The organism is Burkholderia ubonensis, assembly GCF_902833085.1.
GTDB classification, from domain to species: Bacteria; Pseudomonadota; Gammaproteobacteria; order Burkholderiales; family Burkholderiaceae; genus Burkholderia; species Burkholderia ubonensis.
Genome location: NZ_CADFEB010000010.1, coordinates 57,672 through 281,991, shown reverse-complemented (window position 1 = coordinate 281,991; position 224,320 = coordinate 57,672). Strand labels below are relative to the sequence as shown.

At 67.0% G+C, this 224,320-nt stretch carries 206 protein-coding genes, 3 tRNA genes, 2 pseudogenes and 2 riboswitches (2 of these 213 only partly in view); of the genes and pseudogenes, 109 read left to right on the top strand and 102 right to left on the bottom strand.

What is annotated here, in order from left to right; all coding sequences use genetic code 11:
• The 4 genes in view from HWX31_RS27565 to HWX31_RS27555 are tightly spaced (at most 9 nt apart) and all read left to right on the top strand, a layout consistent with a single transcriptional unit that may run on beyond the window.
• A protein-coding gene (locus HWX31_RS27565) for a toprim domain-containing protein (protein ID WP_174960524.1) crosses the window boundary here: on the top strand, positions 1-2,425 show its 3' portion. Its footprint begins 368 nt before the window's first position; only the last 2,425 of its 2,793 coding nucleotides appear in the window; its start codon lies off the left edge, out of view; its stop codon occupies positions 2,423-2,425.
• Positions 2,422-2,805, top strand: coding sequence for a hypothetical protein (locus HWX31_RS27560; protein WP_174960526.1), 384 nt, complete (start codon positions 2,422-2,424; stop codon positions 2,803-2,805). The genes HWX31_RS27565 and HWX31_RS27560 overlap by 4 nt, the downstream gene beginning before the upstream one ends.
• 9 nt (positions 2,806-2,814) lie before the next feature.
• Positions 2,815-3,255: a helix-turn-helix domain-containing protein gene (locus HWX31_RS35055; protein WP_244143860.1), complete on the top strand. Its 441-nt coding sequence runs from the start codon at positions 2,815-2,817 to the stop codon at positions 3,253-3,255.
• Complete coding sequence (locus HWX31_RS27555; RefSeq protein ID WP_254597611.1) at positions 3,168-4,199, top strand: tyrosine-type recombinase/integrase; 1,032 nt, start codon at positions 3,168-3,170, stop codon at positions 4,197-4,199. The genes HWX31_RS35055 and HWX31_RS27555 overlap by 88 nt, the downstream gene beginning before the upstream one ends.
• 54 nt (positions 4,200-4,253) lie before the next feature.
• Here HWX31_RS27555 and HWX31_RS27550 read toward each other — a convergent pair.
• Positions 4,254-4,329: transfer RNA gene (locus HWX31_RS27550), tRNA-Arg, on the bottom strand.
• A 249-nt stretch (positions 4,330-4,578) separates the two neighbouring features.
• On the opposite strand from HWX31_RS27550, the gene HWX31_RS27545 reads away from it, so the two are divergent.
• Positions 4,579-5,469 (top strand): c-type cytochrome, encoded by an 891-nt coding sequence (locus HWX31_RS27545; RefSeq protein ID WP_174960530.1) that lies wholly within the window; start codon positions 4,579-4,581, stop codon positions 5,467-5,469.
• A gap of 85 nt (positions 5,470-5,554) precedes the next feature.
• Here the strand turns inward: HWX31_RS27545 and HWX31_RS27540 are convergent, their stop codons facing one another.
• Positions 5,555-7,645: a UvrD-helicase domain-containing protein gene (locus tag HWX31_RS27540; RefSeq protein WP_059530880.1), complete on the bottom strand. Its 2,091-nt coding sequence runs from the start codon at positions 7,643-7,645 to the stop codon at positions 5,555-5,557.
• Positions 7,646-7,910: 265 nt separating this feature from the next.
• Between HWX31_RS27540 and HWX31_RS27535 the strand changes: the two genes are divergently transcribed.
• The 8 genes from HWX31_RS27535 (at position 7,911) to HWX31_RS27500 (ending at position 18,141) form a co-directional block, all read left to right on the top strand.
• The gene (locus HWX31_RS27535) at positions 7,911-8,618 is read left to right on the top strand and encodes an SGNH/GDSL hydrolase family protein (protein WP_174960531.1); all 708 of its coding nucleotides are present in this window, start codon (positions 7,911-7,913) and stop codon (positions 8,616-8,618) included.
• A 161-nt stretch (positions 8,619-8,779) separates the two neighbouring features.
• Entirely contained in the window at positions 8,780-9,832 is a 1,053-nt protein-coding gene (locus HWX31_RS27530; protein ID WP_174960533.1) for an oxidoreductase, read from the top strand.
• Positions 9,833-9,980: 148 nt separating this feature from the next.
• Entirely contained in the window at positions 9,981-10,370 is a 390-nt protein-coding gene (locus HWX31_RS27525) for a hypothetical protein (protein WP_059609549.1), read from the top strand.
• A gap of 114 nt (positions 10,371-10,484) precedes the next feature.
• A riboswitch (glycine riboswitch) is annotated at positions 10,485-10,587 on the top strand.
• 32 nt (positions 10,588-10,619) lie between these two features.
• Positions 10,620-10,753: riboswitch (glycine riboswitch) on the top strand.
• A gap of 84 nt (positions 10,754-10,837) precedes the next feature.
• On the top strand, positions 10,838-11,956 hold the full coding sequence (gene gcvT / locus HWX31_RS27520) for a glycine cleavage system aminomethyltransferase GcvT (protein ID WP_174960535.1): 1,119 nt from the start codon (positions 10,838-10,840) through the stop codon (positions 11,954-11,956).
• A 96-nt stretch (positions 11,957-12,052) separates the two neighbouring features.
• On the top strand, positions 12,053-12,433 hold the full coding sequence (gene gcvH / locus HWX31_RS27515; protein WP_076481875.1) for a glycine cleavage system protein GcvH: 381 nt from the start codon (positions 12,053-12,055) through the stop codon (positions 12,431-12,433).
• A 72-nt stretch (positions 12,434-12,505) separates the two neighbouring features.
• Positions 12,506-15,433 (top strand): aminomethyl-transferring glycine dehydrogenase, encoded by a 2,928-nt coding sequence (gcvP, locus tag HWX31_RS27510; RefSeq protein ID WP_174960537.1) that lies wholly within the window; start codon positions 12,506-12,508, stop codon positions 15,431-15,433.
• Between the two features lie 149 nt (positions 15,434-15,582).
• Positions 15,583-16,725 (top strand): alginate lyase family protein, encoded by a 1,143-nt coding sequence (locus HWX31_RS27505; RefSeq protein WP_174960539.1) that lies wholly within the window; start codon positions 15,583-15,585, stop codon positions 16,723-16,725.
• A 27-nt stretch (positions 16,726-16,752) separates the two neighbouring features.
• Positions 16,753-18,141 (top strand): L-serine ammonia-lyase, encoded by a 1,389-nt coding sequence (locus HWX31_RS27500; protein WP_174960541.1) that lies wholly within the window; start codon positions 16,753-16,755, stop codon positions 18,139-18,141.
• A 44-nt stretch (positions 18,142-18,185) separates the two neighbouring features.
• Here HWX31_RS27500 and HWX31_RS27495 read toward each other — a convergent pair whose 3' ends face one another.
• The 4 genes from HWX31_RS27495 to relB form a co-directional block, all read right to left on the bottom strand.
• The gene (locus HWX31_RS27495; protein ID WP_174960543.1) at positions 18,186-18,587 is read right to left on the bottom strand and encodes a type II toxin-antitoxin system VapC family toxin; all 402 of its coding nucleotides are present in this window, start codon (positions 18,585-18,587) and stop codon (positions 18,186-18,188) included.
• Entirely contained in the window at positions 18,587-18,823 is a 237-nt protein-coding gene (vapB, locus tag HWX31_RS27490) for a type II toxin-antitoxin system VapB family antitoxin (RefSeq protein WP_174960545.1), read from the bottom strand. The genes HWX31_RS27495 and vapB overlap by 1 nt, the downstream gene beginning before the upstream one ends.
• A 230-nt stretch (positions 18,824-19,053) precedes the next feature.
• Positions 19,054-19,338, bottom strand: a complete 285-nt coding sequence (locus HWX31_RS27485; RefSeq protein WP_174960547.1) for a type II toxin-antitoxin system RelE/ParE family toxin — start codon at positions 19,336-19,338, stop codon at positions 19,054-19,056.
• Positions 19,335-19,793 carry a type II toxin-antitoxin system RelB family antitoxin gene (gene relB / locus HWX31_RS27480; protein ID WP_174960549.1) on the bottom strand — a complete coding sequence of 153 codons (459 nt, stop codon included), beginning with the start codon at positions 19,791-19,793 and terminating at the stop codon, positions 19,335-19,337. The genes HWX31_RS27485 and relB overlap by 4 nt, the downstream gene beginning before the upstream one ends.
• A 271-nt stretch (positions 19,794-20,064) precedes the next feature.
• On the opposite strand from relB, the gene HWX31_RS27475 reads away from it, so the two are divergent.
• The gene (locus tag HWX31_RS27475; RefSeq protein WP_174960551.1) at positions 20,065-21,768 is read left to right on the top strand and encodes a thiamine pyrophosphate-binding protein; all 1,704 of its coding nucleotides are present in this window, start codon (positions 20,065-20,067) and stop codon (positions 21,766-21,768) included.
• A gap of 16 nt (positions 21,769-21,784) precedes the next feature.
• Positions 21,785-22,834: a glycosyltransferase family protein gene (locus HWX31_RS27470; RefSeq protein ID WP_244143858.1), complete on the top strand. Its 1,050-nt coding sequence runs from the start codon at positions 21,785-21,787 to the stop codon at positions 22,832-22,834.
• 47 nt (positions 22,835-22,881) lie between these two features.
• Here the strand turns inward: HWX31_RS27470 and HWX31_RS27465 are convergent, their stop codons facing one another.
• From HWX31_RS27465 to HWX31_RS27445, 5 genes and pseudogenes are all read right to left on the bottom strand, one after another.
• Entirely contained in the window at positions 22,882-23,913 is a 1,032-nt protein-coding gene (locus HWX31_RS27465; RefSeq protein WP_059711611.1) for a helix-turn-helix domain-containing protein, read from the bottom strand.
• A 194-nt stretch (positions 23,914-24,107) separates the two neighbouring features.
• A pseudogene (locus HWX31_RS35430) lies at positions 24,108-24,294 on the bottom strand (hypothetical protein); the annotation flags it as partial.
• 57 nt (positions 24,295-24,351) lie between these two features.
• Entirely contained in the window at positions 24,352-25,878 is a 1,527-nt protein-coding gene (gene exaC, locus HWX31_RS27455; protein ID WP_059655366.1) for an acetaldehyde dehydrogenase ExaC, read from the bottom strand.
• A 212-nt stretch (positions 25,879-26,090) separates the two neighbouring features.
• Complete coding sequence (locus HWX31_RS27450) at positions 26,091-26,558, bottom strand: hypothetical protein (RefSeq protein ID WP_174960553.1); 468 nt, start codon at positions 26,556-26,558, stop codon at positions 26,091-26,093.
• Positions 26,559-26,772: 214 nt separating this feature from the next.
• Positions 26,773-28,323 (bottom strand): MFS transporter, encoded by a 1,551-nt coding sequence (locus tag HWX31_RS27445; RefSeq protein ID WP_174960555.1) that lies wholly within the window; start codon positions 28,321-28,323, stop codon positions 26,773-26,775.
• A 148-nt stretch (positions 28,324-28,471) separates the two neighbouring features.
• On the opposite strand from HWX31_RS27445, the gene HWX31_RS27440 reads away from it, so the two are divergent.
• The gene (locus HWX31_RS27440; protein ID WP_174960557.1) at positions 28,472-29,356 is read left to right on the top strand and encodes a LysR family transcriptional regulator; all 885 of its coding nucleotides are present in this window, start codon (positions 28,472-28,474) and stop codon (positions 29,354-29,356) included.
• A gap of 10 nt (positions 29,357-29,366) precedes the next feature.
• Here the strand turns inward: HWX31_RS27440 and eutC are convergent, their stop codons facing one another.
• The 4 genes from eutC to HWX31_RS27420 all read right to left on the bottom strand — a co-directional run bounded on the left by eutC (position 29,367) and on the right by HWX31_RS27420 (position 34,712).
• Positions 29,367-30,158, bottom strand: coding sequence for an ethanolamine ammonia-lyase subunit EutC (gene eutC / locus HWX31_RS27435; protein ID WP_059631761.1), 792 nt, complete (start codon positions 30,156-30,158; stop codon positions 29,367-29,369).
• On the bottom strand, positions 30,155-31,552 hold the full coding sequence (locus tag HWX31_RS27430; protein WP_059609435.1) for an ethanolamine ammonia-lyase subunit EutB: 1,398 nt from the start codon (positions 31,550-31,552) through the stop codon (positions 30,155-30,157). The genes eutC and HWX31_RS27430 overlap by 4 nt, the downstream gene beginning before the upstream one ends.
• Positions 31,553-31,632: 80 nt before the next feature.
• A complete protein-coding gene (gene eat / locus HWX31_RS27425) occupies positions 31,633-33,045 on the bottom strand; it encodes an ethanolamine permease (RefSeq protein ID WP_174960559.1) in 1,413 nt (470 codons plus the stop codon).
• Between the two features lie 206 nt (positions 33,046-33,251).
• Entirely contained in the window at positions 33,252-34,712 is a 1,461-nt protein-coding gene (locus HWX31_RS27420) for a mechanosensitive ion channel (RefSeq protein ID WP_174960561.1), read from the bottom strand.
• Positions 34,713-34,996: 284 nt separating this feature from the next.
• Between HWX31_RS27420 and HWX31_RS27415 the strand changes: the two genes are divergently transcribed.
• On the top strand, positions 34,997-35,863 hold the full coding sequence (locus HWX31_RS27415; protein ID WP_174960563.1) for an AraC family transcriptional regulator: 867 nt from the start codon (positions 34,997-34,999) through the stop codon (positions 35,861-35,863).
• A 102-nt stretch (positions 35,864-35,965) separates the two neighbouring features.
• On the opposite strand, the gene HWX31_RS27410 is transcribed toward HWX31_RS27415, so the two are convergent.
• Positions 35,966-36,289, bottom strand: coding sequence for a zinc ribbon domain-containing protein (locus HWX31_RS27410; RefSeq protein ID WP_059609439.1), 324 nt, complete (start codon positions 36,287-36,289; stop codon positions 35,966-35,968).
• A 31-nt stretch (positions 36,290-36,320) separates the two neighbouring features.
• Entirely contained in the window at positions 36,321-38,873 is a 2,553-nt protein-coding gene (locus HWX31_RS27405; RefSeq protein ID WP_174960565.1) for a heavy metal translocating P-type ATPase, read from the bottom strand.
• 81 nt (positions 38,874-38,954) lie between these two features.
• Between HWX31_RS27405 and cadR the strand changes: the two genes are divergently transcribed.
• Together cadR and HWX31_RS27395 are read left to right on the top strand one after the other, a co-directional pair.
• Entirely contained in the window at positions 38,955-39,386 is a 432-nt protein-coding gene (cadR, locus tag HWX31_RS27400) for a Cd(II)/Pb(II)-responsive transcriptional regulator (RefSeq protein WP_174960567.1), read from the top strand.
• A gap of 68 nt (positions 39,387-39,454) precedes the next feature.
• Positions 39,455-40,027 carry a PadR family transcriptional regulator gene (locus HWX31_RS27395; RefSeq protein WP_174960647.1) on the top strand — a complete coding sequence of 191 codons (573 nt, stop codon included), beginning with the start codon at positions 39,455-39,457 and terminating at the stop codon, positions 40,025-40,027.
• Between the two features lie 40 nt (positions 40,028-40,067).
• On the opposite strand, the gene HWX31_RS27390 is transcribed toward HWX31_RS27395, so the two are convergent.
• The 4 genes from HWX31_RS27390 to HWX31_RS27375 form a co-directional block, all read right to left on the bottom strand.
• Complete coding sequence (locus HWX31_RS27390; protein WP_174960569.1) at positions 40,068-41,486, bottom strand: FAD-binding oxidoreductase; 1,419 nt, start codon at positions 41,484-41,486, stop codon at positions 40,068-40,070.
• A gap of 13 nt (positions 41,487-41,499) precedes the next feature.
• Positions 41,500-42,282 carry an ABC transporter substrate-binding protein gene (locus HWX31_RS27385; RefSeq protein WP_174960571.1) on the bottom strand — a complete coding sequence of 261 codons (783 nt, stop codon included), beginning with the start codon at positions 42,280-42,282 and terminating at the stop codon, positions 41,500-41,502.
• 30 nt (positions 42,283-42,312) lie between these two features.
• Complete coding sequence (locus HWX31_RS27380) at positions 42,313-43,467, bottom strand: pyridoxal phosphate-dependent aminotransferase (RefSeq protein WP_174960573.1); 1,155 nt, start codon at positions 43,465-43,467, stop codon at positions 42,313-42,315.
• Positions 43,468-43,689: 222 nt separating this feature from the next.
• The gene (locus HWX31_RS27375) at positions 43,690-44,370 is read right to left on the bottom strand and encodes a TetR/AcrR family transcriptional regulator (RefSeq protein WP_174960575.1); all 681 of its coding nucleotides are present in this window, start codon (positions 44,368-44,370) and stop codon (positions 43,690-43,692) included.
• Between the two features lie 54 nt (positions 44,371-44,424).
• On the opposite strand from HWX31_RS27375, the gene HWX31_RS27370 reads away from it, so the two are divergent.
• Entirely contained in the window at positions 44,425-46,077 is a 1,653-nt protein-coding gene (locus HWX31_RS27370; RefSeq protein WP_174960577.1) for an isovaleryl-CoA dehydrogenase, read from the top strand.
• 40 nt (positions 46,078-46,117) lie between these two features.
• Positions 46,118-47,626 (top strand): class I adenylate-forming enzyme family protein, encoded by a 1,509-nt coding sequence (locus tag HWX31_RS27365; protein WP_174960579.1) that lies wholly within the window; start codon positions 46,118-46,120, stop codon positions 47,624-47,626.
• A gap of 105 nt (positions 47,627-47,731) precedes the next feature.
• Here the strand turns inward: HWX31_RS27365 and HWX31_RS27360 are convergent, their stop codons facing one another.
• From HWX31_RS27360 to hemE, 4 genes are all read right to left on the bottom strand, one after another.
• On the bottom strand, positions 47,732-48,871 hold the full coding sequence (locus HWX31_RS27360; protein WP_174960581.1) for a branched-chain amino acid ABC transporter substrate-binding protein: 1,140 nt from the start codon (positions 48,869-48,871) through the stop codon (positions 47,732-47,734).
• 85 nt (positions 48,872-48,956) lie between these two features.
• A complete protein-coding gene (gene putA / locus HWX31_RS27355) occupies positions 48,957-52,895 on the bottom strand; it encodes a trifunctional transcriptional regulator/proline dehydrogenase/L-glutamate gamma-semialdehyde dehydrogenase (protein WP_174960583.1) in 3,939 nt (1,312 codons plus the stop codon).
• A gap of 337 nt (positions 52,896-53,232) precedes the next feature.
• Positions 53,233-55,521 carry a primosomal protein N' gene (locus tag HWX31_RS27350; protein WP_174960585.1) on the bottom strand — a complete coding sequence of 763 codons (2,289 nt, stop codon included), beginning with the start codon at positions 55,519-55,521 and terminating at the stop codon, positions 53,233-53,235.
• 445 nt (positions 55,522-55,966) lie between these two features.
• A complete protein-coding gene (gene hemE / locus HWX31_RS27345; protein WP_088500593.1) occupies positions 55,967-57,061 on the bottom strand; it encodes a uroporphyrinogen decarboxylase in 1,095 nt (364 codons plus the stop codon).
• A 153-nt stretch (positions 57,062-57,214) separates the two neighbouring features.
• Here hemE and HWX31_RS27340 point away from each other — a divergent pair, with 153 nt between their 5' ends.
• Positions 57,215-58,027, top strand: a complete 813-nt coding sequence (locus HWX31_RS27340) for a transporter substrate-binding domain-containing protein (protein ID WP_174960587.1) — start codon at positions 57,215-57,217, stop codon at positions 58,025-58,027.
• A 597-nt stretch (positions 58,028-58,624) separates the two neighbouring features.
• Here HWX31_RS27340 and HWX31_RS27335 read toward each other — a convergent pair.
• From HWX31_RS27335 to HWX31_RS27210, 26 genes are all read right to left on the bottom strand, one after another.
• On the bottom strand, positions 58,625-60,352 hold the full coding sequence (locus HWX31_RS27335; RefSeq protein ID WP_174960589.1) for an AMP-binding protein: 1,728 nt from the start codon (positions 60,350-60,352) through the stop codon (positions 58,625-58,627).
• 179 nt (positions 60,353-60,531) lie between these two features.
• Positions 60,532-60,957, bottom strand: coding sequence for a F0F1 ATP synthase subunit epsilon (locus tag HWX31_RS27330; protein WP_042586705.1), 426 nt, complete (start codon positions 60,955-60,957; stop codon positions 60,532-60,534).
• A 113-nt stretch (positions 60,958-61,070) separates the two neighbouring features.
• Positions 61,071-62,465: a F0F1 ATP synthase subunit beta gene (gene atpD, locus HWX31_RS27325; protein WP_059609453.1), complete on the bottom strand. Its 1,395-nt coding sequence runs from the start codon at positions 62,463-62,465 to the stop codon at positions 61,071-61,073.
• Between the two features lie 71 nt (positions 62,466-62,536).
• Complete coding sequence (gene atpG / locus HWX31_RS27320) at positions 62,537-63,412, bottom strand: F0F1 ATP synthase subunit gamma (protein WP_174960591.1); 876 nt, start codon at positions 63,410-63,412, stop codon at positions 62,537-62,539.
• Positions 63,413-63,482: 70 nt separating this feature from the next.
• On the bottom strand, positions 63,483-65,024 hold the full coding sequence (atpA, locus tag HWX31_RS27315) for a F0F1 ATP synthase subunit alpha (RefSeq protein ID WP_010093097.1): 1,542 nt from the start codon (positions 65,022-65,024) through the stop codon (positions 63,483-63,485).
• Between the two features lie 44 nt (positions 65,025-65,068).
• Positions 65,069-65,608 carry a F0F1 ATP synthase subunit delta gene (locus tag HWX31_RS27310; RefSeq protein WP_059609454.1) on the bottom strand — a complete coding sequence of 180 codons (540 nt, stop codon included), beginning with the start codon at positions 65,606-65,608 and terminating at the stop codon, positions 65,069-65,071.
• 2 nt (positions 65,609-65,610) lie between these two features.
• Positions 65,611-66,081, bottom strand: a complete 471-nt coding sequence (locus HWX31_RS27305; RefSeq protein ID WP_010093101.1) for a F0F1 ATP synthase subunit B — start codon at positions 66,079-66,081, stop codon at positions 65,611-65,613.
• A 131-nt stretch (positions 66,082-66,212) separates the two neighbouring features.
• Positions 66,213-66,479 carry a F0F1 ATP synthase subunit C gene (gene atpE, locus HWX31_RS27300; RefSeq protein WP_084906312.1) on the bottom strand — a complete coding sequence of 89 codons (267 nt, stop codon included), beginning with the start codon at positions 66,477-66,479 and terminating at the stop codon, positions 66,213-66,215.
• Positions 66,480-66,554: 75 nt separating this feature from the next.
• Positions 66,555-67,406 carry a F0F1 ATP synthase subunit A gene (gene atpB / locus HWX31_RS27295; RefSeq protein WP_174960649.1) on the bottom strand — a complete coding sequence of 284 codons (852 nt, stop codon included), beginning with the start codon at positions 67,404-67,406 and terminating at the stop codon, positions 66,555-66,557.
• A 109-nt stretch (positions 67,407-67,515) separates the two neighbouring features.
• The gene (locus HWX31_RS27290; protein WP_174960593.1) at positions 67,516-68,043 is read right to left on the bottom strand and encodes an ATP synthase subunit I; all 528 of its coding nucleotides are present in this window, start codon (positions 68,041-68,043) and stop codon (positions 67,516-67,518) included.
• A gap of 392 nt (positions 68,044-68,435) precedes the next feature.
• Positions 68,436-69,566 carry an SLC13 family permease gene (locus tag HWX31_RS27285; protein ID WP_174960651.1) on the bottom strand — a complete coding sequence of 377 codons (1,131 nt, stop codon included), beginning with the start codon at positions 69,564-69,566 and terminating at the stop codon, positions 68,436-68,438.
• A gap of 13 nt (positions 69,567-69,579) precedes the next feature.
• Positions 69,580-70,473 carry a ParB/RepB/Spo0J family partition protein gene (locus tag HWX31_RS27280; RefSeq protein WP_059477070.1) on the bottom strand — a complete coding sequence of 298 codons (894 nt, stop codon included), beginning with the start codon at positions 70,471-70,473 and terminating at the stop codon, positions 69,580-69,582.
• A 31-nt stretch (positions 70,474-70,504) separates the two neighbouring features.
• The gene (locus HWX31_RS27275; RefSeq protein ID WP_010093111.1) at positions 70,505-71,281 is read right to left on the bottom strand and encodes a ParA family protein; all 777 of its coding nucleotides are present in this window, start codon (positions 71,279-71,281) and stop codon (positions 70,505-70,507) included.
• 51 nt (positions 71,282-71,332) lie between these two features.
• Positions 71,333-72,019, bottom strand: coding sequence for a 16S rRNA (guanine(527)-N(7))-methyltransferase RsmG (gene rsmG / locus HWX31_RS27270; RefSeq protein WP_059530786.1), 687 nt, complete (start codon positions 72,017-72,019; stop codon positions 71,333-71,335).
• On the bottom strand, positions 72,016-73,986 hold the full coding sequence (gene mnmG, locus HWX31_RS27265; RefSeq protein ID WP_174960595.1) for a tRNA uridine-5-carboxymethylaminomethyl(34) synthesis enzyme MnmG: 1,971 nt from the start codon (positions 73,984-73,986) through the stop codon (positions 72,016-72,018). The genes rsmG and mnmG overlap by 4 nt, the downstream gene beginning before the upstream one ends.
• 375 nt (positions 73,987-74,361) lie before the next feature.
• Entirely contained in the window at positions 74,362-75,117 is a 756-nt protein-coding gene (locus tag HWX31_RS27260) for an ABC transporter ATP-binding protein (RefSeq protein WP_174960597.1), read from the bottom strand.
• The gene (locus HWX31_RS27255) at positions 75,114-76,898 is read right to left on the bottom strand and encodes a branched-chain amino acid ABC transporter ATP-binding protein/permease (protein ID WP_174960599.1); all 1,785 of its coding nucleotides are present in this window, start codon (positions 76,896-76,898) and stop codon (positions 75,114-75,116) included. The genes HWX31_RS27260 and HWX31_RS27255 overlap by 4 nt, the downstream gene beginning before the upstream one ends.
• Positions 76,899-76,902: 4 nt before the next feature.
• A complete protein-coding gene (locus tag HWX31_RS27250) occupies positions 76,903-77,958 on the bottom strand; it encodes a branched-chain amino acid ABC transporter permease (RefSeq protein WP_174960601.1) in 1,056 nt (351 codons plus the stop codon).
• Between the two features lie 102 nt (positions 77,959-78,060).
• Positions 78,061-79,218 (bottom strand): ABC transporter substrate-binding protein, encoded by a 1,158-nt coding sequence (locus tag HWX31_RS27245; protein ID WP_174960603.1) that lies wholly within the window; start codon positions 79,216-79,218, stop codon positions 78,061-78,063.
• An 889-nt stretch (positions 79,219-80,107) separates the two neighbouring features.
• A complete protein-coding gene (locus tag HWX31_RS27240) occupies positions 80,108-81,082 on the bottom strand; it encodes a branched-chain amino acid ABC transporter permease (RefSeq protein ID WP_059614881.1) in 975 nt (324 codons plus the stop codon).
• A complete protein-coding gene (locus tag HWX31_RS27235; protein WP_174960605.1) occupies positions 81,082-81,966 on the bottom strand; it encodes a branched-chain amino acid ABC transporter permease in 885 nt (294 codons plus the stop codon). Before HWX31_RS27235 ends, HWX31_RS27240 begins: the two co-directional genes overlap by 1 nt.
• A gap of 94 nt (positions 81,967-82,060) precedes the next feature.
• Positions 82,061-83,260 (bottom strand): ABC transporter substrate-binding protein, encoded by a 1,200-nt coding sequence (locus HWX31_RS27230; RefSeq protein WP_059609465.1) that lies wholly within the window; start codon positions 83,258-83,260, stop codon positions 82,061-82,063.
• A gap of 73 nt (positions 83,261-83,333) precedes the next feature.
• Positions 83,334-84,089, bottom strand: a complete 756-nt coding sequence (locus HWX31_RS27225) for an ABC transporter ATP-binding protein (protein ID WP_174960607.1) — start codon at positions 84,087-84,089, stop codon at positions 83,334-83,336.
• Positions 84,086-84,865 carry an ABC transporter ATP-binding protein gene (locus HWX31_RS27220; RefSeq protein ID WP_059609467.1) on the bottom strand — a complete coding sequence of 260 codons (780 nt, stop codon included), beginning with the start codon at positions 84,863-84,865 and terminating at the stop codon, positions 84,086-84,088. The genes HWX31_RS27225 and HWX31_RS27220 overlap by 4 nt, the downstream gene beginning before the upstream one ends.
• Before the next feature lie 450 nt (positions 84,866-85,315).
• Positions 85,316-87,001, bottom strand: a complete 1,686-nt coding sequence (locus HWX31_RS27215; protein WP_174960609.1) for a GMC family oxidoreductase — start codon at positions 86,999-87,001, stop codon at positions 85,316-85,318.
• Positions 87,002-87,158: 157 nt separating this feature from the next.
• Complete coding sequence (locus HWX31_RS27210; RefSeq protein ID WP_174960611.1) at positions 87,159-88,673, bottom strand: CoA-acylating methylmalonate-semialdehyde dehydrogenase; 1,515 nt, start codon at positions 88,671-88,673, stop codon at positions 87,159-87,161.
• 144 nt (positions 88,674-88,817) lie between these two features.
• Between HWX31_RS27210 and HWX31_RS27205 the strand changes: the two genes are divergently transcribed.
• The 4 genes from HWX31_RS27205 (at position 88,818) to HWX31_RS27190 (ending at position 91,811) form a co-directional block, all read left to right on the top strand.
• Positions 88,818-89,717 carry a LysR family transcriptional regulator gene (locus tag HWX31_RS27205; protein ID WP_059614678.1) on the top strand — a complete coding sequence of 300 codons (900 nt, stop codon included), beginning with the start codon at positions 88,818-88,820 and terminating at the stop codon, positions 89,715-89,717.
• A gap of 151 nt (positions 89,718-89,868) precedes the next feature.
• The gene (locus tag HWX31_RS27200) at positions 89,869-90,294 is read left to right on the top strand and encodes a hypothetical protein (RefSeq protein ID WP_174960613.1); all 426 of its coding nucleotides are present in this window, start codon (positions 89,869-89,871) and stop codon (positions 90,292-90,294) included.
• 41 nt (positions 90,295-90,335) lie between these two features.
• Positions 90,336-91,142: a hypothetical protein gene (locus HWX31_RS27195; protein WP_174960614.1), complete on the top strand. Its 807-nt coding sequence runs from the start codon at positions 90,336-90,338 to the stop codon at positions 91,140-91,142.
• Between the two features lie 135 nt (positions 91,143-91,277).
• Positions 91,278-91,811, top strand: a complete 534-nt coding sequence (locus tag HWX31_RS27190; protein WP_059609473.1) for a class IV adenylate cyclase — start codon at positions 91,278-91,280, stop codon at positions 91,809-91,811.
• Between the two features lie 28 nt (positions 91,812-91,839).
• On the opposite strand, the gene HWX31_RS27185 is transcribed toward HWX31_RS27190, so the two are convergent.
• On the bottom strand, positions 91,840-92,325 hold the full coding sequence (locus tag HWX31_RS27185) for an Lrp/AsnC family transcriptional regulator (RefSeq protein ID WP_010093131.1): 486 nt from the start codon (positions 92,323-92,325) through the stop codon (positions 91,840-91,842).
• 138 nt (positions 92,326-92,463) lie between these two features.
• Between HWX31_RS27185 and phhA the strand changes: the two genes are divergently transcribed.
• The gene (gene phhA / locus HWX31_RS27180; protein ID WP_059631821.1) at positions 92,464-93,357 is read left to right on the top strand and encodes a phenylalanine 4-monooxygenase; all 894 of its coding nucleotides are present in this window, start codon (positions 92,464-92,466) and stop codon (positions 93,355-93,357) included.
• Positions 93,358-93,477: 120 nt separating this feature from the next.
• Positions 93,478-93,786 (top strand): 4a-hydroxytetrahydrobiopterin dehydratase, encoded by a 309-nt coding sequence (locus HWX31_RS27175; RefSeq protein ID WP_042586687.1) that lies wholly within the window; start codon positions 93,478-93,480, stop codon positions 93,784-93,786.
• A gap of 88 nt (positions 93,787-93,874) precedes the next feature.
• Here the strand turns inward: HWX31_RS27175 and HWX31_RS27170 are convergent, their stop codons facing one another.
• Positions 93,875-94,105 (bottom strand): DUF3717 domain-containing protein, encoded by a 231-nt coding sequence (locus HWX31_RS27170; RefSeq protein WP_042586686.1) that lies wholly within the window; start codon positions 94,103-94,105, stop codon positions 93,875-93,877.
• Positions 94,106-94,228: 123 nt separating this feature from the next.
• On the opposite strand from HWX31_RS27170, the gene HWX31_RS27165 reads away from it, so the two are divergent.
• Positions 94,229-94,921 carry a response regulator gene (locus HWX31_RS27165; protein ID WP_006401494.1) on the top strand — a complete coding sequence of 231 codons (693 nt, stop codon included), beginning with the start codon at positions 94,229-94,231 and terminating at the stop codon, positions 94,919-94,921.
• Positions 94,922-95,089: 168 nt separating this feature from the next.
• Positions 95,090-96,577, top strand: coding sequence for a sensor histidine kinase (locus tag HWX31_RS27160; RefSeq protein WP_174960616.1), 1,488 nt, complete (start codon positions 95,090-95,092; stop codon positions 96,575-96,577).
• 91 nt (positions 96,578-96,668) lie between these two features.
• On the opposite strand, the gene HWX31_RS27155 is transcribed toward HWX31_RS27160, so the two are convergent.
• From HWX31_RS27155 to mnmC, 7 genes are all read right to left on the bottom strand, one after another.
• Complete coding sequence (locus HWX31_RS27155; RefSeq protein WP_059609477.1) at positions 96,669-97,190, bottom strand: SET domain-containing protein; 522 nt, start codon at positions 97,188-97,190, stop codon at positions 96,669-96,671.
• Between the two features lie 156 nt (positions 97,191-97,346).
• Positions 97,347-98,459, bottom strand: coding sequence for an NADH:flavin oxidoreductase/NADH oxidase (locus HWX31_RS27150; RefSeq protein WP_059609478.1), 1,113 nt, complete (start codon positions 98,457-98,459; stop codon positions 97,347-97,349).
• 127 nt (positions 98,460-98,586) lie between these two features.
• Entirely contained in the window at positions 98,587-99,297 is a 711-nt protein-coding gene (locus HWX31_RS27145; RefSeq protein ID WP_174960618.1) for a glutamine amidotransferase, read from the bottom strand.
• 28 nt (positions 99,298-99,325) lie between these two features.
• Positions 99,326-99,970 carry a MarR family winged helix-turn-helix transcriptional regulator gene (locus HWX31_RS27140; RefSeq protein WP_042586682.1) on the bottom strand — a complete coding sequence of 215 codons (645 nt, stop codon included), beginning with the start codon at positions 99,968-99,970 and terminating at the stop codon, positions 99,326-99,328.
• Between the two features lie 527 nt (positions 99,971-100,497).
• Positions 100,498-101,613, bottom strand: a complete 1,116-nt coding sequence (locus HWX31_RS27135) for a YbdK family carboxylate-amine ligase (RefSeq protein ID WP_174960620.1) — start codon at positions 101,611-101,613, stop codon at positions 100,498-100,500.
• Between the two features lie 15 nt (positions 101,614-101,628).
• Positions 101,629-102,843, bottom strand: a complete 1,215-nt coding sequence (locus HWX31_RS27130; RefSeq protein ID WP_174960622.1) for a cation:proton antiporter — start codon at positions 102,841-102,843, stop codon at positions 101,629-101,631.
• A 681-nt stretch (positions 102,844-103,524) separates the two neighbouring features.
• Positions 103,525-105,495, bottom strand: a complete 1,971-nt coding sequence (mnmC, locus tag HWX31_RS27125) for a bifunctional tRNA (5-methylaminomethyl-2-thiouridine)(34)-methyltransferase MnmC2/FAD-dependent 5-carboxymethylaminomethyl-2-thiouridine(34) oxidoreductase MnmC1 (protein ID WP_174960624.1) — start codon at positions 105,493-105,495, stop codon at positions 103,525-103,527.
• 388 nt (positions 105,496-105,883) lie between these two features.
• Between mnmC and HWX31_RS27120 the strand changes: the two genes are divergently transcribed.
• Entirely contained in the window at positions 105,884-106,162 is a 279-nt protein-coding gene (locus tag HWX31_RS27120; protein WP_006401505.1) for an HU family DNA-binding protein, read from the top strand.
• Between the two features lie 105 nt (positions 106,163-106,267).
• Here HWX31_RS27120 and HWX31_RS27115 read toward each other — a convergent pair whose 3' ends face one another.
• Complete coding sequence (locus tag HWX31_RS27115; RefSeq protein ID WP_174960626.1) at positions 106,268-107,596, bottom strand: GTP-binding protein; 1,329 nt, start codon at positions 107,594-107,596, stop codon at positions 106,268-106,270.
• A gap of 148 nt (positions 107,597-107,744) precedes the next feature.
• On the bottom strand, positions 107,745-108,194 hold the full coding sequence (locus HWX31_RS27110; protein ID WP_059609483.1) for a lytic transglycosylase domain-containing protein: 450 nt from the start codon (positions 108,192-108,194) through the stop codon (positions 107,745-107,747).
• 365 nt (positions 108,195-108,559) lie between these two features.
• On the opposite strand from HWX31_RS27110, the gene gspD reads away from it, so the two are divergent.
• Genes gspD through gspF form a run of 3 tightly spaced genes read left to right on the top strand, consistent with a single transcriptional unit; the run spans position 108,560 to position 113,584 of the window.
• Positions 108,560-110,869, top strand: a complete 2,310-nt coding sequence (gspD, locus tag HWX31_RS27105) for a type II secretion system secretin GspD (protein ID WP_174960628.1) — start codon at positions 108,560-108,562, stop codon at positions 110,867-110,869.
• A 5-nt stretch (positions 110,870-110,874) separates the two neighbouring features.
• Positions 110,875-112,362, top strand: a complete 1,488-nt coding sequence (gene gspE, locus HWX31_RS27100; RefSeq protein WP_415493186.1) for a type II secretion system ATPase GspE — start codon at positions 110,875-110,877, stop codon at positions 112,360-112,362.
• 4 nt (positions 112,363-112,366) lie between these two features.
• Positions 112,367-113,584 (top strand): type II secretion system inner membrane protein GspF, encoded by a 1,218-nt coding sequence (gene gspF / locus HWX31_RS27095; protein ID WP_174960632.1) that lies wholly within the window; start codon positions 112,367-112,369, stop codon positions 113,582-113,584.
• Positions 113,585-113,610: 26 nt separating this feature from the next.
• Here gspF and HWX31_RS27090 read toward each other — a convergent pair whose 3' ends face one another.
• Positions 113,611-114,021, bottom strand: a complete 411-nt coding sequence (locus HWX31_RS27090) for a general secretion pathway protein GspC (RefSeq protein ID WP_010090231.1) — start codon at positions 114,019-114,021, stop codon at positions 113,611-113,613.
• A gap of 179 nt (positions 114,022-114,200) precedes the next feature.
• Between HWX31_RS27090 and gspG the strand changes: the two genes are divergently transcribed.
• Genes gspG through gspN form a run of 8 tightly spaced genes read left to right on the top strand, consistent with a single transcriptional unit; the run spans position 114,201 to position 120,162 of the window.
• On the top strand, positions 114,201-114,653 hold the full coding sequence (gene gspG, locus HWX31_RS27085) for a type II secretion system major pseudopilin GspG (protein WP_042586675.1): 453 nt from the start codon (positions 114,201-114,203) through the stop codon (positions 114,651-114,653).
• Positions 114,654-114,692: 39 nt separating this feature from the next.
• A complete protein-coding gene (locus tag HWX31_RS27080) occupies positions 114,693-115,226 on the top strand; it encodes a GspH/FimT family pseudopilin (protein ID WP_174960635.1) in 534 nt (177 codons plus the stop codon).
• 44 nt (positions 115,227-115,270) lie between these two features.
• On the top strand, positions 115,271-115,666 hold the full coding sequence (gspI, locus tag HWX31_RS27075) for a type II secretion system minor pseudopilin GspI (RefSeq protein ID WP_059609488.1): 396 nt from the start codon (positions 115,271-115,273) through the stop codon (positions 115,664-115,666).
• Complete coding sequence (locus HWX31_RS27070) at positions 115,644-116,321, top strand: PulJ/GspJ family protein (protein WP_174960637.1); 678 nt, start codon at positions 115,644-115,646, stop codon at positions 116,319-116,321. Before gspI ends, HWX31_RS27070 begins: the two co-directional genes overlap by 23 nt.
• Positions 116,318-117,436 carry a type II secretion system minor pseudopilin GspK gene (gene gspK, locus HWX31_RS27065; RefSeq protein WP_088500942.1) on the top strand — a complete coding sequence of 373 codons (1,119 nt, stop codon included), beginning with the start codon at positions 116,318-116,320 and terminating at the stop codon, positions 117,434-117,436. The genes HWX31_RS27070 and gspK overlap by 4 nt, the downstream gene beginning before the upstream one ends.
• A 24-nt stretch (positions 117,437-117,460) precedes the next feature.
• Positions 117,461-118,831, top strand: a complete 1,371-nt coding sequence (gspL, locus tag HWX31_RS27060) for a type II secretion system protein GspL (protein WP_175933985.1) — start codon at positions 117,461-117,463, stop codon at positions 118,829-118,831.
• The gene (gene gspM / locus HWX31_RS27055) at positions 118,828-119,331 is read left to right on the top strand and encodes a type II secretion system protein GspM (RefSeq protein ID WP_174961752.1); all 504 of its coding nucleotides are present in this window, start codon (positions 118,828-118,830) and stop codon (positions 119,329-119,331) included. The genes gspL and gspM overlap by 4 nt, the downstream gene beginning before the upstream one ends.
• Positions 119,332-119,346: 15 nt before the next feature.
• Positions 119,347-120,162: a type II secretion system protein N gene (gspN, locus tag HWX31_RS27050; RefSeq protein ID WP_415493184.1), complete on the top strand. Its 816-nt coding sequence runs from the start codon at positions 119,347-119,349 to the stop codon at positions 120,160-120,162.
• A 24-nt stretch (positions 120,163-120,186) separates the two neighbouring features.
• Here gspN and HWX31_RS27045 read toward each other — a convergent pair whose 3' ends face one another.
• Both HWX31_RS27045 and HWX31_RS27040 read right to left on the bottom strand, forming a co-directional pair.
• Positions 120,187-121,725, bottom strand: coding sequence for an efflux transporter outer membrane subunit (locus HWX31_RS27045; protein WP_174961754.1), 1,539 nt, complete (start codon positions 121,723-121,725; stop codon positions 120,187-120,189).
• A gap of 234 nt (positions 121,726-121,959) precedes the next feature.
• Complete coding sequence (locus HWX31_RS27040; RefSeq protein ID WP_174961929.1) at positions 121,960-122,244, bottom strand: multidrug ABC transporter ATPase; 285 nt, start codon at positions 122,242-122,244, stop codon at positions 121,960-121,962.
• Between the two features lie 167 nt (positions 122,245-122,411).
• Between HWX31_RS27040 and HWX31_RS27035 the strand changes: the two genes are divergently transcribed.
• The 3 genes and pseudogenes from HWX31_RS27035 (at position 122,412) to HWX31_RS27025 (ending at position 124,994) form a co-directional block, all read left to right on the top strand.
• On the top strand, positions 122,412-122,900 hold the full coding sequence (locus tag HWX31_RS27035; protein WP_174961756.1) for a MarR family winged helix-turn-helix transcriptional regulator: 489 nt from the start codon (positions 122,412-122,414) through the stop codon (positions 122,898-122,900).
• Positions 122,901-123,057: 157 nt separating this feature from the next.
• Positions 123,058-124,629, top strand: a complete 1,572-nt coding sequence (locus HWX31_RS27030; RefSeq protein WP_059614652.1) for a DHA2 family efflux MFS transporter permease subunit — start codon at positions 123,058-123,060, stop codon at positions 124,627-124,629.
• A gap of 129 nt (positions 124,630-124,758) precedes the next feature.
• Positions 124,759-124,994: pseudogene (locus tag HWX31_RS27025) on the top strand (type II toxin-antitoxin system Phd/YefM family antitoxin).
• An 82-nt stretch (positions 124,995-125,076) separates the two neighbouring features.
• Here HWX31_RS27025 and HWX31_RS27020 read toward each other — a convergent pair.
• The gene (locus tag HWX31_RS27020; protein WP_059757704.1) at positions 125,077-126,000 is read right to left on the bottom strand and encodes a LysR family transcriptional regulator; all 924 of its coding nucleotides are present in this window, start codon (positions 125,998-126,000) and stop codon (positions 125,077-125,079) included.
• Between the two features lie 141 nt (positions 126,001-126,141).
• Between HWX31_RS27020 and HWX31_RS27015 the strand changes: the two genes are divergently transcribed.
• The 14 genes from HWX31_RS27015 to HWX31_RS26950 all read left to right on the top strand — a co-directional run bounded on the left by HWX31_RS27015 (position 126,142) and on the right by HWX31_RS26950 (position 137,905).
• Positions 126,142-126,615, top strand: a complete 474-nt coding sequence (locus HWX31_RS27015) for a CidA/LrgA family protein (protein WP_006491291.1) — start codon at positions 126,142-126,144, stop codon at positions 126,613-126,615.
• Between the two features lie 13 nt (positions 126,616-126,628).
• Positions 126,629-127,351, top strand: coding sequence for an LrgB family protein (locus HWX31_RS27010; protein ID WP_059725241.1), 723 nt, complete (start codon positions 126,629-126,631; stop codon positions 127,349-127,351).
• A 195-nt stretch (positions 127,352-127,546) separates the two neighbouring features.
• Complete coding sequence (gene fliL, locus HWX31_RS27005; RefSeq protein ID WP_042586664.1) at positions 127,547-128,083, top strand: flagellar basal body-associated protein FliL; 537 nt, start codon at positions 127,547-127,549, stop codon at positions 128,081-128,083.
• A gap of 21 nt (positions 128,084-128,104) precedes the next feature.
• A complete protein-coding gene (gene fliM, locus HWX31_RS27000; RefSeq protein WP_174961758.1) occupies positions 128,105-129,103 on the top strand; it encodes a flagellar motor switch protein FliM in 999 nt (332 codons plus the stop codon).
• Positions 129,096-129,593, top strand: coding sequence for a flagellar motor switch protein FliN (gene fliN, locus HWX31_RS26995; RefSeq protein WP_174961760.1), 498 nt, complete (start codon positions 129,096-129,098; stop codon positions 129,591-129,593). The genes fliM and fliN overlap by 8 nt, the downstream gene beginning before the upstream one ends.
• Entirely contained in the window at positions 129,590-130,147 is a 558-nt protein-coding gene (gene fliO, locus HWX31_RS26990; protein WP_174961762.1) for a flagellar biosynthetic protein FliO, read from the top strand. The genes fliN and fliO overlap by 4 nt, the downstream gene beginning before the upstream one ends.
• A 36-nt stretch (positions 130,148-130,183) precedes the next feature.
• Complete coding sequence (gene fliP, locus HWX31_RS26985; protein WP_010090256.1) at positions 130,184-130,945, top strand: flagellar type III secretion system pore protein FliP; 762 nt, start codon at positions 130,184-130,186, stop codon at positions 130,943-130,945.
• A 20-nt stretch (positions 130,946-130,965) separates the two neighbouring features.
• Positions 130,966-131,238 carry a flagellar biosynthesis protein FliQ gene (fliQ, locus tag HWX31_RS26980; RefSeq protein WP_010090257.1) on the top strand — a complete coding sequence of 91 codons (273 nt, stop codon included), beginning with the start codon at positions 130,966-130,968 and terminating at the stop codon, positions 131,236-131,238.
• Between the two features lie 33 nt (positions 131,239-131,271).
• Complete coding sequence (gene fliR, locus HWX31_RS26975) at positions 131,272-132,054, top strand: flagellar biosynthetic protein FliR (RefSeq protein ID WP_174961764.1); 783 nt, start codon at positions 131,272-131,274, stop codon at positions 132,052-132,054.
• Positions 132,055-132,179: 125 nt separating this feature from the next.
• A complete protein-coding gene (locus HWX31_RS26970) occupies positions 132,180-132,560 on the top strand; it encodes a hypothetical protein (RefSeq protein WP_174961766.1) in 381 nt (126 codons plus the stop codon).
• Between the two features lie 67 nt (positions 132,561-132,627).
• On the top strand, positions 132,628-133,173 hold the full coding sequence (locus tag HWX31_RS26965; RefSeq protein ID WP_174961768.1) for a fimbrial protein: 546 nt from the start codon (positions 132,628-132,630) through the stop codon (positions 133,171-133,173).
• 199 nt (positions 133,174-133,372) lie between these two features.
• Entirely contained in the window at positions 133,373-134,089 is a 717-nt protein-coding gene (locus HWX31_RS26960; RefSeq protein WP_244143857.1) for a fimbria/pilus periplasmic chaperone, read from the top strand.
• Positions 134,090-134,279: 190 nt separating this feature from the next.
• Positions 134,280-136,874 (top strand): fimbria/pilus outer membrane usher protein, encoded by a 2,595-nt coding sequence (locus tag HWX31_RS26955; protein ID WP_244143856.1) that lies wholly within the window; start codon positions 134,280-134,282, stop codon positions 136,872-136,874.
• Positions 136,871-137,905, top strand: a complete 1,035-nt coding sequence (locus tag HWX31_RS26950) for a fimbrial protein (RefSeq protein ID WP_174961771.1) — start codon at positions 136,871-136,873, stop codon at positions 137,903-137,905. Before HWX31_RS26955 ends, HWX31_RS26950 begins: the two co-directional genes overlap by 4 nt.
• A gap of 10 nt (positions 137,906-137,915) precedes the next feature.
• Here HWX31_RS26950 and HWX31_RS26945 read toward each other — a convergent pair whose 3' ends face one another.
• Positions 137,916-138,560 carry a response regulator gene (locus tag HWX31_RS26945; protein WP_174961773.1) on the bottom strand — a complete coding sequence of 215 codons (645 nt, stop codon included), beginning with the start codon at positions 138,558-138,560 and terminating at the stop codon, positions 137,916-137,918.
• Between the two features lie 499 nt (positions 138,561-139,059).
• Here HWX31_RS26945 and HWX31_RS26940 point away from each other — a divergent pair, with 499 nt between their 5' ends.
• The 10 genes from HWX31_RS26940 to HWX31_RS26895 all read left to right on the top strand — a co-directional run bounded on the left by HWX31_RS26940 (position 139,060) and on the right by HWX31_RS26895 (position 152,548).
• Positions 139,060-140,067, top strand: coding sequence for an ABC transporter substrate-binding protein (locus HWX31_RS26940; protein WP_174961775.1), 1,008 nt, complete (start codon positions 139,060-139,062; stop codon positions 140,065-140,067).
• Positions 140,068-140,171: 104 nt separating this feature from the next.
• Entirely contained in the window at positions 140,172-140,969 is a 798-nt protein-coding gene (locus tag HWX31_RS26935) for an ABC transporter ATP-binding protein (RefSeq protein WP_059609507.1), read from the top strand.
• Between the two features lie 28 nt (positions 140,970-140,997).
• On the top strand, positions 140,998-141,855 hold the full coding sequence (locus tag HWX31_RS26930) for an ABC transporter permease (RefSeq protein ID WP_174961777.1): 858 nt from the start codon (positions 140,998-141,000) through the stop codon (positions 141,853-141,855).
• Between the two features lie 88 nt (positions 141,856-141,943).
• A complete protein-coding gene (locus HWX31_RS26925) occupies positions 141,944-143,311 on the top strand; it encodes a sensor histidine kinase (protein ID WP_174961779.1) in 1,368 nt (455 codons plus the stop codon).
• A 12-nt stretch (positions 143,312-143,323) separates the two neighbouring features.
• Positions 143,324-144,001 carry a response regulator gene (locus HWX31_RS26920; protein ID WP_059658357.1) on the top strand — a complete coding sequence of 226 codons (678 nt, stop codon included), beginning with the start codon at positions 143,324-143,326 and terminating at the stop codon, positions 143,999-144,001.
• 366 nt (positions 144,002-144,367) lie between these two features.
• Entirely contained in the window at positions 144,368-145,495 is a 1,128-nt protein-coding gene (locus HWX31_RS26915; protein WP_174961780.1) for a porin, read from the top strand.
• Positions 145,496-145,844: 349 nt separating this feature from the next.
• Positions 145,845-147,851, top strand: a complete 2,007-nt coding sequence (locus HWX31_RS26910) for a site-specific DNA-methyltransferase (protein ID WP_174961782.1) — start codon at positions 145,845-145,847, stop codon at positions 147,849-147,851.
• Entirely contained in the window at positions 147,851-150,877 is a 3,027-nt protein-coding gene (locus HWX31_RS26905) for a type III restriction-modification system endonuclease (protein ID WP_059614627.1), read from the top strand. Before HWX31_RS26910 ends, HWX31_RS26905 begins: the two co-directional genes overlap by 1 nt.
• A gap of 265 nt (positions 150,878-151,142) precedes the next feature.
• Positions 151,143-152,306, top strand: a complete 1,164-nt coding sequence (locus tag HWX31_RS26900; protein ID WP_174961784.1) for a DUF4382 domain-containing protein — start codon at positions 151,143-151,145, stop codon at positions 152,304-152,306.
• An 80-nt stretch (positions 152,307-152,386) separates the two neighbouring features.
• On the top strand, positions 152,387-152,548 hold the full coding sequence (locus HWX31_RS26895; protein ID WP_088500597.1) for a hypothetical protein: 162 nt from the start codon (positions 152,387-152,389) through the stop codon (positions 152,546-152,548).
• A gap of 70 nt (positions 152,549-152,618) precedes the next feature.
• On the opposite strand, the gene HWX31_RS26890 is transcribed toward HWX31_RS26895, so the two are convergent.
• Positions 152,619-152,975 carry a hypothetical protein gene (locus tag HWX31_RS26890; protein ID WP_174961786.1) on the bottom strand — a complete coding sequence of 119 codons (357 nt, stop codon included), beginning with the start codon at positions 152,973-152,975 and terminating at the stop codon, positions 152,619-152,621.
• A gap of 199 nt (positions 152,976-153,174) precedes the next feature.
• On the opposite strand from HWX31_RS26890, the gene HWX31_RS26885 reads away from it, so the two are divergent.
• Complete coding sequence (locus HWX31_RS26885; protein WP_174961788.1) at positions 153,175-154,380, top strand: MFS transporter; 1,206 nt, start codon at positions 153,175-153,177, stop codon at positions 154,378-154,380.
• A gap of 36 nt (positions 154,381-154,416) precedes the next feature.
• Here the strand turns inward: HWX31_RS26885 and HWX31_RS26880 are convergent, their stop codons facing one another.
• The 4 genes from HWX31_RS26880 to egtB form a co-directional block, all read right to left on the bottom strand.
• Positions 154,417-154,671, bottom strand: a complete 255-nt coding sequence (locus HWX31_RS26880; protein ID WP_084899326.1) for a hypothetical protein — start codon at positions 154,669-154,671, stop codon at positions 154,417-154,419.
• 54 nt (positions 154,672-154,725) lie between these two features.
• Complete coding sequence (locus HWX31_RS26875) at positions 154,726-155,028, bottom strand: hypothetical protein (RefSeq protein WP_059658362.1); 303 nt, start codon at positions 155,026-155,028, stop codon at positions 154,726-154,728.
• A gap of 130 nt (positions 155,029-155,158) precedes the next feature.
• On the bottom strand, positions 155,159-156,166 hold the full coding sequence (gene egtD / locus HWX31_RS26870) for an L-histidine N(alpha)-methyltransferase (RefSeq protein ID WP_174961790.1): 1,008 nt from the start codon (positions 156,164-156,166) through the stop codon (positions 155,159-155,161).
• On the bottom strand, positions 156,150-157,382 hold the full coding sequence (gene egtB / locus HWX31_RS26865) for an ergothioneine biosynthesis protein EgtB (protein WP_174961792.1): 1,233 nt from the start codon (positions 157,380-157,382) through the stop codon (positions 156,150-156,152). The genes egtD and egtB overlap by 17 nt, the downstream gene beginning before the upstream one ends.
• Positions 157,383-157,781: 399 nt before the next feature.
• On the opposite strand from egtB, the gene HWX31_RS26860 reads away from it, so the two are divergent.
• Positions 157,782-158,240 (top strand): carboxymuconolactone decarboxylase family protein, encoded by a 459-nt coding sequence (locus tag HWX31_RS26860; RefSeq protein ID WP_174961794.1) that lies wholly within the window; start codon positions 157,782-157,784, stop codon positions 158,238-158,240.
• Complete coding sequence (locus HWX31_RS26855) at positions 158,237-159,115, top strand: sigma-70 family RNA polymerase sigma factor (protein WP_174961796.1); 879 nt, start codon at positions 158,237-158,239, stop codon at positions 159,113-159,115. The genes HWX31_RS26860 and HWX31_RS26855 overlap by 4 nt, the downstream gene beginning before the upstream one ends.
• A gap of 15 nt (positions 159,116-159,130) precedes the next feature.
• Here the strand turns inward: HWX31_RS26855 and HWX31_RS26850 are convergent, their stop codons facing one another.
• A complete protein-coding gene (locus HWX31_RS26850; protein ID WP_174961798.1) occupies positions 159,131-161,332 on the bottom strand; it encodes a PA5441 family protein in 2,202 nt (733 codons plus the stop codon).
• Between the two features lie 195 nt (positions 161,333-161,527).
• On the opposite strand from HWX31_RS26850, the gene HWX31_RS26845 reads away from it, so the two are divergent.
• The gene (locus tag HWX31_RS26845; protein ID WP_174961800.1) at positions 161,528-161,920 is read left to right on the top strand and encodes a DUF7079 family protein; all 393 of its coding nucleotides are present in this window, start codon (positions 161,528-161,530) and stop codon (positions 161,918-161,920) included.
• Positions 161,921-161,945: 25 nt separating this feature from the next.
• Here the strand turns inward: HWX31_RS26845 and glmS are convergent, their stop codons facing one another.
• Positions 161,946-163,763: a glutamine--fructose-6-phosphate transaminase (isomerizing) gene (gene glmS, locus HWX31_RS26840; protein ID WP_174961802.1), complete on the bottom strand. Its 1,818-nt coding sequence runs from the start codon at positions 163,761-163,763 to the stop codon at positions 161,946-161,948.
• Between the two features lie 6 nt (positions 163,764-163,769).
• Positions 163,770-164,513, bottom strand: a complete 744-nt coding sequence (locus tag HWX31_RS26835; RefSeq protein ID WP_174961804.1) for a hypothetical protein — start codon at positions 164,511-164,513, stop codon at positions 163,770-163,772.
• A gap of 1,084 nt (positions 164,514-165,597) precedes the next feature.
• Between HWX31_RS26835 and wecB the strand changes: the two genes are divergently transcribed.
• Positions 165,598-166,812, top strand: coding sequence for a non-hydrolyzing UDP-N-acetylglucosamine 2-epimerase (gene wecB, locus HWX31_RS26830; protein WP_174961806.1), 1,215 nt, complete (start codon positions 165,598-165,600; stop codon positions 166,810-166,812).
• A 111-nt stretch (positions 166,813-166,923) separates the two neighbouring features.
• On the opposite strand, the gene HWX31_RS26825 is transcribed toward wecB, so the two are convergent.
• Positions 166,924-167,000 (bottom strand) — tRNA-Val (locus HWX31_RS26825).
• A 437-nt stretch (positions 167,001-167,437) separates the two neighbouring features.
• Here HWX31_RS26825 and HWX31_RS26820 point away from each other — a divergent pair.
• Genes HWX31_RS26820 through HWX31_RS26800 form a run of 5 tightly spaced genes read left to right on the top strand, consistent with a single transcriptional unit; the run spans position 167,438 to position 169,643 of the window.
• On the top strand, positions 167,438-167,866 hold the full coding sequence (locus HWX31_RS26820; protein WP_174961808.1) for an immunity 53 family protein: 429 nt from the start codon (positions 167,438-167,440) through the stop codon (positions 167,864-167,866).
• Positions 167,867-167,903: 37 nt separating this feature from the next.
• On the top strand, positions 167,904-168,326 hold the full coding sequence (locus HWX31_RS26815; RefSeq protein WP_174961810.1) for a hypothetical protein: 423 nt from the start codon (positions 167,904-167,906) through the stop codon (positions 168,324-168,326).
• Positions 168,323-168,571, top strand: a complete 249-nt coding sequence (locus HWX31_RS26810; protein WP_059609527.1) for a hypothetical protein — start codon at positions 168,323-168,325, stop codon at positions 168,569-168,571. Before HWX31_RS26815 ends, HWX31_RS26810 begins: the two co-directional genes overlap by 4 nt.
• Positions 168,572-168,585: 14 nt before the next feature.
• A complete protein-coding gene (locus HWX31_RS26805) occupies positions 168,586-168,927 on the top strand; it encodes a hypothetical protein (RefSeq protein WP_059609528.1) in 342 nt (113 codons plus the stop codon).
• Complete coding sequence (locus HWX31_RS26800; protein WP_174961812.1) at positions 168,927-169,643, top strand: hypothetical protein; 717 nt, start codon at positions 168,927-168,929, stop codon at positions 169,641-169,643. The genes HWX31_RS26805 and HWX31_RS26800 overlap by 1 nt, the downstream gene beginning before the upstream one ends.
• A 1,054-nt stretch (positions 169,644-170,697) precedes the next feature.
• On the opposite strand, the gene HWX31_RS26795 is transcribed toward HWX31_RS26800, so the two are convergent.
• The 4 genes from HWX31_RS26795 to HWX31_RS26780 form a co-directional block, all read right to left on the bottom strand.
• Positions 170,698-171,165 carry a DUF6714 family protein gene (locus tag HWX31_RS26795; RefSeq protein WP_174961814.1) on the bottom strand — a complete coding sequence of 156 codons (468 nt, stop codon included), beginning with the start codon at positions 171,163-171,165 and terminating at the stop codon, positions 170,698-170,700.
• A 33-nt stretch (positions 171,166-171,198) separates the two neighbouring features.
• Entirely contained in the window at positions 171,199-171,585 is a 387-nt protein-coding gene (locus HWX31_RS26790; RefSeq protein WP_174961816.1) for an ankyrin repeat domain-containing protein, read from the bottom strand.
• Between the two features lie 192 nt (positions 171,586-171,777).
• A complete protein-coding gene (locus tag HWX31_RS26785) occupies positions 171,778-172,533 on the bottom strand; it encodes an anti-sigma factor family protein (RefSeq protein WP_174961818.1) in 756 nt (251 codons plus the stop codon).
• The gene (locus HWX31_RS26780) at positions 172,530-173,048 is read right to left on the bottom strand and encodes a sigma-70 family RNA polymerase sigma factor (RefSeq protein WP_059663929.1); all 519 of its coding nucleotides are present in this window, start codon (positions 173,046-173,048) and stop codon (positions 172,530-172,532) included. Before HWX31_RS26780 ends, HWX31_RS26785 begins: the two co-directional genes overlap by 4 nt.
• 160 nt (positions 173,049-173,208) lie before the next feature.
• Between HWX31_RS26780 and HWX31_RS26775 the strand changes: the two genes are divergently transcribed.
• Together HWX31_RS26775 and HWX31_RS26770 are read left to right on the top strand one after the other, a co-directional pair.
• The gene (locus HWX31_RS26775) at positions 173,209-174,294 is read left to right on the top strand and encodes a catalase family peroxidase (RefSeq protein ID WP_174961935.1); all 1,086 of its coding nucleotides are present in this window, start codon (positions 173,209-173,211) and stop codon (positions 174,292-174,294) included.
• Positions 174,294-174,818, top strand: a complete 525-nt coding sequence (locus HWX31_RS26770; RefSeq protein WP_174961820.1) for a cytochrome b — start codon at positions 174,294-174,296, stop codon at positions 174,816-174,818. The genes HWX31_RS26775 and HWX31_RS26770 overlap by 1 nt, the downstream gene beginning before the upstream one ends.
• 165 nt (positions 174,819-174,983) lie before the next feature.
• On the opposite strand, the gene HWX31_RS26765 is transcribed toward HWX31_RS26770, so the two are convergent.
• Entirely contained in the window at positions 174,984-175,241 is a 258-nt protein-coding gene (locus HWX31_RS26765; RefSeq protein ID WP_174961822.1) for a hypothetical protein, read from the bottom strand.
• A gap of 299 nt (positions 175,242-175,540) precedes the next feature.
• Between HWX31_RS26765 and HWX31_RS26760 the strand changes: the two genes are divergently transcribed.
• From HWX31_RS26760 to HWX31_RS26735, 6 genes are all read left to right on the top strand, one after another.
• Positions 175,541-175,897 carry a hypothetical protein gene (locus tag HWX31_RS26760; RefSeq protein WP_174961824.1) on the top strand — a complete coding sequence of 119 codons (357 nt, stop codon included), beginning with the start codon at positions 175,541-175,543 and terminating at the stop codon, positions 175,895-175,897.
• Between the two features lie 178 nt (positions 175,898-176,075).
• Positions 176,076-177,953: a GNAT family N-acetyltransferase gene (locus HWX31_RS26755; protein ID WP_174961826.1), complete on the top strand. Its 1,878-nt coding sequence runs from the start codon at positions 176,076-176,078 to the stop codon at positions 177,951-177,953.
• A complete protein-coding gene (locus HWX31_RS26750; RefSeq protein WP_174961828.1) occupies positions 177,910-179,271 on the top strand; it encodes an ATP-binding protein in 1,362 nt (453 codons plus the stop codon). Before HWX31_RS26755 ends, HWX31_RS26750 begins: the two co-directional genes overlap by 44 nt.
• A 101-nt stretch (positions 179,272-179,372) precedes the next feature.
• Positions 179,373-180,422 (top strand): hypothetical protein, encoded by a 1,050-nt coding sequence (locus HWX31_RS26745; RefSeq protein WP_174961830.1) that lies wholly within the window; start codon positions 179,373-179,375, stop codon positions 180,420-180,422.
• Positions 180,415-180,948: a phospholipase D family protein gene (locus HWX31_RS26740; protein ID WP_174961832.1), complete on the top strand. Its 534-nt coding sequence runs from the start codon at positions 180,415-180,417 to the stop codon at positions 180,946-180,948. Before HWX31_RS26745 ends, HWX31_RS26740 begins: the two co-directional genes overlap by 8 nt.
• Entirely contained in the window at positions 180,945-182,126 is a 1,182-nt protein-coding gene (locus HWX31_RS26735; protein ID WP_174961834.1) for an ATP-binding protein, read from the top strand. The genes HWX31_RS26740 and HWX31_RS26735 overlap by 4 nt, the downstream gene beginning before the upstream one ends.
• Positions 182,127-182,572: 446 nt before the next feature.
• Here the strand turns inward: HWX31_RS26735 and gyrB are convergent, their stop codons facing one another.
• The 3 genes from gyrB to dnaA form a co-directional block, all read right to left on the bottom strand.
• Positions 182,573-185,047, bottom strand: a complete 2,475-nt coding sequence (gyrB, locus tag HWX31_RS26730; RefSeq protein ID WP_174961836.1) for a DNA topoisomerase (ATP-hydrolyzing) subunit B — start codon at positions 185,045-185,047, stop codon at positions 182,573-182,575.
• A gap of 192 nt (positions 185,048-185,239) precedes the next feature.
• Positions 185,240-186,346, bottom strand: a complete 1,107-nt coding sequence (gene dnaN, locus HWX31_RS26725) for a DNA polymerase III subunit beta (protein WP_174961838.1) — start codon at positions 186,344-186,346, stop codon at positions 185,240-185,242.
• Between the two features lie 163 nt (positions 186,347-186,509).
• Complete coding sequence (gene dnaA / locus HWX31_RS26720) at positions 186,510-188,081, bottom strand: chromosomal replication initiator protein DnaA (RefSeq protein ID WP_174961840.1); 1,572 nt, start codon at positions 188,079-188,081, stop codon at positions 186,510-186,512.
• A 418-nt stretch (positions 188,082-188,499) separates the two neighbouring features.
• Here dnaA and rpmH point away from each other — a divergent pair, with 418 nt between their 5' ends.
• The 4 genes from rpmH to yidC all read left to right on the top strand — a co-directional run bounded on the left by rpmH (position 188,500) and on the right by yidC (position 191,135).
• Complete coding sequence (gene rpmH / locus HWX31_RS26715) at positions 188,500-188,634, top strand: 50S ribosomal protein L34 (protein ID WP_004198824.1); 135 nt, start codon at positions 188,500-188,502, stop codon at positions 188,632-188,634.
• Between the two features lie 15 nt (positions 188,635-188,649).
• On the top strand, positions 188,650-189,111 hold the full coding sequence (rnpA, locus tag HWX31_RS26710; protein ID WP_033355859.1) for a ribonuclease P protein component: 462 nt from the start codon (positions 188,650-188,652) through the stop codon (positions 189,109-189,111).
• A 75-nt stretch (positions 189,112-189,186) separates the two neighbouring features.
• Entirely contained in the window at positions 189,187-189,453 is a 267-nt protein-coding gene (gene yidD / locus HWX31_RS26705) for a membrane protein insertion efficiency factor YidD (protein ID WP_059749715.1), read from the top strand.
• Positions 189,454-189,461: 8 nt separating this feature from the next.
• A complete protein-coding gene (gene yidC / locus HWX31_RS26700) occupies positions 189,462-191,135 on the top strand; it encodes a membrane protein insertase YidC (protein WP_174961842.1) in 1,674 nt (557 codons plus the stop codon).
• Between the two features lie 114 nt (positions 191,136-191,249).
• On the opposite strand, the gene HWX31_RS26695 is transcribed toward yidC, so the two are convergent.
• On the bottom strand, positions 191,250-191,672 hold the full coding sequence (locus HWX31_RS26695; protein ID WP_059612026.1) for a transcriptional regulator: 423 nt from the start codon (positions 191,670-191,672) through the stop codon (positions 191,250-191,252).
• A gap of 337 nt (positions 191,673-192,009) precedes the next feature.
• On the opposite strand from HWX31_RS26695, the gene mnmE reads away from it, so the two are divergent.
• Positions 192,010-193,404 carry a tRNA uridine-5-carboxymethylaminomethyl(34) synthesis GTPase MnmE gene (mnmE, locus tag HWX31_RS26690; protein ID WP_042586625.1) on the top strand — a complete coding sequence of 465 codons (1,395 nt, stop codon included), beginning with the start codon at positions 192,010-192,012 and terminating at the stop codon, positions 193,402-193,404.
• A gap of 54 nt (positions 193,405-193,458) precedes the next feature.
• Here the strand turns inward: mnmE and HWX31_RS26685 are convergent, their stop codons facing one another.
• The 4 genes from HWX31_RS26685 to HWX31_RS26670 all read right to left on the bottom strand — a co-directional run bounded on the left by HWX31_RS26685 (position 193,459) and on the right by HWX31_RS26670 (position 195,761).
• Positions 193,459-193,596, bottom strand: coding sequence for a hypothetical protein (locus tag HWX31_RS26685; protein ID WP_174961748.1), 138 nt, complete (start codon positions 193,594-193,596; stop codon positions 193,459-193,461).
• A 136-nt stretch (positions 193,597-193,732) separates the two neighbouring features.
• Positions 193,733-195,088, bottom strand: coding sequence for a sensor domain-containing diguanylate cyclase (locus HWX31_RS26680; protein ID WP_174961844.1), 1,356 nt, complete (start codon positions 195,086-195,088; stop codon positions 193,733-193,735).
• Positions 195,089-195,173: 85 nt separating this feature from the next.
• Positions 195,174-195,422 (bottom strand): DUF2795 domain-containing protein, encoded by a 249-nt coding sequence (locus HWX31_RS26675; RefSeq protein ID WP_059612022.1) that lies wholly within the window; start codon positions 195,420-195,422, stop codon positions 195,174-195,176.
• Positions 195,423-195,524: 102 nt separating this feature from the next.
• On the bottom strand, positions 195,525-195,761 hold the full coding sequence (locus HWX31_RS26670) for a hypothetical protein (protein ID WP_155122897.1): 237 nt from the start codon (positions 195,759-195,761) through the stop codon (positions 195,525-195,527).
• A 46-nt stretch (positions 195,762-195,807) separates the two neighbouring features.
• On the opposite strand from HWX31_RS26670, the gene speG reads away from it, so the two are divergent.
• The 3 genes from speG to HWX31_RS26655 all read left to right on the top strand — a co-directional run bounded on the left by speG (position 195,808) and on the right by HWX31_RS26655 (position 197,850).
• Entirely contained in the window at positions 195,808-196,350 is a 543-nt protein-coding gene (speG, locus tag HWX31_RS26665) for a spermidine N1-acetyltransferase (protein WP_174961846.1), read from the top strand.
• A 431-nt stretch (positions 196,351-196,781) separates the two neighbouring features.
• Positions 196,782-197,129, top strand: a complete 348-nt coding sequence (gene sap1 / locus HWX31_RS26660) for a surface attachment protein Sap1 (RefSeq protein ID WP_029226295.1) — start codon at positions 196,782-196,784, stop codon at positions 197,127-197,129.
• 166 nt (positions 197,130-197,295) lie between these two features.
• Complete coding sequence (locus tag HWX31_RS26655; protein ID WP_059477199.1) at positions 197,296-197,850, top strand: YaeQ family protein; 555 nt, start codon at positions 197,296-197,298, stop codon at positions 197,848-197,850.
• An 18-nt stretch (positions 197,851-197,868) separates the two neighbouring features.
• Here HWX31_RS26655 and HWX31_RS26650 read toward each other — a convergent pair whose 3' ends face one another.
• Positions 197,869-198,282, bottom strand: coding sequence for a VOC family protein (locus HWX31_RS26650; RefSeq protein WP_059527078.1), 414 nt, complete (start codon positions 198,280-198,282; stop codon positions 197,869-197,871).
• 415 nt (positions 198,283-198,697) lie between these two features.
• Here HWX31_RS26650 and ada point away from each other — a divergent pair, with 415 nt between their 5' ends.
• From ada to gshA, 3 genes are all read left to right on the top strand, one after another.
• The gene (ada, locus tag HWX31_RS26645) at positions 198,698-199,792 is read left to right on the top strand and encodes a bifunctional DNA-binding transcriptional regulator/O6-methylguanine-DNA methyltransferase Ada (RefSeq protein WP_174961848.1); all 1,095 of its coding nucleotides are present in this window, start codon (positions 198,698-198,700) and stop codon (positions 199,790-199,792) included.
• A 23-nt stretch (positions 199,793-199,815) separates the two neighbouring features.
• Positions 199,816-200,757 carry a DNA-3-methyladenine glycosylase family protein gene (locus HWX31_RS26640; RefSeq protein WP_174961850.1) on the top strand — a complete coding sequence of 314 codons (942 nt, stop codon included), beginning with the start codon at positions 199,816-199,818 and terminating at the stop codon, positions 200,755-200,757.
• Positions 200,758-201,056: 299 nt separating this feature from the next.
• A complete protein-coding gene (gene gshA, locus HWX31_RS26635) occupies positions 201,057-202,670 on the top strand; it encodes a glutamate--cysteine ligase (protein WP_244143855.1) in 1,614 nt (537 codons plus the stop codon).
• A gap of 178 nt (positions 202,671-202,848) precedes the next feature.
• Here gshA and HWX31_RS26630 read toward each other — a convergent pair whose 3' ends face one another.
• Positions 202,849-203,169 carry a DUF4148 domain-containing protein gene (locus HWX31_RS26630; RefSeq protein WP_174961852.1) on the bottom strand — a complete coding sequence of 107 codons (321 nt, stop codon included), beginning with the start codon at positions 203,167-203,169 and terminating at the stop codon, positions 202,849-202,851.
• A gap of 410 nt (positions 203,170-203,579) precedes the next feature.
• Between HWX31_RS26630 and HWX31_RS26625 the strand changes: the two genes are divergently transcribed.
• Positions 203,580-205,223 carry an L-lactate permease gene (locus HWX31_RS26625; protein WP_174961853.1) on the top strand — a complete coding sequence of 548 codons (1,644 nt, stop codon included), beginning with the start codon at positions 203,580-203,582 and terminating at the stop codon, positions 205,221-205,223.
• Positions 205,224-205,242: 19 nt separating this feature from the next.
• Here HWX31_RS26625 and HWX31_RS26620 read toward each other — a convergent pair whose 3' ends face one another.
• Entirely contained in the window at positions 205,243-206,148 is a 906-nt protein-coding gene (locus HWX31_RS26620) for a LysR family transcriptional regulator (RefSeq protein ID WP_174961855.1), read from the bottom strand.
• A 235-nt stretch (positions 206,149-206,383) separates the two neighbouring features.
• On the opposite strand from HWX31_RS26620, the gene HWX31_RS26615 reads away from it, so the two are divergent.
• Together HWX31_RS26615 and HWX31_RS26610 are read left to right on the top strand one after the other, a co-directional pair.
• Positions 206,384-208,549: a phosphocholine-specific phospholipase C gene (locus HWX31_RS26615; RefSeq protein ID WP_174961857.1), complete on the top strand. Its 2,166-nt coding sequence runs from the start codon at positions 206,384-206,386 to the stop codon at positions 208,547-208,549.
• 164 nt (positions 208,550-208,713) lie between these two features.
• Entirely contained in the window at positions 208,714-209,439 is a 726-nt protein-coding gene (locus HWX31_RS26610) for a phosphonate utilization associated transcriptional regulator (RefSeq protein ID WP_174961859.1), read from the top strand.
• Positions 209,440-209,559: 120 nt separating this feature from the next.
• On the opposite strand, the gene HWX31_RS26605 is transcribed toward HWX31_RS26610, so the two are convergent.
• The 3 genes from HWX31_RS26605 to HWX31_RS26595 form a co-directional block, all read right to left on the bottom strand.
• Complete coding sequence (locus HWX31_RS26605) at positions 209,560-209,787, bottom strand: hypothetical protein (RefSeq protein WP_059611996.1); 228 nt, start codon at positions 209,785-209,787, stop codon at positions 209,560-209,562.
• A 52-nt stretch (positions 209,788-209,839) separates the two neighbouring features.
• Positions 209,840-210,193: a DUF1493 family protein gene (locus HWX31_RS26600; protein WP_174961861.1), complete on the bottom strand. Its 354-nt coding sequence runs from the start codon at positions 210,191-210,193 to the stop codon at positions 209,840-209,842.
• A 244-nt stretch (positions 210,194-210,437) separates the two neighbouring features.
• Positions 210,438-211,826, bottom strand: a complete 1,389-nt coding sequence (locus HWX31_RS26595) for an FAD-dependent oxidoreductase (protein WP_174961863.1) — start codon at positions 211,824-211,826, stop codon at positions 210,438-210,440.
• A gap of 249 nt (positions 211,827-212,075) precedes the next feature.
• Here HWX31_RS26595 and phnA point away from each other — a divergent pair, with 249 nt between their 5' ends.
• Positions 212,076-213,314: a phosphonoacetate hydrolase gene (phnA, locus tag HWX31_RS26590; RefSeq protein ID WP_174961866.1), complete on the top strand. Its 1,239-nt coding sequence runs from the start codon at positions 212,076-212,078 to the stop codon at positions 213,312-213,314.
• Positions 213,315-213,343: 29 nt separating this feature from the next.
• Positions 213,344-214,798 carry a phosphonoacetaldehyde dehydrogenase gene (gene phnY / locus HWX31_RS26585; RefSeq protein ID WP_174961868.1) on the top strand — a complete coding sequence of 485 codons (1,455 nt, stop codon included), beginning with the start codon at positions 213,344-213,346 and terminating at the stop codon, positions 214,796-214,798.
• 69 nt (positions 214,799-214,867) lie between these two features.
• On the opposite strand, the gene HWX31_RS26580 is transcribed toward phnY, so the two are convergent.
• Positions 214,868-215,146: a hypothetical protein gene (locus HWX31_RS26580; protein WP_174961873.1), complete on the bottom strand. Its 279-nt coding sequence runs from the start codon at positions 215,144-215,146 to the stop codon at positions 214,868-214,870.
• A gap of 341 nt (positions 215,147-215,487) precedes the next feature.
• Between HWX31_RS26580 and HWX31_RS26575 the strand changes: the two genes are divergently transcribed.
• The 3 genes from HWX31_RS26575 to HWX31_RS26565 are packed head-to-tail and all read left to right on the top strand — an operon-like array spanning position 215,488 to position 217,720.
• Entirely contained in the window at positions 215,488-216,270 is a 783-nt protein-coding gene (locus HWX31_RS26575) for an amino acid ABC transporter substrate-binding protein (protein WP_174961875.1), read from the top strand.
• 14 nt (positions 216,271-216,284) lie between these two features.
• Entirely contained in the window at positions 216,285-216,965 is a 681-nt protein-coding gene (locus tag HWX31_RS26570) for an amino acid ABC transporter permease (protein ID WP_174961878.1), read from the top strand.
• Positions 216,962-217,720 carry an amino acid ABC transporter ATP-binding protein gene (locus tag HWX31_RS26565; protein WP_174961881.1) on the top strand — a complete coding sequence of 253 codons (759 nt, stop codon included), beginning with the start codon at positions 216,962-216,964 and terminating at the stop codon, positions 217,718-217,720. Before HWX31_RS26570 ends, HWX31_RS26565 begins: the two co-directional genes overlap by 4 nt.
• A gap of 259 nt (positions 217,721-217,979) precedes the next feature.
• On the opposite strand, the gene HWX31_RS26560 is transcribed toward HWX31_RS26565, so the two are convergent.
• From HWX31_RS26560 to HWX31_RS26545, 4 genes are all read right to left on the bottom strand, one after another.
• The gene (locus tag HWX31_RS26560; RefSeq protein WP_174961884.1) at positions 217,980-218,561 is read right to left on the bottom strand and encodes a PIN domain-containing protein; all 582 of its coding nucleotides are present in this window, start codon (positions 218,559-218,561) and stop codon (positions 217,980-217,982) included.
• A gap of 1 nt (position 218,562) precedes the next feature.
• The gene (locus tag HWX31_RS26555) at positions 218,563-219,006 is read right to left on the bottom strand and encodes a helix-turn-helix domain-containing protein (RefSeq protein WP_232427666.1); all 444 of its coding nucleotides are present in this window, start codon (positions 219,004-219,006) and stop codon (positions 218,563-218,565) included.
• A gap of 246 nt (positions 219,007-219,252) precedes the next feature.
• The gene (locus HWX31_RS26550) at positions 219,253-219,627 is read right to left on the bottom strand and encodes a site-specific integrase (protein WP_174961887.1); all 375 of its coding nucleotides are present in this window, start codon (positions 219,625-219,627) and stop codon (positions 219,253-219,255) included.
• A 155-nt stretch (positions 219,628-219,782) separates the two neighbouring features.
• Positions 219,783-219,858, bottom strand: a tRNA-Lys gene (locus tag HWX31_RS26545).
• 192 nt (positions 219,859-220,050) lie between these two features.
• Here HWX31_RS26545 and HWX31_RS26540 point away from each other — a divergent pair.
• Positions 220,051-220,455: a PaaI family thioesterase gene (locus tag HWX31_RS26540; protein WP_042586602.1), complete on the top strand. Its 405-nt coding sequence runs from the start codon at positions 220,051-220,053 to the stop codon at positions 220,453-220,455.
• Positions 220,456-220,465: 10 nt separating this feature from the next.
• Positions 220,466-221,320 (top strand): patatin-like phospholipase family protein, encoded by an 855-nt coding sequence (locus tag HWX31_RS26535; RefSeq protein ID WP_174961890.1) that lies wholly within the window; start codon positions 220,466-220,468, stop codon positions 221,318-221,320.
• Positions 221,321-221,352: 32 nt separating this feature from the next.
• On the opposite strand, the gene HWX31_RS26530 is transcribed toward HWX31_RS26535, so the two are convergent.
• Positions 221,353-222,366, bottom strand: a complete 1,014-nt coding sequence (locus tag HWX31_RS26530; protein WP_174961893.1) for a D-2-hydroxyacid dehydrogenase family protein — start codon at positions 222,364-222,366, stop codon at positions 221,353-221,355.
• A 423-nt stretch (positions 222,367-222,789) separates the two neighbouring features.
• Here HWX31_RS26530 and HWX31_RS26525 point away from each other — a divergent pair, with 423 nt between their 5' ends.
• The gene (locus HWX31_RS26525) at positions 222,790-223,839 is read left to right on the top strand and encodes a LysR family transcriptional regulator (protein ID WP_059663486.1); all 1,050 of its coding nucleotides are present in this window, start codon (positions 222,790-222,792) and stop codon (positions 223,837-223,839) included.
• 114 nt (positions 223,840-223,953) lie between these two features.
• On the opposite strand, the gene HWX31_RS26520 is transcribed toward HWX31_RS26525, so the two are convergent.
• A protein-coding gene (locus HWX31_RS26520) for a DNA topoisomerase III (protein WP_174961895.1) crosses the window boundary here: on the bottom strand, positions 223,954-224,320 show its final stretch. It continues 2,246 nt past the right edge of the window; the window shows 367 of its 2,613 coding nt (coding positions 2,247-2,613); its start codon lies off the right edge, out of view; it ends in the stop codon at positions 223,954-223,956.

Sequence of the window (224,320 nt, the reverse complement as noted above, 5' to 3'; positions counted from 1 at the left end):
CGTGCGTGAATACCTCGGCGGCCGCGGCATTTCCGCCCCTGCGATCGACGCGGCGATCGCCGCGCGCACGCTCGGCTTCAACACGTGGACGAGCCCGAAGGTCGCCGCCGGCGACGTCGGCCACGGCGGCCCGGCCGCCGCGTTCGTGGTGCGTGCGCCGGGCGACGCGCGCGTCGTCGCGGTCGACATGCGCTACGTCGACCCCGCGCTCAACGGCGGCGTCAAGACGCAGACCCAGGGCGACAAGGCCGGCTACGGCTGGACCGCCGACGCGCGCCGGCTCGACCACGCGAAGCGCGTGATCATCGTCGAAAGCGCGATCAACGCGCTGTCGGTCGACACCTGCGCGCTGCCCGGCACCGCCGCGCTCGCGCTGCGCGGCCTCGCGAACGTCGAGCGCATCGATTTCGCGTTCCTGCGCGGCAAGCACGTCGTGATCTGCCTCGACAACGACGCGCCGTTCGCGGACGGCCACCCGCGCGCCGGCCATCGCCCCGGCCCGGAAGCCGCGTGGGCGCTGCACGAACGGCTCACCGCGCTGAACGTCAGCGCGGTGCTGGTCGACCAGGCCGGCTGGCTCGCCGATCTCGCGGACGGCGCGACGGCGCAGCAGCCGATCAACGACGTGAACGACTTCCTGCAACTGCGCGGCCCGGCCGAGCTGACGCGCGCGCTCGAGCAGTTCGAGCCGTGGCTGATCGCGGGCCTGCCCGGCGACGCGACGCGCCGCGGCCGGCCGCGCATCTTCCTGCCGCCGCACGACTTCGCACAGTACTGGCGCTTCCGCGTGCGGCCGGACTTCACCAGCTACATCACGAAGATGGACCGCAACGAGGAATCGGGCGTCGAAACACCGGTCATGACGGATCTGTGCGGCTTTCGGATCGCCGGCATCAGCCGCGTGTCGGTCGCGAGCGCGACGTCGACGATGACGGGCGACGCCGACCAGGCGCCGACCGTCTACTTCGCCGTGTCGGTGCAGGCGCCGCGCCACGGCGCGCAGCTGATCCGCCGCGTGATGCTCGACGACCAGCTGCACAACGTCGACCAATGGGGCAAGTTCGGCCCGATCTGGGCGCCGGCGCCGTTCAAGCGGATGGTGAACATCCTCGAGCGCGGCGCGGATCTCGGCGCGCGCCAGGCGGCGAACTTCGTCGGGCTCGCGTGGCGCGACGGCCGGCTGATCGTCAACGAAGGCCCGGACTGCTACTTCACCGAAGCGGACAAGCAGTGCCCGTATCACAACCTGACGTTCCCGAGCGGCCCGGCCAGCGACGCGCGCCGCGTGATCGCCGCGTACCAGACGACGTTCCGGCAGAACGCCGCGACGATCCCGCTCGTCTGGGCGCTCGGCGGCCACCTGAAGGCGCTGCTCGGCTTCTGGCCGCACCTCACGATCCAGGCGAACAAGGGCGCGGGCAAGTCGACGCTCATCAAGCGGCTTGAACGCTCGCTCGCGTTCACGATGTTCTCCGGGCAGTCGCTGCAGACCGAGTTCCGTCTGCTCACCAGCATCAGCCACACGAGCCATCCGGTCGGATGGGAAGAACTGTCCGCGCGCAGGCAGGACGTGATCGACAAGGCGGTCGGGCTGCTGCAGGAGAACTACCAGTACACGGTGACGCGGCGCGGCACCGACATGACCGAATACCTGCTGTGCGCGCCGGTGATGCTGGCCGGCGAAGACGTGCCGGTGCGCAGCCTGCTCGGCAAGCTGGTGCGCACGACGCTGACCGGCAAGCGCGGGCCGCTCTTGCCCGACGACCTGCCGCGCTTCCCGGTCCGGCAATGGCTCGAATTCCTCGCCGGCCTGGACAAGCGCGCCGCGCTCGACCAGTACGCGGCGCTGCGCGACCGGGCGCTCGCCAGCTGCCGCGCGAGCGGCGAGGACGACGGCGCGCGGCGCATGGCGGGCAACTACGCGGCCGTCGCGCTGGCGTGGCGCTACCTGTGCGAGTTCGCCGGCATGGACCCGAGCGAGGGCGACTTCCCGCGCGACCTGATCGCCGAGATGAACGGCCACGTCGCCGAGACGAGCGCCGATCGCGAGCCGTGGGTCTGGATCATGGAAACCGTGCTGTCGGAGATCGACGGCGGCAACTACAAGCATCCGTACACGTTCGACACCGTCGACGGCGAGTTCTGCCTGCTGCTGCGCACCGGGCACGTGATGGATCACCTCGCTCACACGAGCGCGCTGCGCGACAAGTGGAACGGCCTGCCGGTGAAGTCCGACCGCGTGTTCAAGGCGCAGCTCAAGCACGCCGGCGTCGTGGTCGGCGAGAAGGAGGTCGAGCGCCGCATCTACATGCGCCGCGTGCCGTACCTGACGCCGGTGTCGCTCGAGCGCCTGGCCGCGTTCGGCCTGCACGTGTCCGTGCGCGAAGACCTGGCGTCCGACGCGATGCACGGAGGCCGCGCATGAGCCGCGATCAGCTGAACCGGCCGGAGCGCGGGGAACGCAGCGGGGAACGCCGCCGGGAACCCGCAGGCAGCGCGCACGAATCGTGGATTTCGCGGATGTCCGCTTGCAAGCCCTTGATTCCTGAACGAAATGCCGCCGCGCGTGGTGCCGGATTCGCCATGTGTCGGGCCGTTTTTGCCACGAGTCCGGGTTTCGCGCCGGCCGCGCCCGTCTCTTTCTTCTTTCTCTTCAACTCATTGAAAAAGAAGAAGAAAGACAACCGGGAAGCGGCAGGCATCGGCCCGCAACGCATGCCACGAGTCGTGCGCGCGTCGCCATCGGTCGCCCGCGCTGCCCGTTTTTCGCGCCATGAGTCTTGCGGGGCCGCCACGCGTGAATGATGGCAACTGATGGCAAACAAAACCCATGAAAATCAATGCGTTATGACCATTTCTCGTGCAAGCCACCATTCCACGAGTTGCGCTGCCTGCCCCCCTGACGCGCGGCACGCCGAAGCAGCGACCGTCGACCTGTTCGGCGCGGCGGCCCTGCTCGGCGCGCACCCTGAAACGGTGCGCCTGAAGGCCAAGGCCGGCGCGCTGCCGGGCCGCAAGGTCGGCAAGCGCTGGATGTTCTCGATCGCTGCCCTGCAGCGCTACCTCGCCGGAGAATGGCTCCCGCGAGCGGCGCAGGGCGAACCGCCGGAGGAAGTGAACGAATGTCGCTCTACAAACGAAAAACCAGCCCGAACTGGCAATACAAGCTGTACCCCCCTGGCGGCGGAACGCCGATACAGGGAAGCACTGGCACCCGCGACAAAGCGCAGGCCCAGGAATTCCACGACCGGCTGAAGGTGGACCTGTGGAACCAGGCGCGGCTCGGCACGAAGCCGCGCCATACGTGGAACGACGCGGTCGTCCGCTACGTCGTCGACCGCGAAGGGCTGCCGAGCCTGGAAACGTCGAAGACGCATCTGCGCTGGCTCGACCGGCACCTCGCCGGCGTCGCGCTGGCCGACATCGACCGGAACCGCATCGACGCGATCGCGCTCGCGAAACGGCGGGAGCCGCGCGTGGTGCGCACCCGGCACGGCGACGTGGAGACCGGCCGGACCGTCAGCGACGCCACGGTGCGCCGCGTGCTCGGCGTGCTGAAGGCCGTGCTGAACGCGGCCGTCGAATGGGAATGGCTGGATCGCGCGCCGGTCACGAAGCGCGCGAAGGTCGTGTCGAAGCGGATCCGCTGGCTGACGCCGGCGGAAAGCGAGCGGCTGCTCGCCGAACTGCCCGCGCATCTCGCCGACATGGCGCGCTTCAGCCTCGAGACCGGGCTGCGCCGCTCGAACGTAACGGGGCTCCAGTGGTCGCAGGTCGACCTCGAACGGCGCGTCGCCTGGATTCACCCGGACCAGGCGAAGGCGAAGAAGGCGATCACGGTGCCGCTGTCGGACACGGCGATCGCCGTGCTGCGCCGCCAGCTCGCGAAACAGCGCGCGCCCGGCTTCGTCGACAGCGTGTTCGTGTACCAGGGCAAGCCGGTCTACCAGACCACGACGGCCGCGTGGCGCAAGGCGCTGGAACGTGCGCGCATCCGCGACTTCCGCTGGCACGACCTGCGGCACACCTGGGCGAGCTGGCATGTGCAGCGCGGCACGCCGCTCCAGGTGCTCAAGGAGCTGGGCGGCTGGGAAACGATGGAGATGGTGCAGCGGTACGCGCACCTGTCGGCCGACCACCTGGCGCACTGGGTCGCGCCGCTGACGGCCGAGCCTGCGCCGATGCTAGCTGCAATTTAGCTGCAAGGAGTCTGTCCGACGAGTGAAGGAAACCGCTGAGAGTCTTACTAGACTTGGCGCGCCCGGCTGGGATCGAACCAGCAACCCCTGCCTTCGGAGGGCAGTACTCTATCCATTGAGCTACGGGCGCGTGTGTGACCGTGGAGCGACCCCAGATACCGGCCGACCACGAATGGCAAGACGGCAAGGATACCCGGTTTCCCATGACGCGTCCACCATGCCGGCGAATCGCCCGCGTGGCGGCGATCGTGCGGGTAAACACGCGCCGCCGCGCCGCTCGCCGTGATGTAAACGTTCCGTCTATAATCGTCCTGCTTCTTTTCACAGCCATTTTGCCGTTGCACCGCTCACAATTCCTATTCACGGAGACGAGGCAAGCATGAGCGAAGCACCCCACCAATCTCCCATCAAGACGCCCCGGCAGCTGATCGCCCTCATCGTCGCGTCGTTCGCGGTTCCGATCGTCCTCATCATCCTGTTCGCGACCTACGCGAACGTCGCGTTCCGTTCCGGCGCGGGCACCGACGCGCTGTCCGACGAACAGGTGGCGAAGCGCATCGCGCCGCTCGCGCAGGTCGACGTGAAGGACGCCAACGCGCCGCGCACCTACAAGACGGGCGAGGAAGTCTACAAGGCCGTGTGCGTGACCTGCCACGGCACGGGCGCCGCGGGCGCGCCGAAATTCGGCAGCAAGGACGACTGGGCGCCACGCATCTCGCAGGGATTCGACACGCTGCTGAAGACGGCACTGGCCGGCAAGGGCGCGATGCCCCCGCGCGGCGGCACGAGCCCGGACGACTACAGCGACTACGAGATCGCCCGCGCGATCGTCTACATGGCGAACAACGACGGCGCGAACTTCCCCGAGCCCGCCGCGCCGGCCGCCAACGCGACGGCGGCTGCCGGCGCCGCGCCCGCGTCGGGCGCCGCCGATGCCGCGAGCGCCGCGATCGCCGCCGCGCAGGCCGCGATCGCCGCGATTCCGAAGGCGGGCGAGAAGCCCGCGGCCGCGCCGACCAGCGCCGACGCCGCCTCGGCCGGCAAGGCGCTGTACACGCAGGTCTGCCAGGCCTGTCACGCGGCCGGCGTGCTGAACGCGCCGAAGTTCGGCAGCAAGGAAGACTGGGCGCCGCGCCTGAAGGATTCGATGGACACGGTGTACAACTACGCGCTGCACGGCAAGGGCGCGATGCCGCCGAAGGGCGGGTCGACCGCGTCCGACGCCGACGTGAAGGCGGCCGTCGACTACATGGTCAACGCGGCGAAGTAACGCCCGGCCCGGCCCAACGAAAAACCCCCGCGCTGCGGCAAGCATCGCGGGGGTTTTTGCCTATGGCCTGTTCACGCGGCCGCAATCACTTCTGCAGCAGCGCCTTCAGGCTCGCGAGCCGGTCCTTCGGCGTCATCGGCGCTTCCTCCGGCGCGGGCGGCGGCGCGTCGTCGAGGCCCATCTCGGGGATGAAGCGCGACGCCTCGCAGACCACCGTCTCGCGCGCCCGCTTGCGCTTCTTGCACCAGTTCAGGTGCAGGCTGCGCTGCGCGCGCGTGATCGCGACGTACATCAGACGGCGCTCCTCCTCGATCCGCTCGCTGTCGATCGGGCCGTCGTCCTCGCTGCCGCCGCGGTGCGGCATGATGCCCTCCTCGACGCCGACCAGGAACACGTGCGGATACTCGAGCCCCTTCGACGCGTGCACGGTCGACAGCCGCACCGCATCCGGGTCCTCCTCCTTGCCTTCGAGCATCGACATCAGCGCGACGGTCTGGATCAGGCCGAGCAGGTTCTTGCCCGTATCGGCCAGCCCGTCGGCGTTGTGGAAGCCCTCCGCCTCGCCGTCGACGGCCTCCGCCGCCTCGGGCTTGGTGCCCTTGCGCTTCAGCCATTCGAGGAATTCGAGCACGTTCTGCCACTTCGACTGCGCCTGCCGTTCGTCGAACGCGTCGTACAGGTAGGCCTCGTAGTGGATCGCCTCCATCATGTCGTCGAGCACGACGGTCGCGGGGTCCTTGTCCGCGCGCTCGGTCAGGCGCTGGATGAAGTCGCAGAACATCCGCAGCGGCTCGACCTGGCGCGCGGACAGCCGCGCCTCGATGCCGCCCATGTACACCGCCTCGAACAGCGACACCTTCGCCTGCCCCGCGAACGAGCCGAGCGCTTCCAGCGTCGTGTTGCCGATCCCGCGGCGCGGCGTCGTGATCGCGCGGATGAACGCGGGATCGTCGTCGGCGTTCGCGATCAGGCGCAGGTACGCGCACAGGTCCTTGATCTCGGCCTTGTCGAAGAACGACTGGCCGCCGGACAGCACGTACGGAATCCGCTCGCGCCGCAGCACCTGCTCGAAGATCCGCGCCTGGAAGTTGCCGCGATACAGGATCGCGTAGTCGCGAAACTGCGCGCGCCGCTCGAACTTGTGCGCGGACAGGCGGAACACGACCGATTCGGCTTCATGCTCCTCGTCGTTGCACGGCGTGACGGTGATCGAGTCGCCCATCCCGTGCTCGGACCACAGCTTCTTCTCGAACAGCTTCGGGTTGTTCGCGATCACGTTGTTCGCGGCGGTGAGAATGCGCACCGTCGACCGGTAGTTCTGCTCGAGCTTGATCACGTGCAGCTTCGGGAAATCCTTGCCGAGCTGCGCGAGGTTCTCGAGCGTCGCGCCACGCCAGCCGTAGATCGCCTGGTCGTCGTCGCCCACCGCGGTGAACGCCGCGCGCGGGCCCGCGAGCAGCTTCAGCAGCTCGTACTGGCACGCGTTGGTGTCCTGGTATTCGTCGATCAGCAGGTAGCGCAGCTTGTTCTGCCAGCGGTCGCGCACCTGTTCGTTGCGCGCGAACAGCTCGGCGGGCAGGCGGATCAGGTCGTCGAAGTCGACCGCCTGGTACGCGTGCAGCGTCGCGACGTAGTTGCGGTACACGAGCGCGGCCTGGTGCTCGTCCTCGTTGGCGGCGATCGTCATCGCCTCCTCGGGCATGATGAGGCCGTTCTTCCACAGCGAGATGGTGGTCTGGATCTTGCGGATCAGGCCCTTGTCGGTCGTGCCGATCTGCTCCTGGATCATCCCGAAGCAGTCGTCCGAATCCATGATCGAGAACTGCGGCTTCAGGCCGACGTGCTCGGCCTCCTGGCGCAGGATCTGCACGCCGAGCGAGTGGAACGTGCAGACGGTGAGCTGGTTCACCGGCACCTTGCGGCCTTCCTTGCCGGGCGTCGTGAGCGTCTTGCCCTCGAGCAGCTTCGACACGCGCTCGCGCATTTCGGCGGCCGCCTTGTTGGTGAACGTGACGGCGGCGATGTGGCGCGGCTCGAAGCCCTTGGCTTCGATCAGGTGCGCGATCTTCTGCGTGATGACGCGGGTCTTGCCGCTGCCCGCGCCGGCGAGCACGAGGCAGGGACCGTCGAGATAGCGCACCGCTTCGTTCTGAGCGGGATTGAGGCCTGCGGACATGGTTGCGGATGGTGTTGCGGTTGACGGCGGAACGCCGGGAGGATGCCGCGCGCGGGGCGCCGGGTCGGGCATGCGGACGCACGGGCAGGACGCGCATGTTAACACGGCCGCGGCGGCGAATTCCGGAGCCCCGTCGGGCGGGGCTGTGCGGGCGGACGGGAGGATGCGCCCCTGTCCGTTCGGCCAATTCGGCTACGCGCGGCGGCGATTGCGCGACAATGGGCGGCCGCGTGCGATTGCCGCTCTATATAGAGATATCGACACCATGGGATACCAGTTCGCCACCGCCGCGCTCGGCCCGCTGCTGCTCGCGCAGGGGCGCCACGTGCGCCGCGTCACCCCGCGCCTCGACGAAGCGGCCGGCCCGCGCAGCGGCGTGACCGGCGACGGCCCGCCGCTGCGCCTGCTCGTGCTCGGCGATTCCGCCGCCGCGGGCGTCGGCGTGGCGACGCAGCGCGACGCGTTCACCGGGCAGCTCGCGAATGCCCTCGCGCCGTTTCGCCGGGTGAGCTGGAAACTGCTCGCGCGCACCGGCATGACGACGCAGGATCTCGTCGACCGGCTCGCCGCCGAGCCGGCCGAAGCGTTCGACGCGGCCGTCACGTCGCTCGGCGTCAACGACGTGACGGCGGGCGTGCCGCCGGCCCGCTGGCGCGCGGCGCAGGCGACGCTCGTCGAGCTGCTCGCCACGCGCTTCTCGGTCGAGCACGTGATCCTGTCCGCGGTGCCGCCGATGGAGCGCTTTCCCGCGCTGCCGCAGCCGCTGCGGTGGTACCTCGGCCTGCGCGCGAAGCGGCTCAACGCGATGCTCGCCGGCTGGGCCGCGACGCAGCCGCGCTGCACGTTCCTGCCGTGCGCGGTGCCGCTCGAGCCGCACCTGATGGCGTCCGACGGCTTCCATCCGGGCGCGGCCGCGTGCGCGTCGTGGGCCGCGCAGGCGGCCGCCGCGGTGCGGCAGCGGCTGGACGGCTGAACCGGCGCGAGCCGCGCCACCGCGCACCGCTGCATGCGCGAGCGCAAAAATCGCGCCGGATTCCAGTCGGCCGTCGTGCCAAAATAGCCGGTCGCCGGCGCGCCATCATGGCACCGTTATGGCGCGCCGTTCCCACGTTTCGCTTGTTGCCAAGGATCGCCATGTCGTCATTGCTCAGGATTGGTTTGATGGGTTTCGGTTTCGCCGGCGCGACGTTCCACGCGCCGGTGATCGCGGCGAGCGGCCGCACGCAGGTCGCTGCGATCGCCACCGGGCAGCCGGACCGCGCGCGGGCCGCGTATCCGGATGCCCGCATCGTGGCCGATCTCGACGCGCTGCTGGCCCTCGACGACATCGAGTGCGTGGTGATCGCCACGCCGAACGACACGCACTTCCCGCTCGCGCGGCAGGTGCTGGACGCGGGCCGTCACGTCGTCGTCGACAAGCCGGTGACGCTGACGTCCGACGAGGCGCTCGCGCTCGCGCGGCTCGCGAACGCCCGCAGCCGCGTGTTCGCGCCGTTCCACAACCGCCGCTGGGACGGCGACTTCCTCACCGTGCGCCGCATCGTCGAATCCGGCGAGCTCGGCCGCATCACCTGTGTCACGTCGCATTTCGATCGCTTCCGGCCGCAGGTGCGCGTGCGCTGGCGCGAGGAAGCCGCGCGCGGCGGCGGCCTGCTGCTCGACCTCGGCCCGCACCTGATCGACCAGGCACTCGCGCTGTTCGGCCTGCCCGACACGGTGAGCGCGACCGTCAAGACCCGCCGCGACAACGGTTCGGCGCCCGACTTCGTCCACGTGCAGCTCGGCTACCCGGACAAGGACGTCGCGCTGCACGCGAGCGCGCTGTCGGCGATCGAGCCGGCGCGCTTCACGCTGCACGGCACCCGCGGCAGCTACCAGAAGTTCGGGCTCGACACGCAGGAAGACCAGCTGAAGGCCGGCCTCACGCCCGACGACGTCGAGTTCGGCGGCGGCAACCCGCCCGGCGTGCTGCGCGTGCTCGACGGCGACGTCGAAACCGAGCGCCCGGTGCCGACGCTCGACGGCCAGTACGCGGAGTTCTACCGCGCGCTCGCCGCGGCGATCCGCGAAGGCGCGCCGTTCCCGGTCACGCCGCAGGATGCGGTCGACGTGATGACGATCATCGAGCTCGCCGCGCAAAGCGAGCACGAAGGACGGCGCCTGCCGTTCGTGCGCAAGCTCGTCTGAGCGGCACGAGCCGGCCGGCGGCGCGTCGCGCCGGAACAATCCGTTACAAATGGCGCGGGAACGAAAGTCAGCGGTGCTCCTGTCTGATGCGTTTCTCAAAAAAGTCGATCCGACACCAAACCGACACCACACCGTCAGGAGAATGTTGATGCAACGGTTGATTCGCGCGGCAGTGTGCTGCGCCCTGGTTTCCTCGCTCGCGGCCTGTATCGTCGAGCCGCCGCAGCGTCGCCCGGCGCCGCCACCGCCGCCCCGCCCCGCCCCGCAAGTCGTTCCGCAACCCAGTCCGCAGGTCGTCGGCTTCGAGCGTGCGCAGCAGATTCAGGGCCGAATCGACAACCTGCATCGCCGGATCGATTCGCGCGTAAATGGCGGCTACTACCCGCCGCCGTACGGCGCGCAGCTCCACCACCGCCTCGACGTGATTCGCCAGGAAGCGAACGACATGACCGCGCAGCACGGCGGCGGCCTGTCCGGCGACGAGCAGCGCGTGCTGAACCAGGAACTCGACACCGCGGCGCGCGCGATCGGCGAGTGACGCCGGCCGCGGCCGGACGAAGACGAAAAACGCGGCGGCGCCCTGCCGCCGCTTGTCGCGAAACGACACGGATTTGCCCAAATTGACAAGGCTTCCGGGCTCGCGTACAGTCGCCCGCACGCGTCGGGAGAGCGTGTGACCGCGTTGCTGAAACGCCGGTCGCGCCGCCGAAGGGGCACACCCGCAAACTCTCAGGCAAAAGGACCGGCCGCGTCGAAGCATCCCGCCTGCGCACGTCGCAGGCCACGATCTTCGCACTCTGGAGAGCGGCAGTAGCCCGCTGCGCGAATGCAGCGCGGGCAGGCTGCCCACCGAAGGGGCGCGCGTTCGTTGGGCCAGGCCCGCGGCGCAATCTCTCAGGTATCGAGGACAGAGGGGCATGTACAGCACCGCCCGCCGGCCCAAGGCCGCGGCGGTCGGCACAACGCCGTATTGTCCCGCGCGCAAGCGCCTTGCCTGAGGCCTCGATGACTGCCCTGAAACACACCCCGCTCAACGCCGCGCACCGCGCGCTCAACGCCCGCATGGTCGATTTCGGCGGCTGGGACATGCCCGTCAACTACGGTTCGCAAATCGAAGAGCATCAGGCCGTGCGCACCGACGCCGGCATGTTCGACGTGTCGCACATGTGCGTCGTCGATTTCACCGGCAGCCGCGTGCGCGCGTTCTTCGAGCATGCGGTCGCGAACAACGTCGGCAAGCTCAAGACGCCCGGCAAGGCGCTCTACTCGTGCCTGCTCAATCCGCAGGGCGGCGTCATCGACGACCTGATCGTCTATTACTTCACCGAGGAATTCTTCCGCGTCGTCGTCAACGCCGGCACCGCCGAGAAGGACATCGCGTGGTTCAACCAGCTCAACGAGCAAGGCGGCTACGGCGTCACGATCGCGCCGCGCCGCGATTTCGCGATCGTCGCCGTGCAGGGCCCGAACGCCCGTGAAAAAACCTGGGCGACGATCCCCGCCGCGCGCGCCGCGACGAGCGAGCTCAAGCCGTTCAACGCCGCGCAGGTCGCGGGCACGCCGTTCGGCGACCTCACCGTCGCGCGCACCGGCTACACCGGCGAAGACGGTTTCGAGGTGATCGTGCCGGCCGTCCACGTCGAAGCCCTGTGGAACGCGCTGCAGCAAAACGGCGTGCGCCCGTGCGGGCTCGGCGCGCGCGACACGCTGCGCCTCGAGGCCGGCATGAACCTGTACGGCCAGGATATGGATGAAACCGTCTCCCCGCTCGACGCGGGCCTCGCGTGGACGGTCGACCTCACGGCGCCGCGCGCGTTCGTCGGCCGCGACGCGCTGGAGCGCGACGGCACGCGCGCCGCGTTCGTCGGCCTGATCCTGCAGAAGGAGAACGGCAAGGCGGGCGGCGTGCTGCGCGCGCACCAGAAGGTCGTCACGCCGCACGGCGAAGGCGAGATCACGAGCGGCACGTTCTCGCCGTCGATGCAGGAGTCGATCGCCTTTGCGCGCGTGCCCGCGGCCGTGCAGATCGGCGACACCGTGCAGGTGCAGATTCGCGACAAGCAACTTCCCGCGCGCGTGGTAAAACTGCCGTTCGTGCGCAACGGCAAGGTCCTCGCTGCGTAACGAGCCGGGCGGCATGGCGCCCGGCGACCCACACCCGGCGCACCGTCACGGTGCGCCAGAACGAAGAATCACACCCTATCTATTCAGGAGCATCCGATGAGCAACGTCCCGGCCGATCTGAAGTACACCGACGAACACGAGTGGATCCGCACCGAAGCCGACGGCACGCTGACGATCGGCATCACCGATCACGCGCAGAGCACGCTCGGCGACATCGTCTTCCTCGAACTGCCGCAAGTCGGCAAGCAGGTGAAGGCAGGCGACGCGGTCGGCGTCGTCGAGTCGGTGAAAGCCGCGTCGGACATCTACTCGCCCGTGTCGGGCGAGGTGGTCGCGATCAACGCGGACGCCGTCGACACGCCGGAAGAAGTGAACAGCGACGCATACGGCGTGTGGCTCTTCAAGATCAAGCTCGCCGACGGCGCATCGACCGACAACCTGCTCGACGCAGCCGCCTACGCGAAACTGGTCGGCTAACCCCACTACTCACGAATCGCGCGGCGCGCCGGCCCGGCAGTACGGGCGGCGCCCCGCGACCGCTGGATTGCCATGAAGCTCGAACACCCGGACCGCCTGATGAACCGCACGCCCCTCTCGCTCGCCGCGCTCGAAACGCACGACGCGTTCGCCGAACGCCATATCGGCCCCGACGCCGCCAGCCAGCAAGCGATGCTCGACACGCTCGGCTTCGCGACGCGCGCCGCCCTGATCGACGCCGTGATCCCCGCGCCGATCCGCCGCGCCGAAACGCTGCCGCTCGGCCCGTTCGCGCAACCGAAAAGCGAAGCCGAAGCGCTCGCCGCGCTGCGCGCGCTCGCGGACAAGAACCAGGTGTTCCGCTCGTACATCGGCCAGGGCTACTACGACACGCACACCCCGGCGGTGATCCTGCGCAACGTGCTCGAAAACCCGGCGTGGTACACGGCCTACACGCCGTACCAGCCTGAAATTTCCCAGGGCCGCCTCGAAGCGCTCCTGAACTACCAGCAAATGGTCGCCGACCTCACGGGCCTCGCGATCGCGAACGCGTCGCTGCTCGACGAGGCGACCGCCGCGGCCGAGGCGATGACGCTGCTGCAGCGCGTCGGCAAGCCGAAGTCGAACGTGTTCTACGTCGCCGACGACGTGCTGCCGCAGACGCTCGAAGTGATCCGCACCCGCGCGCTGCCGGTCGGCATCGAGATCAAGACCGGCCCCGCCGCCGACGCCGCGCAGTCGAACGCGTTCGGCGTGCTGCTGCAATACCCGGGCGTCAACGGCGACGTGCGCGACTACCGCGCGCTCACCGAAGCCATCCACGCGGCCGGCGGCCACGTGGTCGTCGCGGCCGACCTGCTCGCGCTCACCGTGTTGACGCCGCCCGGCGACTGGGGTGCGGACGTCGCGGTCGGCAACTCGCAGCGCTTCGGCGTGCCGATGGGCTTCGGCGGCCCGCACGCCGCCTACATGGCCGTGCGCGACGAATTCAAGCGCCAGATGCCGGGCCGCCTCGTCGGCGTGACCGTCGACGCGCAGGGCAAGCCCGCGCTGCGTCTCGCGCTGCAGACGCGCGAGCAGCACATCCGCCGCGAGAAGGCGACGTCGAACGTGTGCACCGCGCAGGCGCTGCTCGCGATCATGGCGAGCATGTACGCGGTCTACCACGGCCCGCACGGCCTGAAGACGATCGCGCTGCGCGTGAACCGCATCGCGGCGCTGGTCGCCGCCGGCGTGAAGCAGCTCGGCTTCGCGACCGTCAACGACACGTTCTTCGACACGCTGACGATCGACACCGGCGCGCGCACCGCGCAGCTCCACGAACTGGCGAACGCGAAGCGCATCAACCTGCGCCGCGTGAGCGCCACGCAGGTCGGCATCTCGGTCGACGAGACGACGACCCGCGGCGACCTCGCCGACCTGCTCGCGATCTTCGCGCAAGCCGCGGGCGGCGCCGCGCCCGACGTCGACGCGCTCGACGCGGGCCTGCCCGGCACGGCCGCGCTGCCGGCCGGCCTCGAACGCACGAGCGCGTACCTGACGCACCACGTGTTCAACCGCCACCATTCGGAAACGGAAATGCTGCGCTACCTGCGCAGCCTGTCGGACAAGGACCTCGCGCTCGACCGCTCGATGATCCCGCTCGGCTCGTGCACGATGAAGCTGAACGCGACGTCGGAGATGCTGCCCGTCACGTGGCCCGAATTCGGCCAGATCCACCCGTTCGCGCCGGCCGAGCAGACCGTCGGCTACCGCGAGATGATCGACCAGCTCGAGCAGATGCTCGTCGCGGCCACCGGCTACGCGGCCGTGTCGCTGCAGCCGAACGCGGGCTCGCAGGGCGAGTACGCGGGCCTGCTGGTCATCCACGCATACCACGCGTCGCGCGGCGAGAGCCACCGCGACGTCTGCCTGATCCCCGCGTCCGCGCACGGCACCAACCCGGCGTCCGCGCACATGGCCGGCATGAAGGTCGTGGTGGTCGCGTGCGACGCGCAGGGCAACGTCGACATCGAGGATCTCAAGGCGAAGGCCGACGAGCATGCGAAGGACCTCGCGGCGATCATGATCACGTATCCGTCGACGCACGGCGTGTTCGAGCAGAACGTGCGCGAGATCTGCGAGATCGTGCACGCGCACGGCGGCCAGGTGTACGTCGACGGCGCGAACATGAACGCGATGGTCGGCCTGACCGCGCCGGGCCAGTTCGGCGGCGACGTGTCGCACCTGAACCTGCACAAGACCTTCTGCATCCCGCACGGCGGCGGCGGCCCGGGCGTCGGCCCGGTCGCGGTCGGCGCGCACCTCGCGAAGTTCCTGCCGAACCAGCGCTCGACCGGCTACGCGCGCGGCGAGGAAGGCATCGGCGCGGTGTCGGCGGCGCCGTACGGCTCCGCGTCGATCCTGCCGATCTCGTGGATGTACATCGCGATGATGGGCGCGAAGAACCTGACCGCCGCGACGGAAACCGCGATCCTCAACGCGAACTACATCGCGAAGCGCCTCGCGCCGCACTACCCGGTGCTGTATTCGGGCCCGGGCGGGCTGGTCGCGCACGAGTGCATTCTCGACCTGCGTCCGATCAAGGACTCGAGCGGCATCACCGTCGACGACGTCGCGAAGCGCCTGATGGACTACGGCTTCCACGCGCCGACGATGAGCTTCCCGGTGCCGGGCACGCTGATGGTCGAGCCGACCGAATCGGAATCGCAGGAGGAACTCGACCGCTTCATCGCCGCGATGATCGCGATCCGCGAGGAAATCCGCGCGGTCGAGGAAGGCCGCGCCGATCGCGAGGACAACCCGCTGCGCCACGCGCCGCACACGGCGGCCGTCGTCACCGCGAACGAATGGCCGCATGCGTACTCGCGCGAGCAGGCCGCGTATCCGGTCGCGTCGCTCGGCACGAACAAGTACTGGCCGCCGGTCGGCCGCGCGGACAACGCCTATGGCGACCGCAACCTGTTCTGCGCGTGCGTGCCGATGTCGGAATACGCGTAACGCGCGCGTTCGTTCCGGTTCGCTCGATGCCGCGCCGCACGCAATCCCCGGGGTTGCGTGCGGTTTTTGCGTTGGACGCCGATCCGCCTGACGTTCGTCCCCCAATCCGGCTAACATCACACGCGATCCAGCCAATGAAGGAGTTCCGCATGGTGCGTCTGATGTTCCCGGGCCGCGAATCACGGCACATGTGGCGGCGCGTGCGCGCCCGCGCGTTCGCGCCGACGCTCGTCGCGTCGCTGTCGCTCGCCGCCGCCGGTCTCGGCGCGTCGGGCGCGGCGCGCGCGGCGATGAACTTCTGCGCGGCGCCCGCGCTGCAGTCGAGCGAGACGACCCAGGCCGAGCCGGGCGTGCAGGCGCTGATCCGCGGCGTCGACGCGCATCTCGGCGAGCAGCCGAAGGCGCTGCCGCGCGTGCACACCGAAGGCACGCTGCCGCACGAAGGCCTCTACGACCAGAGCGTCGCCGCGATGAAGGACATGGACCTGATGCGCGACGCCGCGCTCGCGTGGCGCGTGACCAACGATCCGCGCTACCTGCAGTTCGTCGACCGCTTCCTGTCCGCGTGGGTCGCCACCTACCAGCCGAGCTTCAACCCGATCGACGAGACCCGCTTCGACAGCCTGATCCTGGCCTACGACATGACCGCGAGCGCGCTGCCGGTGAAGACCCGCAACGCCGCGTCGGCGTTCATCGCGAAGCTCGGCGCCGGCTACGTCGCGCAGATCGACGCGCAGAAGCGCCCGCTCGCCGGCACCTGGCGCAACAACTGGCAGAGCCACCGGATCAAGCTGATCGCGCTGTCCGCGTTCACGCTCGGCGACCGCCGGATGATGAACGCCGCGCAGCGCCTGTTCGTCGAGCATCTCGCCGACAACGTCGCCGCGGACGGCACGACCTACGACTTCACGGAGCGCGATGCGCTGCACTACGCGGTGTACGACCTGCAGCCGCTCGTGACCGCCGCGCTCGCCGCGCGCCGCTTCAACCGCAACTGGCTGCGCGAAAAGGGCGCGAACGGCGCGACGCTCGCGGCCGCGCTCGACTGGCTCGTGCCGTACGCGCGCGGCGAGAAAACGCATGAGGAATTCGTGCATTCGCCGGTCGCGTTCGACGCGAAGCGGCGCGAAGCCGGCCTTCCCGGCTACACGGGGCAGTGGGACCCGAAAAACGCCACCGAACTCTTTCATCTGGCTGCGCGGCTCGACGGACGCTACGCCCGCGTCGCGCAGCAGCTCTCCCCGACGCCGCCCGCATGGCTAGCCGCGTGCTTGCCGCTGCAGGCGCGCTAGACTACTTACAGCAAGACAGGAAACAAAATGGCAGTCAGCGTGTTTGACCTCTTCAAGATCGGCATCGGCCCGTCCAGCTCGCACACGGTCGGCCCGATGCGCGCCGCGCTGATGTTCGTCCAGGGCCTCGAGCGCGACGGGCAGCTCGACGCGACCGCCAACGTGAAGGTCGAGCTGTACGGCTCGCTCGGCGCGACCGGCAAGGGCCACGGCACCGACCGCGGCGTGATGCTCGGCCTGCTCGGCGACGCGCCCGACACTGTCGATCCCGATACGATCGCCGCCCGGCTCGAAGCCGTGCGCACGTCGAAGACGCTCGCGCTGCTCGGCAGCCACCCGATTCCGTTCGTCCTGAAGGAGCACATCGCGTTCTACCGGCAGGCGCTGCCCGAGCATCCGAACGGGATGAAGCTGCGCGCGACCGACGCGAGCGGCGCGGTGCTGGTCGAGCGCACCTACCTGTCGGTCGGCGGCGGCTTCGTCGTGACGGCCGGCGCGCCGAACACCAAGGTGCTGAGCGCCGCCGAGCAGATGACGCACCCGTTCACCAACGCCGCGGAGCTGCTCGCGCTGACCGAGTCGACCGGCAAGTCGATCGCGCAGCTGATGTGGGAAAACGAGCGTGCGTGGCACACCGAGGAAGAGACCCGCGACGGCCTGCTGAAGATCTGGAGCGTGATGCAGTCGTGCGTGTCGCGCGGCTGCGGGATCGGCAACCCGGACGCGGACGGCAACCTGCCCGGCCCGTTCCAGGTCAAGCGCCGTGCGCCGCAGCTGTACCGCACGCTGACGGGCAGCCCGGAGCGCGCGCTGCAGGATCCGCTGTCGATGATCGACTGGATCAACCTGTACGCGATCGCGGTCAACGAGGAAAACGCGGCCGGCGGGCGCGTCGTCACCGCGCCGACCAACGGCGCGGCCGGCATCATCCCCGCGGTGCTGCATTACTACACGCGCTTCACGCCGGGCGCGAACGAACAGGGCGTGATCGACTTCCTGCTGACGGCCGCCGCGATCGGCATCCTGTACAAGCTGAACGCGTCGATCTCCGGCGCGGAAGTCGGCTGCCAGGGTGAAGTCGGGGTCGCCTGCTCGATGGCGGCGGGCGCGCTCGCCGCGGTGCTCGGCGGCACGCCGCGCCAGGTCGAGAACGCGGCCGAGATCGGCATGGAGCACAATCTCGGCCTCACCTGCGACCCGGTCGGCGGGATGGTGCAGATCCCGTGCATCGAGCGCAACGCCATGGCGTCGGTGAAGGCGGTCAACGCGGCGCGCATGGCGCTGCGCGGCGACGGCACGCACTACGTGTCGCTCGATTCGGTGATCAAGACGATGCGCGAAACCGGCGCCGACATGAAGACGAAGTACAAGGAAACGTCGCGCGGCGGGCTGGCGGTGAATATCGTCGAGTGCTGATGGCGGTGTGCGAGAGCCGTTTCCACTGAAAGCGGAAATGGCTCCTAATCGTTCAGCCAGTTCTCCAGCCTCACGGCGGGATAGCTGGCAAAATCCCGCTCGTTGTTGGTCACGAGCGCAACGTCAAGCGAAATCGCATGCGCAGCAATCAGCTTGTCCAGGTGGTCTTTCTTGCGCTCCCGCGTTGCCTCCCGGACCGGCCCGTAGGCCCGCGCCGCCGCCACATCGAACGGGGCGACGGGAATGTCCTCGATCAACGCTGCGAGATTTCGGCGCTCGCGATCGGGATTCGCGCAGACCGCGACACCATATTCAAGCTCGGCGTAGGTGATCGCCGACATCACCACGTCACCGACGTAGTACCGCGCAAAGCGTTTCGCGACCTGCTCCGGCTGGTTCTTCATCAGGTAGATGCACATGTTGGTGTCGAGCATGTAACGCGGCATCACAGACCCTCGCGTTCAACCTGCCCGTGCTCGCCACGTCCGTCGGACATGAAATCCGGCCCGAATTTCGCGAACTTCTCGAGCACACCAGCCAACGGCCGCCGAGCAGGTCGAATGCGAATTTCATCGCCCACTCGCTCGATTTCGAGTTCGATGTCGCTGCGCTCGAAAGCGAGGTCCGCAGGAATACGCACAGCTTGGGAGTTGCCGTTCCTGAACGCTCGGGTGGTATGCATGGTTACCTCCAAATACGGATGTACGACGGATGTACATTAGTCCACTTCCGGCAAAATGTAAATCCATGTGTGTACATAGACCTACACCAACTGCCGCATCGGAAAAGATGCATCCCTGACAGCTCGGGAATGCGTAGCCGTGGCGGCATTGGCTTCGGGGTCGCATCGCCCTCTCCCCGAACACACATCGGCGGCCCCGGTTGGCATCATTAAAGCCCCGACCGCTTTCGTTACGGCCACTCCCGTCGCGCATGCAGCACGCGCAGAATCTCGACGACGCCTTCGGCTTGCCGGATGCGATAGACGAGCACGTAGTTCGGCGCGATCACCAACTCGCGCGTGCCTTGCACGCGCCCCGGCCGATACAGCTCGGCATGCGCCGGCAATGCCTCGGCCATTTCATCGATCAGTTCGTCCAGCTCCAGCGCGGCCACGGGGTTGTCCTGGCCGACGAAGTCCATGATTGCCGCACGATCCTCGCACGCGTTCGGATTCCAGTGCAGCGCGAACGTCAAACCTTGCCTCCATGCTTCGCGATCCGCTGTCGCAGCGCCTCACGGCGCGAAGCAAACTCGGCCTTGACCTCGGCGTGGGGAAGGGACGGTCGCGGATCGTCCAGCGCCTGCTGTACCTGTTCGCGAAACCAGCGATCGTAAGCAGCCGCCTCGTGCGCCGCTTTCAGCGCGGCCGCGCGATCGGGCCGGGTGGCCCGGCCCGCGGCATCGGGATCGAAATCCGAAGCGTCCACGTCGAATCGGCTGATGCCGATGTCGCGCAGAAATCCGACCAGCGTTTCGAACCGGCGGAACACGCGCACGTCGCCGCGCCTGGCCGACAGAAAGCGCTCGGTCGTGCCATAGCGGGCCGCGACGGTCCAGCCGTTGCCGTGGCCGACCACGCGTGCATCGCGCACGGCGCCCGCCTCGGCGAGCTGCGTGAGCGTCTTTAGGTCGATCGTTTCGGTTGCCATGATGATGATTGCCCCCGTCAATGATTCCGAGGGGGGATTTTACTATTGAATGATCGACCATTTTACTGTTAATTGGCAGCGTGACTTCATTAATCCGGGTCGGGATTCGACTCGGCGTCCGTTGCAGTACTTTTCACCGGTCGCCAAACGCGCGCAAGCTGGCCTTCCGGCCAGTCGTTGATCTTTCCCGCCCGCCCGCGTTCCGTCACTTTTCACCCGCCCCCGAACCGGCGTAAGCTGTACGTCCCGCTACCCAGGGAGACGGCATCTCATGTCGCATTCCGAGGATCTCGAGCCGCGCGGCGTCAACGGCGCGCGCCTGCTTGTCGATGCGTTGCTCGCCAATCACGTCGAACGCGTGTTCTGCGTGCCGGGCGAGAGTTTTCTGGCCGTGCTCGATGCGCTCGCGGACCACACCGCGCGCCTCCAGACGGTCGTCTGCCGCCACGAAGCGGCCGCCGCGAACATGGCGGAAGCGGTCGGCAAGCTGACCGGCCGCCCCGGCGTCGCGTTCGTCACGCGCGGGCCCGGCGCAACGCACGCGTCGATCGGCGTGCACACCGCGTTCCAGGATTCGACACCGATGATCCTGTTCATCGGCCAGTGCGCGCGCGAACACCTCGACCGCGAGGCATTCCAGGAAATCGACTACCGCCGCATGTTCGGCCAGATGGCGAAATGGGTCGCGCAGATCGACGACCCGCGCCGCATCCCCGAATACCTGAGCCACGCGTTCCACGTCGCGATGTCGGGCCGGCCAGGCCCGGTCGTGCTCGCGCTGCCGGAGGACGTGCTGTCCGAGCCGTGCGCGGCGCAGCCGGTCGCGCCGCCCGCGAAGCGCGTCGCGGCCGCGCCGTCCGCCGCGCAGATGGACGAGCTGCGCGAGCGGCTCGCGCGCGCCGAGCGGCCGCTGGCCGTCGTCGGCGGCAGCGGCTGGACGACCGACGCATGCGCGGACCTGCGCACCTTCGTCGAGCGCTGGCAGCTGCCGGTCGCGTGCGCGTTCCGCTACCAGGACACCTTCGACAACGCGCATCCGAACTACGCGGGCGACGTCGGGCTCGGCATCAATCCCGCGCTCGCGCGGCGCATCCGCGACGCGGACCTGCTGTTCGCGCTCGGGCCGCGCCTCGGCGAAGCGACGACCGGCGGCTACACGCTGCTCGACATCCCGAAGACCCGCCAGACGCTGATCCACGTCCACCAGGGCGCGGACGAGCTCGGCCGGGTCTATGCGGCCGACCTGCCGATCGTGTCCGGCATGCCGGAGATCGCCGCGCCGCTCGCCGCGCTCGACCCGCCGGCCGCGCCCGCGTGGGCCGGCAGCGCCGCCGCCGCGCACCGCGCGTATCTCGACTGGCACGCGCCGCTGCCGATGCCCGGCGACGTCCAGCTCGGCGACGTGATGGTGCAGTTGCGCGAGCGTCTGCCGCACGACGCGATCCTGACCAACGGCGCGGGCAACTACGCGATCTGGCTGCACCGGCACTTCGCGTACCGCCATTTCCGCTCGCAGGTCGCGCCGACCAGCGGCGCGATGGGCTACGGCGTGCCCGCCGCGCTTGCCGCGAAGTCGCTGTATCCGGAGCGGCCGGTCGTCGCGCTCGCGGGCGACGGCTGCTTCATGATGGCCGGCAACGAGCTGGCGACCGCGATGCAGTACGGGCTGAACATCGTCGTGATCGTCGTCAACAACAGCCACTTCGGCACGATCCGCATGCATCAGGAGCGCAACTACCCGGGGCGCGTGCACGGCACCGGTCTCACGAACCCGGATTTCGCCGCGTATGCGCGCGCGTTCGGCGCGCACGGCGAGACGGTCGAGCGCACCGCCGACTTCGCGCCCGCGCTCGAGCGCGCACTCACCTGCGGCCTGCCCGCGTTGATCGAAATCCGCGTGCCGCAGGAAGCCTGCACGCCGGCGGCGACGCTCGAGCAGATCCGGGAGCAGGGGCGTCGCACGCGCGGCGCATGACATAGGAGCGTGCGCCGTGCCGGCCGCAGCCGCCCTGTCGCCCGACGAGGCGCGCGTCTGGCCGGGCACGCTGCTCGCACCGGACGGCACGCTCGTCGCGCCCTACGACCTCGCGCACGGCCACGGCCGCGCCGCCGGCCACGTGCCGGCCGCCCTCGCGCTGGGCCTGCTGCACGCGGCGACGCAGCCGTTCCGGCTCGACTACGGCGGCGCGCCGCACGTGCACGTGATCAACGGCATGGGCGTCACGCTCGGCGATTCGGTGATCGGCCTGACCGCGCTCGCCGCGCTGCGTGAAGCGCACCCCGGGCTGCACTTCACGCTGTACCGCCCTGCCGGCGCGCCGCGCTACGTCGAGGCGCTGTATGCGCTCGCGGCCGACGTCGTCGCGCCGTCGCGCGCGCTGCCGTGGCCGGCCGACGCGCTGCCGGCCGCCACGCGCTGCATCGATCTCGGCAATCACCTGTACTGGCCGGATTTCGCACGGCTGCCGATGATCGACTTCTTTCTCGCCGCACTCGGCGCGGACCCGGCGGCGCTGCCCGCGTCGGCCAAGCGCAACCGCTGGCTCGCACGCCTGCCGCTTCCCGCGCTGCCCGATGCTTGGCGGCGGCCGTACGCGCTGTTCTGCCCGAGCGCGAGTACCGCGGTGCGCAGCGTGCCGCCGGCATTGCGCGCCGCGTTCGTCGACCGGCTCGCGCGGCGCTACCGGCTGCCCGTGGTCGGGTTCGGGCCGCTCGCGCATCCCGCCTATGTCGACGCGAGCGGATTCGCGCGCGACACCGCGGCATTCATCGCATGGATCAAGGGAGCAAGCGTGCTGTTCGCGTCGGACAGCGCCGCCACGCACCTCGCGGACGGCTTCGACGTGCCGACGCTCGCGTGCTTCACGACGATCGCGCCGGCGCTGCGCGTGCGCGACTATCCGCATTGCGTGCCGGTCGCGCTCGACATGCCGGACGCGCTGCGCGGGCTGCACCGCAGCGAAGCGCCTGACGACGTCGCGGCGGTCGCGGCCGCCTATCGCGCGGTCGATTGGGACGCGGTGGGCTGGCCGGTCATTTGACCCGCGCCGCCATCGCGCATCCGCCGCGACCCGCCATTACCCCGGTATTACCCCGCCGCGACCATCGTCACGCTGTCGCGCAGCGTCTCCGACGGCCGCTTGCCGAACATCCGCCGGTAATCGGTCGCGAACTGGCTCAGGTGCCAGAAGCCCCACGCCTCGGCGACATCCTGCACGGACTCCACCGCGCGGCCGCACAGGTCGCGCCGCGCACCGTTCAGCCGCAGCGTGCGCAGATAGGTCGCGGGCGCCATCCCGAGCACGTCCTGGAAGCAGTACTGCAGCGTGCGGCGGCTCACGTGCAGCTGCTCGCACAGCTCGGGCACGCCGACCGGGCGCGAGCGGTGCGCGAGCACGTAGTCGCGCGCCTGCTCGACGATCCGGCGCCGCCGCGACAGCGCCGTGCCGGCCGCGCCGTCGGCGGGCAGCGCGCACACGTCGAACAGCGCCGCGAGCACCTCGGCCTGCAGGTCGTTGCGCAGCGGGTCCGACAGCGGCGCGGCGGCGGCCGCGTCGTCGAGCCGCGCGCCGAGCAGCGCGCACAGGCGCGTGAGCCGCGCCTCGCCGACCTGCATCACGCTCTGCGCGGGCAGCCGGTCGTCGAGCCCGCAGCGCTCGACCTGCTCCGCGTAGCGGCGCAGCACGTCGCCGCGCACGACGACGCCGTAGATCGAGAACTGCGCGGGCGTCAGCAATTCGAATTCGACGTTGCCGGGCCGGAACGCGAGCGCGCCGGCCTCGATCCGGTGCGCGTCGACGCGCGCCGCGCCGTCGCGCACGAGCGGGATGCCGAACCAGTACGCATCGCCGCGCACCTCGCACGCCTGGCGCAGCATGTGGCTCGTCGATTCGCGGAACAGCTTCATCGTGTCGAGCGGCAACTCGGTCAGCGTGCCGACGAAGCGGCCCGCCGCGAGCTGGTCGTAGGTCTGCCGCCAGCCGATCAGGTTGCGCGCCTGCTCGTCGGCGTCGTGCGCGACGCTGACGACGGCCTGCCCGGCCGGCACCTCGCCGCCTTGCGCGCTGCGTTGCGTGTCCTCGGCGGTCGGTTCGCCGGCGCCTGCCACTCGTTCGTTCATCGTGTTTCTCCTTCAACCGCCCGGAACCGCGCATGACACGCAAGTCCCGTGCCGAATCGCGGCGGACCACGTGCGATCCGGCTCAAGCCCGTCATTCAACGACGGCGCGCCCGGACGCGCAATTCGGGCTGACCGCGATGCCGCCCGACGCGCACCCGGCTGGTGCAGCCGCGCCGGCGCCGCCCGCTTGCTGCGCACCCGGCGCCGACGAACATGAACGGTTAACGTCTCGATGAAATGCCGCACGCCGATGCTCAGCCGCGTCGTGACGGCGTCGCGCATGCGCTCGGCCTCGTCGACGACGCCGAAGCGGCGATGCGCGTCGAGCTCGCCGTCGCGAAACACCGGATGCCGGGGAATCGGTCGAACCGGTTCCGCCATGCCGGCTTCTCGCGGAACGCGCCGGCGCGGGCTGACGCGCGCCGGCGCAAGCGGCGATCAGAAGAACCCGAGCGCCTCGGCCTGGTAGCTGACCAGCAGGCACTTCGTCTGCTGGTAGTTCGACAGCGCCATCTTGTGCGTCTCGCGGCCGATGCCCGACTGCTTGTAGCCGCCGAACGCCGCATGCGCGGGGTACAGGTGGTAGCAGTTGGTCCACACGCGGCCGGCCTCGATCTCGCGGCCCATCCGGTACGCGCGCGTGCCGTTGCGCGTCCACACGCCCGCGCCGAGGCCATAGAACGTGTCGTTCGCGAGCTCGATCGCTTCCTGCTCGTCCTTGAACGTCATCACCGACGCGACCGGCCCGAAGATCTCTTCCTGGAACACGCGCATCTTGTTGTTGCCGAACAGCATCGTCGGCTTCACGTAGTAGCCCGTGCCGAGGTCGGCCGCCGGCGCCGTGCGCTCGCCGCCCGTCAGGCATTGCGCGCCTTCGCCGCGGCCGATGTCGATGTACGACAGGATCTTGTCGAGCTGCTGCTGCGACGCCTGCGCGCCGATCATCGTCTGCAGGTCGAGCGGATGGCCGGCCTTGATGCGCTCGACGCGCGCGACCGCCTTCTCGATGAAGCGCTCGTAGATCGACTCCTGGATCAGCACGCGCGACGGGCACGTGCACACCTCGCCCTGGTTCAGCGCGAACATCGCGAGCCCTTCGAGCGTCTTGTCGAGGAACGCGTCGTCCTGGTCGAGCACGTCGGCGAAGAAGATGTTCGGGCTCTTGCCGCCCAGCTCGACCGTCGACGGGATCAGGTTGTCGGCGGCGGCGCGCAGGATGTGCTTGCCGACCGGCGTCGAGCCCGTGAACGCGATCTTCGCGATGCGCTTGCTGGTCGCGAGCGCTTCGCCGGCTTCCTTGCCGAAGCCGTTCACGATGTTGATCACGCCCGGCGGGAACAGGTCGCCGATCAGCTCCATCAGCACGAGCACCGACGCGGGCGTCTGCTCGGCCGGCTTCATCACGATGCAGCAGCCCGCCGCGAGCGCCGGCGCGAGCTTCCACGCGGCCATCAGCAGCGGGAAGTTCCACGGGATGATCTGGCCGATGACGCCGACCGGCTCATGGAAGTGGTACGCGACCGTGTTGTCGTCGATCTCGGAGATGCCGCCTTCCTGCGCGCGGATGCAGCCCGCGAAATAGCGGAAGTGGTCGACGGCGAGCGGCAGGTCGGCAGCCATCGTCTCGCGCAGCGGCTTGCCGTTGTCGATCGTTTCCGCGACGGCGAGCAGCTTCAGGTTCTTTTCCATCCGGTCGGCCGCGGCGAGCAGCAGGTTCGCGCGCTCGGTCACGGACGTCTTGCCCCACTTGCGGCGCGCGGCATGGGCCGCGTCGAGCGCGATCTCGATGTCGTCGGCGCCGGAGCGCGGAATGCGGCAGAACGGCTGGCCGTTGATCGGCGACACGTTCTCGAAGTATTCGCCCTTGACCGGCGGCACCCACTTGCCGCCGATGTAGTTGTCGTATTGCGAGCGGTACGGGTATTCGACGTCGAGGCCCAGTTGTTTCAGGTCGAACGGGTTCATCAGATGTCTCCTGTTCATCTTGCTTTGTGCAATTGCGGCGCCGGTTGCGCGCGTTGACTACACAGCAACATGCATGCCATCGTGCACGGCCCCGCCCGCGCGCGCGCCGCGCGCCCGCCATCCCGGCGATTGCGCCGATTCGGAACACCTTCAGCGGTTCGCGCGCGTCACGCTGTGCCAATTGCGAACAGCGGCGCGCGGCAAACGGCGCATCAGCCTTTGTTGTATCGCAATGCTTCCTTGCTCAACGAGCCGAGCGACGCGCCGAAGCGATTGGCGGGTTGTCCATTGTTGACGGCCGAGTAGTCGCGCAAGCCGTCCTCTGCCCCCTTGAGTCCCCAACGTTCGACCGACCTGTTCGGGGCCAACACGGGATGAGGGCTGGTCGCCATCCTGTCCTGAATGCCGAGCGCGAAATAGACCCGTTTCTTCGCGCCGTACAGCGTCGGCGTTGCCTTGACCAACGGGTCGCCCGTCTCCCCCGCCAGGAACCGGGCGTACATGTAGTGCTCGGCGGCGGCAAGATTGATGTCTTCCGGGCGGTCCGTACGACGGAGCGACTGCAACGATCGAAATGCGCGTTGCACCTGGCCCACGATGCCCCCCTTGCCTCCGCGCTCACGCAAAATCGCACGGTTGATGGTGCTTTGAACGACTTCGTCACTGACTTGCTCATCCATTCCGATTCTCCTGTGGCTTTCTACGGCGCTTCGAGACGCTGCGTATCGCCTTCACCGAAAGATCGATGTGTACGTGGCGCGGTCGTCTTACAGTTTCGGAACGGATGCTGAAAAATCAAGCGAAAGTTGTGAATGCGACGATGTGCAACGGTTGCGCGACGCGCCGCCGCCGGCGCCGGCACGACGCGTCGGCTCGCGAGCAGCGGCCCGTCGGTCAGGCTTGCCGCGCGCATGCATCGCCGGACTCCACGCCGCGCCGCCCACCCAGAAACACGAACACGACCGCCGCGCACAGCAGCGTGATGACGGCCAGCCCGATCAGCAGATGGTCGAACGCCTGCGCGTAGCTATGCCGCAGCACCGCGCGGCCGGCCTGCGGCCATGCGGCCGCCGCGCCGCCGAGGTCGCCGGTCGCGAGCCGGGCGGACGCGCGAACGATCGCATCGGGCGTCGCCCCCGCCACGGACGCCCCAGCGCCCGCGCGCAGCCCCGCCTGCGCGAGCGTCGCGAGCACCGCGCCGGCGATCGCGAGCGCGATGCCCTCGCCCGCCACCCGCGTCGTGCTGAAGATGCCGGTCGCCATCCCGGCGCGCTCCTTCGGCACGACGCTCACCGACAGCCCGTCCATCAGCCCCCACGGCATGCCGGCGCCCGCGCCGATCGCGAGCATCGGCGCGATTGCCGCCGGCCCCGCGCCGTGGCGCAATGCAACGTCCAGCCACACGAGCCCCGCCGCCGCGATCACGAGCCCGACGCCGGAAATCACGCCGGCCGACAGCCGGCGCGCGAGCGTCGCCGCGACGAGCGGCACGACCAGCATCGGCGCGGAGATCGCGAGCATCAGCCAGCCGGCGTCGATCTCGCTGAAGCCGTCGATGCCGATGAAGCGCAGCGGCAGCACGACCAGCAGCACGATGTAGCAGCAGCAGGTCGACACCGGCAGCACCTGCACGCCGACGAAGCGCGGGATGCGGAACAGCGACAGGTCGAGCATCGGCCGCGCGACGCGGGTCTCGATCGCGACGAACGCCGCCGCGAAGAGCGCCGCGCCGGCCAGCAGCCCGGCGACGAGCGGGCTCGTCCAGCCGCGCTCCGGCGCCTCGATCACGCCGAACGTGAGCAGCGTCAGCGCGGCGGTAAACGTGGCGGTGCCGGGCCAGTCGAGCCCCGTCGCGTGCGGGTCGCGCGATTCGCGCATGCGCGGCAGCCCGAACGCGAGCGACAGCGCGCCGGCCGCCGCGCCCGTCACGAAGATCGCGCGCCAGCCGTAGCGCTCGATCAGGCAGCCGGCCAGCACCGGGCCGAATGCGAGGCCGACGCCGAACGTCGTGCCGAGCAGGCTGAACGCGCGCGTGCGCGCCGGGCCGTCGAACTCCTGCGCGAGCGCCGCGGTGCCGCCCGCGAGCGCCGCCGCGGCGGCCAGGCCTTGCGCTGCGCGCAGCAGGTCGAGCACGACGATCGACGGCGCGAACGCGAGCGCGGCCGAGCACAGCGTGAACGCGGCGACGCCGATCGCGAACACGCGCTTGCGGCCGAACTGGTCGGCGAGCGCGCCCGCGGCCATCAGGAAGCTGCCGAACGCGAGCATGAACGCGTTCGTGATCCAGTTCAGCGCGACCGGCCCGCCGTGCAGGTCGCGGCCGATCGCGGGCGTCGCGACCGCGCCGCCGGAAAAGCTCAGCGGCAGCGCGACCGCGGCCGCGCATACCGCGGCCAGCACGAACGTGCGGCGGTGCGCCGACGCGGCGGAAAACGTGTGGTCCATCTCTCGCTCCTCGAAGACCCGGCGCACCGGCGCCTTGGAAGCGACACACGATAATTCGGATTCAATCGCCGAAAAACTACGCCGAACTCCGTATATAGCGGACTAGAATTCCTGAATTGCAACGTCACGCTTCGCATCCGGAATCTCGATGAACAACCTGAACGGCATCGTTGCGTTCGTGCGCACCGCGGAAACGCTGAGCTTCGTCGCGGCCGGCCGCGCGCTCGGCATCTCGGCATCGGCGGTCGGCAAGACGATCGCGAAGCTCGAACAGTCGCTCGGCGTGCGCCTGTTCAACCGCACCACGCGCCGCGTCACGCTGACCGACGAGGGCCGGCACTTCTTCGAGCGCTGCCAGCGCATCCTCGAGGACTTCCGCGACGCGGAGGCGACCGTGACCGCGTCCGCGCAGCGGCCGCGCGGCAAGCTGCGCGTGAGCCTGCCCGTGATCGGCTACCGGTTCCTGCTGCCGGTGCTGCCGGAATTCCGGCAGCACTATCCGGACGTCGAGCTGGACCTCGATTTCAACGACAGGATGGTGGACGTCGTCGAAGGCGGGTTCGACGCGGTGATCAGGAGCGGGGCGCTGTCGGATTCGAGCCTGATGTCGCGGCGGCTCGGCCCGTTCGGGTTCGTGCTGTGCGCGACGCCCGCTTATCTCGCGCAGGCCGGCACGCCGCGCGTGCCGCGCGACCTAGAGGCGCACGATTGCGTGCGCTACTGCTTCCCGACCACGGGCAAGCTGCAGGACTGGGCGCTCGCGGCCGACGACGGCACGCCATTGAAGCTGCGCACCGCGATGACCTGCAACAACATGGAGGCGCTGCGCGGCGCGGTGCTCGCGGGCCTCGGCATCGGCTACATGCCCGACTTTCTCGCGCGCGACGCGCTGGCGCACGGCGCGCTCGTCACCGTGCTCGACGACTACCGGATCGTGCCGGGGCAATTCTCGATCGTGTGGCCGTCGAGCCGGCAACTGTCGCCGAAGCTGCGCGTGTTCGTCGACTTTCTGTGCGAGCGGCTGTTCAAGTAGCGGCGCGCGGTCACACTGCCCCGATCCGCTCCGCCTCCGCCTGCGGCAGCAGCGCGTCGCTGTCGTCCTTCAGCCCGACGCCAGTGAGCCCAAGCCTGCGCGCATGCGTCAGCAGGTAGTGCAGCTTGTGCGCGGCCGCGTCGTACGGCAGCCCTTCCGGCCGCACGTTCGAGATGCAGTTGCGCAGCGCGTCGTGGCAGCCGACCTTCGGCGCATAGGTGAGATAGACGCCGAGGCTGTCCGGCGAGCTCAGCCCCGGCCGCTCGCCGATCAGCATCGCGACGAGCGTCGCGCGCAGCAGCTCGCCGATCTCGTCGCCGAGCGCAACGCGCGCCTGCCGCGCGACCACCACCGGGCCGATCCGCCAGCCGTCCGCGTCGAGCCGCGGCCGCACCGCCTCCAGCAGCGGCAGCGCCTGCTTCGCGGCCGCGAACGCGGACAGCCCGTCGCCGACCACGAACACCACGTCGGGCGCATCGTCCAGCGCCGCGCCGTAGCCGGCGAGCAGCCCGCGGCTGTCGTCGGACAGCTTGCGGCCGAGGTCGGGACGGCGCAGGTAGTGCTGGCGGTCCGGCGCCGCGCTCTGCACGCCGAGCGTCGGCAGCCCGGCATCCTCGATCTCGCGCCGCAGCTTGTCGGCGTCGAGCGGCTGGTGCACCGCGTCGCGCGCCTGCGCGTGCGACAGGTTGAACGCGAGCAGCGGCGCGGTCGGCAGGCTGTTGCCCGCGCGGCCGAGCGCGATCCGCGCGTTCGTGAACGACTTCAGCTGCCCCCACGGGTTCTTTTCGACGGCGTCGCTCATGCTGAAAGCCCCATCCAGTCGTTCGCGCCCGCGAGCAGCGGCACGCGCGCCGACGCGGCGCGCAGCGCGCCGTGCGCGTCGGCGATCTCCATCGTCTCCAGCCATTCCTCGAACTCGGGCGCGCGGCGCAGGCCGAGCACCTCGCGCACGTACAGCTGGTCGTGGAACGACGTGCTCTGGTAGTTCAGCATCACGTCGTCCGCGCCCGGAATCCCCATGATGAAGTTGATGCCCGCCGCACCGAGCAGCGTCAGCAGCGTATCCATGTCGTCCTGGTCCGCTTCCGCGTGGTTCGTGTAGCAGATGTCACAGCCCATCGGCACGCCGAGCAGCTTGCCGCAGAAGTGATCCTCGAGCCCCGCGCGGATGATCTGCTTGCCGTCGTACAGATATTCCGGCCCGATGAACCCGACCACCGTGTTCACGAGGAACGGCTCGAACTTGCGCGCGACCGCATACGCGCGCACCTCGCAGGTCTGCTGGTCGACGCCGTGGTGCGCGTTCGCGGACAGCGCGCTGCCCTGCCCCGTCTCGAAGTACATGAGATTGTTGCCGACCGTGCCGCGCTTGAGCGACAGCGCCGCCTCGCGCGCCTCGCCGAGCAGCGCGAGCGAGATGCCGAAGCTCGCGTTCGCCTTCTCGGTGCCCGCGATCGACTGGAACACCAGATCGACCGGCGCACCCTTCTCGATCGCCGCGATCGTGTTGGTCACGTGCGTGAGCACGCACGACTGCGTCGGCACGCGGTAGCGCTCGCGGAAGCCGTCGATCATCGCGAGCAGCTTCACGATCGCGGCGAGGCTGTCGGTGGCCGGGTTGATGCCGATCATCGCGTCGCCGCAGCCGTACATCAGCCCGTCGAGCATCGACGCGGCGATCCCCTTCACGTCGTCGGTCGGGTGGTTCGGCTGCAGCCGCACCGACATCCGGCCCGGCAGCCCGACCGTGTTGCGAAAGCGCGTGACGACGCGGCGCTTCCTCGCCGCCGCGATCAGGTCCTGGTTGCGCATCAGCTTCGACACGGCCGCGACCATCTCCGGCGTGAGGCCCGGCGCGATGCGCTCGAGCGCCGCGCCGTCGGCCGCCGGCGACAGCAGCCAGTTGCGGAAGTCGCCGACCGTCAGGTGCGAGATTTCCGCGAACGCGGCCGCATCGTGATCGTCGACGATCAGGCGCGTGACCTCGTCGTCTTCGTAGGGAATCAGCGCTTCGCTCAGGAACGCCTTGAGCGGCACGCCCGCGAGCGCGATCTTCGCGGCGACGCGCTCCTCCTCGCTCGCCGCCGCGACGCCGGCGAGCTGGTCGCCGGAACGCAGCGGGCTCGCCTTCGCGAGCAGCGTCTTCAGGTCCGCGAAGCGGTACGTGCGCGAACCGATCGTCTCCGTATAGGACATTGTGCGAGTCTCCTTGCAAAACCGACGGCGCGCCCTTGGCGACAGGGCGCGCCGGATGCCGTGTCAACGGCCCGTCACCTTCATTCCTCCAGCAGCGCGTCGCCCGGCGCTTCCGCGCGCTGCGCGCCGGTCGCGAGGAAGTACGCGTAGCCGAGCGCGAGGAACGCGACGAACACCATCGCGACGAGCCCGTTGAAATACACCATCGTCGCGAGGCAGATCAGCGCGGCGACGATCGCGAACGCCGGGAACAACGGGTACAGCGGCGCGCGGAACGGCCGCGCCATCTTCGGCTGCGTGCGGCGCAGCTTGAACAGCGCGGCCATGCTGACGATATACATCACGATCGCGCCGAACACCGACATCGTGACGATGTTCGCGGTCAGCGTCTGGCCGCCGAACTGGATCAGCTCGTCGCTGTAGATCGCCGCGATGCCCACCACGCCGCCCGCGAGGATCGCGCGATGCGGGGTCTTGAAGCGCGGATGCACCTTGCCGAGCCACTCCGGCAGATAGCCTTCGCGGGCCAGCGCGAAGATCTGGCGCGAATAGCCGAGGATGATCCCGTGGAACGATGCGACGAGGCCGAACAGGCCGAGCCACACGAGCATGTGCATCCAGCCGCTGTTCTCGCCGACGATGTACTTCATCGCCTGCGGCAGCGGGTCGTTGATGTTCGCAAGCTTGGTCCAGTCGCCCGCGCCGCCGGCGAACACCATCACGCCGATCGCAAGAATGACGAGCGTCAGGATGCCGGCAACGTACGCGATCGGAATCGAGCGCTTCGGGTTCTTCGCTTCCTCGGCCGCCATCGCGACGCCTTCGATCGCGAGGAAAAACCAGATCGCGAACGGGATCGCCGCGAACATCCCGTGGAACGAGCCGACGCTGAAATGATCGGCGCCCGACCAGCCGCCTTTCATGAAGTTGCTCCACGCGAAGCCCGGCGACACGACGCCCATGAACACCAGCAGCTCGAAGATCGCGAGCAGCGTGACGACGAGCTCGAAGGTCGCGGCGATCTGCACGCCGACGATGTTCAGCGCCATGAACACGAGATACGCGCCCATCGCCGCGTGCTTCGGTTCGAGCCCCGGAAACTGCACGTGCAGGTATGCGCCGATCGCGAGCGCGATCGCGGGCGGCGCGAACACAAACTCGACGAGCGTCGCCGCGCCCGCGAGGTAGCCGCCCGTCGGGCCGAACGCGCGGCGTGCATACGCGAACGGGCCGCCCGCATGCGGAATCGACGTGGTCAGCTCGGTGAAGCTGAAGATGAAGGTTGTGTACATCGCCGCGACGAACAGCGCGGTGACCACGAAGCCCAGCGTACCCGCGCTCGCCCAGCCGTAACTCCAGCCGAAATACTCGCCGGAAATCACGAGGCCGACTGCGATGCCCCACAACTGCCAGGTCCCGAGCGTCTGCTGCAGCGCGGGCTGGCCGGACGACTTGCCGCCGGCGGCGGGCCGGCCATTCGACTCTGCTTTCATCGGTTTCTCCTCAAGGGCGCCAGACCGCGTGTCGGCCCGGCGGCGCGCCGCGAGGGCACGTCCGCCGGGCTGGTCTGCACGACTGAGAATCGATGCTAGTGAGTCATTAATCGACGTGTTATCGAAATTCGGCAAAGGTCCGCGCGGCCGTTTCCGTAAGCAAAACGTCAGCGCGGTCCATCGCTTGCTTGCCGCTCATTTGGCACTTACTCGCCGCCGCGCTGGTTGAACCACCGATCGAGCAGCTTGCCGGCCGCCTCGCGTCCGCCGAGGCCGAACGACAGCGCGACCGCCACCGCGATCGCGCCGAGCACGAGGCCGAACGCGAGCTGCACGATCTCGTTCGCGATGCCCATCGCGCGCAGCCCCATCGCGAACACGAGGCCCAGGATCGCGAACTGCGCGATGCGCGCGAACAGCACGCTGTGCTGCGTGTCCGCCTGCTGGATCACGCGGCGCGCGAGGCCCGCGAGCCAGAAGCCGATCACGAGGATCACGCCGCCCATCAGCACGTGGCCGCCGAACTCGATGAACAGCGTGACCACGTCGCGCACCTGCGAGAAGCCGAGCCGGTTCGACGCCTCGACCGCGGCGAACAGCATCGCGAAGAACACGATCAGCCGCGCGGCCAGCACCGACGGCTGCAGCATGCCCGAGAACACCGGCTCGACGCCGAGCACCTTCGGCAGGCCGTCGACGCCCGCCGCGACCAGCAGCTTCTGCGCGAGCGCGGCGACGAAGCGCGCGAAGTAGAACGTGACGAGCACGATCACGACGGCCGCGACGATGTCCGGCACCGCGGCGAGGAACTGGTTCAGCATGTTGGTCGCGGGGCCGGAGATCACGTCGATCTTCAGCGCGTCGAGCGCGGAGATCAGCGTCGGCACGAACACGAACACGTAGACGACCGTGCCGACGAAGCTCGACACGCGCACCGGCGTCGGGCTGTCGAGGCGCTCGGTGAGCTTGTCCGCGCCCGCCGCGATCAGCAGGTTCGTGACGAGCCCGCGCAGCACGCGCGCGACGATCCAGCCGACGACGCCGATCACGGCCGCCGCGAACAGGTTCGGCACGATCGCGAGCAGCTTGTCGACCATCCCCTGCACCGGCGACAGCAGGCCCGACAGCGCGAACGCGGACAGGATCGCCGGCAGGAACATCAGGATCACGAGCCAGAACAGCACGTCGCCGAGATAGCCGCTCATCGGCTGCATGCCGGCGTTTTCGGTCAGCTTTTCGTCGACCTTGCACGCCTTCAGCGCGCGGTTCGCGAGGCTGCGCAACAGCGACGCGATCAGCCACGCGATCAATGCAAGCGCCGCGCCGCCGATCAGGTTCGGCAGGTAGTCGACGATGTGGGTGACGAGCAGCGAGAACGGGTTGGACACCGCGTACAGGTTGAGCACGTTGAAGATGCCCACCGCGGTGACGAGCAGTATGAGCCAGAACAGGCCGCCGGCAACGATGCGCTCGACGTACGCGCCCTGGCCGGTGCTCTCGGTGATCCGCTGGTCGACCTTCAGCGCACCGAGCAGCCGCAGCGTGCCGGCCCGCGCCGCGACGGCGATCAGCCAGCCGATCACCAGGATGCCGATCGCGCCGGCGATCTTGGGCAGGTATCCCCCTAGCGTGGTCTGCAGCGTTGTGATGAAGCTGGATGCATCCATTTCTTCTCTCCCGAAAACGTGGCGGTGCGATTGAACATCGACGAACTACCTGCGTACTTCGAAATGACGCGCGATCCTGCCCTTGCAACTTAACCCAGAAAAATGACGCTTTCCTCCGATTTCACCGTCTTTAACTTTAGTCATAGATCGACAAGGGCGAGACCCCATTTCAAAAAAGAAATGGGGCGGGTTCAACTTCGCATGGCTCCCGCGCGGCGCAACTCAGCAAGATTTGTCAACGCGCGCCGTGCTACCTTGACGTCGGTCCTGTTCCGGGTGCGCCAATGAAATCAGAATCGCCATGCTGGGTCCGCTATGCGACGCGTCTTGCGCGCGTGCACGACTACATCCGCACGCACCTCGACGACACGCTCGACCTGAACCGGCTCGCCGAGATCGCGTGCCTGTCGCCGTACCACTGGCATCGCGTCTATCGCGCGCTGTATGGCGAGTCGATCCTGGCGACGGTGCGGCGGATGCGGATCACGCGCGCCTCCGAGGATCTCGCCTGCACCGCGCTGCCGATCGAGCAGGTCGCGCGGCGCGCGGGCTACGGCTCGACGCACGCGTTTTCGCGCGCGTTTCGCGATGCGTACGGCGTGCCGCCCGCGCAGCACCGGCGCGCCGGCGTTCATCGGCCGATCTATCCATTACTGAGAGGAGAAGAAGACATGTTCAAGCATGAAGTCTCGATCCGCCGCCTGCCGGCGCTGCAGGGCTACGCGGTCGGCCACACGGGGTCGTACATGAAGGTCAGCGATGCGTTCGCGCGGATCGGCGGCTGGGTCGCGCAACACGGGCTCATCGGGCCCGGCGCGAAGATGATCGGGATTTACTACGACGATCCGGACACCACGCCCGAAGCGCAACTGCGCGCGAAAGCGTGCTTCGTGCCGGCCGACGGCGCACCGGACGTCGAGCCGGCGGCGCCTGTGGAGCGCGTGACCGTGCCCGGCGGCGAATACGCGGTGCTGCTGCACACCGGACCCTACGCGGACCTGAAGACCGCGTACCAGTGGCTGTACGGCGAGTGGCTGCGCCATTCGGGCCGCGAAGCCGCCGACGCGCCGCCGTTCGAGCTGTACCTGAACACGCCGATGGATACGGCGCCGGCCGACCTGCGCACGGAAATCCACCTGCCGCTGCGCTGACGGGCCAATTGCCCGCCGATCCGTCGCGGGGGCTTCGTTTGGGGCGCGGGGCAACGGCAACGCGCGTTCGCCAGCCCATCCCTGCGGGAAACCGGTGCGGCGCTAGGCCGCCTGCGTGCCGCACGCCGGGCAGAAGCGTGTGCCGGCGGCGAGCGCCGCGTGGCACCGGCTGCACGCGGCGCTCTGCTGCGCGGCGCCGCATTGAGTGCAGAAGCGCGCCTGCGCATCGTTGAGCGCGCCGCATCCCGCGCAGGCGAGTTGGCGCAGCGGAGCGCCGCCGGCGGCCGGCGCCTGCCAACCCCAGCCGTTGCGGTCACGGCCGCGTTCGTGGTGGTTGCCATGACCGCTGGCGTGGCCACCGCCATACCCGCCGCCATGATGGCCACGCTGCCCGTGGCCACCCGTGATCCATTTCAGGAAACCCATCGTCCGCTCCTTTGCGCCATAGGTGCGCCCGTCACGCAGCCTTGCTGCGCGACAGCAGCCGCAAGCCGTTGCCGACGACGATCAGGCTCGCGCCCGCGTCGGCGAACACCGCCATCCACATCGTGCCGAGCCCCGCGACGGTCAGGCCGAGGAACACGAGCTTCACGCCGAGCGCGAAACCGATGTTCTGCACCAGCACGCGATGCGTCGCGCGCGACAGCCGCACGAACGCGGGAATCTTGCGCAGGTCGTCGTCCATCAGCGCGACGTCGGCGGTCTCGATCGCGGCATCGGTGCCCATCGCGCCCATCGCGAAGCCGATGTCGGCGCGCGCGAGCGCCGGCGCATCGTTGATCCCGTCGCCGACCATCCCGACCGCGCCCGCGCCGCCCGCGGCGAGCTCCTCGACCGCCGCGAGCTTGTCCTCGGGCAGCTGGTTGCCGCGCGCGTCGTCGATGCCGGCCTGCCGTGCGATCGCCTGCGCGGTGTGCGGGTTGTCGCCCGTCAGCATCGCGGTGCGAATGCCGAGCGCATGCAGCTCGGCGATCGCCGCGCGGCTCGTGTCCTTGATCGTGTCGGCCACCGCGAACACGCCGAGCACACGGGTCTCGTCGATCAGCATCACGACGCTCTTGCCCTCGCGCTCCAGCGCGTCGAGCTGCGCTTCCAGCGCCGGCGAGCAGCGCGCCAGCTCCTCGACGAGCCGGTGGTTGCCGAGCCAGTAGCGCACGCCGTCGATCGCGCCGCGCACGCCGCGCCCGACGAGCGCTTCGAAGTCCTGCACATCGGCGAACGGTGCGGCGCCCTCCGCACGGGCCGCCGCCGCGATCGCCTGCGACACCGGGTGATCCGAACGCGCGGCGAGGCTCGCGGCGAGGTGCCGCACGCGCGCGGCGTCGACGTCGGCCGCGCGCAGCGCGAAATCGGTCTGCACCGGCTTGCCGTGCGTGATCGTGCCGGTCTTGTCGAGCGCGAGCCACGCGAGCTTGCGCCCCTCTTCCAGGTAGACGCCGCCCTTCACGAGAATCCCGCGCCGCGCGGCGGCGGCGAGGCCCGACACGATCGTCACCGGCGTCGAGATCACGAGCGCGCACGGGCACGCGATCACCAGCAGCACCAGCGCGCGGTAGATCCATTCGTGCCATGCGCCGCCCGTGACGAGCGGCGGCACCGCCGCGACCAGCAGCGCGATCGCGAACACGATCGGCGTGTAGACGCGCGCGAACTGGTCGACGAAGCGCTGCGTCGGCGCCTTCGCGCCCTGCGCCTCCTCGACCGCGTGGATGATGCGCGCGAGCGTCGTGTTCGACGCGACCGCGGTCACCCGGTATTCGAACGAGCCGGATTCGTTGATCGTGCCGGCGAACACGGTATCGCCGGCCGCCTTCTCGACGGGCAGGCTCTCGCCGGTGATCGGCGCCTGGTTCACGGTCGAGCGGCCGTCGACGACTTCGCCGTCGAGGCCGATCCGCTCGCCCGGCTTCACGCGCACGATCGCGCCGAGGGCAACCTGCGCGGCCTCGACGGTGCGCCACGAACCGTCGGCGTCGCGCACCGTTGCCGTATCCGGCGCGAGCCGCATCAAGCCCTGGATCGCGTTGCGCGCGCGGTCGAGCGACTTCGCCTCGATCAGTTCGGCGATCGTGAACAGCACCATCACCATCGCGGCTTCCGGCCATTGGCCGATCGCCATCGCGCCCGTCACCGCGATGCTCATCAGCGCGTTGATGTTCAGGTTGCCGTTGCGCAGCGCGATCCAGCCCTTCTTGTAGGTGGTGATCCCGCACGCGAGCACCGCGCCGAGCGCGAGCACCGCCGCGAGCCACGACGGCAGGCCGGCCCAGCTCGCGGCCTCCGACGCGATCGCGGCCGCGCCGGCCAGCGCGAGCGGCCACCACGGCTTCGCCGGCTCGGCGCGCGCGGGCGACGGCGGCGCATCGGCGGACGCGGCCTCGGGCGTCATGCCGAGCGTGCGGATCGCGCCGGCGATCGCCGCCTGCGCGCCGGGCGCATGCTCGACCGTCAGCATCCGCTGCATCAGGTTGAATTCGAGCGCAGACACCTCGCGCATCCCGCCGAGCTTCTTGCGGATCAGCGTCTCCTCGGTCGGGCAGTCCATCTGCATGATCCGGAACGCGGAACGCACGTTGCCGGACGCCGTGGCCTGCGACACGGGCAGCGGCGCGAGCGTCAGCGCGGCGGGCGCGCAGCAGTCGCCGGCCGCGTGGTCGTGGTCGTGGTCGTGGTCGTGGTCGTGGTCGTGGTCGTGGTCGTGGTCGTGGTCGTGGTCGTGGTCGTGGTCGTGCGCATGATCGTGGTCGTGACCATGCGTCGCACCGTGGCTGCACGTGTGCGCGCCGTCGTGGTCGTGCGCGTGCGCTTCGCCGTCGTCGTGCACAACGCCCTCACCGTGTTCATGCGCATGACCGTGGTCATGGCCGCACGCGTGCGACTTCTTCGCCGGCGTAGCCGCGTGCGCGCCGGCGACACCCGCCGTGCACGCGTCGCGCGCATCGGCGCAGCATGCGCCGGCCTCGCCGGCCGTGCGGGTTCGTTCGTCGTGGGTACGCAGGGCGTCGGTCATCGCAACCTCCTCAATAGCTTGACGGTGTAGAGTTAACACCTTGAAGCCACTACAAGGTCAACCCTTCGGCAGGAGAAAAGTATGAAGATCGGCGAACTGGCCAAGGCGGCGCGCTGCACGCCCGAGACGATCCGCTTCTACGAGAAGGAGGGGCTGATGCCCGATGCGGAGCGCACCGACGCGAACTACCGCAACTACACGGACACCCACGTCGAACGGCTGCGCTTCATCCGCAACTGCCGCGCGCTCGACATGGCGCACGACGAGATCCGCGCGCTGCTGCGCCTCACCGATACGCCCGGCGATCGCTGCAATTCGATCAACGCACTGCTCGACGAACACATCGGGCACGTCGACGCGCGGCTGGCCGAACTGACGCATCTGCGCGACCAGCTGACCGAATTGCGCCGCCAATGCGTGGGCGAGCACTCGGTTGGGGACTGCGGGATCGTGCACGGTCTCGCGACGATGGAGACGGTCGCACCGGCCGCGAAACGCACGCACCTCGGCTGAAACCCTTGTCGAATATGATAGTCACGCATAGACTAGTTATATTTTAACTAGATATAGCAAGACTATTTATCCCCATGAGCCGTCCATCGCCGCTGGCGCTCGCGATCCTCGCGACGCTCACCGAAGGCCCGCTGCATCCGTACGGGATGCTGCAGCAACTCAAATCGCGCGGCCACGACGAAGTCGTCAACGTGCGGCAGCGCACGAGCCTGTACCAGACGATCGACCGCCTGCTGCGCGACGGCCTGATCGCCGTGCACGACACCGAGCGCGACGGCGCGTTTCCGGAACGCACGCGCTACGAACTCACCGATGCCGGGCGCGCCGCCGGGGAGGCGTGGCTGCGCGCGCAGCTCGCGGAGCCCGCGCGCGAGTTTCCGGCGTTCGGCGCCGGGCTCGCGTTCCTGCCGCTGCTCGACGCCGACGACGCCCGTCAGCAGCTCGAGCGCCGCATCGCCGCGCTCGAAGCCGAACGCGCGCGCGTCGAAGCGCTGCGCAACGCCGCGCAGGCCGAGCAGGTGCCGCGCCTGTTCCTGCTGCAGAACGAGCATGCGCTCGTGCTGCTCGACGCCGAGCTCGGCTGGGTGCGCAGCGTCGTCGACCACCTGCGGATCGGCGCGCTGCGCTGGGTCGACGGCTGATCGCACCCGGGCCGGCTGCCGGCCGGCCTCGCGCCGCGCGTCAAAGCACCTTGCCGGGATTCAGGATGTGATGCGGATCGAGCGCGTCCTTCAGCCGGCGCATCAGGCCGATTTCCGCATCGCTGCGCGTGCAGCCCAGATACGGGCGCTTCAGCACGCCGATCCCGTGCTCGGCGGAAATCGAGCCGCCCATCGCCCGCACGACTGCATAGACGACCCGATCCAGTTCGTCGCCGGTCGCGGCGTCGTGCTCCGCGAGCGACACGCCGATATGCACGTTGCCGTCACCGACGTGCCCGAAGAACAGGCACACGGCCGCCGGCCAGCGCGCGCGCAGCGCCGCTTCGCAGCGCGCGGCGAACGCGCCGAGCTCGCCCGTCGGCAGGCTCACGTCGAAGTTGACGAGATTCGGCAATGCGTCGATCGCGAGGCCTTCGCGCAGCGTCCACATGTCGCGCGCCTGCCGCTCCGACGTCGCGAGCGCCGCGTCGTCGACGAGGCCCGCGTCGAAGCAGTCGGCGAGGCACGTCTCCAGCGCGTGTCGCGCATCGCCGCCCGGCGCGCTCGTCGCGCATTCGATCAGCACCGCGAAGCCGTCGTCGGCCGCAAACGGCGCGACGACCCCGGGCGTGTGTTCGGCGACATACCGGTAGAACGCCGGCCACATCGCCTCGAAGCTGACCACCTCGGGCAGCGCGCGCACGCGGTTCCACAGCCCGACCACCGCGTCATAGCCGGCAACCCGGCATAGCGCGGTCGCGGGCGCCGCCAGTTGCGGATGCAGCCGCAGCACCGCGCGCGTGATCACGCCGAGCGTGCCTTCGCTGCCGATGAACAGCTGCTTCAGGTCGTAGCCGGCGTTGTTCTTCAGCATCCGGTTCATCGACGACACGACGGTGCCGTCCGCGAGCACCGCCTCGAGCCCGAGCACCTGCTCGCGCATCATCCCGTAGCGGATCGCACGAGTGCCGCCCGCGTTGGTCGCGAGCGCGCCGCCGATCTGGCACGACCCGCGCGCGCCGAGGTCGACGCCGAACGTGAAGCCCGCCGCTTCGGCCGCCTCCTGCACGGTCTGCAGCGGCGTGCCGGCGTGCACCGTGATCGTGCCCGCCGCGGCGTCGAGCGACTCGACGCCCGCGAACCGCTCCATCGCCAGCACCACCTCGCCGCCGAGCGCCACCGCGCCGCGCGCCAGCCCGGTCAGCCCGCCCTGCGGCACGACCGGCTGCCCGAGCCGCGTGCACAATGCGAGCGCGCGCGACACGTCGTCGACGCTGCGCGCACGCACCAGCGCGCGCGGCCGCACGCCGGGCGGCTCGTTGTACGCGGTGAAAAAGCGCGGCTCGATGTCGGCCGACGGCGTCACGCATGCCGCGCCGAGTTCCGCCACGAGCGCGGCGACGATCGCATCGCCGCCGTGCACCGCACCGTCGTCAGTCGCCTGATCGCTGCTGGACATCGCGTCGTTGTCCTTACTTCGTCGAGATGTCGATGTCGCCGAAGTACTTCCGGCCCAGCGTCTTGACCGTGCCGTCGGTTTTCAGCTTGTCGATCGCGGCGTTCAGCTTCGCCTTCAGCGCGTCGTCGCCCTTGCGCAGGCCGAACGCGATGCCGTTGCCGAGAATCCGTTCGTCGCGCACCGGCTGCCCGACGAACGAGAAGTCCTTGCCGTCCGGGCGCGACAGGAAGCCGCGCTGGCCGGACGGCGCGAGCACCAGCGTCGCGTCGAGGCGGCCCGCCACGAGATCCGCGTACGCCTGGTTCTGGTCCTGGTACGCGACCACCGACACGCCGGCCGGCTCCCAGTGCGCCTTCGCATAGGTTTCCTGGATCGACGCCTGCAGCACGCCGACGCGCTTGCCCTTCAGCGATTCCGGCGTCGGCTGCAGGCCGCTGCCGTTGCGCGCGATCAGCTGCGTCGGCACGCGGTAGATGATCGTCGTGAAGTCGATCGCCTGGCGCCGCTGCTCGGTCGCGTTCATCGCCGAGTTGATCGCGTCGAACTTGCGGCCCTGCAGCGCGGGAATCAGTCCGTCGAACGACGTCTCGACCCATTTGCACGACAGCTTCGCGGTCTGGCACACCGCATTGCCGACGTCGATGTCGAAGCCCTGCAGGTCGCCGCTCGGCGCCTTCGACTCGAACGGCGGATATTGGGCCTCGAGGCCGAAGCGCAGCATCTGCTGCCCGTCGGCGCACGCCGCGCCGGAGCCGAACGCGCAGGCGAGCGCGAGCCAGAGTTTCAGGTGTTTCATCGAGGTCTCCCTAGTCGACCGAAGTCATGATCAGATGCCGCGCAACCGGCGCGCGCCTTCGATCAGCGTCGCGTCGTCCTTCGAAAAGCTGAGCCGGATCACGCCGGCGTCGGTGCCGTCGGTGTAGAACGCCGACAGCGGAATGGTCGCGACGCGCGCGTCGCGGATCAGGCGCAGCACGAAATCGCTGTCGCGCTCGTCGGAGAAATGCCGGAACCGCGCGAGCATGAAGAACGAGCCTTCGCTCGGCAGCAGCTCGAAGCGCGAATCGGCCAGTTCGCGCGCGAGCAGGTCGCGCTTGGCCTGGTAGAACGCCGACAGGCCGAGATAGCTGTCGGGCTGCGCGAGCACCTCGGCGAACGCGATCTGCATCGGCGTATCGGCCGAGAACACCATGAACTGATGCACCTTGCGGATCTCGTCCATCAGCTCGGCCGGCGCGAGACAGTAGCCGACCCGCCAGCCGGTCACGTGGAACGACTTGCCGAACGACGACACGATCACGCTGCGCTCGGCCAGCTCGCGATGCCGTGCCATGCTCTGGTGCAGCGCGCCGTCGAACACGACGTGCTCGTAGACTTCGTCGGACAGGATCACGATGTCGGTGCCGTGCGTGAGCTGCGCGAGGCGCGCGACGTCCGCTTCGGAGAACACCGTCGCGGTCGGGTTGTGCGGCGTGTTGACGATGATCATCCGCGTGCGCGGCGTGATCGCTGCGGCCACCTCGTCCCAGTCGACGCGAAAGTGCTCGGGCGACAGCTTGATCGCGACCGGCGACGCGCCCTGCATCCGCACGATCGGCGCATAGCTGTCGAACGACGGCTCGAAGTAGATCACCTCGTCGCCCGGGTGCACGAGCGCGCTGATCGCCGCATACAGCCCCTCGCTCGCGCTCGCGATCACCGTGATTTCGGTGGCCGGGTCGTAGCGGGTGCCGTAGAGCGCCTCGGTCTTCTCGGCAAGCCGCTCGCGCAGCGGCGCGACGCCGGCCATCGGCGCGTACTGGTTGTGCCCGTCGCGCATCGCGCGCGCGACGCCTTCGACGAGTGCCGGATCGGGCGCGAAATTCGGCGCGCCCTGCGACAGGTTCAGCGCATCGTGCTGCGCGGCGAGCTGGCCGATCACGGTGAAGATCGTCGTCCCGACGTCGGGCAGCTTCGAACGGGGCGCGGTGACGCTTCGCATGACTCCTCCTGGTTTGGTGCGCTGGCGGATGCGACGAGCGCATCCGGATCGTTCGACCGATTTAGCCGCAGCCAATATCGCGCGGCAATCGAAAGATAGTCATGGGAGCCATGCATTCAGCTCATGGCTCGCATCGCACCGGGTTCAATTCTTAGAGGATTGGCGGCTCCCGTCATGCAATGAAGGCATTTCGCGTTGCGGGCGGAAGCGATCGGGCAGGCGTCACCCGCGCGACGCCCCCGGCACGGCGGCCAGGTAAGCCTGCAGCGCCGCATGCAGTTCGTCGCGCAGCGCGGCGGCGCCGGGCGCGGGCCCGCGCGTCAGCAGCGACTGCGACACCCAGCCATAGCAGAGCGAATGCGCGAGCCGCGCGACTTCGCCGAGCCGTTCTGCCGGCGGCGGATCGGCCGCGTGCGCCAGCGCGTCGCGCCACAGTTCGACGTAGCCATCGTAATGACGCCGGTATGCGGCGAGCGGCGACACCTGCCGCTCGAGCGCGAACAGCGCGCTCCACAACCCGGCGTCCGCATTCACGACGCCAACCTGCAGATCGACGAACGCGGCGGCCACTTCGGCACGCGGACGGCCGCGCAGCGCCTGGGCCGCGGCGCGCAGCTGGTCGGCCATCGCCTGCACGCGCCGGTGGATGCACAGCGCCGCGAGGCTCTGCTTGTCGGCGAAATACTCGTAGAAGGTGCCGACGCTCACGCCCGCCACCGCCGCAATCTCGCGGATCGTCGCTTTCGCATACCCGCGTTCGAGCAAAAGCTGAACGAACGCCTGCTGCAGCGCATCGGAGCTCGCCTGCGCGCGCGGCTGGCGCGGCCGGCGGCGCAGCGCGGGCCGGGGTTGCGCCGCCGGCGTGCCGGGCGGCGCCGGAACCTGAACATGTCGCGGCGGCATATTTGCTACTCTGGAATCAGGACAGGACGAAGCCCCGGATGAGGAGACACATCGATGACAGGCCCGACGCACGCAGTCTCGAACCAGTTCGACGAACTCGTCGACTATAACCTCTTCACGACCGACGCCGCGCTGCGCGAGGCGCTCGCGCGCGCCGGCGCCGGCTGGGCCGAGCCGCAGCTCGACGCGTACGGCGCCCGCCTCGGCAGCGCCGACACCGCGCAGCTCGCCGACGACGCGAACCACTATCCGCCGGAACTGCACGCGTTCGACCGGCGCGGCCGGCGCATCGACCGCGTCGAGTTCCATCCGGCCTGGCACGCGCTGCTCGGCCTGTATCGCGCCGAAGGCTTCGTGTCGCTCGCGTTTCGCGACACGCGGCCCGGCCGCTGGGCGGCGAGCGCGGCCGGCTTCTACCTGCACGGCCAGATCGAGGCCGGCACGCTGTGCCCGGCGACGATGACGCAGGCCGCGATCCCGGTGCTGCAGAAGGAGCCCGCGCTGTGGGAGATGCTGCGCGACAAGCTCTACAGCGACGTCTACGACCCGCGCGACGTGCCGGTCGCGGACAAGCGCTCGATCTGGATCGGCATGGGCATGACCGAGAAACAGGGCGGCTCCGACGTGCGCGCGAACACGACGCTCGCGACGCCGGTGGGCGCGGGCGGCCGCGGCGGCGAGTACCTGCTGCGCGGCCACAAGTGGTTCTTCTCCGCGCCGATGTGCGACGCGCACCTCGTCGTCGCGCGCACCGACGCCGGCGGCCCGTCGTGCTTCTACGTGCCGCGCTGGCGGCCCGACGGCACGAAGAACGCGGTCGAGATCCAGCGCCTGAAGGACAAGGTCGGCAACCGCAGCAATTCGAGCAGCGAGATCGAGCTCGACGATGCGTGGGGCATCATGCTCGGCGACGAAGGCCGCGGCATCCCGACCATCATCGAGATGGCGACCTACACGCGCCTGAACTGCGTGCTCGGCAGCGCGGCGATGCTGCGCCAGGGCGTCGTGCAGGCGATCGCATACACCCGACAGCGCCATGCGTTCGGCCGCGCGCTCGCCGAGCAGCCGCTGATGCGCACGGTGCTCGCCGATCTCGCGCTCGAAAGCGAGGCCGCGCTCGCGCTGGCGATGCGGCTCGCCGCCGCGTTCGAACGCGACGACACGCCGGGCGAGCGCGCGTGGAAGCGGATCGTCACGCCCGCCGCGAAGTTCTGGGTCTGCAAGCGCGCGGTCGAGCTGACCGGCGAAGTGATGGAAGTGTTCGGCGGCAACGGCTACGTCGACGACGGCCCGATCGCGCGGCTGTTCCGCGAAGCGCCCGTCAACTCGATCTGGGAAGGCTCCGGCAACGTAATGTGTCTCGACGTGCTGCGCGCGGTGTCGCGCGAGCCGGATGCCGCCGCCGCGCTCTTCGACGAGCTGCGCGAACTGGGCGGCGACGAGCCGCGCATCCGCGCCGCGCTCGACGCGCTGCGCGCGATGCTCGCCGCGCCGCCCGATACGCTCGAAGCGTCCGGCCGCCTGTTCGCGCAGCGTCTCGTGCTCGCCGCGCAGGCATGCCTGCTGCGGCGCGACGCGCCGGCCGCGGTGGCCGACGCGTTCGTCGCGACGCGGCTCGCCGAACCGGCGTGGGGCCGCATCGCGGGCGGCTTCGATCCGCGCGGCGTCGACGTTGCCGCGCTGCTGCGGCGCGCGTATCCCGCCTGAGCGCCGCGCAATTCGTCACGGATTTGCTCAGGAAACCTCAATGAACCTCGTCGCCGCCCTCGACCGCGCCGCGCGCGCCACACCCGGCAAACCGTTCCTGCGCTACGACGGCGCGACGATCACCTACGCGCAGGCGCGCGACCGCTCGCACCGCGCGGCGGCCGTGCTGAGCGCGCTCGGCGTCGCGGCGGGCGACCGCGTGGCGGCCATGTGCTTCAACACGCCCGCGTTCGTCGACCTGCTGTTCGGCGCGTGGCGGCTCGGCGCGGCGTTCGTGCCCGTCAATCACAAGCTGCAGGCCGCCGAAATCGACTACGTGCTCGCGCATAGCGGCAGCAAGGCGATCCTGTTCGACGCGTCGCTCGCGCCCGTGCTCGAACGCGTCGCGCACCCCGCGCAGCGCCTCGTGACGGAAGGCGCGCCGGCCGGCCTGCCGTGCTTCGACACGATGCTCGCGGCAGCGGACGGCGTCGCCGGCATCGAGCCCGCCGACGGCGATCTCGCGCAGATCCTCTACACGTCCGGCACGACCGGCCGCCCGAAGGGCTGCATGCACAGCCATCGCACGGTGACGCTCGCGGCGATGCAGGCCGCGCTCGCGCTGTCGATCACGCGCGACGAGCGCACGCTGATGGCGATGCCGATCTGGCATTCGTCGCCGCTCAACAACTGGTTCGGCGGCACGCTGATCGCGGGCGGCACCGTCGTACTGCTGCGCGAGTACCATCCGCTGCGCTTCCTGCAGACGGTCGAGCGCGAGCGCGTGACGCTCTATTTCGGCGCGCCGGTGTCGTACACGCTGCCGCTCGACCAAGTGGAAGGCTTCGCCGCGTACGACCTGACGAGCGTGCGCGCATGGATCTACGGCGGCGGGCCGATCGGCGCCGCGCAGGCCGAGCGGCTCGCGCACGCGTACCGGGGCGGCGCATTCTTCCAGGTGTACGGCATGACCGAGGCGGGGCCGGCCGGCACCTCTCTGTATCCGGACGAGCAGGTCGCGAAGGCCGGCTCGATCGGCCATCACGGCGGCCCCGGCGTCGACCTGCGCGTCGTGCGCACGGACGGCGCCGACGCGCAGCCCGGCGAGGCCGGCGAGATCTGGCTGAAGACCGACAGCATGATGCTCGGCTATCTCGACGATCCGGCCGCGACACGCGCCGCGTTCGCGCCGGACGGCTGGTATCGCACCGGCGACGTCGCGCGAATCGATCAGGATGGCTACCTGTTCCTCGTCGACCGGCTGAAGGACATGATCGTCACGGGCGGCGAGAACGTCTATTCGAAGGAAGTGGAGGACGTGCTGGTCGCGCATCCGGACGTGCTCGACGCGGCCGTCGTCGGCATCCCGCATCCGGAATGGGGCGAGACGGTGGTCGCGCACGTCGTCGTGCGCGCCGGCGCAGCGCGTGACGTGGATGCGCTGCGCGCGTTCTGCGCGGAACGGCTCGCCGCGTACAAGGTGCCGCGCGAGGTCGTATTCGCGGATGCGCTGCCGCGCACGCCGACGGGCAAGCTGCAGAAGTTCCTGCTGCGCCGGCGGGACGGTTGAACGCGAGCCGTCAGGTCGAGAAAAAAGCCACCGGACCTTTCGGCCCGGTGGCTTTCAATGTGCCGCACGAGCGGCGGCATCCGCCGCCGCCCGCGGACGTGATGCTTACTTGCCGCCGATGCTCTTCAGCGGCTTCCACTCGCCCTTCTCGACCTTGTACATCGTAATGCCGCCGTTCTTCAGGTCGCCCTTCGCGTCATACGCGAGGTGGGTCGACGTGACGCCAGCCATGTCGGTCTTCGCAAGCAGCGGCAGGTACTTCGCCGGATCGGTCGAGTTCGCCTTCTTCATCGCGTTGAACAGCGCCATCGCGCCGTCGTACGAATACGGCGAATAGGTCTGCACGTCCTCGCCGAAGCGCTTCTTGTACTTGTCGGCGTACGACTTGCCGCCAGGCATCTCGTCGAGCGGCAGGCCCGCGAGCGAAGCGATCGTGCCGTCGGCCGCGTCACCCGCGATCTTCAGGAACGTCGGCGTCTTCACCATTTCGCCGCCCATCAGCGGCGCCTTGAAGCCCAGCGCCTTCATCTGCTTGACCATCGGCGCCGCCTGCGAATCCGCGCCGCCGTAGTAGACGATGTCCGGCTGGGCCGCCTTCAGCTTCGTCAGGATCGCCTTGAAGTCGACTGCCTTGTCGTTCGTGAATTCGCGCATCACGATCGTCGCGCCGGCCGCCTTCGCCGCCTTCTCGAACTGGTCGGCGAGACCCTGGCCGTAAGCGGTGCGGTCGTCGACGATCGCGATCTTCTTCAGGCCGAGATCCTTCGCGACGAACGTGCCCGCCACCGAGCCCTGCTGCGTGTCGGACGTCATCATGCGGAAGGTCGTCTTGTAACCCTGCTGCGTGTATTCCGGCGCGGTCGCCATCGCGATCTGCGGAATGCCCGCGTTCGCGTAGATGCGCGATGCCGGAATCGTCGTGCCCGAGTTGAAGTGGCCGAGCATGCCCTTGATGCCGTCGTCGACGAGCTTCTGCGCGACCGTCGTGCCCGTGCGCGGGTCAGCCTGGTCGTCCTGCGTGTCGAGCACGAACTTCACCGGCTTGCCGCCGATCATCGGCTTGGTCGCGTTGAAATCCTCGATCGCGAGCACGATGCCGTTCTGCATATCCTTGCCGTAATGCGCCTGCGCACCCGTCATCGGCCCTGCGTAGCCGACCTTCACGTCATCCGCATGCGCAGTCCCCGCCAGCGACATGACAGCAACGAACGTTGCGCCTGCCAGCTTTTTCATCGTGTGTTGCATAGCTTCTCCTAGGTACCAGGTATAAATGGAGCGGCTTCGGGATCGCCTTGCCGCTTCCTTTTCTTGATCCGAACGGCAAGGATGTTCAGCCGATCGTCATCAAATTCGCATTGCCGCCCGCCGCCGCGGTGTTCACGCTGACCGAGCGCTCCGTCAGCAGACGCTCGAGCGCGTAGTCTTCCGCGTCGCCGTTCTCGAACGCGCCCGCCGACACGCCCTGCACCGACACGATCGGGCCCGGCCGCTGCGCGACTTCCTTCACCAGCGTCTGCAGCTCGTCGCTGTCGCCTTCGAACAGCACCGCGTCGAACGCCGCATCGGCCTGCTTGCGCACGCCCGCATGCGCCTTCAGCGCCGCCGGCAGCGCGGCGAAGAGCGTCTCGCCCGCCGCGCCCGCGAAGAGCGCCCGGTTGCCGGTAGCGAGCACCGCCGCGAACTGCGCACGCGCGCCGCTCGGCGTCGCCGCGACGCACAGCACCGAGCCGCGCGGGCCGAGTGTATACGTGTTGCGCTCGCCCGTCGGGCCCGTCAGCACCGCGGTCGCACCCGCCGGCACCTGCGCGAGATAGCCGTCGCAACGCGCCGCCAGCGTCGGCTCGCGCTGCTCGATCAGCCAGTCGCGCAGCGCGGTCAGCGCGGCCGCCGGATGGTCATGCTTCTCGCCTTCGGCAACGGCAACGTCGTCGGCCACCAGCATCTGCGCGAGCGAGCGCGGCAGCCCGGACGGACGCGTCGCGAGCAGGCGCTGCAGGTACAGCGCGCCGCCCGCCTTCGGGCCCGTGCCCGACAGGCCTTCTCCGCCGAACGGCTGCACGCCGACCACCGCGCCGATCACGTTGCGGTTCACGTAGATGTTGCCGACGTGCGCGCGCTCGATCACGTGCGCGATCGTCTCGTCGATCCGCGTGTGGATGCCGAGCGTCAGGCCATAGCCGGTCGCGCGGATCTGCTCGAGCAGCTTGTCCAGCGCACTGCGGCGATAGCGCACGACGTGCAGCACCGGGCCGAACACCTCGCGCTTGAGCTCGTCGACGCTGCCGATCTCGATCAGCGTCGGCGGCACGAACGTGCCGTGCGCGCAGGCTTCCGGCATCGGCATCTGCGTGACCCCGTGGCCCTTGTCCTTCATCGCCGCGACGTGCGTGTCGATCGTCTGCTTCGCTTCGCCGTCGATCACCGGGCCGACGTCGATCGACAGGCGGTCCGGGTTGCCGAGCGCGAGCTCCTGCATCGCGCCTTTCAGCATCGTCAGCGTGCGGTCCGCGACATCGTCCTGCAAACACAGAACGCGCAGCGCCGAACACCGTTGACCGGCGGAATCAAACGACGACTGCATCACGTCCGCGACGACCTGCTCGGCGAGCGCCGACGAATCGACGATCATCGCGTTCTGGCCGCCCGTCTCGGCGATCAGCGGAATCGGCTTGCCGTCCGGATCGAGGCGCGCCGACAGCGTCTTGTTGATCAGGCGCGCGACTTCGGTCGAGCCGGTGAACATCACCGCGCGGGTGCGCGCGTCGGCGACGAGCGCCGCTCCGACCGTCTCGCCGGTGCCCGGCAGCAGTTGCACCGCGCCGGCCGGCACGCCGGCCTCGCGCAGGATGCGCACCGCTTGCGCGGCGATCAGCGGGGTCTGCTCGGCCGGCTTCGCGAGCACCGTGTTGCCGGCCGCGAGCGCCGCGGCCACCTGACCCATGAAGATCGCGAGCGGGAAGTTCCACGGGCTGATGCAGACCACGGGGCCGAGCGGACGATGCGTGTCGTTCGAGAATTCGTCGCGGATCTGCGCGGCGTAGTAGCGCAGGAAATCGACCGCTTCACGGATTTCCGCGATCGCGTTCGGCAGCGACTTGCCCGCTTCGCGCACGATCAGGCCCATCAGCGTGTGCATCTGCGCTTCGAGCAGGTCGGCCGCGCGTGCGAGGCAGTCGGCGCGCGCATCGACCGGGGTCGCCTGCCAGATCGGCGCGGCGGCCACCGCATGCGCGAGCGCGGCGCTCACGTGCTCGGCGCTCGCTTCGCTGACCGCGCCGACGAGGTCACGCTGGTCGGCCGGGTTGCGCACGTCGCGGGCCGGCGCGTCGGCGAGCTCGTCGTCGGCGAGCATCGGCGCGGCGCGCCACGGATGGTGTGCGCTCGCGAGCAGCGCGGACGACAGCGACGCGAGGCGGTGCTCGTTCGACAGGTCGAGGCCCATCGAGTTGGAGCGCTCGTCGCCGTACAGGTTGCGCGGCAGCGGGATCTTCGCGTGCGGCGCGCCGAGCGGCACGACCTTCAGCGCTTCCTCGACCGGATCGGCGACCAGCTCCTTCACCGACACGGTCTTGTCGGCGATGCGGTTCACGAACGACGTGTTCGCGCCGTTTTCCAGCAGGCGGCGCACGAGGTAGGCGAGCAGCGTTTCATGCGTGCCGACCGGCGCGTACACGCGGCACGGGCGGTTCAGCTTGTCGCGGCCGGTGACTTCCTCGTACAGCGGCTCGCCCATCCCGTGCAGGCACTGGAATTCGTACTGGCCCGGGTAGTAGTTCTGGCCCGCGAGCTGGTAGATCGCCGCGAGCGTGTACGCGTTGTGCGTCGCGAACTGCGGATAGACCGCGTCCGGCGCCGCGAGCAGCTTCTTCGCGCACGCGAGGTACGACACGTCGGTGTAGATCTTGCGCGTGTAGACCGGATAGCCTTCGAGGCCGTCGACCTGCGCGCGCTTGATCTCGGTATCCCAGTACGCGCCCTTCACGAGGCGGATCATCAGGCGGTGACGGCTGCGGCGCGCGAGGTCGATCAGGTAGTCGATCACGAACGGGCAGCGCTTCTGGTAGCCCTGCACGACGAAGCCGATGCCGTTCCAGCCGGCCAGCTCCGGATCGAAGCACAGCGCCTCGAGCAGGTCGAGCGACAGCTCGAGGCGGTCCGCTTCCTCCGCGTCGATGTTCAGGCCGATGTCGTAGCGGCGTGCGAGCAGCGCGAGCGCGCGCACGCGCGGCAGCAGCTCGACCATCGTGCGCTCCTGCTGCGAGCGCGAGTAGCGCGCATGCAGCGCCGACAGCTTGATCGAGATGCCGGGGCCTTCGTAGATGCCGCGGCCGCCGGCCGCCTTGCCGATCGCGTGGATCGCCTGCTCGTACGACGCGTAGTAGCGCTGCGCGTCCTCTTCGGTCGTCGCCGCTTCGCCGAGCATGTCGTACGAGTAGCGGAAGCCGCGCGCTTCGTACTTGCGGCTGTTCGCGAGCGCCTCGGAGATCGTCTCGCCGGTCACGAACTGCTCGCCCATCAGGCGCATCGCCATGTCGACGCCCTTGCGGATCAGCGGCTCGCCGCCCTTGCCGATCAGGCGCGTGAGCGCCGACGACAGGCCCGCTTCGCTGTTCGTCGTGACGAGCTTGCCGGTGATCATCAGCCCCCAGGTCGCCGCGTTGACGAACAGCGACGGCGCGTGACCGACGTGCGAGCGCCAGTCGCCCTTGCTGATCTTGTCGCGGATCAGCGCGTCGCGGGTCGCGCGGTCGGGAATGCGCAGCAGCGCTTCCGCGAGACACATCAGCGCGACGCCTTCCTGGCTCGACAGCGAGAACTCATGGATCAGCCCTTCGACGCCGCCGCCCGAGCTCTTCTCGCGCAGCGCCTCGACGAGCTGCGTCGCGAGCGCCTGCACGTCCGCCTGCAGGTTCGCGGGCAGCCGCGCCTGGCCGACCAGGAACGGCACGCATTCCGGCTCGGGGCGGCGGTACGCGGCCGTGATCGCCGCGCGCAGCACCGATTGCGGCTGCACGTTCTGCGCGAATTCGAGGAACGGGTGCGGCGAGTTGTCGTCGTCGCCGTCGCCGGCCTGGCTGTCGGCCAGCTCGGTAACGCCGCTGTGGCCGGACAGCTCCGGCGGCAGCTGGCCGTGCTCGATGCGTTCGAGATACGCGAAGATCGCCTGCTTGATCAGCCAGTGGGGGGTGCGTTCGAGCCGCGTCGCCGCGTCTTTCAGGCGCGAGCGGAGCAGATCGTCGACTTTGACGCCAAGGGTGGTGCTTGCCATGGTGGGTTCGTGCGCCGGACGAAAGCCGGCCAGTGACGTGAGAGGATGCGCGAAATCCTACGGCACACAATAAAAAGGTGCAACCCAATTTCGCGGATGGTTGCACCTTAATCTTATTGAATATAATCAGTCACTTATACGGTCGCAACCTAGGAGTTGCCCGTGGTCGGCGGATCGGGATTTTCCCTGATCCGGCGCGCGCGGACAGGCGCGGGCAACCCGGGCCGGGTACGGCGCCGGGCGGAACCCGGTTGCACACGCGCCCGAGTGCCGCGCGAGGCGGGGTGAAAAGAGCGACAACCGGCGGCCGGTTGTGCGCGCGTGGCGCCGGGCGCCGTCAGACGTCCAGCGGATCGACCTCGACGTTCCACCGCAGCACGCCCTTCAGCGCGCGCAGTTCGTAGAGCCATGCGTGCAGCGCGTGCTGCAGCGCCGCCCGCGACGCGCTTTCGAGCAGCAGCTGCGCGCGATGCACGTTCGCGACCTTGACGATCGTCATCGGCACCGCGTCGTAGACGGTCACGCGGTCCGCGCCGGGCAGCCCCGGCAGCGCCGCCGCGGCCTGCTGCAGGAAGCCGAGCGCCGCGTCGAGCGTGCGCCCTTCGGCGCGCAGCAGCGCCTGGTAGACGAACGGCGGCAGATGCGCATCGCGGCGCTCGCCGAGCGTCGAAGTCGCGAAGCCGACGTAATCGTGTCGCGCGAGCGCGTGGTACAGCGCGTGGCGCGGATAGCGCGTCTGCACGAGCACGTCGCCCGGCAGCCCGGCGCGGCCCGCGCGGCCGCTCACCTGCATCAGCTGCGCGAACAGCCGCTCGCTCGCGCGGAAATCGTGCGAGAACAGCGCGGTATCGGCGTTGAGCACGCCGACGAGCGACACGCGCTGGAAATCGTGCCCTTTCGCGATCATCTGCGTGCCGACCAGGATGTCGACCTCGCCCGCGTGCACGTCCGAGAACAGCGCCTGCGCGCTGCCCTTGCGGCGCGTGCTGTCCGCGTCGATCCGCAACACGCGCGCGCCGGGCACCGCCTCGACGAGCGCTTCCTCGATGCGCTGCGTGCCGCGGCCGAGCGGCGCGATGTCGACGTTGCCGCATTCGGGGCACGAGCGCGGAATGCGCGCCTCCCAGCCGCAGTGATGGCAGCGCAGCGCATGCTCGGGCTTGTGCAGCACGACGTACGCGCTGCAGCGCGGGCAGCCGGCCACCCAGCCGCACGCGTCGCATGCGAGCTGGGGCGCATAGCCCCGCCGGTTCAGGAACACGAGGCTCTGCTCGCCGCGTTCGAGCCGCGCCTTCAGCGCCGCGACGAGCGGCCCGGACAGCCCGCCCATCGACGCCCGCCCGCGCCGCCGCTCTTCTTCGAGGTCGATCAGCCGCACGCTCGGCAGCACCGCGTCGGCCACCGCGCGCCGCGACAGCGTGAGTTTCGTATAGCGCCCCTGCTCGGCCTGCCACCAGCTTTCGAGCGACGGCGTCGCGGAGCCGAGCACGACCGGGATGCCGAGCTGCTTCGCGCGCCAGACCGCGAGGTCGCGCGCCGAATAGCGCAGCCCTTCCTGCTGCTTGTATGCCGGCTCGTGCTCCTCGTCGACGACGATCAGCGCGAGCGCCGGCAGCGACGCGAGCACCGCGAGGCGCGTGCCGAGCACGATCCGCGCGCGGCCCGTGTGCGCGGCCAGCCAGTTGCGCGCGCGCTCGCCTTCGGCGAGGCCGCTGTGCAGCGTGACGATCGCATCGGACGCGAGCGTGCCGGCAAAGCGCGCGCGAAACGCCGCCTCGAACTGCGGCGTCAGGTTGATTTCGGGGACGAGCACGAGCGCCTGCGCGTCGGGCCGCGCGTTCAGCAGCGACGCGAGCGCGTGCAGGTAGACCTCGGTCTTGCCGCTGCCGGTCACGCCGTGCAGCAGGAACGGCGCGAACCCCTGCGCGGCGCGGATCGCGTCGAGCGCCTCGGCCTGCTGGTCGGTCAGCGGCGGCGGCACGGTTCGCCCACCGTTTTGTCCGCCGCCTTGTCCACCCGTTGTCGACAGGTTATCCACAGGCTTGGGCACAGGGTTGTCCGCCCAGCCGATTTCGTCGACATCGACCCAGCCTTGCGCGGCCCAGTCATCGAGCGTCGCCGCCGCCTTCGGATGCAGCGCACGGGCGTCGGGCAGGCTCAGCGACTCGGCGTCGGCGAGCGCCTCGGCCAGCCGCCGCAGCGCCGCCGCGCGCGCGGGCAACGCATCCGGTAGCGCGGCGCGGCCGGCTTCCGACAGCCGATAGCGGATCTCCGGCGCCAGCAGCCGGCCCCAGCGTCCGGCGTCGCGCAGCGCCTGCGGCAGCGCCGGCAGCGCGACCTCGCCGCGGCCGCGCTGGTAGTAGTCGGCGGCGAACGCGACGAGCGCGAGCCAGTCGGCGGACAGCGGCGGCAGGTCCGCGCAGATCGCGTCGACCGCGCGCAGCCGCGACGGCGGCACGTCGGTGTGAGTCGTCACTTCGCAAACGAGCCCGACCGCCTGCCGCTTGCCGAACGGCACCTGCACGAGCGTGCCGGGCCCGGGCGCAGGCCGTGCGTCGCAGCGGTAATCGAACAGGGTCGCGAGCGGATGGTCGAGCGCCACCCGCAGATAGGTGCCGTCGCTCACGGGCCTCCCGTGAGCGTGCGAGGCGTCCGGGTTCCGCCCCTCAATACGGGGGCGGCGGCGGCAAACTTAAAGTAAAACTTCAGATTCGTCGCTAAGTTTTGGATTCGCATTAGGAATCGCCGTATACCCTGGCCGGCCTGTGGATAACTTTGTTGAGAACTTGCCTTTCACCACGCCCGGAGCGCGTCGGGCCGAGCCTGCCGCTGCTTTTTCCGGTTCGGAACCGGGGCCCGCGAAGCCTTATTCCATAAGGCTGCTATTCAAATTCTCAGACCATAGCGGGACAAATTGACCGATACGGGGCTCTACCGCGCTGCAACGTGGAAAATGTGTATAAGTCAAGTCTTGACAAGCCGCCGATCACCCGCCCGGGCGGGGTTGCGCCCTGTTTAGTTCAGGGCGCGAAACGCGGCCGCTCCGCACCGCAGCACGGCCGCGCCTGCAATCAGCGCGCGGCTCCGCTACGAATCGCGCGGCTGTGGTTGTGCACCTCGTCGACCAGTTCGGCGACGTGCTCGGGCGGCGTGAACTGCGAGATGCCGTGCCCGAGGTTGAACACGTGGCCCGGATGGTTGCCGTAGCTGTCGAGCACCGCGCGCGCCTGCTCGCGAATCGCGGCCGGCGGCGCAAACAGGATCGTCGGATCGAGGTTGCCCTGCAGCGCGACGCGCCCCGCGACACGCTCGCGCGCGGCGCCGACGTTGACCGTCCAGTCGAGCCCGACCGCGTCGACGCCCGTCGCCGCGATTTCCTCGAGCCACAGCCCGCCGCCCTTCGTGAACGTGATCACCGGCACGCGCTCGCCGTCGTGCTCGCGCTTGAGCTGCGACACGACGCGCCGGATGTAGTCGAGCGAGAAGCGCTGGTACGCGCCGTCGGCGAGCGCGCCGCCCCACGTGTCGAAAATCATCACCGCCTGCGCGCCCGCTTCGATCTGCGCGTTCAGGTACGCGGCGACCGCCTGCGCGTTGACGTCGAGAATCCGGTGCATCAGGTCCGGCCGCGAATACGCCATCGACTTCACGGTGCGGAAGTCGTCCGAGCCGCCGCCTTCGACCATGTAGCACGCGAGCGTCCACGGGCTGCCCGAGAAGCCGATCAGCGGCACCCGCTGACGGCCCTGGCCGTCGGTGAGCGCGCGGCGGATCTCGCGCACCGCGTCCGTCACATAGCCGAGCGTCGCGCCGATGTCCGGCACCGCGAGCTTCGCGACGTCCGCCTCGGTGCGCACCGGATGCGCGAACTTCGGCCCTTCGCCGACCTGGAAGTCGAGGCCGAGACCCATCGCATCGGGAATCGTCAGGATGTCCGAGAACAGGATCGCGGCGTCGAGCGGGAAGCGCTCGAGCGGCTGCAGCGTCACTTCGGTCGCGTAGTCGGGGTTCTTCGCGAGGCCGAGGAAGCTGCCCGCGCGCGCGCGCGTCGCGTTGTATTCCGGCAGGTAGCGGCCCGCCTGGCGCATCAGCCAGATCGGCGTGTAGTCGGTCGGCTCGCGCAGGAGCGCACGCAGGAAGGTGTCGTTGAGCAGGGTATGAGCCACGGTGGAGGCGACGATGCGGAAGAGGCAAAAGCGCATTTTACCGGACCGGGGCGATCCCGCCGTGCACGCGGCGCCGATGGCGGCCATATGACGCGCGCGATGGCTCCGTTATGATCGGACACCCATACCGAAACGAACGAAGGAGGAGACCCGATGAAGCAGTTCGCCAAGATTGCCGCCGTCGCAGCCATCGCCGCGCTGGCATGCGCCGCCGCGGCCACGCACGCGCAGACGGCCCCGGGCAGCGGCGGCGCGGCAGGCGCCGGCTCGCGGCTCGACGACGTGCTCGCGCGCGGCACGCTGCGCGTCTGCACGACGGGCGACTACAAGCCGTATTCGTATTACCGCGCCGACGGCCGGTTCGAAGGCATCGACATCGACATGGCCGACGCGCTCGCGAAATCGCTCGGCGTGAAGGCCGACTACGTGAAGACGAGCTGGCCGAACCTGACCGCGGATTTCGTAGCGAAGTGCGACATCGCGGTCGGCGGCGTATCGACGACGCTCGAGCGCCAGAAACGCGCGTTCTTCACGCAGCCGTACATGACCGACGGCAAGACCCCGATCGTGCGCTGCGCGGACGCCGACAAATACCAGACCGTCGCGCAGATCGACCGCCCCGAGACCCGCGTGATCGTGAACCCGGGCGGCACCAACGAGCGGTTTGCGAAACAGCACTTCATGCACGCGAACCTCACCGTCTACCCGGACAACGTGACGATCTTCAAGCAGATCCTCGCCGGCAAGGCCGACGTGATGGTGACCGACGCGTCCGAGACGCTGCTGCAGCAAAAACTGAATCCGGGCCTGTGCTCGGTGCATCCGGACCAGCCGTTCCAGTTCGGCGAGAAAGCGTACATGGTGCCGCGCGGCGACGTCGTGTTCCAGCAGTACGTCGATCAATGGCTGCACCTGGCGCTCGCGAACGGCGAGTTCCGGGCGATCTCGGACAAATGGCTGAAGTGATTGACCGGCGCCGTGGCTCGGGCGATGAGGTTTATCCGAAAGGCCGACTACCGCGACCACCCGATCACGTTTCAAAATCTTTCTGATGATTGAATCATCAGACATCGAATCCTCTGAGCGTTGCACCTTTTCGCGTGCAATTGGGGACTTCGTCGAGCCTGTCGCGCACGAAAAACGCATTACGCGCACGCGATGAAAACACTTTCGATAATATTGGTAAAAATGACCTCCATGGAATCCCTTAAAACAGCAAAAAATCCCGGAAAGCCTTATCCGGCGGGCGTTACAACCTGAAACACTTTGTTACCGCGAGGGGACATCAATTCGCCCACAATGCCTTTCAACGGTTTCAACACGGATGCGGTCTCGTGTGCCAAGTGTGAGCGGACGCAAAGCACGGCGAGCCCGTCGGTTATATGCCGAAGCCCTTCCGGGGGGCATCCCTGTTGGAGTCGTTTCCGGTCTTCGGACCGGACGCGTTCCATCTTTGGTCTCCTCGCGCTAACCCCGTAGCGTGTGGTTTTTAGCGGGCTAATAAGCCCGCTTTTTTTCGTCCATCGAAAACGTGACGGCCCGCCGGGCGCCACGTTTCCCGCCTCACGCAGTCTTCTGCACGTCGAGCTTCAACTCGTCGATCATGCGCTGGCGCATCACGAACTTCTGCACCTTCCCCGTCACCGTCATCGGCAGCTCGTCGACGAAGCGGATGTAACGCGGAATCTTGTAGTGCGCGATCTGCCCCTGGCAGAACGCGCGCACGTCATCCTCGGTCAGCTGCTCGCCCGCGCGCAGCACGATCCACGCGCATACTTCCTCGCCATACTTCGCGTCGGGCACGCCGAACACCTGCGCGCTCTGGATCTTCGGATGACGAAACAGGAATTCCTCGATCTCGCGCGGATAGATGTTCTCGCCGCCGCGAATCAGCATGTCCTTCAGCCGGCCGACGATGTTGCAGTAGCCGTCCGCGTCGAGCGTCGCGAGATCGCCGGTGTGCATCCAGCCGTCGATCAGCACGTCGCGCGTCTTCTCGTCGTCGTCCCAGTAGCCGCGCATCACCGAGTAGCCCTTCGTGCACAGCTCGCCCGTCGCGCCGACCGGCACGGTGCCGCCGCTCGGATCGACGATCTTCACTTCCAGATGCGGCTGGATGCGGCCGACGGTCGTCGTGCGCATCTCGAGCGGGTCGTCGGTCGAGCTCTGGAACGACACGGGGCTCGTCTCCGTCATCCCGTACGCGATCGTGATCTCCGACAGGTGCATCTGCGACACGACGCGCTTCATCGTCTCGATCGGGCACGGCGAGCCGGCCATGATGCCGGTGCGCAGCGTCGACAGGTCGTACTTCGCGAAGTCCGGATGATCGAGCTCCGCGATGAACATCGTCGGCACGCCGTGCAGCGCGGTGCAGCGTTCGTCGGCAACCGCGGCGAGCGTCGCGGCCGGATCGAACGCCTCGCCGGGGAACACCATCGCGGCGCCGGTAGACACGCACGCGAGCACGGCCAGCACCATCCCGAAGCAGTGATAGAGCGGCACCGGAATGCACAGCGCGTCCTGCTCGCTGAAGCGCATCGCCTGCGCGATCGAGCGCGCGTTGTTGACGACGTTGCGGTGCGAGAGCGTCGCGCCCTTCGGGCTGCCGGTCGTGCCGCTCGTGAACTGGATGTTGATCGGATCGATCGACGCGAGCGTCGCGCCGAGCGCGTCGAGCGCTTCCCGGTCGAGCGCCGCGCGGCCGCGCGCCATCACGTCGGCAAAGCGGAACATGCCGGCGGGTGCGACCTCACCCATCGACACGATCGTGCGCAGGCTCGGCACGCGCACCGCGTGCAGGTCGCCCGGCGCGCAGCGCGCGAGTTCCGGCGCGATCGCCTGCAGCATGTCGACATAGCCGGACGACTTGAAGCGCTCGGCGGCGATCACCGCCTTGCAGCCGACCTTGTTCAGCGCGTATTCGATTTCCGCGAGCCGGTAGGCGGGATTGAGATTGACGAGGATCGCGCCGATGCGCGCGGTCGCGAACTGGGTCAGCAGCCATTCGCTGCGGTTCGGCGACCAGATGCCGACGCGGTCGCCCCGGGTGATACCGAGCGCGGCGAGGCCCGTGGCCAGCACGTCGACCTCGTCAGCGAATTCGCGCCAGCTCCAGCGTATGCGCTGCTCGCGGAACACCACGGCCGGACGATCGGGAAAGCGTCCGGCGGTATCCCGCAGGAACTGCCCGATCGTCGCTTCGGAAAGCGGCACGTCGGTCACGCCGCGCACGTACGACAATCCGTTCTCGGGCGCGATCAGCGCCCGCACGCCTGGGTCTGCAGCCATGAATGTCTCCGTCTTTTGTCTGTCTGATTCAGCGGACGATAGCGCGCTCCGCTGACGACACTCTGACATCGATTCTCGGCTATCGGACGAAATAGCACGCTCGGACGAAACCCTGACGAAACCGGGGCGAAAAAAAAGCAGCCCGGAGGCTGCTTTCTTTTGCACGACGCACGGCTGGCTTAGTGCCGGCTGCGCATCTTCGCAAGACGCTGGATCGCTTCGAGTTGCGCCATTGCGGTCGCGAGCTCGGACTGCGCCTTCGCGAGGTCGATGTCCGACTTCGCGTTCTGCAGCGTTTCCTCGGCGCGCTTGCGCGCTTCCTCGGCCTTCGCCGAGTCGAGATCCTTGCCGCGGATCGCGGTATCGGCGAGCACCGTCACGGCGCCCGGCTGCACTTCGAGAATGCCGCCCGCGACGAACACGAACTCGTCGTTGCCGCTTTCGGTTTCGATGCGCACCGCACCCGGACGAATCCGCGTGATCAGCGGCGTGTGACCCGGCAGGATGCCCAGCTCACCCGCTTCGCCCGGCAGCGCGACGAACTTCGCCTCGCCCGAGAAGATCTGCTCTTCCGCGCTGACGACGTCTACTTTGATGGTTGCCATATCGACTCCTGGTTGAGCGTGTTGCGGTCGGCGCGATCGACCATGAAGCGAATCGACGATATCGATTCACCACACTGTGGCCGGATCGCGCCAGCGTGCTACCACTCAGACCTTTACTGGATCTTCTTGGCCTTCTCGAAGGCTTCGTCGATCGTGCCGACCATGTAGAACGCCTGTTCCGGCAGGTGATCGCACTCGCCGTCGACGATCATCTTGAAGCCGCGGATCGTTTCCTTCAGCGGCACGTACTTGCCCGGCGAGCCCGTGAACACTTCAGCGACGTGGAACGGCTGCGACAGGAAACGCTGGATCTTGCGTGCGCGCGCGACCGACAGCTTGTCTTCCGGCGACAGTTCGTCCATGCCCAGAATCGCGATGATGTCGCGCAGTTCCTTGTAGCGCTGCAGCGTCTGCTGAACGCGACGGGTGATCGAGTAGTGCTCTTCACCGATCACGTTCGGGTCGATCTGGCGCGACGTCGAGTCGAGCGGGTCGACCGCCGGGTAGATACCCAGCGAAGCGATGTCACGCGACAGAACGACGGTTGCGTCCAGGTGGCCGAAGGTGGTGGCCGGCGATGGGTCGGTCAAGTCATCCGCAGGGACGTACACGGCCTGAACCGACGTAATCGAGCCCTTCTTGGTCGACGTGATGCGCTCTTGCAGCTTGCCCATTTCTTCAGCCAGCGTCGGCTGATAGCCCACTGCCGACGGCATACGGCCGAGCAGTGCCGACACTTCGGTACCGGCCAGCGTGAAACGGTAGATGTTGTCGACGAAGAACAGCACGTCGAGGCCTTCGTCACGGAAGTGCTCGGCCATCGTCAGGCCGGTCAGCGCGACGCGCAGACGGTTGCCCGGCGGCTCGTTCATCTGGCCGTACACCAGCGCGACCTTGTCGAGAACGTTCGAGTCCTTCATTTCGTGGTAGAAGTCGTTCCCTTCACGGGTACGCTCGCCCACGCCCGCGAACACGGAGTAACCGCCGTGCTCCTTCGCGATGTTGTTGATGAGCTCCATCATGTTGACGGTCTTGCCCACGCCCGCACCGCCGAACAGACCGACCTTGCCGCCCTTTGCGAACGGGCAGATCAGGTCGATGACCTTGATGCCCGTTTCGAGCAGTTCGGTCGACGGCGACAGTTCGTCGAACGCCGGCGCCTTCTGGTGGATCGAGCGGGTGTGCTCGCTCACGATCGGGCCAGCCTCGTCGATCGGGCGGCCGAGCACGTCCATGATCCGGCCGAGGGTCGGCTTGCCGACCGGCACCGAGATCGGCTTGTTCGTGTTCTTCACCGTCAGACCGCGGCGCAGGCCGTCGGATGCACCCAGACAGATGGTGCGGACCACGCCGTCGCCCAGCTGCTGCTGGACTTCGAGCGTCAGTTCCGAGCCTTCCAGAATGAGCGCGTCGTAGATCTTCGGCATGCTTTCGCGCGGGAATTCCACGTCGATAACGGCGCCGATGCACTGTACGATCTTGCCTTCTACCAAAGCAGCAGTACTCATCGCTTTTCCTTTAAATACCTGATTCTTTACTCGCGCAAAGGCGCAGTTTCGGGTGGTCTGGCGGCTCGCGCTTAAACAGCTGCGGCGCCGCCGACGATCTCCGACAGTTCCTTCGTGATCGCGGCCTGACGGCTCTTGTTGTACACCAGCTGCAGCTCGCTGATCACGGTCTTCGCGTTGTCCGACGCAGCCTTCATCGCGACCATCCGCGCCGATTGCTCCGACGCCATGTTTTCCGCGACGGCCTGGTACACCAGCGCCTCGACGTAGCGCACCAGCAGCTCGTCGACGACAGCCTGCGCATCCGGTTCGTAGATGTAGTCCCACGACGTGGCCGGCGTGCCGTCATTCGCCTCGAAGTGCTCCGACGACAGCGGCAGCAGCTGCTCGATTACCGCTTCCTGCTTCATCGTGTTGACGAAGCGCGTGTACGCGAGATAAACCGCCGACAGCTTGCCTTCCGAATACAGATCGAGCTGCGTCTTCACCGCGCCGATCAGCTTGTCGAGGTGCGGGGTGTCGCCGAGGTGCACGACCTGCGACATCACCTTCGCGCCGAAGCGGTTCAGGAACCCGAGGCCCTTGCTGCCGATCGCGGTGGCTTCGACCTTCTGGCCCTTCTCTTCCAGCTCCTTGAACTTCTGCACCGTCGCGCGCAGCACGTTGGTGTTCAGACCGCCGCACAGACCCTTGTCCGTCGTGACGAGGATGATGCCGGCCGTCTTCGCGCCTTCGTTCGCCACCATGAACGGGTGGCGGTACTCCGGGTTCGCGCGGCTCATGTGCGCCGCGATGGCACGGACCTTGTCCGCATACGGACGAGCGGCGCGCATGCGTTCCTGCGCGCGGCGCATCTTCGATGCGGCCACCATCTCCATCGCCTTCGTGATCTTGCGCGTGTTCTGCACGCTCTTGATCTTGCCGCGAATTTCCTTCATTCCAGCCATAGCTTGCTCCTTGACCGAAGCGGCGCGGGCGCGTCAAGCGGCCCGCGCGGCCTCAGTGTTCACGCGCGGATCAATAGGCACCCGACTTCTTGAAGGATTCGATCGCCGCGCGCAGCGCGCCTTCGTCGTCCTTCGAGAGGTCCTTGGTGTCTTCGATGCGCTTGATGAGGTCAGCGTGGCTGGTCTTCAGGAATTCGCGCAGGCCCTTCTCGAACGGCAGCACTTGCTTGACGTCGAGGTCGTCGAAGTAGCCGTTGTTCGCGGCATACAGCGACACGGCCAGTTCCCACACCTGCAGCGGCTGGTACTGCGGCTGCTTCAGCAGTTCCGTCACGCGGCGGCCGCGCTCGAGCTGCTTGCGGGTCGCTTCGTCGAGGTCCGACGCGAACTGCGCGAACGCTGCGAGTTCACGATACTGCGCGAGGTCGGTACGGATACCGCCCGACAGCTTCTTCACGACCTTCGTCTGCGCGGCGCCGCCGACTCGCGACACCGACACGCCGGCGTTGATTGCCGGACGGATGCCCGCGTTGAACAGGTCGGTTTCCAGGAAGATCTGGCCGTCGGTGATCGAGATCACGTTCGTCGGAACGAACGCGGTCACGTCGCCCGCTTGCGTTTCGATGACCGGCAGTGCCGTCAGCGAGCCGCTCTTGCCCTTCACTTCGCCGTTCGTGAACTTCTCGACGTACTCTTCCGACACGCGAGCCGCGCGCTCGAGCAGACGCGAGTGCAGATAGAACACGTCGCCCGGGTATGCTTCACGGCCCGGCGGGCGGCGCAGCAGCAGCGAGATCTGACGGTATGCCCAAGCCTGCTTGGTCAAGTCGTCATAAATGATCAGCGCGTCCTGGCCGCGATCGCGGAAGTATTCGCCCATCGTGCAGCCCGCGTACGGCGCGAGGTACTGCATGGCGGCGGAATCCGATGCCGAAGCGGCGACGACGATCGTGTACTCCATCGCGCCGGTTTCTTCGAGCTTGCGCACCACGTTCATGATCGACGAAGCCTTCTGGCCGATCGCGACGTAGATACAGATCAGGTCCTTGCCCTTCTGGTTGATGATCGTGTCGAGCGCCACCGCGGTCTTGCCGCACTGACGGTCGCCGATGATCAGCTCACGCTGGCCACGGCCGATCGGCACCATCGAGTCGATCGACTTCAGGCCGGTCTGCACCGGCTGCGACACCGACTTGCGCCAGATCACGCCCGGGGCGATCTTTTCGATCGCGTCGGTCAGCTTCGCGTTGACCGGGCCCTTGCCGTCGATCGGGTTGCCGAGCGCATCGACCACGCGGCCGACGAGTTCCGGACCGACCGGGACTTCGAGAATGCGGCCCGTCGTCTTGACGATGTCGCCTTCCGAGATGTGTTCGTATTCGCCGAGAATCACCGCGCCGACCGAGTCGCGCTCGAGGTTCAGCGCGAGGCCGAACGTGTTGCCCGGGAACTCGAGCATTTCGCCCTGCATCACGTCCGACAGGCCGTGGATGCGCACGATACCGTCGGTCACGGAGATCACGGTGCCCTGGTTGCGAACGTCTGCGCTCGCTTCAAGGCCCTGGATCCGGCTCTTGATCAGCTCGCTGATCTCAGAGGGATTGAGTTGCATTATTCGCTCCTGATAGTCAATTCTGTTGCGTGCCGGCGTGGCGCTCAGGCGGTCAAGGCAGCCTGCATCGAAGCAAGGCGCGCGCGAACCGAAGAGTCAAGCACTTCGTCGCCGACCGTCACGCGCACGCCGCCGATCAGCGACGAATCGACTTCGACCGTCGGCTTCAGCTTGCGCTTGAACTTGCGCTCGAGGCTCGCGACGAGACCTTCGAGGTCCGTACCGTTCAGCGGGAATGCGCTGACGATGGTTGCGTCGGCGGCGCCTTCGCGCTCGTTCTTGAGCGCGTCGAACTGCACGGCGATTTCCGGCAGCAGCGCGATGCGATGATTGTCGACCAGCATCTGCACGAAGTTCTTCGCCTCGGCGGACGTCGCGACCGGCGACTTCGCCGCGGCAAGCAGCAGCTCGGCCACTTGCGCGCGGGTCACCTTCGGATTCGACGCCACGGAGAGCACTTCGGGCAGATGCGCAACCTGGGCCAGCTCTTGCACGAGCGTGGACCAGGCGGCGATGTCACCCCCCTCGGCCACGCGGAACAGCGCTTCTGCGTAAGGGCGGGCGATGGTTGCAAGTTCGGCCATGATCAGAGCTCGGCTTTCAGTTGATTCAGCAGTTGGGCGTGGGCCGTTTGATCGACTTCGCGCTTCAGGATCTGCTCGGCGCCCTTCACGGCCAGCGTGGCGACTTCGCCGCGCAGCGCTTCGCGCGCCTTCACGATTTGCTGTTCTGCTTCCGCTTTCGCCTGGGCGACGATGCGGGCGGCTTCAGCTTGGGCATTGGCCTTGATTTCCTCGGCGACCGCCTGGGCACGCTTTTCAGCGTCGGCGATGCGCTGCTGGCCGTCATTGCGGGCCTGCGCGAGTTCCTGGTCCACGCGCTTGTGCGCTGCGTCGAGTTCCGCCTTGCCCTTTTCCGCGGCGGCGAGGCCGTCGGCGATCTTCTTCGCGCGCTCGTCAAGGGCGTTGATCAACGGCGGCCACACGAACTTCATCGTGAACCACGCGAGGACCAGGAACACGACCATTTGCGCAAACAGAGTTGCGTTGAGATTCACGGTGTTTCCTTATCTGCTATTCCGGGGAAAAATGAAACGGTAAGGCGCTCATCGAGTTGCATTCGATCAGCGCCCCAAGTCTCCGTTCCGCCCTGCGCCGGCTTGCGCCGGACGCATATTTCCGAGGAACCTTAGGCGAGCTTGGACAGGAGCGGGTTCGCGAACGCGAACAGCATTGCGACACCAACACCGATCAGGAACGCCGCGTCGATCAGACCAGCCAGCAGGAACATCTTCGTTTGCAGCGGGTTGATGAGTTCCGGCTGACGTGCGCAGGCTTCGATGTACTTGCCACCCATCAGCGCGATACCGATACAGGCGCCGATCGCACCCAGGCCGATGATGATGCCGATACCGATGGCGGTCAGACCCTGGATGTTGGCGATGTAAGCTTGCATGATCACTCCTTTGTGAAAAGACTTGGAACTGAGATTTAAAAAACTAAAACGAAGACTCTTGTTTGCTCGACGCGCTTAGTGCTTGTCGTGCGCCTGGCCGAGATACACCAGCGTCAGCATCATGAAAATGAATGCCTGCAACAGAACAATCAGAATGTGGAAGATTGCCCAGACGCTGCCCGCGATCACGTGACCAATGAAACCGAGGAACGATGCGTCGCCGCCGAAGCTCCACATGCTGCCGAGCAGGGCGATCAACAGGAACAACAGCTCACCCGCGTACATGTTGCCGAACAGCCGCATGCCGAGCGAGACGGTCTTTGCAACGTATTCGACGATGTTGAGCGCGAGGTTCGGGATCCACAGCAGCGGGTGGCCGCCGAACGGCGCCGACAGCAGCTCATGGGCAAAGCCGCCCGCGCCCTTGATCTTGATGCTGTAGTAGATCATCAGGACGAACACGCCGAGCGCGATGCCGAGCGTGCCGTTCAGGTCGGCCGTCGGGACGATGCGATGGTGGGAAATGACGTCCGACAGACCGAGCAGGCCGATCACGCGGCCCGGCAGGTCGACCGGGAGGAAGTCGAGGGAGTTCATCAGCGCGACCCACACGAACACGGTCAGTGCGAGCGGAGCGATGAAGGCGCGGTTGCCGTGGACGATCGCCTTCGACTGGTCTTCGACCATCTCGACGAGCATCTCGATCGCGCACTGGAAGCGGCCCGGCACGCCGGACGTCGCCTTGCGGGCGGCCAGTCGCAGCACGAGGATGGTGACGATGCCACACACGATCGACCAGAACAGCGTGTCGAGATTCCAGACATGAATGTCGAAAATCGACGTCTGATGCGAGGTGGAAAAGTTCTGCAAGTGGTGCGCAATGTACTCGGACGGATCCGGACCGCGCGTGCCTTCGCTAGCTGCCATATCGTTAATGCCACCCAAATTGTCGAAAATCGTTTGCCCGATTCCGCAATACGCTATTGCGGGAACGGGCCGGCGCGTTTTCATGTCGAAACCGCGCGCTGCTTGTTCCTTACCGCCAGGCCAGTGCGATCCAGTACGTCTTCAGCACGACGAGGTACGTGACGAGGAGCGGCACCCAGTGCACGCCGGCATAGCCGTACGCCACCGCGGCGAACATCCCGATCGTCACGCCGAGCTTGAGGGCTTCGCCCGCCACCCAGCTCATCACGGTGGCCGAGCCACCTGCCTTCAGTCGTGCCACGAACAACGCACTCGGCACCCAGCCGATCGCTCCGCCCAGAAACGCGGATTGCGCAGCGGCGCCCGGCGACTTCGAAAACAGCCACCACGCCAGCGTTGCAACCAGGGACAAGGCCACTTGCGCGATCACCACCTTGTAGGGGGTGATACGCGAGGGCCGACTCACGTTCGGGCCGAACAGCTTCTCGGCTTCTGCCCGCGTGAGCGGAACGATGTTGTCGTCTTGCAGCTCGGCATCCCAGTCGTCGCCGGGAGATTCGCGCCGCTCGCCGGCCGCTGAAGCGGTGCGTTGCGCGCGGTGATCATCGTGCCTATCGTTCGGCGCCTGACCCGCCATCGCAGTCTTCCGCAAAATCCCTGAATCCGGCCCCAAGCTTTCCGAAAGCTTTCAGGGGCGCCTAGCTAACAAATCCGGGCGATTGTAAGCGATAGTTGCAGGTGATTCAAGGCTTTAGACGCGACAAAAACCTGCGTAAAACGACGCCTCATGATGTGAAAAACGCGTGAATCCACGAGGTACGATGACAGTTGTAAGGACAATTTTTTGCACAGTATTTCGTGTGCAAAAAAGTCGCGAACCGGACGGGCCGGTGATCGCGTATGGCGCGGTTGGTGGGCCGCTGTGGATGAGTCGTGGTGGATGTGACGTCGCGGATGAGTCGCTGCGGATGAATCGCTGTGGGCGCCCTGCTTTCGATGCGTCGCTGCATCGAAAGCGTACTGTGCGACTCACCCGTGAACGAGCAGCCATCCGCCGAGCACAGCGCTTGCGATCGCAAACGGAATCGACACGAGGTGAAACGGCAGCCACATGCGCGGCTCCTTCGCGAGCCGCACCGCGATCAGGTTCGCGAGCGAGCCGATCGCGATGCCGAAGCCGCCGACGGATACCCCGAACGCAAGCGCGCGCCAGTCCCGCGTGAACTCCGACAGCAGGATCGCGGCAGGCACGTTGCTGATCCCTTGCGACAACATCGCGCCCGCCGCGAACACGCGCAGCGGCGTATCGAGACGCGCATGCGCGATCGCATCGTGTATCGCAGGCAGCGCAGCCGCGGTGCGCAGCACAACGAACATCAGCACGAAGATCAGCAGCAGCAGCCAGTCGATCTTCAATACCGCGTCGCGCCGCACGACCGCCAGCACGATGGCAACGGCGATCAAGCTATGCAGCGCATGATGCGCATCGGCAAGCAGCACGAACGCGGCGAACAGGGCTGCCGCGACGAGCGCCTGCATGCGCTGCACCGGCAACGCGACGACATCGGCGGACAGGTCGAGCGGCTTCGCACGAAACGCACAAGCCGTCACCGCGAGCAGCAGGATCATCAATGCAATCGCGAGCGGCCCGAGCGTGAGCACGAAGCGGCTGAACGACACGCCGCTCAACTGCCACAGGAACAGGTTCTGCGGATTGCCGAGCGGCGTCGCGACCGACCCCGCGTTGACGGCCAGCGCGACGACGATCACGAGCCGCCGGAACGGCAGCGGCGTCAATGCGCGCAGCGACACCATCAACGGCACGACGACGAACAGCGCGACGTCGTTGGTGAGCCACATCGCGAGCGCGGCGGAGAACCCGACGAGCAGCATCGCGAGCGAGCGCTCGGAATGCACGTGATGCACGATCCGATGGGCCAGCCACATCAGGCACCCGGACAGCTCGAGCGCCTTCGTCAGCATCAGCAGGCCGGCAAGCGTCGCGACCGTCTGCCAGTCGACGCGATCGACCAGCACTCCGAATGGTTGCGGGCGCACCCATTGCAGCAGGATGAAGCCGGCGACCAGCACGGCCAGCACCGGCTCCTGCGCGAGCCAGCGGAACCACCGGCGCGGCGCCCACGCGCCCGCGTTGTCCATCGGCGACACCCCGTTACTCTTCCGCCGTCACGTTGCCGCGCAAGCGCGCGAGGATGCCCTCGAGCGCATCGAGGTTGCCGAAATCGATCGTCACCTGCCCTCGCCCGCGCCGGCCGAGCTTGATCTTCACCGTCGATGCCAGCAGGTCGGACAACTCCTCTTCGAGACGGCGCGTGTCGCGGCCGCCGTCGTCCTTCGCACGCGCCTTCACGGCAGGCGCTTCCTTCGTCGTCTGGGTGACGAGCTTCTCGGTCTCGCGCACCGACATGCGCTTGTTCACGACCTGGTGCGCAAGCGTGATCTGCGTCGCCGCATCGACTGCCAGCAGCGCGCGCGCATGGCCCATGTCGAGATCGCCGGCGAGCAGCATCGTCTGCACCGGCGCCGCGAGATTCAGCAGGCGCAGCAGGTTCGACACCGCGCTGCGCGAACGGCCGACCGATTCGGCGGCCTGCTCGTGCGTGAAATGGAATTCGTCGAGCAAGCGCTGGATGCCGTGCGCCTCTTCCAGCGGATTCAGGTCTTCGCGCTGGATGTTCTCGATCAGCGCCATTGCGGCGGCGGCTTGATCGGACACATCCTTCACGAGCACCGGCACCTCTTCGAGGCCGGCGAGACGCGCGGCGCGGAAACGCCGCTCGCCCGCGATGATCTCGTATTTGTCTGACGAAATGGGGCGAACCAGGATCGGCTGCATCACGCCCTGCGCGCGGATGCTCGCCGCCAGCTCCTGCAGGCTGCCCTCGTCCATTCGCGTCCGCGGCTGGTACTTGCCGGCCTGCAACTTCGCAAGCGCGAGCGTGTTCGGCGCGCCCTCGATCTTCACTGCTTCGGTGATGTCGGCACTGCCGCCGAGCAGCGCTTCGAGGCCACGACCCAACCCTTTCTTCTTCGGCACCGCGTTCATGTCTTTCTTCCTCGCTTCGCTCATGTCCGGATCACGCATCGAATGCGCGCACGCGCTCGATCATCTCGGCGCCGAACTGGAGATAGGCTTGCGCACCGCGCGAGCCGCGGTCGAACACGACGCCCGGCAACCCGTAACTCGGCGCTTCCGCGAGGCGAACGTTGCGCGGAATCACCACGTCGAACACCTTGTCGCCGAAGTGCGCCTTCAGTTGGTCGGAAACCTGCTGCTGCAGCGTGATGCGCGGATCGAACATCACCCGCAGCAAGCCGATGATCTTCAGGTCGCGGTTCATGTTCGCGTGCACCTGCTTGATCGTATTGACGAGATCCGACAGGCCCTCGAGTGCGAAGTACTCGCACTGCATCGGAATCACGACGCCGTGCGCCGCGCACAGGCCGTTCAGCGTCAGCAGCGACAGCGTCGGCGGGCAATCGATCAGCACGAAGTCGTAATCGTCGGCCACGCGCTCGAGCGCCGCCTTCAACCGCCGCTCGCGATTGTCGATGCCGATCAGCTCGATTTCGGCGCCGGACAGCTCGCGGTTCGCCGGCAGCACGTCGTACGTCACCGCTTCGGGGCGCACACGCGCATCGGCAACCGTGACGCCGTCGACCAGTACCTCGTACACGGTCGACTCGACGCCCGCCTTGTCGATCCCGCTACCCATCGTCGCGTTGCCTTGCGGGTCGAGATCGATCAGCAGGACACGTTGCTCCTGCGCTGCAAGGCTCGCGGCGAGATTGACCGTTGTCGTCGTCTTGCCGACGCCCCCCTTCTGGTTCGCAACGCAGAAGATCTTTGCCATCGTTGGTGTGTCCTTCTAACTTCAAACAATCGGCGCGCCGACAGCGCGCCGTCAATTCGCCTCGTCGACGGCGACTTCGATCAGATGCCGTTCGGCATCGAGCATCGGCACCGCCAGCCGAATGGTCTGCTTCACGTGGCTGCCGTCGGGCAGCCGTGCAATCTCGTCATCCGGGTGCACGCCCTTCATCGCCCAGATCGATCCGCCGGGCGCAACCAGATGTCGAGCAAGTTTAACGAAGTCGGAGAGATCCGCGAAAGCGCGCGATACGATTACGTCGAATTTTTCCGGCACTTCGACGCCCGGCTGCAGCGTTTCCACGCGCCCGGTCACGACCGACAGGTTCGCGAGTTTCAGCTCGGCTCGGGTTTGCGTCTGGAATGCAGACTTCTTCTGGACGATATCGTTCAGTGTGATCTGCCAATCCGGCAGCACGATCGCCAGCACGATGCCCGGCAGCCCGCCGCCCGACCCGACGTCGAGCACGCGTGCCGACGCGCGGCCACGCAAATGAGGAACGATCGAAAGCGAATCGAGGATGTGCTGAATCAGCATCTGCTGCGGATCGCGAATCGCGGTCAGGTTATAGACCGCGTTCCACTTCCCGAGCAGCGCGACATAGTCGAGCAACTGATTTCGCTGCGCATCCGTCAGCGCGACGTCGAGTGCATGCGCGCCCTCGACGAGCATCCTCTCCAGGCCATCCCGATTGAGCGCCGGCGCGCGACGCGCCGTCATTGCTGCGTCGGGACGCTGCCGTCCCCCTGCTCCACTGCCTCGGCGGCATTGCCGTTGCGGCGACCCAGGCCGCGGCGCTTCAGGTGCACCATCAGCAGCGAGATCGCCGCCGGCGTGACGCCCGAAATGCGCGACGCCTGGCCGATCGTTTCCGGCCGGAACTGATTCAGCTTCTGACTCACTTCGAACGACAGGCCGCGCACCTCGCGGTAGTCGATGCCGTCCGGCAAGCGCGTGTTTTCGTTCGCGTCGTTGCGCTCGATCTCGTTCGCCTGACGCTCGATATAGCCCTGATATTTGATGCCGATCTCGACCTGCTCCTTGATCTGCTCAAGCAGCACCGGATCGTCGGTCAGCGGCTCCGCCGGGCCGCATTCGCCTCCCTTCAGGCCGCACACGCCGTCGTAACTGATGCCCGGGCGGCGCAGCAGTTCGGCGAGGCTGTATTCGTGGTCGATTGCCTTGCCGAGCAGCGCCGTGGCCTCGTCGGCCGGCAGCGTCTTCGGCGTGACCCATGTCGACTTCAGGCGCTCGGTTTCACGTGAAACAGCGTCGCGCTTCCGGCAGAACGCATCCCAGCGCACGTCGTCCACCAGACCCAGTTCGCGGCCGATCTCGGTCAGGCGCATGTCCGCATTGTCTTCACGCAGGCTCAGACGGTATTCGGCCCGGCTCGTGAACATCCGGTACGGCTCGGCGACGCCGCGCGTCACCAGATCGTCGACCAGCACGCCCAGATACGCCTGGTCGCGACGCGGGCACCATGCGTCCTTCTCCTGCACGTACAGGCCCGCGTTGACGCCGGCCAGCAGCCCTTGAGCCGCCGCTTCCTCGTAGCCCGTCGTGCCGTTGATCTGACCCGCAAAGAACAGCCCGTTGATCGCCTTGGTCTCAAGCGACGCCTTCAGCGCGCGCGGATCGAAGTAGTCGTACTCGATCGCGTAGCCCGGGCGCAGGATGTGGGCCTGTTCGAGGCCGCGCATCGAGTGCACGAGCTCGAGCTGGACGTCGAACGGCAGGCTCGTCGAGATCCCGTTCGGGTAGAACTCGTTGGTCGTCAGCCCTTCCGGCTCCAGGAAGATCTGATGCGATTCCTTGGACGCGAAACGATGGATCTTGTCCTCGATCGACGGGCAGTAGCGCGGCCCGACGCCTTCGATCACGCCGGTATACATCGGCGAGCGATCGAGACCGCCGCGGATGATGTCGTGCGTGCGCTCGTTCGTATGCGTGACCCAGCACGGCAGTTGCTGCGGATGCTGCTCCGCACGGCCCAGGAACGAGAACACCGGAATCGGGTCCAGATCACCGGGCTGCTCTTCCAGCTTCGAAAAATCGATCGTGCGGCCGTCGATGCGTGGCGGCGTCCCGGTCTTCAGCCGCCCTTGCGGCAGCTTCAGCTCCTTCAGGCGCGACGACAGCGTCACGGCTGCCGGATCGCCGGCGCGGCCGCCCGTGTAGTTGTTCAGGCCGACGTGGATCTTGCCGTCGAGGAAGGTCCCGGCGGTCAACACCACCGCGCGGGCGCGGAAACGGATGCCGATCTGCGTCACGGCCCCCACCACCCGGTCCCCTTCGACCATCAGGTCGTCGACCGCCTGCTGGAACAGCCACAGATTGGGCTGGTTCTCGAGGCGGTGACGAATCGCCGCCTTGTACAGGATGCGGTCGGCCTGGGCGCGCGTCGCACGCACGGCCGGCCCTTTCGACGAATTGAGGATCCGGAACTGGATGCCGCTCTCGTCCGTCGCGGCAGCCATGGCGCCGCCCAGCGCGTCGACTTCCTTGACCAGATGCCCCTTGCCGATACCGCCGATCGACGGATTGCAACTCATCTGCCCAAGCGTTTCGATGTTGTGCGTCAGCAGCAGCGTCTTCACGCCCATACGGGCGGACGCGAGCGCGGCTTCCGTGCCGGCATGACCGCCACCGACGACGATGACGTCAAATTCTGTGGGAAAAAGCATGGTGGATTCCGCACGCAGGACTGCGCGCGAACCTATCTGAGAAATGTATGGGCCGAATTATAGCGGGTTCGCTTTTCACCCGAAGACCGTCCGAATGGTAGGGTCCGTTCATTTCGCCGATTTTCCGCTGGTCGATCGGCGAATCTGTGCCGTCCGACCGGCGCCAGTGGCGCATCCGAGCGTGTTCCGCACGCCGCAGGCACAGAATTTCGGGCCGTTTGCGTGGCACTTATCCCAACACTGTGTGGCCGTCGAGTCTTGCGTCCCGACTACGGTCGGTCCCCGCTGTAACAACGCATCGACGCACGCACCACTCAAACAAAAGCGGCGTGTTTCACGTGAAACACGCCGCCCGCTTTCCGCCGAACCCACCGCTCAAGCCGTCTTCTTCGCCAACCCGAGGTACGTTTCGATCACGCGAGGATTCTGTGCAAGCTCGGCCGCCGGCCCTTCCAGCGCGAATTCGCCGGTCTCGAGCACATAGCCGTAGTCGGAAATCTGCAGCGCCGCCCGCGCGTTCTGCTCGATCAGCAGCGTCGCGACACCGGTGCCGCGCAGCGCGCTGATGATATGAAAAATCTCCTTCACGATCAGCGGCGCAAGGCCGAGACTCGGTTCGTCGAGCATCAGCAGGTCGGGCTTGCCCATCAGCGCCCGCCCCACTGCGAGCATCTGCCGCTCGCCGCCGGACAGCGTGCCGGCTGCCTGGTTACGCCGCTCCTTCAGCCGAGGAAACAGCGCGAACACGTGATCGAGCTGGTCGAGGAAGCTCGCTTCGCCCGCCTGCTTGCGCCGGTACGCGCCGAGCACGAGGTTGTCCTCCACCGACATCGTGCCGAACAGCTCGCGCTTTTCCGGCACGAGGCACATGCCGCGCGCCACTCGCTGCTCGACCGGCAGCGCGCCGACGTCGGTGCCGCGATAGACGACCGCGCCCGACGCGTGGCCGGTGACCGGCAGCGCGCCCATGACCGCGTTCAGCAGCGTCGATTTGCCGGCCCCATTGGGCCCGATCACGCTGACGATCTGCCCCGCGCCGACCTTGATCGCCGCGCCGTGCAGCGCCTCCACCTTGCCGTACCGGACCGAGAGCCCGTGCACGTCGAGAATCGGCATCGTGTCCGCCATCATTCCACCCCGCCCAGGTACGCTTCGAGCACCGCCGGATCCTGCTGCACGTCCTGCGGCAGCCCTTCCGCGATCCGCGTGCCGAACTCCATCACCACCAGCCGATCGGTGAGATTCATCACGAAGTCCATGTCGTGCTCGACGAGCAGCACGCTCATCCCCTCCGATTTCAGCCGCCGCAACAGATCCGCCAGCTGCTGCTTCTCCTTGTAGCGCAGCCCGGCGGCCGGCTCGTCGAGCAGCAGCAGTGTCGGGTCGCAGCACAGCGCGCGGGCAATTTCGAGAATCCGCTGCTGGCCGAGCGCGAGGCTCACCGCTTCGTCGTACATATGGGTTTCGAGCCCGACGCGGCGGATCTGGCGCGCCGCTTCGGCCAGCAACCGCGCTTCCTCGTGGGCATTGAGCCGCATGACGCTGCGCCAGACGCCGGTCGTGCCGCGCAGATGCGCGCCGAGCGCGACGTTCTCGAGCACCGTCATCCCCGGCAGCAGCTTCACATGCTGGAACGTGCGGCCGATGCCTCGCCGGACGATCTCGCGCGACGTCAGGCCGTCGATCCGCTCGCCGCGGAACGTGATCGCGCCGCTCGACGGCCGCAGCACGCCCGTCACGAGATTGAAGGTCGTCGACTTGCCGGCGCCGTTCGGGCCGATCAGGCCGATGATCTGCCCCGCGCCGACCTCGAAGCTGACGTCGTTGACGGCCACCAGCCCGCCGAATTGCTTGCGCGCGTTGTCGACGACCAGCAGCGCTTCTCCCGTCGCCGGCCTGCTGCGCTGCGGCAAAGGATCGGCGTCGCGCGGCGCGTGCGCGCGCGATCCACGTGGAAACAGCCTCGCGACGAACGGCCACACGCCCTGCCGCGCGTACTGCAGCAGCAGCACCATCAGCACGCCGAACACGATGATCTCGAAGTTGCCTTCCGAGCCGAGCAGCTTCGGCAGCAGCGTCTGCAGGTAGTCCTGCAGCACGGTGAGGATCGCCGCGCCGAGCACCGCGCCCCACACATGCGCGACGCCGCCGACCACCGCCATGAACAGGAATTCGATTCCGTGATTCAGGCCGAACGGCGTCGGGTTCACCGCGCGCTGCAGGTGCGCGTACAGGAAGCCGGAAACCGCCGCGAGCACCGCCGCGTAGACGAAGATCACGACGCGCATCCACGCGGTGTTCACGCCCATCGCCTCGGCCATCACGCCGCCGCCGCGCAGCGCGCGGATCGCGCGGCCCGGCCGGCTGTTCAGCAGGTTCTGCACCGACACGATCGCCGCGAGCACGACCGCCCAGATCAGGAAATACAGGCTGCGTCCGCTGTCCAGCACGACGCCGAACAGGTTCAGCGCCGGAATGCCGTTGATCCCGTCGTACTTGCCGAGCAGCTCGAGGTTTCCGAACAGGTAGAACAGCGCGAGGCCCCAGGCGATCGTGCCGAGCGGCAGGAAATGCCCGGACAGCCGCATCGTCACCGCGCCCAGCACGAGCGCGACGAGCGCCGTCAGCACGACGCCGGCGATCAGCCCGAGCCATGGCGACACGCCGTAGCGCGTCGTCAGGTATGCGGTCGCGTACGCGCCGATGCCGACGAAGGCCGCCTGCCCGAAGCTCGTCATCCCGCCGACGCCCGTCAGCAGCACGAGCCCGATCGCGACGATCGCGTACAGGCCGATGTAGTTCAGCAGCGTGATCCAGTATTCGGGCACCCGCAGCACGCCGGGCAGCACCGGCAGCGCGAACAGCACCACGAGAAACAGCCAGAACGTCTTGTTGCGCACGATCTTCTTCATCGCGTCACTCCTCGTCCTCTTCCGCGTGCGGCGTCGCGAAGCTGCGCCACAGCAGCACCGGAATGATCAGCGTGAACACGATCACCTCCTTGTACGCACTCGCCCAGAACGACGAATACGATTCGAGCACGCCGACGAGCAGCGAGCCGGCCGCCGCGAGCGGATAGCTGACGAGCCCGCCGATGATCGCGCCGACGAAGCCCTTCAGGCCGATCAGGAAGCCGGAGTCGTAGTAGATCGTCGTCAGCGGCCCGACGAGGATGCCCGACAGCACGCCGAGCCCCGCCGCGAGCGTGAAGGCGAGCCGCCCCGCTTCCGTCGTGCCGATGCCGACGAGCCGCGCCCCGAGCCGGTTCACCGACGTCGCGCGCAGCGCCTTGCCGGCGATCGTGCGGCCGAAGTACACGTAGAGCGCCGCGATCAGCACGAGCGCCGTGACGACCACCAGCACGCTCTGCAGCGAGATCGTCAGGCTGCCGACCGACAGCGACGCATCGGAGAACGCGTTGGTCCGCGAGCCCTCCGCGCCGAACATCACGAGCCCGAGCCCCACCATCGCGAAATGGAGCGCGACCGACACGATCAGCAGCAGCAGCGTGGTCGCCTCGGCCACCGGCTGGTAGACGAGCCGGTAGACGAACGGCCCCATCGGCACCACGATCGCGAGCGTCAGCGCGATCTGCGCGAGCATGGGCAGCGGCTGCGCGGCATAGCTGCGCGTGACCGCGAACACCGCGAGCGGCAGCAGCACGTAGCGGCTGACGAGCGTCGTCAGCGTGCGGCCGAGCTGATGACGACGCGCGCGATGCCGGATCAGGCCGCCGACTTCGAGCACGAAGCACGCGATGCCCATCACGAACAGCAGCCAGCAGGTGGCGGGAAACTTCTGCGCCTGCAATGCGGCGAGCGTCAGCGCGCCGTAGGCGACGAACTCGCCCTGGGGAATGAAGATCACCCGCGTGACGGAAAACACCAGCACGAGCGCCAGCGACAGCAATGCATAGATGGCGCCGGTCGTGATGCCGTCTTGCGCGAGGATCGCCGCAATCGAGAAATCCATACGTATCGTGTGTCGAGAAGGCTGCGGGGAAACGGCGAGCGCCGGCCGACCGCGCGCGCGGCGTCCTGCCGCCCGCACGCGCCGTCGTCATTCACGTGAAACTCAGTCGGCCTGCAGCTTCCACTTGCCGTCGACGATCTGCACCATCACGCGCGCCCGCGTATCGAAGCCGTTGTGATCGGCCGGCGTCATGTTGATCACGCCGTGCGACACCGGCAGGTCCTTCACGTTCTCGAGCGCCGCGCGCAGCGCTTCGCGGAACGCCTCGGTGCCCGGCTGGCCCTTCTTCAGCGCATCGGGAATCGCCCGCTGCAGCAGCAGGCCGGCATCCCACGCATGACCGCCGAACGTCGACACCGATCCCGCGCCGTACGCCTTCTCGTAAGCCGCCTTGTAGCCCTGCGACGGCTTCTTCACCGGGTTCGAGTCGGGCAGCTGGTCGGTGACGAGCACCGGGCCGGCCGGCAGGATCTCGCCTTCGCAGTCCTTGCCGCACACGCGCAGGAAGTCGTTGTTCGCGACGCCGTGGGTCTGGTACACCTTGCCCTTGTAGCCGCGCTCCTTCAGCGTCTTCGCGGGCAATGCCGCCGGCGTGCCGGAGCCGGCGATCAGCATCGCATCGGGATTCGAGCTGGCCAGCTTCAGCACCTGCCCCATCACCGACGCGTCGGTGCGGTTGTAGCGCTCGTTCGACACGATCTTGAGGCCGTTCGCGGCGGCGGCCGCGCTGAACGTGCTGTACCAGCTGTCGCCGTACGCGTCCGCGAAGCCGATGAAGCCGACCGTCTTCACGCCGTGCTTCGCCATGTAGCCCGCGATCGCGTCGGCCATCAGGCGATCGTTCTGCGGCACCTTGAACATCCACGCGCGCTTCGCGTCCATCGGCGCGATGATCTGCGCGCTCGCGGCGAGCGAGATCGCCGGGGTCTTGCCCTGCGACACCGGATCGAGCATCGCGAGCGAGTTCGGCGTGACCGACGAGCCGATGATCGCGTCGACGTGGTCCTCGTCGATCAGCTTGCGCACGTTCTGCACCGCGCGGCTCGTGTCGGATGCGTCGTCGAGCACGATGTACTGCACGCCCTTGCCCGCGATTTCCTTCGGCAGCAGCGCGATCGTGTTCTTTTCCGGGATGCCGAGCGACGCGGCCGGCCCGGTGGCCGACAGCGTGACGCCGATCTTCACCTGCGCCGACGCCGTCGCCGCCGCGCACACCAGGCCCGCGGCGAGCACGGCCTCCATCCATCGATTCATTTTCATCACGTGTCTCCAAACGCTGCTCGAAAAATCCTCGGGGCGCTCGGTCGGCGCCCGGTCTTTACTCAAACAAGTTAATAATTTAACTATCCCGCATGACCGCGCCTACGCTCGTTTTCCCGTGACGCCGCCGGGCAGGCTCGTCGCAAGATAACCGGGATAACCGCGTGGAAATCGATCGCGGAACGGACTCCGTCCGCTGTGATGCCGGCGCAATGCACGGCGTGTGCGCCGGACGCTCATGCGCGCTGCGCATCGGCCGGTTCGATCGGTGTCGCGGCAAGCCGCTGCAGCCGCGCAAGAACGCTTCTGGCGAGCCCCGCCGCCCCTCCGACTTCGCTCCACCGCGCTGCGTTTCTCATCAAACCGCACTCCGTTTTCTGGATTCTGCTTGTAGGAGAACTGCCGACTGTATTCCCGACCGATTGGTCGGCGAAAGGCGAGTGTAGCGGACGCACCCTGCGTGCGCTAACCGGGTAAGCCCGAAGCGCATGCAGCAATCCATTATGGGGAAACGGAGAGAAAGACAGCCGCGCCAAACGCATGAAATGACAGCATGGGCAGCATGCGAAGCCGGCCGCCGCGCGCTCGGCGGAAAGAGAAAGTTGCGCGCGCAAATGAAAAAGCGCTGTTGGATTCCGTCCAACAGCGCTTTGGGTCCGGGCACTTTGTGCCTCGATTGTCTCCTCGTTCTCCACCTGCAAAATTCGTTTCGCGGTGCATCAGAACTGAGACGAAGATTAAAGGACCTTTCACACTGCGGCAACTTAGCATTTACCCCTATGGTGCATCGCCGCACGAAAATGGGGCACCAATCTGCCGCACAGCGCCTGCCGGAGCGCGCCCGGGCGCGGTCCGGAACCGGTGCCCGATGGTGCTTCGCATCAACGCGTCACGATGCTTTGAGCGGTTTATACCGCGCGATCATTTCGCCGACGATGCCGCGCCGGAACGCGAGCACGCACGCGATGAAGATCAGCCCGGTCACGATCGTCGCCGATTCGCCGAGCGAGTGGAACCAGCCGATGCCGGTCAGCGATGCGAGCCATTCGCCGATGTCGCCGAGCCGATCCTCGAGCGCGACGATCAGCGCGGCGCCGAGCAGCGGGCCGAACAGCGTGCCCATCCCGCCGACGAGCGTCATCAGCACGACGAGGCCCGACATCGTCCAGTACGCGTCGCTGAGCGTCTCGAAGCCGAGCACGAGCACCTTCAGCGAGCCGGCCAGCCCCGCGAGCCCGGCCGACAGGATGAACGCGAGCAGCTTGAAGCGGTCGGTGTCGTAGCCGAGCGAGACCGCGCGCGCTTCGTTCTCCTTGATGGCGACGAGCACCTGGCCGAACGGCGAATGCACGATCCGCACGATGAACGCGCAGGCCGCGACGATGATCGCGAGCACGACGTAATAGAGCACCAGGTCCGACGACAGGTCGAGCACGCCGAACAGCCGGCCGCGCGGCACGCCCTGCAGGCCGTCCTCGCCGTGCGTGAACGGCGCCTGCAGGTAGATGAAGTAGATCATCTGCGCGAACGCGAGCGTGATCATCGCGAAGTAGATCCCCTGCCTGCGGATCGCGAACAGGCCGACCACGAGGCCGAGCAGCGTCGCCGCCGCGGTGCCCGCGAGCACGCCGAGCTCGGGCGTGAAGCCGAGTGTCTGCAGCGCATAGCCCGTCAGGTAGCCCGACGTCGCGAGGAACATCGCGTGGCCGAACGACAGCAGCCCCGTATAGCCGATCAGCAGGTTGAACGCGGCCGCGAACAGCGCGAACGCGAGCACCTTCATCACGAACACCGGATACGCGCCGGCGAACGGCGCGACGAGCAGTGCGGCGAGCAGCACGCCGTAGAGCACTTTTCTCTGCATCATCTTTCCTTGCCGAAGAGGCCTGCCGGACGGATCAGCAGCACGATCGCCATGATCACGAACACGACCGTCGCCGACGCCTCCGGATAGAACACCCGCGTAAAGCCCTCGATCACGCCGAGCATCAGGCCGGTGAGGATCGAGCCGAGGATCGAGCCCATCCCGCCGATCACGACCACCGCGAACACGGTGATGATCATCGGCTGGCCCATCAGCGGCGACACCTGGATCACCGGCGCGGCCAGCACGCCCGCGAACGCGGCGAGCGCGACGCCGAAGCCGTAGGTGAGCGTGATCATCATCGGCACGTTCACGCCGAACGCCTCGACGAGCTTCGGATTCTCCGTGCCCGCGCGCAGGTATGCGCCCAGGCGCGTCTTCTCGATCACGAACCAGGTCACGAGGCACACCGCGAGCGACGCGACGACGACCCACGCGCGATAGTTCGGCAGGAACATGAAGCCGAGATTGGTCGCGCCGGCGAGCTGCGACGGCACGTCGTAAGGCTGCCCGGACGCGCCGTAGATCGAGCGGAACACGCCCTCGACGACGAGCGTCAGGCCGAACGTCAGCAGCAGCCCGTAAAGGTGGTCGAGCTTGTACAGCCAGCGCAGCATCGAGCGCTCGACGACGATGCCGAACACGCCGACGAGCACCGGCGCGATCACGAGCATCGCCCAGTAGGGCAGCCCGAAATACGAAAGCCCCATCCATGCGAGCATCGCGCCCAGCATGAACAGCGCGCCATGCGCGAAGTTGATCACGTTGAGCAGCCCGAATATCACCGCGAGCCCGAGGCTCAGGATCGCGTAGAACGAGCCGTTGACGAGCCCGAGCAACAACTGGCTCAGCATCGCCGGCAACGGAATGCCAAAGATTTCCATCGCTTCCGCCGTCAGAGTGAGGTTCGTTGCGCGCGCAACCGATTAGGCGCGCGCGCAGGCGGCGGGGCGCCCTGCCCCGCCCGCCGCCGCGCGCTTACTTCCATGACGCGCAGCGCGTCTCCTGCTTGGTCGTGAACGCCTGTTCGCCCGGAATCGTCGCGAGCACCTTGTAGTAATCCCACGGCTCCTTCGATTCGGACGGCTTCTTCACCTCCATCAGATACATGTCGTGGATCATGCTGCCGTCCGCGCGGATGTAGCCCTTTGCATAGAAGTCGTTGATCTTCGCCTTCTTCAGCTCGGCCATCACCTTGTCGGAGTCGGTCGTGCCGGCCGCCTGCACCGCCTTCAGGTAGGTCGTCACCGACGAATAGTCGGCCGCCTGCAGGCTCGACGGCATCTTCTTCATCTTGCCGAAGTAGCGTTGCGCCCACTGGCGCGACGCCGCATCGCGGTTCCAGTACCAGCTGTCGGTCAGCACGAGCCCCTGGGTCGTCTCCAGGCCGAGGCTGTGCACGTCGTTGATGAACATCAGCAGCGCGGCGAGCTTCATCGTCTTCGTGATGCCGAACTCCTTCGCCGCCTTGATCGCGTTGATCGTGTCGCCGCCCGCGTTCGCGAGGCCGAGGATCTGCGCCTTCGACGCCTGCGCCTGCAGCAGGAACGACGAGAAGTCCGACGCGGACAGCGGATGCCGCACGTAGCCCATCACCTGCCCGCCGTTCGCCTTCACGACGTCCGACGTGTTCTTCTCGAGCGCCTTGCCGAACGCGTAGTCGGCGGTCAGGAAGAACCACGTCTTGCCGCCCTGCTTCACCACCGCCGAGCCGGTGCCCTTCGCGAGCGCCATCGTGTCGTACGCGTAGTGCACCGTGTACGGCGTGCACTGCTCGTTCGTCAGCGTGTCCGCGCCCGCGCCGATGTTGATGTAGACCTTCTTCTTCTCCGCCGCGACGGTGTTCATCGACAGCGCCGTTCCCGAGTTCGTGCCGCCGACGAGCAGGTCGAGCCCGCCGCGGTCCATCCACTCGCGCGCCTTCGACGCCGCGATGTCCGCCTTGTTCTGGTGATCCGCGTACACGACCTCGATCGGCTTGCCGAGCACCTTGCCGCCGAAGTCCGCGACCGCCATGCGGATCGCCTCGAGGCCGCCCTGCCCGTCGATGTCCGCATAAAGCCCCGACATGTCGGTGATGAAACCGATCTTCACGGTATCCGCGGCCTGCGCGGCGCCGGCGGTGAACGCGGCGGCCGCGAGCGCGAGACAGGCGCGTGCGAGGGTCTTCATTTTCATTGACGTCTCCTGTTCTTCTGATGCGTTGTGGTTATTCGACAGCGGCCGCCACGGCTAGCGGCGCGGGATGGCGTCAGACGCCGAGCAGGTCGTGCAGCACCGGCATCTTGCTTGCGAGTTCGCGCGCGCCGAAATGCTCGACGATCCGGCCGTGCTCCATCACGTAGAACCGGTCGGCGAGCGGCGCGGCAAAGCGGAAATTCTGTTCGACCATCACGATCGTGTAGCCGCGCGCCTTCAGCGCGACGATCATCTTCGCGAGCGTCTGCACGATCACGGGCGCGAGACCCTCGGAAATCTCGTCGAGCAGCAGCAGGTTCGCGCCGGTGCGCAGGATCCGCGCGACCGCGAGCATCTGCTGCTCGCCGCCGGACAGCCGCGTGCCCTGGCTCTGCCGGCGCGATGCGAGGTTCGGGAACATCGCATAGATGTCGTCGAGCGACATCGCGTGCTCCTGCGGCCCGATCAGCGGCGGCAGCATCAGGTTCTCCTCGCACGACAGGCTCGAGAAGATGCCGCGCTCCTCCGGGCAATAGCCGACGCCGTAATGCGCGATCCGGTGCGTCGCGAGGCCGATCGTCTCGTGGCCGGCGACCTTGATCGAGCCGCTGCGGCGGCCCGTCAGGCCCATGATCGCGCGCAGCGTCGTCGTGCGGCCCGCGCCGTTGCGGCCGAGCAGCGTCACGACCTCGCCGCGGTGCACGGCGAGATCGACGCCGTGCAATATGTGGGATTCCCCGTACCAGGCTTCGAGGCCCGAGATCTCCAGCGCAGGCGTGCCGCTTTCGACGCCGCTCAATTCGCGTTCCTCCCGTTCGCTGCGCTTCATGCGTGCGCCCCCGCGAGCGCTGCATCGGCGCTGCCCATGTATGCCTCGATGACGAGCGGATTCTTCGACACCTCCGCATACGAGCCCTCGGCAAGCACTTCTCCGCGCTGCAGGACGGTGATCGTGTCGGAGATGCCCGCGATCACGTTCATGTTGTGCTCGACCATCAGGATCGTGCGCCCGCTCGCCACCTTCTTGATCAGCGCGGTCACGCGGTCGACGTCTTCGTGGCCCATCCCTTGCGTGGGCTCGTCGAGCAGCATCAGCTCCGGCTCCATCGCGAGCGTCGTCGCGATCTCGAGCGCGCGCTTGCGGCCATAGGCGAGCTCGACGGTCGGCACGTGCGCGAAATCGGTCAGGCCGACCTGCGTGAGCAGGTCCATCGCGCGATCGTCGAGCGCCTTCAGCGAGCGCTCGCTGCGCCAGAAATGGAATTCGGTGCCGAGCGAGCGCTGCAGGCCGAGCCGCACGTTCTGCAGCGCGCTCAGGTGCGGAAACACCGCGGAGATCTGGAACGAACGGATGATGCCGCGCCGCGCGACCTGTGCGGGCCGCTCGTCGGTGATGTCGATGCCGTTGAAGACGATCTGGCCGGCCGTCGGCGTCAGGAATTTGGTCAGGAGGTTGAAGCAGGTGGTCTTGCCCGCGCCGTTCGGTCCGATCAATGCGTGGATCGACCCGCGACGCACGCGCAGGTTGACGCCGTTCACGGCGGTGAAGCCCTTGAATTCCTTCGTCAGTCCGCGTGTTTCGAGAATCGTGTCGCCGAGAATCATGTTCCCTTCCGTACGAAATCGGGCGAAGCACCGGGAGGGTTCGCGCAAACGGCCGCAAACATGTCAGCGGATGATAAGGCTGCCCCCGAGCTTTGCGTCACGTCTCGTGGGTGGTCTCCCGCGCCGACGCGTATTCACACTGCGCAACATTGTCGCGCCGTTGGTGCAGTGCATTCATCGGGATTTGCACTTATAGGGCTGGCCGCCATATCGGACCGATCGGAACGACGTTTTACGGAATATTTTTGGCCGGCATGCGGATTGCGTCACCCTTCCCTACGCGGCTGCGCGGCCGCGTGCGCACGGGCTTGCGCCGAAAGTCGCATTCGATTTGCGCGCGATTACGCAACAAAAATCCGTCACGCTCACGCGCGGCATAACGGCGAATATTTTCCTAACCGAAATAATCGGCGGGCGCCGGCTTGATATGCATGGCGAACCAGCTGGCGGTCATGCGGCAGATACGGCCGCATCGCGCCCCACCAGCGCCGCGTCGTGAGATGCGCGCCGGTCCGCGCGGATCATGTCGCTCGCGCGCTCCGCGATCATCAGCGTCGGCGAGTTGGTGTTGCCCGACGTGATGGTCGGCATCACCGACGCGTCGACCACCCGCAGCCCGGCGACGCCGCGCACCCGCAGCCGGCTGTCGACCACGGCGCCGTCGTCGTCCGCGCGCCCCATCCGGCAGGTGCCGACCGGATGGAAGATCGTCGTGCCGACCGCGCCGGCCGCTTCGATCAGTTCGGTTTCGGTCCGGTAGCGCGGGCCCGGCAGGATTTCTTCGGGGCGGTATCGCGCGAGCGCCGGCGCGGACGCGATCCGGCGCGTGAGCCGCAGCGCGTTCGCGGCGACGTGGCGATCGTGGTCGGTCGACAGATAGTTCGGCGCGATCGCGGGCGCCGCGCCCGGATCGGCGCTCGCGATGTGGATGCTGCCGCGCGACGTCGGCCGCAGGTGGCAGACCGATGCGGTAAACGCATTGAAGCTGTGCAGCGGCTCGCCGAAGCGCTCGAGCGACAGCGGCTGCACGTGATATTCGAGATCGGGCCGCGTGAGCGTCGGGTCGTCCGGATCGGATTTCGCGAACGCGCCGAGCTGCGACGGCGCCATCGACATCGGCCCGCGCTGCAGCAGCGCATATTCGGCGCCGATCGCGAGCTTGCCCCACCAGTGCGCGGCCAGCGTGTTGAGCGTGCGCACGCCCTCGACGCGAAACGCCATCCGCAGCTGCAGGTGATCCTGCAGGTTTTCGCCGACGCCGCGCAGGTCCTGCACGACGTCGATGCCGAGCGCCTGCAGCCGCCGGCCGTCGCCGATGCCGGACAGTTCGAGCAATTGCGGCGAATTGACGGCGCCCGACGTCAGCAGCACTTCGGCGCGCGAGCGCGCGATGAATTCCGTGCCGCCGCCGCGATATTCGACGCCGGTCGCGCGCCGCCCGTCGAAGATCACGCGCTGCACGTGCGCGCCGGTGATCACGGTCAGGTTCGGCCGCGACATCGCCGGACGCAGGAACGCCTTCGACGCGCTCCAGCGCACGCCGCGCTTCTGGTTCACCTCGAAATAGCCGACGCCGGTGTTGTCGCCACCGTTGAAGTCGTCGGTCGCGGGGATGCCGGTTTCCTGCGCCGCGTGCGCGAACGATTCGAGGATTTCCCAGCGCAGCCGCTGTTTCTCGACGCGCCAGCAGCCGCCCGCGCCATGCACGTCGCTCGCGCCCGCGTGGTGATCCTCGCTGCGTTTAAAGATCGGCAGCACGCTGTCCCACGACCAGCCCGCGTCGCCCGTCTCGCGCGCCCAGCCGTCGTAGTCCTCGCGCTGGCCGCGCATGTAGATCATCCCGTTGATCGACGACGAGCCGCCGAGCACGCGGCCGCGCGGATACGACAGCGCGCGGCCGTTCAGCCCCGCTTCCGGCTGCGTCTTGTAAAGCCAGTCGGTGCGCGGATTGCCGATGCAATACAGGTAGCCGACCGGGATATGGATCCACGGATAGTCGTCCTTGCCGCCGGCTTCGAGCAGCAGCACGGTGACGTCCGGATCCTCGGTCAGACGGTTCGCGAGCACGCAGCCCGCGGTGCCCGCGCCGACGATCACGTAATCGAATTCACCCTCGAGCGTCCGTTCAGTGTTCACAGCCTGTCCCCTGTCGACCAGCGTTAGCTCTTTAGCGCTTACGCATGGTCCCATGCAAAGCTCGCTTGTTGTGCGCCGCGCGATTTCGGCATCGCGCGATATTTCCAGCATAGCGCTTCGGGCGGCCCCCGCCCGATCCGTCCCGATTGCCGGCCGCCTACTTCGCGACCGGCATCGTGAATTCCGCGCCCTTTGCGATGCTGTCCGGCCAGCGCTGCATGATGCTCTTGTAGCGCGTATAGAACCGCACGCCTTCGTCGCCGTACGCGTGGTGATCGCCGAACAGCGAGCGCTTCCAGCCGCCGAACGAATGCCATGCCATCGGCACCGGAATCGGCACGTTGATGCCGACCATGCCGACCTGGATCTGCCGCGAGAACGCGCGCGCGATGCCGCCGTCGGACGTGAAGCACGACACGCCGTTCGCGAACTCGTGCGCGTTGATCAGCTGCACCGCGCTCGCGAAATCCGGCACGCGCACGATCGCGAGCACCGGCCCGAAGATCTCCTCGCGATAGATCGACATGTCGGTCGTCACGCGGTCGAACAGCGTGCCGCCGAGGAAGAAGCCCTTCTCGTGGCCCGCCACGACGTGATCGCGGCCGTCGACGACGAGCTTCGCGCCGGCGGCCACGCCCGCGTCGATGTAGCCGGCGACCTTCGCGCGATGCGCGGCGGTGACGAGCGGCCCCATCTCCGCGGCCGGGTCCATCCCGTTCGTGATCTTCAGCGCCTTCACGCGCGGCACGAGGCGCTCGATCAGCGCGTCGCCGACGTCGCCCACCGCGACCGCCACCGAGATCGCCATGCAGCGCTCGCCGGCCGAGCCGTACGCGGCGCCGATCAGCGCGTCGACGGCCTGGTCGAGATCGGCGTCCGGCATCACGACGAGATGGTTCTTCGCGCCGCCGAGCGCCTGCACGCGCTTGCCGCGCTTCGTGCCTTCCGTGTAGATGTATTCCGCGATCGGCGTCGAGCCGACGAACGACAGCGCGGCGACGTCCGGGTGCGCGATCAGCGCGTCGACGGCGGTCTTGTCGCCGTGCACGACGTTGAACACGCCGTCCGGCAGCCCGGCCTCCTTCAGCAGCTCGGCGAGCCGCAGCGACGCCGACGGATCGCGCTCGGACGGCTTCAGCACGAACGTGTTGCCGCACGCGAGCGCGACCGGGAACATCCAGCACGGCACCATCATCGGGAAGTTGAACGGCGTCACGCCCGCGACGACGCCGAGCGGCTGCCGCAGGTTCCAGTTGTCGATGCCGCCGCCGATCTGGTCGGTGAAATCGGTCTTCAGCAGGTTCGGGATCCCGCACGCGAACTCGACGACCTCGATGCCGCGCATCACCTCGCCCTTCGCGTCGGAGAACACCTTGCCGTGCTCGCGCGTGATCAGCTCGGCCAGCTCGTCGTGATGGCGGTCGAGCAGCTCCTTGAAGCGGAACATCACTCGCGCCCGCTTGATCGGCGCCGTCTCGCTCCAGGCCGGGAACGCGGCCTGCGCGGCCGCGACCGCCGCGTCGACTTCGGCCGCGCTCGCGAGCGGCACGCGCGCGGCAACCTCGCCGAGCGCCGGATCGAACACGTCGCCGTAGCGATCGCTCGCGCCGTCGACCGCGCGGCCGCCGATGAAATGGGTCAGCAGGCGGGGGCGCTGCTCGGTCTCGCTCATGTGTGTCTCTCCAGATCTCGCTCGTTGGGTGGGATACGTCGGATGACGTGGCCGATGAAGCGTACCGCCGCTGCCGGCCGCCGATCCAATGAGTTATGCTCAATTGCGTCATAAGCCGCGCTTATATCAGGACCGATCACGACGATGGACCTCACCCTGCTCCGCGCCTTCGCCGCGGTGGCCCGCGAAGGCAACCTGACGCGCGCCGCCGAGCAGCTGCACCTCACACAGCCGGCCGTCAGCCTGCAGGTCAAGCATCTGCAGGAGACGCTCGGCGTCGTGCTGTTCACGCGCACGTCGCGCGGGCTCGCGCTCACGCGCGACGGCCAGACGCTGCTGCCGCACGCGGAACGCGCGCTCGCCGCGGCCGCCGACGTGCAGCGCGCGGCCGCCGCGCTGCGCCACGAGGTGCGCGGCCGGCTGCGGATCGGCACGATCCTCGATCCGGAATTCCTGCGCCTGGGCGGCTTCCTGCGCGCGCTCGTCGAGACCCATCCGCAGATCGAGACCGCGCTGCGCCACGGGATGTCGGGCTGGGTGCTCGAGCAGGTGCGCGCGCAGGCGCTCGACGTCGGCTATTACATCGGCCAGCCCGGCGAGGACGATCCGCGCGACGGTGCGCTGTTCCATACCGTCACGCTCACGCATTTCCAGTATCGGGTGCTCGCGCCGGCCGGCTGGAAGGAGCGCGTGCAGCGCGCGCAGGACTGGCGCGCGCTCGCCGCGCTGCCGTGGATCTGGACGCCGCCGCAGTCCGCGCATCACCGGCTGCTGTCGCGCCGGTTCGCGGATGCGCGCGCGCAGCCGGTGAAGGTTGCCGAGGTCGACCAGGAGCAGTCGATGCTGGATCTCGTCAAGTCGGGGATCGGGCTCACGCTCGCGCGCGACTCGACCGCGCTGGCCGAAGCGCACGCGCACGCGCTGACGATCGTCGAACGCGTGACGGTGCCGACCGAGCTGACGTTCGTGACGCTCGCCGCACGGCGCGACGAGCCGGCGATCGCGGCGGCGCTGCGGCTGATCGAAACGCAGTGGGCAATATGAGCGGCGCTCATCATGCGTGACCGGGCTGATGGGCGAAAGGATGGCGCGGATCGGTCGACATGCCTCTCAACTTTCGTTCCGGTCCAATTGATGAAATTGAAAGATATTTGTAATGTCGTCGATTCGTCTGTCGAACACGGGAAATCCGAACATGACCGGTCCGCTCGCCGATCACGCCCGCTCGCAAAGCTTCGCGGTATGTGATGCATTGCGACGCCATCGCCGCACGCTCGCTGAAAACCTGCCCGCCCATACAAGCATTCGCACGCATCAACGCAACGGCTGGTTGATCGGTGACGATTCGTTCAGCGGCGATTTCGATATCGATCCGCATCTTGCGGACCAGCTTCTGAACGCGCTCGTTACATCAGGCCAGTGTTCCGCGTCCGACTGGACGCACGACTTCGCAGACCGTGGACGTTCCGGCGATAGGCGGGAATGCGATCGGGATTGGCATTTCGGCGGCTACGTCCATCGCCCTGCTCGCGAACGGCATGAGCGCCCTTCCGGTCATCCTGATCGCCTTCGGAGCCGGATATTTCGTGCAATCAGTCTGGAACGCGTCCACCGGTCCTGACTTTGCAGAATCGCAGGTCCAACGCCTGCTGGACAACTAACATGATGTTCCCCGACCTTGAGCGCGCCCGCCCGTTGCTCTGCCATGCCCCGCTTTGCCTCGGCCCGGGCAGCTTCATGATCTTCAGCTTCTGCCTGTACGCCATCGCGAAAGCAAACGGCATCGCATTCCAGCTCACGAGCTGGCCCATGCTTGCAGTTCTTGTTGCAGGGCTGGCTGCCGGATACCACATCAAGTATCGCTCCGCGCTGTCCGTACGCTTTCTGGCGGCGTACACGGTCAATATCTTTGCCGTATTCGGTCTTCTGATGGGTACCGCCATATTGAGCACGTGGTCGATCATCGAAAAACCAGCATCCAGCAAGCCGTACCTGCTGTTTGTCTTTCTCTATCACGCAACCATATTGACCGCACTCGCGTTGACGTTTGCCCTCAAACTCCGCGAACTGAAGCGCCACCCCGATCGCCGTTTCAAAAATGGCGAATACCTCGCCGATACCCGCTCGTTCACGATCGACCCCAACTGCGGCATGACCGTTCCCCCGAACACGCTCGCGCCAGCGACCATCGCATTAACCGCCAACCTGCCGATTGCGTTGAACACCTACATCGGCGAAAACAGCAGCGCGATTCTGATCGTGGCATCGCTGTACGCGCTGGCATTTTCTTACGTCGCCGCCGTATTCATCGGGCCGAGACTTGCCTACCTGTATGCGTTGTACCGCTATGAACGCCAGACCGGCCGACGCTTCGTCAACCGGGAATACGAGAAAGTCCAGGCGCTTCGTCGCACCTTCCTGCTGTCCCGCTTGTTGGCGAAATTGGCATCGTTTCGGCGCGCGCGCTGATCCCTGCACGACCCGCATTGCGCCCCTGTCCTCCTCGCCCTGGCGGCTCGCCGCACGCGTCACGACGCCGTCTCGGCCTTTTTGCTAGATTGTGCGTTCGCATTCGCGAAACCTTGTCGACCGAAGGAGACCCGCATGGCCCGCAACATCGAGATCAAAGCCCGCGCCCGTGAATTCGACCAGCTGCGCGAACGCGCGGCGGCGCTCGCCACCGAAGCGCCGCTGTTCTATCGCCAGCAGGATTTCTTCTACGACGTGCCGCGCGGCCGGCTGAAGCTGCGCCGCTTCGAGGACGGCACGCCCGCCGAGCTGATCTTCTACCAGCGCGACGACCGCGACGGCCCGAAGGCGTCGTACTACACCCGCAGCCCGGTGACTAACCCGGACGCGATGCATGCGCTGCTCGCGACCGCGCTGACGACGCGCGGCATCGTCACGAAGGAGCGGCACGTGTACCTGGCGGGCCGCACCCGCATTCACCTCGACCGCGTCGACGGCCTCGGCGACTTCATCGAGCTGGAAGTCGTGCTCGCGCCGGACGACGACGAAGCGGGCGGCGAAGCCGAAGCGCACGACGTGTTCGCGAAGCTCGGCGTGTCGCACGACGATCTCGTCGCGGTCGCCTATGTGGACCTGCTGAACGCCGGCACGCCGGAAACGGCCGCCTGAACCCGCTTCACCCTCCCCGGCCGCGCGCTCACGCGGCGCCCGGCTCCAGGTGCGCGAGCGGCAGCGGCCCGTTGCGCTTGAACGTCGTCAGCACGATGTTCGAGCGCACGCTGTCGACGCCCGGCACCCGCATCAGCTTCTTCATCACGAACTGCGACAGCGCGTTCAGGTCCGGCGCGACGATCCGCAGCAGGTAGTCCGCGTCGCCGACCACCGCGTGGCATTCGAGCACCTCGGGCAGCACGTCGATCTGCTGCTGGAACTGCTCGATGATCGAATCGCCGTGATGCTTGAGCTTCAGGCTCGTGAACGCGGTGACGCCGAGCCCGAGCTTCTCCGGGCGCAGCATCACGCGGTAGCCTTCGATCACGCCCGCGGCTTCGAGCCGCTGCAGGCGCCGGCCGATCTGCGACGGCGACAGCGGCACCTCCTCGCCGAGCTGCTGATGCGTGGCCCGCCCGAAGCGCTGCAGCACGTCCAGCAGCGCCAGATCGAAGTGATCGAGTTCCAACATGAAGTTTCTCCGCGTGATCTTGTACTTTGGTGCGCGATTATCGCATCATCAGGCAAATCATCGCCAACTTTGCGCCCATCCCGCGCGTATGCCGCTCTACACTTGCATGCATTCCAACCGCAACGTGCAGAGCCGAACATGTCCACCGTCGTCACCGCGAAACTGCAGGAGCAGTTCGACGCGGGCCTCGAAACCCGCGCCGATTTCACCATCGACCAGCCGCTCGAACGCTACGGGCAGGTCGACCACGCGGTGTGGAGCCAGCTCTATGCACGCCAGACCGTGCTGCTGCAGGGACGTGCGTGCGACGCGTTCGTGTCCGGGCTCGCGAAAATCGACCTGCCGGCCGACCGCGTGCCGTCGTTCGCCGACGTCAACCGCCAGTTGAAGCCGGCAACCGGCTGGGAGATCGTCGCGGTGCCGGGGCTCGTGCCCGACCGCGTGTTCTTCGAGCATCTGGCGAACCGCCGCTTTCCGGTGACCTGGTGGATGCGCCGCCCCGACCAGCTCGACTACCTGCAGGAACCGGACTGCTTCCACGACCTGTTCGGCCACGTGCCGCTGCTGATCGACCCGGTGTTCGCTGACTACATGCAGGCGTACGGGCGCATCGCGCTCGCGGTCGCCGACGATCCGCACGCGCTCGCGCGGCTCGCGCGCCTCTACTGGTACACCGTCGAATTCGGGCTGATCCGCGACCCGCGCGGCACGAACGGGCTGTCGATCTACGGCGCGGGGATCGTGTCGAGCAAGGGCGAGAGCCTGTACAGCCTGGAAAGCGCGGCGCCGAACCGGCTCGGCTTCGACCTCGAGCGCGTGATGCGCACGCAGTACCGGATCGACGCGTTCCAGCAGACCTACTTCGTGATCGACGACTTCGCGCAGCTGTTCGCGCTCGCGCACGTCGACGGACGCGCGCTCGCCGACCGGCTCGCCGGCCTGCCCGAACACCCGGCCGGCGCGGTGCTCGACACCGACCGCGTGCTGCATCGCGGCACCGGCGCCGGCTGGCCGAACGACGCGCACGCATGACGCGAACCGTCATGCGCGCCGCCTACGCCTGTCACGCAACTATGGAAGAATGATCGGTGCCGGCAGTGCTCCGGGCGACGGACGTCGCGCGCAGCCCGCCGTTACCGAACGAGGTGCACGATGATCCACAAACTCACATCAGAAGAACGCAAGACCCAACTCGAGCGCCTGCCGCACTGGACGGCCGTGCCGGGCCGCGACGCGATCCAGCGCAGCCTGCGCTTCGCCGATTTCAACGAGGCCTTCGGCTTCATGACGCGCGTCGCGATCAAGGCGCAGGAAATGAACCATCATCCGGAATGGTTCAACGTCTACAACCGCGTCGACGTCACGCTGTCGACCCACGACGCGGACGGCCTGACCGAACGCGACATCGCGCTCGCCCACTTCATCGACCAGGCCGGCGCGCACGCGAAGCCCGCCGCCTGACGTCTCCCCGCCGCGCGCAATTCGGGCGCGCGGCGCGTCAACTTTTCATTTCGATGAACGTTTTCTACGATGTAGTGAGCGAAAGCCTTCAGCTTTCCAAGCCATCCTTAAGGCGCACGTAAGCGTCCCATGCTTTCCGTGCCTTGGGGTCCAAACCTTCCAGTTGTATGGCGCTTTGCCGCTGTACAATCAGCAGCGCATACGGCTTGGAGAGCGCGCTAGCCTCTTCGCAGAGTTTGAGTTCGTCGCCGCTCGACGGCGAGCGGGCGCGCCAGAAATTGATCGCGGCTTCAAGGTCGTGGATCGAAATATCGGACATGGTTGTTGGATTGATTCGTTCGCTGGCCGCCTGCTTGACGTCTGGCTCGCGGCGCCCCTGTGGAAACGGCGTCGTGCTGTCCGCGTGCCTGAACCGCCAACCCATTGTACTTGAGCGAACTTCATGCGACTCCTTCTGATCGAAGACGACCGCCCCATCGCACGCGGTATCCAGAGCAGCCTCGAACAGGCTGGCTTCACCGTCGACATGGTGCACGACGGCATCTTTGCCGAGCAGGCGCTCGCGCAGAACCGCCACGAACTCGTGATCCTCGACCTCGGCTTGCCCGGCATCGACGGGATGACGCTCCTGACCCGTTTCCGCCAGACCAACCGTCATACGCCCGTGATCGTGCTGACCGCGCGCGACGAGCTGAACGACCGGATCCAGGGCCTGAACTCGGGCGCCGACGACTACATGCTGAAGCCGTTCGAGCCGGCCGAGCTCGAAGCGCGAATCCGCGCGGTGATGCGCCGCAGCGGCCCGCACAGCGACATGCCGCGCCCGGAAGTGTCGCTCGGCGGCGTCCGCCTGTCGGGCGTCGATCGCCGCATCTTCAACGACGACAAGCCGCTCGAGCTGTCGCCGCGCGAATTCGCGGTGCTCGAAATGCTGCTGCTGCGCCACGGCCGCGTCGTCAGCAAGGCTCAGCTGCAGGACCACCTGACGCACTTCGGCGGCGATCTCGGCGACACCGCGATCGAAGTCTACGTGCACCGCGTGCGCAAGAAACTCGAGCAGTGCCGGGTCGAGATCGTCACGGTGCGCGGCTTCGGCTATCTGCTGCAGGAAATCCGCCAGACGGCGAGCGTTTGAGCGAGGCGACGGCAAGCGCCGGCCGGTTTCCGGTGACGGGCGTCCGCACCGGACGTCCACGCCGGCCGCCCGGCACCCGCTTGCACCGCCAGCCTCCTGCCCGTCCCGCCGACCGGCCTACGCCCGCGCCGCTCCCCGTGAGCGGCGTTCATCCATTTCATTCTCGAAATGTCTTCTGATCCGGCTGTGACCAGCCTGCGCCGCTCATTGCTGCGGCGCCTCGCCGCGCCGCTGTCGATGCTTGCGCTGATGAGCGGCCTGATTGCGTACTGGCTCGCGTGGCAATACACGCAGCACGTGATCGACCGCTCGCTCGCGGATCTCGCGACCGCCATCTCGAAACAGATCCAGATCGCCGGCCCCGACGCGCCGTTCACGGTGCCGCCGCTCGCGCAGGCGATGTTCTCCGATCCGGCCGAAGCGCTGATCTACCGGATCAGCGACGGCGAGCAGGAACTCGCCGGCGATCCGAAGCTGCCGCTGCAGGGCACCCACGTGCGGCGCATGCATTACGCATACGTGTTCGAGGCCGAATACGACAACCGCGCGGTGCGGGTCGCACAGGTGCGTGTCGAGGAAGTCGACGGCAGCAAGCCGATGGTCGTGGAGGTCGCGCAGCCGGTGCGGCACCGCTACCGGATCGCGGCCGAATTCCTCGTCGCGATCATGATGCCGCTCCTGCTGCTGCTGCTCGCCGGCTGGGGCATCGTGTGGCGGGTCGTCAACCAGCAGCTCGGCCCGCTCACGCATCTTGCCGATTCGCTGAACCGGCAGACCCATACGTCGCTGGAGCCGGTCGACGAAACCGACGTGCCGCTCGAGATCCGGCCGCTGACGAGCGCGATGAACGCGCTGCTCGGGCGCCTGAAGACCGCGCTCGACGCGCAGCGCAAGTTCATCGCCGACGCCGCGCACCAGCTGCGCACACCGCTCACCGCGGTGAAGCTGCATGCGGAACAGGCCGCCATCGCGCGCGATCCGCAGCAGACCTTCACCGCGGTGCGCGAGCTGCGCGCGGCCGCCGATCGCGCGGTGCGGCTGTCGAACCAGCTGCTGTCGCTCGCGCGTGCTGAACCGGGCGAACAGGCCGCGCGCTTCGTCGACGTCGACCTTGCCGCGATGGCGTTCGAGACCGGCGCCGAATGGGTGCCGCGCGCGCTCGCCGCACACGTCGACCTCGGCTTCCAGCGCAGCGACGAACCGCGTGACGACGGCCAGACGCTGCTCGTGCGCGGCAACCCGGTGCTGCTGCGCGAGGTGATCGCGAACCTGCTCGACAACGCGCTGAAGTACGTGCCGCTCGCGCGGCTGCACGGCGCGCGGATCACGGTGAACGTCGGGCGCGCGATGCTCGAGGCCGGTGTGCCGGCGGCCGAGATCGTCGTCGAGGACAACGGCCCCGGCGTGCCCGCGAGCCAGCAGGCGGACCTGTTCAAGCGGTTCTTCCGCGGGGATGCGCAAAGCGGCAACGGCGTCGAGACGGGTGCGGGCCTCGGCCTCGCGATCGTGCACGACATCATCGCGATGCATGGCGGCAGCGTGTCGTATGCGGACGCGCCGGAAGGCGGCTCGCGGTTCGTGGTGAAGGTGCCGCTCGCCGCGCAGGCGGCGCAGCCGGCGAGCGACGCCGCGCCGGCCACGGCGCCGATGCACTGAGCATCGAGGACGGAGCCGGCAATGCACGTTCGCCGGCCCGTCAAGCGCATGAGCGAGACCATCGGCGCGCATCACGCGCGCCTTCGCTCGCTTACTTCTTCTTTTTCTTGTCCTTCGGCTTCGCGTCGTCCTTCTTCTTCTTTTTCTTCTTCGCGTCCGCGCCCGTGTCGGACGTCGCGAGCAGCGTGCCGCGGCACGACTGGGCGCCGCAATGGCACGCGTATTCGCGCTTGAGCTTCTTCGTCAGCTTCGCGTCGATCACGAGGCCGTAGTCGTAGAACAGCTCCTCCTCCGGCTCGATGTCGCGCAGCGCATGGATGAATACGCGGCCGTCGAGCTCCTCGGCTTCGCAGTTCGGCGCGCAGGAATGATTGATCCAGCGCGCGCTGTTGCCGTCGACCTTGCCGTCGATCACCCCGCCCTCCTCGAGCGCGAAGTAGAACGTATGATTCGGCTCGTTCGGATCGTGCGGATGGCGGCGCAGCGCTTCCTTCCACGAAATTCGCTCGCCCTTGTATTCCACAACGCGCTCGCCGGCCTTGATCGGCGCCACGGCGAACACGCCCCTGCCGTGTACTCCCGAGCGGCGCACCGCGATCCTGCGTGAACTCATCGAACGAATCCTTGTGAAGTCGACTTGAAAAGGAAAGGGCCGCCGCGGGCCCGCCAAATGAAAACGCGGCGCCGATCGGCGCCGCGTCGGGGCATGCGGCGAATCACCCGCATCCTACACGCTCGGGATTGCAACATTCAACCGCGAACGCGGCATTCAACGCTGGCCGAACGCAATGTCGCCGAACAGCGCCTTGTGCTCGCGCGGCTGCGAACGCCAGTACTGCGGCGGCGCCGTCACCTGCGCGCCGAGTTCGGCGGCCGCGTGCCACGGCCAGCGCGGGTCGTACAGCATCGCGCGCGCCATCGCGACGAAGTCGGCGTCGCCCGCGTCGATCAGCCGGTTCGCATGCGCCGGCTCGTTGATCAGGCCGACCGCGATCGTCGGCATGCCGACCGCGCGCTTCACCGCCTGCGCGAACGGCACCTGGTAGCCCGGCGACAGCGGAATCTTCTGCAGCGGCGACACGCCGCCCGACGACACGTCGATCCAGTCGCAACCGCGGCGCTTCAGCTCGTGTGCGAACGCGATCGTATCGTCGAGCTCCCAGCCGCCCTCGACCCAGTCGGTCGCGGACACGCGCACGCCGACCGGCCGGTCCTCCGGAAACGCCGCGCGCACGATCTCGAGGATTTCGAGCGGAAAGCGCATCCGGTTCTCGCGCGAGCCGCCGTATTCGTCGGTGCGCCGGTTCGCGAGCGGCGACAGGAACTGGTGCAGCAGATAGCCGTGCGCCGCGTGCACCTCGATCGCGTCGATGCCGAGCCGCGCCGCGCGCTTCGCGGCCGCCGCGAACGCGTCGCGGATCCGGTTCAGGCCCGCGGTGTCGAGCGCAAGCGGCGGCGTCTCGCCCTCCTTGTGCGGCACGGCGGACGGCGCATGCGCAAGCCAGCCGCCGTCGGCGACCGCAATCAGCTGGCCGCCTTCCCACGGTGCCTGGCTCGACGCCTTGCGGCCCGCATGCGCCAGCTGCATCGCGACGCGGATCGGCGCATGCTTGCGGATCGCCGCCAGCACCGGTTTAAGCGCGGCTTCGGTCGCGTCGTCCCAGAGGCCGAGGTCGTGGTGCGTGATGCGCCCGTCCGGCTCGACCGCGGTCGCCTCGATGCAGAGCAGGCCCGCACCCGACAGCGCGAGGTGGCCGAGATGAATCATGTGCCAGTCGGTTGCCTCGCCGCGCTCGGCGGAGTACTGGCACATCGGGGAAATGACGATCCGGTTCGGAAGGGTCAAGCCGCGCAGCGTGAACGGTGAAAACAGCGCAGTCATGGGTGGCGCTCGCTCGGAAAGGGAAACAGCGGATGAGCGTAGCACGCGTGTCCATCGCGTGCAGGACGCGGGTTCGGCCGCAAGCGATTGGTCAGGTGGGGCCGCCCAGGTGGGGCTGGCGCCGGCGTCAAATCCCGACGCTGTCGAGCCATTCCGCGAACATGCGGCGCGCGGCCGTTTCGAGCGCGGGGCCGTGTTGCGTGGTGTCGGCGCGCAGCTGGCGCGCGTCGATGCCCGGCGTCGCGGCGATTTCGCCGGCATGGCCGATCAGCCAGGGTTCGAAGCGATCGGCGCGGATTTCCGGATGGCATTGCAGCGCGAGCACGTGCTGCCCCCATGTGAACGCCTGATGGCGGCAAGCGGGCGTCGACGCGAGATGGATCGCGCCGCCCGGCAGGTCGAAGGTATCGCCGTGCCAGTGCAGCATCGACGTCGCCGCGCCGTCGAGATGACGCAGCGCGGACGCGCGGCCCGCGTCGGTGAGCGTGAGCGGCGTCCAGCCGAGCTCCTTGCGCGCGGCCGGATAGACGCGCGCGCCGAGCGCGCGCGCGATGAACTGCGCGCCGAGGCAGATGCCGAGGATCGGCAGGCCCGCGTCGATGCGCTGCTTGACGAGCGCCGCGAGCGGCGCGTTCGTCGGATACTGCGCATCGTCGTACACGCTGACCGGCCCGCCGAGGACGACGAAGAGCGTCGGCTCGAGCACGTCGAGCACCTCGACCCGGGATGATCCGATGTCGACGTAGCGCACCCGCCTCCCCCGTTCGCCGAGCACTTGCTCGAAACTGCCGAGGTCCTCGAAATGCACGTGGCGGATCGCCACGACTTCAGCGTTCATCATCGGCCTCCCGGTCGATCGACGGACGTCAGGCCGCGAAAATCTTCCAGATCTTCTTTTGCGTCGCCGCGTCACCTTCTTCGTGTACCGAACAATCGAGGCGCAGGTCGCTGTCGGCGAGCGTCAGGTCGAGCGCCGCGCAGTAATGCGCGGCGGCCGCCTTCTTCGATGCCTTCGACGGCTGGAAGTGCGCGCACGTCACGCACATCCGGTGCGGCGGCGTCGCGCCGGCCACCTGCAGCTCGCGCAGCGTCTTCAGCAGCGCGCGGTACAGCGCGCCCTGCTCGTCCGCGCCGAGCGTGCCGACCGCCTTGGTCAGGAACTCGGGCCACTGCAGCGCCTTCTTCGCAGCGGTGCGGCCGCGGGCGGAGAGCCGCACCGCGAGCGCGCGGCCGTCGTCCAGCGCGCGGCGCTTTTCGACCAGCCCCTTGGTCTCGAGCGTGCTGACCGCATCGCTCGTCGTCGCCGCGGTGAGCTGCGTCTCGCGTGCGATCTCGCCGAGCCGCATCGGGCCCTTGCGTTGCAGCAGCAGCACGAGGATCTCGCCCTGCGTCGGCGTGAGGCCGGCGCCTTCCGCCCAATCCCATGCCTGGCTCCGCATGGCCGTACTCAATCGCAGCAGACTGTGGGTGACACGACCCGCAGCTTGGTTCCCGTAAACGCCTTCGCTCATAGTCTTTTCGCTTTGCCGCCGCCCGTCATCCCGGGCAGCCGTAGTGTGGAGATCGAATCTCTGTCAAAAGAGGCGCGCGAAACCTCACGCACCCGACACGGCCGTCGCGAGGCACACACGGCGGCCGCCATCGCGGCAACCGGTGAGACACACGTCGTTCCGGCGTCCGCAAAGCCGACATTCTAAGCGAGAGCGGAAAATCGCACAGCTAAGTTATCCCCTCCAATCTGTGGATAACGGCTGAATAAGACCGGAAAACCTTGTGCGCGGATATTCTCCAATCGGTGCGGCCGGACCGGCAAGGATTTTCCCGCGTCGCCCGGCAAGCCGCCACCAGCTTGCCGTCCACCGGGTTATCCGTTCGGCAGGCCGTTGACTTTGCAGAGGAATATCGGGTTATCCACAGATTTGGAGGAAACCTGCAAACGATTTCGCCATTGACCTGCGTCAACCGTCCCTCAGCGCTGCTTCAACCTTCGCTCAGCGAATTGCTTTGCGGTCGAGCCCGCAATCAGCAAAACATTTTTTCATTCGCGCCAACGTAAGCACTGCTGGCGGACGGTCTCATTCAGCGATTTTTCCTGCTTGTAGACCGTGCGCAGCCACGACGCGTCGTTCACGCGCGCTTGCGCGAGCGCGCCGATCTCGTCGAGCGCCGCGCGCGAGCCGAGTTCTGCGGCATGCGGAGCAATCCGGTCGAGCGTGTCGAGGATGTCCTCGGCGATCGTGCGCCGCTCCCCGGTCTGAGGATTCACGCAGGTGCCTTCGAGGCCGAACCGGCATGCCTCGAAGCGGTTGAACGTGTAGACGAGATAGTCGTCCTCGGACAGCGTCAGCGGCCGGTCGGTCAGCAGGTAGCGCGCGAGCGTCTGGATGTAGCACGCGATCGCCGCCGCGCGGTCGACCGACAGCGGCGTGTCCATCACGCGCACCTCGATCGTGCCGTAGCCGGGCTTCGGCCGGATATCCCAGTAGAAATCCTTCATCGAATTGACGACGCCGGTGTTCACCATCTTCGTGAAGTACTCCTCGAAGCCGCTCCAGGTCAGCACGAACGGCGCGCGGCCGGACAGCGGGAACGCGAACACCGAATTCAGGCGCGCCGAATGGAAGCCGGTGTCGACGTTCTGCACGAACGGCGACGACGCCGACAACGCAATGAAATGCGGAATGAAGCGCGACATCGAGTGCAGCAGGAACAGCGCGCTGTCCGGGTCCGGGCAGCCGATGTGCACGTGCTGGCCGAACACGGTGAACTGCTTCGCCAGATAGCCGTACAGCTCGGAGATGTACTGGAAGCGCGGCGCGTCGTAGATCTGCCGGTCGCTCCATTGCTGGAACGCGTGCGTGCCGCCGCCGCACAGCCCGACGTTGAGCTGATCGGCCGCCTTGACGAGCACGTCGCGGATCGCGTGCAGCTCGCCGACCGCCTGCTCGTGCGTGTGGCAGATGCCGGTCGACAGCTCGATCATGCTCTCGGTGATTTCCGGCGTGATGTTGCCCGGGAAGGTTTCGCCCTGGATCAGCCGCATCAGGTCGGACGCCGCTTTCGTCAGATCGTAGTTGTGCGTGTTGACGACCTGGATTTCCAGCTCGACGCCGAACGTGAACGGCTCGGAATTGACGAAGGTTTCGAGTGCCATGGCAGTTTCCGTAAATCAGTTGCTGTCGCTGCGTTCGCCGACCGCCGACAGGCAGCGGTAGACGAGGAACGGGCCGACCAGTTGCAGCACGACGATCGAGCACATCACGATCGCGCGCAGGTGCGGATCGAAATTCGGGTACATCTGGTAGGTATCGTCGACGAGCAGGTACGAGAGCGCGGACATCGGCGACAGCGCGATGCCGAGCGCGACGCCCTGCTTCATCCCGATGCCGCTCGGCTTCGCGAACGCGACGACGCCGGCCAGTTTCGCGGCCAGCCGCGTCACGATCAGCGCGATCGCGAACAGGCCGCCGAGCGCGATGTCGCCCCACGTGAACGACGTCAGCGTCAGCACGAACAGGATGACCGTCAGCAGCCAGCCGGCGGTGCCGAAGTGTTCGGGCCAGAGCTGCGGACGCGCCTCGAGGTTCTTCACGATGATGCCGGCGAGCAGCAGCGTGAGCAGCGTCGACAGCTTCAGCGCCTGCGCGACCGCGATCGCGAGCATCACGAGCCCGAACAGCGCGACGAACGAGTGCTCGTCGCGCATCGTCGCGGTCATGTGGCGGAACAGGTAATTGCACGCGCGCGCGACGAGGTACGCGACGATGAACGAGCCGGCCAGCAGGTAGACCGGCTGCAGGACCGTCGCGAACACGTTGCCGTACGCCTCCTGGTGCAGCCAGCTCGTCACGAGCTTGGTCAGCACGACTGCATAGACGCTGTTGAGCGCGGTCAGCGTGATCAGGCGCTGCGACACCTGCCCTTCCGCGCGCAGCTCGGTCTTCAGCTGGATCACCATCGACGGCGACGTCGCGACCGCGATCGCCGACAGCACGAGCGCGACCATGCCCGACACGCCGAGCGCGAGCAGCACGAACAGCACGAGCACGAACGTGAGCGTGGCCTCGGCGAGGCTCGACGCGATCAGCCACGGGTTGCGGCGGATCCAGCGCAAGTCGAGCCGGCTGCCGAGCTCGAACAGCAGCAGGCCGAGTGCGACGTCGATCAGCAAGCGCGACGTTTCGTCGGTGCTGGCGTCGATCACGCCGAAACCGAACGAGCCGGCGACGAGGCCGATCACCGCATAGCCGGTGATGCGCGGCAGCCGCCACGCGCGATAGCAGAGCTCGCCGCACAGGCCGGCGGCGAACAGCGCGAGCCCGGCCCAGAACACGGCATCCGGCGCGAGCGGCCAATTGGGCAGGAATGAGAACGCCGACTTCATCGTGGTGACTTCTCCTTTGGAAGCAACCGCCAGCGACACGGGGGTCAAGCGTCAACGTCGAGATGCGCGCCGGCTGGGTATTGCCCCGAAATGTGATTGTTGTGCGCGACGGCAGGACATGGGAACAGCCTGCTCCGCCATTCGGCGGCGATGTCGTTCAGATATGCCGATCTGGATTGTCGGCCTGGTGTGTGAATGGCCTGCGCGATCTCGAAGATTCAGATTCGAAACTGTGCCGACCGTTCCATTGAAGCATGTCCGGCGCCTGGCCGGACGAACGCGAAGGAAACCGATTGTGCCACAGGTTTTTCGCTCTGGAACCGATTGCCTGGCAGACCGGCCGTCCAGCGGGCGGGCTTGCCTTTCGATTCAAAGGTTTACCTGTATATATACGTAGTAGAAGTTAACAAGAACCGCACAGTTCTGTGGATAACTTCGGTTTACGTAGACGGATCAACGCGTTGGCGAAACCATAACCCGCTGCACAGGCTGTGCGCGCACAGCGGTTTGAGTTGAGCAACTTTCGGGCCGTTTCACAGCTGTGCGGACTTGCCCAGTTTACGTCCACTGTGATTGCACATGGAGTGCGCACGGATTTCGCGCGGTTATCCACAGGTGGGCGTGGATAACATCGCGAGACGAACTGCGATCACTGTGATGCGGATGCGGATGCGCGGCGCGTCAGTTGGCCGCGCCCGCCTGTCGGGCGCGCAGCGCGCGGATCAGGAAGCGGGCCGGATCGATCGCGTCGGCGAGCTCGCGCTCGAGCGGCCACGGCTCGCCTTCGAGCTGCGACGCGATCAGCTCGGCGCCGAGCGCCGCCCAGACGAGGCCGCGCGAACCGTAGCCGAACGCGCCGTAAAGGCCCTCGGTGCGCGGCAGGTCGCGCGCTTTCGCACCGCTGAGCGCCTTCGCGTGGGCGAGCGCCAGCGCTTCGTCCGCGAGCGGGCCGATCAGCGGCAGCCGGTCGCCGGCGACCCAGCGGAACGCAACGCGGCCGGGCAGTTCGCCGACGCCGGGCGCGTCGCCGATCAGGCCCGGGAGCAGGCGCCGGACCCGCTCCAGGTTTTCGGCATGACCGGCCGGACGCAGCGCCGGGTCGACGTCGTCGGGTTCGAACGTCGCGCCGATCAGCAGCGTGCCGTCGTCGAGCGGCACCGCATAGCCGTCGCCGATCACCGGGCAGTCGAGCGGCGCCGCGCTGCCCGGCGGGAGCAGCGTGAGCTGCCCGCGCACCGGCTGCAGCGCGACGTGCCGCAGGCCGGCAAGCCGTACCGCATCGCCGGCGTTGGCGAGCACGACGGCCGGCGCTTGCGCGAGCGTCCGGCCGGCGGCGTCGAGCGCGTGCCAGTCGGCGCCGCGCCGTTCGAGCCGCGCGACTTCGGTGCGCGTCAGGATCTGCACGCGCTCACCGGCCGCCGCGCACTGCGCGGTGGACAACTCGGCCGGCCGCACCGCGCCGCCGTGCGGAAACAGCAGGCCGCCGTGCGCGACCGGCAGCGACAGGCGCGCGCGCGCTTCGTCGACGTTCAGCAGCCGCGCATAGTCCGGCGGCACGCCGAGCGCGTCGAAGGCCGCGCGCATCCGCTCGAAATCGTCGGCCGATTCCGCGAGCTGGATCATCCCGCGCGTGCTGCGCCCGAACCCGTGGCCCGCGCGTTCGAGCGCGCGCCAGCGTGCGAGCGCGTGGAGGAAGCCGCTGCGTGTTAGCCGGCTCGCGACGTTGTCGTCGCGCGTCATCAGCGGATGGAACACGCCGGCGGGATTGCCCGATGCTTCGCTCGCGATGCGTTCGCGCCGCTCGATCAGCGTGACGTCCCAGCCGCGCGCGGCGAGCCGCTCGACCACGGCGCAGCCCGCGAGGCCCGCGCCGATCACGATCGCGCGGCGCGTGTCGACCGGCAGTGCACGCGGCGGCTCGTGGCGGCGCATCTGCCAGCGCGGCGCGAATTCGCCGACGAGCATCGCGCGCTTGCCGGCGAAGCCGTCGACCTTGCGATACGCGAAGCTCGCTTCCGCAAGCGCGTGCTTCACGGCGCCCGAACTCGAATACGTCGCGAACGTCGCGCCGTCGCCGGCGAGGCGTGCGAGCGCGCGAAACACGTCGATCGACCACAGGTCCGGGTTTTTCGACGGCGCGAAGCCGTCCAGATAGAACGCGTCGGCGCGCACTGCGAGCTTCGGCAGCATCGCGAGCGCATCGCCGAACACGAGCGTGAGCACGACGCGTCCGCCGTCGAATTCGAGTCGATGCAGGCCCGGCACGAGCATCGGCCACGCGTCGGCGAGCGCGTCGACGTCCGCCGATGTCGTTGTCTCTGCAACCATGTGCGATGCGGCGCGGCGCAGGTCGTCGCGCGTGAACGGATGCTTCTCGATCGACACGAAGTGGAGCCGCTCGCAGCGCGCGGGATCGTCGCGCCACGCGGCCCAGGTCGCGAGGAAGTTGCCGCCGGCGCCGAAGCCGGTCTCGACGATCGTGAACGTGCGCCTGCCCTGCCAGCGCGCGGGCAGGCCGTTGCCTGCGACGAACACGTAGTTCGCCTGCGCGAGTGCGCCGGCGGCGCTGTGATAGATGTCGCCGTAGGCGGGCGAGACGAGGGTGCCGTCGTCGCTGAACGCGAGCGTGGCGGGAACGAGTCGGTCTGGCATGCGAAACAAATATCGTGGCGGCCAAGCCTGGCAAGGGATTGCGCGGACCGGCCCGGCGCGCCGTTGGCAAAAACCAACGACGCTGCACACGGGCCGATCGCGCTGCGTATCCTGTCCGGTTGGCGCAGGTCAAAAAACCCGCAGTCAGTGATTCATTCGGCGAAACACCGATGAAAATCTTTGAAACCCTTGTCGTTATTGGGTTTGCGCTGCGCTATCATAGCAAGCGCCGTTCTGCGGGGCGGCCTTCGGCATGCCGGGGGCCGACCTGCGGGGCCAGGATTCGGCGGAGTGCCGTCGGAGTCCGACTCTCGACGGCACGGTTCGCGCACGTATAATCGGCGCGTTCGCGCTGTTCGTGTCAACCTAACCTGAAAAAGGAACCTTAATGAACAAACAGGAACTGATCGACGCCGTCGCCGCCCAAACGGGCGCCAGCAAGGCTCAAACCGGCGAAACGCTGGACACGCTGCTCGAAGTCATCAAGAAAGCCGTGTCGAAGGGCGATGCGGTTCAGCTGATCGGCTTCGGCAGCTTCGGTTCGGGCAAGCGCGCAGCACGTACGGGCCGCAACCCGAAGACGGGTGAAACCATCAAGATCCCGGCAGCCAAGACCGTCAAGTTCACGGCTGGCAAGGCGTTCAAGGACGCCGTCAACAAGCGTTAAGTTCAGCGCCTGTTACGAAAAACCCGCCATTCGGCGGGTTTTTTTTCGCGCGGCGCGCGGCTTTTTCGCCACACTTCACGACGTATTTGCAAGATTTAACGGTTGTTACGAACGATGCAGAATCTGCGCGTCGCCGTGGTCCTCGTCGTCGTGCGAGTCGATGTCCCAGGCCGGGAACGGGTCGTCGAACAGCTCCGCCCACCCTGCGGCGCCGAGCGCGAATTCCTTGTCGGTCAGCAGGCATGCGTCGAGCTTCGCGCGCCATGCGGCCGCGTCGAGGCCGATGCCGATCAGCACGAGTTCCTGGCGCCGGTCGCCGACCGAGCGGTCGTCGAGGTCACCCTGCCATTCCGCGCGGATCTCGGCGAGCAGCGCGTCGTCGTCCGGCCATTCCGCGCGATCCTGCGCGGCCCACCACAAGCCCGCCGGCCCGTGCCGGCACACGCCGCCCGCCTGCGACAGCGAGCCGGCGATGTCGTTGCGCGTCGCGAGCCAGAAGAACCCCTTGCTGCGCAGCACGCCCGTCCACTCCTCGTGCAGCAGTGCCCACAGGCGCCCCGGATGGAACGGCCGGCGCGCGCGGTACACGAAGTTGCCGATGCCGAATTCGTCCGCCTCGCCATGCACGTGCGGATGCGCATGGTCGTGGTCTTCGCCGTGCGCATGATCGTGATCGTGGTCATGCGCGTGCTCGAGCGACGCGAGCCAGCCCGGCGCGTTCGCCGCCTCGTCGAAATCGAAGCGGCCGGTGTCCAGCAGCTCGCGGGGCGGCACGTTGCCGAACGTCGACACGATCTGGTGCGCGCGCGGGTTCAGCCGCGCGAGGATGTGCTGCAGTCGCGCCAGTTCGTCCGCGCCGACGAGGTCGGCCTTGTTGATCACGAGCACGTCGCAGAATTCGATCTGCTCGATCAGCAGTTCGACGAGCGTGCGGTCGTCGTCCTCGCTGGCCGCGATGCCGCGTGCGGCGAGCGCGTCGTCCGAACCGTAGTCGCGCAGGAAATTGAAAGCGTCGACGACGGTGACGAGCGTGTCGAGCCGCGCGAGCTCGCCGAGCGACGTGCCGTCGTCGTCGACGAACGTGAAGGTTTCGGCGATCGGCATCGGCTCGGCGATCCCGGTCGATTCGATCAGGATCGCGTCGAAGCGGCCCTCCGCGGCGAGCTTGCGGATTTCGACGAGCAGGTCGTCGCGCAGCGTGCAGCAGATGCAGCCGTTCGACATCTCGACGAGCCGCTCCTCGACGTGCGACAGCGCCTGTGCGTCGCGCACGAGCGACGCGTCGATGTTGACCGCCGCGAGATCGTTGACGATCACCGCGACCTTCAGGCCCGCGCGGTTCGCGAGGATATGGTTGAGCAGCGTGGTCTTGCCGGCGCCGAGAAAGCCGGACAGCACGGTGACGGGCAACGGCTGGTTCATTGCCGGATTCATAACGATACGCACCAACGGAAAAGAGGAAAAAGCGGCCGCGGCGGCCCGGTCGGCGCGCCATCGGCCGGGGCCGGGCGCCGGGGCAAATTCGCGGCGTGAGCCCGCATTGTGCATCAAACGCGCATCGGCCGGCCGGCGCGACGCCGGATTACGGCTGCGGCGGCAGCAATTTCCATTGCGCGAGGATGCCGGCAATCTGCTTCGCGTACTTGTCGCGCAGCGACGGCGTTTCCGAGTGATAGGCGCCGACCGCCTGCCACGTATTGCCGTACCGGTTCATCTTCTGGCGCAGGTGCCACGCCGCAATATAGACGTTCTTGCACGGCTCCATCAGCGTGTCGCGGCCGATCCCGTAGCGCGACAGCACCGGCAGATGGATCGAGTTGATCTGCATCAGCCCGTAGTCGGTCGAGCCGTTCGCATTCTTGTTTCTCGCGTCCGGCCGGTTGCGCGATTCCTGCCACGCGATCGCGCGCAGGATCAGCGGATTGACCTGCTGGTATTTGGCCGCTTCGTCGAAACAATCGGCGCGAGCGTTGCCGCTGGCGAGCCATGCGCCGGCGGTCAACAACGCAATCGAAACGAGCCGTCTGTTCATTGATCGAAAAGTGCAGTAAACGGGGGCGGGAAAACCCGCGGCCGGAACGGAATTCGCGCGATATGCAATGCGACGCCCGTATCATACCGGCAGCCGGTCGCGGTGCGGCAAGCGCGGCGCCGTATGCCGGGTTATACCGCATTTTCGTTTCAACTCATCCTGAAATGATGACGGAGACGAACAAACGGCAGCAAACGCGAAATCTTACATCTCGCATACATACGTCAGGAATACTGTCGTATATGAGACAGTATTCGGATCGATGTGATATTTCGGACATGAAAAACTGCTAATGTCGCTGTTTTCGGAATTGGATCCAGTACCACCGCCGGATGTGGCCTGAGCCGGCATCGACCCATTCATCCATGACAAGAAATCGCTTCGTTATGCGGCGCGTCGCTGCGACCCTGATGGTCGCCGGCATGATCGTCGCGCAGGCCGCCCACGCTCAGGTCACGCTCAACTTCGTGAACGCGGATATCGATCAGGTCGCCAAGGCGATCGGCGCCGCGACCGGCAAGACGATCATCGTCGATCCGCGCGTGAAGGGGCAGCTCAACCTCGTCGCCGAACGTCCGGTGCCGGAAGACCAGGCGCTGAAGACGCTGCAGTCCGCGCTGCGCATGCAGGGCTTCGCGCTCGTGCAGGATCACGGCGTGCTGAAGGTCGTGCCCGAGGCCGACGCCAAGCTGCAGGGCGTGCCGACCTACGTCGGCAACACGCCGCAGGCGCGCGGCGACCAGGTCGTCACGCAGGTATTCGAACTGCGTAACGAATCGGCGAACAACCTGCTGCCGGTGCTGCGGCCGCTGATCTCGCCGAACAACACGGTCACCGCGTATCCGGCCAACAACACGATCATCGTCACCGACTATGCGGACAACGTGCGCCGCATCGCGCAGATCATCGCGGGCGTCGACAGCGCCGCGGGCGCGCAGGTGGTGGTCGTGCCGCTGCGGAACGCGAACGCGATCGACCTCGCGACGCAGCTCCAGAAGATGCTCGACCCCGGCGCGATCGGCAACAGCGACGCGACACTGAAGGTGTCGGTCATCGCCGACCCGCGCACCAACTCGCTGATGCTGCGCGCGTCGAGCGCGTCGCGCCTCGCGGCCGCGAAGCGGCTCGTGCAGCAGCTCGACGCGCCCAGCGGCGTGCCCGGCAACATGCACGTGGTGCCGCTGAAGAACGCCGAAGCAGTGAAGCTCGCGAAGACGCTGCGCGGGATGCTCGGCAAGGGCGGCGGCGAAACCGGCGCGTCGGCGACGTCGAACGATGCGAACGCGTTCAACCAGGGCGGCTCGTCATCGAGCGGCAACTTCTCGACCGGCATCTCGGGCACGCCGCCGCTGCCGTCGGGCGGCATCGGCGGCTCGTCGTCGTCGTCATACGGCGGTGGCGGCGGTTCGTCGCAAGGTGGTGGCCTCGGCACCGGCGGCCTGCTCGGCGGCGACAAGGACAAGGGCGAAGAAAACCAGCCGGGCGGGATGATCCAGGCCGACGCGGCGACGAATTCGCTGATCATCACGGCGCCCGACCCGGTGTACCGGAACCTGCGCGCGGTGATCGACCAGCTCGACGCGCGGCGCGCGCAGGTCTACATCGAGGCGCTGATCGTCGAACTGAACTCGAATACGTCCGGCAACCTCGGCATTCAGTGGCAGATCGCGAACGGCCAGTTTCTCGGCGGCACGAACTTCAGCGCCCCCGGTGGTCCGCCCACCGGCAACATCCTCGGGGTGACGACCGGCAGTGCGGCGGGTATCGGCGAGTTGGCGTCCACCCTCTTGCCGGGCCTCAACGTCGGCTGGCTGCACAACATGTTCGGCGTGCAGGGCCTTGGCGCGCTGCTGAATTATTTCGCGGGCGTGAGTGATGCGAACGTGCTGTCGACGCCGAACCTCGTCACGCTCGACAACGAGGAAGCGAAGATCGTCGTCGGCCAGAACGTGCCGATTCCGACGGGCTCGTATTCGAACCTGACGAGCGGCAACACGAACAGCGCGTTCAATACGTACGACCGCCGCGACGTCGGCCTCACGCTGCATGTCAAGCCGCAGATCACCGACGGCGGCATCCTGAAGCTGCAGCTTTATACCGAGGATTCGTCGGTGGTCAACGGCACGCTGACCGCCACGACCGGCCCGACCTTCCAGAAGCGCTCGATCCAGTCGACGATTCTCGCGGACAACGGCGAGATCATCGTGCTCGGCGGCTTGATGCAGGACAACTACCAGGTGTCGAACAGCAAGGTGCCGCTGCTCGGCGACATTCCGTGGATCGGCCAGTTGTTCCGCTCGGAATCGAAGCAGCGCCAGAAAACCAACCTGATGGTGTTCCTGCGCCCCGTGATCATCAACGACCGGCAGACCGCGCAGGCGGTCTCGGCGAACCGCTACGACTATGTCCAGGGCGTGACGGGCTCGTACAAGTCGGACAACAACGTCATGCGCGACAAGGACGATCCGACCGTTCCGCCGATGCCGATCGGCCCGGCCGAAGGCGGCTCGGCACTGAACCTGTTCGACCTGACGAAGATTCGCCGTCAGCAACAGGGCCAGCAGCCCGTGCCGCAACAGCCGTCGCAACAACAACCGGCCGTCCAGCCGCAAGCCGTGCCGCAGCAGCAGATGCAGCAACAGCCGCTGACGGTACCCTCGGGAGCCTCGCAGTGAGCGACGTGCTCGCCTCCACCCACGACGGCGCGCCGGGCGAACGCCCGCCGCCGTCGCCGCTCGCCGCTCGGCTGTTGCCGTACGGCTTCGCGAAGAGCGGCCAGGTGCTGATCGCGCATCAGCACGAGGACACGCTCGAAGTGTGGATCAGCGACCGTACGAGCGACGCGGCGCTCGCGGAGATCGCGCGCAACTTCGGCTCGATCTCGGTGCTGCGCCTGCCGGCCGACGAACTCGCGCACGCGATCAACCAGGCGTACGCGCGCCAGGACGGCAGCGCCGCGCAGGTGGTCGGCGAGGTCGAGGGCGAAGTCGACCTGTCGCGGCTGATGCAGGACATCCCCGAAGTCGAGGACTTGCTCGAATCGGAAGACGACGCGCCGATCATCCGGATGATCAACGCGCTGCTCACGCAAGCGGCGCGCGAGCAGGCGTCGGACATCCACATCGAGCCGTTCGAGAATGCGTCGGTCGTGCGCTTTCGCGTCGACGGCACGCTGCGCGACGTGGTGCGGCCGAAGAAGGCGCTGCACGGCGCGCTGATCTCGCGGATCAAGATCATGGCGCAGCTCGACATCGCCGAGAAGCGCCTGCCGCAGGACGGCCGGATCACGCTGCGGGTCGGCGGCCGGCCGGTCGACGTGCGGGTGTCGACGCTGCCGACCGGGCACGGCGAGCGCGCGGTGCTGCGTCTGCTCGAGAAAGACGCGCAGCGCCTGAACCTCGAAGCGCTCGGGATGGGCCGCGACACGCTCACGCAGTTCGACAAGCTGATCGCGCGCCCGCACGGCATCGTGCTCGTCACGGGCCCGACGGGCTCGGGCAAGACGACGACGCTGTATGCGTCGATGTCGCGGCTCGAAACCGCGACGACCAACATCATGACGGTCGAGGACCCGATCGAATACGACCTGTCCGGCATCGGCCAGACGCAGGTGAACGAGCGGATCGGGATGACCTTCGCCCGCGCGCTGCGCTCGATCCTGCGGCAGGATCCGGACGTGATCATGATCGGCGAAATCCGCGACCTCGAAACCGCGCAGATCGCGGTGCAGGCGTCGCTGACGGGCCACCTCGTGCTCGCGACGCTGCACACGAACGATGCGGCGTCGGCCGTCACGCGCCTGACCGACATGGGCGTCGAGCCGTATCTGCTCGCATCGTCGCTGCTCGGCGTGCTCGCGCAGCGGCTCGTGCGGCAGCTCTGCCCGGTCTGCAAGGAAGAGCGGCATGAGGAAGGCCGCACGGTGTGGCATCCGGTCGGCTGCGACAAGTGCGGGCATTCGGGCTATGCGGGCCGGCGCGGCGTATACGAACTGCTGATCGTCGACGAGTCGATCCGCACGCTGATCCACCGCAACGCGGCCGACGCGGAGATTCTCGCGACGGGCCGCGCGCAAGGGATGCGCACGCTGCGCGACGACGCCGAGCGCTGGCTCGCGGCGGGCGCGACGTCGCTCGAGGAAGTGTTGCGCGTGACGGGAGGCGCATAGCGCGATGCCGGCATTCCGATTCGAAGCAATCGATGCGGCGGGTCATGCGCAAAAGGGCGTCGTCGAAGCCGACAGCGCGCGCGCCGCGCGCGGCCAGCTGCGCACGCAGGGGCTGACGCCGCTCGTTGTCGAGCCGGCGGCCAGCGCGACCCGCGGCGCGCGCAGCCAGCGCCTAGCGCTCGGCCGCAGGCTGTCGCAGCGCGAACAGGCCATCCTCACGCGGCAGCTCGCGAGCCTGCTGATTGCCGGGCTGCCGCTCGACGAATCGCTCGGCGTGCTGACCGAGCAGGCCGAGCGCGACTACATCCGCGAACTGATGGCCGCGATCCGCGCCGAGGTGCTGGGCGGCCATTCGCTCGCGAACGCGCTCGCGCAGCATCCGCGCGATTTCCCGGAAATCTATCGCGCGCTCGTCGCGGCGGGCGAGCACACGGGCAAGCTCGGCATCGTGCTGTCGCGTCTCGCCGACTACATCGAGCAGAGCAATGCGCTGAAGCAGAAGATCCTGCTCGCGTTCACGTACCCGGGGATCGTCACGCTGATCGCGTTCGGCATCGTCACGTTCCTGCTGAGCTATGTCGTGCCGCAGGTCGTCAACGTGTTCGCGAGCACCAAGCAGCAGCTGCCGATCCTGACGGTCGTGATGATGGCGCTGTCGGACTTCGTGCGGCACTGGTGGTGGGCGATCGTGATCGCGGTCGTGCTCGTCGTCTGGTTCGTCAGGGCGACGCTGTCGCGCGACGGGCCGCGCCTCGCGTTCGACCGCTGGCTGCTGACCGCGCCGCTCGCGGGCAAGCTGGTGCGCGGCTACAACACGGTGCGCTTCGCGAGCACGCTCGGCATTCTCACGGCGGCCGGCGTGCCGATCCTGCGCGCGCTTCAGGCGGCCGGCGAGACGCTGTCGAACCGCGCGATGCGCGCGAACATCGACGACGCGATCGTGCGCGTGCGTGAAGGCTCCGCGCTGTCGCGCGCGCTGAACAACCTGAAGACATTTCCGCCGGTGCTGGTGCACCTGATCCGTTCCGGCGAAGCGACCGGCGACGTGACGACGATGCTCGACCGCGCGGCCGAAGGCGAAGCGCGCGAGCTCGAACGCCGCACGATGTTCCTGACGAGCCTGCTCGAGCCGCTGTTGATTCTCGCGATGGGGGGCATCGTGCTCGTGATCGTGCTGGCCGTGATGCTGCCGATCATCGAGCTGAACAACATGGTGCAGTGACGGCCGTGCCGGCCGTCACCGGGCTTTCAGCGCATGTAGATCGCCGGAGACGGCGTGTTGGCGGGCAACGCGACTTCGGCACGGGCGCCGTTGCGCTCGACGATGATCGAGCGGTCGCGGACTTCGGCGAGCTTCGCGCCGGGCGCGACCTCGGCGCCGAGCGACACCGCGCGCGGCGGCTCGCCGCCGACGCCGACGATCGCGGCGGCGCCGCGCTGGAGCGCGAGGATGCCGAACAGGTGGATGTCCTGCACGGGATTCTTGTCGAGCTGGCCGCCGAACAGCGCGGCGGCATCCTCGGTGCGAATCGGGGGCCGCGCGGCGGCGGCGGGCAGCGGCGCTTCGCGAGCCGACAGCGTGACGACCCAATAGGTGGCCGTCGCGCACAACGCAGCGAAGAGTGCGAGGGAGAGTATCCGGATCGAGATCGCGTTCATGCGCGCTATTGTACGGATGTATGTGAAATTTGCGTTGAGTGAAAGCCCTCGGCGGGCCGCGCCTTACAATGCGTGCTCCGTGCCGGCGCAATCGGCGCAGCAGTCCCGCAGGGACCTGACCCGGTTGTTTCGGAAACGTCACTCAATCGACGACAATTTTTTGGAAAGAGGAAGTCAGCATGCAAACGTGGATCACTCGACGCAACGGAGCTGTTCGCCGTCAGCGCGGTTTCACGCTGATCGAGATCATGGTGGTGGTCGCGATTCTCGGGATTCTGGCGGCGCTGATCGTGCCGAAGATCATGAGCCGTCCGGACGAGGCGCGCCGCATCGCCGCGAAGCAGGACATCGGCACGATCATGCAGGCGCTCAAGCTGTACCGTCTCGACAACGGCCGCTATCCGTCGCAGGACCAGGGCCTGCAGGCGCTGATCCAGAAGCCGAGCACCGATCCGATCCCGAACAACTGGAAGGACGGCGGCTATCTCGAGCGCCTGCCGAACGATCCGTGGGGCAACGCGTACAAGTACCTGAACCCGGGCGTGCACGGCGAGATCGACGTGTTCAGCTACGGCGCCGACGGCAAGGAAGGCGGCGAATCCAACGACTCCGACATCGGATCGTGGCAGTAAACGATCGCTGACCGGCCCGACGTCTCTTTTCCGATCCCCATGCTCGCCATCCGCACGACTTCCCGCTTCGGGCGCGGCTGCCGTGTGCGCCGGGCCCCGGCGCGCGCGGGTGGCGCGCGGGCGTCGCAGCGCGGCTTCACGCTGCTCGAGATGCTCGTCGTGCTCGTGATCGCGGGCCTGCTGGTGTCGCTCGCGTCGCTGTCGCTGACGCGCAATCCGCGCACCGACCTGCGCGAGGAAGCGCAGCGGCTCGCGCTGCTGTTCGAGACGGCGGGCGACGAGGCGCAGGTGCGCGCCCGTCCGATCGCATGGCAGCCGACCGCGCGCGGCTTCCGCTTCGACATGAGGAGCGCCGACGGCTGGCGCACGCTGCGCGACGACCTGCTGCGCCCGCGCGACTGGGACGGCGGCGTGACGGGCGCCGACATCGACTATCCGGGTTCGGATACGCGCGTGGACCGCGTCGTGTTCGGCACCGAGAGCATCGACACGCCGGTGCGCGTGACGCTGCACTCGACCGTCGGCAGCGTGACGATCGTCGGCACCGGCAACGGCCGCTACGAGGTGCAGTGACGATGCATCGCCGGCCGTTCCTCTCCCCTTCCCCCGCTCCCGCGATGCGTCCCTGCACGGGACGTTCAGCGGCGCGCGGTTTCACGATGATCGAGGTGCTGGTCGCGCTGGCGATCATCGCGGTCGCGCTCGCCGCGTCGATTCGCGCGGTCGGCACGCTGGCGACCGGCTCGTCGGACCTGCATCGCCGGCTGCTGGCCAGCTGGAGCGCCGACAACGCGCTCGCGCAGTTGCGGCTCACGCATGCGTGGCCGGAGATCGGCGAGCAGAGCTTCGATTGCTCGCAGGGCAACGTGCAGCTCGTCTGCACGCAGCGCGTCAGCACGACGCCGAATCCGGTGTTCCGGCGCGTGCAGGTATCGGTGAGCGCGCCGGACAGCAAAGGCGTGCTCGCTCAGATGGTCACGGTGGTCGCGAATGAAACCAGCCGCTCGCTCTGAATCGGCGCGGCGCGTCCGCACGCGCGGCTTCACGCTGATCGAACTGATGATCGCGATCGCGATTCTCGCGGTCGTCGCCGTGCTCGCATGGCGCGGGCTCGACCAGATCATGCGCGGCCGCGACAAGGTGTCGTCGGCGATGGAGGACGAACGCATCTTCGCGCAGATGTTCGACCAGATGCGCATCGACGCGCGCCGCGCGGCGACCGACGACGAGGCCGGCCAGCCCGCGCTCGGCGTCGCCGGCAACACGCTGCAGATCGTCCGCACGTTCGACGCGCCGGGCGCCGCGCCGCGGCTGCAGGTGATCCGCTACCGGATCGCGGGTGGCCGCGTGGTGCGCTACGCGTCGCCGCCGCTCGCCGACGCGAACCGGCTGCGCGACACGCTGAAGAACCCCGACGTCGAAGGCTGGAGCTCGGTGGCGCTGATGGGCGGGGTCGGCGCGATCGACGCGAAGCTCTACGTGCCGCGCGTCGGCTGGACCACGAACGTGCAGACGGCCGACGACGCGCTCGCGCAGAACAACGATGCGATCAAGGTGCCGCAGCTCGGCAACGCGCCGCCGCCGCGCGCGGTGACGGGCCTGCAGGTCAGCATCGGCGCGACGTCGCTGCGCGTGCCGGTGACCCGTATCTTCCTCGTCGGGGAATGACGATGCGCGCCCCTGCCCCGCTTCCGTTCCTCCGGCCCCCCCGTCCCATGCGCCGGCAACGCGGCGCCGCGATCATCACCGCGCTGCTCGTCGTCGCGCTGTCGGCGATCCTCGTATCGGGGATGCTGTGGCGCGAGCAGGTGCAGATCCGCCGCATCGAGAACCAGCGCCTGATCGCGCAGGCGCAGTGGGTCGCGCGCGGCGGGCTCGACTGGACGCGGATGATCCTGCGCTCGGAAGGCGACACGGCGCCGGGCATCACGTATCTCGGCGGCATCTGGGGCGTGCCGATCGCGAAGACGAAGCTGTCGGACTTCATGGGCAAGATCGGCGTGGGCGGCGGCGGCGATGGCGGCGAAGACACCTATCTGTCCGGCGCGATCGAGGACGCGCAGGCGAAGTTCAACCTGCGCAACCTCGTGTCGACGCCCGCGCCCGGCGTGCTGCAACTCAACGCCGCGCAGCTCCAGGCGTTCCAGCGCCTCTTGACGACGCTCGGCTACGACGGCGCGTTCGCGAAGCGCATCGCGCTGCAGGTGCGCGCGGGCCTGAAGCACTCGGCGTCGCGCTTCCAGATGGCGACGCTGCCCGGCGCGGCGGGCGCGCCCTTGCCGGAGGCAGGCACCGGCACGCAGGGCACGACCTTCACCGACGAGCCCGGCCTCGCCGACAGCGATCGCGGGCCGGCGCCGCTCATCATGACGAGCGTCGACAGCCTGCTCGACGTCGACGGCGTCACGCCGGAAATGGTCGAACGGCTGCGCCCGTTCGTCACCGTGCTGCCGACCACGACGCCCGTGAACATGAACACCGCGCCCGCCGAGGTGATCGCGGCGCTGGTGCCGGGGATGAGCGTGGCGTCGGCGCAGGCGCTCGTGTCGCGCCGCGAGACCGTGTTCTTCCGCAACGTCGGCGACGTTCAGCTCGCGCTGCGCGGCGCCGGCGCGCCGCCGAACGTGACGATCGATTCGACGCTGATCGACGTCAATTCGAACTATTTCATCGTGCATGGCCGGATCCAGCACGATCGCGCCGAGGTCGACCGCACCTCGCTCGTGTATCGTGATCCGACCACGCACTCGACGCGGGTCGTGCGCATCCGCGACCAGCTATAACGACGCCATTCGGGAGAGGAGCCCTTGAGCACGCTGATTGTTTTACTGCCGCCGCGCGAGCCCGCCGTGCCGTTGCAGGAATGGCAATGGCCCGAGCTGCCGTTCATGCTCGTCGACAAGGCCGGCCAGACGCAGCGGGCCGGCCGCGCCGCGCTCGCGCTGCTGCCGCGCGCGGCCGCGACGGTGCTGGTCGTCGCCGCGCGCGACGTGCTGCTGCTGGCCGCGACGGTGCCGCCGCTCAAGGGGCCGAAGCTGCGCCAGGCGCTGCCCAACATCGTCGAGGACCAGCTGATCCAGGACCCGCAGGGCTGCCACGTCGCGGTCGATCCGGCCGCGCTGCCCGACGGGCGCCGCGTGCTCGCGGTCGTCGATCGCGCGTGGTTCCGCGCGATCTGCGACGCGTTTACCGCGGCCGGCCACCGGCATCTGCGCGCGGTGCCCGCGACGCGCTGCCTGCCGTTGCCGCTCGCGGCGGCCGTGGCCGTTACCGATCCGGCGCCGGCGGCCGACGAGGCCGTCGCCGAAGCCGGGGCTGACGCCGCCCCGCCGCCGCGCCCGACCGCGGTCGCCGCGGTGCTGGGCGTCGCGGCGTCGGTCGAGCCGGTGCTCGTCGAAGCGGGCGCGCAGCCGGACGCATCCGGCTCGCCGCGGCTCGAGCTGGCGGTCGCGCGCGGCGCGCTGGGCGAAGGCTTCGCTGCGCCCGCGCAGCGCGCGTCCGGCACGCTCGCCGCGCTCGCGGGCGACGCCCCGGTCGAGCTGTACGAGCTCGGCGAGCCGGGCGCGGAACCGCAGCTCGCGTCGGTCAAGCGCACGGACGTCGAGCCATTGCTGCCGGGCGCGGCGCCGCTGCCGTTCGACACGTTCGCGCGCCGCGCGCTGGCCGAGCGTTTCGATCTGTGCCAGTTCGAATTCGAGTCGCAGCCGTGGCGCTTCGACCGCGCAACGCTCAAGCGGCTGCGGGTTCCGGTCGCGCTCGTCGCGGCGACGCTCGGCGTCGCGGTGATCGGGATGAACGCGCACTGGTGGAAGCTGTCGCGCGAGCGCGATGCGCTGTCCGCGCAGATCACCGAGACGCTGCTGTCCGCGTTCCCGAAAACCACGACGGTGCTCGATCCGGCCGCGCAGATGCAGCGCCAGCTCGACCAGCTGCGCCTCGCGGCGGGCGAGCTGTCGCCGAACGATTTCCTCGCGCTCGCGAGCGGGCTGTCGCGCTCGATGGGCGCGCTGCCGATGAACGGCATCGCGTCGCTCGATTATCACGACCGGCGGCTCGACGTCGGCTTCAAGCAGGGCGTGACGGTCGATCCCGACTTCACGCAGCGCCTCGCGCGCAACGGGCTGGCCGGCGAAGTCGACAGCAGCACGGGCAAATGGACGATCCGGAGCCGGTCATGAAGGCTGAACTGAACCAGACGCTCACGCAATTCTGGGGTGAGCGCACCCCGCGGGAAAAGAACCTGCTCGGCTGGGGCGGCGCCGTGCTGGCGGTCGCGATCGCCTATTCGGTGCTGTGGTCGCCCGCGCAGGAAGGCCGCGCGCGGATCATGCGCGCGCTGCCGGCGATGCGCGCCGAGCTCGCGAAGATGACCGCGCAGGCGAACGAGGCGCGCTCGCTCACGGCGGCCGCGCAGGGCGTCGCGCCGACCGGCGCCGCGCTGAAGGACGCGCTGACGGCGTCGCTGTCCGACCACGGGATGCCCGGCGGGCAGATCCAGGTGGTCGGCAACGGCGTGCAGATCCAGCTGAAGAACGCGTCGTTCCCGGTGTGGACCCAATGGCTCGACGACGCGCGCAAGCAGTTCAAGGTGCAGGTCGGCGAGGCGCACGTCACCGCGCTGAAGGACGACGGCCAGGTCGACCTGACGGCCGTGATGCAGCCGTCGACGCAGAAATGATGCAGAAACGACGCAATGGATGATGCAAGCGGCGGCCGGCCGATCAGGCCGTGGTCGAGACGGCTTTGGGCCGCGTTGCCGTGGCTCGCGGCGGGCGGACTCGCAACCGCCGTCACGCTGGTCGCGCTCGCGCCGGCCGCGTGGATCGCGCCGCAATTCGCGCGCGCGACGGGCGGCCACGTGAACCTCGTCGATCCGGACGGTTCGCTGTGGCACGGCTCGGGGACACTGATGCTCGCGCCGGGCGCCGACCGCAGCGCGGCGACGCTGCTGCCGGGGCGGGTCGAGTGGACGACGGGCTTCTGGCCGCTCCTGACCGGGCGCGTGCAGATGCGGATGCGGCAGACCGAGGCGATGCCCGAGGCGGTCACGCTCGACGCGACGTGGCGCGGCGCGGTGCTGTCCGCGGGCGGGATGGCGGTGCCGGCGTCGCTGCTGGCGGGGCTCGGCACGCCGTTCAACACGCTCGACCTGCAGGGCGACGTGCGGGTCGGCTGGAGCGACTGGCGGCTGATCGGCAGCAACACGTTCGGCCAGCTGACGGTGACGATCGACGACATGAGCTCGCGCGTGTCGCGCGTGAAGCCGCTCGGCTCGTACCGTGCGGTGCTGCAGGCAAAGGGTTCGGGCGCGGATCTCGACCTGGCTACGACGAAAGGCCCGCTGTTTCTCGACGGGCACGGCGCATTCGGGCCCGGCAGCGGGTCGTTCCGCGGCACCGCGCATGCGGCGCCCGAGCAGCTGGCGAACCTCGCGGGCCTGCTGAACCTGCTCGGCCATCCGGTCGGCGACGGCTCGGTGTCGCTGATCTACGGCGACGCGGCGCGCTGACGCGCGCGCCGCGCGCATTTCACGTCACTTCTGCGCAACCGGCACGGCCGCCGCGCCGCTGGCCGGCGCAGGCGCGGCCACGCCGCCCGTCTCGCGCGCGATCTGCGACACGTCCCAGCCGCCGCCGAGCGCCTTCACGAGCCCGACCGACGACACCATCCGCTGCCCCGTGATCGTCGCGAGCTTCTGGTGCGCGCTGAACGCGGTCGTCTGCGCGGTCAGCACGTTCAGGTAGTCGACCGTGCCGGCTTTGTACTGGTTCGTCACGATCGCGAGTGCATGTTCGGCGCTGTCCACCGCCTGCCGCTGCACGTCGATTTCCTGCGCGAGGATGCGCTGCGACGCCAGGTTGTCCTCGACGTCCTGGAACGCGGTGAGGACCGACAGCCGGTACGCGGCGACGTCCTGGTCGTAGGTCGCGCGCGCGGCTTCCGTCTGCGCGGCGCGCAGGCCCGCATCGAACAGCGTCGCCGCGAGCTGCGGGCCGACCGTCCAGAAGCGCGCCGGCAGCGTGAACAGGTTCGACCACACCGAACTCTGCACGCCGCCCTGCGCCGACAGCGTGAGCGTCGGGAAGAACGCCGAGATCGCGACGCCGATCTGCTCGTTGGCCGCGGCCGCGCGGCGTTCGGCCGCCGCGATGTCGGGCCGCCGCTCGAGCAGCGCCGACGGCACGCCGACCGGCGTGACGGGCGGCTCGGCAGCGAGCGGCAGCGGCGGCAGCGAGAACGTCGACGCCGGTTCGCCGATCAGCGTCGCGATCGCGTGCTCGTACTGCGCGCGCGCGACGCCGTTGTCGATCGCGGCCGCCTGCGCGCTCTGCAGCTGCGTTTGCGCCTGGATCACGTCCGCGCGCGCGGCGACGCCCTGCGCGTACCGGTTCTGCGTGAGCTGCAGCGAGCGCGCGTACGACGCGACGGTGTCGTCGAGCAGCTTCTGCAGCGCGTCGGCGGTGCGCAGCTGGAAGTAGGTCTGCGCGAGCGTCGCCTGCTGCGACAGCCGCGCGTTCGCCAGATCGGCGGCGGCCGCCGCTTCGCCCGCGCGCTGCGCGCCGACCGTGCGGCTTACCTTGCCCCACAGGTCGGGCTCCCACGACGCGTCGAGGCCGACGCTGTAGCTGTTGCCGATCGATCCGGAGCTGCCGCCGCCGAAGCTCGACGACGAGCCGGACGACAGCGACGCGCGCGGCGTGCGGGAGCGCGAGCCCGACGCGGTGAGCCCGACGGTCGGGAAATACGCGGCGCGCGCCTCGGCGACGAGCGCACGCGCCTGCCGGTACGCGGCCGCCGATTGCGCGATGGTCTGGTTCGACGCGTTCAGCTTGTCGATCAGCGCGTCGAGCTGCGGGTCGCCGTAGACGCTCCACCATGCGCCGCGGTCGGCGCCGTCGGCCGGCTGCGCGACCTTCCAGCCGGCGGGCGCTTCCTTGAACGCGGCGGGCATCGGCGTATCGGGGCGATGATAGTCGGGCCCGACGGCGCAGCCGGCGAGCAGCACGGCGGTCGCGAAGGCGACGGCGGCGGCAAACGGGCGGCGGGCGCGCGGGGATGGGACGTACGGCATGCGTGTGATTCCTGTCTGGGCGCGGCCCGGGGCATGGGCACGCGATGCGGCCGGCAGGCCGCAGGCGGACAAATGGTAACTGACGGCGGGGAAGCTGCGCAGCCGTTAGGGTAAGGCGCGCGGCGGCGGGAATGTGTTACCGGCGCGGCAGGCCGGTTTACCGGGCATTACGGATCGCTTGCGGCGGATGGCGCACACGGGCGCGCCGCTCGCCGGCAGGCGCCGGCCGGTCAGTCAGTGGCAGCGTGCGGGCTCGATGGCGGCCGTGCGCCATGACGACGGCTCCGTGGCCGCCGCCTTGCGTTCGCCATTGCGCGCCCCCTTCGCGTTGCGCTGCCGGCGATGATCGAACCAGGCGAACCCGAGCGCCGCGAGCGAGCCGCCCGGCAACACCAGCATCGCGACGTACAGCGCGAGCTTCCAGCCGCGGTGCGGCCCGGAGAACACATGGTGAGCGGTATCGGTCAGGTTGCGGCGCAGCGCGCCGACGGCATTTTTCAGGAACAGCATCGCGAACATCCTCGGGGTGCCCGCGGCGCGGGCAAGGCAGGTCAGAACATCGTCTCCGGCAGTGCAGGTCGCACGTCGTAACTGGTTGCCTGAAATAATATTGACTAAGCAATTAATTTTCAAGATACTGGTCGCGTTTTTCCGACAAGGCACTATTGCTGCCCGCGCAATCGAGAATGAACGGCGGTCTCTACGATCCCGACGGCATCGAGCTGGAATCGAGCCTCGGCTACTACCTGACGAAGGCGCGTCAGGCGCTCATCGAGCGGATGGACCGCGCGCTGGAGCCGCTCGACCTGACCGCGCAGCAGGTCGGCGTGATCCTGCTGCTGTCGCGCGGATACGTGCGCACGCCGTTCGAGCTGTCGCGCAAGATGGCGTATGACAGCGGCTCGATGACGCGGATGCTCGACCGGCTCGAGCGCAAGGGCTTCATCGCGCGCTCGCGCAGCGAGCAGGACCGCCGCGTGATCGAGCTGACGCTGACCGAACGCGGCGCCGACGCCGCCCGCGCGCTGCCGTCGCTGATCGCGACCGCGCTGAACGCGCAGCTCGCCGGCTTCTCGGCCGACGAGCTCGCGACGCTCACGGGCCTGTTGCAGCGCTTCATCGCGAACAGCCCCGGCATCCCCGGGTGCGATTCGTCCGGCGAGCCGGACTGCTGAAGCTGCGCGAGGCGTCGACATTTTGGTTAAGCGTTCACTTATTTATCTGTCTGGGCAGAAGATGACGCGTCATACGCTCCGCTCCATGTACTTCCCGTCGTTCTCGGCCGTGCACGCCCGACGTGCGCTTTGCGCGCGCCGCGCATAGGAGATTCCGATGTCCGCCACCACGGCCTCCGCGGCCTCGCCCGCGTCCCCCGCCGCCGAACCGGCGCCGCTGTCCGGCGGCGCCCTCGCGCTGCTCACCGTCGGGCTCGCGCTCGGCACCTTCATGGAAGTGCTCGACACGTCGATCGCGAACGTCGCGGTGCCGACGATCTCGGGCAGCCTCGGCGTCGCGACGAGCGAAGGCACGTGGGTGATCTCGTCGTATTCGGTCGCGTCCGCGATCGCGGTGCCGCTCACCGGCTGGCTCGCGCGGCGGGTCGGCGAGGTGCGCCTCTTCACGCTGTCGGTGCTCGCGTTCACGGTCGCGTCCGCGCTGTGCGGCCTCGCGAACAACTTCGAGACGCTGATCGCGTTCCGGCTGCTGCAGGGCCTCGTGTCGGGGCCGATGGTGCCGCTGTCGCAGACGATCCTGATGCGCAGCTACCCGCCCGCGAAGCGCGGGCTCGCGCTCGGGCTATGGGCGATGACGGTGATCGTCGCGCCGATCTTCGGCCCGCTATTGGGCGGCTGGATCAGCGACAACTACACGTGGCCGTGGATCTTCTACATCAACCTGCCGATCGGCATCTTTTCGGCGACCTGCGCGTACTTCCTGCTGCGCGGCCGCGAGACGAAGACGACCAGGCAGCGGATCGACGCGGTGGGCCTCGCGCTGCTCGTGATCGGCGTATCGTGCCTGCAGATGATGCTCGACCTCGGCAAGGACCGCGACTGGTTCAACTCGACGTTCATCGTCGCGCTCGCGCTGATCGCGGTCGTGTCGCTCGCGTTCATGCTCGTGTGGGAGGCGACCGAGAAGGAGCCGGTGGTCGACCTCACGCTCTTCAAGGACCGCAACTTCGCGCTCGGCGCGCTGATCATCTCGTTCGGCTTCATGGCGTTCTTCGGCTCGGTCGTGATCTTCCCGCTGTGGCTGCAGACGGTGATGGGCTACACGGCCGGCAAGGCCGGCCTCGCGACCGCGCCGGTCGGGCTGCTCGCGCTCGTGCTGTCGCCGCTGATCGGGCGCAACATGCACCGGCTCGACCTGCGGATGGTCGCGAGCTTCGCGTTCATCGTGTTCGCCGGGGTGTCGATCTGGAACTCGACGTTCACGCTCGACGTGCCGTTCAACCACGTGATCCTGCCGCGGCTCGTGCAGGGGATCGGCGTCGCGTGCTTCTTCGTGCCGATGACGACGATCACGCTGTCGAGCGTTCCCGACGAGCGGCTCGCGAGCGCGTCGGGGCTGTCGAACTTCCTGCGCACGCTGTCCGGCGCGATCGGCACCGCGGCCAGCTCGACGTTCTGGGAGAACGACGCGATCTACCACCATGCGCGGCTGTCGGAATCGGTGAGCGTCTACGCGCAGAGCACGACCGACTACCAGGGCGCGCTCGCGCAGCTCGGCATCGCGGGCCAGATGTCGAACGCGCAGATCAACCAGATCGTCACGCAGCAAGGCTTCATGATGGCGACCAACGACTTCTTCCACCTGTCGGCGATCGTGTTCGTCGCGCTCGCGGCGCTCGTGTGGATCACCAAGCCGAGGAAGGGCGCGGGGCCGGCGATGGGGCATTGATGTCGGCGTGATCGGGCGTGGCGCTGCCTGGCCGTTGTGTCGCGAACGGACCGGCGTTGCTCACGTCGATCAATTAAACTGCGCTGTCATGACACGTGAACCTCGCTACTTGGCTTATTGGTGGGCGCGATGCGGACCTATGACATGCATGATGCGGAGACGAACTTGTCGAAGCCGTCCATGCTGGTGAACCGTTCGTGATTGCGAAAGCCGGCAAACCACTTGTCAAGGTCGTGCCGATCGAAACGCCGAAACCTGAGTCGTCGAGCCGGATCGGCTTCATGAAGGGGCAGATCCGTATCCCGGACGATTTCGACTCGAAGGGCGCCGACGAAATCCGGAAGCTGTTCCACAGCAACGCGTGAAGCTGCTGCTCGCACACACCTGATCCCTTAGGCGGCGGGGGCGCGGCCGAATTGCTGAACATCGCCAGTACGCTCAACTCCATCACCGCGCCCGCAACCCGCCAAACGCGAGATCGTCGCCCGGCGCGCCCGGCAGCGTCGCGCGCGCGACCTCGAGCCACGCGCGCGCCGCGTGCGACAGATAGCCCTTTTTCAGCCAGCCGAGCGCGATCGCCCAGGTGATCTCCGGCTCGACGATCGGCCGGCACGTGAACTGGTCGGGATCGAGCCGACGGCAGTATGGCTCCGGCAGGAGCGCGATGCCGACCCCCGCGTGCACGAGCGCGGCCATGAAATCCCAGTGCCCGCTGCGGCTCACGATCGACGGCGTGAAGCCGACCTGCCGGCACGCGTCGAGCACCGCATCGTGCAGCGCGAGGCTTTCCGCATAGAACACGAACGATTCGCGCGCGAGGTCCGCGAGCGGCACCGCCGGGTGCTCCTCCCAGCGCGACTCGCGCGGCGCGACGAGCCACAGCGGCGCGCGCACCATCGGCAGCCGGTCGAATACCTCCGGGTCGACCGGCTCCAGCAGCCCGCCCAGCTCCAGCTCGCCCGCCACCAGCGCGGCCTCGATCATCCGCGCGCCCTGCTCGAACAGCTTCAGCTCGATGTTCGGGTAGCGCTGCTTGTATGCGGCGATGATCGGCGTGAACAGCGACCCGCCGAGCGGCGGGATGCCGATCGACAGCTCGCCGCGGCCGAGCGTGCCGAGATCGTTCAGCTCCGACTGCAGCTGTGCCTGCGCGGCGAGCACGTCCTGCCCGCGCTGGAACACGATCCGCCCGGCATCGGTGAGCACCATCTGCCGGCCGTCGCGCAGCAGCAGCGGCGAGCCGATCTCGTCCTCGAGCGCCTTCACCATCTTGCTGATGGTCGGCTGGGTCACGAACAGCTTGTCGGCCGCCGCGGTGAAGCTCTGCTGGCGAACCACCTCGACGAAGTACCGCAGCGCGCGCAATTCCATCGATCACTCCCCAGATTGGTGCAGCTGAATTCAAGCGAATTCCGAATTGGAATGACAAGGATAGAGACAAGTCATTTTATTTATGGTTAGGGGAAACCCTATACTTGCTCCATTGACAGAAACATCTGTAGGGAGCCCGCCATGAACAAGCCGACCGCCACTGCCGCCGCCCGCCCTGCCGCTTCGGGCAGCCTCGCGCACACGGGCCGGATCGTGCTGCAGGCCGCCGCGCTCGGCGTGCTGTGGATGGCGGTCGACTGGGCCGTGCGCAAGGTCGGGCTGCCGATTCCGTCCGGCGTGATCGGCCTCGCGGTGCTTCTCGTGCTGCTGTTCTCGGGCCGCGTCGCGCCGGCGTGGGTGAAGGACGGCGCGAACTGGCTGCTATCTGACATGCTGCTGTTCTTCGTGCCGGCCGCCGTCGCGGCCGTGCAGTACGGCGGGCTGTTCCGCGAGGACGGCTGGCGCATCGCGCTGGTGATGCTCGCCGGCACCGCGTTCGTGATGGTCGCGGTGGCCGTCGCGGTCGATCTCGCCGCGAAGCTCGAACGCCGGCTCGCCGCACAGCGCGTATTCGCCGAACGCCGCCGCGCGCGCCTGAGCGCCATCGCCCACTGAGCCGGAGCCTTCCATGCTCGCCGCGCTATCGAACCTGCCCGCCGACCGGGTGAATACCGCGATCTCCGTCGGCTGCTTCGTGCTGACGATCGTGCTGTATTTCGCGTCGAAGCGGCTCTATGCGTACAAGAAGACGCTGCTGTTCTCGCCGCTCGTGTTCGTGCCGGGCGTGCTGGTGCTGCTCGTGCTGCTGACCGGCATCCCGTATTCGGTCTATTTCCGCGACACGCGCTGGCTGATGTGGCTGCTCGGCCCGGCGACGATCGCCTTCGCGGTGCCGATCTACGACTATCGTGACCTGATCCGCCGCCACTGGCTGTCGCTGTCGGTCGGCGTCGCGGTCGGGATCGGCGCGGGCGTATGCGGGTCGCTGCTGCTCGCGAAGCTGCTGCACCTGTCGCCGGAGCTGCAGCGCTCGCTGATGACCCGCTCGGTGTCGACGCCGTTCGCGCTGGCCGTCTCCGACAAGATCCATGCGCCGAAGGACCTGACCGCGCTGTTCGTGATCGCGACCGGCATCTGCGGGATGCTGCTCGGCGAGATCGTGCTCGCGCTCGTGCCGATGCGCACGCGGCTCGCGCGCGGCGCGCTGTTCGGCGCGGCCGCGCACGGCGTCGGTACCGCGAAGGCGCGCGAGATCGGCAGCGAGGAAGGCGTCGTGTCGAGCCTGACGATGATGATCGCGGGCGTCGCGATGGTGCTGCTCGCGCCGCTGCTGACGCTGCTGCCGATCTGACGGCGGCGGCCGGGCACGCCGGCGCGGCCGCCCGGCCGATCGCGGCTGCCGGCGTTCGCCCGGCCTTTTGCCGTTGCCCGCCCTCCGGCCGCCCGTCGCTGCGCCCCTCGCCGCCCCGCCCGCCCGACAATCGCCTGAGATAACCGCAAATCCCCCCTCTTTTCCGCCCATCGGCTTCGGGCCGGATGCCGAACAATGCATGCTACGAGTCACCACGCACGCATTCACATGGCCTCCACGACTGCAAATCCGCCCGCCGACAAGCCGGCTTCGTCCGGCAAGCTCAAGCGCATCGCGCTGTTCGCCGTCATCGCGCTCGGCGCCGCGGCCGCCGCCGCGGGCGGCATGTACGTGTTCCTGAGCAAGCAGGGCGTCAGCCATGCGAGCGGCCCCGTCGAACCGCCGCCGCTCGCCGCGCCGGTGTTCTTCCCGCTCGACCCGCTCACCGTGAACCTGCAGTCGGAAGACGGCATCCAGCACTACCTGCGCGTCGGGCTGTCGCTGAAGATCACCGACGCGAAGGCGCAGGAGCAGCTGACCGCGCGCATGCCGGAGATCCGCAGCCGCATCCTGCTCGCGCTGAGCAACAAGCACCCGGAGGAGCTCGCGACGCCCGACGGCAAGCGCGCGCTCGCCGGCGAGCTGAAGGGGCTGATCGAGCAGCCGACGCAGCCGGGCAACCAGCACGCGAAGGTCGACGACGTGCTGTTCACCGAGTTCGTCGTCCAGTAACTCGCCGACAAAGGAACGCAGATGGGCCACTCGGAGTTCATGTCCCAGGAGGAGGTCGATGCACTCCTCAAGGGCGTCACGGGCGAAGCCGACGCGGATGACGAAAAGCGCGACGCAGCCGGCATCCGCCCCTACAACATCGCGACGCAGGAGCGGATCGTCCGCGGCCGGATGCCCGGCCTCGAGATCATCAACGACCGCTTCGCGCGTCTGTTGCGCATCGGCATCTTCAACTTCATGCGGCGCACGGCGGAAATCTCCGTCAGCCAGGTGAAGGTGCAGAAGTACAGCGAGTTCACCCGCAACCTGCCGATCCCGACGAACCTGAACCTCGTGCACGTGAAGCCGCTGCGCGGCACGTCGCTGTTCGTGTTCGACCCGAACCTCGTGTTCTTCGTCGTCGACAACCTGTTCGGCGGCGACGGGCGCTTCCACACGCGCGTCGAGGGCCGCGACTTCACCGCGACCGAGCAGCGCATCATCGGCAAGCTGCTGAACCTCGTGTTCGAGCACTACACGACCGCGTGGAAGAGCGTGCGGCCGCTGCAGTTCGAATACGTGCGCTCGGAAATGCATACGCAGTTCGCGAACGTCGCGACGCCGAACGAGATCGTGATCGTCACGCAGTTCTCGATCGAGTTCGGGCCGACGGGCGGCACGCTGCACATCTGCATGCCGTATTCGATGGTCGAGCCGATTCGCGACGTGCTCGCGTCGCCGATCCAGGGCGAGGCGCTCGAAGTCGACCGCCGCTGGGTGCGCGTGCTGTCGCAGCAGGTGCAGACGGCCGAGGTCGAGGTGACCGCGAATCTCGCCGAGATCCCGGTGACCTTCGAGCAGATCCTCAACCTGCGCGCGGGCGACGTGCTGCCGCTCGCGATCGAGGACACGATCACCGCGAAGGTCGACGGCGTGCCGGTCATGGAATGCGGTTACGGGATTTTCAATGGTCAATATGCGTTGCGCGTGCAGAAGATGATCAGCGCGAACGACACGATGAGGGAAGGTGGATATGAGTGAGCTGAATCAGACGGACGACCTCGACCCGCAGGCGCTGGCTGACGCCGCACTCGCGGAGACGGCTCCCGCGGCCGCGACCGCGGCTGCCGCCGACGCCGATGACGAGCAGGGGCTGGACGACTGGGCGGCCGCGCTCGCCGAGCAGAACGAGCAGCCGGCGGTCCAGCCGGGCGCGACGGGCGCCGGCGTGTTCCAGCCGCTGTCGAAGGCCGCGTCGACGTCGACGCACAACGACATCGACATGATCCTCGACATCCCGGTCAAGATGACCGTGGAGCTCGGCCGCACGAAGATCGCGATCCGCAACCTGCTGCAGCTCGCGCAGGGCTCGGTCGTCGAGCTCGACGGCCTCGCCGGCGAGCCGATGGACGTGCTGGTCAACGGCTGCCTGATCGCGCAGGGCGAAGTGGTGGTCGTGAACGACAAGTTCGGCATCCGCCTGACCGACATCATCACGCCGTCCGAGCGCATCCGGAAACTGAATCGATGAGATTCGCGCCGTCCGGCCGCCGTCTGGTTGCGTTGGCCGCGCTCGCCGCCGGCGCGCTCGTCGCCCGGGCGGCCGCGGCCGCCGACCTGAACGCGGTGAACCATGCGGACGCGATCGCGTCGAGCGTGGTGGTCGGCTCGGCCGCGCCGTCGCTCGGCGTCGGCGCGGTGCTGCAGACGCTCGTCGGGCTCGCGGTCGTGATCGGCCTCGTGTTCGGCTGCGCATGGCTCGCGCGCCGCTTCGGCTTCCAGCCGGCGCGGCGCGGCGGCCCGCTGAAGGTCGTGTCGAGCGTCGCGGTCGGCGCGAAGGAAAGCGCGACGATCGTCGAGATCGGCGATACGTGGCTGGTGCTCGGCGTCGCGCCCGGCAACGTCCGGCTGCTGCACACGCTGCCGGCCGGCTCCGCGCACGCCGGTGCGGCCGTCGCGGCCGATGCGCCGCCGGCCTCCGCGCCCGCTGCCGGCGACGGCCTGCCCGGCACGTTCGGCCAGCGCTTTCGCGATGCGCTCGCGGGCGAAGCCGCGAAACGTTTCGGGCGCGGCAAGGACCGCTGAGATGCGCTCGCGCGCCCTTCCACTCACCGCATTCCGATGAAACACGTCTTCCTGCGCCGCGCGGCGCGCATCGCGCCCGCCCTGATCCTCGGCCTTGCCCCCGCGCTCGCATGCGCGCAGGCGGCGGGCCTGCCCGCCTTCAACGCGGCCCCCGGCCCGAACGGCGGCACGACCTACTCGCTGAGCGTGCAGACGATGCTGCTGCTCACGATGCTGTCGTTCCTGCCGGCGATGCTGCTGATGATGACGAGCTTCACGCGCATCATCATCGTGCTGTCGCTGCTGCGGCAGGCGCTCGGCACGTCGTCGACGCCGCCCAACCAGGTGCTGGTCGGCCTCGCGATGTTCCTCACCTTCTTCGTGATGTCGCCGGTGCTCGACCGCGCGTACAACGACGGCTACAAGCCGTTCTCCGACGGCAGCGTGCCGATGGAGCAGGCGGTGCAGCGCGGCGTCGCGCCGTTCAAGGGCTTCATGCTGAAGCAGACCCGCGAGACCGATCTCGCGCTGTTCGCGAAGATCTCGAAGGCCGCGCCGATGCAGGGCCCGGAGGACGTGCCGCTGTCGCTGCTGGTGCCCGCGTTCGTCACCAGCGAGCTGAAGACGGGCTTCCAGATCGGCTTCACGATCTTCATCCCGTTCCTGATCATCGACATGGTCGTCGCGAGCGTGCTGATGTCGATGGGGATGATGATGGTGTCGCCGTCCACCGTGTCGCTGCCGTTCAAGCTGATGCTGTTCGTCGTCGTCGACGGCTGGCAGCTGCTGCTCGGCTCGCTCGCGCAGAGCTTCACCTGAAACGCTCCGGAGAGCATGCGATGACGCCCGAACAAGTGATGACGCTCGCGCACCACGCGATGGTGGTCGGCCTGCTGGTCTCCGCGCCGCTGCTGCTCGTCGCGCTCGCGGTCGGCCTGCTCGTGAGCCTGTTCCAGGCCGCGACGCAGATCAACGAATCGACGCTGTCGTTCATCCCGAAGCTGCTCGCGGTGCTGGCCACGCTCGTGATCGCCGGCCCGTGGATGATGACGACCGTGCTCGACTACCTGCGGCAGACCCTGCTGCACGTCGCGACGCTCGGCGCGGGCTGAGCGGCGCACGCCTAGCGGCTCCGGGCTCCGGCGATGTTCTCGGTCACCTACGCGCAGCTCAACGCGTGGCTCACGGCGTTCCTGTGGCCGTTCGTGCGGATGCTCGCGCTCGTCGCGGTCGCGCCGGTGACCGGCCACGCGTCGGTGCCGGGACGCGTGAAGATCGGCGTCGCGGCATTCATGGCGCTGGTGGTCGCGCCGACGCTCGGGCCGCTGCCGGCCGTCACCGTGTTTTCCGCGCAGGGCATCTGGATCGTCGTCACGCAGTTCCTGATCGGCGTGGCGATGGGCTTCACAATGCAGATCGTGTTCGCCGCCGCGCAGGCCGCCGGCGACGCGATCGGCCTGTCGATGGGCCTCGGCTTCGCGACCTTCTTCGATCCGCACGCGAGCGGTGCGACGCCGGTGATGGGCCGCTTCCTGAACGCGGTCGCGATCCTCGCGTTCCTCGCGTTCGACGGCCACCTGCAGGTGCTCGCGGCGCTCGCCGCGTCGTTCCAGGCGCTGCCGGTGTCGGCCGAACTGCTGCACGCGCCCGGCTGGCGCACGCTCGCCGCGTTCGGCGCGACGGTGTTCCAGATGGGGCTGCTGCTCGCGCTGCCGGTGGTCGCGGCGCTCTTGATCGCCAACCTCGCGCTCGGCATCCTGAACCGCGCGGCGCCGCAGGTCGGGATCTTCCAGGTCGGCTTTCCGGTCACGATGCTGGTCGGCCTGCTGCTCGTGCAGCTGATGGTGCCGAACATGGTGCCGTTCTTCGGGCACTTGTTCGATATGGGGCTGGATGCGATGGGGCGGGTGCTGGTGGGATGGCGGTAAAAGGGCATTCGCACCGGACGCATGGCCGTCGTACTTCGAAGGTAGACGAGAATCGCGCCGCGCATCGGCTGCTGACGACGACGTGAAATCTCGTCACGCTGCTCGCTGCGCCGGCAATCGCCGGCGTGCAATGGGAAGACGACAGTTTCACGCTCTCGTGCGAGATTCGCTACGCGCCGGATAATCAGCCGGCTCAGCCGCCAACACTTGGCGACCAGCTGGACGAGCAATTCGGCATTCCGCCCGACGCCCCTCGCGTCATCACCGCCGGCACCTTGACCCTCACGCTCGACCGCGCGGGCCGCTTGTGTTCGCTCGATTTCTACACCAACGTCGATCACTGGCAAACAGTCGATACGTTGCCGCCCGTCCCGGTCTCGCCACATACGCCGAGCTTCGGCGCCGCATTGGGCGCGCTCGCACGCATCGCGGCCGGACGGCTTGCCGCGCTGACGGCGCTGTTTCTGGACGAATTACGATTGTGGAGACCCGCCTGTACTCACTAAATTGATCTGCCGGCACCGAGGAACGGCCGGCAGAATCTTTTCGAGCGAATCACAGAGGGAAAAAAACATGATCAAGCAACTTACCGTGGTTTCGACGGCTATTGTGGCGCTGACGTTCGTGCCGCTCACCGCGCACGCATACGACGGCACCGTGACCATCACGGGTTCGCTGAACGGTGCGACCTGCGACGTCGAAGTCAACGGCGCCAAGGAAAACGGCACGGTGCAGCTGCCGAGCGTGAGCGCGAGTTCGCTCTCGTCGAAAGGCGCGACGATCGGTGCGACGAACTTCACGATCGCGGTAAAGAACTGCACAAACGCGACCGGCAGGTCGGTGCGCGCATTCTTCGAGGCCGGTCCTAACGTGAATACCGCGGACGGCACGCTGACCAACCGGGCGACCAACAATGCGGCTACGAACGTGTCCGTGCAGCTGCTCGGCATGGACGGAAGTGCGCTGAAAACGGGTGACGTCAGCCAGCGCAACGGCGGCTCGGTGCCGCTCGTGAACAACGCCGCGACGATGACCTACGGCGCGCAGTACTACGCGCAGGGCACGGCGACCGCTGGCAGCGTCAACACGTCGGTCACCTACTCGATCGACTACCTCTGATTCGCGCGCAGGCGTGACAGGCGGCGCCCCTTGCGTGCCCGCTCGTTGCGGCGATGTCCGTCGGCGGCATGACGCATGCCGCCGGCATGATCGTGCCGCGGGAAGCGCCGCGCGTCGGCGCTCCCTGTCAATCGCTCCACGAATGATGGCCCCGATCCTCTTGTCCCTCTTCCGCCGTTTATCGTCGTGCGCCTGCATCTTGCTCGCGTGCGTCGCGCAGCAGGCCGCGGCAACCGTCATCGTTTCCGGCACCCGCGTGGTCTACCCGGCGGGCGACCGCGAGGTCACCGTCAAGGCCGACAACAACGGCACGCAGCCCGCGCTCGTGCAGGCCTGGCTCGACGACGGCGACGTTCATTCGCGTCCCGGCACCGCAAAGGTGCCGTTCGTGCTGATGCCGCCCGTGTTCCGGATCGACCCGGGCAAAGGGCAGACCGTCCGGATCGTCTATACCGGCGAGCCGCTTCCGCAGGACCGGGAATCGGTGTTCTGGCTGAACGTCCTGGACGTTCCGCCGCGCGTCGAGGAAACCAGTTCGACGACCGCATTGCAGTTGGCGTTCCGCTCGCGGATCAAGCTGTTCTTCCGGCCGGTCGGGCTCGACGCGGATGGCGCCGTCGCCGCGGCGAAGCAGCTGAAGTGGTCGCTCGCGGCCGCGCCGGACGGCAAGGGCTATGCGTTGCGCGCGACGAACCCGTCGCCTTTCAACGTCATCGTGCTGTCGGCGCGCATCGCGCATGGCGGCCGCACGTTCGAGCTCGTCGACGGCGCGATGGTGGCGCCGCGGCAGTCGCACGTATTCCGTCTGGATGCGCCGCTGCCGGCGCTCCCGCCCGGCACGAAGCTCGACTATTCGACCATCAACGACTTCGGCACCGGCGCGCCGTGGGAATCGACGGTCGACGACACCCGCTAGAAGCGCCTGTTCACGCCAGGCCGCGGGACCGCGGCCCGACAGCCGGAACCGACCGCCGCTGCGCCAGAGCCCTGCCCCGCACGCAGCACGTTTGGTTCGAGTGTCTGGAGCGAATTCGATGGAATGCGCCGATCGTGCGGAGAGGCGGTGCGCCTGCCCGCAGATGCCCGTCCCGTGCTGGTCATGTGCGATGGTGTTGTTCGCCTGTTCGGCGATGGCGCTCGACGCCGCCGGCAGCGAGCACGTGTCCGCCGCCGGCGACAATGCGGGGGCCGGATCGGTGCGCTTCAACCCGGATCTCGTCGCCATGCCTCCCGGCAGCGACATCGACCTGTCCGGCTTCGAGCGCGGCAATCCGGTCTGGCCGGGCCAGTACCGCGCCGACGTGTACCTGAACGGCATGCCGATCGGCCGCGATGACGTGACGGTGCGCGCCGCGCGCCGCGACCTTCCGCAGATCTGCCTCGGCCGCACGCTGTTCGGGAAACTCAACGCCGACCCGGACCGGGTCTCGCCCGACGCGCTCGCGATGCTCGACGAGCCCGCCGCGTGTGTACCGCTCGATGCGCTGCTGCCGGGCGCGTCCGCGTCGTTCGATGCGGGTGCCGCGCGCCTCGACGTGCAAATTCCGCAGGCGCTGTTGCGGCGCGCGACGCGCGGCTACGTCGATCCGTCGAAATGGGACGACGGCGTGACGGCCGGCTGGGTCGGCTACAACGCGAACGTTTACCGGAACGTCGCGCGCGGACAGGGTACCAGCGCCGCGTACGTCGGCCTGAATGCGGGCGTCAACGTCGGCAGCTGGTATTTCCGTCACGACGGCGCTCTGAACTGGCAGCAGCGCGGCGACCGGCGCTACGACGTCGCCAACACCTACGTGCAGCACGACCTGACCGCGCTCGAGGCGAGAATCCGGATCGGCGACGCGAATACGTCCGGCGAGCTGTTCGACACCTTCGCGTTCCGCGGCGTGCAGGTCGCGACCGACGACCGCATGTGGCCGGATTCGCAGCGCGGCTACGCGCCGGTCGTGCGCGGCATCGCGAACACGAATGCGCGCGTGACGATACGCCAGAGCGGCGCGCTGATCTACGAAACGGCGGTGCCGCCGGGCCCGTTCGTGATCGACGACCTGTTCCCGACCGGCTACGGCGGCGATCTCGACGTGACCGTCATCGAAGCGGACGGCGGCGAGCGCGCGTTCAGGGTGCCAAACGCGTCGGTCGCGCAGTCGTTGCGGCCCGGCCGGAGCCGGTTCAGCGTCGTCGCCGGCATCGTGCGCAACGTCGATCTGTCGTACACCCCGCGCGTGATGCAGGCGACGTACAGCCGCGGCGTGACCAACCTGCTGACGCTGTACGGCGGCGTGCTGGCGAACGAGCACTACCAGAGCCTCCTCGCGGGCAGCGCACTCAACACGCCGCTCGGCGCGATCGCGCTCGACGTGTCCGGCGCGTCGACGTCCGCGCATGGCCAGCGGCTGCGCGGCACGAGCATGCGCGTCACGTACAGCAAGACGATCGCGTCGACGAACAGCAACCTGTCGGTGGCCGCCTATCGCTTCTCGTCGTCGGGCTACGTCGACTTCGGCAATGCGCTCGTCTTCGTCGACAACGCGAAGCGCGGCTTGACCGGCGCGGCCGCACGGCCCGCGTGGCGCACCCGTAGCCGCGTGTCGATCACCGCCGCGCAGCCGCTCGGCGGCAGGTGGGGGCAGCTCTACGCGAGCGGCTTTACGCAGAACTACTGGGCGCGCAGCGGCACCGACACGCAGTTCCACGTCGGCTACAGCAACTTCTACCGCCGGTTCGACTACAGCGTGTCGGTGGACCGGACGCGCACGTTCGCCGGTGACGCCGACACGCAGGTCATGCTGACCGTGTCGATGCCGCTCGGCTCGACGCCGCGGGCGCCGCGCCTGAGCGTCAACGTCGTGCGCGACAGCCTGAACGGCGTCACGTCGATGGCGTCCGCGACCGGCTTCATCGGCGCCGCCAACGAGGGCAGCTATTCGGTTTCCGGATCGCGCGACGCCGGCGCGACGTATTCGGGCACGGTGTCCGGCCAGTACCGGACGCCGGTCGTGGCCGTCCAGGGCGCGCTCGGCAAGGGCAGCGGCTACGGATCGGGATCGTTCGGCGTCGGCGGCGGGGTCGTCGTCCACCCCGGAGGCGTGACGGCGACTCCGTACGCGGCCGACACGATGGCCGTCGTCGCGGCGCCGGCCGCCGGCGGCGCCGCGGTCGCCGGGTACGGCGGCATCCGCCTCGATCGGCGCGGCTACGCGGTCGTGCCGCACCTGAACCCGTATCGCCTGAACCAGATCGAGATCAATCCGCGCGGCCTGCCCGCCGACGTCGAGCTGCGGACGACGAGCCAGCAGGTCGCGCCGCGCCAGGGCGCCGTCGTGATGCTGCGTTACCCGACGGTGAAGGGCCGTCCGCTGCTGATCCGGACGACGACGCCGGATGGCGTGGAGCTGCCGTTCGGCGCGCCGGTGTTCGACGGCAACGGCGACAACGTCGGGATCGTGTCGCAGGGCGGGCAGATCTACGTGCGGATCACGGCGCCGAACGACACGCTCACCGTCAAATGGGGGCGCGCCGACGCGTGGCGATGCTCGATCAAAGTCGCGTTGCCGCCGCCGGATCGGCAGGCGGCGGGAATCGGCATCGAGCGCATCGACGCCCCCTGCGAACTGGAAGCGGAACCCGCCGACGCATTCGGCGGATCCCCTCGCGGCGCGCCGGCCGCCCGACGAAGCCCGGCAGGAGCATCACGATGAAAACACAACGCAAGGGCGGGAGCCCGCGCTTGCGCATTCGCACCGGGCGTCGCGCGGATTGGCTGCGCAGGATGGCCGGCGTGCTGCTGTGGGCAGCAGGCAGCGGCTGCGCGCAAGCGTCGGAGGCAACCTGCACGAACGCGTCGGCGTCGGAACTCGGACGCCTGCCGTCTGCGTTCAAGATCTCGGCGGATGCCCCGATCGGCACGGTGCTGTGGAGCAAGCGCGGGATCAACGTCGTCGCGCGGTGCTCACAGATCCTTCAGGTACCTGGAGCCGCCGGTGTCGAAGCGACGTTGTATCGATGGATGGACGATCCGCAGCTGACGGCCAACGGCCTCGCGCTGTACGTGACCTACAACGGCAACCGGGGGCACGGCGCCGCATCGTTCCCGACGGGCACGACGATCAATCCAATCGGCTTCACGATCGTCAACGCAACCGTCGACGTCGAACTGGTCAAGACCGGGCCGACACCGTCCGTGCCGGCCCCGCTTTCGTTCCAGTCGGTCCCGACCCTGCTGATCGGCGGTCCGAACAACGCGTACTCCGACGCGGCGCGCTACCTGACGCACGGGTTCGACGACATCTCGTTCCAGCCGACGACCTGCTCGACGACGACACCGGCGGTTTTCGTCGACCTCGGACCCCAGGCGCTCGGCAAGTCGTCCGGGCTCGGTTCGGGCGTCGGCTCGACGTCGCCGTCGAAGAGCTTCACGATCGGCGTGGCGTGCGATACCGGCGTGGCGGGCGCCTACGCCGTCCACCTGATGCTCGACGGCGCCGCGCTCGATGCGTCGAATGGCGTACTGGCGCTGTCGTCGTCGAGCACGGCCTCCGGCGTCGGCATCCAGCTGCTCATGAGCGACGGCCGGCCGGTGCCGCTCGGCACGCCGTGGCGCATCGGCGATTCGCCGGCATCGTCGCTGAACCTCCAGGTCCCCCTTTCGGCCCGGTACTATCAGGCCGGCTCGGCGACGAGGCCGGGCGTCGCCAGCGGCTCGGCGACCTTCACGATCATCTATCGGTAGCGCCGCGTCGTCAGATCAGGCCGTTTTCATACGCATAACGAATCAGATGGGTGTTCGTATCGGCCTGCAGCTTGCGCATCGCGGTGTATTTCTGCGTCGACACGGTGCTGACCGAGCGGCCGAGCCGTCTCGCGATGTCCTGCAGCGAATGCCCGGACGCGAACAGCCGCACGACATCGAGTTCCCTGGCCGTGAGCGCCGTTTTCCGCTCGGGCGCGCACGCGTCACCGCGCTCGAGCGTCTGGCGAGCCGTCGGCGACAGGTGCTGCGTGTCGCACGCACGGAGCCGCCGGCACGCACGGACGATCTCGTCGATCGGGTCTTCCTTGCTGACGATCGCGGCAATCCCGAGCCTCAGCGCCGCCGCGAGCACGCTGGGGTTCGATTGCGCGGTGAACATCACGCACCGCGTGCGCGGCGCGACGCTGCGCAACTTGTGCAGCAGCGGGAGCCCGTCGAGCGGCCGTTCGCCACGGCTCATCGAATAATCGACGATCGCGATATCAACCGGGGATTGCGTCAGCGCGGCGATCAATGCGGTGCCGCTGCGGCAGGCATGCACGACACGAAATGGCGGATTCCATTTCAACAGGCGATCGAGCAATTCCAGTACCACGGGATGATCGTCGGCAATGGCGACGGTTATTTCGTTCATATCTCAAATCTGCGTCGTTCGAAATTATTCGACGATTCCCAATGCGGCGGCGCCTCTTGCGAGGTCACCGGCAAAGGAGCAGCGCATTGATTGACTCCAATGTGTGAGTTTATCGAGTGAAAGCGAAATGAAAGAACGGTTATTTATAGATAAGCGCCCCGGAAATGAATGTTTCATTCGAATATATCAAACGAGAAATCTCAAAATAGAAAATTAACAAAATCTGCACTTTGATATCGTTAATTTTTATCAAGCTGGTCCGATATTCAGATCGATTAATGATCGGAGCATCGGCACAAAACCAAGCGGAATCTCCGGATTTCGCATCCGCCCGGCTGTTTTGTGTCGCAACCGCCCAGGTCCGGCCGCCGGATTGCTGGAAAACCCCTAAAGGAACGGCCGGTCCGCGAAAGGTTGCAGAAGGTTTCGTGTCCCTATACTCGCTGCAACGATGCAAGAAAGCATCGCGCCATACGGATAACGAACGGAGACACCCCCGATGCGAACCATCCTGCGCCCCCTCGCCGTTGCAGCCACCCTGACCTGCGCGCTCGCCGCGCATCCCGCCCTCGCCGCGGACGACGGCGGCAAGATCACGATCATGGTCGGCGGGATCGCGAAGCTGATCTACCTGCCCGCGCGCCTGACCCAGGAACTCGGCTACTTCAAGGACGAAGGGCTCGACGTCGAGCTGCTGTCGCAGCCGGCCGGCGTCGATGCCGAGAACGAGCTGCTCGCGGGCGCGGTGCAGGGCGTGGTCGGCTTCTACGACCACACGATCGACCTGCAGAGCAAGGGCAAGGACGTGAAGGCGATCGCCGTGTTCGGCCAGGTGCCGGGCGAAGTCGAGATGGTGGCGACCAAGGCCGCGCCGACCTTCAAGTCGATGGCCGACGCGAAGGGCAAGACGCTCGGCGTGACGGGCCTCGGCTCGTCGACGAGCTTCCTCACGCAATACCTCGCGCTGCAGCACGGCGTGCCGTCGACGCAGTACACGATGCTGCCGGTCGGCGCCGACGCGAGCTTCATCGCCGCGATCAAGCAGGGCCGGATCGACGCCGGGATGACGACCGAGCCGACCGTGTCCGCGCTCGAGAAGATGGGCGACGCGAAGGTGCTGGTCGACCTGCGCACGCTCGAAGGCACGCGCGCGGCGCTCGGCGGCACCTATCCGGCCGCGAGCCTGTACGTGCAATCCGCGTGGGCCGATTCGCACAAGGCGCAGGCGACGAAGCTCGCGCATGCGTTCGCGAAGACGATGCAGTTCATCCACACGCACAGCGCCGAGGAGATCGCCGCGAAGATGCCGGCCGACTACCAGAAGGACAAGGCGCTGTACGTGACCGCGCTGAAGGCGTCGCTGCCGATGTACACCGCCGACGCGAAGATGCCGGCCGACGGCCCGGCGACCGTGCTGAAGGTGCTGTCGGCGTTCAACCCGTCGGTGAAGGGCAAGCACATCGACCTGGCCCGCACCTACACCAACGAGTACGTGAGCGCGAAGTAAGCGCGGCGGCGGACGATCCCGCGCGCCCCGCTCCCCCGTTCCGGCCCGGCTGACCGGCCCCGGCGCCGTCCGACAGGCGGCGCTCCACCCGCAGGACGAATGCGATGACCCAGGCAGTTTCACCGAGCACACCGGCGATCGAGTTTCGCAACGTGTCGTGCCGCTTCATTTCGCCGGAAGGCAAGGCAACCGTCGCGCTGCGCGACTTCAGCATGAGCGTCGCGCGCGGCGAGTTCATCGCGATCGTCGGGCCGACCGGCTGCGGCAAGTCGACGACGCTGAACCTGATCACCGGGCTGCTCAAGCCCGCGTCGGGCGAGGTGCGCGTGATGGGCCGCCCGGTCGACGGGATCGACCCGCGCATCGGCTTCGTGTTCCAGGCCGACGCGGTGTTCCCGTGGCGCAACGTGATCGACAACGTCGCCGCGGGCCCGCTGTTTCGCGGCCGCTCGAAGGACGTCGCGTATGCACAGGCCGAGGAATGGATCCGCAAGGTCGGCCTCGACAAGTTCACGAAGCACTACCCGCATCAACTGTCCGGCGGGATGAGGAAGCGCGTCGCGCTCGCGCAGACCTTCATCAACCAGCCGGAAATCCTGCTGATGGACGAGCCGTTCTCCGCGCTCGACATGCAGACCCGCACGCTGATGCAGGACGAGCTGCTGCAGCTCTGGTCCGCGAACAAGGGCTCGGTGGTGTTCGTCACGCACGATCTGGAAGAGGCGATCGCGCTCGCGGACCGCGTGTTCGTGCTGACCGCGCGCCCGGCGACGCTCAAGCGCGTGTACCCGATCGACCTGCCGCGCCCGCGCGTCACGTCGGAGATTCGCTATCACCCGCACTTCATCGAGATTTCCAAGGACATCTGGCACGACCTGCGCGAAGAAGTGCAGATCGGCTGACGCAAGCAAGGACGCAAAGGACAGGAGCATGACCGACATGACGCTTCCCCCCACCGCCATTCCGGCGCCGTCGCTCGAGGACGAGTCGCGCGCCGCACAGGCCCGGCTGCGACGCCGCCGGCAACTGATCATCGGCCTGCGGATCGCCGTGCTCGTCGTCGTGCTGGGCGGCTGGGAACTCGCCGCGCGGCTCAAGTGGATCGATTCGTTCTTCTTCTCGCAGCCGACGCTGATCTTCGCGCAGCTCCAGGACTGGTTCGCCAACGGCACGTCGCAGGGGCCGCTCCTCACGCAGGTCTGGGTGACGCTCGAGGAAACCACGATCGGCTTCCTGATCGGCTCGGTCGCCGGCGTGCTCTGCGGGATCGTGCTCGGCCGCAACAAGCTGATGTCGGACGTGTTCGGCCTCTACATCCAGATCGCGAACTCGATCCCGCGCGTCGTGCTCGGCTCGATTTTCGTGATCGCGCTCGGCCTCGGGATGGCGTCGAAGATCGCGCTGGCCGTCGTGATGGTGTTCTTCGTGGTGTTCGGCAACGCGTTCCAGGGCGTGCGCGAAGCGGACCGCTACCTGATCGCGAACGCGCAGATCCTCGGCGCGTCGCGCCGGCAGATCACCACGTCGGTCGTGATTCCGTCCGCGCTCTCGTGGATTCTCGCGAGCCTGCACGTGAGCTTCGGCTTCGCGCTGGTCGGCGCGGTGGTCGGCGAATTCCTCGGCTCCAAGCAGGGCATCGGCCTGCTGATCTCCACCGCGCAGGGCGCGTTCAACGCGAGCGGCGTGTTCGCGGCGATGATCGTGCTGGCCGTGGTCGCGCTGGCCGCCGACTACCTGCTGACATGGCTCGAGAAACGGCTGCTGAAGTGGCGCCCGACGCAGTTCTGAACGCCGCAAGACAAGGATGGACCCGACCGCGCCTGAGGCCCTGCCGGCCCCGGCGCGGTTCGGCATTGAGAAGAAGGAGCGGGAACGGATGACGCACAGCCTGCGCGGTCGGCTGCTCTGGTGGCTGCTGCTGCCGCTCGCGGCGTTCGTGCTGATCGCGGGCGCGATGTCGTACGACACCGCGCGCCGCACCGCCGACCTCGTGCAGGACAGCGCGCTCGTCGCGTCCGCGCGCACGATCGGCGAGGACGTCGAGTGGCGCAACGGCTATCTCGCGGCCGACGTGCCGCCGGCCGCACTGGAGATTTTCGAATCGCCGTCGCGCGACTCGGTGTTCTACAAGGTGATCGACGGCCACGGCCGGCTGCTCGCGGGCAATCCCGAGCTCGAGGTGCCCGCGCGGCACGGCGCGGAGCCGACGCTCTACGACACGGCGCTCGACGGCATCGGGCTGCGCGCGGTCGCGTACGACCGCCAGCTGTACAACGAAGGCCAGGTCGAGACGGTGACGGTGGCCGTCGCGAAGACGCCGCGCTCGCGCGGCGCGATGCTCGACACGATCTGGCGGCCGCAGCTCGCGCGGCTGTCGCTGATGCTGCTGCTCGCGGTCGTGCTCGTGTATCTCGGCCTCACCTTCGAGCTGCGGCCGCTGATGAAGCTGAAGGACGACGTCGCGGACCGCGGGCCGATGGAGCTGGAGCCGATCCGCCCGGAGCGGCTGCAGCACGAGCTGCGGCCGATCGTCGACGCGATCAACCAGTGCATCGCGCGGCTGAACACGCATGCGGCGACGCAGCGGCGCTTCATCGCCGACGCCGCGCACCAGCTGCGCACGCCGATCGCGGTGCTCGACACGCAGATCCAGTACGCGCAGCAGCGCGAGCGCGACGATCCGGAGCTGAGCGCAATGCTCGACAGCATGCAGCGCAGCAGCCGCAAGATGGCGGACGTGACCGACAAGCTGCTGCTGCTCGCGCACGCGGAGGCGACGCCGTCGACGCTGCTCACGCATCGCGTCGACCTGGCGGCGGTCGTATCGAGCGTGTTCGAGGAAACGATCGTGCTCGCTCAGCGGCGCAATATCGACCTCGGCGCGGACCTTGGCGAACGTCTCGACGTGACGGGCAGCGACAGCCTGCTGACCGCGCTCGTGATGAACCTCGTCGACAACGCGGTGCGCTATACGCAGCCGGGCGGCTGCGTGACGGTCGCCGCGCGCCGCGACGGCGACACGGTCGTGCTCGACGTGATCGACGACGGCCCCGGCATTCCGGCGGAGGCGCGCCCGCACGTGTTCAAGCGCTTCTACCGCGTATCGAGCGATACTGAAGGATCGGGGCTCGGACTCGCGATCGTGCGCGAGATCGCGCAGGCGCACGGCGGGATGGCGTCGCTCGCGCCGGGGCCCGGCAACCGCGGGGTCGTCGTGACGGTGCGGCTGCCTGCGTATGTTTGAAGAGAACGTCTGATGAAACTCCTGCTGGTCGAAGACAACGCCGAGCTCGCGCACTGGATCGTGAACCTGCTGCGCGGCGAGGATTTCGCGGTCGACAGCGTCGGCGACGGCGAACGCGCGGACGCGGTGCTGAAGACCGAGCGCTACGACGCGGTGCTGCTCGACATGCGGCTGCCGGGCATCAGCGGCAAGGAAGTGCTCGGCCGCCTGCGGCGCCGCAACGACAACGTGCCGGTGCTGATGCTGACCGCGCACGGCTCGGTCGACGACAAGGTCGACTGCTTCGGCGCGGGCGCCGACGACTACGTCGTCAAGCCGTTCGAGTCGCGCGAGCTGGTTGCGCGCATCCGCGCGCTGATCCGCCGCCAGGCGGGCGTCGGTGCGACCCAGCTCGTGTGCGGCGATCTCGTCTACGCGTTCGGCACGCGCGAGTTCCGCTGCAACGACGTGCCGCTGACCCTGCGCCGCCGCGAGCACGCGATCCTCGAGACGCTGATGCTGCAGCAGAACAAGACCGTGTCGAAGGCGCGGCTGATGGACAGCGTGTTCGCGCTCGACGACGAGCCGAGCGCGGACGCGATCGACATCTACATCCACCGGCTGCGCAAGCACCTCGCGCTCAGCACGGCGGAGATCATCACGCTGCGCGGGCTCGGCTACATCCTGCGCGCGAAGACCGCGCAAGGCTGACGCCGCGTGCCCCCACGGCCTGCCGCCGGCGCGGCAGCGCTGGCGCACGCCCGCGGATCGCGGGTCAATACGGTCGATCGCGGCCCGCTCACTGTTGTATTCACGCACACCTGCCGGGATTGCCTGCGCGGCGCCACGATCCCGCTCCGCCCCGTCCCGCGGGCCTCGGCGCCATTCAGGACTCCGGTGTACCGCTGTCGTTCGGTGTTTTCACTGATCCGATCCACACGCTCGCGAAAGCGGCGCGAAGGGTTGCCGGACCTACGATGCTAGGCGTCGGTCCTCTCGCTAAGGCCGGCAGGAGACGGCAACCATTAGGTACTGCCAACAACCGAATTTCAATGCGGCAGCTCGGAGGAGACGATCTTGAAACGAAAATACCTGGCCCTTTCCATCGCGGCGGGGCTGTGCGCCGCGACGCAGGCTCATGCGCAATCGAGCGTGCAGCTCTATGGCCTGATGGACCTGAGCTTCCCGACCTACCGCACGCACGCCGACGCGAACGGCAAGCACGTGATCGGCATGGGCAACGACGGCGAGCCGTGGTTCAGCGGCAGCCGCTGGGGCCTGCGCGGCGCCGAGGACATCGGCGGCGGCACCAAGGTGATCTTCCGCCTCGAAAGCGAATTCGTGGTCGCGAATGGCCAGATGGAAGACTCCGGCCAGATCTTCGACCGCGACGCGTGGGTCGGCATCCAGGACGACCGCTTCGGCAAGCTGACGGCCGGCTTCCAGAACACGATCGCGCGCGACGCGGCGGCGATCTACGGCGACCCGTACGGCACCGCGCAGTTGACCACGGAGGAAGGCGGCTGGACCAACTCGAACAACTTCAAGCAGATGATCTTCTACGCGGCCGGCCCGACCGGCACGCGCTACAACAACGGCCTCGCGTGGAAGAAGCTGTTCAGCAACGGCATCTTCGCCAGCGCCGGCTACCAGTTCAGCAACTCGACGGCCTTCGCGACCGGCTCCGCGTACCAGGTCGCGCTCGGCTACAACGGCGGGCCGTTCAACGTGTCCGGGTTCTACAGCCACGTGAACAACGGCGGCTTCCGCAACCAGACGTTCTCGGCCGGCGGCAACTACACGTTCAGCATCGTGCGCGTGAATGCCGGCTACTTCCGCTACAACGGCGACCAGGGCTCGCTCGGCCAGCGCCATGACGACGCGTGGACCGTGTCGATGAAGATCGCACCGCAAGGCCCGCTCGACTACGAGCTCGGCTACCAGCAGATGCGCACCAAGAACGCCGCGTACAACGCGGACGGCTTCACGCCGAACGCGAACCTCGGCGCGTTCAGCCTGACCAACGGCGTCGGCAGCGGCTTCAAGGAGACGATCTACGGCTCGATCTTCTACCACCTGAGCAAGCGCACCGAAGTCTATCTGGCGGGCGACTACATGAAGCTGCACGGCGGCTACAAGGTGTCGTCGACGTTCGGCTCGAACAACCAGCTCGAGCTGACGACCGGCATCCGCACCCGCTTCTGACCCTCTTCCGACCCCGTGCGGGGCGCGTCGCGCCCTGCCCGGGACCGTCATTCACGAATGCTCCCTCGGGGCACGCCGGCGCACCGCGCCGTCCGTGCCCCTTTTTTTCGTCCCCCGTTCCGGCCTGTCCGCCGCACGCCGCGACAACGCGGCCGATGCCCCGCCGCGCCCGCCCGGCGGGCGATCCCGCTCGTCGGAGCGGTTTGCGGCGCACGACGGCGCTTGACCTGCGCCGACCGACTCGCTAGCGTTTCGGGTTCGCCCGCGGCGGCCCCTCTCCCGGCCGCCGGCATCGCGACAGCGCCCGACGTCCGGGCGCGGCGCGGCCGGGCCCAGGATGAAAATGACGATGCACAAACTCGATGCGGCGAGCCCGCAGGCGAAGTCGACGGATTTCACCGCCGACAACGTCGCGCGCCTGAAGGCGCTGTTCCCCGAACTCGTGACCGAAGGCCCCGGCGGCGCCTCGGTCGACGTCGACGCGCTGAAGGCGCTGGTCGGCGATCGCACGGTCGGCGACGCCGACGAACGATACGGCTTCCACTGGCACGGCAAGCGCCGCGCGCGGCAGGCGGCGCTCACGCCGTCGACCGGCACGCTGCGGCCCTGCCCGGCCGACAGCGTCGCGTGGGACGACACCCGCCACCTCGTGATCGAGGGCGACAACCTCGACGTGATGAAGCTGCTGCACAAGAGCTACGCGGGCAAGGTGAAGCTGGTCTACATCGATCCGCCGTACAACACCGGCAGCGATTTCGTGTACCCGGACGACTTCAGCGACAGCCTGCGCCACTATCTCGCGGTCACGGGCCAGACCGACGGCGGCGTGAAGCGCAGCACCAACACCGAGGCGAACGGCCGGTTCCATACCGACTGGCTGAACATGATGTACCCGCGCCTGAAGCTCGCGCACGCGCTGCTGTCCGACGCCGGGCTGATCGCCGTGCACATCGACGAGCACGAGGTGCATGCGCTCGTGCTGATGCTGCGCGAGATCTTCGGCGAGGAGAACGAGCTCGGCGTGGCCGTGTGGGACAAGCGCAACCCGAAGGGCGACGCGCGCGGCGTCGCGTACCAGCACGAATCGCTCGTGCTGTTCGCGCGCAACGCGGAGGCGCTGCACGACGCGACGCCGCTCAAGCGCCCGAAGCGCAACGCGCAGCGCATGCTCGACGCGGCGTACGACCTGGTGCGCCGCAGCGGCACCCACGCGGACGCCGCGCAGGCGTATCGCGCGTGGGTCAAGGCGCAGACCAACCTGTCCGGCGGCGAGGTGATGTACGACCGGCTGTCGGAGGACGGCCGCGTGTACCGCCTCGTGTCGATGGCGTGGCCGAACAAGAAGAAGGCCCCGGACGAATACTTCGTGCCGCTCGTGCACCCGGTCACGGGCAAGCCGTGCGCGATGCCGGAGCGCGGCTGGCGCAATCCGCCCGCGACGATGCAGGCGCTGCTCGAGCGCGGGCTGATCGAGTTCGGCGCGGACGAGACCACGCAGCCGCAGCGGATCTACTACCTCGACGAGAACATGTACGAGAACGTGCCGTCGGTGCTGCCGTTCGGCGGCTCGGACGACGCGCTGCTGAAGGCGCTCGGCGTGCCGTTCGAGCAGCCGAAGCCGGTCGATTTCGCGGCGGCGGTGATCGGCTGGTGCACGCGCGGCGACGACATCGTCGTCGACTGCTTCGCGGGCTCCGGCTCGACCGGCCACGCGGTGATGCAGCTCAACGCGACCGACGGCGGTGCGCGCCGCTACGTGCTCGTGCAGCTGCCCGAGCCGCTCGACGGCCGTGACAAGGCGCAGCACGCCGCGGCCGAATTCTGCGCGAAGCTGAAGAAGCCCGCGACGCTCGCCGAGCTGACCAAGGAGCGCCTGCGCCGCGCCGCGCAGCAGGTCGCGCGCGACTATCCGGAAAGCTATGGCGACCTCGGCTTCCGCGTGTACCGGCTCGACACGACCAACGTGATCGAGTGGGACCCGCGCCGCGACGATTTCGACCATGCGCTGTTCGCGTCGGTCGAGCACGTGAAGACCGGCCGCAGCGACGACGACCTGCTCGCCGAGCTGACGCTGAAGCTCGGCCTCGACCTGTGCACGCCGGTCACGCACCACGCGGTCGCCGGCAAGACGGTCCACCTGATCGGCCGGTCGGTGCTCGCCTGCTTCGACGCGCGCGTGTCGCGCGACGACGCCGAGCCGCTCGCCGACGGCATCGTCGCACTGCTCGACGCGCACGGCGCGCCGCGCGACGTCACCTGCCTGTTCCGCGACAGCGGCTTCGTCGACGACGTCGCGAAGCTCAATCTCGCCGCGCTGCTCGAGCAGCACGGCGTGAAGCGCGTGCGGAGCCTGTGATGCGGCTGCATTTCGAAGCGGACCTCGACTACCAGCGCGACGCGATCGACGCCGTCTGCGACCTGTTTCGCGGGCAGGAGGCGTGCCGCGGCGACTTCAGCGTGCTCGCGAACGCCGCGCCCGGCACGTCGGCGAGCGCGCAGACGGCGCTCGGCTTCGCGCTGTCGGAGCGCGGTGTAGGCAACCACCTGTCGATCACCGCCGACGCGCTCGCGCGCAACCTCGCCGACGTGCAGCTGCGCGGCGGGCTGCCGCCGTCCGGCGATCCGGCCTCGCGCGACTTCACGGTCGAGATGGAGACCGGCACCGGCAAGACCTACGTGTACCTGCGCACGATCTTCGAGCTGAACCGCCGCTACGGCTTCACGAAGTTCGTGATCGTCGTGCCGTCGGTCGCGATCAAGGAAGGCGTGCACAAGACGCTGCTGATCACCGAGGATCACTTCCGCGGCCTGTACGCGGGCATGCCGTACGACTACTTCCTGTACGACTCCGCGAAGCTCGGCCAGGTGCGCCACTTCGCGGCGAGCGCGACGATCCAGATCATGGTGATGACGGTTGCCGCGATCAACAAGAAGGACGTCAACAACCTCTACAAGGACAGCGAGAAGACCGGCGGCGAGAAGCCGATCGACCTGATCCGCGCGACCCGGCCGATCGTGATCGTCGACGAGCCGCAAAGCGTCGACGGCGGGCTCGAAGGGCGCGGCCGCGAGGCGCTCGCCGCGATGGACCCGCTGTGCACGCTGCGCTACTCGGCGACCCACGTCGACCGTCACCACATGGTGTACCGGCTCGACGCGGTCGACGCGTACGAGCGCAAGCTCGTCAAGCAGATCGAGATCGCATCGGCGATCGTCGAGGATGCGCACAACAAGCCGTACCTGCGGCTCGTCGGCGTGTCGAACCGGCGCGGCGCGATCGCCGCGCGCGTCGAGCTCGACGTCGCGACGGCGGCCGGCGTGAAGCGCCAGATCGCGTCCGTGACCGACGGCGACGATCTCGAGCGCGTGACCAAGCGCGCGCTGTACGCGGGCCTGCGGATCGGCGAGGTACATGCGGCGAAGGGCGCGGAATACATCGAGCTGCGCCATCCGGCGGGCGAGGCGTTCCTGTCGCTCGGCGAGGCATACGGCGACATCGACACGCTCGCCGTGCAGCGCGAGATGATCCGCCGCACGATCCGCGAGCATCTGGACAAGGAGCTGCGGCTCGCCGAGCGCGGCGTGAAGGTGCTGTCGCTGTTCTTCGTCGATTCGGTCGAGCGCTACCGCCGCTACGACGAGAACGGCATGCCCGTGAAGGGCGACTACGCGCTGATCTTCGAAGAGGAATACGCGCGCGCGGCGCGCGTGCCCGCGTATCGCGCGCTGTTCGACGGCGTCGACGTCGCGCGCGAGGTCGAGGCGGCGCACAACGGCTACTTCTCGATCGACCGCAAGGGCGGCTGGACCGACACCAGCGAGAGCAGCGCCGCGAGCCGCGAGAACGCGGAGCGCGCGTACGGGCTCATCATGCGCGAGAAGGAAGCGCTGCTGTCGTTCGACACGCCGCTCAAGTTCATCTTCTCGCACTCGGCGCTCAAGGAAGGCTGGGACAACCCGAACGTGTTCCAGATCTGCACGCTGCGCGACATCCAGACCGAACGCGAGCGCCGCCAGACGCTCGGCCGCGGGCTGCGCCTCGCGGTCGATCAGGATGGCGAACGGGTGCGCGACCCGGGCGTGAACACGCTCACCGTGATCGCGACCGAGCGCTACGAGAGCTTCGCGGAGAACCTGCAGAAGGAAATCGAGGCCGATACCGGCATCCGTTTCGGGATCGTCGAGGAGCACCAGTTCGCGGCGCTCGCGGTTCAGGAAGGCGACGGGCCCGCGCATGCGCTCGGCATCGAGCTGTCGGGCGTGCTGTGGACGCACCTGCGCGAGCACGGCTACGTCGACGCGCAGGGCAAGGTGCTCGACCGGCTGAAGGACGCGCTGCGGCAAAGCGCGCTCGTGCTGCCGCCGGCGTTCGAGATGCTGCGCCCGGGCATCGTCGCGACGTTGCGCAAGGTGTCCGGCCGCTTCGCGGTGCGCAACGCGGACGAGCGCCGCGAGATCGCGCTGCGCCGCGACCCGTCGGGCAAGGCGGTGGTGCTCGGCCCCGACTTCCGCGCGCTGTGGGAGCGCATCAAGCATCGCACCGTGTACCGCGTGCAGTTCGACAACGCGAAGCTCGTGAGCGATTGCGCGGCCGCGCTGCGCGACGCGCCCGAGGTGGCGCGCGCGCGGCTGCAGTGGCGCAAGGCCGAGATCGACATCGGCAAGGCCGGCGTCGAGGCGATCGAGGTGACGGGCGCCGGCACGGTGCTGATCGACGAGGGTGCGCTGCTGCTGCCCGACCTGCTCACCGAGCTGCAGGACCGCACGCAGCTCACGCGCCGCTCGCTCGCGACGATCCTCGCGGACAGCGGCCGGCTCGACGATTTCCGGCTCAACCCGCAGCAGTTCATCGCGCTCGCGGCCGACGCGATCAACCGCTGCAAGCGGCTCGCGCTCGTCGACGGCATCACGTACCGCAAGCTCGGCGAGCGGCACGTGCATGCGCTCGAATCGTTCGAGAGCGAAGCGCTGACCGGCTACCTGCGCAACCTGCGCACGGACGCGCGCAAGTCGATTCACGAGGCGGTGGTGTGCGAGACCGACGCCGAGCGCGCGTTCGCCGACGCGCTCGAGGCGCGCGACGACGTGCAGCTTTACGCGAAGCTGCCGCGCTGGTTCGACGTGCAGACGCCGCTCGGCAGCTATCACCCCGACTGGGCGGTGCTCGCGGGCGACGGCGGCGACGCGCGCCTGTACTTCGTCGTCGATACGCCGCGCAGCGCCGACGACGACGCGCCGCGCGAGCACGAACGCGCGAAGCTCGCGTGCGGCGACGCGCATTTCCGCGCGCTTGCCGACGGCGACGATGCGGCGCGCTTCGTGCGGGCGCGCGATGTGGACGCGCTGTTCGCGCGCGAGCCGCTCGCGAGCGGCGAACGGTAACGCGACGGGGCGGCCGCTCCCGTGGCCGCCCTGCTCTTTCTCCTCCTTTTCTCCTCGCCTGGCTTGCCCGCGGCCCGGATATCGCACTGCCGCAAAGCGGGCTCGCCCCTTCCATCGGCCTGCATGCCGTTGCCTGTCTGAAAGCCTGCCGCGCCACGCGTTTTCACCGGCCGGTTACGCCTCGTTGCAAATTTGACGAATCGCAACGACAGGCCGGCACTATGCTCCGGGCACCCACACAAGAAACGAAGGAAGGGGGTTCGTCATGAACAACTTGCTTAAGACGCTTGCCTGCGCATCGGTCGTCTCGCTCGCGCTCGCCGGCTGCGGCGGCGGCGATGGCGGCGGCAGCCCCAGCGGGCAGACCGGCACGCTGCACGTTGCGATGACCGACGCGCCGTCGTGCGGCTTCGATCATGTGTTCGTCACCGTGTCGCAGGTGCGCGTCAACATGAACGCGAACGCCGGCGACAACGACGCCGGCTGGTCGACGGTCGCGCTGCCGGCGCAGCAGAAGATCGACCTGCTGTCGCTGACCAACGGCACGCTCGCCGACCTCGGCCAGACCGCGCTGCCGGCCGGCCAGTACCAGCAGATCCGCCTCGTGCTCGCGCAAAACCAGGGCAACACGCTCGCGAACTCGGTCGTGCCGACGGGCGGCGCCGAGCAGCCGCTCGCAACGCCGAGCGCGACGCAAAGCGGCATCAAGCTCATCAGCCCGTTCACGGTCCAGCCGAACACGCTCGTCGATCTCGTGCTCGACTTCAACGCGTGCAAGTCGGTCGTGCAGCACGGCAACGGCTCGTATGCGCTGAAACCGGTCGTGACCGCGACGCCGACCGTCGTGAGCGGCGCGATCTCGGGCTACGTTTCGTCGACGGAAGCCGGCGCGACCGTGTACGCGGAACAGGGCGGCAAGGTCGTGCGCGGCACGGTGGCCGACGGCAGCGGCAAGTTCCTGCTGTCGCCGCTGGTCCAGAGCTCGACGCAGGGCAACTACGACGTCGTGATCGTGCAGAACAACGTCGCGTCGGGTGTCGTCCGCTCGGTGCCGGTGGTCGTGAACACGACCACCGCCGTGTCGACGTCGAACGTGCCGATCGCGCTGCCGGCCTCGACGATGAGCACGGTCAGCGGCACCGTGACGCCCACCGCGAACGCACTGGTGCGCGCGCTGCAGTCGATCGATGCGGCACCCTACGAGATCACGTCGGCCAACGCGAACCTGGACACGGGCATCTATGTGCTGTCGGTGCCGACCGCCGCGCCGATCGTCGGCACGTACGGCGGTTCGCTGCCGGTCGCGCTGGCCGCGGCGCCGGCCGCAGCGGCCCAGTACACGATCGAAGCCGACGCCGCGTCGGGTGCGACGCAATCGACCAACGTCAACGCGACGACGAGCCAGACGAACGTCAACTTCAGCTTCTGACGACGGTGAAGCGCGCGTCTTGACGATCTGACCGGAGGGGGCCGCTCGCGGCCCTCTCCTTTTCGCATGGAGAGAACGAAGTGAAGAAATCGGTGATCACGCTGCTGACCGCAGCCGGATTGTTGAGCGTCCTGAGCGGATGCGCGGTGTATGTGCCGGACGCACCGGTCGTGGTCGCGCCGCAGGGCGGCCCGGGCAACGGCTTCTGTCCGCCGGGGCAGGCGAAGAAAGGCCGCTGCTGAGCGTTTCGCTCAGGCATGCGAAATGGGCGCCCGAGGGCGCCCATTTTCGTTGGTGCGTGCCGGACGACGCTTACAGCGTGCGGCCGAACGCGTTGTGCTTCGAGTGATGCGTATGCGAGCTCGCGTGCGCGGTGCGGCCGTGCACGTGGCCCGGCTGCGCGCCTGCGCGATCGGAGATCGTGTCCGAGCGGTCGGCCGCGCGCGCGAGGCCCTTGTCGCGGTCGCCGGACTTGAAGCCGTTCGAGTTGGACATGGCCTCGCCGCTCATGTGACCGCCCGACATGCCGCCGGCGTTGCCGCCGGAGCCGCCCGCGCCATGACCGCCACCGCCACCGCCGCCGTTACCGCCTGCCGCCGCGTGTGCCGAAACCGCGCCGAGCGCGAGGAGTGCCGCCGCGAGCGCGGGCAGGAAGCGTCGTTGTTTCATCTTTTGCTCCTTGGAGCGCATTGAGGTGATTGCATTGTACGAACGCGCCGATTCGCGACATGCTCACGTTGTAAATATTCGTAACGCGAAATATCGCGCGCATTCGTCTGACCAATTTCTGCGCGCCGGCAGTTGAAACGCCGTTCGCGCGGCGCGACACTCACCTGACCGCGCCCGCCCGGCGCATTCCGGAGATCCGATGGAATCGCACACCACCGTATCGTCCCGTCCCGCGATCCCCCGCACCGTGTGGGTGCTGGGATACGTCAGCCTGCTGATGGACCTGTCGTCGGAGCTCGTGCATGCGCTGCTGCCCGTGTACCTGGTGACGACGATGGGCATGAGCGTCGTCGCGCTCGGCGTGCTCGAGGGCGCGGCCGAGGCGACCGCGCTGATCGTGCGGATTTTCTCGGGCGCGATCAGCGACTGGCTCGGCCGCCGCAAGGCGCTGCTGCTCGCCGGGTACGGGCTCGCCGCGCTGACGAAGCCGCTGTTCCCGCTCGCGCACGGGCCGGGGCTCGTGATCGCCGCGCGCCTCGTCGACCGCTTCGGCAAGGGCATCCGCGGCGCGCCGCGCGACGCGCTCGTCGCCGACGTCTCCCCGCCCGAGATTCGCGGCGCGTGCTACGGGCTGCGGCAGTCGATGGATACCGTCGGCGCGGTCGGCGGCCCGCTGCTCGCGATCGCGCTGATGTTCGTGTTCGCAGATCACATCCGCGCGGTGCTGTGGTTCGCGTCGATCCCCGCTTTCGCGACGCTCGCCGTGCTGCTGTTCGGCGTGCGCGAGCCCGCTGCCGCGCGGGCGAACCGCTCCGGCCCGTTCCGCTCGCCGCTCGACCGGCGCGCGCTGCGCATGTTTTCGGCACGCTACTGGTACGTCGTCGCGATCGGCGCGACGTTCACGCTCGCGCGCTTCAGCGAGGCGTTCCTCGTGCTGCGCGCGCAGCAGACCGGGATGGACGTCGCGTGGGTGCCGTCGGTGATGGTCGTGATGAGCCTCGCGTATACGCTGTCCGCGTATCCGGTCGGCGTCGTGTCGGACCGGCTCGACCGGCGCGCGCTGCTCGCGATCGGCATGGCGCTGCTGATCGCCGCCGACCTGCTGCTCGGCGCGCGCGCCGATGCCGCGACGGTGCTGACCGGCGTCGCGGTGTGGGGGCTGCACATGGGGTTCACGCAGGGGATACTCGCGGCGATGGTCGCCGATACCGCGCCGGCCGAATGGCGCGGCACCGCGTTCGGGCTGTTCAATCTCGCGAGCGGGGTCGCGATGCTGCTCGCCAGCGCGATCGCCGGATGGATCTGGCAGCGCTTCGGCGCGCCGGCGATGTTCTTCACCGGCGCGGCGATCGTGGTCGTGCCGCTGGCGATGTGCGCGTTCGCGCCGGGACGGCCGGAACGCTGACGCGCACGGCGCGTTTGCCGTGCGCGGTGGCCGAACTTACTGCGCCGGCTGCATGCCCTGCGCGGCGGCCTTGCGTTGCGCGGCCTGCTCCTGCGCGTGCTGCTTGGCCAGGTGATGGCCGACGATGCAGCCGCCGACCGCGCCCACCACCGCATGGTGGCCCGCGTAGTGGCCGGCGACCCCGCCCACGACCGCGCCCTTCATGCAGCCCGCCGCATGTGCGCTGCCGATCGTCGCGAGCGCGACGCCGGCGGCGAGCGCCAGTTTCCCGATGTGTCGAATGGTGGTCATGCGATTCCCGTCCTTGTCGTTGTGAACCTTCATTGAGGCCGGTGGTGATTGATATCAATCCCAGCGGCCGCGATCGCGCCATTCACGTTGACGCCACTCGTGCTCACGCCATTCGTGGCGGCGCCACTCGCGTTCCCGCCATTCGCGGGCGCGCCAGTCGTCGTAGCGATAGCCGACCGGCGCGTACGTGACGGGCGGCGCATACGCAACGGGCGGCGCGACGTACACCGGCGGCGGGGGCGCATAGACGCCCGGCACGCCGATGCCGACCGCGACGTCGACGTGGGCCGATGCAACGCCCGACACCGCGAGCGCTGCCGCACCGAGAACGGCACCGATGAGAAGTTTCGTGTTCATCCCGCGACTCCCTGCACTTGACGTGCTTCCAGTGAATACGGTTCGGAGTGTAGGCGGGAGGCGGCGATACAGGTGCTACGGGTCTGCGAGACTGGTAACGGGCGTTTACGCGTTGCGACGCAGCCCGTCGTCACGCACGAATGTCGCCCGGGCTGCGCAGCCAGTGCACGCTGAACAGGCGCGCGTCGTCGGTCCACACGGCATCGGGCTCGAAGCCCGCGCGCCGCGCGATCGCGTGAAAGCCGTCGACGGTGAACTTGTACGAGTTCTCCGTGTGGATCCGCTCGCCGGCATCGAAGCGGAACGTGCGGCCGCATACGCGCACGGCCTGCGCGCGCATGCTGACGAGATGCATTTCGATGCGCTGCCGTTGCGGATCGTAGAACGCGTGATGCGCGAAGCCGTCGAGATCGAAATCCGCGCCGAGCTCGGCGTTCGCGCGCGCGAGCAGGTTCAGGTTGAACTCCGCCGTCACACCCTGCGCGTCGTTGTACGCACGGTGCAGCGTGGCTTCGTCCTTCACGAGATCGGCGCCGACCAGCAAGGCGCCGCCGCGCAGCAGCCGCGCCGCGTCGCGCAGGAACGCGTCGGCTTCATCCGGCGAGAAATTGCCGATCGTCGAGCCGGGAAAGAAGCCGATGCGGCGACGCGGCTCGGCCGCCAGCGCGGCGAGCTGCTCGGCCTTCGTGTAGTCGGCGGCGATCGGCGCGACGTCGAGCCACGGATACGCGGCGCGCAGGCGCGCGGCCGCCTCGTGCAGGTAGTCCGCGGAAATGTCGACCGGCACGTAGCGCGCGGGCGCGCGTTCCGCCGAAAACGCGTCGAGCAGGATGCGGATCTTCGCGAGCGAGCCCGCGCCGAACTCGACGATGTCCGCGTGCGGGCCGACGCGCCGCACGATCTCCGTCGCGTGCGCGCGCAGGATGCCGAGCTCGGTGCGCGTCGGGTAGTACTCCGGCAGCGCGCAGATGCGGTCGAACAGCACGGAGCCCGCCGCATCGTAGAAATACTTCGGCGGAATGCTGCGCGGCCGGCGCGACAGCCCGTCGATCAGGTCGCGCTCGAATGCGACGGGCCGCGGATCGCGGGCGGATTGCAGGCCACCGCTCGTGGCCGTCAGGTCAGACGTCTCGCGCAAGTCGGACTCCCGTGAATTGCCAGCGCGCGGCCGGCGGAAAGAAGTTGCGGTACGTCGGCCGCGCGTGGCCCGGCGGCGTCGCGATGCTGCCGCCGCGCAGGACCAGCTGGCCGACCATGAACTTGCCGTTGTATTCGGCCGCGATGCCCGCGAGCGGCCGGAAACCCGGATACGGGTCGTAGGACGAGCGCGTCCATTGCCACACGTGTCCCGTCATCTGCCGCACGCCGTCCGCGCCGCATGCGGCTTCCCATTCGAACTCGGTCGGCAGCCGCGCGCCCGCCCATTCCGCATACGCGGCCGCCTCGTAGAAGCTCAGGTGGCACACCGGCGCAGCGGGCGCGAGCGGCTCGACGCCATGCAGCCCGAACGCGCGCCATGCGCGATGCGGCGCGTCGCGCGGCGCCGCGTCGGCGTCGTCGTCGAGCCAGTACGCGGGCGCGCGCCAGCCGTCGCGCTGGACCGTCGCCCAGCCGTCCGACAGCCAGAACTCGGGGCGCGCGTAACCGCCGTCGGCGACGAACGCGGCGAACTCCGCGTTGGTCACGAGGCGATCCGCGATTTCGTACGGCTGCACCAGCGCCGTATGCCGCGGCCGCTCGTTGTCGAACGAAAAGCCGTTGCCGTCATGGCCGATCTCGACGAGCCCGCCCGGCTGGCGCAGCCAGCGCGGCGCGCCGGCCGTTGCGCGCGGATCGACGTCCCTCGCGCCGTCGCGCGGCCGGAACGCCGGCCGCAGCGGATTGCACGAGAACGCATGCAGCATGTCCGTGACGATCAGCTCCTGGTGCTGCTGCTCGTGCTGCAGCCCGAGCTCGATCTCCGGCGCGATCGCTTCCAGCAGCGCCGCATCCGCGTTCGCGATCGCCGTCAGCATCGCTTCGTCGACGTAATGGCGGTACGCGCGCACCTCGTCGAGCGACGGACGCGTCAGCAGCCCGCGCTGCGGCCGCGGATGGCGCGGGCCGAGCGATTCATAGTAGGAATTGAAGAGAAAGCGGTACGCGTCGTCGAACGGCGCATAGCCCGCGACGCGGCGCGACAGCACGACCGTCTCGAAGAACCACGTCGTGTGCGCGAGATGCCACTTGGCCGGGCTCGCGTCGGGCATCGACTGCACGGCCTGGTCTTCGGCGGACAGCGTCGCCGTCAGCTCGACGCTGTGCGCGCGAACGTCGCGGTAGCGGCGCTGAAGCTGGGATGCAAGGAGGCTCATCGGTTCACCGTCCACGTCGCGATTAGCTGCGTTGCCGGAAAAGGAAGCCCCGCGCTCGGTGCGCGCGACTGACGTGCGACCTTCGATGCTGCGACGGGCAGGACCACTGATGCGGCGTCGATTCGTCCGCCCGTGCAAAGCAGTATGGCCCAGAAATGTGAATGTCGCGACCTGCGATTGGAATGAAACGGCGACGCAAGAGGAATGAAAGCCTTGATCGTTGCGACGCTTGCGCGCGCATCCGGTCGCCTGCGGCCCGATCGTGACGGCCATGTGACGACGCAATCATCGGAAGATCGGTAGCCGCACGCACGCCGCAAAAATTTTTTTGCGCGCATGTCACACACGCGGGGGGCTCGCTCGTCATGTCATCGAAACCCAACCCAAGGAGATGAAACCATGACTGCCAAACTCGACCCGTTCGCCGCCGCCCCGTCGCTGATGAAGAACTGGATGAGCACGTCGCTGGCCGCCGAGGCGAGCCTCGAGCCGACGCTGATCGAGCTGGTCAAGGTCCGCGCCTCGCAGATCAACGCGTGCGCGAACTGCATTAACATGCATACCGCCGAAGCGCGCGCGAAGGGCGAGACCGAGCAACGCCTGTACCTGCTGTCCGCGTGGCGCGAAGCGCCCTGCTACACCGAGCGCGAACGCGCGGCGCTCGGCTGGACCGACGCGCTCACGCGGCTCTCCGAAGGCCACACGCACGAGCAGGCGTACGCGGCGCTGAACGACCACTTTACGCAGGAGGAACAGGTGAAGCTCACGCTGATGATCAACGTGATCAACGGCTGGAACCGGATCGCCATCGGCTTCGGCCTGTGGGTCGAACCGGCCGCGGCGCAGGCTGCCGCATGACGCAGGCGCGCGATCCCGCCGCAGCAACGAACGCAACGGACGCGGCGACGAGCTTCGACCCGCTGCGCCGCCTGCTCGTGCGTGTCGCCTACCGGATGCTCGGCTCGGTCGCCGATGCCGAGGACATCGTGCAGGAGGCGTTCATCCGCTGGATGGACGTCGATCGAAGCGAGGTGCGCGTGCCCGAGGCGTTCCTGCGCCGGATGGTGATGCGACTGTGCCTCGACCAGCTCAAATCCGCGCGGCATCAGCGCGAGACCTACGTCGGCCCGTGGCTGCCCGAGCCTGTCGTCGAAGAGGACGAGCAGGAGGACGTCACGCTGCCGCTGATGCTCGCGCTCGAACGGCTGTCGCCGCTGGAGCGCGCGGCGTTCCTGCTGCACGACGTGTTCGGCCTCGAGTTCGACGAAGTGGCCGCGACCATCCGGCGTGAGCCTGCCGCATGCCGGCAGCTCGCCGCGCGGGCGCGCACGCACGTGCGCGAAGCGCGGCCGCGCTTTCACGTGGAGAAGCAGCGCGGCGTCGAGATCGCCGAGGCGTTCTTCGCGGCGTCGCGCAGCGGCGACATGCGCGCGCTCGGCGCGCTGCTCGCCGAGGACGTGAGCCTGCATGCGGACGGCGGCGGCAAGCGCCCGGCGGCCGGCGAGCCGGTGCTCGGCTTCGAGCGCGTGATGAAGGTCCACGAATACCTCGCGGAGCTGTTCCGCAAGAACGCGTCGACGCTCGTGCGCGCGGGCTTCATCAACGGGCTGCCGGGCTTCGTCACGCTCGAAGCCGACGGCGAGCTGCAGACGACCGCGCTCGAGATCGAGGACGGCAAGGTCGCGGCGATCTACGTGGTCCGCAATCCGGACAAGCTGCGGCATCTGCATTGACGCCGCGGCGGTGCATCACCAGTAGTACTGCAGCGACTGCGCCCACTGGCTGCGCGGATACGCGGCCTTCAGCGTCTTGAACCACTGCTTGCGCGTGCGGGTCGGAATGTCGTTGCCGCCGCACTCGCTGTAGCCCGCCGGCGCGAAGCAGCTCACCGCGCGATACAACGCATACGCGCGATCGTCGGCCGGCGCCTGCGCGTTGCCGATCACCTTCCGGTAACTGTCGATCCGCGCGTAGGTGCCGCCCTGGAACTGCGACGGCGCGCTGCCGAGCGACGGCGGTGCTTTCTTCGACGCCCACGTGCGCGGGTCCGCCGGCGATCGCCCGAACGACGGGTCGTCGTTGCCGTAGACGGGCGGATGGCGCCGCACGAATTCGGCGACGCAGTTGTGTCCCTTCGGATCGGCCGGCGTCCGCTTCAGCGTCGCGGCGATGTCGCGGATCGACGGACACACGTACTCGTCGCCGCTGACGCCGCCCGTCTGCACAAAGGCCTTCAACGCGTCCGACGGCTTGGCCGGCACGAGCGCCAGGTCGTCGAGGAACGTCGCGTAGTGGCCGCGCGTCAGTTCCTTGTACAGCAGCGTGGCCAGCGCGATCTCGCGCAGCGCTGCGTCGCCGGAGCGGCTTTGCGCCTCGCGGCGCAGCAGGTCCGCGTCGGCGTCGTGCTGCAGCAGGATCGAACGGATCGCCGGGCTGCGGATCGGCGAACCTGCCGCGAACATCGGCGCGATCTGCCCTGCCCGCTCCAGGTTGATCGCGAGCGCGAGCTCCAGCGCCTCGCGCTGCAGCGGATATTTCGCGAGCGGAATCAGCCGTTCCCACAATTGCCGCGCCTGCGCAGGCTGGCCGCTGTCCTCGAGCGCGAAACCGCGTAATGTTTGCTGGCTGAGGGCGAGGTAATCGAGCGGCGCGCCGGGCGACGACGGCAGCAGCGCGAGCGCCTGCTGCGGCTTCTTGTCGACGTACACGTGGTACGCGGCCAGCAGGTAGTCGTGCAGCGCCGGCGCTGCGGCGAAGCGCGGCTTCTGCGCACGCAGCTCGTCCAGCGTCAGTGGCTTGGGCTTGCGGTCGCTCCAGTACACCGTGTCCGTGGACCGCATGCGCATCAAGTCGACGAGCGCGAGCACGGCGGGCGACTGAATGCGGCTCGTATCGTCGCCGAGCGACATCAGCATCTTGCTGTCGAGCTCGTTCGCGAGCTGGCCGAGCGGGACGTTCGACGCCGCCGGCGACCAGGCGGCGAACGCCTTGTCGTAGACGGCGGCCTGCCGCGCCGTGTCGCCGCCGAGCCACGCGATGCGTCGCTGCAGGCCGAGCGCGGACGCCGCGTAGCGGCCGTGCGGATACGCGTTCAGATAGCCGCGTAACGCCGCGTCGGCCGCGTTGAGCGCGGCCTTGTCGACCCGCTCGGGTTTCATCGCGTAGTTGTCGGAACCGAACGCGTCGGCCTGCGCGACGTTGAGCCGCGCACGGCCGACCATGTACAGCGCGGCTTCCTTCAGCCACGGATCGGCGCTGTCGCGCAGGCCGTCGAAGGTCGTGGCCGCGCCGTCGAAGTCACTCGCGTAGAACGCGTGCGCGCCGTCGAGGTACGCGGCGAACTGCTGGCCGAGCGGCGACTGGAGGCCTGCCGGCTTCGTCCAGCCCGCCCCTGCCGCGTTCGCGCCCGGTGCGCAGGTTTTCACCATGTCGGCGCGGGCCGCGCGCAGGCGCGCCGCATCGTCGCCCGAGAGCCCCTTCGCCGCGTCCAGCGCGTCGTTGAACGCCCGGGTGCCCGACGACGCGCTGCGGCAGATGCCGCCCTCGCCGTCCGCGTAGGTGTCGGATTGCGCGCCGTCGGCGATCTGCATCGTCGTCACCTTCTGGCCGATGTCGATCCATCCCGAGAAGTCGTACGAGAACGGCACCGCGAGCCGCGACGCGCGGTCCGCCGGCGCGACCGAGGCCGGATTCGGGAATACGTCGCTCAGCTTGCTGCTGTCGGCCATCAGCAGCATCGCATTGATCCTCGTGTCGTTGGCCGGGCTCAGGAACGGCACGCCTGCGCAGGTGTATGCGTCAAAGCGCAGCGTCGCGCCGGGATCGCAGCCGAAGTCGCCACTCGCGTGGGCGGCAGCCGCGGGCAGCAGGCTCGCAATCAGTGTCGCTATGACACGCTGCGGCCGCCATGCGGCGATGCGGTTGGAAGTCTTGGTATTGATCTTGGCCATGCTTGGCATGCTCTCAGTCGGGCGCGATGCGCGTTGTTGTTCTGTTGCACCCGCAATCGAGCGGCAGGCGGCGCGGCCGCTGCGTCGGGCGCCTGATTCTAGCAGCCCGTCATTGAAGCAAAGCGGTTGACGGCGCCGGTCGAGCGCGTCAAGAATGGCCGCGACGACGACTTTCGACAGGACAGTGCACGCAGCATGACGACCGCAATTGACCTCCGCGAACGGCACGACTGCTGGGTCGTGATGTCCGACCTGTTCGTCGACAACGAAGTCGATTACGCGTATGTCGCCGCGTCGCTGCGCGAGCGCTGCCCGAACCTGTCGCACGCCGCGCTGGAAGCGGCGTTCTTCGACGAAGTCGCGCCGGTGCTGGGCAGCAACCTGCTGACGCCCATCCCGCCCGTGTGGCTCGCGTTCGCCGACGAAGACGTGATCCGCGAGATCTCCGTCTGGCTCGACCAGCAGCAGGCGTCCGCCTTCAGCCGCTTCGAAGCCCGCTGCGGGCGCGCGATCCGTCGCCGCCGATGCATCTTCCGCAGCATCTGGCAGGCGCTCGATCGCGAGCTGACGGCGTTGCGCGCGCCGTAACGCCGGCCGCGCAACGCCCCTCCCCTTACTCGACCGTCACCGACTTCGCCAGATTCCTCGGCTTGTCGATATCCGCGCCGCGCACGCACGCCGCGTGATACGCGAGCAGCTGCAGCGGCACGACGTGCAGGATCGGCGACAGCAGCCCGTAGTAGTCCGGCATCCTGAGCACCGACACGCCGTCGCCGTTGTCGATCCGCGTATCGGCATCCGCGAACACGTACAGCTGCCCGCCGCGCGCCCTCACCTCCTGCATGTTCGACTTCAGCTTTTCGAGCAGCATGTCGTTCGGCGCGATCGTCGCGACCGGCATCGTGTGCGTGACGAGCGCGAGCGGCCCATGCTTCAGTTCGCCCGCCGGATACGCCTCCGCGTGGATGTACGAGATCTCCTTCAGCTTCAGCGCGCCTTCGAGCGCGATCGGATAATGCAGCCCGCGCCCGAGGAACAGCGCGTTCTCGTGGCGCGCGAATTCCTCCGCCCAGCGTGCGATCTGCGGCTCGAGCGCGAGCACGTCGGCGAGCGCGTCGGGCAGCCGCCGCAACTGCGTCGCATAGCGCGCGAGCTGCGCGTCGTCGACGCAGCCGCGCAGCCGCCCGAGCGTGACCGACAGGATGAACAGCGCGACGAGCTGCGTCGTGAACGCCTTCGTCGACGCGACGCCGATCTCCGGACCCGCGCGCGTGAGGAAGCGCAGGCTGGTCTGCCGCATCATCGCGCTGGTCGGCACGTTGCAGATCGCGAGCGTGTCCGGATGCCCGAGCGATTGCGCGTACTTGAGCGCCGCGAGCGTGTCCGCCGTCTCGCCCGATTGCGACACGACGACCACCAGCGTGTTCGGCAACGCGAGCGCGTCGCTGTAGCGGTATTCGCTCGCGATCTCGACCTGCGCGGGCAGCCGCGCGATCGTCTCCAGCCAGCGGCGCGCGGTGAGCCCCGAGTAATGGCTCGTGCCGCACGCGAGGATCAGCACGTTGTCGATCTGCTCGAAGATGCGCCGCGCGTCCGGCCCGAACACCGCGGGGTCGAACAGCCCCGCATCGGGAATCGTCGCCGCGACCGCGCGCGGCTGCTCGAAGATCTCCTTCTGCATGAAGTGGCGATACGGACCGAGCTCGACCGCGGCGTCGCCCGACGTCACCGTCTGCACCGGGCGCTCGACCTGCACGCCGTCGCGATCGAAGATCCGCGCGTGGCCGGCCGTCAGCTCGACGATGTCGCCTTCCTCGAGGAAGATGAAGCGATCTGTGATGCCGGCGAGCGCGAGCGCGTCCGACGCGACGAAGCACTCGCCGTCCTTCAGCCCGACGACGAGCGGCGAGCCGACCCGCGCGCCGACGAGCCGCTGCGGCTCGGACTTGCTGAACACCGCGATCGCATACGCGCCGTGCAGCTGCGAGGTCGCGTCGCGCACGGCCGCGAGCAGGTCGCCGCGATACACGCTGTGGATCAGGTGCGCGACGACCTCGGTATCGGTCTGGCCGTCGAATTCGTAATGCTCGCCTGACAGTTGCGAGCGCAACGATTCGTGATTCTCGATGATGCCGTTGTGCACGAGCGCGATTTCGTCGCGCGAGAAGATCGGGTGCGCGTTGCAGGTCGCCGGCGCGCCGTGCGTCGCCCAGCGCGTGTGCGCGATGCCCGTGCTGCCGGAAAGCCCGGCGCTCAGCACGTGCGCTTCGAGATCCGCGACGCGCGACACGCTGCGCTCGCGGCGTGCCGCGCCGTCGACCACGGTCGCGACGCCGCACGAGTCGTAGCCCCGGTATTCGAGGCGGCGTAAGCCTTCGATCAGAATCGGAACGATGTTCCGTTGCGCGACAGCGCCGACGATCCCACACATGACGCGTTACCTCCAGTGAAGTGAGCGGTGCCGCGCGCATGGACGCTCGGCGCGCAGGCGAAACGATTCGCGATGACGGCCGCGGCCGTCGTGATGCTGGTGTGCAGTTGCGCGATGCGCCCGCGCGGCGCGCGTCAGCGAGCCGTCCCTTGGCCCGTGACCGGCGCAGGGCGACGTTGGCGGCGCGGTCGCGGCCAGCGGCAGCGAGCGCAACAGCACGCGGCACGGCAACGGCCGGCCCGGCGTGCGACACGCGCGTGCGCCGTGCGCACAGCCGCTCGCATGCGAGGCCGCGCGCCGGCCGGGCGGGGCGCGCGTCACGAGGCGACGGGCGTCGCGGCCGTGCTGGCTCGCGTTGCGGCGCGGTGAAGCGGGTTCGCGAAGATGACCGTCGTCGTCGACGGGCGGTGCCGACGGATCGACGGAAGCGGCGAGGGCGCGCGGCGCGCTTGACGCACACGCACGCGCAAACCGGTCGCAGCAGATCGCGCCCGCGACGATGTGCCAGGCCGGCAGCGGGCAGGGCGACGCACACAGGAAGCGGTTGGGGCAACGCGGCAGCGCACGCACGTTGCGCGCGCAGACGAGCAGCGCCGCGAGCCACAGCCACGCGGCGGAATACGGCGGCGGGAAGACGAAATCGCGGCAGGCCGGACACGCCAGCGCCGCATCGTATGCGGCGAGCGCGCAGGCAAGCGCGACCAGCAACACGTCGTCGACGCAGAGCGAACCCGCCCGACAGTCCTTCATCGTTCGTCCCCGTATCCGCGCCGGGATCGCCGTCGCGGACGTACAGGATTCAACGGGAGCCGGTGGAGCGCGCATCGATCCGCGCCGCCGCTTTTTCGCGTGCGGCGCCGCCGATGCCGACCGCTCACACCGCCCCCCGGCCTCGTGTCAGTCGCATTCAACCGTCCCGGTATCTACGGCTAGTCGTTCAGGCATTGGGACGGGGCACACCCCATTGGAAGCAAGGGCCGAGCCATCGCGCGGCGCGCCGTGTCCGGCAAGGCCGAATCGCGTGCCGGCCGAGGCCCGGATTACGCAGTCGACAGGTTTTTGATTCATCTGCGTATCAGCCGTCTGCGCGACCCGAGGAACGTTCTTTGCGGGAGCCATCACCGGCATCACGCCTTCGCCGCGCCTTGTGTGCAGGGCCGCAACGGTTCGGCGCACGCCTGTATGCAGCTCACCGATTGCCGTCGCGAGACGGCCGCGGAAAGGGCGCCGGATGCCCGTTTCATGGACGCAACGTTTCGCTCCGGCCGCGCGTTGCCCGTACCGGCATGGGGAAAATCCCCATGAGCGCGCAACGGCCGCCGATGCCTGCGGTGTCGCGTCTCGCGCATTGCCGAAGCAGCAGCCGTGCCGACTCTCGGTCGTCCGGCATTCGTCAGCGGACACGCGCCGATTGCCGCGTCGCGCCGGCCCGGCGCGCGCCGCGCGTCGTATCACGTGTGCAACGTTCCGTCATGCCGGAGCGACGACCGACCACGCCGCACGACGCGGCCGCCGGATGCGGCGCGGCTGGTTTGAAATTTGCGTCATCCCGCATGACGCCGCCCGCACCTGCATTCGCGGCGCGGCGAATCATTCAGCCGGCGGGACGGCCGGCATGACGAGGTACGACACATGACATGACTTGCCACTCGCCACGAGATGGCGGGTACGAGGACGCTTCGCCAGCGCATGCCCCCACGACGAAACGATCCCCGGGCCCAAGCCCTTTGCGCAGCGCTGCCCACGGCCGCGCTGCACCGCCGATTCACCCGTGCTTGCGCGCGGGGGCGGACTCCCGCGCCAGGACGAATCAGGGAGCGATTCGAGGTTCGACATGCGGAAATTCCTGTTTGTGCTCGGCTCGCGCCAGGAGGCGGCCGGGATGGCGCCGCTCGTGCGCGCGCTGAAGGCTCACGGCAACATCGACGCGAAGGTTTGCGTCACGGTGCGGCGGCGCGAGACGTTCGACCCGCTGCTCGCGCTGTTCGACATCACGCCCGACTACGCGCTCAACCTGACGGATTCGAGCCACGCGCAGGCCGACGCGACGTCCGGCCTGCTGCGTGCGATCGGTGACGTATTCGACCGGCTGCGTCCGGACACCGTGGTGGTCTACGGCGACACGATCACGACGCTGATGGTCAGCCTCGCGGCGTTCTACCGTTATCTGCCGGTCGCGCACGTCGAGGCGGGCCTGCGCAGCGGCGACATCTGGTCGCCGTGGCCCGAGGAGCTGAACCGCCGCATCACCGACGCGGTGTCGACCTGGCATTTCGCGCCGACCGAGCGCGCGCGCCGCAACCTGTTCAGCGAGGGCGTGCCGGCCGACAGCGTCGTGCTGAGCGGCGACACGCTGATCGACGCGCTGCAGGGCGTGCGGCGCATCCTCGAACGCGACGAGGCGTTCGCGCGCACGATCGTCGAGCGCTATCCGTTCGTCGCCGGCGACAGCCGCATCGTGCTGGTGTCCGGCCACCGCTTCTACAGCGGCGACGTGCGCGCGTGCTTCGGGCATGCGCTGCGCCTCCTCGCGAGCCGGCATCGCGACGTGCAGTTCGTCTATGCGCTGCATGGCGAATCGGGCGTCGACGAGCCGATGTGCGCGCTGCTCGAGGGCATCGCGAACCTGCACGTGATCGAGCCGCCTGCGTACCTGTCGTTCGTGTTCCTGATGTCGCGCGCGCACTTCATCATCACCGACTCGTGCGGCATCCAGGAGGAGGCGCCGGCGCTCGGCAAGCCGGTGCTCGTCACGCGCGACACGTGCGAGCGCCCGGAGGCGGTCCAGGCCGGCAATGCGCGGCTCGTCGGCACGGACGCGGAGCGCCTCGTCGAAGAAGCGTCGCGGCTGATCGCTAGCAACAGCGCGTACGACGAGATGGCGCATGCGAGCAATCCGTACGGCGACGGCCAGGCGTGCGAGCGGATCGTGCCGGTGTTGTTGAGCCGGCCGCGCGCGGCGCCGAACATCGTGAACTACGGAATGGGATCGGGAGAGATGCCGTTCAACGCGCTGGCGCTGGGACTGCATGCGCTACGCTCGGCGTAAGACGGCCTAAAAAGAAAAACGCCGCGCGGACTTGCCGCGCGGCGTCTGATCGTTTGGCGAGCCGCGTTGCCTGTGGGCAATGCACGCTGCCGGACCCCTTCTTTTGTGCGTTGGTAGGCTCGATTGGACTCGAACCAACGACCCCCACCATGTCAAGGTGGTGCTCTAACCAGCTGAGCTACGAGCCTAAGAAGCCGCAAATTATAGACACGGTTGGTGCGGAGCACAAGTGTTTCGATGCAAATTTTTTTGGATCGGGGTGTGCGGCACGGGCGGGCATGCGTATGCGTTGCACAGGCAAACGCGTCGGGGGCGTCAGGTTATCCACATTTCCCTCTGGATAACCGTTTCGCAAGCCTCTGGACTCACAGTGGAACGATTGAGGATATCTGTGCGGCCTGTGCAACGCGCCAAAAGTTGTTCTGTGCTTCACAGAGCTGTGCAGGCGAATTTCGTGCGGTTATGAATTCGGCATCGCGTTGATTTTCCAGTGCATTTGTGGAGTTATCCACAGCGCGGAGCAGGGCTTGTTAACTACTACTACGTTTGTATACATATCCAGTCAAAACCATTGGAGAACCACAGGGCGGTGACTGTGATCGGTGCACAAACGGCGTGAAATGCTGTGGCCAGCACCCGCGAGCGGTGCGAAATCCTCTGTAGAATCGCGCACATCGACGCAGCGGACGCTTTTCCCATCACGCCGGCAAACAGCACGGCGCGGCATCGGATCACAGAAAAGATCGTCCGCTCGATCACGAATCTCCTGCACATGAACGATCCGCTGACCGTTTTGCAACGTTGGTACGCGTCCCGCTGCGATGGCGTTTGGGAGCATGCGCACGGTATCGAGATCGCCAATATCGACAATCCGGGCTGGCGCGTGAAGATCGATGGCGCATCGGCCGGCAAGCCGCTCGACCTGCATGTGGAGCGCGACGAGATGGACTGGATCTCGGTCCGCGCGACCGACACAGCGTTTGCCGGGTATGGCGGCCCCGGCAACCTGCCTGAGCTGCTGGCGCTTGCGGCCGACTGGATCAAGGAGGCGTGATGCGCTGCCGATCGTTCTGGATGACGGGCGCTCGCCGATGAAGATGCGCGATCTGGCGACCCATGTCGATTTCGGGGCTGTGGTTGAGCGAGACGACTTCAGCCGAGCGGCACGCGACGTGCTCGCCCAGGCCATCGCACAGGGCGGGCTGGACGAGCGGCTGCGACGCGACTGGAATCTTGACGAATACACCCGCATCGGCATGAGTGGGCTGCTGGCGCTGAGGATCGGCCTGTTCGACGAACAGTGCCGCGAACATCATGGCTTCGTCGAAGCGAAAGCGGCGGTCGACCGGCTCGACGACGACGAGCGGATCGTCTGGTTCGTCGTCGATACGGTGACGCATCTCGTCGTGTCGTTAATCACCGTTGCGGACTACGTGGTGATCGGCTGCATGTCGTTGCGACGGGTGAAGCGGAACGATTCGGGCGTTGCACCGCACGCGGACGAGCGGCAATGACAACCCAGGCCAAGCAACTGGATGCGCTCGATATTGATGTCGTGGTGCATCGCCTGCAGCAGCATCCCGGCGACATCGTTCTCGAACAACGCGTATCGATCCCCGAAGCCGACGTCTTGTGCTGCCGCTACAAAGGCGAGCGGTTCAACGTGAAATTCGATCTCGACTACGGGGTGTTCGTCGACCGGATCGGCGCGTTGTCGGACAGCGATATGGCCGACATCGTCCGGTGGCTTGTCGCGTGAACGAGGGAACATGAATGTCGGTAATCAATTGTTCGGTACATGGCCGCGACAGCGGCGTCCATCTGACGCGCACCGCGGCTGCGCTGCTTTACGGCGATCGCGACGAATGGGCGGCCGCCAGCCGGCTCGTTGCGCTGACGCTCGAAGACGAAGGCGTCGAATGGCGGTGCTTCATCCTCGAATCGGACGGGCCGGCGGTCGTCGCGCTGGGCGCGGTGCGTGATGCCGACGGGAACTACCGCATCACCGGCGAGGACGCGGTGTGGGCGGCGCTCGATCTGATGACGGCAACGTGCCACGGCTGCCTGATGGAAATGAAACAGGCGCAGGATGATGCGCGCAGCGGAGATCGTTGATGGGGCCGGTGCTTTGTCATCGTCACGGTGTCCGGTTCTTCAGGAAGGCGTCGAACGGGATCGGCGCGCGCATCCGCACGCGTGGGCGCTTCGCACCTGGCGAACTGATCAAGGTGTCGCTCGACCGGCCCAAGGGCAGCAAGGTCGCGTGGATGCTGCGTGCGGATCTCAATGCGCATCAGGTCGATGCGAAGTACGTCGACAACGTTGCGCATGTGACGGCATTTCCGCAGATCGCCGCCCTCGAACGCGCGTGGACGCATGTCTGTCCTGCGTGCCTGGATGAACTGCTGGTGAGGTCCGGCGAAGTGCCGGATGCACCGACGTCGGACGCGCAGGCGTTCGATACGTCGGTCGTGGCCGAAGGCGTGACGTGCAGCGGGTCGATCGCGCAGTGCGAGCTGCATGGGTTGATCTTTCCGACGCGATCATCGCCGGACATCGAGGAGGCGATTCTGACGATCGACGTGCTGCGCGAGGTTCGCGTGGTTCGGGTCGTCGATGCTTCAGTGGCGCATGAGCCCGTGTACTGGTTCGATGAAGCGTTTCTCCGGAGGGTATTCGGGCCCGACATCGGGATCGCCGAATCGACGTTCCGGCTGGAAAGCCGGGCCGCTTTCGTGAAGCTCTGGAATGCGGGGGAGCGGGTTTGTCCGGTCTGCTTGCGTGACGTGTTGCGGCGTAGCGGTGTGGTGGGGGCCGATACGCCGGCATGAAAGTCGAGGTGCGGGAAGCCGATGGCGCCGTGATGCAGGTTGTGAATATCCGGTAGTGAAGGGGGTGAAAATGCTGTGCCTGCGATGGCCGGTGCTTGCCGAAGCGTGTTCGGCGGTATGAGTGGATTGTGTCGCTCGACGTCGCTTTCAGCTGCGACATCTCCAACACCTTCGCGCTGCACGATATGGAATGCGCTTCGATCCATCATTTGCGTTGTGGATATGCGGCGCGGAACAGAATGAAAACGCTGTGAGCGCGATCGTCTTTACCAGATGCACGCGTCATACGACGCGGTGCGTCACATGATCGAGTCGACGGTTCTGTCGTTCAAGTTGTGGACAACCATGCGCAAGAAGAATTGAAAATGCTGTGCCTGACTCGATCGCAAGCGCGTGCGACGTGATGGACGTTTTGCGACGTCTTCGGCGACGCGTCGACCGCAAAGGTGTGGACAATCGATCGCAGAAGCAGTCGGAAATTCTGTGTGTGGTATCGTGCGCGACCGCGCGCATCCGCCTTGCGATGCGGATTCTGCGACGCGATCGGATGGGAGCAGGCGTCCGCGCGTTGGGCGCTGCGCTGCCGGCTATTTCTCGAAGAGGCCGCGCCAGGTCGAGGGCGAGAGGCGGTCATGTTGTGTCGGTCGATGTGGATAACCGGCCTGCGAAATGACTCGAAATGCTGTGAATTGGAAAGGTGAGGGTCGATGCCTGCGGTTGACCACATTGCGTCAATCGGCCAGCAGGCGGTCGTTCCGTGCAGATTGCCGGGGCGTTTCAATCGGGAGAAAGCGGTCGGCCGGGCTGTCGTGTTCGTTGTGGATATCCTGCTTCCGAAACCAGTCGAAATGCTGTGCATTCCGAAGGTGAGGGTGAATGCTCCCGGATGAAAGCGTCGAGTCGCCGCGCTCGTTGTGGATATCCGCCCTCCAAAAGGACTCGAAACGCTGTGAAACCGAATGGTGAGCGTGCTTGACTCCGGTCGGGTGCACCGCGTCATCCGGTGCGTGCACGATGGCTTTCTCGCCGAGACTTCACTTGGCGCCAAAATCTTCTATCCAATTTTCTCCCGAAGTAGTCTTGCAGCTTCCGCTGCCAGATCGGGGGATTGATGTTGCCATTCAATTCGGCTCATCTCGTCGAGAAATTTCACAACAACATCGCATTGACTCTTTGAGTAAGTCGTCGATATCGTATGCAGCAAGTGGTCGGCCCCGCCTGTTGCCATCCGATGCAATTTGTACACTAGTGAATCAGGAATGTTGCCCGATTCGTCGTAGCTGCACGCAGCCAGTTTCATGAATAACGGTAAAAAGAACGCAAACGCCTCCGGCTCCATAAAGGAAAGGCATGCTGACTCGTCACATTCGTAGTCTTCCCGAAGTTCCGCCAGACTCGTTTCGAATTTCCTCCGGCCTCTAAAAAAGTCGTCTACTGCTCGCGCCTCAATCCCATTTCTGTTTGTGACTGCCTTCTCCATGGAGAAAGTATCGTTCTGGAATAGGGAGAAGAGGTGTTCCATTGGCTCACGTCCGGGCTGTGATGCGGATTGATTTCATTGCCACGTTTCGAGAAGACGAATGATTTCGGCATTTTTGGTAATCTTGGCGACATCCAGTGCCGTCTGGTCGAACTCGTTATTCAGTTGTTTCTTGGCGCCGTGCGTCAAAAGAAATTTCACAGATTCCAATTGCTTCATCATTGCCGCCTGATGAAGTGGCGTATTGCCCAGATCGCCCGCAATGTTCACATCGGCGCCGGCATCAATCAACACTTTCATATCTTCAATGGCGCCCTTGCGCGCGGCGAGATGCAAGAGCGTATCATCCACCGCCCCTCGTTGATTTGGGTCAGTCAGTTCAAGTCCAAGGAATTCGGGATGGGTCTTGTACTTCTCAAAAAGAGATTTCAGCTGCTCATTAGAGGACATTTCTGCGTGCATTTCCTATCGTGGTCATCATGCAGATTCTGAAGGCGACTTTTCCAACCGGCAATCTTTTGGTCATGCCGAACTGGTAGCCGTTTCTGATCCCATGGCTCGTCCAATGTAATGCACTGCTCGGCGCGGTCAATTTGGTGAGATGTTCGGCACAAGGGCGGTCGCCTTGCGCAAACGGCGACCACATCGCGCCAATCACGTCTGCTCGTCAAGCGCGCGCGCGACGGCTTTCTCGCCGAGACTGTCCACCTTTCCGACCACGGCATAGTTGAGCCCGTGCAGTGAGCCATAGCGCGCGAGCAGCTCACCATCGACGCGCTCACCGGCCGCAAGCAGCCGATGCGCCGACTCAGGCGGCCGCACGTAGAAGCTCAGCATGCGCCCCGCATCGTCTTCATACAGCACCATCGCCGCCGCACCGCGCTCGGTCGCGAACAGACGCCCGCCAACCGGCCGGAACCCCGCTGCGCTCAAATCCGGCAGCTTCGCGCCCGAACCAACGCGACGGGTGAGCCAAGTCTGCAACTCGTCCGCACTCGTCGGCGTGACATCCACTCGCGCGCTGCGATCGACCACCATCAGCTTGTATGCCTCGACCGCGTCGCTCATCGGCGCGACCGTCGGCGGCGCATTCCACCCGCGCGCCTGCCATCCGCCGAACGTCCCAAGGCCAACGCAGAGAACAAAGGATGCAGCCATCGCGAACCGCATCCGCGCGCGTTCGGCGCGTCGTGCGCGGATCGCCGTCGGATCGAGCGCCGGGTTCTCCGTCGGCAGCGGCACGCTCGCGAGCGCGGCCCGCAGCCGCTGCGCGTCCTGCCGCCAGCGCTGCACCTGTTCCGCGCGGTCCGGATGAAGCGCGAGATAGCGTTCGACCGCGGCGCGCGCGTCGTCGTCGAGCTGGCCGTCGACGTAGGCGTGGAGGTCGTGTTCGTCGGGTGGGATGTTCATTTCTTCATCAACCGCAGTGAAGGGGCGGGGATTTCGCCGTCGCTGAGCTGGCGCAGCGCCTGGCGCGCGCGGGAGAGCCGCGACATCACGGTGCCGATCGGCACGTCGAGCAGATCGGCGACTTCCTGGTAGCTGAAGCCCTCGACCGCGACGAGCAGCAGCAGGCTGCGCTGCTCGTCGGAGAGGCGGCCGAACGCTTCGAGCGTCGCGCGCGCGGCGAACTCGCGTTCCGCGGACGGCCAGTGCGGCTCGTCCGGTTCCTGAAGGCGGCCGAGCAGCCACGCGTAGCGCTTCGCGCTGCGTTTCCCGTCGAGGAAGCGCCGGTACAGGATCGTGAAGAGCCAGCTGCGCAGCGACGCGTCGTCGCGGCGGCTCGACCAGCGCGACAGCGCGCGCTCGAGCGTCGACTGCACGAGATCGTCGGCCGCGTGGACGTCGCGGGTCAGCCAGAGCGCGAAGCGGCGCAGCCGCGGGATCAGTTCGCGCAATTGATCGTCTTGGTCGGTCGAGGGCATGGCGGGCCGGTTGCCGGGTAGGGCGTGGATTCGTCGCGTAGGACGATTGCCGCGCGGAGTTATTCCACCAGCTTACGAAAAATTTTTCGATGGAATAGAGCGGGTTGGGCGGCGTCCTACTCGAGTTCGACATATGACCGCATGGTCGGGAGTGACTTTCATGGAGCGATCTTCTTCTTCGCAACGCGAGCCGGGGCGCGGATTATGGCGCTGGGCGGCGATCGGCGGGGCCGTGGTGGGCGTGGCGGCGGCGTTCGGGTATGCCGGCGGGTGGCTCGCGCCGGCGCGGTTGACGCCGCACAAGCTCGTCGATGCGCTGCAGGCGAACGGCGGCCTGCATCCCGAGTACCGGCGCAATCACGCGAAAGGCGTGTGCGTGAGCGGTTACTTCGACGGGAATGGCGCGGCGAGTGCTTATTCGACCGCACCCTTTTTCAAGGCGGTGAGGACGCCGGTGGTCGGGCGGTTCGCGTTGCCGGGCGGGAATCCGTATGCGCCGGACAGCAGCGTGCCGATCCGCAGCATGGCGTTGCGGCTCACCGCGCCGGATGGGGAGCAATGGCGGACCGGGATGAACAGCATGCCAGTGTTTCCGGTGGCGACGCCGGAAGCGTTCTATGCGCAGACGGTGGCGAGCCGGCCCGATCCGACGACCGGGAAGCCGGATCCGGCGAAGCTCAAGGCGTTCTTCGATGCGCATCCGGAGACGGCGGCGTTTCGCGCGTGGGTGAAGGGGGCGAAGCCGAGTGCGAGTTACGTCACCGAGACGTATTACGCGTTGAATGCGTTTTATCTCGTCGATGCGGCGGGTGAGAAACGGGCGGTGAGGTGGCGGGTGGTGCCGGAGCAGACAGCCGGGGCGGGGGAGGTCGCGCAGGCCGGGGATCCGGATGTGTTGCAGGCGGACCTGACGCGGCGGATCGGCGACGGTGCGCAAAGGTGGAGGCTGCTGCTCACGCTCGCGGAGCCGGGCGATCCGGTGGACGACGCGACGAAGGCCTGGCCCGCGCAACGGACGACGATCGATGCGGGGACGCTGGTGCTCGATCGCGTGGCGAAGCAGGACAGCGGGCCGTGCCGGGATGTGAATTACGACCCGACGGTGCTGCCGGAAGGGATTCAGGCTTCGGGGGATCCGTTGCTGGCGGCGAGGTCGGCGGCGTATGCGGATTCGTATCTGCGCAGGACGAGTGAAGAGGCGGGGGTGCCTGGGGCTGGGCGTGTGACTTCTTCGGAGAAGCGGTGATGAAAAGCGTGTTCAGTTTGCCGGCGAGGGTGCTGCATTGGGTGATGGCCGCGATGATTGTGTCGATGCTGTTTATCGGGGTGGGGATGGTTTCGTCAGTGTCGGCGCGGCATGCGGTGCTCGTCGCGATTCATAAGCCGCTGGGGATATCGATTCTCGTGCTCGCTTGTGTGCGGGTTGTCGTGCGGTTGAGTTCCAGGCCGCCGGGGTTGCCGGAGGATTTGCCGGGGTGGCAGAAGGTTGCGGCGCTTGGGTCGCATCTCGCGCTCTACGCGCTGATGATCGCGATGCCGTTGATCGGGTGGGCAATGCTCTCCGCCGGCGGGTATCCGGTGACGCTCGGGGACGGGGTGCAACTGCCGGCGATTGTTTCGGCTGATCCTGTTGCGTTTGCGTGGCTCAGGATCGCGCATCAGTGGGTGGCTTATCTGTTCTTTGCTACGTTTCTTGCGCACTTTGCTGCGGCGCTTTATCACGGGTTGGTGAGGCGGGATGGGGTGTTGAGGGCGATGGTGGGGAGGTGAGGGTGGAAGGCTGCTTTTTGTTGTGACGGTTGTTGAAGATGGCGGCCGAAAAATCGCCATTGCGTCCGAACCGCACATTGAGGTGCGAAGTCCGACTGAGAACAGCACTTCGCGTCGAGCCAACTACCGAAATGCAGCAAGGGCCGCACGAAGCGGCCCTTGCTGTTACGCCGCTTGCTCTCGCGGGACAAGGTCGCTGTAGTCGGGCGTGATGGTGATTTGCCGGGTCTTGTGATTGATGTCGAGATAGACGCGGTCACCCGGTTCGAATCCGAATAGCTTGAAGTGGGCATCGATGACGCTCATCCAAGGCAGGTACGGCCAGCCTCTCTTGGGGCGGTCTGGCGTGCTGCGGAGGATCATCGTAAGCCTGGTGTTCAGATTGTGTTTCTTTGGACGTGACTTATGATTGGCGTTAGCCATGGGCAACTCCTACGGTGAGTTGGTTGTGGTCAGCGGGTCGTATGGGTGGCAGCCCATGCGGCCCGCGCTTTTTTGCGGTGCTGCTATACGAGTGTAAGGGAAGAAAGGTCTGACTGACGAGACTACGAACGGATTGGCCAAACGGTATAGCGGGCGTCGACGTCGACGAAGTAGTAGGCAAGTACCAGGGCTTGTACAAGCATCGGGGCAGGTCCTATCCCCTTGTGCTGGTACAACAAACTTCGGTACACTTCGTATCTAATATAGATGAGTTGCGGAGCTATTTGTGGCCAAAGTCGATGTCGACCGCTGAAAGGCAATTTTTCGTTCCTGAAGACGACGACAAGTTCATCAGCGATGCGTTGGTACATCTTGAACTCAGTTCAGACGCGCAACTTGAGGCGCTCGCCGACCTTGCAAAGCACACACTAAGCAAGGCACGACAGGGGGCTCAGCAGCTTGGCCCGTGGAATCGAGCGAAAATACTTGATCTTCGATCATATTCCGGCATTCGGAATATGATCCTTGCATGTTTCGGTGAAAAGGGAAGAGAGTGGGTTGCGCTAGATCGACGACGAATAGTTGTCCGAATTGATGGAGATGCGTGGAAAAAAGGGAGTGCTATTTGTCGTAGCAGCGGTACGGAAAAAAGGTAGCAAGAGATTCTCTAATCCATCGAAACTAGAATTTCCGTTTATCCCAGGTGACAAATGGAGAGTTATACAGATTACTTTCATGAATCAGCGATGGGTAGCACTGGCTTCTTCAGTTCCGAACGAAGCAATGGTGTTGAATCATTCTGATGGCAGTTAAAATTCACGTGAGCACAAGAGCTTGAAGAAACTGGAAACTATTGGAGATCGTGTCATCGCGCGAGTGAGGCGCGGGGCATCGACGGAACTTCGACTCGAATCGGGCGCTTCTATTTCTATTCGTCCGTTTGCTCCCGTGGGCAAAGGCGATAAGGTGTTGGTCGCAAAAGATGGCAGCGGAGTAAAAATCCTTCTAGAGGAAGAGCAGAAACTTCTGGATTTGAGTAGCTCATGGTCGGTTTCATATCGAGTCGATCTTGGCCAAGAGCACCTCGACATTACTGTTAAGGAGGTGGAGTCTGAAGATGAGCTCTCTGCACTTAACAGCTTGAAGCAGTTTCACTATCGCGGTGAAAACATGGCAGGCCGGGCGGTGCCGCTTATCGCGGTGACGTCCCATAGGCTTTTGCCTAAAGTCATTGGGTTCATCGAGATAACCTCCGCACTGCTTGTCAACACGGCGCGCAAGACCGTCTTGGACCGTCCGTTCTCCGACCCTGAGCGTGACGTGCACTGGCAGCGATGGGATATGAATACAGCGAAGCGTCATACTAAAAGACTCGCGCGAATCTCTAGATGTGTAGTCTATCCAGAGCTCCGTGGACTAGGCTTGGCGTCAAAGCTTGCCAACGCGGCGACAATATACGCTCGCGACCGTTGGCACTATGGGGGAAGTCAAGCTGTATTTCTTGAGATCACAGCGGATATGCTCCGCTTTGCACCTTTTGTATTAGGCGCGGGTTTCACGTATGTTGGAGATACAGAGGGGAATGAGGTGCGCATGCTTCGGGATATGCGCTATCTCTTGAACAGAACGATCAAGAGTGGATCGAACGACGATTTTCCTCAAGGTGGCGGCGGCATCATGAGTCTGCAGCGTTCTTACGCGACAATGCTGCTTGGAGTAATGAATCGACGCAACATCGGGCTAGAGCACCTGCTTAACGTTCTTCGACGCTCCCCGGAGACACTTGACGACGACGAATGGATCTCTCTACATCGCGTATTTAGGCGCCCGAAGCCAACTTACATGTATGGCCTTACACCTGCAGCGACGAAACACCTTCACGCGGTAGCACCCATCGCACGACAAGTGCCTAACGGAGCGCATCTTCTTAGGTCCAGACCGTTTGCCTCAGGAGCAAACTTGATCAACATAAACGGCTTGAGCATAAATACTTCTGTCGCTCCATCAGCTAGTCCACGCGGGCGAAAAGTTGCTGAGGCGTTTGGTATTGTCGCCAAGCGGGTTGACACTAGCTTAATTTCAAACCTAGATTTGGAGATCCACTCTGGGGATGTGATTTTAATCACTGGACCAAGTGGTACAGGAAAATCCATTTTATTGCGTGCGATACATGAAAGTCTCACCGGAATTCAATCGCTACCTGACGGCGTCTCCATTCAAAATGGCAAGATATCCGGCACTGACCGAGTCTCCTGGGTTACGAAAGTAGACCTAAGCAAAGCGCCCGTTGACTTACTTGATAAAGTGAGTCTTGAGCATGCCTTGTCACTCCTTGGGATCGCGGGCTTGGCCGAGTCATCACTGTTTGTGCGGCCAGCTGCGACTCTTAGTGACGGGCAAAAGTATCGCTTGACCATTGCATGTGCACTGGCAGAAGACCCCGACGTTCTGTTTGTCGATGCATTCTGTGAGCCATTGGACGATCTCTCGGCTGCCGCCGTGTGCAAGGGGCTGCGAGAGTTGAGCCGACGAACGGGGAAAATTATTCTAGCCGCCACTGCATCACCGGATCGACTTCTCGCTGCACTAGAGCCTGATAAAGTCGTGCAATTGCTGCCTGGCCGGGCAGTTAAGGTACACAGAAGACCAGACCCATCTGGAGTTAAGAATGAAAACAAAGAAGGTTCTCACCTCGTCAAGACTGAAGGCTAATGAATCGACAGCTCTGCTCAACTTCGAACCCTCGAGCCGAGCAGTGGTGGTCGGTCGACGTCTCGATTCTTCAAGCGGGCGGCTTGGGTTAATTGGCAAGGTTGCTGAAAGTGCGCAAGCTTCAAATGCTCTCGACGCTGGAGTCTGGCTGGATTTGTCATTCCCACATGTGATCGGGATTTTTGGATCGCGGGGAAGCGGCAAGAGCTTTGATCTCGGTGTAATTGCCGAGTCCGTGGCTGGGGTGGGGACCGTTAGCGGCCATAGTCATCAGACGTGGTCGACGGTCATATTTGACGTTCAAGACCAGTTTTGGACTGTTGCTCGAGAACCAAGCGTAACTTTGGATGAAGACAGACGTCAGTTGGAAGCGATCGATCATTGGGGGCTATCGGCCACGTCGGTCCCGAATGTACGCCTCTGGGCGCCAGAGGGATATCGTACGCCTTTGGGCGATGTGACTACGCTACAGATCTCTCCTTCCCAGCTCACTATTGACGATTGGCTAGCGTTGCTTCAACTGGAGCAATTTTCATCTTTGGGGCAAGCACTAACCACACTTGTTCGAAATTTTCCCGACGAGCCTCCTTCTGGTCTCGCTGCAAGATGCATCCCAAATGGTGTCTTATCATCGTTTCAAACATCGACAGTTGAAGGTCTGTGTTGGCGCCTTGAGTCGCTGGCTGGATCTCAGCTGATTGGCTCATCCGCCGTTGCCCTAGATCAGCTACTGACGCCTGGTTGTGTCTCCGTAATTCTGATGCGTCAGCTAGGAGACTCAATGCGAGCTCTCGTTGTCGGCGTCCTCACGCGGCTGCTTGCCGACCGCATGAGTTTCCACCACCAAGCACGTCGAGTCGCGCGTAGACTGGGGGGCGACCCAACAGAGGGTTCCAATTTACCTGACCGACTTTGGCTATTTATTGACGAGGCCCACGTGGTTGTTCCTGCCGGAGCAGTAACCGCGGCTACTGGGCCCGTGATTGATTACGTTAAACGGGGGAGAGACGCAGGCCTTTCGATGGTATTTGCAACTCAACAACCTTCTGCCGTCGACCCTCGACTGATGAGCCAAGTCGATATGACACTTACGCATTTTTTGGGCTTCGAAACGGACCTACAGGCGGCAGTAGCGCGAATGCCTACGAGGGCGTCGTTTACCTACGATATCGGTTCTTCCCGAGGCGTTGATTTACCAAATGTACTTCGAGCACTGGACCCCGGTGAGTGTCTCGTGGCGGACGCAGCAACCGGTCGGGCGTTTGCCGCTAAGATTCGGCCGAGGGTAACTGCGCATGGTGGGAACACCCCAACATGATGCAAAGGCGTGTCTACAATAGGGCGCAAGCCGAGGCCGAGTTCGTCCACGCGCTAACTCGACAGATCGGTTACACAGCTGGAGCCTTCAGTGTTCGTCGCATGGCAGGCATCGTTACGCTGTTTGACGACGCAAGCGCCTACCAGTTCGAGCTTACAAAGCGTCTCACCGCGGTCGGCCCATCCGGAGAGCCGCTAACTGAGAAATACGCAGTAGACGTTCTTAACTTCGCATCTGAACTTGGAATCATCTCCAAGCTGCCAGGAGCGAGCGTGCCACACTTGAGTAAATACGTATTAACTGATGCCGGTGTGGCGATCCGTGCTGCGCGAGCAGTGGATCCAGAACTAGAACAACTTATCCTCGAACATCTGATTCTAGAAAACGATGCGGACGCTTATTTGAGAGCGCTCTGGCTGCTTGCTAGCGAGCCAAGCAAGTCGTCAGATAATCTGGCCACTGATTTTAGAGACTTGATATTTGCGACTCGCCAAGCAAGATTTGAGTGGATGCAAGCCATATTTCCAAGTAAACCTGTTCTGATGCGACTTGTAAAAGGGGGGGCTTCTCAGATTCATTGGTTAAAGGCAAATCGTCTCGGACTGGTTGATTTAGAACGTCCAAGCGCAGATTTCGGTCGACATCATTTTTCGCCACGTAAATCATGGGCGACTGAGCTTGGGCATTATGACTCCAACACAAAATCAGTTACTTTAGGTGGTCGAAAATTCCTCGAATACGCTGGTTGGAAAGGATCGCAAGCAGCGAATCATTGGATAAGTCCGGCCATCGAATGTCTTAAATTTCTGAGAATTCCAGAAGGAGGGGTGTTATATGGAGAGAAAGCGCCAACACTAGATCTTCTGCGCCCGCAAGCTGAGTTGTGTGAGCCTGATGAAAATATGATATCTTCCACGAGAAAATTTCTTCGAGATGCGTTTGATCATATTAGACTAGTTCACGCGCGCCAAGCCTTGACCTCTCCAGTGACCTACTTTCTTTTGGCACAGGAGAGAAAGGACGGAAAGCGCTATAACAAAGAGGCGCTATTACAGGCGGTTGTGCGCGCGTACGGAAAGGAGATTGCATTTTTCTCCAGTAGATCCGGAACGCTTGCGTACTACCAGTTAAGGAAAAGTAATAATGGCTAATGTGAAGGTGCTTCCGACGCGGCAGTTTGCTGCGTCTTTTCGGTCGTTCCTTGCGGAAGGGCCAACTGCTCTGACAATTGTTTCTCCATTCTTAACTCCGGTGAAGGGATGGGAATCTTTGTTGCAGTTTTCAAAATTTGTTCTCTCGCGTGGAACCTCTAAGTTGGAGATTGTGACGTGCCCTCCGCTAAATGACAATCACGGGATGGAGCGACCCAATTGCATTACGCGTAAGGAGGCAGAGCTCATCGAGGCAGAAGGTGTTTCTCTTAAAATTCGGGAAACTAATTTGCATGCTAAACTCTATTATTTTGAGTTTGAGGAGCCTGCGCGTTACGCCGCCTTTATTGGAAGCTCGAATTTTACATCTGGTGGTTTTGAGAGAAATGACGAGACAATGGTTCGGATCGAGCATCCCGATGATCATAGTGAGGTGCTTCGAGAAATCGCTCGACTTTCAACCAATGGGAGCTTCCCATATCAAATCTGGAAGAGCAGGAAACTCACAATGAGGGCAGTAAAATGAATGCAATTGAAGAATTTGGTTTAAATAGTGATCCGTTTGCGATTACAGTAAGCGATATATCGGTGCACCGGTGGGCTGGCCGAGAACGTGAGAAAATGATTCTCCTGGATGTTGTTGATAGCGTTCGTGCGTCGGATATTGGGTCAAGTGAATTTGTAATTGTTCACGGGGAATACGGAGCGGGGAAGTCGCATGCCTTGCGGTATCTTGCCACAAAAATTAATGAAGATGAGGCAGACCATTACAAAGGTAAGGCGATTTATCTTCAAACGGTTCGAGTCAGTCAGAAGGTTCAGTTTATTGAAATTTACAAGATTATAATTGATCAACTTGGTAAGAATTTTTTTCAGTATTTGGCGGCTCATGTTTCGCAGCAGGTTAATCAAGCAAAGGTCGATTATCTGCATAGTGTAGCACCGGAAGTAAGGCCTCAGCTGATGGCCGATCAAAACCGTCATATGAATGAGACGCTTGATGAAATGGCGCCGAAAAGTGCTATTCCATATATTAAGCTCTTGATGGCTGCATCGAACGGAGGAGTGGACCGTGTTTGGTCCTTCCTTCGTGGAGACGATCAGGTATTTCCAGAAATCGGTCTTAGTTCTCGAATCAATAATGATTACAACGCGGTTTCAACGTTGGCCGGCATATTTAAGACCATGACTGCGAAGATAGGTTCGGTGGCTCCGGCCTATGAGGCAGTCTACTTGTTCGTTGACGAACAAGAGAATCTTGTTGAAATGAAAGCTGTCGAGTCGGTTCAACTGCTTCAATCATTTCGTGAACTGATCAACCAATTGCCAAATTATTTTTGTATGATTTGGGGTTTTAGTGCGGATGCGGCTTTAATCGAGGCTATTCTGCCAATCGCGATTTTGCAGCGATTGACTAGAAAATATATCGAATTACCGACTATGCAGCCCGAGGAAGCGAAGAATTTCATACTGGAACAGCTTATTGGGTTTAGAAGGGACGGGTTCGAGCCCCCAAGTCCTTACTATCCCTTCGCAGAGGAGGCAATCGATGCTGCGCTAGAGCGCATCATCGAAATGACCCCTAGAAATATTTTTAAGGTCCTGCGGGCCGTTCTCGAGCGTGCAATTCGCCGCTATGATCTCACGCCACCAAATGTAATCGATGCTGAACTCGCGAATAAAATTCTAGATCTTCAGACCTAGTAAATAAGTATATCGTAGGCGTCAATGAATGGAGGGTAGGTAAATGGGGGGATTACTATACTTAAAAGTGGTAATTGAAAAATGTGCGACAAGGCGCGGCAAACGAACAGTTGGGGAATGGACGAGCCCGATGGCGAGCGGTCAAGCGTGGGCTAGGAAGAAGTGGCTGGCTTGGGTTGTTACGGACGGGCGCTAACGTGTTCTCGTCATTAAAGATCTATCACGAGGTCGGCGCGGTTGATGACGAGAGGATATCGTCGAGAAATTGACGCCAAGGATCCGAGGATGTGGCAAGCCGTATCCGCAACATCGTGAATTCCAGCGAGACGCCCGGACATGCCGGGCGTCTCCATATTCACTGCTTGTCCGATCTGTTCGTTCTCTTACGGCAGCAATTCTCTACTTGCATAGATACAGTTTTCTCTATTGGCTACGCTTGGCATTCGTCAAACATCAATATTCCCCGCCCTCAACGCATTAGACTCGATAAACGCCCGCCGCGGCTCGACCTCATCCCCCATGAGGGTAGTAAAGATCCCATCCGCCGCGATCGCATCTTCGATCTGCACACGCAGCAACCGCCTTACCGCCGGATCCATCGTCGTTTCCCAAAGCTGCTCGGGGTTCATCTCCCCCAGCCCCTTATACCGCTGCTTCGAAACGTTCCGCTCGGCATCCGCCAGCAACCACTTCATCGCGCTCTTGAAGTCGGTCACAGCCATACTGCGTTCCCCCCGCTTGATGACCGCCCCTTCCCCAATAAGCCCCTTGAACGTATTCGCGGTGGTCACGAGCTGCTGATAATCCGCCGTATGCTGGAATTCCTCGTCGATGACGGAGACCCGCACATTCCCGTGATGCGCGCGCTCAACCCGCAGCGACCGCAGCTCACGCACTGCGTCATACGAAGGCACGACCCGCACTTCATTCTTGAGCGCTTCGTCATGCAGCGCCGCATGCAGAGCCTTCGCCGAAGCCTCCGTAGAGGCTTCGCTGGAGAGATCGATCACAACCCCATCCATGACGGCTTCAAGCGCGGCCGGGTCATACAGTCGGCTGAGTCGCTCGATCACGCTCTGCGACATCAGATACGACCGCGCGAGCTCCCCAAGCGCATCCCCCGAAATCGCCGTAGCGTTCTCACCAGGCACCAGCTCCGACCCTTGCAGCGCGAGCCGCAGCATATGCGCGTTGAGCTCCGAGTCGTCCTTCAGATACCGCTCGTCCTTGCCCGCCTTGATCTTGTAAAGCGGCGGCTGCGCGATATACACATACCCGCGCTCGATCATGTCCGGCATCTGCCGATAGAGGAACGTGAGCAGCAGCGTCCGGATGTGCGCACCGTCGACGTCCGCGTCGGTCATGATGATGATGCGGTGATACCGGAGCTTGTCGAGGTTGTAATCGTCCTTGCCGATCCCGCAGCCGAGCGCGGTCACGAGCGTCACGATCTGCTCGGACGACAGCAGCTTGTCGTAGCGCGCCTTCTCGACGTTCAGCACCTTGCCGCGCAGCGGCAGGATCGCCTGGAACTTGCGATCGCGGCCTTGCTTGGCCGAGCCGCCTGCCGAGTCGCCCTCGACGATGTAGATTTCGCACTTCGCCGGGTCTTTCTCCTGGCAGTCCGCGAGCTTGCCGGGCAGGCCGACGCCGTCGAGCACGCCCTTGCGTCGCGTCATCTCCCGCGCCTTGCGCGCGGCATCGCGCGCACGCGCGGCTTCGACGATCTTCCCGCAGATGATCTTCGCGTCGTTCGGCGTTTCGAGCAGGAACTCTTCCAGCGCCTTCGCGACGACTTCTTCAACCGGCGCGCGCACTTCGGAAGAAACCAGCTTGTCCTTGGTCTGCGAGCTGAACTTCGGCTCCGGCACCTTCACGGACAGCACGCACGACAACCCTTCGCGCATGTCGTCACCGGACGTCTCGACCTTCGCCTTCTTCGCGATTTCGTTGTCGGCGATGTACTTGTTGATGACGCGCGTCATCGCGGCCCGCAGGCCGGTCAGGTGCGTGCCGCCATCCCGCTGCGGAATGTTGTTCGTGAAGCACAGCACGTTTTCGTTGTAGCTGTCGTTCCACTGCATCGCGACTTCGACGCCCACGCCATCCTTCTCGCCGTTCACGTGGAAGATGGTCGGGTGCAGGTTGCTCTTCGTCTTGTTGATGAACTCGACGAAGCCCTTCACACCGCCGGCGAACGCGAAATCGTCTTCCTTGCCCGTGCGCAGGTCCGTCAAGCGAATCCGCACGCCGTTGTTCAGGAACGAAAGCTCGCGCATGCGCTTGGCGAGAATGTCGTAGTGGTACTCGACGGTCCCGAAGATCGTCGGATCGGCCATGAAGTGCACTTCGGTGCCGCGGTTCTCGGTGTCGCCGGTCACCAGCATCGGCGACACTTCCACGCCGTCGACCGTTTCGATCACGCGGTCCTGCGCAACGCCGCGATGGAACTCCATGAAACGCTTCTTGCCGTCGCGGCGCACGGTGAGGCGCAGCCAGCTCGACAGCGCGTTCACGCACGACACGCCCACGCCGTGCAGGCCGCCGGACACCTTGTAGCTGTTCTGGTCGAACTTGCCGCCGGCATGCAGCTCGGTCATCACGATCTCGGCGGCGCTGCGCTTCGGCTCGTGCTTGTCGTTCATCTTCACGTCGGTCGGAATCCCGCGGCCGTTGTCGGTCACGGAAATCGAGTTGTCCGCATGAATCGTCACGTGGATGTCGTTGCAGTACCCGGCGAGCGCTTCGTCGATCGAGTTGTCGAGCACCTCGAACACGAGGTGATGCAGACCGGTGCCGTCCGACGTGTCGCCGATGTACATCCCGGGGCGCTTGCGCACCGCCTCCAGACCCTCGAGGATCTGGATCGACGAGGCGCCGTAGCTGCTGTTATCGGGCTGCGTATTGTGCTGTTCACTCATGGATATCTTCCGGTTCTGCGAGGCCACTCAAGCGGCGGCGCGGTGCGCATCTTGTGGATAACGCCGGGCCGCTCCAGTTTTCCTGACCCGTCCAGGGCGCCGGCCCGGCGCCGAAAGGAGGGGTTTTAGATTCGCCATAAAAACGCCAAAGGGGCTTGCCGCCCCCTGGTGTGTGTCGTGATGTCGCGCGCGTCAGATGCGCATCGGCATCACGACATACTTGAACTCTTCGTTCTCGGGCACCGTGATCAGGGCGCTCGAGCTGGCGTCGCCGAGGCTCACCTGCACGGTGTCGACCTTCAGGTTCGCGAGCACGTCGAGGAGATAGGTGACGTTGAAGCCGATGTCGACGGTGTCGCCCTGGTAGGCGATTTCCAGCTCTTCCTGCGCCTCTTCCTGGTCGGCGTTGGTCGACATGATCTTCAGCTGGCCCGGCGCGATGATGCAGCGCACGCCCTTGAACTTGTCCGAGGTCAGGATCGCCGCACGCTGCAGCGAACGCTGCAGTTCCTCACGGCCGATCTCGAACGTGTTCTTGTGCGCCTTCGGGATCACGCGCTGGAAGTCGGGGAACTTGCCCTCGACCAGCTTCGACACGAGCTCGACCTGGCCGAACGTGAACTTTGCCTGGGTCTGCGCGATGTCGATCGTGACGGTGTCGTCGATGTCCTCGAGCAGGCGCTGCAGTTCGAGGATGGTCTTGCGGGGCACGATCACTTCCTGGCGGCCGAATGTGCCGCCCTCGATCTTCATCGACGAGAACGCGAGGCGGTGGCCGTCGGTCGCAACGGCCATCAGCTGGTCGCCGTCGACGACGAGCAGCATGCCGTTCAGGTAGTAGCGGATGTCCTGCTGGGCCATCGCGAAGTGCACCATGCCGAGCAGCTGGCGGAACGACTTCTGCGGGACGGAGAGGCTCGCGCCGAAATCCTTCGCCTGCGCGACGGTCGGGAACTCGTCGGCCGCGAGCGTCTGCAGTGCGAAGCGGCTCTTGCCCGACTGGACGGTCAGGCGCTTGTCGGCGAGCGACAGCGTGACCTGGCCGTCAGGCATCGCGCGCAGGATGTCGAGCAGCTTGCGGGCGGCAACGGTGGTCGCAACCTGGTCGTTGCCGACGCCGAAATCGGCGCGCGTGGTGATTTGCAGCTCCAGGTCGGTCGACAGGAACGAAACGTCCGCGCCGTTCTTGGTGATCAGCAGATTGGCGAGGATCGGCAACGTATGGCGGCGTTCGACGATGCCGCTGACCGTTTGCAGCGGCCTGAGGAGGGTGTCTCGTTCGGTCTTGACCAGTTGCATAGAGTTCCTTCGTTGAGATAACGGCCTGCAGCAGCCTCGCAACGCCCCGCCGGCCGGGCTCTTGGCCCTTCGCCGCCGGAGCGGTCAAACCTATATTGTGCCTCAAAACCGAACCGCCCCCCTTAAATTGGGGCGGACACCGAATTCTCAACCCGCGTGCCGGTCAGCCCTTCAGCGTCTGTTCGAGCACGTGCAGCTCGTGGTTGAGCTGGGCATCCTTGCTGCGCTCGTCGGCGATCTTGCGCACCGCGTGCAGCACGGTGGTGTGATCGCGCCCGCCGAACAGCTCGCCGATTTCGGGCAGGCTCTTCTGCGTCAGCTCCTTCGCGAGGTACATCGCGATCTGCCGCGGCCGCGCGATGTTCGCCGGACGCTTCTTCGAATACATGTCGGCGACCTTGATGTTGTAGAAGTCGGCGACGGTCTTCTGGATGTTCTCGACCGAGATCTGCCGGTTCTGCACGGTCAGCAGGTCCTTCAGCGCTTCCTTGGTCAGCTCGATCGAGATCTCGCGGCCGTGGAACTTCGAATACGCGAGGATCTTGCGCAGCGCGCCTTCGAGCTCGCGCACGTTCGAGCGCAGGTGCTTCGCGACGAAGAACGCGACGTCCTCCGACAAGTTCACGCCTTCCGACTGGGCCTTGCGCATCAGGATCGCGACGCGCATTTCCAGCTCGGGCGGCTCGATCGCGACGGTGAGGCCCGAATCGAAGCGCGAGATCAGGCGGTCGTCGATCCCCGAAATCTCCTTCGGGTACGTGTCGCTGGTGATGATCACCTGCGCCTTGTTCGCGACCAGCGCCTCGAACGCGTAGAAGAATTCTTCCTGCGTGCGCGACTTGCCGGAGAAGAACTGAATATCGTCGATCAGCAGCAGGTCGAGCGAATGATAGTAGCGCTTGAAATCGTCGAACGCCTTGCGCTGGTACGCCTTCACGACGTCGGAAACGTACTGTTCGGCGTGGATGTAGCGGATCCGCGCGCCCGGCTTGTCGAGCAGGAGCTGGTTGCCGATCGCGTGGATCAGGTGGGTCTTGCCGAGGCCGACGCCGCCGTACAGGAACAGCGGGTTGTACGAGATGCCGGGGTTGTCCGCGACCTGGATCGCGGCGGCGCGCGCGAGCTGGTTCGCCTTACCGGTCACGAAGTTGTCGAACGTGAGCACCGGGTTCAGCTTCGAACGCTCGTACATCGAATCGGTCTCGCCGGCGGCGGCCGGCGCGGCGCCGTTGCCGGGGCGCCAGGTGCGGCGGCCGGCGGCCGCTTCATGCGCGGGCAGGCTCGGCAGGTCGATGTCGGCGTCGTCGGCGCTCAGGTGCGCGGCAGCCTGGGCGCTCATCGGCGCGTCAACCGGCGCGGGGGCGGCAGTTGCCGCCGCGGCGAGGTTCGCGGCAATTGCGGCTACCGTCGCAGCCGGGCCACTGGCCGGCGCCAGCGGTGCGCGCGGCGCGGCTGGTGCGGCGCTGGGCGCCGCGCTGCGCATGCCGGCCTTCGGATCGAGGACGAACAGGACTTCGATCGGCGCATTCCAGAAATCGCGGGCCAGATCGGAGATCCGCCCCGAAAACTGGCTCTTGACCCAGTCCAGCTTGAAGCGGTTCGGCGCGGCGATGGACAGCGTGTTCGCCGCCGCATCGAAGGCCACCGGGGCCAAGGGTTTGATCCACGTCACGTACTGCTGGGGCGTCAGCTCGCGCTCCAGCAGTGCGGAACAGTGTTGCCAGAAATCGTTCATCAAGTAACTGTCGTTTTTTGCGTGCACAGCGGCTCGCCGGCGCCCTTGTCGCGAATGCGCAACAAGGCCCGAAGCGGTCGTGCGAGCATGCGTCGGACACCTGCGTCACAGCGGTGGAGAGGCAGGCTTGGGCCGAGGCGGCGTGCGGGATTCTTGGAGATAAGGCGAGATTCTACCCGCAAACGCGGCCACAGCGCGAGTTATCCACAGGGGCGTGCTGTGGGTCGCGGGGCCGGATCACAGGGCCCCGGCGCGCCTGGATAGCTTCTAAAGTATTGACCGTCAAGAGAAAAACGGTTTAAATAGCGGGTTCCGCGAAAACCAATCCTGTATTTCCGGCGATTGCGTTCGCCCGAAGGCCTGTTGGTAAGGGTGCGCGGTCCCTGAATTCCGACATTCTCAACCAAGAGAGAGCATCATGAAACGTACTTACCAACCGTCCGTGACGCGCCGCAAGCGCACCCATGGTTTCCGTGTCCGCATGAAGACGGCAGGTGGCCGCAAGGTCATCAACGCACGCCGCGCGAAGGGCCGCAAGCGCCTCGCGATCTAACGCGGGTTGCGCGCTGTGACCGCCGTCCGCAGTGATGCGGAAGGGGCCGTCGAGCCGGGTGCGAATCCGTTGCAGACGAAAGCCGCCTTCCCCAAAGCTGCGCGACTTCTGAAAACGGATGAATTTTCATCCGTTTTTCGTTTGCGCCCGTGGCGGCGCTCCGCGCACTTCGTGATTTACGGCAAGCCGACCGGCCAGCCCGCGCGTCTGGGGCTCGTGGTCGGCAAGAAGTATGCGCCGCGCGCAGTGACGCGCAACCTCGTGAAGCGGCTCGCGCGCGATGCGTTTCGCCTGCGCCGGGCCGAGTTCGCCGGTTACGACCTGCTGCTGCGGCAGCACACGCGCTTCGACAAGAAGGCGCTGCCGAGCGCGGCTTCCGCCCCGCTCGCGGCGATGTGCGCGGCCGAGATCCGCGAGCTGCTCGACAGGGCGGCCCGGGAGATCGCTCGCCGCGCGTCGAAGCCCGCGTCCGAGTGACGCACCCGTTAGCCGTGCGGCGTTCGCGCCTGCGCGGCCGGCTTTGAAGCGGCGCTGAACGGCGCCGCGTTGGGTATGCAAACGGTATTGATCGCCTTGCTGCGCTTCTACAAGGTTGCCGTGAGTCCGCTGCTCGGCAACCGTTGCCGTTTTTATCCTTCCTGTTCGGATTACGCGCGCGAGGCAATCCAGTATCATGGCGCCGCGCGCGGCGCATATCTCGCCGCCAGGCGCGTGTGCCGATGCCATCCGTTTTCCGCGGGCGGCATCGACCTCGTTCCGCCGCCCAACTCCGACACACGCGCTACCGGCCAGGCCGACGCGCGGTCCCATCGACTCTGAGACAACGCATGGATATCAAACGCACCGTCCTATGGGTGATCTTCTTCATGTCAGCGGTCATGCTCTATGACAACTGGCAGCGGTCCCATGGACGCCCGTCGATGTTCTTCCCGGGCGCCACGCAGACGGCTCCCGCAGCCGCAGGCGGCGCTTCCGGCCCCGGCGCGACCGGCGCAAGCACGACGACGGCCGGCGGCGTGCCGGCCGCGGCAGCCGGCGCCGCGCCCGCGACGACGGCGCCTGCCGCGCAGGCGCAGCTCGTGAAGTTCTCGACCGACGTGTATGACGGCGAGATCGACACGCGCGGCGGCACGCTCGCGAAGCTGACGCTGAAGAAGCAGGGCGACGGCAAGCAGCCGGACCTCTACATCACGCTGTTCGACCACACGGCCGGCCACACGTACCTCGCGCGCACAGGCCTGCTCGGCGGCGACTTCCCGAACCACACCGACGTCTACTCGCAGGTCAACGCGGGCCCGACGACGCTGTCGGGCGACCAGAACGCGCTGAAGCTGTCGTTCGAATCGCCGGTGAAGGGCGGCGTGAAGGTCGTGAAGACGTACACGTTCACGCGCGGCAGCTACGTGATCGACGTCGATACGAAGATCGACAACGTCGGCACCGCGCCGGTGTCGCCGACGGTCTACATGGAACTCGTGCGCGACAACACGGCGGTCGAAACGCCGATGTTCTCGCATACGTTCCTTGGCCCGGCGGTCTACACGGATGCGAAGCACTTCCAGAAGATCAACTTCAGCGACCTCGACAAGAACAAGGCCGACTACGTTAACTCCGCCGACAACGGCTGGGTCGCGATGGTCCAGCACTACTTCGCGTCGGCCTGGATTCCGAAGCAGGGCGTGAAGCGCGACATCTACGCGGAGAAGTTCGATCCGACGCTGTACCGCGTCGGCGTGAAGCAGCCGGTCGGCGCGATCGCGCCGGGCCAGTCGGCCGACGTGTCGGCGCGCCTGTTCGCGGGCCCGGAGGAAGAGCGCATGCTGGAAGGCATCGCGCCGGGCCTCGAGCTCGTGAAGGACTACGGCTGGGTGACGATCATCGCGAAGCCGCTGTTCTGGCTGCTCGAGAAGATCCACAGCTTCGTCGGCAACTGGGGCTGGGCGATCGTGCTGCTGACGCTCCTGATCAAGGCGGTGTTCTTCCCGCTGTCGGCCGCGAGCTACAAGTCGATGGCGCGGATGAAGGAAATCACGCCGCGCATGCAGGCGCTGCGCGAGCGCTTCAAGAGCGACCCGCAGAAGATGAACGCGGCGCTGATGGAGCTGTACAAGACCGAGAAGGTCAATCCGTTCGGCGGCTGCCTGCCGGTCGTGATCCAGATCCCGGTGTTCATCTCGCTGTACTGGGTGCTGCTCGCATCGGTCGAAATGCGCGGCGCGCCGTGGATTCTGTGGATTCACGACCTGTCGCAGCGCGATCCGTTCTTCATCCTGCCGGTGCTGATGGCCGTGTCGATGTTCGTGCAGACCAAGCTGAACCCGACGCCGCCGGACCCGGTCCAGGCGAAGATGATGATGTTCATGCCGATCGCGTTCTCGGTGATGTTCTTCTTCTTCCCGGCGGGCCTCGTGCTGTACTACGTCGTGAACAACGTGCTGTCGATCGCGCAGCAGTACTACATCACGCGCAAGCTGGGCGGGGTCAAGAAGAAACCCGCCTGACGATCGGCCGGCGCCGCGGGCGGAAGCTGTCCGCCCCGCGGCCCCGGTCGTCGCGACGATGCAAAAAAAGCCGCATGGCCTTCGGGCCCTGCGGCTTTTTTACTGGTGCTGCGCTCAGCGTTTCGTCGCGTCGCCGTAGAACTGCTCGATCAGTTCCTGAACCAGGTAGCGATGGTGGGGCGACAGCGCCTCGATCTTCGACGCGAGCTCGATCGTCTCGGGCGTCGGCGGGTAGCGCTCGTCGCGCGGCAGCGGTTGCGGCGTCGAATGCGCCGCACCGTTCGGCGGCGGGCCGTAATGCAGCCAGTGAAGATCGACGCGAAGCCACTCCGCGAGCGTGCGCAGCTTGTCCTGCGTCGGGATCGTGCGCCCCGTCAGCCATTTGTGCGCCGTCTGCGGCGACACCGGATGCTCGCCGTGATGTCGAAGATTGAACTGATTGGCAAGCTCCGTCGCGCCCACGATCTTGTGCGGGTTGCGCTGCAAGGCGAATTTCAGGCGTATGGAGAACGCCTTTTTCTCTTCGGATGTCGGCATGGAAGAGATTGTGCATTTCGACTAACGGCTTTCAGACAACCAATCAGGATAAACATATCTTTTTCGGATGAGTCTCAAGCTATTATCAGATGAATGTCATGCCAGGCGGACGGCGCGCGAGTCGCCCTGATTAGGCGGGCTTATCCGAAACCGATGTCGGTTCGCACTGTTCGATTAGTATTTATCTTATCTCTGACGGGATAAATTAGTTCGAGTTCTAATTGTGGTTGGGGCGGGCGCGGGTGACGCGCATGTCGTCACGCTACAATGCCGGCGTCCCGATGCCCGTGCGTCGTTCCGCGCGGGTTGGCCGTTCCACCGCTGATTTCCGATTGCCATGCTTGCTACCGATTCCGATCCGATCGTCGCCATTGCCACCGCTGCCGGCCGCGGCGGGATCGGCGTCGTCCGCGTGTCGTTCGGGCGAGGCGGCGAGGCGGCGGCGCTGCCGCTGATCGACGCGTTGTGCGGGCAGCGGCTCGCGCCGCGCCACGCGAGCTACGTGCCGTTCCTCGACGAGCACGGCGCGCCGCTCGACCGCGGCATCGCGCTTTATTTCCCGGCGCCGCATTCGTACACGGGCGAGCACGTGCTCGAACTGCAGGGGCACGGCGGGCCGATCGTGATGCAGCTGCTGCTGCAGCGCTGCCTCGACGCCGGCCGCGGCTTCGGGCTGCGGCTCGCGGAGCCGGGCGAATTCACGCGGCGCGCGTTCCTGAACGACAAGCTCGATCTCGCGCAGGCCGAGGCGGTCGCCGACCTGATCGAGGCGAGCACCGAGGCGGCTGCGCGCTCGGCCGGCCGCTCGCTCGACGGCGCGTTCTCGCGGCAGATCCATACGCTCGTCGACGACGTGATCACGCTGCGGATGCTGGTCGAGGCGACGCTGGATTTCCCGGAAGAGGAAATCGATTTTCTCGAGGCGGCGGACGCGCGCGGCAAGCTCGCGCGCATTCGCGAGCAGCTCGCGCACGTGCTCGGCGATGCGCGGCAGGGCGCGCTGCTGCGCGAAGGGCTGTCGGTGGTGCTCGCGGGGCAGCCGAACGTCGGCAAGTCGTCGCTGCTGAACGCGCTGGCGGGCGCCGAGCTCGCGATCGTCACGCCGATCGCCGGCACGACGCGCGACAAGGTTGCGCAGACGATCCAGGTCGAGGGGATTCCGCTGCACATCATCGACACGGCGGGGCTGCGCGAGACCGAGGACGAGGTCGAGCGGATCGGCATCGCGCGCACGTGGAGCGAGATCGAGCGCGCGGACGTCGTGCTGCATCTGCTCGATTCACGCGGCGGGATGACGGCCGATGACGAGGCGATCGCCGCACGGTTCCCGGCGGGCGTGCCGGTCGTGCGTGTGCTGAACAAGACGGATCTGACCGGCGTGCCGGCGTCGGTTGCGCATCCGGCGGCGCAAGGGGATCTCACCGAGGTGCATCTGTCGGCGAAGCGCGGTGACGGGATCGACCTGCTGCGCGGCGAGCTGCTGCGGATCGCGGGGTGGCAGGCGGGGGCCGAGGGGGTGTACCTGGCGCGCGAGCGGCACCTGATCGCGCTGCGTGCCGCGCAGGAACATCTCGCGCAGGCGGCCGATCACGCGGAGCAGCGCGCGCAGTCGCTCGACCTGTTCGCGGAGGAGCTGCGGCTCGCGCAGGAGCAGCTCAATTCGATTACCGGGGAATTTACTTCGGATGACTTGCTGGGGGTGATTTTCAGCAGGTTCTGCATCGGGAAATGACAAGGCGCCGAGACGCACGGCGGCAGTCACCGCCTGCGTCCGCCTTCACAACCCTCAATCCCAATCCCGGTGATGATGGTGATGGTAATACCCGCCGCCGTAATACCCGCCACCGTAGTAACCGTCATACGGCGCAACGACACAGCCGCTCAACAACGCGGCGACGCCGACAATCAACAACAGGGTTTTCATGGCGCTCACCTGCTCAGGTTCAAGATGAGCCCAGCATATCGAGCGCCCCTGGCAGCGGCTGTAAGGAATCGTTTCCCAACCGTGCATTGCGTAACGGCGGATTATTCCGGTCAAAACGCCCGATGAAAAAAGCGCTTTAAACCGTCATGATCCGGTTGCGCCCGGCATCCTTCGCACGATACAGCGCGGCGTCGGCGGCTTCGATCAGCGCGTCCGGCATCGTCGGTTCGTCGGGCGACGCCGTCGCGCAGCCGACGCTGACCGACACGCGCCCGGCCGGCCCGCGCGTCGGCAGATTGAGCCGCAGCACCGCCTCGCGCGCTTCTTCCGCGACGAGCCGCGCGCCGCGCGCGCCGGTGTTCGGCAGCACGATCGCGAACTCCTCGCCGCCGTAGCGCGCGACGAGATCCGCGGGCCGGCGCACGACGCCCGTCAGCGCATTCGCGACCGCGATCAGGCACGCGTCGCCCTTCACGTGGCCGAACGCGTCGTTGTACGCCTTGAAGTGATCGACGTCGACCATCAGCAGCGACAGCGGCTCGCCTTGCCGACGCGCCTGCAGGAACAGCAGGTGGAAATGATCGTTGAAGTGGCTGCGGTTGTAGACGCCCGTCAGCCCGTCGCGCGCGGACGAGCGCATCAGCGTCGCGTGCGCTTCGAACAGGCGCTGATACAGCATCGTCACTTCCCACGCGAGCACGCAGACGAGCACGCCGGGCGTGAACATGCTGAACACGCGCGCGACGTACCAGCCGACCGTGAAGCGGTTCGCGCTCAGCAGGTTCAGCGTGGTGTCGGTGAGGCACGCGAGCACGGCGATCGCGAGCCACAGGTCGAGCGTCGTGCGCAGCCGGCCGGTGAGCAGCACGGCGGCGAGCGCGAGCGCGTTGAGCGTCCAGACGACGAGCGCGACCGCGTTGACCGGCAACACGGCGGCGTCGCCGGGCGGACGGAACGCGGGCGGCAGCGGCACTTTCAGCGCGAGCATGCACAGCAGCGCGGCCGTGGCCGCCGGCCCGCCGATCAGCGCGATCGTCCACCCGCGCATGCGCTGCGCGCTGATCGCCTTGCGCGCCATGCGCTCGCGCGCGAGCAGCGCCAGCAATACGAAGGACGGAAAGCCCGCGTGCCAGAAGATCCACATCCACGCGGCGCTTTGCGGCAGTGCGCCAAGCAGGCCTTGCGGCGCGAATACGCCGGGAAACGTCAGCAACTGCAGCGCGACGGCGAGTGCGGTGAATGCATAGGCGCCGCCAAGCGCCCCGAGCACCGGCTGGCGCGTGACGGCGAATTGCGCGCCGAGAAAGAACGCCGCGATGCCGGCGGTGGTGAACACGGTGAGCGCGCACATCGGCATGAACGGCTCGACCGCGGGCAGCGCGACGTCCGCATGCGGCGCGGCGATGCCGAGCGTGAGCAGGATGACGCATGCCGACAGTGCCGCGAACCAGAGTTGCCGTCGCGTGGTGTGCTGGATCAGGATGCCTTCCATGAGGTCTCCGAGGCGTTCGTGCGCGCAGCCGCCCGGCCGCCGCGCGACCGGTGCGGCCTGATCCTAGCGCGTTATTTGCGCGCGCTCAAACCCCCAGCCCCGGTCCGTAGTTGCCGGCGACCCAGCGCGTGACGGCGTCGATGTCCGCGTAGTCCTGCTCGGGCAGCCCGTCGAGCATCGACAGCACTTCGTTGCTTGCGCCCGCAACGCGCGCGGCGTCGACGATCGCATCCTTGTTCGCGGGGTAGGCGACGCCGGCGAGCACGTCGGCGATCTGCAGGTCGATCGTCTCGTGCGGGATATCCGGCTTGCGGGGGGAAGGGGTGTCGTTCACGTCAGCGCCTCGCAATGGAATCGAAACGGCCAGCGCGTCGGCAATGGACGCAAGCGCACCCCGCCGACGCGGGGTATCCCGAGTCCGGCCGACGCGGGACCCTCAATGCCCGCGCCGCACGCGGCGCCACGGATGCTTCCAGTCGATATGCGGAGCGTTCTCGTCGCGCGGATGCTGACGCCGGTGTTCCTGCCAGAGTTCATCGGAAAACAGCACAGCCACGATCACGAGCGGCAGCACCAGAAAGACACCGAGTATCACTTGCTCGATCACGATAGCCTCCTCGCGGTGGCAGGAACCCTTGATCCATTCTAGGCTCTCAACTTCGCCCACGTTCATTTTCTTACCGTGTGCACCGGGAGCAATCGGGACAAGGACCCTTACGATGCAACTGCAAAACGAAACTCACACGCTCGCGCTGAGGCCGCTCGAGCGTCAGGACCTGCGCTTCGTGCACGAACTGAACAACGACGCGAAGATCATGCGCTACTGGTTCGAGGAGCCGTATGAAACCTTCGCGGAGCTGTCGCAACTGTATGACCGCCACGTGCACGACCAGCGCGAGCGCCGCTTCGTCGCGGTCGACCCGCAAGGCGAACTGGTCGGGCTCGTCGAGCTGATCGAGCTCGACTACATCCACCGCCGCGGCGAATTCCAGATCATCATCGCGCCGTACTGCCGGGGCCGCGGCCATGCGGGCCACGCGACGCGTCTCGCGGTCGAGTACGCGTTCAAGGTGCTGAACCTGCGCAAGCTGTACCTGATCGTGGATACGTCCAATGCGGCGGCCATTCACGTTTATGAAAAATGCGGGTTCCGGCGTGAAGCGGAATTGATCGAGGAATTCTTCGGCAACGGCGCATATCACAACGCTTACCGGATGTGCCAGTTTCAGAGCGATTATTTCGAGCGGCAGCGCGCGGCCTGATATACGGGTAAATGCCGAGTATTCGATGCCTGGCATTTTTCTTGTTTGCGCTTAATAACGTGGCGCAATGCGGTAAAACCGCTGATGTTCCGGATGACTTTATGTGCGATGCATCAAAATCGTCCGGATATCGAAATGAATTATCCAAACCGTTCAGCCGGCGTCGTGACGATTCGTTGAAAGCCTTGTCGGACAAGGCATTGCGGCCGACGTCGTGAGCCAGTGTGCCGTGCACGGATTCCTTGCCGCACCGCAGACGGGCCGCCGAAAGCTGCGGCGTGCGAACTGCGACAATTCGCCGCTATTGCGGTCGCACAACAAATATGCTTGCCATCGGTTGCCGGTCTCCTAAAGTGAAAAACGTTGCTTCGCGCTCACCTTTAAACACATAGCTAACCCAGCCTGTTGCCAGCGCGCATGGGAGACTGAACATGATGAAACGAACCGGTGTGTTTGTTGCGCTTGTCGGTGCATTTGCCGTGGTGTCGATTGCCCAGGCCGGCGGCGATGCCGCCGTGAAGCCGCGGCAGGAGATCCAGTTGACGAAGAACGCGTGGGGCTGCCTGTCGAAAGATAATCTGGATTCCGTACTGGATCACGAGCGCGGCGGCCACTCGCAGGCGAAGCAGCAATACTTCGACGACTTCCGCTGCCTGTCGGTGCCGGAAGGCCAGCGTTTCCGCGTGGTGTCGGTGGACAACGGCGACGTGCAGTTCGTCAGCGCCGACAACAGCGACCAGCAAGGTCTCTGGGCCGATTCGCGCTTCATCAAGCAATAACGCGCCGATCAACGGACGCATGCGCGCCGGCGCAAGCCGGCGGCGCGAACCGATACGGCCCGGCCGCCCGCCGGGCCGTTCTGCTGTGCGTGTCATGCAGCGGACGCCGGGCTTTCGGTATCATCACGGCCCGACCTGAACCGTTGCCCGCCCGGGCACTACCCGCATGGCGCTCAAATCCACGATCTACAAAGCCGAACTGCAAATCGCCGACATGGATCGGCACTACTATGGCGACCACACGCTGACGGTCGCGCGCCATCCGTCTGAAACCGACGAGCGGATGATGGTGCGGATCGCCGCGTTCGGGCTGTTCGCGCACGAGCGGCTCGAGTTCTGCAAGGGGCTGTCGGATACCGACGAGCCCGATCTGTGGCAGAAGGACCTGACGGGCGCGATCGACGCCTGGATCGAGGTCGGCCAGCCCGACGAGCGGCGCATCTCGAAGGCGGCGGGCCGCGCCGCGCAGGTGACGGTGATCGCGTACGGCGGCAAGACCTCGGATATCTGGTGGCAGGGCGTGCGCAGCAAGGTGGAGCGGCTGCGCAACGTGCAGGTGCTGTCGCTCGACGAGGGCGTCGCAGCGGCGCTCGGGCGGCTCGCCGAGCGGACCATGCGCCTGCAGTGCACGGTGCAGGACGGCGCCGCGTGGATCTCGAGCGCGGATCACGATCCGGTGGCCGTCGAGTGGACGGTTCTCAAGGCGCGCGCCGACGCGTGACGCGCGCGCCGGCCGCGCTCACGCGATCGCGGCCGGCGGCCCCTTGAGCTCCAGCATGTTGCCTTCCGGATCGAACAGGTAGATCGACGGGCCGTAGCCGTCGGCGCCGTAGCGTTCCTCGGGCGCGCCCGGCGGCGCGCCGTGCGCGGCGAAATGCGCGGCGAGCGCCTGCGGGTCGAACGGCTCGACGCGCAGGCACAGGTGATCGAGGTTGCGCCCGGCGCCGGGCGGCCCGCTGTCGGGCCGGTCGAGCGTCCCGCCGACGGCGAGCAGGTCGATCAGCGCGTCGCCGGCGCGCAGTTGCACGAGGCCGAGTTCCGGCTGTTCCCTTTCCACACGGCAGCCGACGGCGTCGCAGTAGAAGCGCGTCATCGCGGCCATGTCGGTCACGCGAAGCACGACGTGATCGATCCCGCGGAGGATCGGTTTCATGGTGAACGCTCCTTGGCAAGCGAGGTTCAACGAGTGTAGACCAAGGAGTCGGGAGCGCCTGCGCGAACGCGGCAAAATCGGCAGACGAAAAAAAGCCCGCTCACGAGGAACGGGCTTAATCCATATCAGGAGGAGACATGGAGGAGACAGGTCCAACTATACACACGGTGATGGTGCGACGCAATATTGTTTGTGTAAAAAAACGTCAGGACGGCGTTTTGCCGCACCCGCACTGCAACATGAATGTGACGGAACGGTGACTAATGCGCCCGAAAGTTGACCGTTCATACCCGTTTTTTCGATGCGTCCCCCGTTTGTCGGCGGTCGGCGCGAATCACAGAGCAAGATTCGGGGCGCGACGGTGCGTGCGGCTGACTAGAGTAGGCACCGTCTACACTGAGAGTGCGAGGTTCCGATGAAATCCGCCTATCCAACCGACGACGCCCGCTGGAATGCCGTGACCGCCCGCGATCCGCAGGCGGACGGCGCATTCTTCTACGCGGTGCGCACCACCGGCGTGTTCTGCCGCCCGACCTGCGCGTCGCGGTTGCCGCGGCGCGACCACGTCGCCTTCTTCGACGATCCGGCCGCCGCGCGCGCGGCCGGGTTCCGTCCCTGCAAACGCTGCCAGCCCGAGGGGCTGCCGCGCGAGCTCGAGATCGTCAATCGCGCGTGCGCGGTGCTCGACGCGCATCCCGAGCGGCTCACGCTTGCGCAACTGAGCGATGCGGTCCACGTGAGCCCGTTCCACCTGCAGCGGCTGTTCAAGCGCGTGGTCGGCGTGTCGCCGCGGCAGTATCAGGCCGCGCAGCGCGGCGCCGCGTTGCGGCAGGCGCTGCAGAGCGGCCGGCCGGTCACGCAGGCGGCCGTCGACGCGGGCTTCAATTCGCCGTCGCGGCTGTATGCGTCGGTGCCGCGCGAGCTGGGGATGGCGCCGTCGGCGTTCCGTCGCCAGGGTGCGGGGCTGCGGATCGACTACGCGAGCGCGCCGACGTCGCTCGGCACGGTGCTGGTCGCTGCGACTGCGCAGGGCATCTGCCGGATCGCGTTCGGCGACGATCCCGCGACACTCGTCACCGCGCTGAAGGACGCGTTCGCGCGCGCCGAGCTGGTCGAGTCGCCCGCGCGGCTCGCGCCGTTCATCGCGCAGATCGGTGCGTACCTGGACGGCACGCGCCGCACCTTCGAGCTGCCGCTCGACATCGCGCCGACCGCGTTCCAGCAGCGCGTGTGGGAGGCATTGACGAACATTCCGTACGGCGAGACCCGCAGCTACTCGGAGATCGCCGAGGCGCTCGGCGCGCCGCGCGCGGTGCGGGCCGTGGCGTCCGCGTGCGCGTCGAATCCGGTCGCGCTCGCGATTCCGTGCCATCGCGTCGTGCAGAAGGGCGGCGCACTGGCCGGCTATCGCTGGGGCGTGCGCCGCAAGGCGACGCTGCTCGCGGCCGAGGCGCGCCATGCGCACGACGATTCGGCCGACGTCGCCGTCACGGAGGGCAGCGCAGCTTGAAGGTCGCAACCCCCAGCGCAACCATGAACGGCGACGGCGTGCCGTCGGCCGTGCAACTCGAGCTGCGCTTCAAGGCGCCCTACGACTGGGCGCGCGTGCTGCGCTTCTTCAGCGGGCGCGCGATTCCGGGCGTCGAGCAGGTCGCGGGCGGCGTGTACCGCCGGATCGTCGACCTGAAGGGCGCGCCCGGCCGGCTTACCGTCGAGCGGCATCCGCGCCGGCATTGCCTCGTCGCGACGGTCGAGGGCGCGGCGGCGCGCCACGTCGACGACGCGTTCGCCGCGCGCATCGCGTCGATGTTCGACCTGCGCGCCGATCCGGCTGCGATCGGCACGGAGCTGGCGCGCGATCCGTGGTTCGCGCCGCTCGTCGCGGCCGCGCCCGGGCTGCGGGTGCCGGGCGCGTGGTCGGGCTTCGAGCTCGCGGTGCGCGCGATCGTCGGCCAGCAGGTCAGCGTGAAGGCGGCGACGACGATCGTCGGCCGGCTCGTCGAGCGCGCCGGTGAGCGCGTCGTGCACGACGACGGCGTGCACGCATCGGACGGTGCGCCCGCGTGGCGCTTTCCGGCGCCGGACGCGCTCGCCGCGTGCGATCTCGCGAAGATCGGCATGCCCGGCAAGCGGGCGGCGGCGCTCACCGGCATGGCGCGCGCGGTCGCGGCGGGCGACGTGCCGCTCGATCCCGCGCAGGCCGACCTCGCGACGCTGCGCCACGCGTGGCTCGACCTGCCCGGCATCGGCCCATGGACGGTCGAATACATTGCGATGCGCGCATGGCGCGACCCGGATGCGTGGCCCGCGTCCGATCTCGTGCTGATGCAGTCGATCACCGCGCGCGATCCGTCGCTCGACCGGCTCGCGAGCCAGAAGCGCCGCACGGACGGCTGGCGTCCGTGGCGCGCGTATGCGGCGCTCCATCTGTGGAACGAGGTGGCCGACCGCGCGGGCGCGGCGCGCGGCGGATAGCGCAACGCACGAAGCGGGCAAGCTGCCGGCCGGCGCATCCGGTCATCCGGCAGACGAATGCCCGCCGCCGTGCGCGACGGCGTTTGCGCGACGCCCCCGCGCGCGCTCGCCGACCGCTGAAAGCCGCCTCCCCGCACGATCATTTCCGCGCGCTCCGACGCGCCCGCCCAGGCGCGAGGCCACCCCAAGCGCGTGTTCCGGCGAGATGTTAAAGTGCCCGCTACCAACGAAAGCGACCAACAATCCTGCCGGCCGCGCGCGAGCGTTCCGCGCGCGGCCGTGCCCGCACTTGCGCATCAATGTCGAACACCATGACCATCCGCCAGACCGAATTGCTGCTGGATCGCCTCGACGTGCTGAGTTCCGGCCCGACGCGGCAGCATCTGCCCGACGGCCTGCGCGGCATCGAAAAGGAAAGCCTGCGCGTGACGCGCGACGGGATGATCGCGTTCACGCCGCATTCGCGCGCGCTCGGTTCGGCGCTCACGCATCCGTCGCTGACGACGGACTACTCCGAAGCGCTGCTCGAACTGATCACGCCGGCGGAACCCGACGCAGCGCTCACGCTCGAACGCCTCGACGAGCTGCATCGCTACGTCTACGCGTCGATCGGCGACGAAATGCTGTGGAACGAGTCGATGCCGGGCCTGCTGCCCGCCGACGACCAGATTCCGATCGCCGACTACGGCACGTCGAACATCGGACGCCTGAAGATGGTGTACCGGCTCGGCCTCGCGTATCGCTACGGCCGCACGATGCAGTGCATCGCCGGCATCCACTACAACTATTCGCTGCACGAGGAAGTGTGGCGGCGCCTGCACGCGGAGGAAGGCTCGACCGCGACGCTCGTCGACTACCAGTCCGAGCGCTATCTCGCGCTGATCCGCAACTTCCGCCGCACGAGCTGGCTGCTGATGTACCTGTTCGGCGCATCGCCGGCGCTCGACCGGCGGTTCCTGCGCGACCGCCCGCACACGCTCGACACGTTCGACGCCGACACGCTGTACCGTCCGTACGCGACGAGCCTGCGGATGAGCGACCTCGGCTACTCGAACACGACCGCGCAGGCGGCGCTGCAGGCGGACTACAACACGCTGGCGGGCTATCTGGACGCGCTGTCGAAGGCCGTGAGCGAGCCGTATCCGCCGTATGAGGCGATCGGCACGCATCGCGACGGCGAGTGGATCCAGATCAACACGAACGTGCTGCAGATCGAGAACGAGTTCTATTCGACGATCCGGCCGAAGCGCGTCACGTATTCGGGCGAGCGTCCGCTGCATGCGCTCGCGTCGCGCGGCGTGCAGTACATCGAAGTGCGCTGTCTCGACATCGATCCGTTCGCGCCGACCGGCATCGCGCTCGACACCGCGCGCTTCATCGACGCGTATCTGCTGGCGTGCGCGCTCGACGCGAGCCCGCCGCTCGACGGCGACGCGTACCGGGAAGCGAACGCGAACTTCGGCGCCGTGACGATGGAGGGCCGCAAGCCGGGCCTTGCGCTGTCGCGCGACGGCAGCCCGGTTGCGCTGCAAGCGTGGGCGGACGAGCTGATGGCGAAAGTCGAAGCCGTCGGCCGGCGCCTCGACGAGATTCGCGGCGGCGACGAGCACGCGCGCGCGATCGCCGCGCAGCGCGAGAAGCTCGCCGATCCGGAGCGCACGCCGTCCGCGCGCGTGCTGCGCACGATGCGCGACAACGGGCAGTCGTTCCTCGCGTTCGCGCGCGCGCAAAGCGACGCGCATGCCGCGCATTTCCGCGCGCGGCCGCTTCCGGAGGCCGACGCGCGCGCCGCGGCGGCGCTCGCCGAGCGCTCGCTGGCCGAGCAGGCTGAACTGGAAGCGAAGGAAGCCGGTTCGTTCGACGCTTTCGTCGCGGCCTATCGCGCGTATACGCTGAACCGCTTCAGCGTCTGACGATCGCGCACGCAGCCGCGCGCATCGGCGTGCGGATCGCCTGCGCGCGATCACGCCGGCGGAATCCGGCATGTGCGCGGCGGCGCGTACAGGGCAGCCGGTGCGAGCCGGCGACGCCGTTGCGTTCCGGCGTCGGTGTGCCCGGCGCCTCATCCACGCGGTTCATCGCGCGTTCGCTTCAGTGGTGTGAATAGGTCGACGGATCGACGGCCGGCGCTGCGTCGCGCTTGCCGGATTCGACCGTTGCATGGCCGTTGCCGCCGTAGCTGGCAGCGTCCGCGCGCGCTTGCGCGACGCGCTGCGTGATCGCCTGAACGTTCTGCGGATAGTCGGGGCTGCTGACGATGGCGGGGCGGTAACCCGCCGCCTGGTATTCGGCCAGTTCCTGTCGAACCTGGGCTCGCGTCAGCGGTTGGGAGGAGGCCTGCGCCTGGGCCGCGGCAGCGGCACCCATCATCAGGATGCCGATACAAGCCGCACGTATCATCGTCTTCTTCATGTTGCACTCCGGGTTGGTCGAGCGTCGCGCGCTGAATCGCCGCGGCGTGAATCGATGCGTGCAGTCTAGGCTTCGGATACCCGGGGAAACACCCCGCTCGCGGATAGGCACCTTTGTTGGCAGTGCAAGATTGCGGCGGTGCGGGGGGCGGGAAGGGGCGCCGGTTGCCCTGTCGCCCGGATTCGTCATATCGGGCTGCCCCTCCTTGTACAAGCGGCGCGTGCCGCCTAACCTTTTTGAGTGACCGATCGACTGGCCGCGGCGATGTCGTTGCGCGGGCAAGCGACGGGATACCCGATGCGACTTCCGGGTTATGGCGGCCGCAGCGCTGAAGCGCCAACGCGGGTCGACCGCGAGGCATGGGACCGGAGCAAGCGCTGAAGCGCCAGCTCCGGTCGACTGGAGACAAGATGACCCCCTCATCCTCCCTACCCGCCGGCGCGGTCTTCGCCCAGCCGCTCATGCCCGTCGGCCACTCGCTGTTGCTGTCGTTCCTCGTCGCGGTGATCCCGATCGCGGTCGCGCTGATCGCGCTCGGCGTGCTGCGCCGCCCCGCGTGGCAGGCGTCGCTCGCGGGGCTGATCGCCGGCCTGGCGGTCGCGATCGGCGCATGGGGCATGCCCGTCGGCCTCGCGTTCGATGCGGTTGCCGCGGGCATGGCGCTCGCGCTGATTCCCGTGATGTGGATCGTCTTCAACGCCTTGCTGCTGTACAACATCGCGGTGAAGTCGGGCCGCTTCGACCAGTTTCGCCAGTGGATGCTCGACCACCTGCCCGACGACCGCCGGCTCGTGCTGCTCGTCGTCGCGTTCTCGTTCGGCTGCCTGCTCGAAGGAATCTCCGGGTTCGGCACGCCGGTCGCAATCACGAGCGCGCTCCTGATCGCGCTCGGCTTCCCGGCGATCGAGGCGCTCACCTACACGCTGCTGTTCAACACCGCGCCGGTCGCGTTCGGCGCGCTCGGCGTGCCGATCACCGTGCTCGGCGCGGTCACATCGCTGCCGGCCGCGACGCTCGGTGCGATGGTCGGCCGCCAGTTGCCGTTCTTCGCACTGCTGCTGCCGTTCTATGTGGTCGGCGTGTACGGCGGCGCGCGCTCGATCGCGCGGCTGTGGCCCGCGTTGCTCGTGTCGGGCGGCAGCTTCGCGCTCGCGCAGTTCGTCACGTCGAACTTCCTCGGCTATCAGCTCACCGATGTCCTGTCGTCGCTCACGTCGCTGATCGTGACGATCGGCTTCCTGAAAATGTGGAAGCCGCTGGCCGATCCGCAATTCGCGATCGCGCGCAGCACGCGCGCGGAAGGCGCCGCGGGCGGGCGCGTCGGCTACGGCGGCTGGCTGCCGTGGCTCGTCGTGTCGGTGATCGTGATCGTCTGGGTGCGCGCGAACATCGCGGCGATCGGCGACGTGAAGATCCAGTGGCCGGGCCTGCACAACGCCGTGTACGTCACGCTGTACCAGAAGCCGTATGCGGCGGTCTGGGACTTCCAGCCGCTCGGCACCGGCACCGCGATCCTGCTCGCGGCGCTCGTCACGGCGGTGTGGACGCGCACCGGCGCCGGCGATGTCCTCGGCTGCGTCGCGAAGACGTGGCGGCAGACCCGCATCGCGATCGTCACCGTGATGATGATCGTCGGCCTCGGCTACCTGCTGAACTACTCGGGCATCAGCTACACGCTCGGCACCGGCGTCGCGTCGACGGGCGCGCTGTTCCCGCTCGTGTCCGCGTCGCTCGGCTGGATCGCGGTGTTCCTGTCCGGCAGCGACACGTCGGGCAACGCGCTGTTCGGCAACCTGCAGGTGGTCGCCGCGCGGCAGCTTGGCCTCGACCCGGTGCTGATGGCCGCGACCAACTCGTCGGGCGGGGTGATGGGCAAGATGATCTCGCCGCAGAACATCGCGACCGGCGTGTCGACGACGGACCTGAAGGGGCAGGAGGGTGTCGTGTTCGCGCGCACGTTCTGGCACAGCGTGATCCTCACGCTGCTGCTCGGCGTGCTCGTGTTCCTGCAGCAGCACGTGCTGACGTGGATGATCCCGACGCTGCCGAAGTGAGTGCGCGGCCCGCCCGCGCTCAGCGTGCGGTCGCGCGACGCGCGGCCGGTTCGGCGGCAGCCTCGGCGCGCTTCGGCACGATGCACGCGAGGAACGCGTCGATCGCGGGGCTGTGGCGGCGCGCCTTCAGGTAGTACACGTATTCGTCGATCGTCGTGTCGACGCCGCGCAGCGTGATGATCCGCAGGTCGGGGTGGCGTTCGGCCTCGCCGCGCGGAAACAGGCTGCCGCCCACGCCGTGCAGGATCGCCTCGCGGATCGCTTCGCGGCTGCCGATCTCCGCGACCGACGTTGGCGCGACGCCGGCCGCCGCGAGGATCGTCTCGGTGCAGCTGCGCGTGACCGAGCCCTGTTCGCGGATCAGCAGCCGCACGTTGGCGAGCCGCGCGGCGTCGATCGCGTCGAAGCGCGCGAGCGGATGGCTGCGATGCACGACGAGCACCAGCGGGTCGGTGGAAATCACCTGCCGCTCGAGGCCGTCCGCGTCGTTGCGTTGCGACGAGACGGCCAGATCGATGCGGAACTCGTGCAGCGCCTGCAGCATTTCTTCCGAGTTGCCGATCCGGCACGTGAGCGCGATCGACGGATGCGCTTTCGAAAAACGTCCGACCGCTTCCATGATGTAGTACGGCCCCGTCGCGCCGATCCGCAGATGGCCTTCGAACAGGCCGCCGACGTTGCGCAGCATGATGTCGGCCTGCGCTTCGAGCGCGATCATCTGCTCGACCAGCGGCAGCAGCCCGATGCCGGTCTCGGTGACTTCGAGCCGCCGGCCGCTGCGGTGGAACAGCTCGACGCCGTACACCTGCTCGACCTGCCGGATCTGCGCGGCAATGGTCGGCTGGCTGACGCCGAGATGCCGCGCCGCGCGCGTAATGCTGCCCTGCCGGACGGTCGCGTGGAATGCCTTCAGCTGATCGAACACGGATCGGCCTCTCCCCCTTTCATCGCGCGTCAGGCTAACGCAAGCATGTGTCGGCCCCATGAAACCCGCATCGCCCGCCGCTTCGAAAAAAAGCTGGGGATGACCGCAAGAAACCTGCGGGAACCGGTCACGGCCGGGACACGCGCTTACGGACTAATAACGGCATCGTCGAAGCACCGAACCGTCGGCCCCGCTCGCGCCGGCTCCATCCCTACCGACCCACAGGATCCTTTTCATGTCCTCGACCAACCGACGCGATTTCCTGCGCCTTGCCGCCCAGTCAGCCGGCGCGATGGCCGCCTACGCGGGCTTTCCGCCCGCGATCCGCAAGGCGCTCGCGATGCCGGCCGCCTCGCGCACCCGCTCGATCCAGGACGTCGAGCACGTCGTGATCTTCATGCAGGAAAACCGCTCGTTCGACCACTACTTCGGCGGGCTGCGCGGCGTGCGCGGCTTCAACGACCCGCGCCCGCACCTGCTGCCGAACGGCGCGCCGGTCTGGCGGCAGCCGCCGGCCGCCGTGCACACGAAGAACTACCATGCGCGCGGGCTCGATCCGGCCGCGCCGTACGTGCTGCCGTTTTACCTCGATCCGAAGCAGACGACCGAATTCCAGCCGGGCACCAACCACGGCTGGAGCAGCGGCCACCTCGCGTGGAACAATGGCCAGTGGGACCAGTGGGTGAACCAGAAGCAGGACGTGCTGACGATGGGCTACCTGAAGCGCCAGGACCTGACCTATCACTACGCGCTGGCCGACGCGTTCACGATTTGCGACGCATACTTCTGCTCGGCGCACGCCGACACCGCGCCGAACCGCATCTACCTGTGGACCGGCACGATCGATTCGCGCAACGTGTACGGCGCGCAGCCGAACGGCCCCGGCATCGGCGAGCGCAACGACGTCAACGGCTATACGTGGACGACCTATGCGGAGCGGCTCGAGAACGCGAACGTCAGCTGGAAGGTGTACCAGGGCGGCACCGGCATCCCGGGCGACCCGACCGACAACTACACCGACAACTCGCTGATGTTCTTCAAGCGCTTCCAGGTGAAGGAAGGCGCGAGCGGCCCGCTCGTCGACAAGGGCGCGTCGAACCATACGCTCGCGGAGCTGAAGGCCGACGTGCAGGCGAACCGCCTGCCGCAGGTGTCGTGGATCGTCGCACCGTACAAGTACAGCGAGCATCCGCAGGCGTCGCCGACCGACGGCGCGTTCTACATCAACATGGTGCTCGAGGCGCTGACGTCGAACCCGGACGTGTGGGCGAAGACCGTGTTCATCCTCAACTACGACGAGAACGACGGGCTGTTCGACCACGTCGTGCCGCCGGTGCCGCCCGTCACGAGCGGCGTGAACGGGCAGGGCGTCGTGTCGGCGAACCTGCTGGGCAATCTCGGCGACGAGCTGCTCGACCTGAACAAGTACCCGGGCGAGATGAGCCCGCTCGTGCCGGGCGCGGACCCGGGCGGCATCCAGCCGATCGGCCTCGGGCCGCGCGTGCCGCTGATCATCATCTCGCCGTGGACCAAGGGCGGCTGGGTGTGCTCGGAGACCTTCGATCACACGTCCGTGCTGCGCTTCCTCGAGGCGCGCTTCGGCGTCAAGGAGCCGAACATCAGCGCGTGGCGCCGCTCGGTCTGCGGCGACCTGACGTCGGCGTTCGACTTCTCCGGCAAGCCGGATGCGTCGACGGTGAGCTTCACGGTGCCGCAGCACCTCACGACGGCGGGCCAGGCGTACCAGGTGCCCGCGCAGCAGACGATGCCCGCGCAGGAAGCCGGCACGCGGCCGGCGCGCGCGCTGCCTTACGAGGTGTTCGTGCACAGCCGCGTGAACGGCCACGACGGCAACGTGTGGCTCGATTTCGCGAACACCGGCGACGCGGGCGCGGCGTTCTACGTGTACGACCGCCGCAATCCGTCGAGCCAGCCGCGCCGCTATGCGGTGTCCGCGGGCGACAGGATCGCCGACAGCTGGAGCACGTCGGTCGCGCAGGGCGACTATCACCTCGCGGTGTATGGTCCGAACGGCTATCTGTGCGAGTTCCAGGGCAACACCACGCTCGCGATGGACGGCCATCACGCGAACCCGGAAGCGAAGCTCGGCTACGACGTGCGCAACCGCCACGTGTACCTGCAGCTGCGCAACAGCGGCCGTGCGACGTGCCGCGTGGTCGTCGACAACGCATACAGCCATGCGCATGCGCGGACCTATGTGCTGGAGCCGGGCGCGCGCGTCGAGGATCACTGGGAGCTGAGTTCGAGCCACGGCTGGTACGACCTGAACATCGTCGCGACCACGACGGGCGGCGCGAGCGACAAGGTCGTGCGCCGCTTTGCCGGGCACGTCGAGACGGGCCGGCCGAGCCAGAGCGACCCGGGGCCGGTGAAGCGCTGACGCGCGGCGGTGGGCGCCGCGATGCCGGACGGCATCGCGGTCCGTCGGGATCGGCGTTTGGTGACTGAAGACTGTTGACAATGTGCGGGGCCGCGGGTATATAACGGAGCATTCGCCGACATGGCGCTCCCGTTCCTCACCGCAGTCCCGCTGCCCGCCCGACCATGACTTCCCCGAACGCGCTCAACGCCATCGAACTCCTGCAGAGCCAGTCGCTCGCGATGATCGTCCAGGACATGCTCGAGCGCGCGATCGTGTCCGGCGAATACGCGCCCGGCGAGAAGCTCAACGAAGTCGACATCGCGACGAAGCTGAACGTGTCGCGCGGCCCCGTGCGCGAGGCGTTCCGCGCGCTCGAGCAGGCGGGCCTGCTGCGCAACGAGAAGAATCGCGGCGTGACGGTGCGCGTCGTGCCGCTGCGTGAGGCCGAGGAGATCTACGAAGTGCGCGCGATGCTCGACGAGTCGGTCGCGCGCGCGCTCGCGAAGCGCATCGCGCCCGATACGCTGAAGGTGCTGAAGGGCATCATCCAGTCGATGAAGGCGGCGGCGAAGGCGCACGACGTCACGCGCTACACCGAGCTCAACGTGCAGTTCCACGATGCGATGGTCGTCGGCGTCGGCAACACGCACCTGACCGACACCTATCGCCGGCTCGTGCGGCAGCTCGGCCTGCTGCGGCAGGCGGCGATCGAGGCCGAGGAGGATGCGCTGTCGGTGTCGGCGTCCGAGCACGAGAAGATCGTGCAGGCGCTCGGCAACGGTGATGAGGAGAAGGCGGTCGCGCTCGTGCGCGAGCATCTCGCGCACGGCCTCGCGCGGATGCGCCGCATGCATGAGCAGGGGTTGCCGGCGACGGGCAAGGCGGCGCGGGAGAAGGCGGGCACGTGAACAACGGGCGCGGGACGCGCGGCTGGCATATCGATGACGAAAGGGCGCCGATCCGATTGATCGGTGCCCTTTGTGTTTGTGTTTTAGCGCGGTCCGCTTTTCCTGCCGCGCCGGATGGGTTCAGCCCCGGTCGAAATTGACGATGTCGGGGCCGAATGCGGCGACCGCCTTTGGGGTGATTTCGTCTCTGACGATGCGCAGCAGAACGAGGTCGTTACCGTAATCGGCCACGACGTCCTCATCGTCGGATGTGTTACAGATATCGGTCCATTGCTTGTCTGTTTCGGCAAGCGCCTCGAGGAGGATTTTGACCTGACTGGCTGTCAGTTCGAGTTTCATGATTTCCATATGGAACTCCTATTTCTTGTTGAATTCCCGCGTGGCGGACATGGCCATTTCTTCAAGAAGTCCCCGACAGAGCTTTGCAATCCCATTTGCGGTTGAGGGCCGCCTTGTGAAGCATTCCGACCGTAATAGTCTCTCTTTTTAGTGAGTGAGGTTTTCTCAGGATGTATTTTTTGAAAAGATGCGAGATGAATCCCTCGCCCTCCATGAAAAAGTAGCGGCAAAAATCGTAGTCGCCCCGGTTCACTGTGAAGGTTTCGAAGAACTTTTCCATAAACTCATTGGCGTCATCTCCGTGTTGGCCCAAAGAGTGCACAACATCCATATCGTCGGTGATGGGCTTCTTGGAAGGCATGCAGGCCTCCTGCCGGATAAACGCAATCAGGTCGTCCCGCGTGTATTTTTCCATTAAAACACTCTGTCCTCAGGCTTGGCGGCCAACACTTCCACAATCAACCCGCCGCCCGCAGTAGTTTAGCGGGCGACCGCCGTCGATCCTGCACGGATCCTGGCCGATCGGGCTTTTTTGCACAAAGATCGCAGCACCACATGCCACCGGTATCGCGAGGCCAATCACGGGCCGGTGCGAGCCCCACGACAGTGGCCCCGACCACGCCTGGTGCGGCGCTCAGCGCACCTTCATGACCCGCACATCAAGCCTTGTCCGCTTTCCCCGCCGCGCTCGCCAGCCCGGAAAGCCAGGTATCGACAATCCACGGCCGCCTGTTCGCATCCTCCGCGCGCTCCTTGCGGCGGATCGCGTTGCGCACGACATGCGAGCCGACGTAGCGCAACGGCTCCGGCGGGAACTGCCCGAGCGGGCCGCGCGTGAGCGGGCTGCGCGTCCACGCATTGTCGAGGCCGAGCACCAGCGACGACAGGATCTGCCCGCCCATGTAGGTCGGCCCCACGCCGTTGCCCGAATAGCCGAAGCCGTAGAACACATGCGGCGCGCCGTCGAGGCGGCCGAAGAACGGGAAGCCCGTCACCGAGCGGTCCGACGGGCCGTTCCAGCTCGCGGTGATCGGTACTCCGGCGAGCGACGGGAAAAATTCGCGCAGGCTCTGCGTGAGCTGCGCCTCGTACGGCGAGCGCTGGTCGAACACCGGCGCGATGCGCCCGCGCCACGCGAACGTGTTGCCGCCCTTGCCGAGCATCAGCCGCCCGTCAGGCGTGCTGCGGTAGTAGTACACGAAGATCCGCGAATCGAGCACCGACACGCCGTCGGCGAGCCCCGTCCTCGCGAGCAGCTCCGGACACTTCTCGGTGATGACCATGTCGCTCGACACGACCGCGATCGTGCGCGCGAACTGCGGGAAGCGGCTCGCCATCCACGCATTGATCGCGAATACCAGCTTGCCTGCGGTGACGCTGCCGGCCGGCGTGTGCACGACGGCCGGCGGCCCCGGCGTGAAGTCGAGCATCGGCGTGCGCTCGTGGATGCGGATGCCCATTGCGAGCGCGACGCGGCGCAGCCCGCGCACGAGCTTGCCCGGATGCACGGTCGCGGCGATCGGCGAGTACACGCCGTCGAGGTTGCGCGCCGAGCCCGAGCGGCGCGCGACTTCCGCCGGCGGCAGCGGCGCGTAGCTGTGGATGCCGCACGCGGCGAGCGCGTCGAGCACCGGCGCGAGCGTGCCGACCTGCGCGCGCGACGTCGCCGTGTACAGCGTGCCGTCCGCGCGCAGTTCCGCGTCGATGCCGTGTTCGCGGCAGAACGCGGCGATGTGCTGCACGGCCGCCTCCGACGCCTTCACGAGCCGGATCGCCTCGGCTTCGTCGAACAGGCGCCGCAGCGTCAGGAATTTCGCGGACCACGTGAGCAGGCAGCCGCCGTTGCGGCCGCTGGCGCCCGCGCCGCACAGGTCGCTTTCGAGGATCACGACGTCGAGTGCGGGGTTGTGCTGCTTCGCCTGAATCGCGGTCCACAGCCCGGTGAAGCCGCCGCCGACGATGCAGACGTCGGCCTGCGTCGCGCGTTGCAGCGCAGGGGCGAGATCGCCGTCGTGGAACAGCGCTTGTTCGATCCAGAAGGGACGCATCAGTCGATCAGTCGTATCGCAAGGATGGAAAGGCGGCCGTGTCGCGCACGGCCGGATACGGAAGGTAGCCGCGCTTTTTGACCACCCGATAAAACATGCCGAAGTCGTCGCCACGACCGACCGGCACATTGCATTCTGTTCTCTGCCTATTGTTGACAATCTACAAACCATCGATTTTAATGTCAAGCATCGAAGCGCCGCCGGGCACGGATGCCGGCGCCGCTCTCCCTCCGCATCGAAAGGATTGTCATGACCGAAACGCCTGTTTCCGTGGAAGTGAACGGCCGCCGCTACAACTGGATGAGCCTGCCGGTGGTGGTGGTGTGCGTGGACGGATGCGCATACGAATATCTGGAGCAGGCGGCCGAGGCCGGCGTCGCGCCGTTCCTGCGCACGTTGCTGAAGCCGGGGACGGCGCTGAAGGGCGAGTGCGTGGTGCCGAGCTTCACGAACCCGAACAACCTGTCGATCGTGACGGGCGTGCCGCCGTCGGTGCACGGGATCAGCGGCAACTATTTCTACGATCGCGACAGCGGCGCCGAAGTGCTGATGAACGATCCGAAGTACCTCGTCGCGCCGACCGTGCTCGCGGCGTTCGCCGACCGGGGCGCGCGCGTCGCGGTGGTGACTGCCAAGGACAAGCTGCGCCGCCTGCTCGGCAACGGGCTGAAGGGCATCTGCTTCTCGTCGGAGAAGGCCGACTGCGCGACCATCGCGGAAAACGGCATCGACGACGTGCTCGAGCTGGTCGGCAAGCCGGTGCCGGACGTGTACAGCGCGGACCTGTCGGAGTTCGTGTTCGCCGCGGGCGTGCGGCTGCTCGAGACGCGCCCGGTCGACCTGATGTACCTGTCGACCACCGACTACGTGCAGCACAAGTGCGCGCCCGGCACGCCCGGCGCGAACGCGTTCTACGCGATGATGGACGGCTACCTGAAGCGGCTCGACGAACTCGGCGCGATCGTCGCGCTCACCGCCGACCATGGAATGAACGCGAAGCACGACGCCGCGACCGGCGAGCCGAACGTGATCTACCTGCAGGAACTGTTCGACGACTGGCTCGGCGCGGACGCCGCGCGCGTGATCCTGCCGATCACCGATCCGTACGTCGTGCACCACGGCGCGCTCGGTTCGTTCGCGACCGTCTACGTGCCGGCGTCGGCCGACGTCGACGCGCTGCGCGCGCGACTCGCCGCCGTCGACGGGATCGAGCTCGCGCTGACGGGCGCCGAAGGCTGCGCACGGTTCGAGCTGCCGCCGGCCCGGCTGGGCGACCTGATCGTGGTGTCGCGGCAGGACGTCGTGCTCGGCACGCGCCGCAGCAGGCACGACTTGTCGGGCCTCGACGTGCCGCTGCGCTCGCACGGCGGGCTCTCCGAGCAGATCGTGCCGCTCGTCTTCAGCCGGCCGGTCGACGCCGACGCGGCGGGCCGTGCGCGGCTGCGCAACTTCGACGTCATCGACATCGCGCTCAACCATCTTCAGTGATGCGAACGAATCCGGAAGGGAGCTCATTCATGAACGCCATGGCAGCATCGACGGGGGGCGGCGAGATCCGTCGCGAAGCATTGCGGATCGACGGCGAACGGATTCGTCGCGACGCGACGATCGACGTGCGCAATCCGTACGACGGCGCGCTGGTCGGCACCGTGCCGAAGGCGACGCTCGACGACGTGCGGCGCGCGTTCGCGGTCGCGCGCGCGTACCGGCCGACGCTCACGCGCCACGACCGCGCGGCGATCCTGCGCCGTGCGGCCGACATCGTGCGCTCGCGCACCGCCGAGATCGCGGCGCTGATCACCGCCGAATCGGGGCTGTGCATCAAGGACACGACGTACGAAGCGGGCCGCGTCGCGGACGTGCTGACGTTCGGCGCGGGCGAGGTGCTGAAGGACGACGGCCAGATCTTCTCGTGCGACCTGACGCCGCACGGCCAGAAGCGCCGCGTGTACACGCAGCGCGAGCCGCTGCTCGGCGTGATCTCGGCGATCACGCCGTTCAACCACCCGATGAACCAGGTCGCGCACAAGGTCGTGCCGGCGGTCGCGACCAACAACCGGATCGTCGTGAAGCCTTCGGAGAAGGTGCCGCTGTCGTGCTGCCTGTTCGCGGACATCCTGTACGAAGCGGGCCTGCCGCCGCAGATGCTGCAGGTGATCACCGGCGACCCGAAGGAGATCGCCGACGAGCTGGTCACGAACCCCGCGATCGACCTGATCACGTTCACGGGCGGCGTGTCGATCGGCAAGTCGATCGCCGCGCGGATGGGCTACAGGCGCGCGGTGCTCGAGCTAGGCGGCAACGATCCGATCATCGTGATGGAGGACGCCGACCTCGACGAGGCGAGCACGCTCGCGGTGTCGGGCTCGTACCGGAACTCGGGGCAGCGCTGCACGGCGATCAAGCGGATGCTCGTGCACGAGGCGGTTGCCGACCGCTTCACCGAGCTGGTGGTCGAGAAGACGCGCGCGTGGTCGTACGGCGATCCGGCCGATCCGTCGGTCGACATGGGCACGGTGATCGACGAGGCGGCCGCGAAGTTCTGCGAGCAGCAGGTGAACGACGCGCTCGCGCGCGGCGCGCGTCTTTTGGCCGGCAACGTGCGCGACGGCGCGGTGTATGCGCCGACGGTCGTCGATCGCGTGACGCCCGACATGCCGCTCGTGAAGCACGAGACCTTCGGGCCGGTGTCGCCGATCATGCGCTTTCGCGACATCGACGACGCGATCCGGATGTCGAACAGCACCGACTATGCGCTGTCGTCGTCGATCTGCACGAACCGCTTCGACACCATCACGCGCTTCATCACCGAGCTGGAAGTCGGCAGCGTGAACGTGCGCGAAGTGCCCGGATATCGGCTCGAACTGACGCCGTTCGGCGGCGTGAAGGATTCGGGGCTCGGCTACAAGGAAGGCGTGCAGGAAGCGATGAAGAGCTTCACGAACACGAAGACGTATTCGCTGCCGTGGTGAGCGCGGCGGCGCTCGCATGCCGCCGCGCCACCGGGTGGCGCGATGTCCGCCGGCGGCGCGCGGCGGTGGTCAATCTTCGCCGCCGTGATGGTGGTGATGGCGCCAGCCGCGATGCCAGCCGTTGTCGTGCCAGCGGCGGTAGCGGTAGTCATCGTAGTACGGGCCGTAGTAGTAGGCAGGCGCAGGTTCGTAATAGACGGGCGGCGGCGCGTAGACCACCGGAGGCGGCGTTTCGATCACCGGGCCCGGCACGCCGAAGTACACGCCGACGTCGGCACGTGCGAATGCGCTTGCCGACACGCAGGCCGCCGCAATGCCGATGACGCCGGACAACAGGATTCGCTTCATCACTCTTCACTCCTTTCGCGGCCGACTGCCCGCGAACAATCACCTCCCTGCTTCAATGGTACGTATGGCCCACGGCGCGGGTGATACCGCGTTGTCGCTTCTGTAACTACGCGTAACGCGGCGTCGTGCGCCGCGTTACGCGAGGTTTCGTCTGACGTTAAGGAGGAGCGGCCGGCAATGCCCGTCGTGACGCGGTTCGCGCGTTATTCGACACGCTCATATCGTTAGCCGATTTGCGTTTTTGCCGGCCATCGGGCCGTCGGTAGAATTCGCGGACCGCTCGCGCGGCAGGCCGCGCCGGCGAGATCGATCACCTTGTCCAATCATTCGGGGTCCGTGCCATGAAACTCATCCGCTCCATGCTGCTTGTCGCGTTGCTGCCGATCGTTGCGGCTGCGAATGCCTTCGCCGCAGACGACCTCTCGCACATCAAGTCGTCCGGCGTGTTCCGGGTCGGCACCGAAGGCACGTATGCGCCGTTCACGTACCACGACGAGACGGGCCGGCTGACGGGCTTCGACGTCGACATCGCGACCGCGATCGCGCAGCGTCTCGGCGTGAAGCCGCAGTTCGTCGAGGGCAAATGGGACGGGCTGATCGCGGGCCTCGACGTGAACCGTTACGACGCGGTCGTGAACGAAGTGGCGATTACCGACGCGCGCAAGGCGAAGTACGACTTCTCGGCGCCGTACATCACGTCGCGCGCCGTGCTGATCGTGCGTGCGGACAACGCGACGATCCGGTCGTTCGACGACCTGAAGGGCCGCAAGTCGGCGAATACGCTGACGAGCAACTTCGGCAAGCTCGCCGCCGCGCATGGCGCGGACGTCGTCGCGGTGCAGGGCTTCAACGAGGCGATCGATCTGCTGACGTCGGGGCGCGTCGACGCGACGGTCAACGATTCGCTGTCGTACCTCGACTTCCGCAAGCACAAGCCCGACGCGAAGCTGAAGATCGCGGCGACGGACACGTCCGGTGCGGGCGACCAGTCGGGCGTGCTGATCCGCAAGGGCAGCCCCGAGCTGCGCGCGGCGATCGATAAGGCGCTCGCCGATATCAAGGCCGACGGCACTTACGCGAAGATCTCGCAGAAGTACTTCGGCCACGACGTGTCGCAGCAGTGACGCGGGGCTGAACCATGCCGGCGTGGCTGCACCTGATGGCGCAATCGCTGTGGCCCCTGCTGTACGCGGGGCTCGTGTTCACGGTGCCGCTGACGCTGGCGTCGTTCGCGATCGGCCTGCTGCTCGCGTTCGCCGCCGCGCTCGCGCGCCTGTTCGGGCCGCGCTGGGCGCAGGCGGCCGTGCGCTTTTACATCTGGCTGTTTCGCGGCTCGCCGCTGCTCGTGCAGCTGTTCGTGATCTTCTACGGGCTGCCGAACGTCGGCATCGTGCTCGATCCGCTGACGGCGGCCGTGATCGGCTTTTCGCTGAACGTCGGCGCGTACAACGCCGAGGTGATTCGCGGCGTGATCGAATCGATCCCGAAGGGACAGTGGGAAGCCGCCTACTCGATGGCGATGACGCGCGCGCAGGCGCTGCGCCGCGCGATCCTGCCGCAGGCGGCGCGCGTCGCGCTGCCCGCGCTGTCGAATTCGTTCATCTCGCTCGTCAAGGACACGTCGCTCGCGGCGGTGCTGACCGTGCCGGAGATCTTCCAGGCCGCGCAGCGCATCGCGGCCGTGACCTACGAGCCGCTGATCCTCTATACCGAGGCCGCGTTGATCTACCTGCTGTTCAGCTCGGTGCTGTCGACGCTGCAGCTGCGCCTCGAAACGCATTTCGGCCGCCATGCGCGGTTCCACGCGGAGCTGCGATGATCCGGCTCGAACGCATCGACAAGTCGTTCGGCGCGCAGCGGGTGCTCGCGCAGGTCGATCTCGCGCTGAAGCCCGGCAGCGTCACCGCGCTGATCGGCCCGTCCGGCAGCGGCAAGAGCACGCTCTTGCGCTGCGTGAACCTGCTCGAGGTGCCGGAAGCCGGCGCGCTGACGGTCGGCGACGCGCACGTCGAATTCTCGGCTGGCCGCCGGCCGTCGCGCGACGCGGTGCTCGCGGTGCGCCGGCAGACCGGCATGGTGTTCCAGAACTTCCAGCTGTTTCCGCATCTGACGGTCGCGCAGAACGTGATGGAGGGGCTCGTCACGGTGCAGAAGTGGAGCCGCGAACGCGCGCGCGAGCGGGCGCTCGCGCTGCTCGCGAAAGTCGGCATCGCGGACAAGGCCGACGCATGGCCGTCGACGCTGTCGGGCGGTCAGCAGCAGCGCGTCGCGATCGCACGCGCGCTCGCGCCGTCGCCGCAGGTGCTGCTGTGCGACGAGCCGACGTCGGCGCTCGATCCCGAGCTGTCCGTCGAAGTGGTCGAAGTGCTGCGGCAGCTCGCGCGCGAAGGCACGACGATGCTGATGGCGACGCACGACCTGCGGCTCGCCGCGTCGATCGCGCACGACGCCGTGTTTCTTGCGGAGGGGCGCGTGGTGGAAAGCGGGGCGTCGCGCGATTTGTTCAGCCGGCCGCGTGATGCGCGTACCGCGCGGTTCGTTTCGACGCTCGCGCAGGCGGCGGTGGTGGTTTGAGCGGCGCGGCCGGATCGCGACCGGCCGCCACATTTTCGGCCCGCCAAACGGAAAAGGTCGGTCGGCTTGTGCTGACCGGCCTTTGGCATTCCTGGTGGGGGGAGTGACTTGTACATTTGACCTGCGGATTAAGAGGCAATCGTAAACTCGTCTGCGATCAAGGCTCTTTTGGTGGTTCGCCTCTAAGAATCGTCGTTTACGCGAAAGACTGGAATCCGCGCCACACGTGATCCTGACCTCAAATTGTAGAAGGCTCGATCTAGATCAGAGCGGCCGCTTCGCGAATGCGTTGAGCGGTTGCCGGTAGGCCATTACGTTCAAGTGCCTGGGCGAAATCTTCGGGGGTCGCTTTCGGATTTCTCCATCGAGCTCGCATGCCTTTGAACGACGACATGGTGGCGATATGGTCTAGGTCCCATTGGTTGATGATGAAGCGGTCGGGATGGATGACTTCGATTCCATACGGGCTGACGATCTCAGCCGGGAAGTCCCGGAGGTTGGCCGTCACAATGCAATCGGCGTGACCCGCGATGGCCGCCGCCAAGACATGCTGATCGTCAGGGTCTGGTAGTTTCATATTCCCGACGAGCGGTGCCCATGCGGATTCGTTCACTTCCCAATCCGGCACAGCTTCCCGCATGCCGTCTCGTCGCACTTCGAGCCTACCTTTTAGCTCCGGCCGAAGTTCTTCCAGATTGGTGATCCATTCCTGCTCGATACGTTGAGTCCACTTCGCGGCGAAGAGTCCCGCAGTCGCCAGACTCATGAGCGAGTCGGCGACGGCGATCGGAAACAGAACGCACGCATCGAGCAGAGCCGTATAGCGTACGTGGCCGGCCATGTCAGTAATCTAGTCCTAGTTCCTGGGCATTTGCCGCCAACCGGTCCAGCGCAGCTACTTGCTTTTTGCGCATTTGCCGAGCGTATGCGATAAGGTCTTCAAACGCGATCCGACGATGCGTTCCGACCATGTGATGCTTGAGCCTGCCTGCTTCTATTTCCTTGATCACGAATGGGCGCGACACGTTGAGGAAGTTGGCGGCTTCGACGGTCGTGAATTCGCGGTCTGCAGGCATGAGAGTGATCTGCCGGCCCTCGCTCATTGCTCCGAGTAATTGCCCGATGAATTTTAGTGATGCAGGCGGAAGGGCGATGGATGGATGTTCGCCGGTATCCGTCGTCAGAGTGATTTGCGCCGCGCGCGAATGATCCAGAGCCTCCATGATGCAGCGCTGTGCAACGCGGGCCATTTCAAGATCCTTCTCCGTCATCGGCGGTGGCGTCATCTCCCGAATCCGCTCTACGGTGCGCATATATTCCTCTCTCAAAGTTAGAACTAGATGGCCGCTACGCTTACAACCGCGTGCGCCGCGATTGTAAGCGTAGCGGCCATCTGAAACAAATGCAATAAGTGAAATAAGTGAATGGCAACACTTGCGCCTCGCGGCGGCCGCTGGGGTGCTCGATGTGCGTGCGCCCGTTTGCCGCCGGCCGAATCACCGTAGCCGCCGCAACCGCCCGCCCAACTTGGTTCAACCGGCGTTTGATTGATCCAGTTGGCCCGGTTTCGATCCTGCAACCGGGTCGGTAAGCGTTATCGAACCGGCCGCACGCCGCGATCGGACGTAGTGCTTGGTCATGTTCCGGCTCTGGTGTCCGGGCAGTTCTTGCGAGTATGCAAGGTCGCCGGTATCACTTGCCGCCTTTGCTCGAATATTGCGAAACTGGAACGACACGCCCGCCAGCCGACGCGCCTTGTCGAATCTGGACCGCAGTTCGAACGGGCTGACCGGCGTTCCATCTTCGTTTTGCAGCAGGCTCGCAAGGCCCGGCATCTGGGAAAGATTGTCAGCGCAAGTGATGGTCGGAATCGGGTTTGCGCAGCGAACGCTGCGTCCGGAATGCATGGGGGACAGGCGAAAGATGGCATCAGCGACAGATGCGGGTGACGATTGGCAGACTAACGGCCTGCTCAGTCGGGTTCGGTGTGTCGATCGACCGGAAACGTCCCGGCCAAAGCAAAAAGCCCGGTCAGCTTTCGCTAACCGGGCTTCGGAATTCCTGGTGGGGCGTGAGTGACTCGAACACTCGACCTACGGATTAAGAGTCCGCTGCTCTACCAACTGAGCTAACGCCCCCAACAGAAGTGAAATTATGCACGGGTTTTTTACCCCTGACAAGCCCTTTCTGCAAATTTCTCGAAAATATTTCGTCACGAATGTGCGGGCCGGTTGGGGTGGCAACGAGCGATCGCAGTTTGCGCGCTCCCGGTATGATGACGCCCACACCTGTTGCGCGGCGGTCGCGCAACATTTCCTGGACATTCGAAGATGGACGAAAACGCAGTCCGCGAATTGCTGGACCGGTTGCTGGCCCCGTGGGTCCGCTCGCTCGGTCTGGTCCCCGTATCGATCGCCGACGACAGCATCACGCTGCGTTTGCCTTTTTCCGGCGAATTCCGTCATTCCGGCGGCGTGATCTGCGGCCAGGTGTTCACGGCCGCCGCCGATACCGCGATGGTGGTGGCCATCTCGTCCGCGCTCGGCGAGTTCCGGCCGATGACGACGGTCTCGCTCAACACGAACTTCATGCGGCCGGTGCGCAAGGGCGACGTGCTCATCACCGCGCGCGTGCTGCGGATGGGCCGCAACCTGGTGTTCGGCGAGGTCGAGCTGTTCGACGAGGACGGCAAGATGGCCGTCCATGCGACGTCGACCTACGCGCTCGTCAGCTGAGCGGCGCGCGATGTTCGACCAGATCGTGTTCGCGGGCGGCGGCAATCGCTGCTGGTGGCAGGCCGGCTTCTGGGACGTCGCGCAGCCGGCGCTCGCGCTGCGGCCGCGCGTGATCGCCGGGATCTCGGCCGGCGCCGCGACCGCATGCATGCTGTATACGCGCGACGCCGCATGGGTGATGCGCTATTACGAGGAGGCGCTGCGCCACAACCGGAAGAACGCGTACTGGGGCAACCTGTTCGGCCGCGAGCCGGTGTTTCCGCATTACCGGATCTACCGGCAGGCGTTGCTCGACATCTACGGCGAGCCGTTCGCGAAGCTCGCCGGCGCGCCCGAGATCCGCATCGGCGTGTCGCACGTGCCGCGCTGGCTCGGCGCGCGCAGCGCGGTCGCGGCGGGGCTCGTCGCGTACAACATCGAGAAATACGTGCGCAAGACGCTGCATCCGACGCTCGGCCGCGCGCTCGGTTTCCAGCCGGAATTCGTGCGCGCGCAGGACTGCGCGCGCGTCGAGGATCTCGCCGACCTGATCCTGCAGTCGTCGTGCACGCCGCCGTTCACGCCGGTCCTGCACCGCAACGGCCGGCCGGTGCTCGACGGCGGGATGGTCGACAACGTGCCGGTCGGCGCGCTCGATGCGTCGCCGGGTCGTGTACTGGTGCTAGTCACCCGGCTGTACCCGCGGCCGCAGATGTTCACGGTCGCGTACGGCGAACAGCAGCGCCTCTACGTGCAGCCGTCGAGCAAGGTGCCGATTTCGAGCTGGGACTACACGAGGCCGTCGCAGATGCGCCACGCATACGATCTCGGCCGGCGCGACGGCGAGCACTTCCTCGCGCGCATCGACGCGATGACGGGCGGCTGACGGTTCAGGGGCGGGCGCGGCCGGAGGGGCGATCAGCGCTTCCGGGTTGGCGTCAGCGCTTCCGGGTTGGCGACGTTCGACATGTCGCCTTCGTCGAATGCAAGGATGTTCCTGAACGCCGCGCTGAAATACAGCTCGTAGCTTTCGCGCTCGACGTAGCCGATGTGCGGCGTGCAGATCACGTTTTCCATCCGCAGCAGGCTGTAGCCCTGCAGGATCGGCTCGCTCTCGAACACGTCGATCGCGACCATCCCCGGCCGGTTGTGCGACAGCGCGTTGACGAGCGCGTTTTCCTCGAGCAGCTCGGCGCGGCTCGTGTTGACCAGCAGCGCGGTCGGCTTCATCCGCATCAGGTCGTCCTGCTTGACGATGCCGCGCGTGTCGTCGTGCAGGCGCAGGTGCAGCGACAGCACGTCGCTCTGCTCGAACAGCGCCTCGCGGCTGTCGGCCGCGGCATAGCCGTCCGCGCGCGCTGCCTCGAGCGAATGCTCGCGGCCCCACACCAGCACGTTCATCCCGAACGCCTTGCCGTAGCCGGCGACGAGCCGGCCGATCTTGCCGTAGCCCCAGATCCCGAGCGTCTGGCCGCGCAGCACTTGGCCGAGGCCGAAGTTCGGCGGCATCGCCGACGTCTTCAGGCCGGACTGCTGCCACGCGCCCTGCTTCAGGTTCGCGACGTACTGCGGAATCCGGCGCTGGGCGGCCATGATCAGCGCCCAGGTCAGCTCGGCGGGCGCGATCGGCGAGCCCGAGCCTTCGAGCACCGCGATGCCGCGCTCGGTGCAGGCCTCGAGATCGATGTGGGTTCCGATGCGGCCGGTCTGGCTGATCATGCGCAGATGCGGCAACTTGGCGAGCAGTTGCGACGAAATCGGGGTGCGTTCGCGAATCAGCACGAGCGCTTCGACTTCCGCCAGGCGGCTCGCGAGTTGTCCCAGGCCGCGCACCGTGTTGTTGAAGACCTTCACGTCGTGGTCGGCGAGCATCTGGAAGCAATTCAGCTTGCGGACGGCGTCCTGGTAGTCGTCGAGGATGGCAATTTTCATGGTTTGCGGGAATCGCGCGTTGAAAGCAGGGGCGGCGGTGCGCGGTCGCGCCTCGTCCCGCCCGGCCGGGGCCGACATGATGCAATGTCGAGCGGCCTCGTGGTGTCTTTTTAACAGGTTGTTACGCCCCGCCGCAATTGGCGTCGGCCTGCTCCGGCGCCGTGTTTGCGCCCCCCGCCGGCCGCCGATGCCGTGCCGCATCAAATACGTCCTTCCTGAATCCGTCGGTTGGACGACGAGGTTCACCCAATTGTTGCTCTAATCAGAATAATTGGGTCATTTTTCTGGCATCGGCGAGGATGTTTGACTGTTTTTATCGGCTACACCGGGCTTGTTGAGCAACTCTGCATCAATTCCGCTGTCGTAGGAGAATTACGCATTTGCTTCATCTTTTTGAAGCGGTAACAGCGGCAGGAGTCGTTAATGGATCATTTGCAGTCGATGCGAGTGTTCGTCAAGGTTGCGGATCTCGGAAGTTTCGCGCGGGCCGCAAGTGCAATGGATATCTCCAACGCGGTCGCGACCCGTCACGTCGCCGATCTGGAAGGCCGTCTCGGCACGCGCCTGCTCAATCGCACCACGCGCAGCCTTTCGCTGACGGAGTCCGGCCAGGTGTATCTGGAGCGCGCGCGCCAGATCCTGGACGAACTCGAAGACGTCGAGCAGATGGTCGTCGCCCGTAACCACGAGCCGGTCGGCACGCTGCGCATCGTCGCGCCGGTCGTGTTCGGCCTGCACAACCTCGCGCCGGTGCTGCAGACCTATACCGAGCAGTTTCCGAAAGTGGTGCCGGATCTGACGCTGGTCGACCGGCAGGTCGACCTGGTCGAGGAAGGCTTCGACGTCGGCATCGTGGTGACGCGCCAGATGCGCAGCGCGAGCATCGTGACGCGGCGGCTGACCACCGGCTGCATGACCGTCTGCGCGACGCCGAGCTACCTGGAAAAGCACGGCGTGCCGACGCATCCGGAGCATCTCGCCGAGCATCCGAGCCTGAGCCTGCCGAGCGAATACTGGGGCGACGACCGGGTGTTTACGGGGCCGGATGGCGAAGTGCGGGTGCGGCCGACCAACGTGGTCGTCGCGAACAACACCGCGATGCTGCGCCAGTTCGCGCTGCTCGGGATGGGCGTCGCGATCCTGCCGAGCTACCTGATCGGCAGCGACATCGCGCGCGGCGCGCTCGTGCGGCTGCTGCCGGATTTCCGGCTGCCGCAGGTCGAGATCAACATCGCGTATCCGAGCCGCCGCCACCTGCCGGCGAAGGTGCGCACCTTCATCGACCACCTCGTCGAGCATTTCAGCCATTCGACCGATGCGACGATGGGCGAGCAATGGGCGGCACAGGGCGTCGCGCCGGCGCCGATCGGCGTCGAGATGCGCCCCGAACGGGCGGATGCAGCCGATTCGACGGTTTCGTCGCGCCTGCCGCGCTCGCCACGGTCGCGGGTTGCCGTGCCGTCGCCGCTGTAACGCGGGGGCGGGGCGGTGATCGAACCGCCCGCGCAATAAAAAACGCGGATCGAGCGATCGATCCGCGTTTTTTTGTCGGCCGGCCCGGCGCCGGGTGCGCCGGGCGGCGAGCCCTTACGAGCCGGTCTTGCGCGTCGTCGTCTTGCGCGCGGCGGTCTTGCTCGCGGCGGTCTTGCGGGCCGGCGCCGGCTTCTCGTCGGCGCCTTCCGTCACGGTTTCGGCTTCCTTCGTCGCCGATTTCGCCGTCTTCTTCGCGGCCGCCGCCTTCGGCTCCTTCTTCTCGAACTCGAAGCCGATCTTGCCGTCCGGCTGCTTCACGAGATACGCCTTGAAGTTGCGGCCGGTGCGCGACGACTTGAAGTTCGGCAGCAGGTCGGTGCGGCCGTCGGCGAGCAGCTTGCCCATCTGCTCGCGGGTGATTTCCTGCTGCAGGATCACCTTGCCCGAGCGGAAGTCGCAGGTCTTCGGGTTGGCGACCGAG

What these genes read in the sequence shown, in the direction of transcription:
- glmS (WP_174961802.1), bottom strand. Translation starts at nt 163,763, where the DNA reads ATGTGTGGGATCGTCGGCGCTGTCGCGCAACGGAACATCGTTCCGATT.
- yidC (WP_174961842.1), top strand. Translation starts at nt 189,462, where the DNA reads ATGGATATCAAACGCACCGTCCTATGGGTGATCTTCTTCATGTCAGCG.
- HWX31_RS27415 (WP_174960563.1), top strand. Translation starts at nt 34,997, where the DNA reads ATGAAATCAGAATCGCCATGCTGGGTCCGCTATGCGACGCGTCTTGCG.
- HWX31_RS27335 (WP_174960589.1), bottom strand. Translation starts at nt 60,352, where the DNA reads ATGGCTGCAGACCCAGGCGTGCGGGCGCTGATCGCGCCCGAGAACGGA.
- cadR (WP_174960567.1), top strand. Translation starts at nt 38,955, where the DNA reads ATGAAGATCGGCGAACTGGCCAAGGCGGCGCGCTGCACGCCCGAGACG.
- HWX31_RS27155 (WP_059609477.1), bottom strand. Translation starts at nt 97,190, where the DNA reads ATGAGTTCACGCAGGATCGCGGTGCGCCGCTCGGGAGTACACGGCAGG.
- HWX31_RS26930 (WP_174961777.1), top strand. Translation starts at nt 140,998, where the DNA reads ATGACCGACATGACGCTTCCCCCCACCGCCATTCCGGCGCCGTCGCTC.
- HWX31_RS26770 (WP_174961820.1), top strand. Translation starts at nt 174,294, where the DNA reads ATGAAAAGCGTGTTCAGTTTGCCGGCGAGGGTGCTGCATTGGGTGATG.
- HWX31_RS26775 (WP_174961935.1), top strand. Translation starts at nt 173,209, where the DNA reads ATGGAGCGATCTTCTTCTTCGCAACGCGAGCCGGGGCGCGGATTATGG.
- HWX31_RS26890 (WP_174961786.1), bottom strand. Translation starts at nt 152,975, where the DNA reads ATGAAACAACGACGCTTCCTGCCCGCGCTCGCGGCGGCACTCCTCGCG.
- HWX31_RS27220 (WP_059609467.1), bottom strand. Translation starts at nt 84,865, where the DNA reads ATGATTCTCGGCGACACGATTCTCGAAACACGCGGACTGACGAAGGAA.
- HWX31_RS27535 (WP_174960531.1), top strand. Translation starts at nt 7,911, where the DNA reads ATGGGATACCAGTTCGCCACCGCCGCGCTCGGCCCGCTGCTGCTCGCG.
- mnmC (WP_174960624.1), bottom strand. Translation starts at nt 105,495, where the DNA reads ATGCCAGACCGACTCGTTCCCGCCACGCTCGCGTTCAGCGACGACGGC.
- exaC (WP_059655366.1), bottom strand. Translation starts at nt 25,878, where the DNA reads ATGAACCCGTTCGACCTGAAACAACTGGGCCTCGACGTCGAATACCCG.
- egtB (WP_174961792.1), bottom strand. Translation starts at nt 157,382, where the DNA reads ATGAGCCTCCTTGCATCCCAGCTTCAGCGCCGCTACCGCGACGTTCGC.
- gshA (WP_244143855.1), top strand. Translation starts at nt 201,057, where the DNA reads ATGTCGAACACCATGACCATCCGCCAGACCGAATTGCTGCTGGATCGC.
- HWX31_RS27235 (WP_174960605.1), bottom strand. Translation starts at nt 81,966, where the DNA reads ATGGAAATCTTTGGCATTCCGTTGCCGGCGATGCTGAGCCAGTTGTTG.
- HWX31_RS27450 (WP_174960553.1), bottom strand. Translation starts at nt 26,558, where the DNA reads ATGGATGAGCAAGTCAGTGACGAAGTCGTTCAAAGCACCATCAACCGT.
- HWX31_RS26650 (WP_059527078.1), bottom strand. Translation starts at nt 198,282, where the DNA reads ATGAAACCGATCCTCCGCGGGATCGATCACGTCGTGCTTCGCGTGACC.
- HWX31_RS27285 (WP_174960651.1), bottom strand. Translation starts at nt 69,566, where the DNA reads ATGGACAACGCGGGCGCGTGGGCGCCGCGCCGGTGGTTCCGCTGGCTC.
- HWX31_RS27505 (WP_174960539.1), top strand. Translation starts at nt 15,583, where the DNA reads ATGGTGCGTCTGATGTTCCCGGGCCGCGAATCACGGCACATGTGGCGG.
- rpmH (WP_004198824.1), top strand. Translation starts at nt 188,500, where the DNA reads ATGAAACGTACTTACCAACCGTCCGTGACGCGCCGCAAGCGCACCCAT.
- HWX31_RS26785 (WP_174961818.1), bottom strand. Translation starts at nt 172,533, where the DNA reads ATGAACATCCCACCCGACGAACACGACCTCCACGCCTACGTCGACGGC.
- HWX31_RS26810 (WP_059609527.1), top strand. Translation starts at nt 168,323, where the DNA reads ATGACAACCCAGGCCAAGCAACTGGATGCGCTCGATATTGATGTCGTG.
- HWX31_RS27330 (WP_042586705.1), bottom strand. Translation starts at nt 60,957, where the DNA reads ATGGCAACCATCAAAGTAGACGTCGTCAGCGCGGAAGAGCAGATCTTC.
- HWX31_RS27560 (WP_174960526.1), top strand. Translation starts at nt 2,422, where the DNA reads ATGAGCCGCGATCAGCTGAACCGGCCGGAGCGCGGGGAACGCAGCGGG.
- HWX31_RS27045 (WP_174961754.1), bottom strand. Translation starts at nt 121,725, where the DNA reads ATGCCGTACGTCCCATCCCCGCGCGCCCGCCGCCCGTTTGCCGCCGCC.
- HWX31_RS27245 (WP_174960603.1), bottom strand. Translation starts at nt 79,218, where the DNA reads ATGAAAATGAATCGATGGATGGAGGCCGTGCTCGCCGCGGGCCTGGTG.
- gcvH (WP_076481875.1), top strand. Translation starts at nt 12,053, where the DNA reads ATGAGCAACGTCCCGGCCGATCTGAAGTACACCGACGAACACGAGTGG.
- HWX31_RS26565 (WP_174961881.1), top strand. Translation starts at nt 216,962, where the DNA reads ATGATCCGGCTCGAACGCATCGACAAGTCGTTCGGCGCGCAGCGGGTG.
- HWX31_RS27250 (WP_174960601.1), bottom strand. Translation starts at nt 77,958, where the DNA reads ATGGATTTCTCGATTGCGGCGATCCTCGCGCAAGACGGCATCACGACC.
- HWX31_RS27010 (WP_059725241.1), top strand. Translation starts at nt 126,629, where the DNA reads ATGCTCGCCGCGCTATCGAACCTGCCCGCCGACCGGGTGAATACCGCG.
- HWX31_RS27495 (WP_174960543.1), bottom strand. Translation starts at nt 18,587, where the DNA reads ATGCCGCGTTACATGCTCGACACCAACATGTGCATCTACCTGATGAAG.
- gspN (WP_415493184.1), top strand. Translation starts at nt 119,347, where the DNA reads ATGGATGATGCAAGCGGCGGCCGGCCGATCAGGCCGTGGTCGAGACGG.
- HWX31_RS26535 (WP_174961890.1), top strand. Translation starts at nt 220,466, where the DNA reads ATGTTCGACCAGATCGTGTTCGCGGGCGGCGGCAATCGCTGCTGGTGG.
- HWX31_RS27500 (WP_174960541.1), top strand. Translation starts at nt 16,753, where the DNA reads ATGGCAGTCAGCGTGTTTGACCTCTTCAAGATCGGCATCGGCCCGTCC.
- fliQ (WP_010090257.1), top strand. Translation starts at nt 130,966, where the DNA reads ATGACGCCCGAACAAGTGATGACGCTCGCGCACCACGCGATGGTGGTC.
- HWX31_RS27445 (WP_174960555.1), bottom strand. Translation starts at nt 28,323, where the DNA reads ATGGACCACACGTTTTCCGCCGCGTCGGCGCACCGCCGCACGTTCGTG.
- HWX31_RS27410 (WP_059609439.1), bottom strand. Translation starts at nt 36,289, where the DNA reads ATGGGTTTCCTGAAATGGATCACGGGTGGCCACGGGCAGCGTGGCCAT.
- HWX31_RS26860 (WP_174961794.1), top strand. Translation starts at nt 157,782, where the DNA reads ATGACTGCCAAACTCGACCCGTTCGCCGCCGCCCCGTCGCTGATGAAG.
- HWX31_RS27260 (WP_174960597.1), bottom strand. Translation starts at nt 75,117, where the DNA reads ATGATGGCGGACACGATGCCGATTCTCGACGTGCACGGGCTCTCGGTC.
- HWX31_RS27070 (WP_174960637.1), top strand. Translation starts at nt 115,644, where the DNA reads ATGAAACCAGCCGCTCGCTCTGAATCGGCGCGGCGCGTCCGCACGCGC.
- HWX31_RS26560 (WP_174961884.1), bottom strand. Translation starts at nt 218,561, where the DNA reads ATGGCCGGCCACGTACGCTATACGGCTCTGCTCGATGCGTGCGTTCTG.
- HWX31_RS27525 (WP_059609549.1), top strand. Translation starts at nt 9,981, where the DNA reads ATGCAACGGTTGATTCGCGCGGCAGTGTGCTGCGCCCTGGTTTCCTCG.
- HWX31_RS26595 (WP_174961863.1), bottom strand. Translation starts at nt 211,826, where the DNA reads ATGCGTCCCTTCTGGATCGAACAAGCGCTGTTCCACGACGGCGATCTC.
- HWX31_RS27020 (WP_059757704.1), bottom strand. Translation starts at nt 126,000, where the DNA reads ATGGAATTGCGCGCGCTGCGGTACTTCGTCGAGGTGGTTCGCCAGCAG.
- HWX31_RS26625 (WP_174961853.1), top strand. Translation starts at nt 203,580, where the DNA reads ATGACCCCCTCATCCTCCCTACCCGCCGGCGCGGTCTTCGCCCAGCCG.
- HWX31_RS26685 (WP_174961748.1), bottom strand. Translation starts at nt 193,596, where the DNA reads ATGAAAACCCTGTTGTTGATTGTCGGCGTCGCCGCGTTGTTGAGCGGC.
- HWX31_RS27145 (WP_174960618.1), bottom strand. Translation starts at nt 99,297, where the DNA reads ATGAACGCTGAAGTCGTGGCGATCCGCCACGTGCATTTCGAGGACCTC.
- HWX31_RS26805 (WP_059609528.1), top strand. Translation starts at nt 168,586, where the DNA reads ATGTCGGTAATCAATTGTTCGGTACATGGCCGCGACAGCGGCGTCCAT.
- phnY (WP_174961868.1), top strand. Translation starts at nt 213,344, where the DNA reads ATGAACGCCATGGCAGCATCGACGGGGGGCGGCGAGATCCGTCGCGAA.
- gspM (WP_174961752.1), top strand. Translation starts at nt 118,828, where the DNA reads ATGAAGGCTGAACTGAACCAGACGCTCACGCAATTCTGGGGTGAGCGC.
- HWX31_RS27275 (WP_010093111.1), bottom strand. Translation starts at nt 71,281, where the DNA reads ATGGCAAAGATCTTCTGCGTTGCGAACCAGAAGGGGGGCGTCGGCAAG.
- HWX31_RS26640 (WP_174961850.1), top strand. Translation starts at nt 199,816, where the DNA reads ATGAACGGCGACGGCGTGCCGTCGGCCGTGCAACTCGAGCTGCGCTTC.
- gcvT (WP_174960535.1), top strand. Translation starts at nt 10,838, where the DNA reads ATGACTGCCCTGAAACACACCCCGCTCAACGCCGCGCACCGCGCGCTC.
- HWX31_RS27380 (WP_174960573.1), bottom strand. Translation starts at nt 43,467, where the DNA reads ATGCGAAGCGTCACCGCGCCCCGTTCGAAGCTGCCCGACGTCGGGACG.
- HWX31_RS27200 (WP_174960613.1), top strand. Translation starts at nt 89,869, where the DNA reads ATGACCGGTCCGCTCGCCGATCACGCCCGCTCGCAAAGCTTCGCGGTA.
- fliP (WP_010090256.1), top strand. Translation starts at nt 130,184, where the DNA reads ATGAAACACGTCTTCCTGCGCCGCGCGGCGCGCATCGCGCCCGCCCTG.
- HWX31_RS26695 (WP_059612026.1), bottom strand. Translation starts at nt 191,672, where the DNA reads ATGCCGACATCCGAAGAGAAAAAGGCGTTCTCCATACGCCTGAAATTC.
- HWX31_RS27545 (WP_174960530.1), top strand. Translation starts at nt 4,579, where the DNA reads ATGAGCGAAGCACCCCACCAATCTCCCATCAAGACGCCCCGGCAGCTG.
- HWX31_RS27130 (WP_174960622.1), bottom strand. Translation starts at nt 102,843, where the DNA reads ATGAAGTCGGCGTTCTCATTCCTGCCCAATTGGCCGCTCGCGCCGGAT.
- HWX31_RS26760 (WP_174961824.1), top strand. Translation starts at nt 175,541, where the DNA reads ATGTCGACCGCTGAAAGGCAATTTTTCGTTCCTGAAGACGACGACAAG.
- HWX31_RS27185 (WP_010093131.1), bottom strand. Translation starts at nt 92,325, where the DNA reads ATGTTGGAACTCGATCACTTCGATCTGGCGCTGCTGGACGTGCTGCAG.
- dnaA (WP_174961840.1), bottom strand. Translation starts at nt 188,081, where the DNA reads ATGAACGATTTCTGGCAACACTGTTCCGCACTGCTGGAGCGCGAGCTG.
- HWX31_RS26780 (WP_059663929.1), bottom strand. Translation starts at nt 173,048, where the DNA reads ATGCCCTCGACCGACCAAGACGATCAATTGCGCGAACTGATCCCGCGG.
- dnaN (WP_174961838.1), bottom strand. Translation starts at nt 186,346, where the DNA reads ATGCAACTGGTCAAGACCGAACGAGACACCCTCCTCAGGCCGCTGCAA.
- phhA (WP_059631821.1), top strand. Translation starts at nt 92,464, where the DNA reads ATGTCCACCGTCGTCACCGCGAAACTGCAGGAGCAGTTCGACGCGGGC.
- HWX31_RS27360 (WP_174960581.1), bottom strand. Translation starts at nt 48,871, where the DNA reads ATGCAACACACGATGAAAAAGCTGGCAGGCGCAACGTTCGTTGCTGTC.
- gcvP (WP_174960537.1), top strand. Translation starts at nt 12,506, where the DNA reads ATGAAGCTCGAACACCCGGACCGCCTGATGAACCGCACGCCCCTCTCG.
- HWX31_RS27340 (WP_174960587.1), top strand. Translation starts at nt 57,215, where the DNA reads ATGAAGCAGTTCGCCAAGATTGCCGCCGTCGCAGCCATCGCCGCGCTG.
- HWX31_RS26955 (WP_244143856.1), top strand. Translation starts at nt 134,280, where the DNA reads ATGGTGTTGTTCGCCTGTTCGGCGATGGCGCTCGACGCCGCCGGCAGC.
- HWX31_RS27365 (WP_174960579.1), top strand. Translation starts at nt 46,118, where the DNA reads ATGAACCTCGTCGCCGCCCTCGACCGCGCCGCGCGCGCCACACCCGGC.
- fliL (WP_042586664.1), top strand. Translation starts at nt 127,547, where the DNA reads ATGCATGCTACGAGTCACCACGCACGCATTCACATGGCCTCCACGACT.
- HWX31_RS26525 (WP_059663486.1), top strand. Translation starts at nt 222,790, where the DNA reads ATGGATCATTTGCAGTCGATGCGAGTGTTCGTCAAGGTTGCGGATCTC.
- fliR (WP_174961764.1), top strand. Translation starts at nt 131,272, where the DNA reads ATGTTCTCGGTCACCTACGCGCAGCTCAACGCGTGGCTCACGGCGTTC.
- HWX31_RS26600 (WP_174961861.1), bottom strand. Translation starts at nt 210,193, where the DNA reads ATGGAAAAATACACGCGGGACGACCTGATTGCGTTTATCCGGCAGGAG.
- HWX31_RS26935 (WP_059609507.1), top strand. Translation starts at nt 140,172, where the DNA reads ATGACCCAGGCAGTTTCACCGAGCACACCGGCGATCGAGTTTCGCAAC.
- fliM (WP_174961758.1), top strand. Translation starts at nt 128,105, where the DNA reads ATGGGCCACTCGGAGTTCATGTCCCAGGAGGAGGTCGATGCACTCCTC.
- HWX31_RS26900 (WP_174961784.1), top strand. Translation starts at nt 151,143, where the DNA reads ATGAACAACTTGCTTAAGACGCTTGCCTGCGCATCGGTCGTCTCGCTC.
- HWX31_RS27090 (WP_010090231.1), bottom strand. Translation starts at nt 114,021, where the DNA reads ATGAACGCGATCTCGATCCGGATACTCTCCCTCGCACTCTTCGCTGCG.
- atpA (WP_010093097.1), bottom strand. Translation starts at nt 65,024, where the DNA reads ATGCAACTCAATCCCTCTGAGATCAGCGAGCTGATCAAGAGCCGGATC.
- HWX31_RS26670 (WP_155122897.1), bottom strand. Translation starts at nt 195,761, where the DNA reads ATGAACGTGGGCGAAGTTGAGAGCCTAGAATGGATCAAGGGTTCCTGC.
- wecB (WP_174961806.1), top strand. Translation starts at nt 165,598, where the DNA reads ATGCGGAAATTCCTGTTTGTGCTCGGCTCGCGCCAGGAGGCGGCCGGG.
- ada (WP_174961848.1), top strand. Translation starts at nt 198,698, where the DNA reads ATGAAATCCGCCTATCCAACCGACGACGCCCGCTGGAATGCCGTGACC.
- HWX31_RS27035 (WP_174961756.1), top strand. Translation starts at nt 122,412, where the DNA reads ATGAACGGCGGTCTCTACGATCCCGACGGCATCGAGCTGGAATCGAGC.
- gspF (WP_174960632.1), top strand. Translation starts at nt 112,367, where the DNA reads ATGCCGGCATTCCGATTCGAAGCAATCGATGCGGCGGGTCATGCGCAA.
- HWX31_RS27475 (WP_174960551.1), top strand. Translation starts at nt 20,065, where the DNA reads ATGTCGCATTCCGAGGATCTCGAGCCGCGCGGCGTCAACGGCGCGCGC.
- HWX31_RS27115 (WP_174960626.1), bottom strand. Translation starts at nt 107,596, where the DNA reads ATGAATCCGGCAATGAACCAGCCGTTGCCCGTCACCGTGCTGTCCGGC.
- HWX31_RS26790 (WP_174961816.1), bottom strand. Translation starts at nt 171,585, where the DNA reads ATGCACGCAGAAATGTCCTCTAATGAGCAGCTGAAATCTCTTTTTGAG.
- HWX31_RS26815 (WP_174961810.1), top strand. Translation starts at nt 167,904, where the DNA reads ATGAAGATGCGCGATCTGGCGACCCATGTCGATTTCGGGGCTGTGGTT.
- HWX31_RS27140 (WP_042586682.1), bottom strand. Translation starts at nt 99,970, where the DNA reads ATGAGCGAAGGCGTTTACGGGAACCAAGCTGCGGGTCGTGTCACCCAC.
- HWX31_RS27465 (WP_059711611.1), bottom strand. Translation starts at nt 23,913, where the DNA reads ATGAACGAACGAGTGGCAGGCGCCGGCGAACCGACCGCCGAGGACACG.
- HWX31_RS26745 (WP_174961830.1), top strand. Translation starts at nt 179,373, where the DNA reads ATGGCAGGCATCGTTACGCTGTTTGACGACGCAAGCGCCTACCAGTTC.
- HWX31_RS26605 (WP_059611996.1), bottom strand. Translation starts at nt 209,787, where the DNA reads ATGGAAATCATGAAACTCGAACTGACAGCCAGTCAGGTCAAAATCCTC.
- HWX31_RS26835 (WP_174961804.1), bottom strand. Translation starts at nt 164,513, where the DNA reads ATGAAGGACTGTCGGGCGGGTTCGCTCTGCGTCGACGACGTGTTGCTG.
- gspK (WP_088500942.1), top strand. Translation starts at nt 116,318, where the DNA reads ATGACGATGCGCGCCCCTGCCCCGCTTCCGTTCCTCCGGCCCCCCCGT.
- HWX31_RS26845 (WP_174961800.1), top strand. Translation starts at nt 161,528, where the DNA reads ATGACGACCGCAATTGACCTCCGCGAACGGCACGACTGCTGGGTCGTG.
- HWX31_RS26885 (WP_174961788.1), top strand. Translation starts at nt 153,175, where the DNA reads ATGGAATCGCACACCACCGTATCGTCCCGTCCCGCGATCCCCCGCACC.
- HWX31_RS27165 (WP_006401494.1), top strand. Translation starts at nt 94,229, where the DNA reads ATGCGACTCCTTCTGATCGAAGACGACCGCCCCATCGCACGCGGTATC.
- HWX31_RS27255 (WP_174960599.1), bottom strand. Translation starts at nt 76,898, where the DNA reads ATGAAGAAGATCGTGCGCAACAAGACGTTCTGGCTGTTTCTCGTGGTG.
- HWX31_RS27290 (WP_174960593.1), bottom strand. Translation starts at nt 68,043, where the DNA reads ATGGCGGGTCAGGCGCCGAACGATAGGCACGATGATCACCGCGCGCAA.
- HWX31_RS27205 (WP_059614678.1), top strand. Translation starts at nt 88,818, where the DNA reads ATGGACCTCACCCTGCTCCGCGCCTTCGCCGCGGTGGCCCGCGAAGGC.
- HWX31_RS26880 (WP_084899326.1), bottom strand. Translation starts at nt 154,671, where the DNA reads ATGACCACCATTCGACACATCGGGAAACTGGCGCTCGCCGCCGGCGTC.
- gspD (WP_174960628.1), top strand. Translation starts at nt 108,560, where the DNA reads ATGACAAGAAATCGCTTCGTTATGCGGCGCGTCGCTGCGACCCTGATG.
- HWX31_RS26615 (WP_174961857.1), top strand. Translation starts at nt 206,384, where the DNA reads ATGTCCTCGACCAACCGACGCGATTTCCTGCGCCTTGCCGCCCAGTCA.
- HWX31_RS27210 (WP_174960611.1), bottom strand. Translation starts at nt 88,673, where the DNA reads ATGAGCGAGACCGAGCAGCGCCCCCGCCTGCTGACCCATTTCATCGGC.
- HWX31_RS26800 (WP_174961812.1), top strand. Translation starts at nt 168,927, where the DNA reads ATGGGGCCGGTGCTTTGTCATCGTCACGGTGTCCGGTTCTTCAGGAAG.
- HWX31_RS26765 (WP_174961822.1), bottom strand. Translation starts at nt 175,241, where the DNA reads ATGGCTAACGCCAATCATAAGTCACGTCCAAAGAAACACAATCTGAAC.
- atpG (WP_174960591.1), bottom strand. Translation starts at nt 63,412, where the DNA reads ATGGCTGGAATGAAGGAAATTCGCGGCAAGATCAAGAGCGTGCAGAAC.
- HWX31_RS26795 (WP_174961814.1), bottom strand. Translation starts at nt 171,165, where the DNA reads ATGGAACACCTCTTCTCCCTATTCCAGAACGATACTTTCTCCATGGAG.
- HWX31_RS35055 (WP_244143860.1), top strand. Translation starts at nt 2,815, where the DNA reads ATGGCAAACAAAACCCATGAAAATCAATGCGTTATGACCATTTCTCGT.
- HWX31_RS27385 (WP_174960571.1), bottom strand. Translation starts at nt 42,282, where the DNA reads ATGAAACACCTGAAACTCTGGCTCGCGCTCGCCTGCGCGTTCGGCTCC.
- yidD (WP_059749715.1), top strand. Translation starts at nt 189,187, where the DNA reads ATGCAAACGGTATTGATCGCCTTGCTGCGCTTCTACAAGGTTGCCGTG.
- HWX31_RS26750 (WP_174961828.1), top strand. Translation starts at nt 177,910, where the DNA reads ATGAAAACAAAGAAGGTTCTCACCTCGTCAAGACTGAAGGCTAATGAA.
- HWX31_RS27370 (WP_174960577.1), top strand. Translation starts at nt 44,425, where the DNA reads ATGACAGGCCCGACGCACGCAGTCTCGAACCAGTTCGACGAACTCGTC.
- HWX31_RS27015 (WP_006491291.1), top strand. Translation starts at nt 126,142, where the DNA reads ATGAACAAGCCGACCGCCACTGCCGCCGCCCGCCCTGCCGCTTCGGGC.
- HWX31_RS26875 (WP_059658362.1), bottom strand. Translation starts at nt 155,028, where the DNA reads ATGAACACGAAACTTCTCATCGGTGCCGTTCTCGGTGCGGCAGCGCTC.
- HWX31_RS26950 (WP_174961771.1), top strand. Translation starts at nt 136,871, where the DNA reads ATGAAAACACAACGCAAGGGCGGGAGCCCGCGCTTGCGCATTCGCACC.
- HWX31_RS27160 (WP_174960616.1), top strand. Translation starts at nt 95,090, where the DNA reads ATGTCTTCTGATCCGGCTGTGACCAGCCTGCGCCGCTCATTGCTGCGG.
- eutC (WP_059631761.1), bottom strand. Translation starts at nt 30,158, where the DNA reads ATGAGCGACGCCGTCGAAAAGAACCCGTGGGGGCAGCTGAAGTCGTTC.
- HWX31_RS26925 (WP_174961779.1), top strand. Translation starts at nt 141,944, where the DNA reads ATGACGCACAGCCTGCGCGGTCGGCTGCTCTGGTGGCTGCTGCTGCCG.
- HWX31_RS27230 (WP_059609465.1), bottom strand. Translation starts at nt 83,260, where the DNA reads ATGAAAATGAAGACCCTCGCACGCGCCTGTCTCGCGCTCGCGGCCGCC.
- HWX31_RS26575 (WP_174961875.1), top strand. Translation starts at nt 215,488, where the DNA reads ATGAAACTCATCCGCTCCATGCTGCTTGTCGCGTTGCTGCCGATCGTT.
- HWX31_RS27190 (WP_059609473.1), top strand. Translation starts at nt 91,278, where the DNA reads ATGGCCCGCAACATCGAGATCAAAGCCCGCGCCCGTGAATTCGACCAG.
- HWX31_RS26630 (WP_174961852.1), bottom strand. Translation starts at nt 203,169, where the DNA reads ATGAAGAAGACGATGATACGTGCGGCTTGTATCGGCATCCTGATGATG.
- atpB (WP_174960649.1), bottom strand. Translation starts at nt 67,406, where the DNA reads ATGGCAGCTAGCGAAGGCACGCGCGGTCCGGATCCGTCCGAGTACATT.
- HWX31_RS27420 (WP_174960561.1), bottom strand. Translation starts at nt 34,712, where the DNA reads ATGGATGCATCCAGCTTCATCACAACGCTGCAGACCACGCTAGGGGGA.
- HWX31_RS26905 (WP_059614627.1), top strand. Translation starts at nt 147,851, where the DNA reads ATGCGGCTGCATTTCGAAGCGGACCTCGACTACCAGCGCGACGCGATC.
- HWX31_RS27540 (WP_059530880.1), bottom strand. Translation starts at nt 7,645, where the DNA reads ATGTCCGCAGGCCTCAATCCCGCTCAGAACGAAGCGGTGCGCTATCTC.
- HWX31_RS27225 (WP_174960607.1), bottom strand. Translation starts at nt 84,089, where the DNA reads ATGAAGCGCAGCGAACGGGAGGAACGCGAATTGAGCGGCGTCGAAAGC.
- vapB (WP_174960545.1), bottom strand. Translation starts at nt 18,823, where the DNA reads ATGCATACCACCCGAGCGTTCAGGAACGGCAACTCCCAAGCTGTGCGT.
- HWX31_RS26855 (WP_174961796.1), top strand. Translation starts at nt 158,237, where the DNA reads ATGACGCAGGCGCGCGATCCCGCCGCAGCAACGAACGCAACGGACGCG.
- HWX31_RS27175 (WP_042586687.1), top strand. Translation starts at nt 93,478, where the DNA reads ATGATCCACAAACTCACATCAGAAGAACGCAAGACCCAACTCGAGCGC.
- atpD (WP_059609453.1), bottom strand. Translation starts at nt 62,465, where the DNA reads ATGAGTACTGCTGCTTTGGTAGAAGGCAAGATCGTACAGTGCATCGGC.
- HWX31_RS26655 (WP_059477199.1), top strand. Translation starts at nt 197,296, where the DNA reads ATGGCGCTCAAATCCACGATCTACAAAGCCGAACTGCAAATCGCCGAC.
- HWX31_RS27375 (WP_174960575.1), bottom strand. Translation starts at nt 44,370, where the DNA reads ATGCCGCCGCGACATGTTCAGGTTCCGGCGCCGCCCGGCACGCCGGCG.
- HWX31_RS26735 (WP_174961834.1), top strand. Translation starts at nt 180,945, where the DNA reads ATGAATGCAATTGAAGAATTTGGTTTAAATAGTGATCCGTTTGCGATT.
- gspG (WP_042586675.1), top strand. Translation starts at nt 114,201, where the DNA reads ATGCAAACGTGGATCACTCGACGCAACGGAGCTGTTCGCCGTCAGCGC.
- HWX31_RS27310 (WP_059609454.1), bottom strand. Translation starts at nt 65,608, where the DNA reads ATGGCCGAACTTGCAACCATCGCCCGCCCTTACGCAGAAGCGCTGTTC.
- HWX31_RS27440 (WP_174960557.1), top strand. Translation starts at nt 28,472, where the DNA reads ATGAACAACCTGAACGGCATCGTTGCGTTCGTGCGCACCGCGGAAACG.
- sap1 (WP_029226295.1), top strand. Translation starts at nt 196,782, where the DNA reads ATGATGAAACGAACCGGTGTGTTTGTTGCGCTTGTCGGTGCATTTGCC.
- atpE (WP_084906312.1), bottom strand. Translation starts at nt 66,479, where the DNA reads ATGCAAGCTTACATCGCCAACATCCAGGGTCTGACCGCCATCGGTATC.
- HWX31_RS26920 (WP_059658357.1), top strand. Translation starts at nt 143,324, where the DNA reads ATGAAACTCCTGCTGGTCGAAGACAACGCCGAGCTCGCGCACTGGATC.
- HWX31_RS27080 (WP_174960635.1), top strand. Translation starts at nt 114,693, where the DNA reads ATGCTCGCCATCCGCACGACTTCCCGCTTCGGGCGCGGCTGCCGTGTG.
- HWX31_RS26540 (WP_042586602.1), top strand. Translation starts at nt 220,051, where the DNA reads ATGGACGAAAACGCAGTCCGCGAATTGCTGGACCGGTTGCTGGCCCCG.
- HWX31_RS27405 (WP_174960565.1), bottom strand. Translation starts at nt 38,873, where the DNA reads ATGACCGACGCCCTGCGTACCCACGACGAACGAACCCGCACGGCCGGC.
- fliO (WP_174961762.1), top strand. Translation starts at nt 129,590, where the DNA reads ATGAGATTCGCGCCGTCCGGCCGCCGTCTGGTTGCGTTGGCCGCGCTC.
- HWX31_RS26940 (WP_174961775.1), top strand. Translation starts at nt 139,060, where the DNA reads ATGCGAACCATCCTGCGCCCCCTCGCCGTTGCAGCCACCCTGACCTGC.
- HWX31_RS26680 (WP_174961844.1), bottom strand. Translation starts at nt 195,088, where the DNA reads ATGGAAGGCATCCTGATCCAGCACACCACGCGACGGCAACTCTGGTTC.
- gyrB (WP_174961836.1), bottom strand. Translation starts at nt 185,047, where the DNA reads ATGAGTGAACAGCACAATACGCAGCCCGATAACAGCAGCTACGGCGCC.
- HWX31_RS26555 (WP_232427666.1), bottom strand. Translation starts at nt 219,006, where the DNA reads ATGACGCCACCGCCGATGACGGAGAAGGATCTTGAAATGGCCCGCGTT.
- HWX31_RS27135 (WP_174960620.1), bottom strand. Translation starts at nt 101,613, where the DNA reads ATGGCACTCGAAACCTTCGTCAATTCCGAGCCGTTCACGTTCGGCGTC.
- fliN (WP_174961760.1), top strand. Translation starts at nt 129,096, where the DNA reads ATGAGTGAGCTGAATCAGACGGACGACCTCGACCCGCAGGCGCTGGCT.
- HWX31_RS26945 (WP_174961773.1), bottom strand. Translation starts at nt 138,560, where the DNA reads ATGAACGAAATAACCGTCGCCATTGCCGACGATCATCCCGTGGTACTG.
- HWX31_RS26570 (WP_174961878.1), top strand. Translation starts at nt 216,285, where the DNA reads ATGCCGGCGTGGCTGCACCTGATGGCGCAATCGCTGTGGCCCCTGCTG.
- HWX31_RS27430 (WP_059609435.1), bottom strand. Translation starts at nt 31,552, where the DNA reads ATGTCCTATACGGAGACGATCGGTTCGCGCACGTACCGCTTCGCGGAC.
- HWX31_RS26610 (WP_174961859.1), top strand. Translation starts at nt 208,714, where the DNA reads ATGACTTCCCCGAACGCGCTCAACGCCATCGAACTCCTGCAGAGCCAG.
- HWX31_RS26965 (WP_174961768.1), top strand. Translation starts at nt 132,628, where the DNA reads ATGATCAAGCAACTTACCGTGGTTTCGACGGCTATTGTGGCGCTGACG.
- HWX31_RS27240 (WP_059614881.1), bottom strand. Translation starts at nt 81,082, where the DNA reads ATGCAGAGAAAAGTGCTCTACGGCGTGCTGCTCGCCGCACTGCTCGTC.
- HWX31_RS27390 (WP_174960569.1), bottom strand. Translation starts at nt 41,486, where the DNA reads ATGTCCAGCAGCGATCAGGCGACTGACGACGGTGCGGTGCACGGCGGC.
- rsmG (WP_059530786.1), bottom strand. Translation starts at nt 72,019, where the DNA reads ATGACGGCGCGTCGCGCGCCGGCGCTCAATCGGGATGGCCTGGAGAGG.
- HWX31_RS27170 (WP_042586686.1), bottom strand. Translation starts at nt 94,105, where the DNA reads ATGTCCGATATTTCGATCCACGACCTTGAAGCCGCGATCAATTTCTGG.
- mnmE (WP_042586625.1), top strand. Translation starts at nt 192,010, where the DNA reads ATGCTTGCTACCGATTCCGATCCGATCGTCGCCATTGCCACCGCTGCC.
- HWX31_RS27150 (WP_059609478.1), bottom strand. Translation starts at nt 98,459, where the DNA reads ATGACTGCGCTGTTTTCACCGTTCACGCTGCGCGGCTTGACCCTTCCG.
- HWX31_RS27120 (WP_006401505.1), top strand. Translation starts at nt 105,884, where the DNA reads ATGAACAAACAGGAACTGATCGACGCCGTCGCCGCCCAAACGGGCGCC.
- HWX31_RS27530 (WP_174960533.1), top strand. Translation starts at nt 8,780, where the DNA reads ATGTCGTCATTGCTCAGGATTGGTTTGATGGGTTTCGGTTTCGCCGGC.
- HWX31_RS26580 (WP_174961873.1), bottom strand. Translation starts at nt 215,146, where the DNA reads ATGAAGCGAATCCTGTTGTCCGGCGTCATCGGCATTGCGGCGGCCTGC.
- putA (WP_174960583.1), bottom strand. Translation starts at nt 52,895, where the DNA reads ATGGCAAGCACCACCCTTGGCGTCAAAGTCGACGATCTGCTCCGCTCG.
- HWX31_RS27030 (WP_059614652.1), top strand. Translation starts at nt 123,058, where the DNA reads ATGTCCGCCACCACGGCCTCCGCGGCCTCGCCCGCGTCCCCCGCCGCC.
- HWX31_RS26550 (WP_174961887.1), bottom strand. Translation starts at nt 219,627, where the DNA reads ATGCATTCCGGACGCAGCGTTCGCTGCGCAAACCCGATTCCGACCATC.
- HWX31_RS26530 (WP_174961893.1), bottom strand. Translation starts at nt 222,366, where the DNA reads ATGAAAATTGCCATCCTCGACGACTACCAGGACGCCGTCCGCAAGCTG.
- eat (WP_174960559.1), bottom strand. Translation starts at nt 33,045, where the DNA reads ATGAAAGCAGAGTCGAATGGCCGGCCCGCCGCCGGCGGCAAGTCGTCC.
- gspI (WP_059609488.1), top strand. Translation starts at nt 115,271, where the DNA reads ATGCGTCCCTGCACGGGACGTTCAGCGGCGCGCGGTTTCACGATGATC.
- HWX31_RS26740 (WP_174961832.1), top strand. Translation starts at nt 180,415, where the DNA reads ATGGCTAATGTGAAGGTGCTTCCGACGCGGCAGTTTGCTGCGTCTTTT.
- HWX31_RS27040 (WP_174961929.1), bottom strand. Translation starts at nt 122,244, where the DNA reads ATGTTCGCGATGCTGTTCCTGAAAAATGCCGTCGGCGCGCTGCGCCGC.
- relB (WP_174960549.1), bottom strand. Translation starts at nt 19,793, where the DNA reads ATGGCAACCGAAACGATCGACCTAAAGACGCTCACGCAGCTCGCCGAG.
- HWX31_RS26850 (WP_174961798.1), bottom strand. Translation starts at nt 161,332, where the DNA reads ATGGCCAAGATCAATACCAAGACTTCCAACCGCATCGCCGCATGGCGG.
- phnA (WP_174961866.1), top strand. Translation starts at nt 212,076, where the DNA reads ATGACCGAAACGCCTGTTTCCGTGGAAGTGAACGGCCGCCGCTACAAC.
- HWX31_RS27110 (WP_059609483.1), bottom strand. Translation starts at nt 108,194, where the DNA reads ATGAACAGACGGCTCGTTTCGATTGCGTTGTTGACCGCCGGCGCATGG.
- HWX31_RS26910 (WP_174961782.1), top strand. Translation starts at nt 145,845, where the DNA reads ATGCACAAACTCGATGCGGCGAGCCCGCAGGCGAAGTCGACGGATTTC.
- HWX31_RS27280 (WP_059477070.1), bottom strand. Translation starts at nt 70,473, where the DNA reads ATGAACGCGGTGCCGAAGAAGAAAGGGTTGGGTCGTGGCCTCGAAGCG.
- speG (WP_174961846.1), top strand. Translation starts at nt 195,808, where the DNA reads ATGCAACTGCAAAACGAAACTCACACGCTCGCGCTGAGGCCGCTCGAG.
- mnmG (WP_174960595.1), bottom strand. Translation starts at nt 73,986, where the DNA reads ATGCTTTTTCCCACAGAATTTGACGTCATCGTCGTCGGTGGCGGTCAT.
- HWX31_RS27195 (WP_174960614.1), top strand. Translation starts at nt 90,336, where the DNA reads ATGATGTTCCCCGACCTTGAGCGCGCCCGCCCGTTGCTCTGCCATGCC.